The following is a 223,763-nucleotide window of genomic DNA, read 5'->3' as shown; positions in this document are numbered from 1 at the left end:
CGGCCTGCTGTGCGGCATCGCGGGTGTCCTGTCCGTGGCGCGTTTCAGCTCCGCTTCGCCAAACTTCGGCCTCGGTATGGAAGTGCAATTGATCGCCGCGGCCGTGATTGGTGGTGCGACCCTCAATGGCGGACAGGGCTCGATCATCGGGACATCTCTGGCGTTGGTTTTCCTTGGCTTCGTGAGCAGCGCGATCGTCTTGTTGGGCGTGTCAGTCTACTGGCAGTCACTCATCAGTAACGTGATCTTGCTCCTCGCTGTGCTTCTCGATGCCTTTGTCCTTCGGGGCAATGGGCGCAAGAGCTAGCTGGGATCGCGGGTTGATAGGAGAGAGCTATGAGTGACGTTATTGTCGAAGCAAAGAATGTCTCGAAGTATTTCCCTGGTGTGAAAGCGCTTGAAGATGTGCATCTGGAGCTGCGCGCCGGAGAGGTGCACAGTCTGGTCGGTGAAAACGGTGCGGGGAAATCGACGCTGATGAAGATCGTTTCGGGTGTGTATTCATTGGAGCATGGCGATCTTCGGATTGAAGGCCAGTCGGTTAATTTCTCCAATGTGCTCGAGGCAATCAATATGGGCATCAGCCTTGTGCACCAAGAGTTGGTCAATTGTCCGGACGTCTCCATCGCCGAAAACATCTTCATGAGTGAGATTGCGCAGGGCACGCTCGATTTTATCGACTTCGCTGAATTGAACCGGCGCGCCCGTGAAGAGATGGCCAAGTTCCATCTCGACCTTGATCCGCGCACCAAGATGAGCAACCTGTCGATCTCTCAACAGCAGATCGTCGAGATTGTAAAAGCGACTTCGATCAATGCGAAGGTTATCATCTTTGACGAGCCGACATCATCCCTGACCGAAAGCGAAACCGACGATCTGTTTGACATCATAGCGGCGTTGAAAAAACGCGGTGTTGGCATTCTTTATATCAGCCACCGGATGGAAGAGATTTTTGCAATTTGCGATCGGGTCACCATTCTGCGCGACGGGAAATACATCGACACGCTGAACGTCGCCGAGGTCGACAAAATGACCATCATCAACAAGATGATCGGCCGTGAGGTGGTTGATTTTTTCCCGAAGAAGTCGAGCGCAATTGGTGCGCCGGTTTTTGCCGCACATGATTTTGATCACGCCACGAATTTTCACGAGATCAACTTCGAACTGAAACGCGGGGAGATCCTCGGGTTCTCCGGCCTTATCGGCTGTGGACGTAGCGAGTTGTTCAAAAGCCTGTGCGGACTGGACGGAAAAAACGCTGGAAAAGTCTCGATCGATGGGCAGACGGTGAATATCACGCGCTACTCGGATGCCTTGAAAAGCGGGATTGTCTATCTCACCGAAGATCGCAAAAACGAGGGGCTGTTCCTTGATAAGAGTATTCAGCAAAACATCTCGGCGCTTGATCTTGATAACATTGTTAAGGGGTTGTTTCTAAGCGCGTCAAAAGAGGCGCGGCTTGCTTCGGAGTATCGCGATAGTCTCAATATCAAGTCCTCTGACGTGCGGCAGCTCTGTATCAATCTCAGCGGCGGCAATCAGCAAAAAGTGCTGATTGCAAAGGGGCTCTCGATCACACCGAAGATCATCATTTTCGATGAGCCGACCAAGGGCATCGACATCGGCGCAAAGATCGAAATCTATCAAATGATGCGTCATCTTACCGACAGCGGCGTAGGTGTTATCGTCATTTCTTCGGACCTGATGGAGGTGGTTGGCCTGTGCGACCGCGTGATCGTTATGCACGAGGGTCGGATCGCCGCCGAGGCGACAGGCGACCAAATCAACGAGCAATATCTACACCACCAGGCATCTGGTGTTTTTGAGCACGGCGAAATCCCCGTGCACTGACCAAGAGTTTAATCCGGGCCGGTCCCGGCTCAATCCGTCCAAATGTGTTCACGTGAACTATTTTGGCGAAACGAACGAACTGACGATCAACTTATATGGAGGATAAAAAGTTGAAACATACGCTTATGGGGGCCGTTGCTGCGGCCGCAATCACAGTATTTGGGTTCGGTGGAGGCTTGGCACATGCCGCCGATGGCGAGGGGTTCTCGTCCAATTCACGTCCCGCATTTGTCGGCTCCGAGGAGGAAACCTACTATCTTTTGACATTCTTGAGCGGCTACGATTTCTGGACCAGCTATTATGAAGGTTTCATGGATGCGGGTCGCCAACTCGGGGTGAACACGAAGTATATGGGCGCAACAACGGCCGATATTTCCGAACAAATCCGCGTTTTCGAGCAAATCATGGCCTTCAATCCGGCGGGTATCATGATCAACCCCAGCGATGGTGATCCGCTTTCGGCCTCCGCCGAACGCGCCAATGAACTGGATATCCCGTTGGTGATTGGCGAGAACCCAATTCCTGGTGCGCAAGTCGCGATGTGGATCAACCACAACGAAGATCTCATGACCCGCAAGGCGGCCGATTACATCGGGGAAGCACTTGGCGGCAAAGGTGAAATCGCCGTCATGGAAACTGTGGGTCAGGTCAATCTGGACAACCGCTCCGCGGCCTTCACCAAGAATATGGAAACCTATTGGCCGGACATCAAAATCGTTGCCCGCACCAACCCGGGTCACGATGAAATCAAAGGCGCGCAAGATGCGTCCTCTTTGATCCAGGCACACCCTGATCTGGACTTTATTTTCACCGTGAACCCAACCGCAGCAATGGGCGCTGTGACTGCGTTGCAAGAGGCCTCCTCGGAGGTGAAAGTCCTGACATTCGACACCAACCCGAACGTTCTTGACTACATCAAGGAAGGCAAGTTGGAAGCGGCGATCATGCCCGACCCCTACACCTTCGGCTATATGGGCCTCTTGGCACTCTATCTCGATCGTCATGGGTTGCTCGACCCAATGTGGGACTACACAAACGATCGCCCTGCCTTTGACATTCCTCTGATGAACACGGGCAGCTCGGTGGTGACACAAGAGAACGCCGACTATTTCTACTCGGATAAGTACAAGGAACGTCGTCAAAGTGATGGTTACGACATGCAGGCGAAAGATCTCAACAACCCGGATCTGCCTGGCTATTGGGACTAATTTCGCAATGTGAGGGGTAGGGGGCTTCGGCGCCCTACCAACCGCCAGACCCGTCCGCGTTTTCCTGCGATGGTCTGGCGCGGTCCCTTTCGCGGGACGGCCCGGATAGATCGGAATTTTGCCCACCTGCGTCGTGGTACAAATGAACATACAAGGAATCTTTGTCATGAACCCATTGGATTTGAATGGTAAAATAGTCGTTATAACAGGCGCGTGCGGCGCTTTGGGTGTGGCGGTCGTCAATAAATTATGCGGTCTTGGGGCGCGGGTTGCGGCCCTCGACATCATTGAACCGGACGCTGCCGTAAACTGCTTCGACGCGCCCGAAGGGCAGGTTTCGTATTTCAAATGCGACTCCGCCGACGAGGTGCAGGTCGCGGCGGCATTCTCGGCGATTACCGAAAAGTTGGGTGCGCCGGACACCGTGTGTTGCCATACAGGCATTGTGCATGTCGCGGGTGTCGAGAGTTATACGCTCGAGGATTTCGACGAGCTGATGCGGGTGAACTTGCGTGGGACCTTTGTCGTCGCCCAAGCCGCCACCAAGCTCTGGCTTGCCGAAGGGGCGCAGGGCAATTTGATCTTTACCTCGTCGTGGGTCCAAGACGTGCCATGGCCCGAATTGACGCCCTACAACACCTCGAAATCCGGTATGAAAGCGATGATGCGCGGGTTTGCACGGGAACTTGCGTCTCGCGGCATACGTGCCAATGCTGTGGCGCCGGGCATTGTCGGTGCGGGCATGGCATTGAAGATGTATACCGAGGATGCTGCTTATCGCGCTCGCACCGATTGCGCCATTCCGCTTGGTCGATTGCAGTCGCCCGAAAGTGTGGCGAACGCCTTTGCGTTTCTGGTTTCGGATATGAGCAGCTACATGACCGGTTCTGTATTGACGATCGATGGTGGGTGCAGCCTCTATCCGAATATCTAGTATCGCCCCAAGGGGAGGATCCAACGCCACACAAAGCTTAGCGAGCGCGCGGTCAAGCGCACCATCATCGACTTTCTGCGAGAAAGAATCTTGATCGAGATCGGGCTGAGAGAGTTGAAGACCTTGAATCTGGGAAGGTCTTGGCAGCCTATCCCGAAGACAGGATCCTAGACCGGCGAACCAGTCTGCGCCTGATCGCCGCGACGGTGAAGGCCGGGGTGGAGCCCGATGACCTGAAACAAGCGATCAAAGCCTATGCGAAGGAAAGCGAAGGCTACACCCGCAGCAAGGTCTGTTTCTCGGACAACTGGTTCAAGATGCGCCCGATGGATCTTTCAGGCGGGAGAAGGGTCTTGCCCAAATACAGGCGGGCCGCGAGAAGCCGCGAGAGGCTGAGGCCAAGGGGTCGTGCGAGCCTCGCCGCATGGATCCACGAGTGCCATCCCCTGTGCCGCCACATTACAACCGGAAGATCGAAGACTTGATCGCGTCAAAGCTAGTGACGCCCGAGCAGGTTCGTGCTGCGGGGCTACAGGCATAGCTCCAACCATTGACACCGAGATGAGTGGCTTGATTAAAGTAATAAGGCATAGTGAAGAAGGTTTGTTTTGGGCGCATTAAGAGATTCGATTGCTTGGCTGGAGGCATCCCCGATGCAGCGAATGTCGCTGGGGTCACGAGAGCTGTTTCACTCGGATTTCTTGTCGTGGCTTTTCGAAGCATATCCTCGCGCTCTGGCGCATGTGTTTGATCTGTCGGTCGACGATTGCAAAATCGCGCGTGAAGAGCAGAATCTAGATCTTGTTGTTCGCGATGGTGAAACACCTGTTCTCATTGTTGAGAATAAGGTGAAGAGCTACCCTGATTTTGCACAACTCCAACGCTACAGCACGAAATTCCCAGATGTGGACAAGAGGTATCTACTTACGTTGGTGCCGCCGGGTTTCGAAATGCCAAGGGGCTGGGAAACAGTTCTGTACAAAGACTTGGCCGCGGGGTTGCGGCGCTGGTTCGAAACCAGTCAGGCCTTGAGTGAACACAGGCATTACATCGTTGACTACATCACGTTGCTTGATCACCTCGTTACGGTGGCGCAAGAGTGTTTTGATCCCGCTAAAATTCGGGAAACCAACTTTTGGTTCCAAGGCAACCAAACCCAATTTCTGGAAAAAGTTGGCTTCTCCCAAACGCTCCAAAAGTTTCAAGCGATGGCGTTTAGGGATTTTCTGAAGCAGGCGGTTTCTGCAGAGGCAGATTCCGGAGCTTTAGCCCGCCCGAAAGCGATGCGGTTCTGTGCAAGCTCAATCGAGCAAAATCACTGTCTCAAGACACAAAACTGTAAACGCCCCTGTAAACGCGGGGCCTCAAACACGGCAAGGTGTGATGTAAGTGATTGTTTTTAAATGGAGGCGAGTACCGGAATCGAACCGGTGTGGACGGATTTGCAAGACTAGGTATGTGTCTGAATTAGCTGTATTTTGTGTTTAGAGATGTGTCGAAAATGCGCGGAACATAGGGTGAAAGTTTAGACAGTTTGAGATCAAGGTTATGCTTATTGGGGGGGCTAAAGGCTTAGCGAAGATGCTCCCCTTGAAGCATGCATTTTCTTTGCCATTCTAGACCGTGCATAGGTTAAAAACGTTTGCTCTATGATGCTCGATATAGGGCAGAAAGGGGGAGAATAACTCATACCCGCTTTCAGGTTCTATTTGCTTGCCGTGAAATGCCCACAACGCACTCGCGCTCGGAGTGGTCGAGTGTACCTCAACCTTGCGCTCGTTACTGAGGGTAAAGTGCCCCTTATCGAATAGCCTGTGTAAGTCGGCAGACATTAAGATGCCATTTGTGGGTAAAAGTGGGCCTTGGTGGCTGTGAGCTTTAATGTGGGCCGCATCTAAACCAACAGAACTATTTTCAATAAGAGCTTCCCCCCTAAGAGCGCATTTTCCACCATACATTTCTCTAACGTATTCGCTAAACGCTTGCTGTGTGGAAATAATACTCTGTAACGGCCATGCCGGATCCGTGGGGTGCGGGGTTTGCTGTACACGTGTCAGTGCTAATAGCTTGGTACGCTTTGCCTCCATTTTTCTCAAGCGTTCTGAAATCTCTTTGGGATTGGAGATCAATGGGTTCTGCGACTCATCTATAACCTCGTTGAACCGGTGTTGGGTCATCGGATCCTTGGCAACTTCGGATACTGGAAAAGAAATGCCTGAATACCGTTTCCAAAAATCATATCCCGCTTCGCCCTCACGGTATGAGAATACTATATAATCGCCCATAGCTTTGGGTAGGAATACGATGAGCACGCCTCTATCCGCGCCTAGGCTGTCTTCAAAGGTATTGTTGCGATAAATGCGGATTTCGTTGTGAGCGCGTTGGTGGGTCTCGGGAAAAAACTTTGCGTTATGATAAACCATGTTGAGGGCAAAATCGGCTCCGTTGTCTGTACGGATTCGTATTGCGGTTTGATCATTGAGCACTGCGCTTGTTAGTGGTGGAAAGGCGTTAAGTGCATCCAGTGGAACTAGGATATATTTGCCCCGTTGGTTCGGTCTATCACCTGAATAGCCGCTTTCTTGCGACCCCAGTACCTTTGCAAAACCAAACATGAAAACTTGCCTCCAGACCAAAACTTCACTAAACGCTCGTGATCCAATAAGTCTTAAAACCAACACTGGGGCAACCGTAAAATACAATGCAAGCTTATAAGAGCCGCGGGCCCAACGGTCTAAATTTTATTGATTTATTTTGTGGCTGCGGAGGCTTGTCTTTGGGGTTTGCAAGGGCGGGATTTAAGGCTGTTGCGGGCATTGACCACAATGAACCGGCTTTGGAAACGTACCGAAAAAATGTCGGATTCTCTGCGAATTGGGACCTGAATTCTGATGCGTGGGTTGAGAAGATTGAGAGCACTCTTGACGGTCGCCATCTGGATGTTTTGGTTGGCGGCCCGCCTTGCCAAGGGTTCTCGTTGACTGGGACGAGGCGCTTTGATGATGCGCGTAACTCACTTTACAATTCCGTTTTTCATGGCGTTGAAGCCTTCCAACCCAAGGCTGTGCTTATTGAGAATGTCAGAGGGATGGCGACCCTCTATGGCGGGCAGGCTAAAAGAGAAATTGAACGCAAGTTCGAGGATCTGGGGTATGACGTTCAGACAAAGATTTTAGATTCTGCAAATTTTGGTGTTCCACAGCATCGCCTGAGACTGTTTTTCGTCGCAACAAAACCTGAATTCCGCTTTAAGTGGCCAGAACCCACTCACATGGACGGGTCATTTATAAGTTGCGAAGACGCAATTGGAGACCTGCCATCAATGGAGGGTATCAACCAAGATGCAGCGAACTATTTGTTTGGCACGTCTGGCGAGTACCAAGCCTTGATGCGAGAAAACTCCTCTATGGCCGTTAACCACAGACCAACAGCTCATAAGCCGTTTGTTATCGAGACAATTCGGCAGGTTCCCGAGGGCGGGAACCACAAAGATCTTCCGCCCGGTGTTGGTGAAAGTCGAAAATTCAATGAGGCCTGGACGCGGTATCATAGCAAGCGACCATCAAGGACTATTGATACAGGGCACCGAAATCATTTTCACTACAAGTATGACCGCGTTCCCACCATACGTGAGAATGCTCGCCTTCAGTCATTTCCTGATGACTTCGTTTTTTACGGTTCGAAGACTGAGCAGAACCGTCAGGTCGGTAACGCGGTCCCAGTCTTTTTAGCTCAAGCAATTGCGTTGCAAATAGACAAGGCAATCCGCGAATGAAAGTCGTCGACCTTTTCGCCGGATGTGGTGGGCTTGCGCTTGGCTTCAAAGCTAAAGGCATGAAGTCCGTTGCCTTTGTTGAGTGGGAAAAGTCATGCTGTGATACGTTACTTGCCAACTTTGTAGAGCCAGTGAATGGAATAGACCCAAGCGTTTTTCAGGTAGATATTCGAAACTATGAGGCATATTTGGACGATGGCGCTTCTAGCCTAACGTCAGTTGTACGTCAGCATGGCGGAATTGACGGCATTATTGGTGGACCACCCTGCCAAGCGTATTCTATGGCAGGGCGAGTTCGCGACCCAAATGGCATGCGCAACGACTATAGAAACTATTTGTTTGAAGCCTATTGTCATGTGCTTAGCGTGCTCGCGCCAAGCTTTTTCGTGTTTGAAAATGTCGTGGGTATGCTGAGTGCTAAACCAAATGGCGTTCCTATTGCCGAGGAAATAGAGCATGAGTTTTCGAAGGCCGGTTATTACATTGGCAAAATTGACAAACGTCTATCTTATGATTTTGCGGACTTTGGGGGGCCACAACATAGAAAACGCGTCATCATTTTTGGGGTCCGTACCGATATAGCAAAGCACGTCGAAAAAGTAGAACGATTTCACAGGTTCATGCGAGAGAGCAAGAAAAGTTTTGGTACCGTTGGACAGGCAATCGGCGATCTTCCTGCCCTAGTGCCGTTCAGCCCTGATGAGCGGCCTAAATCAAGAATTTCCCACCAATCTTGCGGAACTGACCCACTGCATCGCCCGCGTTTTCATAACGCTCGCGACATTGAAACGTTCAAATTGTTGGCTGAAGATGCAATTTCAGATGCCCCAAAATACAAAAGCGTTGAGGCGCTCAAAAAACTGTATGAAGAGCGGGTTGGAAAAAAATCGGCTGTTCACAAGTATCATGTCCTTAACCGTGATGCGCCGAGCAATCTTATTCCGGCGCATCTGCACAAGGATGGCTTAAGGCACATTCATCCTGACCCCAACCAAGCACGCTCAATAACTTTAAGGGAGGCGGCGCGGTTGCAAAGTTTTCCAGACGATTTCAAATTTTGTGGCTCTATGGGGGACATTTACAAGATGATTGGAAATGCCGTTGCTCCGCAGTTCGGTGCGATCATAGCAACGTCTGTTGCGACAGCTATGCAAAGCTAGCTGTATCCGCGCCCTGTGAGGTGCTTAGACGTCGCCATAGCGTGCCGCTAGCCTTTCTTTCGCCCCATTGTGACACACGATGCATTTTTGCGCCGTACGCCAAAATTTCGACGTTTCAAATACAGGAGCCAACCCGAGCCCCTTACCTTCGGAGACCTCCAAGTCTCGGAGGAGGGGAAGGGGCGTTTTGCATATACCTTTCGTGGCAATATATGCAATTAGTGACACTGCTACCGCTTTCGGCCGTCAATTATTTTTTTCAGTGTGGTGCTTGCTTTTCTCACGGGTGCGGTAAAGCCACAATCAGACATATGCTTTTAGTGACACGCTAGGCACCGCGGCCCATAAAGCTGGCCGAAGTTCTTATCGTAATTCTTCTTGCTGCCTAGACTCAATTATCGAAACGGTTTGCATAAGCGCCACGCTCATTCACCCCAAAGGGTGCGCGAACTTACAGTTAGAAATTTAGATTGAGTCGGTGATGAAATGGCAGCCACAAGCATGGAACAAAAGGCCATTGGGGTGCTCACCGCATTTGAGAATGCAGGCAAAGCGGTAAGCCGTGTCACAATTGACGGACGCAAGATCGAGCTTGTGTTTTTCAAGCAAGACGTAGCGGACGAATTTGAAAGGATCGATATGCGCCATGGTGAAACGTGAGCTTCCAAAATATGTATACCGTCAACGGAACGGGCCAAAGCCCCGCGATGGTGAACCATTACACCAAACAGGTTCGTCAGAAAATCAGGGCGCAACACGCGCAGCAAAAGAGAACGGAACAAAAACAGAATGTTTAGACATTTTTTTAGACTTTCAAGGTCTCAAAAGCGCGTTTCGTGTTAAGCCTTTGAAAGTAAATGGAGGCGAGTACCGGAATCGAACCGGTGTGGACGGATTTGCAATCCGCTGCGTCACCACTCCGCCAACTCGCCTCACGTGGTGGTGAGCGCGGTTTATACGATGAGTTCAGGGTTCGCAAGCGGACAAATGGTGTCTTTCTGATGTTGCTCTTTGGGGACGGGCGTGGCTATAAGGGGCGTAACTCCGTATGAACAAAAGAGTTCAGATCATGCCAAATTTCTCCCAACTGCGCACCACAATGGTCGACACGCAAGTGCGGCCCTCCGATGTGACCAAGTTCCCGATCATTCAATCGATGCTCACCGTGCCGCGCGAGGCCTTTGTGCCGGCGGCCAAACGGGACGCGGCCTATGTGGGGGAACATCTGGATCTCGGGAATGGTCGCGTGGTGCTCGACCCACGGGTTTTGGCAAAGATGCTCGACGAGCTCGACATCCAGTCCGATGAGCTTGTGCTCGATCTGGGGGCGGGTCTGGGCTATTCGTCTGCGGTTATTGCCCATATGGCCGAGGCTGTGATCGCGGTCGAGGAAGACGCGGACATGGCGGCGGCTGCGGCAAATAACCTCATGGAAGCGGGCGTCGATAACGTCGTAGTCGAAACAGCAGTCCTGGCGGACGGTGCGCCCCAACACGGACCCTATGATGTGGTGATTTTGCAAGGCGGTGTGGAAACGCTTCCTGACGCGATTTTGTCACAGGTGAAATCCGGTGGACGCATTGCCTGCATTTTTCTGGATGGTGCTCTTGGCATTATGAAGTTGGGCTACAATATAGACGGTGAAATCAACTGGCGCGCCTCGTTCAATGCGACCGCTCCGGTGCTTCCCGGTTTCGAGGCAAAAAAAGCATTCGCGCTTTGAGCGATGGTCCGGTCAGTTCCGGTGCGCGAGCGTCAGACGAGGTCAGATCAATGAAGAATAAAAATACACTTAAATCACGTGCCTTTGCGGTCCTTATGGCGGTGGGGTTCGGCGTTGGTGCGCCCCTGTCGGCCTCTGCCGAAACTCTGGGCGATGCCCTTGCTTCCGCGTATAAAAACTCCGGCCTTCTGGAGCAAAACCGCGCCACGTTGCGGGCCACGGACGAGGGGGTCGCAACCGCCCTCGCGGCGCTGCGCCCATCGATCGGGTATAGCGCAGGCACCGATTACAGCTTTACGAACAAGGCATGGGCGACCCAACTGGGGTTCAACGCCTCCATGACGCTGTACACCTTTGGCAAGAACAAGGTGTCGCTCGACATCTCCAAAGAAACCGTTCTGGCCACCCGCGCCTCGCTCGTGAATGTCGAACAACAGGTGCTCGCCGCCGCTGTCGACACCTATATGGATGTGCGCGAGCAAGAAGCCTTGGTCAATCTGCGCAATAGCGCGGTGCGTCTGGCCACACAGAACCTGCGCGCGACCCGTGACCGGTTCGAGGTTGGCGAAGTGACCCGCACACAGGTGTCCCAGTTCGAGGCGCAACTGGCCTCCGTGCGCGCCCAACTGGCGTCGGCACAAGGGACACTGGCCGCGGCCCGTGAGGCCTACAAAAACCAAATGGGGCACTATCCTCAAAACCTCTCGGCTCCGCCCTCGGTGAAATTGCCCGTGACCTCCGCCGATGCCGCCGTGCGTCTGGCCCAACGGGGCCACCCCGCGATTACGGCGCTCCAACATCAGGTCGCCGCTGCCGATCTTGCGGTTGACGGGGCCGAACGGAACCTGTTCCCCGAAATCACCGCCTCTGCGGGGATCGGGGCGAACGATACATCCAGTGGCGTGAACAAATCCTTTGGGATCGCGGCACAGGGGACGATCTATTCCGGTGGTGCTGTCTCCTCGGCAATCCGTAAAGCCATTGCACAGCGTGATAAATCGCGTGCCGAATTGTTGACCGCGACCCGCGATATCGAAGAGGGCGTGCGCTCCAACTGGGCGATGCTGTCGGTCCTGTCCTCGTCGCTGAGCGCGTCACAGGCCTTTGTGCGCGCACAGCGCGTGGCCTACAACGGGGTCAAGGAAGAGGCCGATCTCGGGGCCTCCACTGCCCTCGATGTTCTCGATGCGGAGCAGGATTTGCTCGACGCGCAGGTGTCGGCCATTCAGGCGCAAATCACGGCCGAGACCCAGTCCTACAAGGTGTTGCAGTCGATGGGCCTGTTGACGGTGCAAAACCTGAACCTCAACGTTCCGGTCTATGATCCCGCCGCCTATTACAACGCGATCAAAGATGGTCCAACGCGCTATGTCAGCCCCGAGGGCGCAAAGCTCGACCGTGTTCTTGAGGCGCTTGGCCGAAAATAACGCGTCAATCGGGTCCATAGGATCTTAAACAGCAAATTGTTGTGTCCTGTTGGCGGGGCCGTTACCATCGCAGGTCAACGGCCTGAGAGAGTCGCACGGGGAATCGTATGTCTGATCCAATGACGAATATGAGCGGTGACGAGGATGTTCTGGCGTCTATCCGTCGACTTGTTGTCGACAGCCGTGCTGCGCGTGAACGGATGGCCGCAGCGACACCTTCGGCTGCGAATGGCCCGTCCAACAAATCAACCGGTGCGCCCGAACTGTTTCTTTTGACCACTGATTTTCTGGTGGAAAAGCAGCCGGCCCCCTCGGAGGCTGTTGTTGAAATTCCCCCGCTGATTCTCGGGCCGGAATTGGCCGTTGTCAAACCGACCTCCGTGACCGTCACGTCGAAGGATGACGCTATCGACGCGGTATCAGTCCCCCGTGGCGGGGAGGCCGGAGAGGCCGGGGGCCATAGTGTCGAGGCCGAGGTCGAGGCCGCCAGCGCGGAGGCCGAAGAGGCCGCCGTTGGTGACGCGGGAGGAGAGGAGGAGGCGGCGGCTGCAGAGCACCGCTCCCTTGAGGATGCACGCGCCGCATGGCCCGCCCATTTTGATGACACGCCCGATGGCGCTGCGGCGGAACATGCCGCGCGTCTGAGTCTGGAACAGCGCATCGCGGAGCTTGAATCCGCTGTCGGCGCGGTCGAGGGCGATTGGGAACCCGATGGGTCGGAAAACCTTGAGGGCGAAATCCCGCGCCAATTGCCGCGCGGGTTTGCCGATATTGTTTTGAACATGCGGGCAAAACCATCCGGTGAGGATGCCGCAGTAGAGGATGCGACCGACCCCGATACGCAAGACCCCGATACGCAAGACCCCGATCAGGGGGATGCGGCGTGTGTGGCCGGACACTTTGACGATCGCCCCGAACGTGAAACGGAGGCCGAGGCCGATGACGGTCTGGATGTCTCTTTGGCCGATCTGGTTGGTGAAGACGGATGTGATGAGGTGGCAGATACGCCGCCGTTGGCGGAGGCGGTCACAGAGCCCCTGTCAGAGGCATCAGAACCACGTGACGCGCATATGGCGGACGAGGATCTTCTGGACGAACACATGCTGCGTGCGATTGTGTCGGACGTCCTCAACGAGGAGCTGCGTGGCCAGTTGGGCGAACGTATGACGCGCAATATCCGCCGTCTTGTGCGCCGCGAAGTGCAGCGTGCGCTGTCGATGCGCGACCTTCATTAACGTCTAGCGCTCTATCTCTTGCGCCAGGGTAAGTAGGGCGTCGAGGTCCATGTGGCGCTCGATATGGGCGGCAAGCGCATCCAGAGCGGTCTCGACACCGCCCTCGAAATCCCCGAGCCCCCCCGTGATCCCGAACCGCGCCAAATAGGCGGCGCGAAATGCGTCAGCGGCGAACAACCCGTGTAGATAGCACCCCATGACACGGCCGTCCGCGCGGGCCGCCCCGTCGTGGTGAGGGCCAAGGTCAAGCCATGCACGGTCGCAATCGGGCCCCGTGGTGCGACCGATGTGGATTTCATAGGCGTTGACCTGTGTCCCGCTGGCCAGATCGCGTGCGGTGACTTGGGTGACGCGCTTTTCGGTGCTCATCACGGTCTCGACGTCCAACAGGCCCAGTCCGGCGTGGCGCCCCGCGTGGCCCTCAATGCCCTCTGGATCGTCGATCCATTGGCCAAGCATCTGATATCCGCCACAAATCCCCAACACATGGCCGCCACGACGCACATGGGCGGCAATGTCGATGTCCCACCCTTGGGCGCGCAGATAGGTCAGATCGCCGATGGTGGATTTTGTCCCCGGCAACACCACAAGATCGGCATCGGCGGGCAGGGGGCGCCCCGCCTCGACAATCTCCACCGTTACATCGGGTTCGGCGGCGAGCGGGTCGAGGTCGTCAAAATTGGCGATCCGCGACAGGCGCGGCACGACGATTTTCACATGCCCCGAACCGCGCGATGCAATGTCCATCACGTCCTCGGCCGGCAAGCGGTGTGCCATGTCGAACCACGGGATTGTGCCCAGATCGGCCCACCCCGTCATCTCGGCAATGGCCCGTGCGCCCGCGTCGAACAGGGTGACATCGCCGCGAAATTTGTTGACGGCAAAGGCCGTGATCCGTGCGCGGTCGGCCTCGGGCAAAACCGTGTGGGTGCCGACAAGCTGTGCGATGACGCCGCCCCGATCAATGTCGCCCACGAGCACCACAGGCACGCCCGCAGCCTCGGCAAAGCCCATGTTGGCAATGTCACCCGCGCGCAGGTTGATCTCGGCGGGGCTGCCCGCGCCCTCGATCACCACAATGTCGGCGCTGTCGGCCAGACGGTGAAAGCTTTGCAGGACGGCGGGCATCAGGGTGGATTTGGTTTTGCCGTAATCGCGGGCCTTCATCGTGGCGACCCGTTTGCCCTGTACCACGACCTGTGCGCCGACATCCGTTTCGGGTTTGAGCAAGACGGGGTTCATATCGGTGTGGGGCGCACGACCACAGGCCCGGGCCTGAAGCGCCTGTGCGCGGCCGATCTCGCCGCCGTCCGTGGTCACAGCGGCGTTGTTCGACATGTTCTGGGGCTTGAACGGGGCCACAGCGTAGCCGCGCTGCGTCAGGGCGCGTGCGATGCCCGCAACGAGCATGGATTTGCCCACGTTCGAACCGGCCCCCTGAATCATGATCGCTTTTGCCACGCGGATATCTCCCTCACCTTTGGCGATAGGCATATGGGTTGGGGCCGAAAGAGGAAAGAGGTTCGTCGTCGTCGTCGTCGTCGTCGTCGTCGTCGTCGTCGTCGTCGGGGCCGCGCCGTTTGACGTCGGCCACGGGCGTGCCGTCGAGGTGATAGTAAAAATTGTCGCCCGCCATATCCGCCATCAAATCAAGGCCGGGATAAAAGGCGCGTTCCGCCGGATTGCGCGTCCCGATTTCGAGCAACACCACATCCGTTCCGCTGTTGTTCTGAATGCAATGGCCGATCTCGACGCCGGCTTTGAACCCCACGCTATCCCCCGGTGACAGGGCTTCGGTGGTGTCGCCATGCACCAAGGTCGGATGGCCCTCCAACACATAGACAAACTCGTCCTCTTTCTCGTGCCAATGGGGCAGGGCCGACCATGTGCCGGGCTTGAGCCGTGTGAGATTGACGCCGAATTGCGTGAGGCCCGCCGCATCGCCAAGAGCGCGTTTTTCGCGGGCCTTGGTGTGGTGATGGTGGGGCGGGGGACAGAGCGTGCCGACCTTTGCGGGAACCAGATTCGCGTCGATTTTCCGAGCCATGGGAGCCTCCTTTGCCGATCAGGCTACGGCAGGGCGGGGAGACAGGGAACCAAAAATGCGGACACAAAAAAACGCGCCAGCGAGCAGCTAGGCGCGTTTTTTATGATCAAGAAACAGCAGCGCATTACACGGTGTTGCCAATGGGGCTTATGCAGCTTCCATTTGCTGTGCGTTGCGGCGCTCGCTTTCTTCGCGTGACAGAGCCACGGAAGTACGAATGCCTTTGGACACAAATTCCATCAGGCCGGAGACGACACGTTCGTTCGGGTCGATCCCGGCACAGGAGAGGACTTCGCGGCCATCCCGAGAGCGTGCCCAACGGGCAATCTGTTCGGGGCCATTGCCGTATTTCTTGTCATCGGCAATCGCGTCATCGAGAGCAGCGAGAACCACAGCCGCGAACAGTTTCCGCGAGCGTTGGCCTTGCTCGTAATTAAACGCAGTGCCGTCAACAAAATCAGCCATGAGATGTCCTTGTTTTATTGGTCTTGTGGTGCAGACGTGAGCGGCGTTATGACAGGTCCGCAGTGATTCGGATACACTGCAAATGCATAGCTCCTATGCGTTTACGGAATGTGTACTGCCCCGTCGGCCCCATATTGCGCGGCTTGCACCGCGCCCATGGGCCAGATATAGATCGCGCCAAATGTCCTTCAACCTTTTGCCTTAGGTTTTGCCAATGCCCAAAATTAACGGTAACGAAATTCGCCCCGGAAACGTCCTTGAACATGACGGCGGCCTTTGGTCGGCGGTCAAGGTCGATCACGTCAAACCCGGAAAGGGCGGTGCCTTTGCCCAGGTCGAGCTAAAGAACCTGCGCGACGGTCGCAAACTCAACGAACGTTTCCGCTCCGCCGATAAGGTCGAGCGCGTGCGTTTGGAGCAAAAAGATCAACAATTTCTGTTCGAAACCGATGGAATGCTGACCTTTATGGACTCCGAAACCTTTGAACAGGTTGAACTGTCCGCCGAGCTTTTGGGCGATCGTCGCCCGTTCTTGCAAGACGGTATGACCGTCAAAATCGAGTACTACGAGGAGGAGGCGCTCAACGTTTCCGTGCCGCAAAAAGTGACCTGCCAGATCGTTGAAACGGAACCGGTGGTAAAGGGTCAGACCGCCGCCAACTCGTTCAAGCCCGCGATCCTCGACAATGGCGTCAAAGTCATGGTGCCTCCCTTCGTCGGTCCGGAGGAAATGATCATCGTGAACACCGAAACGATGGAATATTCCGAGCGCGCATAACGCGCCCGATCACAACTATTTGACTGGTTCTGGTCGATTGAACAGCCGCCCCGCACTGTCGGGGCGGTTTTTTCATGCCGTAATCGTGGCGGATCCGGCGGTGAGCGGTCCGGTGGCGCGATCAAACCGCAGATAGGCGATGGCCCGCCCGTTCGATTGGGTGAACAGTGTTCCCGCCTCTTTGCCGCTCCCGGTCAGGATCGGTGTACCGACGGGGGCGGTGCCCTCGATGGCGACCGTGGCCAATCCTTTGCGCAATTCGGTTTTGTGCTTCATCCGTGCGGTGACTTCCTGACCGACATAGCAGCCCTTTTTGAAATCCACACCGTGAAGCCGCTCGAACCCCGCCTCCAGAATATAGGTGTCGGGGGTCAGTTCAATACCGGTCTCGGGGATGCCATGCGCCACGCGGATCGCGTCCCAATCGACGTCTTCGCCCGGGCGTCCGTCATAGGCCCGCCATCCCAGATCGGGGTGACGCGGATCGGCAAACGTTCCCTCGGGCGGGGCGCCCGCACCGCGTGACACCGTGCGATCCGTCAGCGTCAGGGTCACGTCGGAGCGCAGTTTGTACATGTTCAGGCGCTTGGTCAGGGCGTCGGCCTCGGAGGCGGCGACATCCAACAGCACCGCATCGCCCTCGGCCACCAGAAAGAAATCCACCATGAATTTGCCCTGCGGCGTCAAAACGGCCGTGTAGACTGCGCCGTGATCAATGCCGTTCACGTCATTGGTTGTCAGACCTTGCAAAAACTTGCGGGTCTCTGTGCCGGTCAGGGCGATGATGCTGCGCTCGGTCATGTGCGGTCCTTTTGTTTTGCCCTTATATATAGGGCGGGTCGGGGCCAAGTTGAAGCACCGCCTGTGCGGGGCTGACCTCAGGGCGTCGTGATACCGTTTTTGCGATTCAATCGCGGCGGGAAACCCGTTAGGTTTTGCCGGTGAGCCAAACAACGAGATCCCTATGCGCGCCCCGATTTCCGTCATCATCCCGACCCTCGACGCCGCCCCGCAACTGGCCGAAACCCTCACGCGGGTGATGGAGGGGGTCGATGCGGGCGTGGTGCGCGAGTTGATCGTGTCCGATGGCGGATCCTCCGACGACATCGCCCGTCTGGCCGATGCGATCGGGGCCGAGTTGATTGTGGGGGCCGCGGGGCGTGGCGGGCAACTGGCGCGTGGGGCCGAGGCGGCACAGGGCGCGTGGCTGTTGTTCCTGCACGCCGATACGTGGCTGCCCGAGGGGTGGAGCGATGTTGCCTTGGCGCATCTGGCCGACCCCGACCGCGCTCTGGTGTTCTCACTGTCGTTTCGCGGGGGCGGTGCGATGGCGCGGCTCACGGGCGGGTGGGCGCGCCTGCGCACGCGCCTGTTCGGTCTGCCCTATGGCGATCAGGCCTTGCTCGTCTCGCGCGCCCTTTACGACCAGACCGGCGGCTATGCGGATATCCCCCTGATGGAGGACGTCGATCTCGCCCGCAGGCTCGGGCGGGCGCGGATCGTGCTTAGCTCTTGCGCCGTCCAAACAGACCCATCACGCTACCAAGAGCGCGGGTGGCTGATCCAAGGAGGCCGGAACCTTTGGCGTCTTCTGCGCTATCTTGCGGGGGCAGATCCGGTGCGACTGTCACGCTCTTATCGTCGGTGACGGTTTTGCCGTCGGAATACTGCAACCGGTAGAGATCGGCGTAAAGGCCACCACGGGCTAACAATTCGTCATGGGTTCCCTGATCCACCACTTGACCCTTGTCCATCACCACGATGGTGTCGGCATTGCGAATGGTCGACAGACGGTGGGCAATGACAAGCGTGGTGCGGGTTTTGGACAGCTGCTCAAGCGCCTCTTGCACGATTTTCTCGGACTGCGCGTCAAGGGCCGATGTCGCCTCGTCAAGCAACAGGACCGGACGGTCGCGCAACACGGCACGGGCAATCGCGACCCGTTGACGTTGCCCCCCCGACAGGGCCGACCCGCGTGACCCCGCGTTGGTGTCCACACCCGCCTCAAGATGGCCGAGAAACGCATCGACATGCGCGGCCTTGAGGGCGCTGTCCAGATCGGCGTCACTGGCGTCCGACCCCATTAGAACGTTGTCACGGATGCTTTCGTCAAACAGCAATGCATCCTGTGACACGACCGAAAACAACCCGCGCAGCTCCCCGAGATCCAACTGGTTTGTCGGGGTGCCGCCGATGGTAATCGTGCCGCTTTGCGGATCGGCCAAACGGGCCAACAGATGGAAAATCGTGGATTTTCCTGCACCCGATGCCCCGACGAGTGCCGTGGTCTGACCCGCCTTGGCGACAAAGGACGCGCCTTTGAGAACAGGCGTGTCGGTATAGGAAAACGCCACCGCATCGAGCACGATATCGGCCTCGCGTGCGGGCATGGCAAGCGCCACGGGGGCGGGGGGCGACACGATGCTCGGGCGCTCCTTAAAGATGTCATGCACGCGCACCATCGACGCAAGGGCGCTTTGCCATTGGCCCGACACATTGCCAAGACGCCGTGCGGGGTCGATCAACATGCCGACAGCGGTGAAAAACGCCATGAACTCGCCAACGGTTTTCTCGCCGGAAATGATTTCAAGCCCGCCGAAATACAGCACGGCGGCAAACCCGATCCCCGCGACGAAATCGATCAGGGACGGGATGGCCGACTGGCCCCGTGCGGCGCGGATTTCCTCGCCGGTGTATGCGTCGATGGCCCGCTCGAACCGGTCTGTCTCGCGGGTTTCCGTGCCCGCCAGTTTGATGGAGGTGGTGCCGTGATACACCTCGTCGAGACGGTTGGACACGAAACTTGACGCCTCGCGTGCGGCCATGGAATTGCGCCGCACCAGTTTTTGCAAGGTGCGGATCGGGAAGGCGATAAACGGCACGGCGACAAGCGCGAGCAGCGTCCATGCCCAATCCATTGTAAAGGCCACGATCAAAAGCGAGATCACGCCAATCACATCGCGCACAAGGCTGCGCAAAATCGTTCCCCACTGGTTTGATGCCGCTTGGCAATCGCCGCGCGTGCGCTCCAACAAAACACCGGGGGGATACTTGTGGAAAAACGCGCCATCCAGTGTGAGCACATGAGCCAAAAGGTCGGTTTGTAAATGGGCCGCCGATTTCACCCGCACCATCGTCATCAGCACACGGTTGGCGTAGCCCGAGACCGCCCGCACGGCAAAAACACCCAGAATGGCCAGAGCCGTCCATGCGATGCGGCTGCTGTCGGCGGCCACAAGAACGTCGTCGAACATGGGTTTGATCAGGTAGCTGATCAGACCGATCATGCCGCCCTCGATCACCATAAAGACAAAGGCCGCGATCAGCTTTTTCGATTGCGGACGCAGGTATGTGCTGAAAAACCAGCGCAGCAAGTCTCCGGATTGGGTCTTTGGCGTGTTCGGGGACGTGTTCGGGTCAGCGCTCATGGAAACTCCGTCGCGGGTTTGGCGCGCAATCATCGCGCCCATCGGATGGGTGTACCGCCTCATGCGCCCTGCTTCAAGCGCCGCCGTGAAACGCGCCCGTTGAGGTGGCGGTGCTTTGCGGGGGGCGGCGGCGCAGTGTGTGTGGGCCGCCTGAACACGCCCCCTGTGCCGTTTTGGAACATCGTGTTCAATTGACGGTTGCGATTTGCGCGGCTACGCACGTTGGGTCGGGGTGCGTTTTGATGCGCCCCAACACTTTGCCACTTCAACAAAGGTCGCTGCCCTATGTCGCTAGCCAACGGTCGTCACTACCTCGCTATTCCCGGTCCTTCGGTCATTCCCGATCCTGTGTTACAGGCGATGCATCGCCCCGCGCCCAATATCTATACGGGCGAACTGGTCGAGATCACCCACGGGCTTGTCCCCGACCTCAAACAGATTGCCGGCACAGCGGGCCATGTGGCGATGTATATTTCCAACGGTCACGGCCTTTGGGAGGCCTCGCTGACCAATATGGTCTCGCGCGGGGATAAGGTGTTGGTCTGCCTGACGGGCAATTTCGGTATCGGTTGGGCGCATGTGGCCACACGGTTGGGGCTCAATGTCGAGACAATTGATTTTGGCAAACACGCCCCTGTTGACCCCGCGCAGCTTGAAGCCGCTTTGCGCGCCGATACCAAACACGAGATCAAGGCGGTGATGACGGTCCATGTCGACACCGCCACCTCCGTGCGCAACGATATCGCCGCCATGCGCCGCGCGATTGATGCGGCGGGCCACCCCGCGGTCTTCGCCGTGGATTGCATCGCCTCGCTGGGCTGTGACCGCTTCGAGATGGACGCATGGGGCGTGGACGTCATGATTGCGGCGAGCCAAAAGGGCCTGATGACGCCTCCCGGAATGGGGTTTGTGTGGTTCACGGACAAGGCCTTGTCCGAGGGCAAAACCGCCGATCTGCGCACGCCCTACTGGGACTGGACCACGCGGGCCGAGCCATTCCACCTGTATGAATATTTCGACGGCACGCCGCCCACCCACCACATTTACGGGCTGCGTCAGGCCGTGGATATGATTCTGGACGAGGGGCTTGAAAACGTCTGGAAGCGCCATGAAATCCTTGCGGGGGCCTATTGGGCGGCGGTGGATCAATGGGGCTCGGACGGGGCGCTGCGGTTCAATATCGCCAACCCCGCGCATCGCTCGCATGCTGTCACCACACTGTCGTTGGGCAATGGCGATGGCACCCGTTTGCGCGATTGGTTGACCGAACACCTCGGGATCACCTTGGGCATTTCGCTCGGGTTCGGTGGCATCGGTTCGGACGAATCCCACGGGTATTTCCGCATCGGCCACATGGGCCATATCAACGCCCACATGGTGCTTGGCATCGTCGGCGCGGTGGAAACGGCGTTTAGCGCCCTCGACATCCCGCATGGCATCGGCGGTACGGTTGCGGCCTCCTCGTTCCTGTCACAGACCGGATCAAAGGTCGCTGTTGTGCCGTCCGAGACCTCTTGCCGCTGTTGCTAGGCCAGATCGCCGAGCGCCAAAGGCAGGCGTTCGGCAAACACCGCGATCTCGGCGGGTAGACCCACCGAGACGCGGATGCAGCGGTCGAGCGGCGCGATACCGGGCATGCGGACAAAGACGCCGCGACGGGCCAGAGCGGCCAAAAGCGCCCGCGCATAATCGCCGTCCCGCCCGCAATCCATCGTCACAAAATTGGTGGCCGAGGGCAGGGGCGTCAGCCCGTTGTCTTGTGCGATCTGTGCAAGTCGGGCGCGCCCCGCCGCGACGGTTTTCAGGGTCGCGCCGAGGTAGGCGTGGTCGCTCAATGCCGCGACTGCCCCCGCAAGTGCGATGCGGTTGACGCCGAAATGATTGCGCACCTTGTCAAAACTTGTGGCCACATCGGGGTGGGAAATGCCATAGCCGATGCGCGCCCCCGCCATGCCGTAAGCCTTTGAAAAGGTGCGAAACCGGATCACGCGACGATCCGCGGGATCCACCGGCGGGCGCGTGTCATCCGCGGCAAATTCGGTATAGGCCTCGTCAAGCACCATCAAACAGCCCTCGGGCACGGCCGCGATCATATCCTGCACCACCTGCGCGGAATGCACCGATCCCATCGGATTGTTCGGATTGGACAAGTAGACCAGTTTCGCACCAACCGTGCGGGCCGTGTCGATCAGGGCCATCGGGTCCTCGTGATCGCCATCATAGGCCACCGTGTGCAACACGCCGCCAAACCCCGCAACATGGTAGTTGAACGTCGGATAGGACCCCGCCGAGGTCACGACCGCATCGCCCTGATCCACATAGAGCCGCACCAGAGTGCCGAGCAGCCCGTCGATGCCCTCGCCCACGGTGATGCACGCGGGGTCAATGCCGTGGTGGGCGGCAAGGGCCGCGACCAAAGGCGCATTATCGGGGATGCCGTATTTCCAGATGTCCGACAGCTCGGCCTGCATCGCGGCGATGGCCACGGGGGAGGGGCCGAACGATAGCTCATTGGCCCCCAGACGCGCCTCGAACGGCGCACCGCGTGCGGCCTCCATGGCTTCGGGCGCCACGAATGGAATGGTGGCGGGCAGGGTTCGGGCGCGGTGTGTCTGTCTTGGATCGCTCATGCGCCTGTCTTGGCCCAAACCCGCGCCCCGTGCAAGCGCCGCTGCGTCACAGATGCAAATCGCGCCACGCCTCGCTAGGCTTTCTCCGAAAACCGGAGGCTCCCATGACCGACACGTCCCAAGTGATCCAAAACGCCCAAGACCCCCAAGCCAATCAGGAAATCGTGACCCTTGAGGTGATCGACCGTATCGCCCATCTGACGTTGAACCGCCCCGCAAAGATGAACGCGGTCTCGGTCGAACTGGTCGATGTGCTCATCGCCCAAGTGGCCAAAATCGCCGCCTCGGACGCACGGGTGGTGGTGTTGTCGGGCGCGGGCGATGCCTTTTGCGCGGGATTGGACACGGCGAATTTTACCAAATTCATGGGGGCGGATCTTGACGATTTGGTCATGGCGCGCACCCACGGCGACGCCAATGCATTTCAGGCGTTCTCGCTCTGCCTGCGCGACCTGCCTGTTCCCGTGATCGCCGCGCTTCAGGGCGCGTGTTTCGGGGCGGGGATGCAGTTGGCCATCGCCGCCGATATCCGCATTGCCGCTCCTGACGCGAAACTGTCGATCATGGAAATGAAATGGGGGCTGATCCCCGATATGGGCGGGATGACGATTTTTCCCACCGTGCTGCGCTCGGATGTGCTGCGCCAGATGATCTATACCGCCGATGTCTACCCCGCGCCGCAAGCGCTCGCGATGGGCGTGGTCACGGAACTGGCCGACGATCCAAAGGCTGCGGCGCTGGCTCTGGCGCAAAAGATCGCGGGCAAAAGCCCCTCGGCCATCCGCGCCGCCAAACGGTTGATCGCGGTGGCCGAGACCACGCAGGACCGCCCCCATGTTCTCTATGAGGAAAGCCGCGAACAGCGTGACCTGATCGGCAAACCCGACCAGATCGAGACGGTGATGGCCGCAATGCAAAAACGCGCGGCCGTTTACAAATAGGGCTTCGGCCCCGCCGCGCCCGCGATATTTCCCCAACCGGTGCGGCTCGTGCGCGCCCTGTAAAAAAGCCCCGCTCATTCTGGCGGGGCTTTTGGTGTTCGGGGCCGTATTCGGGACGGCGGTTAACCGGCGCGATTAGCCGATTTCGGCCAGACGGGCGAGGGCGGCTTTGAGTTTGCCCTCTTCCTCTTCGCGTGCGGCGAGGTTTTCGGTCGCTTCGGCCACCACCTCATCGGGCGCGGAGGCCACGAATTTGGGGTTGTTCAAACGGCCACGCAGGCCGCCGAGTTCCTTGGCCAGTTTCCCGAGCGCTTTTTCCAGACGGGCCTTTTCCTCGGCGATATCAATCACACCGGCGAGGGGCAGCGCAAATGTGCCGCCCGCCACGGAAATGGTGATCGACCCTTTGGGCATGGCGCCCTCGGTGAGCGTGTCGATGCGTGCCAGTTTCAGGATGAGCGCCTCGTTGTTGGCCCAAGCGGTCTTGCCCGCCTCGTCCAGATCCACCTGAACCATCGGGATTTTCAGCCCCGCAGGCACATGCACTTCGGCGCGGCTTGAGCGGATGCTCTCGATGAGATCAATCACCCAGTTCATTTCGCGGTCGGCCCCGGCGTCGATCAATTCCGCGCCGTACGTCGGCCAATCGGACACGGCCAACAGGTCGCGGTCGGATTTGATGTTGGACCACAGCTCTTCGGTGATGAACGGCATGATCGGGTGCAACATGGTCAGCGCTTGGTCGAGCACCCAGCCCATCGTCTGACGGGTCTCGGCAAGGGTCGCGGCGTCGCCGTCATAGAACAGCGGCTTGGCCAGTTCGACATACCAGTCACAGAACTTGCCCCAGACAAAGGCATAAAGCGCGTTTGCGGCATCGTTGAACCGGTAGTCGTCGAACGCCTGATCCACCACGGCGCGGACCTTGGCGGTTTCGCCGATGATCCATTTGTTCACCGTCGCCGTCGGGGTGGGCATAACGGCAGGATCGTAGTTTTCGAACACCTCGTTCATCTCGGCAAACCGCGCCGCGTTCCAGATTTTGGTGGTGAAGTTGCGATAGCCCTTGATGCGGTCCTCGGACAGTTTGAGCACGCCACCGATGGAGGCCATCGACGCATTGGTAAAGCGCAGCGCGTCTGCCCCGTATTCGTCAATGATCTCCAAGGGATCAATGACGTTGCCGGTGGTTTTGGACATTTTCTTGCCCTTTTCGTCGCGCACGAGTTGGTGCAGGTAGACGGTGTGGAACGGAACCTCGTCCACCACGGCCAGTTGCATCATCATCATGCGGGCGACCCAGAAGAACAGGATGTCCTGACCCGTGACCAATACGTCCGTCGAGAAGTATTTCGACGTGCTCTCATCCCATTCGGGCCAGCCGAGCGTGCCAATCGGCCAAAGGCCCGACGAGAACCATGTGTCGAGCACATCGGGGTCGCGCCAGACGGGGTAGACCAGTTTGGTCGGGTCCTGACTGACGTTATAGGCGGCGAGCGCCTCGGCGAAGGTTTCAATCGCCTCTTGGCGGCTGCCCACTTCGACGATGCGGCAATGGTTGAGCGGGGTGGGGATGTCGGCAATCTCGCCCATAAACGCGTCCCGGACCCCTTCGAAATCGGTGGCGCAGTGATGCACGGCGCCGACATGCAACATGCCGCCCGCCGTCAACAGGCGGAACAGTTCCACCTCGTCGAGCGCGCCATCGCCCTCGTCGTCCTTGAAATCGGGCGCGGACAGATCGAGACCATACCACACGGGGATCTGATGCCCCCACCAAAGCTGACGCGAGATGCACCACGGTTCGATGTTTTCAAGCCAGTGGAAATACACCTTCTCGCCGCTCTCGGGCATGATTTTGGTCCGCCCGTCGCGCACGGCGTCCAAAGCGGGGCCGACGATTTTCTCGGCGTCCACGTACCATTGATCGGTCAGCATCGGCTCGATCACGACTTTGGAGCGGTCGCCAAACGGCTGCATGATCGGCTTGTCCTCGACGTAGGGCACAACCTCGGACACCTCGGTCTCGGTGCCGTCCTCGTCTTTGACCTTACGCGTCACCGTGGTCATCACGGCCAGACCCTCGGCGTTGATCTGATCGACCACCGCCTTGCGCGCCTCAAAACGGTCCATGCCACGTAGCGCATCGGGAACGAGGTTGATGGTGTCGACCTCGTTCTCGGTGAACGGCTTGCCCCCCGCGATCTCGGCGGCCAACAGCGCACTGTCGGCGTGCGACAACCCGTCCTCGCGCAGCGCGCCACGGGTATCCATGAGACGGTACAGCGGCAGGTTTGCACGCTTGGCCACTTGGTAGTCGTTGAAATCATGCGCACCGGTGATTTTCACCGCCCCCGAGCCAAAGGCCATGTCGGGATATTCGTCGGTGATGATCGGGATCAGGCGACGGTGCTCTTTCGGCCCCACCGGAATTTCGCACAGCGTGCCGACAATCGGTGCATAGCGGGCGTCATCGGGATGCACGGCCACCGCACCGTCCCCCAACATGGTCTCGGGACGTGTCGTGGCGATGGCGATATAGTCGCGCTCCTCGGAGAACACCACATTGCCGTCCTCGTCTTTCTCGACATAGGTGTAGGTGGCGCCACCCGCGAGCGGGTATTTGAAATGCCACATGTGACCGGGGGTCTCGATGTTCTCCACTTCGAGATCGGAAATCGCCGTCTCGAAATGCGGATCCCAGTTCACAAGCCGCTTGCCGCGATAGATCAGACCCTTTTCGTGCATCTCCACGAACACCTTGATCACGGCGTCGTGGAAATTGCCCTCTTCGCCCGCCGGCGCACCGGGGGCTCCCGACATGGTAAAGGCGTTGCGGCTCCAGTCACATGACGAACCGAGGCGTTTGAGTTGGTTGATAATGGTTGCGCCGTACTGGCCTTTCCACTCCCAAACCTTCTCTAAAAATTCGGGGCGGGTGAAATCCGTGCGCTTTTGACCCGACTTGGCCAATTCTTTTTCGACCATCAACTGGGTCGCGATCCCTGCGTGGTCCTGACCGGGTTGCCACAGCGTGTCAAAGCCGCGCATCCGGTGCCAACGCACCAGAATATCCTGAATTGTGTTGTTAAATGCGTGACCTACGTGCAACGCGCCCGTCACGTTGGGCGGCGGGATCATGACGCTGAACGTCTCCTCGCGGGTCGCATGTGCGCCGGCTTTAAAGGCGCCTGCCTTTTCCCAAGCGTCATAAATCCGCTTTTCGGCCTCATTTGCGTCAAAAGTTTTGTCCATTGCCATTGTATATATCGCCTGCAAGTCGTTCCTCGGTCCCGCGTTGTTTACCGCGCAGACCGCATAAGGGAAAGGGAGAAACCCGCCGACTTGGACCTCCAGAACGGACAAACCGACCTGCTATCACGTGATTTGTGCGCAAAGACCCGATCGGGGGGCTGCGCCAAACCCCGCGTTGGCCCCCTGTGGAGAGACCCGAATGGACCCGCTCAAACATAAAATTCAGGCCTTGGCCGACACGCTTGTGGACCATCCGTGGCACAATGGCGTGACGATCACCGTGCATGACCAGATGACGGGCAAGGGATATAACGTCGGCGCGGGCCAACTGGATGCCAAAAAGCCGTATTTCGCCACGGGGGCGACCAAACTCTACGTCACCGCGATTTTGATGCAGTTGGTGGCGGAGGGCGCGATTGCGTTGGATGTGCCGTTTATGAGCTACCTCGATGATTGCCGGAACGGGTGCCGCCTGTGTGCGGAGCTGCATGTGTTGGACGGCGTGGATTATTCGCATCAGATTACCGTGCGCCACCTGATGTCGCACCAGTCGGGGCTCGGGGATTTCTTTATCTACAAGCACAGTGCGCGATCCGTTCAACATGCGATTGCCGAAGGGATCGATACGGGATGGACCTTTGCCGATGTTATCCAGCGCACGCGCTCACATGGTGCGATTTGCCCGCCCGGGACGGGGCGCAGAGCCAACTATACCGACACGAATTACCACCTCTTGGGCAAGGTGATCGAAGGCGTGGAAGGTAAAACCTTTGCCGAAGTCTTTGACACGCGGATTGCCAAGCGGTTGGGCCTGTCCTCGACCTATGTCTATTGTGACCCTGCGGACCGCCGCCCGCTCAATTTGATGTCCAAAGCCAATGAAATCACCATTCCTCTATCGATGGCCTCGTTTCAATCGGATGGCGGGGTTGTGACCACCGCCCGCGAGTCGATGATGTTTCTGCGGGCGTTTTTCGAGGGGTATCTGTTTGATGTCCCTACGCTTCTCGGGCACTGCAACTGGCGCCCGATGTTCTACCCGTCCGAATTCGGCCTCGGGCTGATGCGCCTGAAAGTGCCGCTGTGGATGATGGCGCCGCACCGGTGGCGCGAGCCGTGGACCATGTTCAAACGGGTGGAGCCGCTGTTCGGCCAGATCGGTCTGGGCGGGACGTTCCTGTTTCACGCGCCCAAGGCGGGGGTCTATGTGGCGGGGACGGTCAACCAGATGGCCGATCCGGCACGGGCGGTCAAATTCCTGTTGAAAACCATCGAGGCGACACAGGCCCACCGCACGGCCGGACAGTATCGCGCCGCCACGTCCTTGTCGCCCGGGTGAACCTGACAGTTTGACGGGCCGGAGTGTAACTTTGCCCGATCATGGGCCTTAGATCGTGCGATCGAATTTGGTCGACAGGTGGATCAGGCTTTCGATGTCATGGACACTGCTGATGGCGGTGATCTGTTCGAGCGTGGTGTCGATCTCTTCGGTGGATTCGCAGGCCAATTCGGCAATCAAATCAACACGCCCCGTGGCTGTGGCCACCATGACCACCTCGGGGATTGCCTTGAGTTTGACGACGACAGAGGCGGTCGTGCGGGCCTCGCATTCGATCAGCACCGTGGCGCGCACGCGGCGGGCCAGGATCACATCCCCCAATTTGATCGTGTAGCCGGCAATGGTGCCGTTTGTTTCCATTTTTTCCAGACGGGCCTGTACCGTTGAGCGCGCCACTTTGAACCGGCGGGCCAGTCGCGACACCGAGGTGGAGCTGTCCACCGCCAAAGCCGAAAGAATCTTTTGATCGAGATCGTCCATGATTTTGGTCCTCATGCGCCAATGATTTGGGCGCCGGTTTGGCCCGAGCCCCTTTGATCTATCATTTTAACCACAGATCGCTACAGATTGTCCACCAATCCGCACGTTTCAACTCTTTTGATCGTCAAATTTAGCAAGCATATAGCCAAGACTGTTTTCAGGATCACAGGATGGTCGCAGGGCACACAACGCGGTGCCACATGCGCCGCACCTGGCCTGGTTTGGATAACCGCGTAAGCGCAATCCCAACCGGTTCTCCCGGGTAAGAGAGTGGCTGCGCCTTGTTGGTGAAGGATACGCCGATGGGGCTCTCTAACAATATCTGGGCATCGCCCGCTGAATACCTGCGCAACCATGCTCCCGAGCATCCGGTTCTGTTTTTCTCGCCCGAAATCCTTCAGGCCAATGCGCACCGTTTTTTGAGTGGCTTCCCGGGTCTTGTGACCTACGCGGTCAAAGCCAACCCCGACGAGGCTGTGCTCCAGAACCTCGTGAACGCAGGGATCTGCGGGTTTGACGTGGCCTCGCCCGTCGAAATCGACACGATTGCCCGCATCGCGCCACACGCCGCCATGCACTACCACAACCCCGTGCGTTCGCGCGCCGAGATCAAACACGCTGTGAAAGCAGGCGTGAAATCCTACTCCGTCGACAGCCGCTCCGAGTTGGAAAAACTTGGCGAACTGGTGCCGTCCGAGGGCGTGGAAATCTCCGTGCGCTTCAAACTGCCCGTGGATGGGGCGGCCTATAACTTCGGCGCGAAATTCGGCGCGACCGTTGATCTGGCCCGTGATCTGGTGATGCGTGCGCAGGCGCTCGGTTTCACCGTCTCGCTCACCTTCCACCCGGGCACACAATGCACCGATCCGGCCGCATGGGCGTCCTACATCCACGCCGCAGCCGGCATTGGCCGCGACACAGGTGTGCGCATCAACCGTTTGAATGTTGGCGGCGGCTTCCCGTCCCACCGTCTCAACGATGTGGTGCCGCAACTCGACGCGACCTTTGCGCTGATCGACCGTGTCACCGATGAGGCCTTTGGTGCGGATCGCCCCGCGCTCGTGTGTGAGCCCGGCCGTGCGCTTGTGGCCGAAAGCTACTCGCTTGCCACCCGCGTGCGGGCCATCCGTGACGATGCGCATGTGTTCATCAACGACGGCATCTACGGCGCTCTGTCCGAGCTGCACCTCGTGGGTGTGATCGACCGCATCGACGCCTACGGCCCCGAGGCGCACCTGCGCATGGGCGAGCCCGTTATGCGCACCGTGTTCGGCCCGACCTGTGACAGCACCGACAAATTGCCGTCCGAAATCGGCTTCCCCTGCGATATGGAAGAGGAAGATCACGTGATTTTCTACGGTGTCGGCGCCTATTCGGTGGCCACCGCGACCCGCTTTAACGGCTTCGGCAATCTCACCGTCGAGATCGTCCAGAGCCAGACCTGCGCTCTGCGCGCACTTGCGGCGTAATCGCGCGGCCTAATCTGCACAGGCGCACCGCGCATCTGCGCCCTTTACATGTCTCGCCCCGCCGTTACTCTCCTGTAACGGCGGGGTTTTTCATGCCGCATTCTGAGGGAGGGTCACGACCATGGACAAGTTCGGGAAAAGCCAACCGGTGAAGCGCCGCGAAGATACGCGGTTTTTGACAGGGCAGGGGCGTTACGTTGATGACATCACGCCCGAGGGCGCGGCCTTTGCCTTTTTCCTCCGCTCGCCCGTGGCCCATGGCGCGATCACCGAACTGGATGTGGCGGATGCCCGTGACGCCGAGGGCGTGTTGGCGGTTCTGACCTTTGCCGATCTGGCGCCTTTGGGTTTGCACCCCTATCAAAAGGGCGAGGTGATCACCAACGCCGATGGCACCCCCGCCGCCGATCCCAAACGGCCGTTTCTGGCCGAGGGGCGCGTGCGCTACGTGGGCGAGCCGATTGCCTGTGTGATTGCGCAAACACGCGCACAGGCCAAAGATGCCGCCGAACTGATCGCGTTTGATTATGACGATTTGCCCGTGCATGTGGGCCTTGAAACCGGCGGGCCACAGATTCACGACGAGGCCCCCGAAAATATCGCCTACGACTATGAAAAGGGCGATGGGGCCGCCGTCGCCGCCGTCATGGCCACCGCCGCCCACCGCGTCACCGTGCCGGTGATGGACAACCGCGTGCTGATCGTGCCGATGGAGCCGCGCGGGGCCTTTGCCGAATGGGGCGCGGATGGCCGTGTCCACCTGTGCTTTGGCGGTCAGGGGGTCTGGGGGATGAAAGACGATCTGGCGGACAACCTTGGCATTGACCGCGACCGTGTGCGGATCACCAACCCCGATGTGGGCGGTGGATTTGGCCTCAAGGGCATGCCGTTCCCGGAATATTTCGTCATTGCCGCCGCGGCCAGAGGATTGAACCGCCCCGTGCGGTGGATGTCCGAACGCACCGAGGGCATGTTGTCGGACCACGCGGGGCGCGATCTGATTTCGACCTGCGAGTTGGGCTTTGATGCCGATCACAAGCTGATTGCCTATAGCGTCGATAGTATTTCCAATCTTGGCGCCTATAATTCGCACTATGGTCAGGCGATCCAGTCGGAGCTGTTCGAAAAGGTGTTGATGGGGACCTATGATTGCCAAGCGGCGTTTTTGCGGGTGCGTGGCCTCTACACCAACACCTCCCTCGTCGATGCCTATCGCGGCGCGGGGCGTCCCGAGGCAATCTTTGCCCTTGAGCGGGCGATGGACCAGGCCGCCCGCGAGATGGGGGTGGATCCCGTCGCGCTGCGCCGCAAGAATTTCATTCCCGCCGCGTCCTTCCCTTACCGTTCTGCCACGGGCGAATTGTATGATGTGGGTGATTTCAACAAGGTGTTGGACCGTGCGTTGTCCGAGGCCGATTGGGACGGGTTCGCCGCGCGTAAAGCCACCTCGGAGGCGGCGGGCAAGCTGCGCGGACGCGGGCTTTGTTATTACATCGAAAGCATTCTGGGCGACCCTGACGAGTGGGCGCATGTGGAGTTTCGCGACGATGGCGGCGTGAACCTTTACGTGGGAACACAGTCGAACGGGCAGGGCCACGAGACGGTCTATGCCCAGTTTCTGGCTGACCAGACCGGCATCCCCGTGGATCTGATCGACGTGGTTCAGGGCGACAGCGACCGCATTCCATCGGGTGGCGGCACGGGCGGATCGCGTTCTGTGACCACGCAAAACAACGCCACGCTCAAAACCGTGGGCACGCTTGTCACCGGCATGAGCGCCTTTCTCAAGGCGGCGTTCGGCGGCGAGGTCACGTTTGACGATGAACGGTTCCGCATCGAGGGCACCAACGAGACGCCCACCATGTTACAAGCGGCGGCTCTGGCGCGTGAGGCGGGGCGCGACGATCTTTTGTCCGTGCGCGAACAGGCCGAGATCGAAGGCCGCTCCTACCCCAACGGCTGTCACATCGCCGAGATCGAGATCGATCCGGAGACGGGCGAGACCAAGGTGGTGAAATACTCCGTGGCCGATGATTTCGGCAATCTCATCAACCCGATGCTGGCCGAGGGTCAGGTCCACGGCGGCGTGGCCCAAGGTATCGGACAGGCGCTGACCGAGATGTGCGTCTATGACGACGAGGGGCAATTGGTGACCGCATCCTTTATGGATTACGGTATGCCCCGTGCCGATGATATGCCCTTTGTCAAATTTGTCTCCGAACCGGTTCCCTCGACCCATAACGTCATGGGGATGAAAGGCTGTGGCGAGGCCGGAACCGTGGGCGCTCTGGCCGCCGTGGCCAACGCCGTGGCGGATGCGCTCTGGCCGCTTGGCGTGCGCCGCATCGACATGCCATTTACACCGCAAAAGGTCTGGCGGGCTGTGACCGCAACATCGAAGGACGCCGGTATTGCCGCTGAGTGACACCCTGTTCGGACGTATCGGGCGACTGTTTTCGATCCGCTCGCGGATCAAAACCTCGGGGGCCTCGCGCACCCGTGGCCCGATCACCCACCTCATCATCCTCGACGGGACCATGTCCTCGCTCGATGCGGGGTTCGAGACCAACGCGGGGCTGACCTATAAACTGGCTACCGAGGCCTCGGAGGGCGCGAATATGATCGTGCGCTATGAGGCAGGCATTCAGATGAATTCATGGCGCGATTTGCGCGATGTGGCCGAGGGGCGCGGCATCAACCAACAGATCAAACGGGTCTACGGCGCACTTGCCTCGCGCTATCACCCCGGGGACCGCATCTACCTGATGGGCTATTCGCGCGGGGCCTATGCCGTGCGCTCGCTTGCGGGCTTTATCGACAAGGTGGGTCTGGTCAAGGCCGAACACGCCACCGAACACAATATCACCGTCGCCTACCGCCACTACCAAACGGGACCGCAATTCGCCCCCGCACGGGCATTTCATAACGCCTATTGCCACGCGACCACACCGATTGCGTTTCTGGGCGTGTGGGACACGGTGGCGGCGGTGGGGTTGCAATTTCCGGTGCTGTGGCGGTTCAGCTCGGTTTTTCACGAGTTCCACGACCTCTATCCGCCACGCTGCGCTACATCGGTCTACCATGCGCTTGCCGCCCATGAGCGTCGCGGGGCCTATGACCCTGTGATGTTTCACACCAATCCCGACTTGCCCGACCAACGCCTGCAACAGATGTGGTTTCGCGGCAGCCACGGTGATGTCGGTGGCCAACTCAGCGGCTATGCCCCCGCCCGCAAACTGTCCAACACCACGCTCGTGTGGATGCTGGACAAGGCCGAAGCGGCGGGGTTGGCGCTGCCGGACGGTTGGCGCCGGCGTTACCTTGCCGACCCGCACGCGCCCTCGGTGGGCTCGCATCGCGGGTGGGGCAAGTTTTTCCTCATGCGCCGCCCGCGCACCATCGGCGCCGACCCCTCCGAGGTCCGCCACCCGTCGCTGAACGTGTGAGGTCACAAAAAAGGCGCCGCACAATGGCGACGCCTTTCGCGTGTCAGGTTTGCGCGCTTATTTGAAATGCACGCTCACGTCCGGATAACCGTAGATATCAAGGGTCGCATCGCGGCGGCTTTTTTGATTTGAGGCCGCTATCCCTGTTACAATCACACCGATGAGGCCCGCACCTGCGCCCGCGTTATAGGCAGACTGTTCAATCTGCGCGACGGTCTCGTTGTACGACTTCATGATTTCAAGCTTGTCTTTGCCTTCATGGGTACAGGTGATCGAGCCCGCGGGCGTGCGTGGCCCCATATCCGGCGTCGAGACCACGGCAGGGGTGACAAAGCTTGCGTTAAACCCGGGTGCTGCGAATTTACACGGCACGCCGGAGATTTCCTTTTTCGTCCCGTCGACGGTGACGAATGTCCGGGCGGTGAAATTGCTTACGCCTTTTTCATTGAGGCGCTTGGTGGCGTGATACTGGACGGGGGGCTGTGTAATCTCGGCGTTATTACATGCGGCGAGGGCGGTGGTTGCCACAAGGGCGGCGACTAAAATCTTTTTCACGTCAAACCTTTCGAACGTTAAATGTAAGTGAACGCACCATAAACAGGATGCGCCCACGCGCCAATGGTTTCATGAGAAAATTGACACCAGACCTGTTACGCCCCCGCGACGCCGAGATTGGCACAAATGGCTTTGGACAGGTGCGGGCGGTTGAGGGTGTAGAAATGCAGATCCTCGACGCCCTCGGTGATCAGGCTCTGGCACAACGCGGTACACAGGTCGATCGACAGTTGGCGCGGATCACCGGTGGTCTCGAAGGCTTCGGCGTAATGCGCGGGCAGGGGCGTGCCGCAGGAGGCCGCGAATTTCTGCACGCCTTTCCAACTTGTGATCGGCAGGATGCCGGGGATGATTTTGCCCGTGATGCCCGCCTTGGCACAGCGGTCACGAAAGCGGAAAAAGGTGTCGGGATCGAAAAAGAACTGGGTGATGGCCGAATCCGCGCCCGCCTCGAATTTTTGTTTTAGCCACGTGATGTCGGAATTTTCATCCGTCGCATCAGGGTGCGGGTCGGGGTAGGCCCCGACGCGGATCTTGAATTTTCCGGTCTCTTTGAGGGCCGCGATCAATTCCACCGAGTTGGCAAAGCCCCCTTCGGCGGGGGTGAATTTGCCCGCATCCTTGGGCGGATCGCCACGCAGCGCCACGATTTCGGTGACGCCCACCGCATTGTAACTGTCGGCAATCGCCAGAGTTTCCTCGCGTGTGGCATTCACACAGGTCAGGTGCGCGGCCACGTTCCACCCGTATTTGCGGTTGAGCAACGCCACCGCGTCATGGGTCAACTCGCGTGTCGTGCCCCCCGCGCCATAGGTCACCGACACAAACCCGGGGTTCATGCCCTCGAGCGCTTGCACGGTCTCGAACAGGCTGAAACAGGCCTCGATGTTCTTGGGCGGAAAGAACTCGAACGAGATGTTCGGCACGGTCGTTGTGGTGGCGGTTTTGGCGGCGGGCAGGGGGGCGGTCATGGAGGCAGTCCTTGTCTGAGATTGCGCCTCTTGTGTCACAGGCGGTCATGTGAGACAAATTCATAATTTTCAAGTTTAACATGAATGGCGCTCATCTCGATGCATCTCGAATTCCGTCACCTGCGTACGATCAAGGCAATCCATGAGGCGGGCGGGTTGGCGCGTGCCGCCGACCGGCTTCACATCACGCAATCGGCGCTGTCCCATCAGGTCAAGGGCCTTGAGGATCAAGCGGGCGTGGAGCTGTTCGTGCGCCGGTCCAAACCGCTCAAACTGTCGGCGGCGGGGATGAAACTGCTCGCTCTGGCCGAGGACGTCCTGCCGCGGATCGAAGCCTTGGAGGCGGAGTTTTCCAATATCGAGGATGGCACCGCGGGGCGGTTGCACATCGCCATTGAATGCCACGCCTGTTTCGACTGGCTCATGCCGGTTCTGGACCAGTTCCGCAAAGTCTGGCCCGAGATCGACGTGGATATCCGGATGCGCCTCGCGTTCGGGGCCTTGCCCGCCTTGATGAAAGAAGAGGTGGATCTGGTCATTTCGTCCGACCCTGATCCGATTGACGGGGCCACCTTTGTCCCGCTGTTCGACTATGCGCCGATGTGTGTGATGTCCGCGAAAAACCCGCTTGCGGCCAAACCGTTTGTCGAGGCCGGGGATTTTCGTGACCAGACCTTGTTCACCTATCCGATGGACCGCGCGCGTCTGGATGTGTTCAAGGAGCTGTTGACCCCCGCAGGGGTCGAACCCGCCCATGTGCGTCAGGTCGAATTGACGGATGTGATCTTGATGCTTGTGGCCTCCAACCGTGGCATCGCCGTGATGCCCGATTGGGTGATGCGCGACATCCGCGACCACCCCGATTATGCCGTGCGCCCGCTGACCGCAGCGGGGTGTACGCGCCGCCTTTATGCCGCTGTGCGCGACGACGATGCGACAAAGCCCTATATGGCCAATGTGATCCGCATCGCCAAAACCGAGGCCGTCAAATTGCAGCGCGGTGGCGGGGCCGGGGGCGGATATCGGCGTTGACCGCGCCGTGTCACAGGTGAAATAAACCAAACAGGGGCGCTAGCCCTTGGCAGACAGGACTTTGGGGCGTATACGCGCCCCTCGAAACACAATCCGGAGCCCATGACATGCAAGGCAGTGCAAACCTCAACGTGATGATCAAGGCCGCGCGTATCGCGGGCCGCTCGCTGATCAAAGACTTCCGTGAGGTCGAGAACCTTCAGGTGTCGACCAAGGGCGCAGGCGACTTCGTCACCAAGGCCGATGAAAGCGCCGAAGAGATCATCCGCGAGATGCTGATGGAGGCGCGTCCGACCTATGGCTATGTCGGCGAGGAAACCGACGAGATCGAAGGTCAGGACCCGACCCGCCGCTGGATCGTCGATCCGCTCGACGGCACCACCAACTTCTTGCACGGCCTGCCGCATTGGGCGGTGTCCATCGCGCTCGAGCACCGTGGGGAGATTGTCTCCGCCGTTGTGTTCGACGCGGCCAAGGGCGAATTGTTCTGGGCCGAAAAGGGCGCAGGCGCATGGATGAACGACCAACGCATTCGCGTGTCCGGCCGTCAAAAGCTGATCGAATCGATCTTTGCAACGGGTTTGCCGTTTGCCGGTCGTTCCGATCTGCCCGCGACCCTTAAAGACCTCGCACGGGTTCTGCCCGCCACCGCCGGTGTGCGCCGCTATGGTGCGGCCTCGCTCGATCTGGCCTATGTGGCGGCGGGCCGCTACGACGGGTTCTGGGAACGCCGCCTCAAAATCTGGGACATGGCTGCGGGTATTTTGCTCGTCAAGGAGGCCGGAGGTCTGGTTCAGGCCATCGACCCCGCCGGTGATGTTCTCGTGGATTGCGATGTTTTGTGTTCCAATGAACCGCTGTTCGACAAATTCGCGAAAATGGTGCGCAACCTCTAAACGGTCGCCCCGCCAGACATGTGAAAACGGCCTCCAATCGGGGGCCGTTTTTGTGTGCATCGTCAAAACTCCCAAGGTCCGCCCAAATTCAGACATGTTTGTCACCGAGATTGGATCAAATATTTGGAGGGACACCCCCGTGATAAAACGCATTAAAACATCACTTCGCCAGTATCGTTCCGCTGAGGACGGCGCCGTTACGGTCGACTGGGTTGTCTTGACCGCTTCGGTTATCGGTTTGGGCGTTATCGTCCTCCAAATCATCTGGAACGGGGCCGACATCTTTGCGACCAACGTCAACGAAGAAATCGAAAATATCGACGTTGTGAACCACGAAGAAGGCTAAACCCGCGCGGTGATCCGACCCGTTCGGGGATGACCGTATTCCTCACCCCGACAGGACCCCGACAGTGCCGGTTTGCCGCAAGCCTGCGCCATTCGCGTAGATTAATCCCGACCGCGACGCATCGGTTTCGATCGCCGTGCGCGCTTGACCGTGGGGACGCGGCTTGCTTGAAAGGCGTAACGCGCCTCGGTGTGGGGCGGATGGCCATGGGTGCGCGACCAATAGGCGGTCCCGCCCAGACGCCGCCAAACCGGCACGGTCAAAACCACCCCCGCGACAAACCCGCCGACATGGGCCAGATAGGCCACGCCGCCATCCCCGCTTGCGCCAAATCCGCCGAACACCTGCAAGGCAAACCACAGGCCAAGCATGATCCACGCGGGAAAGGGGATGACCTTGAAAAATATGATGAAAATGAACAGCACATCGACCTTTGCCTTTGGAAACAAAAGCAAATAGCCGCCCATCACACCCGCAATGGCCCCCGATGCCCCGACCATCGGCACCCAATCGGCGGGCGCGACACTATATTGGGCAAAGGCGGCGGCGATCCCGCACGACAGGTAAAACCCGAGGTAGGTCAGATGCCCCATCTCATCCTCAAGGTTGTCGCCGAAAATCCACAAAAACAGCATGTTCCCCGCGATATGCATCAGACTGCCGTGCATGAACATCGAGGTGACAAAGGTGTAAAACCCGTCGCCTGACGAAATCCGCGCGGGGACCATCGCCCACTCCATGTAGATGCGCCCGATCGCGGCCTCGTTGCCATAGCTCGGCCACATTGCCAGAAACACGGTGATATTGATCGCCATCAGCATGTAGGTGACACGCGCGGGACGACGGGAGGGGTTGTGATCGCGAATGGGAAACATGGGGCGAGTAGGGGGATTTATGGCGCGGGCGTCAAGTCAAGACTGACCCTTTACACCGCCGATTTGGTGGCTATGGTCGCGCCACGTTGCATGAGCGACCCCCCGCGTGCCCGCGTGGTGGAATGGTAGACACATGAGACTTAAAATCTCCCGGCTGAATGGCCGTGCCGGTTCGAGTCCGGCCGCGGGCACCACGTTTCGTTTCCTTGAACACATTGATGTGGCCCGCGCGTAGGGACCGCATCCGCGCCCTCGCATGGCTCCGTTCAACGGCAAAGGGCAAAGGGCCACGGTTTCACGCGGGCGCTATCCCGGTTTCAAAGCGGCGTGGGTTACTGCGCGATTTGGCTCGCCATGATGGCAATCGCCTTTTGGTAGACGCCCGCCGCGTTCCACGCCTGTATGACGCTGAAATTGGGTTGCCCTTCGAGGTAGCCCTGACCCGGTTTCCACCCTTTTTGCGCGAGGAAATGCGCGGTGGAGGCCAACCCGTCGGAGATATTGGTCAGGTCCACAACGCCGTTTCCATCGCCATCGATGCCGTAGGTTTCAATATTGCCGGTCAGGAATTGCGTGTGGCCGACCTCGCCGTGCATCGCGCCCTTGGTGGCGGAGGACAACGCGCCTTTGTCGACCAAACGCAGCGCGGCGAGGGCATGCACGGAAAAGAAATCCGAGCGGCGGCAATCATAGGCCAGCGTGCTGATGGCGGAGAGCACGTTGGCATTGCCCATGTTGGATCCGAATGCGGTTTCCATGCCGTGAATGGCGACGATCACCTCGGCGGGGACGCCAAACCGGTTTTCCAGACTGGCGTAATAGGACGGGTTTTTGGCGATGCGGGCGCGGCCCATTTTGACGATCGTGGGCGCCCCGCGCACCTGCATGAATTTTTCGAGCGTGTATTTGAAGCTCTTTTGATTGCGGTCGGCGGCGATGGTTTTGGAGGCATAGGAGGTGGCGGCCAGAGCCGCGAGGCCTTTGGCCCCCACGCCCGCGTTTGCGGCCTCGGCGGCGAATTGCGTCTTCCATGTCTCGAACCCGCTCGACGTGTTGCCACAGGTGGCAGCAAGGGCAGGGGGGGCGGTCAAGAGGGCGAATGACAGGGCGAGGATACGGCGCATGGGCGGGCTCCAAAAATGGTTAATGAACGGGTGCCGTGACGCTAGCACGCAGATCGGATCGGCGAAAGGGCGACCGACAGGGAGCTAAATTGCCAGACAAAGGTCCGACAGGGGTCCGACACTTAGCCGACAGGTGGTTTTGGGCGGAGCGTCAAAGCGCTAAACTTGTCCAAATCGAACAAAAGGGCGCCCCGCGCGGGACGCCCTTTTATGTGTCATTTCGGGTTGGTTAGCTGCGTGTGCCGGCGAATTTTTCCTGCCATTCCTCGCGCTGTTCGTCCGTGATTTTACCGAACAGGTTGTCCGGCACGGTAAAGGCGTGGCCGGCGGGAAGCTGTGCAAATGCGGCCTGTTTATCCTCGGGCCAGATCGGGGTGCCGGTGCCCATTGCGGTGGCCAGTTTGCCGGCGGCATCGGGGATGAACGGTGCGGATAGCCCTGCGTAGAGCGGGATGAGGTTGAGCGCGAACCGGATCTGCATCGCGGCGGTTTCGGGGTCCTCTTTGAACACCGCCCAAGGGGAGGCATCTTGGAGGTACTCGTTGCCAAGCGTCCAGATCGCGCGCAGTTCGCTCGCGGATTTGCGCACGTCGATGGCGTCCATATGCCCTTGGTATGCTTCGATTTTTTCCGAAATCGCAGCGATAAGCGCAATCTCGCGTTCGCCGTATTCTCCGCCTGCGGGGACCTCTTCGCCGAATTTGGATCGACAGAATTTGGTGACGCGGGAGACGAAATTTCCGAGAACATCCGCGAGGTCCTTGTTCACGGAGACCTGGAAATTTTCCCATGTGAACTCGCTGTCCGAGCTTTCGGGAGCGTGGCTTAACAGCCACCACCGCCAGTAGTCGGACGGCAACAGCGACAGGGCCTGATCCATGAACACGCCGCGCCCGCGCGAGGTGGAAAACTGGCCGCCGTCATAGTTCAGGTAGTTGAACGATTTGATGTAATCGACCATCTTCCACGGCTCGCCCGCACCCAACATGGTGACGGGGAAGGACAGGGTGTGAAACGGCACGTTGTCCTTGCCCATAAACTGGACATAGCGCACATCATCGGCGCCCTTGTCCGTGCGCCACCACCGTTCCCAGTCGGCGTCGCTGAGCCCTTGTGTTTCCGCCCATTCACCGCCGCAGGCGATGTATTCAATCGGGGCGTCGAACCAGACATAAAACACCTTGTCTTCCATACCCTCCCAAGGCGCATCGCCCTTTTGAACGGGGACGCCCCATTTGAGATCTCGGGTGATGCCGCGGTCTTGGAGACCGTCGCCATCGTTGAGCCATTTCTTTGCAATCGAGGTGGTCAGGATCGGCCAATCGGCCTTGCTGCTGATCCAGTCGTTGAGTGCATCGCGCATTTTGGATTGGCGCAAATAGAGGTGTTTGGTCTTGCGTTCCTCGAGGTCGGTCGCCCCCGAAATGGTCGAATAGGGATTGATCAGGTCGGTGGGATCAAGTTGCTTGGTGCAATTGTCACACTGGTCGCCACGCGCGCCCTCAAAGCCACAGTTGGGACAGGTTCCCTCAATGTAGCGGTCAGGCAAAAACCGCCCGTCGGTGGCGGAATAGACCTGAGTTTCCTCGACCTCTTCGATCAGGCCCTCGTCAAACAGGCGACCGGCGAGGTGCTGTGTCAGCTTGCGGTTCTGCTCGGACGAGGAGCGGCCGAAATGGTCGAACGACAGGCGGAACCCACGGGCCAGTTCGGCCTGAACCCCGTGCATTTCGGCGCAGTATTCGCCAACGTCCTTGCCCGCCTTTTGGGCGGCAATCTCGGCGGGGGTGCCGTGTTCGTCGGTGGCGCACAGGAACAAAACCTCGTCCCCCCGCGCACGGCGATATCGGGCGTAGAGATCGGCGGGCAATTGCGAGCCGACGAGGTTGCCGAGGTGCTTGATCCCGTTGATGTAGGGGAGCGCGGAAGTGATGAGCGTGCGTGCCATGTGCGTGCGGGTCCGTCCGTTGAATTCTCTTGGGCTTTGTGTATCGCGCCGCGCACAAAAGAACCAGAGGCCACGGACCTGCCCTTTTGGCGGCGCTTGGGCGTGCGCGTCGGTGCACTTTGTCGAATTTGCACAGGGAAACCGTCGCGAAACCGTCGCGTCCCCCTTTGAACATCGCGCCCCGCGTTATACGTTACGCGCAACCGCCCGATAGCTCGGGTTATATGAACGCACAAAAGACGAATAGGAATGCCTCGATGAAAATGCGCAAAATCGGCAAAAGCGATTTGGAAGTCTCCGAAATCTGCCTCGGCACCATGACATGGGGCTCGCAAGACAGTCTTGAGAATGCTCACGCCCAGATCGCCCATGCCAAAGAGCAGGGCATCAATTTCATGGACACCGCCGAGATGTATCCGGTGAACCCGGTCCGGGCCGAAACGGTTGGCGGCACCGAGGAAATCATCGGCAAGTATTTCGCGGCGAACGGTGATCGCGACGATTGGGTTCTGGCCACAAAAATTGCGGGCCCATCGGGATTTATTTCTCAGGAGGGCATCACGCCCGCGACGCTTGAGGCGCGGCTCGATCTGTCGCTCAAGCGGCTGCAAACGGACTATGTCGATCTCTATCAGCTGCACTGGCCCAACCGCGGCTCGTATCATTTCCGTCAGCATTGGACGTTCGACCCGAGTGCGCAGCCCGCCAAAGAGGCCGTGCTCGACAACATGCGGGCCGTGAACGAGAAAATGGCAGAGCTGCAAAAGGCCGGTAAGGTGCGCGAGTTCGGCGCCTCCAACGAGTCCGCGTGGGGCATGATGCAATGGCTGCGTGTGGCCGAGGACACGGGCGGGCCGCGGATGCAGTCGATCCAGAACGAATATTCGTTGCTGTGCCGCCTCTACGATACCGATCTGGCCGAACTGGCCGTCCACGAAGAGATCTCGCTGTTGGCCTATTCGGTTCTGGCCTGCGGGATGTTGTCGGGAAAATACGACGGCGGCAAAACCATTGATCCAAACTCGCGCATGGCTGTCGGTCCCGACCTTGGCGGTCGTGTGACTCCACAGGTCTGGCCCGCTGTGGACGCCTATATGGCGATTGCGCAAAAGCATGGGCTTGACCCCGTTGCCATGTCCATCGCGTGGTCGCTTACCCGTCCGTTTGATGTGATGCCGATCATCGGCGGGCGCTCGGTCGAGCAGCTTCAGCACTCGATTGATGGCGAATATCTGGAATTGTCCAAGGACGTTCTGGCCGATATCGATGCCGCGCACCGCGCCCACGGGAAGCCGTTCTGATGCGCCTGCGCGCCCTCTTTGCGGGCCTTGCGGTTGCGGGGCTTTTGGCGGGGTGTGTGCCGTCTGACGAGGGCAGCGACATCATTCTCGGGCCGGGGGCTGCGGCGTCCGACCCCTCCAACGCGGCCACATTCCAAACGGCGTGCGAACGGCGCGGTGGCGAGTGGCGCAATGTGGGTCGGGGCGGGTTGATGACCTGTTTTACCACGCCAAAAGACGCGGGAAAATATTGTACCAAATCCACCGATTGTTCGACCGAATGTCTGGCCCGCTCAAACACCTGTGCGCCCATTCAGCCGCTTTATGGCTGTAACGAACTGTTGGACGCCTCCGGGCGTCGGGGGACCCTATGCGTAGATTGATCGCCCTGTTCGGCCTCGTTACACTGACGGCCTGTCTGGGCGGTGGCGAGGCGCCACAGCCCACGGGGACGCGCGATGCGAGCGTGCCGATGTCGTCGATGGCGGCGTTTGATCCGGCGCGGTTTTCGGGGCGGTGGAACGAGGTGATGGCCTACCTGCCCGCAGGGGCGTCCTGTGTCCTTGGCGGTGTGACGTTCACGCCGCAACGCTCGGGCGACATGACCCTCACGGAAGGCCCCTGTGCCGATGGTGCGCCGCGTCGCGGGTTGGCCACACGTGTCGGGCCGGGGCGGTTCGCGTTTATGGGCGAGACGATTTGGGTGTTGTGGATCGACCAAAGTTACCAAACGGCGGTGATCGCCACGCCCGGAGGACGGGCGCATATCCTGTCGCGTAGCTTGAGTGTTCCGGCGGATAAAGCACAGGCGGCAAAAGACATTCTGGCGTGGAACGGGTTTGACGTCACAACGTTGGCCCCCGCACGACGCAAATAACCAATCACGACCGGCACACTCGGAGGTAGAGATCATGCGGATTTTGTTTACAGGCGGATCAGGCAAGGCAGGGCGCCATGTGGTGCCGTATCTTTTGGCCAAAGGGCATCGCGTGGTTAACGCCGACCTTGTGCCGCTTGACTGCGACGGCGTCGATAACCTCACGGTCGACATCACCGACAGCGGACAGATGTTCAATGCGCTCACGTCCTATGCCAACTTTGACGAATTGGAGCCCGGGACGGGTGTGCCGAAATTTGATGCCGTTGTACATTTCGCCGCCGTGCCGCGCATTTTGCTCAAACCCGACAACGAGACCTACCGCGTCAACACCATCGGCACCTATAACGTGCTTGAGGCGGCGGTGAAGCTTGGCATCAAAAAGGTGATCTTTGCCTCGTCCGAAACCACCTATGGTGTCTGTTTTGCGGATGGCGAGCGCAAGCCCGCCTACCTGCCCGTGGACGAGGAACACCCCGTGATCCCCGAGGACAGCTACGCCATGTCCAAGGTCGTCAATGAGGTCACCGCGCGCAGTTTCCAACGCCGCTCCGGCTTTGATATCTATGGCATCCGCATCAACAATGTGGTCGAGCCACATGAGTACGCCGCCAATTTTCCGGACTATTTCAAAGATCCGGATCTGCGCCGCCGCAATATTTTCGCTTATATCGACGCGCGTGATTTGGGGCAGATGGTAGATTTGATGCTGCGCACGGACGGATTGGGGTTCGAGATTTTCAACGCCTCCAACGACAACCATTCCGTCAACCTGTCGACCAAAGAACTCATCGGCCGCTATTATCAGGGTGTCGAGATCAAACGCGATATGGGCGAGGAGGAGACCGTCTATTCCAACGCCAAGGCCAAAGACATGTTGGGCTTTGCGCCTGTCCACAACTGGCGGGATGTGCTTGACGGGTGAGGCCGTTTTGCGTGATCACGATCGGTGATCTGGGTGTGAATATTTTTTGACTGGTCGGTCGAGGGCGTTTTCGCGTATAGCGCATAGATGTACGCACAAACATCATATTCCGCACACGCCCGCGCCGTGATCGCATTGGCCTTGCCCTTGGCGGGTAGCCAGTTGGCGCAATTCGCGCTTCACATGACCGATGTCATTATGATGGGGTGGTTTGGCCTCGACGAACTGGCCGCGCTGGTTCTGGCGTCGGGCTATTGGTTCATCACCTTTATCCTGCTTGCGGGGTTTGCCTTTGCCGTCATGCCGCTTGTCGCCAATGCGGCGGGGGCAGGGGACACCACGGTTGTGCGCCGTGCGACGCGGATGGCCATGTGGTTGTCGGCGATAGCGGCAATTGTGATCTATCCGCTGTTCGGGTTTTCCGAATGGGTGCTGAACGCGTTGGGCCAAGAACCGCAAATCGCCGCGCTTGCGCAATCCTATCTCGTTGTGGCGGGGATCGAGATGCTGCCCGCCCTGATTGCGATGGTGTTGCGATCCTATTTCTCGGCGCTTGAACGCACCCGCGTGGTGTTGTTGTTCACCATTGTCGCCGTCATCGCCAATGCGGGCCTGAACTGGGTCTTGATCTTTGGCAACTTCGGCCTGCCCGCTATGGGGGTGATCGGCTCGGCTTTGTCGTCGCTCATTGTGTCGACGCTGACCGTTGTGGCGCTCGTGATCTACGCGATCAGGGCGACGCCGGAAAACGAGTTGTTCCGCAACCTGACCAAACCCGACTGGGACATGTTTCGGACGGTCGCCAAGATGGGCGTGCCGATTGGCCTGACCTCTCTGGCCGAAGTGGGGATGTTCAATGCCGCCGCTATCATGATGGGATGGATCAGTACCGTGGCTTTGGCCGCGCATGGTGTGGCGCTGCAACTTTCTGCGGTTGCCTTTATGGTTCAGATTGGCCTGTCACAGGCGGGGACCATCCGTGCCGGTAACGCTTACGGGCGGCGTGACGAGGCAGGGCTGCGGCGCGGCGCCATTGTCGTCACCGTGCTGTCCTTGGTCATGGCGGCGTTGACGCTTACCGTGTTCTTGTCGACATCCGAGATTTTGATCGGGTTGTTCATTGCCCCCTCCGAGCCGCAGCGCGATCTGGTTCTGGCCGCGGGGGCGGGATTTATGGTCTTTGCCGCGCTGTTCCAGTTTTCGGATGGTGGACAGGTCACGGCGCTTTCATTGCTGCGCGGCGTACAAGACACCACTGTGCCAATGTGGCTTGCAACGATTTCCTACTGGTGCGTCGGGATGCCGGTTGCCTATGTGTGTGGCTTTGTTCTTGACTGGGGGGGCAATGGCATTTGGGTCGGCTTGCTGACGGGGCTGAGCTGTGCGTGGGTGTTCATGGCATGGCGGTTCTGGATGAACAAATCGCGGATCGTTTCGGCACCCGCCTGAGGTGGTATGCGCCTTTAGTCCTTAGCCATCAGGCGGTCGGCCTTTTTACGCACCAATACCGTGCGCAGGTCGTGCATGGTGAGCAATAGCTCGTCGGTGACGAGTTCCAGCTGTTCATCCGTGGCGCGGGTCTGCGCCCAATGTGCGGTCAGGTTGAGGTGGTCCACAGCGCGGTGAATATCGTCGATGTCCCGCGCGGCAAGAACCACAGCGCGCTCGCCCATCCAGTTTTGAATGGCCGTGAGGTCCGCCTCGGATAACGTGCGTTGCCCGTGCGGTTTGATTTCGCCGTTCTTCATATTCACAACGGCGATCTGATCCATTTCGATCCGCCGCTGACGGTTTTCGGTGTCCACACGAAACACAAAGGCGCCGTTCTCGCGTACACGAAAGTAATAGTCGGGAAGATCGGAACTCATATGGAACGGGCTTTCAAATGACTGTCTTGGCGCACAATAGGGGGTGCGCGGGCGGCAATGCAAGCGCCCGCGCACGTCGTCAGCCCAGATCGGCACAGAAGGCTTGAATGCGGCGGCACGCCTCGGTGAGGGCGGCGTCCGATGTGGCATAGGACACGCGAAAGTTGGGCGAGAGGCCAAAGGCCGCGCCAAACACCACCGCGACGCCGTGCTCTTCGAGCAGGGCGGTGCAAAAGTCCTCGTCCGTCTCTATTTTCGTCCCGCCCCTGGAGGTCTTGCCGATGCAACCCGAGATATCGGGATAGACGTAGAATGCGCCCTCAGGGACCGGACAGGTCACGCCCTCGATCGCGTTGAGCATTCCCGCAACCAGATTGCGGCGGCGCACAAACACCGCGTTGTTTTGCGCGATGAAATCATGCGGGCCGTTCAGGGCCTCCACGGCGGCAAATTGCGATATGGAACAGGGGTTGGAGGTCGATTGCGATTGAATTTTGCGCATGGCGGCAATCAGCTCTTTCGGCCCCGCCGCATAGCCGATCCGCCACCCCGTCATGGCGTAGGCTTTGGACACGCCGTTGACCGTCAGGGTGCGGTCATACAGGCGCGGTTCGATCTGGGCCGGGGTGCAAAACTCAAAGCCGTCAAAGGCGAGGTGTTCGTACATATCATCGGTCATCACCCAGACATGCGGGTGGCGCAGCAGTACATCCGTCAGCCCCTTTAACTCATCGCGTGAATAGCCTGCGCCCGTGGGATTGGAGGGCGAGTTGAAGATCAGCCATTTGGTCTTGGGCGTGATGGCCGCTTCCAACTGTGCGGGCGTCAGTTTGAAGCCGGTGTCCAGACGCGCCTCGACCGCGACCGGCACGCCGCCCGCGAGCAGCACCATGTCGGGGTAGGAGACCCAGTAGGGCGCGGGGATGATCACTTCGTCGCCGGTGTTCAGCGTGGCCATCAGCGCGTTGAACAGCACCTGTTTGCCGCCGGAGGACACGCTGACCTGATCGGGGCTGTAGTCGAGATCGTTATCGCGTTTGAATTTGGCACAGATCGCCTGTTTCAACTCGGGGATGCCATCCACGGCGGTGTATTTTGTTTTGCCCTCGGTAATGGCGCGTATACCGGCCGCTTTGATATGCTCGGGCGTGTCGAAGTCGGGTTCGCCCGCGCCAAGCCCGATGATATCGCGACCGGCGGCTTTCAACTCTTGTGCCTTGGTGGTGACGGCGATTGTCGGGGAGGGTTTTACGCGGGCAAGGGTGTCGGAGAGAAAGGGCATGTGCGGCTCCATCGTCAAAGGGATTGTTCCTTGAGTGACACAATGTGACGCCTTCGCCAAGACGCGCCTTGCGAAGAGTGTGCGAGGGGTGCAAAAAGTGAGCACACAAACGGGAGAGCCATCATGACCGAGACACACGAGCACCGCCTGAAACGGATCAAGATCCGTGCATGGCGCCGCGGGATCAAGGAAATGGACCTGTTGATCGGGGGCTATGCCGACGCGCATTTGGCCGACATGAGCGTGGCGGATCTGGATGCCTTTGAACAGATGATGGACGAGGCCGATCAGGATCTGTTGTCTTGGGCCACGCATCAGGTTGAGACCCCCGCCGAGTTCAAGGGGATGCTGGATAAGGTGGTTGCGTTTGCAGACCCGAAATTATGGTTAAAGTAAGGCATCTAAGCGGGCCGAATAAAAAACTTTTAGCCGTTTAACGTTATCTTGGGGAATTGGGCGCAAATTGACATCTGAATTGCTTGGCGGAGTGACAGATGAGCGTCCATCCTATGATAGAGAATCCAGCAGATACGGCATTTATGTCCCAATACCTCGAGGCTCTTTCCCTCGTGGAGCGGCTTCACCGGCTCCTTCTTGATGTGATCAAGGACGAGTTCGAGCGGGTCGGCGTATTGGAGATCAATGCCGTTCAGGCCCTGTTGTTGTTTAACGTTGGCGAGAACGAAGTGACCGCCGGTGAGTTGAAAACGCGTGGCTATTATCAGGGCTCGAACGTGTCCTATAACCTGAAAAAACTCGTCGACATGGGCTATATGCACCATCAGCGCTGTGAGATTGACCGCCGCTCCGTACGGGTCAAACTGACGGATAAGGGGTGTCATGTGCGCAACACGGTCGCCGCCTTGTTCGCACGCCATGCCGAGGGGCTTCAGGGGCGTAAGGTAATTACCTCCGAGGGCGTTGAGGAAATCAACACCGCGCTGCGCCGTGTCGAGCGGTATTGGGCCGATCAAATCCGCTACATCTACTAAGGTCGTATCACGCCTCACGCGGGCGGGGATCGTTGACCCACGAAAGGCAGGCCATTCGCCTGCCTTTGTCGCGTCCGCCTATAGCCTTGTGCGATTTGCCGCGTGACGGGCGGCCCGTTGCGGTGCCGTGACGGCGTGCGGTGCGCGGTCCAATTGCCCGATCGCCACGGTTTCCAGTTCTTTGAGCAACTTGCGCCGCATGGCGTTTGCATAATCGGAATAGGACGTGGCCTGTTCGACAAAGGCGCCGAACCCGCTGATCACCGCCCCCTGGAAATAGCGCCCCAATCGTGCCAGATCACGGCCGGCTGTGCCTGTGTCGTCCCGTGTGACCGTGCTTGCGACCGCCAGACCGTTGATGGTGATTTGTGCCAGTTCGGGGGACATGCGCACATCTTGGGGGCGTGGGCCGACATTGGACGGACCATCGGCGGAAATATCGAGCGTGTAGCGCCAACACTTTTCGATCTCGGACAGCTTTCGACCACCATAAAGCATCGCCTGTCCCATTGCTGTTCCAAGGGCGTGCGGTGTGCGGTGTTGGGCGCGCAATTGTGCACTGACCTGCGCGAGATCGGCGTGCGATGTGATGGCTCGCCACGTCACCAGATCACGCGGCGCGGTGTCCCCCGCCCATTCATACACCATCAGATAAACAGGGGCGCCGTCGAGCGCCAGAAAGGCCCCGCGTACATCGGGATCCTCCAGAGCCTGTGCCAGACCTTCGATTTGGAGCCGCCACTCCTCGGCGCCGACCGAGCCGGATACGTCCAACCCGAGGGCGAGCGCCTGACGACATGTGTCCGCCGCCACCACCGGCCCGCCCGACATCGCAAGCCCTCCCGCCAAAAGGAGGGCCGTGCAACGTCGGGTGAGGGGGGCGAGGCGGATCATCCGGCCGGTGGCCCGATTACCAATGCCCGGTATTTTCCATCGACGCCCACGGTTCTTGCGCGGGGAGGTCGGCGCCCTTTTGCAGCAATTCGATCGAGATATTATCGGGCGAGCGGACAAAGGCCATGTGACCACAGCGTGGCGGGCGGTTGATCGTCACGCCATTGTCCATAAGGGTCTGGCAGAGGGCGTAAATATCGTCGACCTCATAGGCAAGGTGGCCGAAATGGCGTCCGTCGGCGGGCAAGCCGTCATCGCCATCCCAGTTGTAGGTCAACTCGACAGGGCATTCTTCCTGACCTTCGGCGGCCATGAATATAAGGGAAAACCGCCCTTGTTCACTGTCGTGGCGTTTGATCTCCTTCAGGCCAAGAAGTTCATAAAACGCCATGGATTTTTCCAGATCCTTGACGCGGACCATCGTGTGTAAGTAGCGCATGGGCATCCTCCTGTTTGAATGTGGTTGGGGCGATAGTAGCGCAGTTTTTGCCGATGGCCATGCCTGTCGCCGCGCGGGTCACTTGCACAAACGCGCGAGTGTCGCCGTGCCACACGGACCTGTGTGGCGTAGATTAGAATGCGGATTTAATACCGATCCCGATGGCGGTGGTGCGTGTGTCGAACCGTGACACGTTTGACCATGTCTGGCCGAGGTCCACCCTGATTTCAGGCGCAAAGCCGAAATAGCTCTGGTCGGTCAAGGTAAAGCGCGCCGCACCATAAAGCGAGGTGTCGCGGCGTCCGCCCGGAACCACGGAGCCGAACAGGAACGGATAGTCGGGGTAGCGGGTCATTTCCGCACCGATCGTAAAGCTTGCCGTGCTGCCAAAGACGGGTTTTGACGGGGCAAAGGTCGTGGACAGGCCCGCGCCATAACGCGCACTGGTGACGGAGTCGGAAAAGACCTGTTCCACAAAGGCCGAGTGATAGAATGTTCCGCGCCCCTTGGCGGGTTTGGTCAGGTTGATGGCGTATTTGAGCGCCTGTGATCCATCGCGTGCGGGGTCGATGGCGAACTCTTTGCGGGCGTCAATGCTATGACTGAACGTCCCGCCGGATTTGAGGGCGTGGATGTCGGTGAGGGAGACCTGCATCACATCGGCGTAGGCCTCGCGCCCCGAAAACAGACGTCCCGCGGAGAGATCCCACCGCAGGGCGCGGGTTTTGCCGAGCGGCTTGCTCCCGCCAAACACCGCTTCGACACTGCCGAAATCATAATCCGAGGCGATGGCCGAGGGGGCGGCGGCCTTGGCCGCGGAGGAGAGCATGACCACCGTGTTGCGCGCACGCACCCCCGCCGTCAACGAGACGCCACTGTCCATGCGCCACCGGTAGCGCACCGTGCCGGCCATGCTTGCGCGGTAGCCGGATAGGGCTTGTGACAAGGTGCCAACGGTTCCGATCCACGGCAATCCGTCGACGGAATAGACCGATCCCTGAGCGCCATTGTTGACGTTCGAGGAGGGCGAGAGTGAAAACGAAAATTGCGTCGACCACGGGTCGTAGCGCCGGATTTCGTTGAAATTACGAATGATGTTGCGTTTTTCAACCGGCGTTCCGGCGGTGTTGAGGGCACGGCGGAGCCAGAATTTGGACTGCATGGTGCGCCCGTTGCGGTAGGCCTCAACGGAGGCGAGCCGCGCCACGCGGGTTTTTTCCGATGCGGTGGCGGCGTTGCGCCATGCGCCCCGCGCACTCGCAATCGCCTCGTCCGAGCGCCCCAAACGGCGCAGCGCATCGGTGCGAATGAGGTGCGCGGCGTAGACATCGGGGCGGGTGGCCAATAGCCCCTCGACCAGATCAAGCGCCACTTGCGGGTGGCCCGCGTGCAATTGATTCCGCGCCAGAACGATCAATTCGTCCTGTGTCAACGCAATGGAGTGCGCCGCGGGGGCGGTCGGTCGGGAGGATTGCGCCGTGGCCCCCGTTGGGGCCATGGCCAAAGCGCAGGCCAGACAGCCGCCCGAAAACAGGTGCTGTAAGAGGCCGCGCATTATCTGCTGCGATCTAGCATGAAGGCGCCCAACTCGTTGACACCCCCTGAGTAGCTTGCATCCCCTGCATAGAAAATTTCGTCCTCTGCGGTGGGGCGTGTACTGTCGACCGCGAGTCCGCCAGCGAGCGTTGTGCCGTCCGCGTTGGTGGCTTCGCCGCCGACCGTTGTCGTATAGCCGGCACCAAAGGTGCTGGTCTGGATGATGCCGTCGTCGTTCCTGTCGATCCAGATCGGAGCATTGAACACATAGTCGCCGCCATCGAGCACGAGTGTGCCAACCGCCACTTGATCCGCGCCCGCGCCCGATATGAGGCCTTGGATGGTGCCACTGCCGCCCGACAGATCACCCGCTTCGACATATTCGCCGGCGTCCTCGTCCCATTCGGCACCAGGGAGTGTTCCGATCGTCCCCTCCGCTTGGAATTCCCCTTGGGCATCCAGTGCGCCGTTCGCCGCGGTGCCGCCAAAACTCGAGAGGTTTCCGAGGAAGTTCCCATCCGCATCGTAGGCTTTGCGTTCGTCGATATTGAACCGGACCGCACCCGCACTGTTCAGCTTTTCAAAGTCGATGGTGAGCGCCATCGCGCCCGAGATGTATTCAAGTCTTTTGTCGTTGTTAAAGGTCCGGATCGCGGCGTAATCGCCGACAAAATCGCCCTGGTTCTCGGTTGGAAGGGTCACGCCGCCGTTGCGGCCATAGATGAACCCGTTGGTGCGCCACCCGTCGCTCGTGTCAAATGTCGAGGCCACAATCGTCACGTAGGCTTTGCCGTTATCGCTGGTCTGGTGAATGGCGAGGTAGCCGTTTTGCGGGATCGGCCCGATGCCGAATTCATCCACCATCGTATTTTGGGCGTTGCGGTAAAGGTAAAAATCGCCGCCCGCGCCCGCGACGCCGGTGGGGTTGCCCGCGGTCGCCACCCGGACATAGCTGTCATTGCCGTCAAAGGGCATGCCCGTGATGATGAGGCTGTTGCCGTTATCCTCAACCGTCACCGAGTTTTCCACGAGGTGATAGTCGAAATCGGAGGAAGACGGATCTGTTTCGGCCGCGTGCAGGCGTACGATCGAGCGGCTTGCGCTCAGGTTCTCGTCCGCTGTGCCGCGCAAATCAGTGATTGCCGTTACAACCGCCGAAGTGCCACCACCCGGGCCCACGGATTTATTGGGGCCACCACATGCGGTCAAGCCAGCCATGAGGAGAGACAGGAGGGCGATTTTTGACGTGCTCATAAGGGCCTCATAGCGCAAACGTTTCTGCATTCCGGATCGAGAAACTTCTTGGGAGGTAGGAGTCCCAAAGTGTCACGCTTATGTCAACTGATGCTTCGACGGGGGACCCGAAAATCCCCTTTGTGGCGGGTATTCATTTCGGGTCTGTGACCGGATCACCGCTATCCGCCCTCTGTCTGGCAGGTGCGGTCCGGATATAGTAAGGCTTGATTCGAGATCGGCACCCGCCGCATACGGGCGGTTCCGAGAGGGAAAAGGGCGACGCCATGAAGCAATATCACGAGCAACTTCGCACCATTCTTGACCACGGTGTCGAGACCACCGACCGCACGGGGACGGGGACGCTTTCGTATTTCGGGCTGCAGGGGCGCTATCCGTTGGCCGACGGGTTCCCGCTTGTCACCACCAAAAAGCTTTATCTGCGCGCGATCATCCATGAGCTGTTGTGGTTCATCGCGGGTGATACCAACATCCAGTACCTAAAGGACAATAAGGTCACGATCTGGGACGAATGGGCCGATGAGAACGGCGATCTTGGTCCGGTCTACGGGCGTCAGTGGCGCAAGTGGCCCGGGGGCGAGCGCGGCACGATCGATCAGGTGACGGGGCTGATCGACGCGATCAAAGCCACGCCTGACAGCCGCCGTCTGATTGTCTCGGCATGGAACCCCGCCGATGTGCCGAACATGGCGCTGCCGCCGTGTCACACGCTGTGGCAGGTAAAGGTTTTGGGCGGGAAATTGCATCTGCAGCTCTATCAACGCTCCGCCGATATGTTCCTCGGTGTGCCATTCAATATCGCCTCCTATGCGCTGTTGCTCAAAATGATTGCGCAGGTGACGGGCTATGAGGCGGGCGATTTCATCCATTCCATTGGCGATGCGCATATCTATTCCAACCACCGCGATCAGGTGAATTTGCAACTGTCGCGCACGCCCAAAGCGCTGCCACAGGTGCGGCTCAATCCGGATGTGAAAAGCCTGTTTGATTTCACATTCGACGACATCGAGATTGTGGATTACGATCCCGATCCCGCGATCAAAGCCCCCGTGGCCGTCTGAGGGAGCGCCGGATATGATTTCGCTCATCGCCGCCTGTGATCGCAACGGCGCCATTGGCAAAGGCAACGATATTCCGTGGCACGCCCCCGAGGATTTGCGGTTCTTTATGCGCGAAACCATGGGCGGGGCGGTCATCATGGGGCGCAAGACGTGGGAGAGCCTGCCCGCTGCTGCCAAGCCGTTGAAAAACCGTCTCAATATCGTGGTGTCGTCGCAGGGCGTTGACCATGAGCATGTTGTCGCATCGATAGAGGACGCCGTGAACCTTGCCCGAACACAGGGGCGGGCGCGTATTTACGGTATGGGCGGGGCGGGTATTTACAAGGCGATGTTGCCATTGGCCGACCGTCTGTTGTTGACCGAAGTCGACCTCGCGGTTGAGGGCGCGGATACGTGGTTTCCGTCCTTTGATGCACGCGACTGGCGGGTGTTGGAGCGGATTAAACTGGGGGGCGATGGGCCGGCGTGTGAGGTGGTCGAGCGCGTCCGCGTTTCCAATGGATAACGATTGTCCGGACTGTTCGTAAATCCGCAACAATCCAAGCCCTTGTGGAATGGGTGTTTGACCACACAAGCCCTCGTGGGTTAACCTTGGGAAAAGATAAATATGGCGGCCTGTTCAGGAGTTTTTCAATGATGGTTAAATCCGCACTTACCGCGGCAGCTTTGGTGGCCTTCGCAAGCCCCGTTCTTGCCGCCGATTATCAGCCCGCACAGCGCGGCGTGACGCAGTTTGCTTATGAGCAAAACGTTGGAAACTACTGCCCTGCGGGGCTTCAGCCGATCCGCTACAACGGTGTCGTGTGCTGTGGTCAACCCAATGCAACGGGCTATTCCGAGGCTCCCGTTGTGCGCAGCTACGCCCAGTCATCCGATCCCAAATCGCCCGCTTACGCCCCCGAGCGCATTCCGATGGGCAAATCACCGAACTCCATGGACGGTAGCTAATTTAGCGGCGGACGTGATCCAGATCCGTACCACGCACGTAATCTTGTAAAAGGAGACGCGCGTGGTACAAATTCTGACCCTCTATCTTTCGACAGCTCTTGTTTTTCTCGGTGCCGATGCGGTGTTTTTGAAAAACGTGATGCGCCCTGTGTTCGAGCGCACCATTGGGGACTGGCTGCTCGATGATTTCCGCATTGTGCCGGCGGCGCTGTTTTATCTCTTTTACATCGCGGGCGTTTTGATCTTTGTTTCCGTTCCCGCGTTGGCGGGCGGTTCATTGATTGCGGTGGCGGCAAAGGGCGCGCTTCTGGGCGCTCTGGCCTATGGCACATTCGAGTTCACCTCTTATGCCGTGTTGGAGCGGTGGTCGGCCGAAATGGTCATCATCGATGTGGCGTGGGGGGCGACCGTCACGGGATTGGCCGCGGTTGCGGGCGTGGCGATTGCCCGCGCGATCCACGGCTGATCAGCCCCGTTCGATTTCCGACGTGATGAAGGCGGCCACGGCGTGACCCAGAGCCTCATGGGCGGTGGCGTCGAAATGGATGCCGTCGACGTCAGAGCATGAGATAACGCGGCCCGCATCAAAAAAACCGACATCGCGTTTGTCGGCCTCGGCGGCATAGAGCGCGGCGATCCCGCGGGCTTTGTCGGTTGCGCCCGCAAACTCGTCGGCAAAAACGCCGGTTTCGAACGGCGCGGGGGGCGCGATCAGAAAGGGTTCAAACCCGCCATGGCGCGCCTGCACGTCCTCGGACAGCGCGATATCAAGCAAGAACCCGACATCCGCCGCGATCTGGTCGGCGGTCGCGTCAAAGTGTGCTTTGAAATCATTGGTGCCAAGCATGATGGCAAGGGCATCAATCGGCCCGTGACTTTCGAGCGCGATGAACAACCCGATGCGCCCGTCCATATGCGGCCCCATGATCGGACAGGGCCGTGCGGTGGTGCGCCCGGGCAAGCCCTCTTCGGTCAGATCCCACCCCAAATCACCGGCGCAAACCACGGGCCAACGGCGCTCGTTTCGGGGCAGTTCAGCATCATACGCGGGCAACGGCTGTGTGCCGTAGGTGTTGCTGTCTCCAAAACAAAGCAGTCGCGGCATGGGACATCCTTCCCTCAATGGGCGTGTTGAAACGGCCCCTAATTTGTGGCGGTGTGCCGGAAATTACAAGCGCAATAGCGGCGCGGTTTTGGGGTGTCATTCGCGGGACAAATGCGCAAAATATGTCCTGAGACGACCAATGGCGAGGCTGATATGACGACGATCTACGGAATTAAGACCTGTGATACCTGCCGCAAGGCCGTAAAGGCCCTTGGGGCCGAGTTGCACGATATTCGTGCGGACCCGCTTACGCCCGCGCAATTGGCGCAGTTTTATGAGGCCTTTGGTGACGCCCTTTTGAACACGCGATCGACGACGTGGCGGGGGTTGTCCGAACATGAGCGTGCGTGCGCCCCGCTTGATCTTTTGGCCGCGCACCCGACCGTGATGAAACGTCCCGTGATCGATGCCAACGGGACGCTCTATCTGGGGTGGGGAAAGGATGTTCAGGCGGCACTGTCGGGCGCGTAGCTCCGGCGTGTCATGCGGGATTTGAGCGCGGAGTCCATTGAAAATGCGCCCGCTCCCATAGCGGCCAGGGTGACAAAGACAAAGACCCAAAGCGTGCGTTGATCCATAATCAACGCATCCGAGGCACGGTCGAACCATGCCCCGATGGTGGCTGCGTCCGCTTTGTGGCCGACAATATCCGTGAGCGATTGCACAACGGTAAAGCCGATCATGCCGAGGGCGGCGAGACGTGTGAACAGGCCCACAACGATCAACGCGGGCAGGATGAATTCCGCGTAGGTGCCACCCATGACCACAAGCCAGTGGAACACGCCGAGTTGGCTTGCGTCATAGCCCGCGGCCTCCATCTGGCGCGGAAAAATCTGGGCGTAGGCACCCAGAGACGGGGTGAACAGCCCGTCGAGTTTTGTCAGGGCCGACCCCCAGAAATAGCGCAGCAATACGGCGGCAAAGGTGAACCGTGCGAGCAGCGGCAAGAGGCGTGTGGAGGCGAAGGTAATGCGGTCAAATAGGTCGGTCAAACTGTGTTCTCCAAATGGGTAATGGCGCCACCCGACATAAGCGCGCCAATAAAGGACGTGAGATCAAGGGTCTGCGGGGCGTGTTCGATCGCCGCGCCAAGGGGCGTTCCCGCGTGCAAAGCGTCGATGACCGTGGCTGTCCCGCTTGGGAATGGGGTTGCAACGGGATCAAATTCGGGCCGTGTGATGAGGATGTCTTGTGCGCCGCCTGTGGGGTTTGGCCCGCCAAAGGCCGCCGCGCGGATCCCCGCGACCGGATAGGCCGAGCGCACCATGCGCACGGCGGGTGCCAACGTCACGCGGGCGGCAAAGATCTGTGGATCGGTGAGGCGTTCGGGGGCAACAGGTGCGGCATCGGCGGCGTGATAGGCCTGACGCATGGCCCATTCGAGCCGCGCGACATCCGCCAGATAGGGCAGGCTTGCTGCGGGAGGGAAAGTGGCGATAAAGGCGGGGAAGCCCGCGCCGAACTCCGCCATCAGCGGTGAGCCGGGCGGTAATTTCCGCACGCTTTCGCCGGCCATCGCGTCGAAGAAGGCATCGCCAACGAGCGATTTGACGGCGGGAAATCCTGTGGCCAGGGCGTCTTTCAGACCGACCACGATGTTATTGCGATAGACGTTGAACCGTTTGGTGGTGGGGGCGCCATCCGCGCCGACAATGCCGTCGGGCACAGGGGCCGCGGGGTCGAGGGCGGCGGTGATGAATGCGGTGTGGCTCATGCGGGCACCGGTGCGAGGAGCGCATCGGCCCGCGCCGCCTCAGCCGCAAGTACGTCCCACGCAGGCACATCGTTGTCCCATTCGATCAGGGTCGGTTTCGGGCCGCCCACGGCAATGGTATGCGCGTAGAGCGCCCAAACGGGATCGGCCACTTCGCGTCCGTGGCTGTCGATCAAAAGTGGTGCGCCATGGTCGTCCTCATCCGCGTCATGCCCGCCGAGGTGGATTTCGCCCACCGCCGCATGGTTGAAGCTGTCGATGTAGGCCCGTGGATCGAGGCGCATATTGGTGGCGGAAACAAAGACGTTGTTGACGTCGAGCAACAGCCCGCACCCCGTGCGCCGCGTCACTTCGGTCAGGAATGCAACCTCGTCCCATGTGCTTTCGTCAAAGGCCAGATAGGAGGAGGGGTTTTCAAGGAGCATGGTGCGCCCGAGCGTATCCTGGACTTCGCTCACGTGATCACAGACGCGGGCAAGGGTGGCATCGGTGTAGGGCAACGGCAGCAGGTCGTTGAAATAGGCGCCTGCGCCGTCAATGTCGTGGGTCGACCATGCCAAATGTTCAGAAAACGATGCAGGGTTGAGCCACGACACGAGGTGTTTGAGGCGGGACAGGTGGTCCGGATCAAGCCGTCCTTCGCCGCCAATCGAAAGGCCGACGCCGTGAACGGATAGGGGAAAACGGTCGGACAAGGCCCGCAGTTGCGCAATCGGTCGACCGCCTGCACCCATGTAGTTTTCGGCATGGATTTCCAACCATGTGACGGGGTCGGCATTGTCCAGAATGTTCGAAAAGTGTTGGGCTTTGTAGCCGACACCCACGCCGTTGGGCAGGGCATTGTCGGATTTGTGCAACATGTCGTGCATCTTGTTCTCCCGAATACGTGGATGGGGCGGCACAGGTGCGCCGCCCCAAAGGGGGCCTTACATCGGCAGGTCGCGCTCGAGGGCTTCGAGGGAGCCCATGCGCTCGGTGCCGTCCATGGAGGCCGGAACAGCAATATCGGCACAGGTGCCTGCGGGGACGAGGCTCCATGCGTTGCCTTGGTAGTCGACCTTGGATGTGCCTGCACAGGTTGTGCCCGGACCGGCGGCGCAATCGTTCTCGCCGGCCAGAGACACGCCAAAGCATTTCTCCTGCTCCTGAGCGGATGCGGTTGTGGCGTGGGCGGACAGAGCGGCGGCGGCTGCAGCGGCAAGGACGAGTGTTTTCGTGTGGTTCATAAGGGTGTCTCCCGAAAGTTCATGCGTTTATTCCGCCGTTGTGGCGGTGAGAGCAACATGGCGGAAAAGAGCGATCACAGGCCACTCACGAGCCTGTGTGCGCACGGCCCTGTCAGGAATTGAAACAAACGAAAATGTGAGTTCCGGGGGTGAAAACGCATAACGCCTCCCGTGTGGGGAGGCGTTATAGGGTTTTATATCAGAGGGTTGGGCGATTATTTCAAATCGGGGGCCAAGGCCTCTTGTTTCAGGGTGCTCACGATTTCGTCGAGGCTCACAACCGAGGTTTGTTTCTCTCCGAGGCGACGGACTGAAACAGTTTTCTCCTCAACTTCGCGTCCACCGACGGCCAAAATGACCGGCACTTTACCCAAAGAGTGTTCGCGCACCTTATAATTGATCTTTTCATTGCGAATATCGGCCTCGGCGCGCACGCCCACGGCTTTGAGGGCGTTGACGACGTCTTGTACATAGTCGTCTGCGTCCGAGATGATCGAGGCAACCACGACCTGACGCGGGGCGAGCCAGAACGGCAATTTCCCCGCGTGGCTTTCGATCAGGATGCCGATGAAGCGTTCGAACGAACCGAGGACCGCGCGGTGCAACATGACGGGACGGTGTTTGTCACCATCGGCACCGATATAGCCGGCATCAAGCCGTTCGGGCAGGTTGGGGTCGATTTGCAACGTCCCGCATTGCCAGTCACGGCCAATCGCATCGGTCAAAACGAATTCGAGTTTTGGCCCGTAAAACGCGCCTTCGCCCTCCTGGATCTCGAAGTCATAACCCGCGGCCTTGATCCCGTTGGCCAGATCGGCTTCGGCCTGGTCCCAACTTTCCTCGGTGCCAACACGTTTTTCGGGACGTGTGGACAGTTTGACCTTCCATTGATCAAAGCCGAGGTCGGCATAGATTTTGGCCAAGAAGGTGACGAATTTTCTGGTTTCATTCTCAACCTGTTCGTTGGTGCAGAAAATATGCGCGTCATCTTGGGTGAACCCGCGCACGCGCATGATGCCATGCAACGCCCCCGAGGGCTCGTAGCGGTTACAGGATCCGAACTCGGCCATGCGCAACGGCAGGTCGCGGTAGGATTTCAGACCCTGATTGAACACCTGAACGTGGCAGGGGCAGTTCATCGGCTTGAGCGCGTTCACGGTCTTTTCGCGCGCATGGTCCTCGTCCACCTCAACGATGAACATGTTCTCCTGGTAGTTGTCCCAGTGGCCCGAGGCCTCCCAGAGTTTGCGGTTCACCACCTGTGGCGTGTTGACCTCGACATAGCCATCGCGCTCTTGTTGGCGGCGCATGTAGTCTTGCAACGTGGTGTAGATGCGCCATCCGTTGGGATGCCAGAAAATCTGGCCGGGGGCCTCTTCCTGCATGTGGAACAGATCCATCTCGCGGCCCAGTTTGCGGTGGTCGCGTTTGGCGGCCTCCTCCAACATGGTCAGGTGTGCCTTGAGCGCCTTGGGGTCTTTGAACGCCACGCCGTAGATGCGCTGCAGCATCGCGTTGTCGCTGTTGCCGCGCCAATATGCGCCGGCCACGGACATCAATTTGAAGCTGTTGTTTGGCACTTGGCCCGTGTTTTGCAGGTGCGGACCACGGCACAAATCCTGCCAGTCGCCGTGCCAGTACATGCGGATCGGTTGGCCGTCGTCGGGGATCATGCCCACCAACTCGACCTTATAGGCCTCGCCGTTTTTCTCGTAATGGGCGACGGCTTCGGCGCGGGTCCACACTTCGGTGCGGACAGGATCGCGGGCATTGATGATCTCTTTCATCTTCGCTTCGATCTCGCTGAGGTCTTCGGGGGTGAACGGTTCCTTGCGGTCGAAATCGTAGTACCAACCGTCTTTGATCACCGGGCCGATGGTCACTTTGACATCCGGCCACAGCTCCTGAACGGCGCGGGCCATGATATGGGCAAGGTCGTGACGGATCAGTTCATTGGCCTGATCGTCGTCTTGCATGGTGTGAATGGCAATACTGGCATCGGTGTCGATGGGCCATTGCAGATCCCAATGCGCCCCGTTTACGGTGGCCGAGATTGCTTTTTTGCCAAGAGATGTCGAGATGGAGGTTGCGACCTCGGCGGCGGTGATGCCGGCCTCATAGTCGCGTGCATTGCCATCGGGGAAAGTAAGAGAGACTAGGGACATCAATGGTCCTCCTCGTCAGTTTGGCGCCCACGGAACGCCCGGTTGCGGGTTTTGGTTCGCGCTCTATGTGCTTTAGGACGGGGCGCGAAGTCAATGCGAAAGGAACAAAATGGGGTGGGGTCATGCAGTGTTTCAGCGCCTGTCGGGTGTACATGGAGACGGGAGTGCGACACCCGAGGGGATGAGCGAGGCGGCGGGTCGGGCCGAACCCGCTAATTTCCTGCGCCATGTCGGTGCATTATCCATGACAAAATCGGCGGACGGGTTGTTTGATCCCAAACTGGTCTTGTCGTGGCTGTTGAGCCATCTGGGGGCGCCCGCTGCCTTGATCGGTCTGCTTGTTCCGATCCGTGAGGCAGGCGCGCTTTTGCCACAACTGATCACGGCCCCCTATATTCACCGCATGTCACAGCGCAAATGGGCGTGGGCGGCGGCCTGTTTGGGACAGGCCTTTGCTGCGGGGCTTCTGGTCTGGATCGGTCTCACGCTATCGGGGGCGGCGGCGGGGTATGCCGCCTGTGGGGCCGTGGCGATTTTGGCGCTGTCGCGGTCGGTGGCCTCGGTGAGTTACAAAGACATCCTTGGCAAGACCATCGCCAAAACACGGCGGGGCGCGGTCACGGGGGCGGCAGCGTCAATATCGGCCATCGTGGTGATCCTCTTTGCGCTTTTGTTGATGTTTGCACCTGTGGAGCGCTTCGCGCTTGTGATCGGTGCATTGGTGCTGTCGGCGGGTTTTTGGCTGGCCGCCTTCGCCGTCTTTTCCACCCTGCGCGAAGAGGCCGGACGCGGCGGGGGCGAGGCGCGTATTCTGGCGCAACTGGGGCTGCTCAAACAGCAACCGATGCTGCGGCGGTTTATCCTTGCACGCGGGCTTTTGACAGGGACGGCACTGGCCCCGCCATATCTGATTGTCCTTGGTGCTCAGGCGGGGAATGGCACGTTCGAGGCGCTCGGCGCATCCGTGTTGGCCTCCGCCGTGGCGTCGTTTGTGTCGTCCTATGTCTGGGGACGGTTGTCGGATCGCTCCTCCAAAACCGTTTTGATGCTTTCGGGCCTGTTTGGCGCGGGGGCCTTGATCCTCGGGGTGGTTTTGGACCTTCTGGGGATGTCTGCGACCCTTTGGGCCATTCCGTTGTCGTTGTTTTTTCTGATGATTTGTTATCACGGAGTGCGCCAAGGGCGCTCGACCTATCTCGTGGATCTGGCCCCCGAGGATCAGCGCACGGCCTATGCGGCGGTGGCCAATACGGTGATCGGGGTGATCTTGCTCTTTTCGGGGGGGATCGGGGCGGTGGCCAGTTTTTTTGGTCCGCATGGGGCGTTGCTGACCTTTGCCGCTTTGGCGCTCGCAGGGGCGGCGGTGGCCGCGCGCCTCAAAGAAGTCGAAGACGGTTTTGCGCTGTTTTCCATGACGGATGACTAGCTGTGCATTTGCAATGCGGGCGGCGGCACGCTACCTCTGATCATGTATAGTTACGGAGCTAACCATGACCGATTTTCTCGATACACCAACGGGCCGCCGCCTTGCTTACAACCGCTTTGAGGGCGAGGGCGTGGGGGTCGTGTTCCTCGGCGGGTTCATGTCCGATATGGCCGGAACCAAGGCGGTGGCGCTAGAACAATGGGCGCGTACGCAAGGCCGCCCGTTTTTGCGGTTCGACTATTCGGGCCATGGCGAAAGTGACGGCGCGTTCGAGGAGGGCTGTATCGGTGATTGGGCCGAGGATGCCCGCGCCGCGATCGAGGCGCTGACCCTTGGACCGCAAATCCTTGTCGGATCATCAATGGGCGGGTGGATCGCGCTCCTGTTGGCCAAACGCATTCCCGAACAGATCGCGGGACTGGTGGGGATCGCCGCCGCCCCCGATTTCACGCAGGACGGGTTTTGGGCGGGCTTTGACACGCAACAGCGCGCGGCGTTGGAACACGACGGTGTGGTTTATCTGCCGTCCGGTTACGAGAGTGATTACCCGATTACAAAGCGTCTCATCGAGGATGGTCGCCGGCATTTGGTGTTGCGTGAGCCGCTCCGCGTGCCGTTTCCTGTGCGCCTGTTGCAAGGGACACATGATAAATCGGTCACACGCGACACCGCTTTGCGGTTGCTTGACCACATCGACGCGGACGATGTGCGTTTGAGCCTTGTCAAAGGGGCGGATCATTCCTTTTCCTCCATTGAATGCCTGAAAATGGTCGAGGCGGCGATTTTTGACGTGTTGGGGCATATGGATGACGATCTGTTTGTGTGAGCTGCGCCGCTTGTTTGCGACAGGTCGAAGCCAGAGAGAATGGTGGGGTCAATGAGTAACGCAGTGGTGCTGCTTCCCGGTTTTTTGGCGGATGGACGGGTTTTTGCGGATCAGGTCGCGGGTCTGAGCCGTGATTATGCGGTGATGACGGCCCCTTTGGCGGGCGACAGTGTTCTGGAAATGGCGGATCATGTGCTGGCCAGTGCGCCGCCACGTTTTGCCCTTGTCGGGCATGATTTGGGCGCGTCAGTGGCCGCCGAGATATTGCGCCGTGCCCCCGATCGGGTGGAGCGTATTGCGCTGATATGTGCCAACGCCCAGTCCGAGCCGCCCAATGCCGCCGCCGCACGCGAGCCGCGTATGGTGCGTGCGCGGTCGGGACGGTTGGGGGAGGTTCTGCTTGAGGATTTGCCCATCGGAGCCTTGGCTAATAGCCCGCATCGCAATGCCATCCGTGATTATTGGATCGACATGGCGCTTGAAGCCGGAATCGAGACCTATTTGCACCAATGTCGGGTGATGCAGCGCCGCCCCGATCAGCAAAATATCCTGCGCCGTGCGCGTTTGCCCGCGCTTGTGATCGGTGGTCAGCATGACACGGTGTCGCCGCCGCGCCGTCAGGATTTCATCGCGCAACTGATGCCGCGTGCGCATTTGGAGATCATCGAGACGGCGGGCCACCTGCCGATGCTGGAGGCGCCACAGACGGTCACGCGGATTTTGCGTACATGGTTACAGGCCCCCGCGCCGTTTGTTTTGACCTGAGGATCATCGCAATGAAAAAACGGCGCCACTCATATGAGGGCGCCGTTTTGCGTTCTGTATGAGCGGGGCGGGGTTAGCCCGCTTTTTTCCGTGTGCCTTTTCCGGCGACCACGCGTGGTCCGGAGTTCTGGTCGATAAATTCGAGAACCAAGGGGCGGATGTTGTTGCGCCAGCTGCGGCCTGCGAAAATACCATAGTGGCCCGCGCCGGGTTCGAGGTGTGAGGCCTTCATGCTATCGGGCAGGCCCGTACACAGATCAAGAGCCGCAACACATTGGCCGGGTGCCGAAATATCGTCCTCGGAGCCTTCGACGGTTTTGACCGCGACATCCGTGATCTTGCCGATATCGACCTTGCGGCCTGCCACAACAAATTCGTTCCTGGCGATCTCGAGACCTTTGAAAATCCGCTCGACCGTGGAGAGGTAGAACTCGGCCGTCATGTCCATAACGGCGAGGTATTCGTCGTAGAATTTGTTGTGTTTGTCGTGCTCTGAGGCCTCGCCCTGGGAGACGCGGCTGATCTGGTCGGTGAAGGCCCGTGCGTGTTTTTCGCTGTTCATTCCGATGAAAGAGGACAGTTGCAACAGGCCCGGATAGACCTTGCGACCTGCGCCTTTGTATTTGAAACCGACCCGTTGGATCATGCTCTCTTCGAGTTGGCCCATGGTGACGCGCTTGCCGAAATCGGTGACTTCGGTCGGGGTCGCATCAGGGTCAATCGGGCCGCCGATCAGGGTCAGTGAACGCGGCTGTGCGCTGGGGTCGTCGTCGGCCAGATAGGCCGTGGCGGCAAGGGTCAGCGGGGCCGGTTGGCACACGGCGATGACATGGGTTTGCGGCCCCATATGTTTCATAAAATCAACGAGGTAGAGGGTGTAATCCTCAACGTCGAATTTCCCCGCGGAGACCGGAATGTCGCGGGCGTTATGCCAGTCTGTGATATAGACCTCGCAGTCGGGCAAGAGCGAGACAACAGTGGAGCGCAACAAGGTCGCGTAGTGTCCGGACATCGGGGCGACGATCAACACCTTGCGCGGCATCTCTGCGCGGCCTTCGACCTTGAAATGGATCAGGTCGCCAAAGGGTTTTGAGACGTCGGTCACGATATTGACAAGGTGGTCGCGGCCATCCTCGCCGACCACGGACTGGATGTTCCAGTCGGGCTTTGTGACCATGCGGGCAAAGGAGCGTTCCGTGACTTCGCCCCATGCTGCAAGCCATTGAAGGGCGGGGTTGGGGGCGAGGGCAAAGGCGGGGTAGGAGCCAAGGGCCTGAGCCGATGCTCCGAGCCATTGGTTCGTGTTACGAACCGTTTCCATCCAGTCATAGCTTGCCATGAAACGCATGGGTCTCTCCTAATAAGGTCAGTGCGCGCGTAACAATTGTGCGCAGAACAGCTTTCCAGAGTTCAACTGTGTCGCTATCTTACTAACATACTCTTACAGCAAAGTGTAATGCTGCAAGTGCAAAATAATCGGGAGGCGGCGAGATGGCTCAAGAAGACTCCGTAAAAAGCGGTGATGAACACGCCGATTTGAAAAAGCTCAACGAGAATATCGAGCGGATCGAGGGGCTGTCGCAACGGCTCAGGGCGGCCCTCGCGCGCAAAAAGCCGATCCCGACCGCACTGCAGGGGCCGAGTCAGGAATTGTACATGAAGGCGGCGAGCGCCTATATGTCCGAGATGATCAACAATCCCGCAAAAATCGTGGATCATCAAATTGGCTATTGGGGTAAAACGCTCAAACACTACGTCGAGGCGCAGCAACGGTTGGCAAAGGGTGATCTGACGCCGCCGCCCGATGAGACCCCGAAAGACCGCCGGTTTTCGAACCCGCTTTGGGACACCAATCCCTATTTCAACTTTCTCAAACAGCAATACCTGACCACTGCCGGGGCGGTGGAGGCGGCGGTTGACGATCTGGATATGGAGGAGCGCGAGCGCAAGCGGATGGAGTATTTCACCCGCCAGATCATCGATATGTTGGCCCCGACCAATTTTCTGGCCACCAATCCCGAGGCGTTAGAGCGCGCGGTTGCGACCGAGGGCGAGAGCCTTGTCATGGGGTTGGAAAACCTTGTGCGGGATCTTGAGGACCACGATGGCGAAATGATTGTGAATCTCGCCGACAAGACGGCCTTCGAGGTTGGCAAAAACATCGGTACGAGCAAAGGGTCGGTGGTGTATCGCAACCGCATGTTCGAGCTGATCCAGTATGCGCCCTCGACCGAGACGGTTCACACCATACCGCTTTTGATCTTTCCGCCGTGGATCAACAAATTCTACATTCTCGACCTCAAGGAACAGAATTCCTTGATCAAATGGGTGGTCGATCAGGGATATACCGTATTCATCGTGTCATGGGTCAACCCCGATGAGAGCTACGCCGATGTGGGTCTGGAAACCTATATCGAAGACGGGTATTTCACCGCGATCGCGCAGGTTAAGGAAATTACGGCCCAAAAACAGATTAACGTAATCGGTTACTGTATTGCGGGGACAACGCTGTCTATTGCCCTCGGGTTGATGAAACAGCGCGGCGACACGTCTATAAATTCGGCGACTTTTTTTACCACGCTTACAGACTTTTCCGATCAGGGGGAGGTGGGTGTGTTTCTCGACGATGATTTCATCGACGGGATCGAGGAAGAGGTCAAAAAATCGGGCATGATGAAGTCGCTCTACATGTCGCGCACCTTTTCGTATCTGCGATCCAACGATCTGATTTATAAACCCGCGATCCGCTCCTATATGATGGGCGAGGCGCCGCCTGCGTTTGATTTGCTCTATTGGAATGGCGATAGCACCAACCTTCCGGGGCGTATGGCGGTGCAGTATTTGCGCGGGTTGTGCCAGCGCGATGAATTGGCGACCACGGGCTTTGAGGTGGGCGGTGACACCGTTCACCTGTCGGAGGTGTCGGTTCCCATGTGCGCCATCGGCTGTGAGACCGATCATATCGCGGCATGGGATGCATCCTATAACGGGGTGCGCAAAATGGGGTCAAAGGACAAGACATTCATCCTGTCGGAGTCGGGCCATATTGCGGGCATCGTCAATCCGCCATCGAAAAAGAAATACGGGCACTACACCAACGATGATCTCACGCTGTCGCCGCAAGAGTGGAAGGCCAAGGCGACCTTTACCGAGGGCAGTTGGTGGCCACGCTGGGAAACGTGGTTGAGCGCACGCTCCGGCGCGCAAATTCCCGCTCGCGTTGAAGGCGATTCGGGGCGTGAAATACTCGCCCCGGCACCCGGAACTTACGTTAAGTCAGGGTGAGCGGGCGGTAAGGGCTTGCTTTGGTTGCATTTTGCTGCAGCGCAGCATTGAGGCTTGATTTTCTGCGCTGCGGCGCGTATATTGTTTGCAGACGCAGAAATTGGCGCCGCTTGGATGTTCCGGGACGTGCGCACAAGTGACCCACCAAGGAGCAATACCATGACCAAGACCGATGATTTGACAAAGATCATGAAAGACATGATGGGTGCATTCCCCGTTGATATGTCTTCCATTCAGGAAACATTCAAAACCCAGGCGTCGCTTGGTGACAAAATGTCCAAAGTGGCTGTTGAAGCGGCTGAAAAATCCACCGAGCTGTCCTCCAAATGGACCAAAGAGACTCTTGCGAAAGTTGCAGAATTCTCCGCAGTCAAAGACGAGCCAATGGATTACACAAACGCAATGACTGCGTTTGCTTCCGCTCAGGCCGAGCTTGCAACCGAGAACATGGCGGCGTTCGCCGAGATCGCCAAAAAAGTTCAGATGGAAACTGTTGAGCTGATGCTTGCCGCTGGCAAAGACATGGGCGAAGACATGACCGCAGCTGCGAAAAAAGCAACGCAAGAACTGTCCACCGCTGCGAAAAAAGCAACGGACGAAGTGACGGCTGCTACGAAAAAAGCGACTGCGAAATAATCGCACTGGACGCTATCGCGTTTTGCCCCCTTTGCGGGTGGCATCTGATGTGTGCCCCTTGACGGGGACAACGGATCGCGAGACGGGCTCCTCCTTTTGGGGGGAGCCCGTTTTCTTTTGCTTTTGCCAAACCCATCGCTTAGCGTTTTCTGCAACGCAATAAGGGAAGGGGAGCCCAATGGCCGATCGAAAAGAGCCTTTGCTGATCAAGCGGTATGCATCGCGACGTCTCTACAATACCGAGACCTCCGACTATGTAACGCTTGAGGATATTTCCGGTTTCATTCGCGCAGGGCGTGAGGTCCAGATCGTGGACCTGAAATCGGGTGATGACCTTACACGTCAGTATCTACTTCAAATCATTGCAGAACATGAAAGCCGTGGCGAAAATGTCCTGCCACTTAATGTGCTGACCGACCTGGTGCGCAGCTACACCACCGATGTCACCTCTGCGGTGCCACAGTTCCTGGCGCAGAGCTTCGAGATGTTTCGCGATGGACAGGAAAAGATGATGCAGGGCCTTGGCGGATCCATTCCGGGGCTCGGCGCAGTGCAAGCGCAGCAAGAAGCCTTTGTCAAAGCGATGACAGGCGGTATGGGCAGCCTTGGGGCGCCGTGGCCGGTCGCCTCCTCCGAGGCCAAAACCAAAGAGACCTCCCGCGAGAGCGAAGACCTTGATGCGATCAAAAAACAGCTTTCCGAGCTTCAGGACAAATTGTCCAAACTAACCTGAAAAGGCGGCCGCGCGGTCTGTATGCAGGCGGCGCGGCGCACATCGAGGACGATCCATGAGCGATACGGGCGGACGATTGACCCTTTGGGGGGTGGAGGTGTTTCTCGCTGCCGCCGAAGAGGGCTCCGTTTCGGCGGCGGCGCGTCGCCTTGGTGCATCGCCCTCGGCCATTTCGCAACAAATCACCAATCTGGAAACCGTGCTTGGCGCGGAGCTTTTGAACCGGTCCAATCGTCCGATGACATTGACCCCTGCGGGACGCATGCTGCGGACCCGCGCGCAGGTGATCCAATCCGAAGCCGCCCGCGCCCGATCCGAAATTGCGGGGTTGGATTTGACCCGCTTGGGGCAATTGCGTCTTGGCATGGTCGAGGATTTCGAGGCCTCCGTCACCCCGACCCTGATCGCGGATATGGCTGACAGCCTGTCAAAGACACAGTTCGAGTTGCAAACGGGGCCGTCGCACCGCTTGCTCGACAAACTCGAACACCGCGCGTTGGATGTCGTGGTTGCCGCGGACCTTGGCCCGCCTGCGGCATGGATGGATGTGCGCCCGTTGCTGCGCGATCCGTTTGTGATGGTGGTGCCAAAGGGACATGGCGCGACATTGGAGGCGCTCGCCGCATTACCCTATATCGAATATACCAGTCGTCACGCGATGGGCCGTGCCCTTTCGGCGCATTTGTCGGAGCAGGGTATGCGCACGCCGCGCCGGTTCGAATTGGACAGCTACCGCGCCATGCTTGCCATGGTGGCGGGGGGGACAGGATGGACAATTCTCACGGTTTTGGGGGCGCAACACGCGGGGCGCTACGCGTCCGAGATCGATGTGCGTCCCTTGCCCGTGGCGCCGCTGTCGCGTCAATTATCGCTTTTTGCCCATACCGACGGGATGCCGGATATGGCCGAGGACATCGCTGTGCGTCTGCGTCCGTTGATCCAGACCCGGGTGGTCGCACCCGCGCTGCAGACATGGCCGTGGCTTGCAGATCAGATCGGCTTGACCGCACCGTAAAACGCCGCCCCCCCACAAGGTGCGGCGTTTGATTTTGGTGACCTGTGGTGTGCGCCTATTCGGCGGCCAGTGTGGCGGCCCTCGCAAGGGTCGCGGCCTCAATCAGGACATCCGCGATGAAATCAAGATCGGCGGTTTGCAGCCGTGCGGGCAGGCGCGTGTCGCAGGCTTTCGACAGCATTTCGCGGGTCATGGGCAAATCGGGTGTCTCGCCCAGAAATTTCCAGTTCCAAAATGCACGGGCGTTGTCGGTGGACAGGCCGAACACCTGAACCGACACGCCGCGCTCTTTGGCCGCTTGTTGAAAGGCTACCGCCGCGTCGCGGTCGAAATCAACGAGGTTGAATTGCAGGCTATCGGGCGCACGCACCTCTTTGTCGAGTTTGGCGGGAACGGTCAGATGGGGACAGGTCTCGAGGCGGGCGGCGACATAATCGTGGTTGGCGCGTCCATCGCGCACACGGCGCGGCACCTCGGCCAATTGCGGACGCACGATGGTGGCGGACATGTTGGACAGGCGCGTGTTGTAGAGCGGCAATTGGTTCTGCCACGTGTCAAACGCCTCTTGTAGGGCGTTGTCGCGTTGGCTGTTGTGCTTTTGCCAGTTGTGTTCATAGGCGCCCGACATGATCACCGCGCGGGCGTAGATGTCGGCGTCGTCAGTGATCATGATGCCGCCTTCGCCTGCGTTCAGGATTTTGTAGGACTGGAACGAGAAACAGCCGATTTTGCCGATGGTGCCGATGTTCTTGCCATCCCAAACCGTACCGAGCGAGTGCGCGGCATCTTCGATAAGGGGGATGCCTTTGGCATCACAGGCCGCCTTGATCGCGTCCATATCGGAGGTATGCCCGCGCATGTGCGAGATCAAAACCGCATCGGCATCGGCCATTTTGGCGTGAAAATCATCAAGGTTGATACGGTAGTTGTCGCCGCATTCCACAAGCACGGGGATGCAATCGGCGTGAACCACCGAGGACGGCACGGCGGCAAAGGTGAACGCGGGGATCAGAACCTTGGCGTCACGTGGCAGGTCAAGCGCCTTGAGCGACAAAAACAGCGCCGCCGAACATGAGGCCACGGCGAGGGCGTATTTTGCGCCAAGCATCTGTGCGAACTCTTGCTCCAACAGGGTCACGGGCGCGTCTTTGGCGGCGGTGTAGCGGAACAGGTCGCCGCTCGTCAAAAGCCGTTCAACCTCGGCGCGGGCTGCCTCGGGGATCGGTTCGGCATCGTAGACATTGGGCGCGTTGGTCATGACTTTCACCATTCTTGAATTCTATCTTCGGAATATCTGTAAGCTCTGGTGCGGCGAAAATCTACGGATACCTGACCGGACAGGCAAAATTTCGCATAATAATGGGACAGGGTCGCCGGGACGCGGGTTTAGGCGTTGTCAGTCACCGAGTGCGCGGCGCCCCGTGCGCAGGAACGCAGCAATCTGCGCGGCAAGGCGCGGCTCGTCATTTTGTGCATTCAGGTGGCGGCGCGCCGCGTCAAACACGCCATCGGGATAGGCCCCCTCGGGCCATGAGGCGTCAAGATAGGTGGCGATTACGGGGGAGGCGAGTTCGGGATGGGGTTGAACGGTGTAGATGGTGTCGCCATACAGTAGCGCGGCGTTGGCGCAGCTTTGCGACGATCCCACGACGTGCGCCCCGGGCGGCAAGTCCACCACCTGATCCTGATGCCATGCGTTCAGATGCACCGCGCCAAGCCCGTCGAAGGTATAGGCTTTGCGGCCAACGGCCCATCCGCCTGTGAACTTTTCAACGCGCCCGCCCATGGCCTGTGCGACGATTTGATGGCCAAAGCAAATGCCGGTGAGCCGCCGCTTGGCCGCATAGGCCGCACGGATAAAGGCCTCAAGCGGTGCGATGAACGCATGGTCCTCATAGGCCCCGTGTTTGGATCCTGTCACAAGCCAGGCATCGGCCTCCCCGACGCTTTCGGGAAACTGCATATCGACCACGCGCCATGTCTGTGTCTCGATGTCATGGGCGGCGAACAGGTCGGAAAAGAGTACAGAGAAATCGCCGTGTGCGGCGACAACGGTGGCGGGCGGATCGCCGCACAGCAAGATGCCCAATTTCATGGTGGACCCTTAGCGGATCAACATCATCCGCGCCCGTTTCGGACGCGGCGCGGAGGAGGGAAGGTGGCGGTTGAGCCGCCGCCCGATCAGGCCAAACACCGTGATCACGACGAGTGTCAGGACGACAAAGAACGCCGCAACAATAGGGTATGGCACAAAGGGGTTGAATGTTTTCTCGGCAAAATAGGACGCATAATAAAGCGCATCGCCCTTTTGCTGCCATGCCGGAAAGCCCGAGAAAAACACAAGCGCCGTGGCGTGGAACAAGAAGATTGCCTCGTTGGTATAGGCGGGCCACGCGAGGCGCAGCATGGTGGGCCATGTGACACGGCGAAAGCGGGTCCACCCGACCATGCCGTAGGCGTCTGCGGCCTCGATGTCGCCCTTTGGCACGGAGCGCAGCGCACCATAGAAGATTTCGGCGGAATAGGCAGATGTGTTGAGGAACAGCACGACCAAAGCGCCCGCCCATGCGCGGGTCAGGTTGCCCGTGGCCAGTGTTATGCCAAAGATGTCGATGCCCGCTTTGGGCAGGGCGACAAACAATTCATAGGCCAGAAAGAACTGGATAAAGAGGGGTGAACCGCGAAACAGAAAGATGAACCATTCTGCGGGTTTGCGCAGCCACTTGCTTGGCGCGGCCTTTGCCATCGCCAAGGCCGTTGCAAATACAAAACCGAGCAAAAGCGCCACAACGCCAAAGTAGATGTTCCATATCATGCCCGACCCGATCAGCGTGACCTGTTCACACAGGGTGATGTCCGCCTTGGGCAACAGGCGCTCGCCCATGCCAATGGAGCGCAGCGCATAATCGGAAATGGTCTGGGCGCAACTCATATGGCTTTCCTCATCTCTTCGCCGGCCACGGTGGCCTGACCATGGGACAGCTTACGGGTGATGCGACCCAGAACGAGTTCGGAAATGCGGGTAAAGCCGAGGTAAAACACCAACAGCGCAAAGAAGTACCACAGCCGCCAATCAGGGTGCGGATAGGTGTATTGTGTGGTTTTGGTCCCGCCCAGTTCACGTGCCCAATACACGATATCCTCGACGCCCAACAAGAACAGCAAAGGTGTGGCTTTGATCAAAATCATCCACAGGTTGCTCAGGCCCGGCAGGGCGAAAATCCACATTTGGGGCACCATAATGCGCCAGAACGATTGGCGGTGCGACATGCCGTAGCTCTCGGCGGTCTCGATCTGGGCGTGGGGGACGGCCTTCATCGCGCCGGCCATGACGTTGGCGGCAAAGGCGCCGAACACGACGGCAAAGGCCAACACGGCAAGGGTGAAGCCATAGAATTCATGCACCGATTGCGGCGAGGAATTAAGCGGTAATTTGGCCGCCGCGCAGACGATAAAGTCGTTGCCTTGGCGGATCGGTTCGGACCAGTCGGGGCATTTCACCTTATGGCGCAGCCACTCGAACCCCTGGTCCATCGCGAGGGGAACAAACAAAAAGAAAACAATGTCGGGCACGCCGCGCACCATTGAGGTGTAAAGCGTCCCGAGCCACCGGATCGGCGCAAAATGCGCCCGCGAGGCCATCGCGCCCGCAAACCCCAAGGCAAGTGCGGCCGGTGCCGTGATCGCCAGCAGCGACAGCACGACAAAGAACGACTTGTAGAACAGCATATGCTTGCCCGTTGTGAGGTAACAGGCGAGCCAGTTCAGGCCGTCAATGGTGGAGGGATCTGTGCAGGATTCAAACATATCAAATGACAAGAGGGGGCCGATACAGGACCGGCCCCACCCCTATATGTCTTAGTACGTTGTGGTGTCTTCGCCAAAGTACTTGATGAGGAGCGCGTTCAAGGAGCCGTCCGCTTTCATGGAGTCGATGGCTGCGTTGAATTTGTCTTTCATCTCGGTGTCGCTTTCACGCAGACCCATGCCGATGCCGCCGCCCAGTGGGACGTCGTCGCCGATAAACATGAAGCCTTGCTCGGTGACGAATGGGACAAGCGCGTCCTTGTCTGCAAATACCGCGTCCACTTCGCCGTTTTTCACAGCGGCGATGGTGTCGTCGAGGGTCGCGAACTCAACAAGTGTTGCGCCCGTCTCGGCCACGTGACCCGCCTGGATCGTGGAGGTCTGTGCCGCCACAACGCCGCCCATGATGTCAGCGTCACCCGACAGGGACGCATAGGCAGATGCGGTTGGCGGGTAGTAGTTTTGCGTGAAGTCAATCACTTCGTCGCGCTCGTCGGTGATCGACATGCCCGCGATGATGGTGTCGTAGTTGCCCGACACGAGGTTCGGGATGATGGTATCCCACTCGTTGGTCACCCACTCACAGGTGAGTTCGGCGCGCGCGCAAAGCTCGTCGCCCACTTCGCGTTCAAAGCCTGCAACTTCGCCGTTGTCGTCGATGAAGTTGTAGGGAGGGTAGGCGCCCTCGGTCCCCATGCGCACGGTGTCGGCGGTGGCGGCTCCGGTCATGAGAGCCAATGCGGCCACGGAAAGGATAAGTTTGTTCATTAAAATACTCCCAGGTTCGTTTTTTTAGGCCGGTACAGTTGCACTCAGAAACTGCCCGAGCCGTTCGGTTTTAGGTGCGCCAAACAGGTCGGCGGGTGCGCCTTCCTCTTCGATGCGACCTTGATGGAGGAAAACCACGTGATCTGACACGTCGTTTGCCATTCGCATATCGTGGGTGACGATGAGCATGGTGCGGCCTTCTTCGGCCAACGCCTTGATCACCTTGACCACCTCTTGTTCCAACTCGGGGTCGAGCGCCGATGTCGGTTCGTCAAACAACAGTGCTTTGGGCTCCATGCACAGCGCGCGTGCGATGGCGGCGCGTTGTTGTTGGCCACCCGACATCTGTGCGGGGTAGACATCGCATTTGTCGCCGATGCCAACCTTTTCGAGATAGGCGCGTGCGGCCTCTTCGACCTCTTTTTTGGGGCGCCCCAACACAGTCACGGGGGCCTCCATCACGTTTTCCAGAATCGTCATGTGTGACCACAGGTTGAACTGTTGGAACACCATCGACAGGTTGGTGCGAATGCGCATCACCTGTTTACGATCGGCGGGCTTGCGATGCAGGCCTGTGCCTTTCCACGCAATCGGCTCTCCCTCGAACAGGATTTCACCCTGCTGGCTGTCTTCCAACAGGTTGGCGCAGCGTAAAAGCGTGGATTTCCCCGACCCGGATGAGCCGATGAGCGAGACGACATGACCGCGCGGCGCGGTCATCGAGACGCCTTTAAGCACCTCAAGATCGCCATATGCCTTATGCAGATCGTGAATTTCGATCACAGGCGTATCCGCAAGCGGATTTGAGTTTGGATCCGTTAATAACATCCGCAGGAGTTAGGGCGAATTTTGAGGCAGATGCAACAAACAACGTCAACTTGACCCCGCGTCGCGTGGTCAACCTAGCCAAAATGGCGGAAATTGGCACGTCAACGGGCAACTATGCGGTCGCGATCACAGCGTTCGAGCATGGTTTTCCGCCTAAAGTGCAGCAAACAGATTCGCGGCCACACGCGGGTCTTGAGGCTGTGGCAGGTCATAGACCTGCGGGTGCGACATACGATTCCCGCTGAGGCCCAAAGTTCTGCGTGAGCGCCCGCGGTTTCACGCACGGGGACATCACCGGTTGTGCGGCTATTTCAGGTTGGCTTCAACGCGTTGCCGCGCCAATGCGCTATCGCGGTCATTCACGCCAAGCAGGTTGGCAACAAGGCGCAGCAGCGTGTCCTCGTCCTGATCGCGTTGCCCGTCGGCCAGAACCACGGCCCACAATCCCTCAATGACGCTTTCGCGGTCCTCATAGGGGACAGCGTCCTTGATCGCGCGGGTAAAGCGCACGGTGTCGGGGGCTTCCAGTTCGAGGATTTCGGCCTGTGTGCGAAGCGCGGTGGTGTCGGCGGGCGTGAGGCCATATCGGGCGCCCAGCACGGTTTCGATCTTTGTAATTTCGGCGGGATCGTAATGCCCGTCGGCCCGCGCCACCCGGACCAAAAGGGCGGCAAGGGCAAGGCGTGCATCAACATCCGCAAGGCGGGGCGGGTTCGGTTGAACGAGGTTCTTTAGAAATTCTGCAAACATGGGACTGATATAGACCGTGGATTTGGAAAATGAAACGGCTGCACGCAACTGTGATTGAGGGGATTTCCCTCAGGTCTTAGTGAAACAAAATGGGCAAAAGTGATGCGACAAGCAAGGTGGCCATGCTCCAGTTGAACACAGTGAGGCGGCGGGAGTTGGTCAACAGGCGGCGCACTTCGGTCCCCATCCATGCCCATACGGTGATGGCGGGAAAGTTCACCATGAGAAACCCGATGCCCACAACGGCGGCCGAGGTCCACCCCTCGCCTTGGGCGTAGTTCGTTTGTGCGCCGATGGCCATGATCCATGCTTTGGGGTTGACCCATTGAAAGGCTGCCGCTTGTAAAAACGTGAACGGCTTGCCGCCCGCTTTGCCCTCTTTGGGAGCTGCGGCATGGGCGATTTTCCATGCGAGCCAGAGCATATAGGCGATGGAAACGACCACGAGGATGCGGCGCAGCACGGGTAGGGCCTCGAACATCTGCGCCAATCCCAGACCGATCACAAACACCATGAACGAGTGGCCCAACGAGATCCCGAGCATATGTGGCAAGGTGCGGCGAAACCCGAAATTGGCCCCCGATGCGAGCAGCATCAGGTTGTTCGGGCCGGGCGTGCCGGAGGCCACAAAGGCAAAGGTCAACAGGGCGAAAAATAGCGTCATATCCATGCGGCAAGCCTATAGCGCATTATGCGTGGTTGTGGTGCGATTTTTGGTGATGGCGGCAATGACGGGGAATGATGTATCCGTCCTGTGCGAGGGCCTGTTTGGCGGGGCCTCGCTTATCGGGGCATGACACGCGAATGTCGGTTCCCGCCGCCCCGCCGGCGTGATACCCGAAAGAAAACCGCATGAGGCAGCCCCCTATGTACCGACCCGATCAAACCGGCATTGACGACCCGGACGTCTTGCGTGCTGCCATGCACGAAATTTCCTTCGGGGCGCTTGTGACACCGCACGCGGCAGGGATCGAGATCACCCATGTGCCGTGGCTTGTGCGCGAAGAGGGCGCAAAGACCTACCTCGAAAGCCACATCGCCCGCCCGAATCCGCATTGGAAACTGGCGGGACAGGGGCAATCGGTGGTGATGTTCCAAGGGCCACATGCCTATATCTCGCCCTCGTTTTACCCGTCCAAAAAAATCCACGGCAAAGCCGTCCCGACATGGGGCTATATTGTTGCCCACGCCCATGGCACGTTCGAGGCGATCCAGGATGGCGATTGGTTGGGCGCACATCTGGCGGCCTTGTCCGCACGCCATGAGGCGGGGCGCGCCGACCCGTGGGCCGTGTCCGATGCGCCCGTGGCCTATATCGCAGCACTCAAACGCGGCATTGTCGGGCTGCGGTTCGAGGTGGCGCGCATGGAGGGGAAGTGGAAGATAAACCAAAGCAAATCCGAACAGGACCGCAACGGCACTTATGCAGGTTTGATGGCCGAGGGAGGGGATATGGCGCGTGATTTGGCCGAAGCGCTTGAGTTCTTTCCAAAAGGCGACGAACAATAGCGGCGATCACGGTGTGACATAAACCATTCTGGGAGGGTTGGTATGTTCTTGAGTGTTTTCGAGATGTTCAAGATCGGCATTGGCCCGTCTTCGTCACACACGATGGGGCCAATGGTGGCCGCCGCACGGTTCATGGCGGCGCTCGCTCAGGCCGATGCCACGCCCGCGCACGTACAGGTCCAGCTGCTTGGGTCGCTCGCCTTTACGGGCAAGGGGCACGCCACCGACCGCGCGTGCCTTTTGGGTCTGGCGGGGCTGAGCCCCGAGACATTTGATCCCGCGCGGGCCGAAGCGGTCTTGGCCGGAATTGCCGCACATCGGGTTTTGCCCGATACGGCCATTGCCTTTGATCCCGCTACCGATTTGATTTTCGACTACGACACCCCGTCCAATGGTCATGCCAACGCGATGCAGATCACGGCCCGTGATGGGGCGGGGGCCACGGTCCTGTCCGAGGTGTATTATTCCATCGGTGGCGGGTTCATTCTGACCGCTGCCGAGTTCGAGGCCGCCAAAGCCCAGGATGCCTCGGCGCGCTCGAACGTGCCTTATCCGTTTCAATCGAGCCGTGAGATGTTGGACATGGCGCAAACATCCGGCCTGAGTATTGCGCAGATGAAACGCGCCAACGAATTGACACAGCGCACGAGCGAGGACCTTGATGCGGGGATCGCGCGGATTTGGCAGGTGATGAACGGCTGTCTGACGCGGGGTCTGACCGCCGGGGGGATTTTGCCCGGTGGGCTGTCGGTCAAACGCCGTGCGCGGGGGATTTTCAACAGTTTGCAGGAGCAACAACATAGCAATCTCGCGCCCCCCCATATCGTCAATGACTGGATTTCCGCCTACGCGATGGCGGTGAACGAGGAAAACGCGGCGGGGGGACAAGTGGTCACCGCGCCCACCAACGGGGCTGCGGGCGTGATCCCCGCATGCATCCGCTATTGGCTCGATCACGTGCCGATGGCCGATCCGGCGGTGTTGCCGGATTTCCTTTTGACCGCGGCCGCAATCGGCGGGTTGATCAAACACAATGCGTCAATTTCGGGGGCGGAATGCGGGTGTCAGGCCGAGGTGGGATCGGCCTCGGCGATGGCGGCCGCGGGCATGTGTGCCGTTCTGGGCGGCACTCCCGCGCAGGTGGAAAATGCCGCTGAAATCGCGCTTGAGCATCACCTTGGTATGACCTGTGATCCCGTCGCGGGCCTGGTTCAGGTGCCATGCATCGAACGCAACGGCCTTGGCGCGATCAAGGCGGTCGCGGCGGCCTCACTGGCGCTGCACGGCGATGGATCGCACCTTGTCCCGCTCGACAGCGCGATTGCGACCCTGTGGCAAACGGGCCGCGACATGAGTGACAAATACAAAGAGACAAGCCTTGGCGGTTTGGCCGTGAATATCCCCAACTGTTGAGTGTGGTATCCTCCAACACGGCCCTGAAGAACGAAAACGGCCCCCCGCAGGAGGCCGTTCGGATCATGTTTCATGCCGGGGTTAGACCAAACGGGAGTTGTCTTTCGCGGCGCGGATGAAATCCTTGAACAGGGGCGCGGGGGCGAAGGGTTTGGATTTCAGTTCGGGGTGGAATTGCACACCGATGTACCACGGGTGGTCGGCGGCCTCGACGATCTCGGGCAGACGTCCGTCAGGGGACATGCCGGAGAAGATCAAGCCACAGCTTTCGAGCTTTTCGCGGTACTTTGTGTCCACCTCATAGCGGTGACGGTGGCGTTCCTCGATCTCGGTCGTGCCATAGGCCGTTGCAACGCGCGATCCCTCTTTGAGCGTCGCGGAGTAAGCCCCGAGACGCATGGTGCCGCCTTTGTTGTCGTCGGCTTTGCGGCGCACGGTCGAGTTGCCCTGAATCCATTCTTTAAGGTGGTAGACCACCGGTTCGAACCGCTTTTCGCCCGCCTCGTGGTCGAACTCCTCGGACCCTGCGGTCTCGATGCCCGCGAGGTTGCGGGCGGCCTCGATAACGGCCATTTGCATGCCAAGGCAGATGCCAAGGTAAGGCACTTTGCGCTCACGGGCGAATTTCGCCGCCTTGATTTTGCCCTCGGTGCCGCGTTCGCCAAACCCGCCCGGAACCAGGATCGCATGAAAGCCTTCGAGGTGAGGCGCAGGGTCTTCTTTTTCAAAGATTTCCGCGTCGACCCATTCGACCTTGACCTTCACACGGTTGGCCATGCCGCCGTGGGTGAGGGCCTCGGCGATGGATTTATAGGCGTCTTCAAGCTGTACGTATTTGCCCACGATGGCAACTTTGACCTCGCCTTCGGGATTGAATACGCGGTCGGCCACGTCGTGCCAGACGGTGAGGTCGGGCTTGGGTGCGGGAGAGATTTCAAAGGCGTCCAGAACCGCCTGATCGAGCCCCTCGCGGTGGTAGGCCAGTGGGGCCTCGTAGATGGATTTGAGATCAGGGGCGGCGATCACGTCCTCTTTGCGGACGTTACAGAACAGCGCAATTTTCTCGCGCTCTTTCTCGGGGATCGGATGCTCGGAACGGCACACCAACACGTTTGGCTGAAGGCCGATGGTGCGTAGTTCCTTGACCGAGTGCTGTGTCGGTTTGGTTTTCAGTTCGCCCGATGCGGTGATGTAGGGCAAGAGCGTCAGGTGCATGAAAATGCATTCGCCACGGGGTTTGTCCTGGGCAAACTGGCGGATCGCCTCAAAGAAGGGCAGACCTTCGATGTCGCCGACCGTGCCACCGATTTCGCACAGCATGAAATCAACTTCGTCGTTGCCGATGTGCAAGAAATCTTTGATTTCGTTGGTGACGTGGGGAATGACCTGAATGGTTTTTCCCAGATAATCACCACGGCGCTCTTTTTCGAGCACATTGGTGTAAACGCGGCCCGACGAGATCGAGTCGGTGTTGCGCGCGGCCACGCCCGTAAAGCGTTCGTAGTGGCCAAGGTCGAGATCGGTTTCGGCGCCATCATCCGTGACGAACACTTCGCCATGCTCGAACGGGCTCATCGTACCGGGATCGACGTTGAGATAGGGGTCAAGTTTGCGCAAGCGCACGGAAAATCCGCGCGCCTGAAGGAGGGCACCCAGTGCCGCAGAGGCGAGACCTTTGCCCAAGGATGAGACAACACCGCCGGTGATGAAAACGTATCTTGCCATGAGTTGAGAGGCTCCCGTGAGTGTCCAAAAAAGAGTGGGGCACGCGAAAAAATTCGCATGCATCACGGGATTTGAGAGCTATCAGATTCGGTCGTCCCGCGCAACCAAACCGCTACATGTTGCGGAATTTCTTTCCGCAACGCCCATGTTTTGGGGTTAATCGACGCTTGGTGGGGCGACGGGTGCATCTGTGGCCGAAGGTGGCAACAGGCTTTCACCCGAGGGCAGCACAGGGGTCGTGACCGTATCATCGACCGTATCCGTGGCTGTGATATTGTCGACAACCGAGGACACATTGGCCTCTTTGCGCGCCAGAACCGTAAGCGTGAGGGAGGTGATAATGAACGCGATTGCAAGGATCCAAGTCATTTTGGACAGTGCCGATGCGGCACCGCGCGCAGACATCGCGTCACCCGCGCCGCCCCCCATGCCAAGACCGCCGCCTTCAGAGCGCTGAAGGAGCACGATGCCGATCAGGCAAAGAGCGATGATGAGGTGGACAACAAGAACGACGTTTTCCATAGATCCGCTTTCGGTTGGTTAGATGCGGCTACTTAAGATGAGATTGCCACAGGCGCAACCCCGCGTGTGGATCGAAGGGCAGATTCATGGTCTGCCGTGCGGCCGGTGCTGTGCGGCGGTGGCGTGGCGGGCATCGCGTTCCAACGCCAAAAGCTGTTGTTTGCGCCACAACCCGCCGCCATAGCCCGTCAATGTGCCGTCCGCACCGATGACGCGGTGGCATGGAATGAGGATTGCAATCCGGTTGGCCCCGTTGGCGCGGGCCACGGCGCGTGTGGCGCTCGGGCGCCCGAGCCGCGCGGCCAATGCGCCATAGCTTTCGCTCTGTCCAAGGGGGATCTCGCGCAAGGCATCCCAGACCGCGGTGGCAAACGCGGCGCCATGATACTGTAGCGGCACATCGAACCGTGTGCGGTGGCCCGCGAAATACTCGGACAGTTCGCGGGCCAATTGGTCGTGGATGGCCGTGCGTCCGATCCCGATGGCGCCGCGTGCGGATTTGGACAGGGCTTGCATCTCTTTGGGCAGAGCCTTGCGGTCCATGAATTCCAACAAATGTAAACGGTGCGCATCCGCTACGGCAATCATCGGGCCAAGCGGTGTGTCGATCCATGAAATCGCCAATAGCGGCGTGGCGCTCAGGCGGGCGGGGGCGGTCCCGAGCAATTTGCCCACGCGGTCGCGAAATGCAGAGGGCGAGGCAAACCCCGCCTCCAGTTGCGCGTCGATGACTTTGCCGCCCTCGCCAAGCACCTCGAACCCGCGCCGCAACCGGTCCAGGCGGGCCATGTCCAGAAACGTCAGGCCAAACTGGCGCTTGAACGCGCGGCGCACGGTGGAGGGATCAAACCCGAGTGCTGTAATGTCGCCTTCGCGCCAGATGTGATCACCCCGCGCCTCGAGCGCGTCGATCAGGGTCGCAATCATCGGATCGGATTCGGTGGCGCGGCGCATCGGGTGACAGCGCTTGCAGGGGCGAAACCCCGCCTCCATGCATTGGCCGACCGTTTCATAGAACTGGCAATTCTCGGGCTTGGGTTTGCGCGCAGGGCAGGTGAGCCGGCAGAAAATGCCCGTTGAGGTGACGCCCACCAGGGCGCGACCGTCATAGGAGGCATCCCGTGCCACAAGAGCGGCGTAGAGCGTCGCGGAATCGGGGAGGGCAAAGAGGTCCATTGGCAAACCTTAGCGCCGCGCCGCGCACCTGTCCGCCGTAAATCGGGCGTGGATGTGCGAATGTCAGGTGCCTTTGCGTGGCGATTGCACCGGGGGGTGCGCGTTTTGTGGTTCCCTCACCGCCGCTGCGGCGCTATACGGGCGCGGGTTTCAATCCAATCAAAGGATTCATCATGGCTAACGTCGTCGTTGTCGGCGCCCAATGGGGTGACGAAGGTAAAGGCAAGATCGTGGACTGGCTCTCGGAGCGTGCAGACGTCATCGCACGGTTCCAAGGCGGCCATAACGCGGGCCATACGCTCGTCATCGACGGCAAGGTCTATAAGTTGCACGCGCTGCCTTCGGGTGTGGTGCGCGGCGGTAAGTTGTCGGTGATCGGCAACGGTGTTGTGCTTGACCCGTGGCATTTGCTCGGCGAGATCGAAACGATCCGTGCGCAGGGCGTCGAGATTACGCCGGACACATTGATGATCGCGGAAAACACCCCGCTGATCCTGCCGATCCACGGCGAGTTGGACCGCGCCCGCGAGGAAGCGGCGTCCAAAGGCACCAAAATCGGGACCACAGGGCGCGGCATTGGCCCGTGTTACGAGGACAAAGTCGGCCGACGCGCCATCCGCGTGGCCGATCTGGCGGATGAGGCCACATTGGAGGCCCGTGTGGATCGTGCGTTGCAACACCACGATCCGTTGCGCAAAGGGTTGGGGTTCGAGCCTGTTGACCGTGACGCTCTGATTGCCGCACTCAAAGACATCGCGCCAAAGATCCTCCCGTATTCCGGCCCCGTCTGGAAGGTGATGAACGAGCAGCGCAAAGCGGGCAAACGTATCTTGTTCGAGGGCGCACAGGGCGCTTTGCTGGACATTGATTTCGGCACCTATCCGTTTGTGACCTCCTCCAACGTCATTGCGGGACAGGCCGCCACGGGTGTCGGCATCGGTCCGGGGTCGATCGACTACGTTCTGGGCATTGTCAAAGCCTACACCACCCGCGTGGGCGAGGGGCCGTTTCCGACCGAATTGCATGATGCGGACGGTCAGCGCCTTGGCGAACGTGGTCACGAGTTCGGCACCACCACGGGGCGCAAGCGCCGCTGTGGGTGGTTTGATGCCGCCTTGCTGCGCCAGACCTGCGCGACCTCTGGCATGAACGGTATCTGCCTGACCAAACTTGACGTTCTGGACGGGTTCGAGACCTTGAAAATCTGCGTGGGCTACGATCTTGACGGCGAGCGCCTTGATTATTTGCCGACCGCGGCGGAGGATCAGGAGCGCTGCGTGCCGGTCTATGAGGAAATGCCCGGTTGGTCGGAAAGCACCGAGGGCGCGCGCACGTGGAACGAGCTGCCCGCGAACGCGATCAAATATGTCCGCCATATCGAAGAGTTGATCGATTGCCCCGTTGCGTTGCTGTCCACGTCGCCCGAGCGCGAAGACACGATCCTCGTCACTGATCCGTTTGCGGATTAAGCGACCTCATGGCTCTGTCCTATACATCCCGCCGCCGTCTGGCCCTGTTGATCCTTGTGGTTGGCCTTCCCGCCTATATCATCGTGGCGGTCAAAGTGGTGAGCCTGTTCGAACGCCCGTCGATTTTGGTCGAATTGGGTGTTTATGTCGGGCTCGGGGTGCTGTGGGCTTTCCCGCTCAAATCGGTGTTCCGCGGGATCGGACAGGCAGATCCCGACGCGGCGCCAAAGCCGTCGGATGACCCGCGCTAGGTGCCGTGCGCGCAAGCGGCCCGCGGGATAGGGAACCCGACATCCGGCACCTATTATCCGGCATTGAATTAAAAAAGGCCGCCCGTGGGGCGGCCTTTTGCGTGGATCTGTTGGGCGCATTATCCGTGTGCGCGGGTCACGGGTTTGAACCGCGATGCATCGGACACTTTGAACTGGCCGCGGCCGATTTTTTTGATTTTACCTTGGCGCAACAGTTGTCCAAAGGACCGCAGACGCTCCTCAAGGGGTTGCTCGTCGGGCATCGCTTCGGCGGCCAGGCGCATGATCTGTGGGCGCGACACGGTGTCTTTGCCCTCGATGTGGTTGGCATAGGCCGCAGCCGCCTCCAACAAGTCCGACAGCCCTTGTGCGCCCATTGTCTCGGCGTAATCGGTAAAACCGGTGGCATTGGCGATGGCATCATCATGGTCCACATCGGCTTCTTCGCGCAACGCAACGGCCGCAGCGGAAATGCGGCGGGGGCGAACGGGCGAAATGTCGGCGCCTTTGATCACATCCTTGGGCGTGTCGATGCGTTGTTCGGAGACCAACATCAGGGGCGGCAGGTCACGGCGTGTGGTTTTTACGCGCTCGGGGCGCTTTGGACGCACAATGCTCGCAAGGTCGTTGCGGTAGATGTTTTTCTCGTCATCGTCGTCAATGTCGGCGTTGCCCGCATCACGGTCGGCACGTTTGGACATCACAGCGGCTTTGAGGTGCTGAATAGCGGAGCGGCGGCGTGAGGAGTCGTCTTTCTCCATCTCGCGCTCGGTCTCGTCGAGGATGCGCGACATGGTGTCATCGGCGGAGGTCGAGAAAATGTTGCGCGTGGCCTCACGGTCGTGCGTGGCCTGCGCGTCATCTGCATCGTCATCGTCATCGTCATCGGCGTCGTCGTCAAACGCGTCATCCACAAGGGGCGCGTCCTCGACCACATCGCCACCGAGCAGAGCGGCAACGTTGTCGAGGGTTTCGGTGTCGGGCGCGTCCTCGTCAGACGCGGCGGCGACAATAGGGTCGGCGATGATTTCGGCGTCAACGCTCTCGGCGGCCACTTCGGCCAATTCGCGCATCAGGTCGTCTTCGTCATCCTCGGACAGGGACGATGCGCCAAGCTCGCGGCGCAAAACAGATGTGATATCCGCGGCACCGGTGTCGGCCTCGTCGAGGTCTTCGGTATAGGTGGCTGCGTCGTCTGCGCTGTCGTCCTCGTCGAATGCGGCCAGATCAATGACAAAATCGTCGTCGTCATCGGTGGCCGCATCGGTGGCTTTGTCCGCCTCCGCGGGGGCCTTTTGCGCATTTTGTTGTTCGGCGATTTCCGCCTCGTAATCGGCGCGGCGCATTTTGATGACGCGGGCGCGGACACGGGTCAACGGATCTTGTGGTGCGGTGGCTGTGTCATCGTCATCCGTTTCGGGTGCGCGGCTTGCCTCGGCGATGTCGGCGGCAAGGTTGGGGTCGATGTCGTGCAGGGCCGACGCACTGTCGTCCAATTCGGTCGCGGTGTCGCCCCCCGTGATGCTTGCCGTGTCGATGTCGAGATTATCCGGAGCGTCAGTGATGTCGGCGGGGGCGGGGTCGTCAATCCGGTCATCAGCGGCGGCGTCAAGGCTCTCGTCCGTGGACGCGCCGGTCGGTGCCTCAGCGGCGTCATGTGCGTCAGCGGCATCCATGACGGCATTCAGATCGATCCCGTCTGTTGGCTCCGTGGCGGTTTCGTCCTCAAAACTGTCCTGCGCCTGTTCGGGCTGGTCGGCTTCCTCGGTGTCGATCCCGACCGTTGTGTCGATTGCGGGTTCTGCGGCAATGTCGGCTGTGGTGGTCGCGGGGGTGTCGAGTGGTGCATCCGTGGCCACGTCAAGGTGATCGGCCTCGAACGATCCCATAAGGTCGTCATCAACGCTGCTGTTGTTTTCGTCGTCGGCGGCGGTCCCGAAGGCGTCTGCGGCATGTTGGTCCTCGGCGAACGGGGCGTCGTCGCGTTTTGCAACGGCGGCACGGATGCGGGCCAGTTTCTCTGCAATCGATCCGTGCGCCACGGCGGCGGTGGCGACTGCGGCAGGTGCCGTGGCGCTTGGGCGTGGTGTTGTTTCTGCCTGTGTTTCGGGCGCGGCGTGTTGTGGCATCGGTTCGGCGGGGGCGGTCGCAAACCCGGCAGCAGGGGCAGCTGCCACCCGGGATTGTGGCGCGGGCGCCTTAGCCGTAGAGGGGGCGGCGACAGGGGCCTTGGCGATGGGGGCGGGGGCGATGGGGGCGGGTGTGGCGGGCGGCTGCGCCAAAGGGGCCGCGATGTCGCCGTTCGGCGCACCCTCGACCTGTCGCAGGATCATCCCGTTCTCTTCCATCTTCGTTTCGACACGGCGTTGGATTTCGCGTTCGGCGATGGATTGAAGCATCTGGGGATCGGGCGTGGGAGGTTCCGCGCCGAAATACCGGTCGTCCGCCGCGAGATCGCGAAAGTACTCTGCGATAGACCGCATCGTGTTGAACGGGTCGTCGAACCCCTCCAGTGTACACGAGAAGGTCCCGTAGGAGACCGTTAGGATTTTGCTATCTGTAACCATGCCGAAACTCACTTTCTGCCCTTGCTTAACGACACCATATTTACCATGAATTGGTTCTCAATTCAGAACGAAACAAGGAAAACAGCGTGATTATTTCCTGTCCAAATTGTGGCGAAGATACCCGGGAAGGGACGTGAGGCATGGCGGTTCCAGTGGTAAAGAGCGATGCGGGGGTCACGGTGCTCGGTGGCGGAAACTCTACGCCTGCAATGCTTTCACAGGCCTTAACACGGGCAAAAACACTCGTGTGTGCCGATGGTGCGGCCCAAATTGCCCTTGAATGGGGGCATGTGCCCGATGCGGTGGTCGGGGACTTCGACAGTTTGGACAATAAGGCACGTGACCTTATTCCTGACGCGCGTTTTTACCACGTTCCAGAACAGGACAGCACCGATTTCGAGAAATGTCTGACCCGCATTGATGCGCCCTATGTCATAGGCGTCGGGTTCATGGGCGCACGGGTGGATCACGAATTGGCGGTGCTGGGTGCGATGGTGCGCCATGCGGACAAGCGCATCGTGCTTTTGGGCAGCCATGATATCTGTGTGCATCTTGTGGGGGCTGTCACGCTGAACCTGCCCATCGGCTGTCGCGTGTCGCTGTTTCCCATGGCGCCCGTCACGGGGCGCTCGACCGGATTGAAGTGGCCGATCGGGGGGATTGATTTTGCGCCCGACGGGCGTGGCGGCACATCGAATGAGGCCACCGAGACGCAGGTGCGCATAGAGATGGACGGGGCGGGGATGTTGTTGTTCCTGCCGCCCGAGGCCTTGGGGGCGCTGTTGGCCGGTCTCGGGATCTAACCGGCGCGGGCCATTGTTTTGGACCGTTAGGTGTTCGGGCGGGTCAACACATAGATCGCGGCAGCGCTCATACAGACGGCCTGAATGATCAGCACCTTGGCGGGCAGGGCAAAGAGGACCGAGGCCGAAAACGTCACCGCCATCATGCCCACGGCGATCATTTTGAATTTTGGCGCAATTGATCCTGTGTCTTCCCACGCGCGGATCGGCGGGCCAAAATGGGCGTGTTCGATCAGCCAGTGACGCAGGCGGGGCGACCCTTTGGAGAAAAAATACGCTGCGAGGATCAGGAATACGGTGGTCGGCAGCAAGGGCAGCACCGCCCCGATGAGGCCCAAAGCCACGCAGAGCCACCCGAGGGCCAGATGTAGGTATTTGTGCATCACGTCCGCCATTTGGCTATCCTAGAGCTGATCTCTTTCGAAATCATGTAGGCGATTGACCGGCCGGGTCGAGAGCCGTGTCGCTCATGTTAGCGCTCCCGGCGGCATTTCGCACCACAAATTGTCTATCGTCCACGTGGGCGCTCTTTTATAAGCGGGCCGACTCATACATGCCTCCGGGGAGATGCACCAAATGTCCGAGACCCTATCACCGATCGATACAGCCAAATTTGTCGCCTCCAAACGCGCCGTTGAATTCGTCGAGGATGGCATGAAACTGGGCCTTGGCACCGGATCCACCGCCGCATGGATGGTGCGCTGTCTGGCCGAACGTATCCGCGAAGAGGGGCTGAATGTTGTGGGTGTGCCCACCTCGACGCGCACGGCCGAACTGGCGCGGTCGTTGGGGATCAAGGTGATCTCGCTGGATGAGGCCAAATGGCTCGACCTGACCATTGATGGTGCCGACGAATTCGACGCCGAGCTGAACCTGATCAAGGGGGGCGGTGGCGCGTTGTTGCAGGAGAAAATCGTGGCAACGGCCTCGGACCAGATGATCGTCATCACCGATGCGGCCAAAGAGGTCGAACACCTCGGGGCCTTCCCGTTGCCAATCGAGGTGATCCCGTTCGGATGGCAGACCACCAAAACGCTCGTTGAGGAAGCTCTCGGTTCGATGGATGTTTTGGGGCAATCGTCCACGCTGCGGATGAATGGCGAGGTGCCGTTTGTCACGGACGAGGGCAATCACATTGTCGACCTGCACCTGCAACGGATCGGCAACGCGCGGCAACTGGCGCTCGTGCTCAATCAGGTGCCGGGTGTGGTCGAAAACGGTCTGTTTATCGACATTTGTGATAAGGTCATCATCGGCCACGGCGATGGGCGGGTACAGACCAAAGACATCATCACGGGCGAGGATAGCGAGCGCACAATCGAGTTCGCCGAGACCGACAATATCTTTGCCGACCTGTGATGTGACGCGCGGACCCACGCAAAATTGACCCTATGAGACCCCGTTTGCAACCGCAGGCGGGGTTTTCCTTTGGTGGCAAAGCCCCTACATCTACATCCGACTTTAGACTTTCCCAATTAGACAACGACAGGCGGAACAAATGGCGTTTGATTATGATCTTTTCGTGATCGGTGGTGGCTCTGGCGGTGTGCGTGCGGCACGTCTGACCGCGGCGGACGGACACAAAGTGGCACTGGCCGAGGAGTACCGTATGGGCGGCACCTGTGTGATCCGTGGCTGTGTTCCCAAAAAACTGATGGTGTTTGCGTCCCAGTATTCATCGGCGGCCACCGAGGCCGCGTCCTACGGATGGGACATCACGCTTGGCGCGTTCGACTGGCCGCAGTTCCAAAGCCGTCTCAAGGCCGAGTTGACCCGCCTTGAAGGGATTTACACCAAGAACGCCGGAAATGCAGGGGTCGAGATCATCGCCCAACGCGCCACGGTGAAGGATGCGCATACCGTGACCTTGGCCGATGGCACCGAAGTTACCGCCAAACACATCCTTGTGGCGACAGGTGGCACGCCGTTCGTGCCTGATACGGTTCCCGGGATCGAACATGCGATCACGTCGAACGAGATTTTTGATATCGAAACCCTGCCCGAACGCATCCTGATTGTGGGCGGCGGCTATATCGCCTGTGAGTTCGCCTGCATCTTTAACGGTTTGGGCGCGGATACCACGCAGTATTACCGCGGGGCGCAGATTTTGCGCGGGTTTGATGACGAGGCCCGCGGCCATATTTCCGAGCTGATCGCAGGGCAGGGCGTCAATCTGCACGTTGGTACAGATGTGGAGCGCATCGAAAAGCGCGATGATGGCCTGTGGGTCAAAGCCACCGACGGGCGCGAAGAGATGTTTGACGTGGTGCTTTATGCCACGGGCCGCACGCCCAAAACCGAGGGGCTTGGCCTTGAGGCTGTGGGGGTTGAGCTTGGCCGTGCAGGCGAGGTCAAGGTGGACGATTACGGCCAGACCAATATCCCGTCGATCTTTGCCGTGGGCGATGTGACCGACCGTATCCAGTTGACCCCTGTGGCGATCCGCGAGGCGGTGGCGTTCCACGAAACGGTGTTCAAAGGCAACCCGACCAAACCGGACCACGTCTCTGTGCCGTCCGCGATTTTCACACAGCCCGAATATGGCGCGGTGGGCATGACCGAGGAACAAGCACGCGACGAGCGCCCTGTCGAGGTCTACACGGCGGCCTTCCGCCCGATGCAAAACGCCTTTATCGAGAAAAACGAACGCGTCTTGTTCAAACTCATTGTGTGCTCCGAAAGCCGCACGGTTCTGGGCTGTCACATCATTGCGCCCCATGCGGGCGAAATGATCCAGTTGGCGGGCGTGGCCGTAAAGATGGGAGCAACCAAAGAGGACTTTGATGCCACCGTCGCGGTCCATCCGACGATGGCAGAAGAGATTGTTTTGATGAAAGAGCCCACACGGGTTCACAAGTAAGCCGGTTTCGGGCGCGAAAGCGGGACAGGGCGTCGCATATGCGACTTACGCCCCTTGAAAACCGCGTCGATAACGAACAGGTTACGTTGAAGCCTTGGTCGGGTGCGGTTCGCGCATCCGCACCAGACATATACGAGAGAGGAACACACCTTCATGGCCAGCAATAATGGCGGACCTTGGGGCTCGGGCGGCGGTGGAAACCGCGGCGGCTCTGGCGACGATAACAACGGCGGCAACCGCAACACTGGTGGCAATGGCGGACGGCGTCCGAATGATCCCCCCCAGTTGCCCGAGATCGACGAACTTTTGGGCAAAGGCAACGAGTACCTGAAAGTCCTCATGGGCGGCAAAGGTGGCGGATCGAACGGCACGGGGGGCAGCACCGGTGGTGGCGGCCCAAAGTTCACCCGCTCGACCATCGGGTTTGGCGTGCTGATCGCTGTCGGCCTGTGGGCGTTGAATTCGTTTTACACCGTAAAGCCCGAAGAGCAGTCGGTTGAATTGTTCCTTGGTGAGTTCTCCTCCATCGGCAATCCCGGTCTGAACTTTGCGCCTTGGCCGCTTGTCTCCTACGAAAAAGTCGTGGTGACGGGCGAACGCACCGAGGCCATCGGTATTGCGGGCGTGGGCGAAACGGGTCTGATGCTGACCACCGACGAGAACATCGTCGATATCGACTTTCAGGTCGTGTGGAATATCTCCGACCCTGCGCAGTACCTGTTCAACCTCGCGGATCCGCGCTCGACCGTTCAGGCCGTGTCGGAAAGCTCCATGCGCGAGATTATCGCGGCCTCCGAACTGGCACCGATCCTCAACCGTGATCGCGGGTTGATCGCCGATACAGCGATGACACTGATCCAGACCACGCTCGACAGCTATAACGCAGGGATCAACGTGATCCGCGTCAACCTTGATAAAGCCGATCCGCCCACCGAGGTGATCGACGCCTTCCGTGATGTTCAGGCCGCCGAGCAGGAGCGTGACCGTCTGGAACGTCAGGCCGATGCCTATGCCAACACCGTTCTCGCGGGCGCACGCGGGTCTGCCGCGCAGTTCCTCGAAGAGGCCGAAGGTTACCGCGCTCAGGTCGTCAACGGCGCACAGGGTGAGGCCTCGCGCTTCTCTGCCGTGTTGACCGAATACAAACGCGCCCCCGAAGTGACCCGCAAGCGTCTCTATCTGGAGACCATCGAAGAGGTGTACGGCGGTGTTGAAAAAATCATCCTCGATGAGGGCGCCGGAGGTGGACAGGGTGTTGTGCCATACCTGCCGCTCAACGAGTTGAAGAAATCTACAAATGAGGGGTCGAACTGATGAAACGTCTTCAAATCCTTTTCGTCGCCCTGATCATCGCGGTGGTCGTTGTTTTGTCCTCGGTCTTTGTGGTGGACGAACGTCAAAAGGCGCTCGTGCTGCAATTCGGCCAGATCAAAGCGGTCAAGGAAGAGCCGGGCCTCGCGTTCAAAATCCCGCTCATTCAGGAAGTGGTCTATTACGACGACCGCATCTTGTCGCTCGAGACCCCTGAAATCGAAGTCACCCCGTCGGATGACCGTCGTTTGCTCGTAGATGCCTTTGCACGCTACCGCATTTCTGATGTGGTCCAGTTCCGTCAGGCCGTTTCAACGGGGGGCATCCGCCTTGCCGAGGATCGCCTGCAAGGGATCCTGAACGCACAGGTGCGTGAGGTGCTTGGTTCCGAAACCGTCACCTCCAATACCATCCTGTCGTCGGATCGTGCCGAGTTGATGAACCGCATCCGTGACCAGGCCCGCAGCCGCGCTTTGCCGCTCGGTATCGAAGTTGTCGATGTGCGTCTCAAACAGACGTTCCTGCCCGATCAGAACCTTGAGGCCACCTTTGCCCGGATGCGCGCCGAACGTGAACGCGAGGCCGCCGACGAGCGGGCGCGTGGTGAAGAGGCCGCACAGCGCGTGCGGGCGCAGGCCGACCGGACCGTGGTCGAGCTTCAGTCCGACGCGCAACGCCAAGCCGAGATTGTGCGCGGTGAAGCCGATGCGGAACGCAACAACATCTTTGCAAACGCCTATGGCGCGGATCCCGAGTTCTTTGAATTCTATCGCTCGCTCAATGCCTATCGTGAGAGCCTCAAAGGGGCGAACACCACGATGGTCATTTCGCCTGACAGCGAATTCTTTGATTACCTCAAATCCGACAACGGCCGTTAAGACCACGCTTTCGGATTGAAACGTTTTTAAAGGGGCTGACCTACGGGTTGGCCCCTTTTTGCATCCTGATGCCGCATGATGTCAGTGGGAAAAGGCCGATTGGGCCATTTTTCACCGTGCGGCCCGTCGCCCGGCCTTGTCACGTCCCGCTCACATGCTGTTGAGTGAACGCGATTGGGATTGAGTTGCGGCGATGCATGCCTATCTTTACGTCAGTAGCCAGTTATTAGCGAACATCGGTCTAAATGGTGGTCGCACAGATGGAGGAATTTCACCAATGACGATGTCACTCGTCCTTTCACCCTCAAATCGCGGACCGCAAAAGGCGGCAATGCCGTTGCGCGCGTTTGTGGTGACGCTGATCGGCGCACTCGCGCTTCTGGTTCAGGCCACCGCAACGCAGGCACGTGGCGCCCCCGAAAGCTTTGCGGATCTGGCCGAACGGTTCAGCCCCGCCGTGGTCAACATCACCACTACGACAGTGGTCGAAGCCTCGACTGACAGCATGCCGATGGTGCCAGAGGGCTCCCCGTTTCAGGACTTTTTCGAGGACTTCATGAACCGCAATGGCCCGGGACAGGGTCAGCCGCAGCGCCCGCGTAAATCGCAAGCGCTCGGGTCCGGATTTGTGATCTCCGAGGATGGCTATATCGTCACCAACAACCACGTCATCGAGGGGGCCGATGAAATCGAGATCGAGTTCTTTGAGGATTTCACCCTACCCGCAACATTGGTGGGGACAGACCCCAAAACCGATATTGCCCTGCTCAAGGTTGAAAGCGATGTGCCGTTGAAGTTCGTGTCCTTTGGCGACAGCGATATCGCACGCGTGGGCGATTGGGTCATGGCCATGGGCAACCCGCTCGGTCAGGGGTTTTCGGTCTCCGCCGGTATCATTTCACAGCGCGGGCGTGCCTTGTCGGGCATCTATGACGATTTTATTCAAACCGATGCCGCAATCAACCGCGGCAACTCGGGCGGCCCGTTGTTCAACATGGACGGCGAAGTTATCGGCGTGAACACCGCGATCCTGTCGCCCAATGGCGGCTCTATCGGTATCGGTTTTTCGATGGCCTCCAACGTGGTGTCCAAGGTGGTCAACCAGTTGCAGGAATTCGGGGAAACCCGCCGTGGGTGGCTTGGCGTGCGCATTCAAAACGTCTCTGACGATGTGGCCGAAGCCATGGGATTGGCCGCCGCCAAAGGGGCATTGATCACCGATGTTCCCGAAGGTCCGTCCAAAGAGGCCGGTTTGGAAAGTGGCGATGTCATCTTGTCGTTCGACAACAAGGATATCGACGACCCTGACGCGCTTGTGCGTACCGTGGGCGATACCGAAGTGGGCAAAGCCGTGCGCGTGACGGTGTTCCGCGATGGCAAAACCAAAACGCTCATGGTCACGCTTGGCCGCCGCGAAGATGCAGAAAACGCCTCCATGCCACAAGACGGCAGTGACGGCGCAACACCCGAGGCACCGCAATCTGTGGAGCTGATGGGGCTGACGCTTCAACCCTTGACCGATGATCTGCGCGAACAGCTTGGCGTGTCTGCGGGGACCGACGGTTTGGCCGTGGTCGAGGTGGACGAAGCCGCCGAAGCCTTTGAAAAAGGTCTGCGGGCGGGCGATGTCATTACCGAGGCCGGTCAGGAGAAAGTGACGTCCGTGGCCGATCTCGAAGCCCGCGTTGAGGCAGCACGTGATGCCGGTCGCAACACGGTTCTGCTTTTGGTCCGTCGCTCTGGCGAGCCGCGCTTTGTGGCTCTCGGCGTCAACTAAACCGGTTTTCACCACCAGTGAAACGAGAAAGGCGGTCCATGTTCGGGCCGCCTTTTTCATGTCTGGATGGTTGATCGGGGCGGGGCAGGCGGCGCATGGCGAGGCCGGATGACGGGCGCTTCTCGGCGCTCCCGTGCCACACGGTTAGCGGGTGCGTGCGACGGCTTTGAGCCCCAGTTTGCGGGCTGCCGCGAGCGAGAGCACTTCGCTATCGACCCCTTGGTCCTTTTGATAGGCGCGGATGGCGGCCCGTGTCGGGCGGTCCATGCGGCCCGTGGCGGTGCCGCTAAAATAGTTACGTGCCGCCAAGGCCCGTTGGACGGAGGCGATAAACTCGAGCGTCAATTCCTCGTCGCACAGCGTTTCAAACCAAAGCTCGTGGCGTTCGCGTACGATTTCCTGACGGGTTTCGGTGCGGTACACCGCCGGATAGCTGATTGATCCGTCCGAGCCGATTTGGGGCGGCTGTACAAGCACCTGTTCGGTTACGCTTTCAATGATTGCCGGCGTGACCGTTCGGCCATAACAGCTATCGGGATCGGCGCCGGGGGGCGCGCTTTGGGCGTCGCGGGCGCGTAGAACTTGCGTGCCTGTATCGGGCGAGATGGTTTGACATGCGCCAAGCGCCGCACAGGCGACAACGCCCAAAAGCAGCGCAGGGATGCGCCGTGGCGTGGGGGGGGGGGACCCTGAAACGGGGCGGGGGTGGCCTGTCATTGTATGCTCGGTCTGCTCGTCTCATCTGTCCGCTCTTTGTGGGCGGCTCTTTGCGGACTGTAGCGCGAAAACCGGCGTGCTCCAAGCGGTTGCATGTGTGCGGGCACTTTCCCCCGTGATCTGCGCCAATTGCGCCGACATCCCGCGCGGATCTGCGCACGTCCGTGTGAGCGCGCGCCCCGCTGTGTCCTCCCCCTCTTTTCATCGCGGCGCAGGCGCGGTACATCTTTGGCAACTGAAAGCTTTAAAGACGGACCATAAAATGGCAAAAATTACCTATGTCGAATTTAACGGCACCGAACATGTCGTGGATGTCCCCAACGGCCGCACCGTTATGGAGGGCGCACGCGACAATGGCGTTCCCGGAATTGACGCCGATTGCGGTGGTGCGTGCGCCTGTTCCACCTGTCACGTTTATGTTGCGCCCGAATGGGTCGGCAAGCTGACGGCCAAGGACGCGATGGAAGAGGACATGCTCGATTTCGCCTATCAACCCGACCCCGAGCGGTCGCGTTTGACCTGTCAGATCAAGGTCACGGATGCCATCGACGGTTTGGTTGTGAACCTGCCTGAAAAGCAGATCTGATGCGGGGGCTGATCGCGGGGCTCGCGTGGGCGTGCACGGTCGCGGTCACGCCTGTGTTGGCACAAGAGATCACATCGGCGCGCTACATCGAGCCGACCGATGCCTATGGCCACGGCGCGGTGGCACAGGGCGAGTATGCGGCCCTTGAGGTGACATTCTCGGACGGGACGCGCCGGACGGTCCGGTGGGGTGACGCGGTGTTCGAGGATACCGCGCCACGTTTGCATGATTTCGACGGGGACGGCGGGGCCGAAGTGATCACGGTCGTGTCCGATTTCAACCGCGGTGCGCGGGTCCAGTTGTTCAAGGCAACGGGCGGCGCGCTTTCCCCCGCAGGGGCGAATGCGCCGATTGGCAGTCGCAACCGTTGGCTCGCCATTGCGGGCATCGCCGATTTTGACGGTGATGGTGTGGAGGAGATCGCCTATGTCGATCGTCCGCATCTGGCCAAGGAATTGGTGCTGTTGTCTGTGGATGTGACGACACCGGCATTTACCCTGTCCGAAATGGCGCGGGTGCGCGGGTTGACCAATCACCACTTGGGCAGTGCCGTGATCGAGGGCGGTGTGCGCCACTGTGCGGGGACGGCCCCCGTTGTGCTGACCGCCGATGGCGATTGGTCGCACATCATGGAAACACAGGTTTCGGGTGGCGTGCTCGTCTCAACGCCCGTTGCCCGCTATGAGGGCGCGTCCGGTTTCGCGCCCTATTTGCGGTGCCCGTGACGCCTTTCGGAAACTTTTCGCGCGGCGGAGCGGACGCAGGGTGCGCATTTGCGTCGTTTTGGGGCTGTCAAACCCTACGCGGCATGGCAAAAGTCGCGCCAAATCAATGATACGCCCCCACGGAGCACGCCCATGAGCAGCCATGTTTTGACCGTCACTTGCCATTCCCAACGCGGGATTGTTGCCGCTCTTTCGGGCAAACTGGCCGAGCTTGGTTGTAACATTACCGACTCTGCACAATACGACGATGCCGAGACAGAACAGTTTTTCATGCGCGTCAGCTTTGTCTCCGAACAGGGGCTTGATCAGGCCCAGATTATCGAGGGCTTTGCCCCCGTGGCCGAGCGGCTCGATATGCAATGGGCGGTCCACGACGAGAGCCAAAAGATGAAAGTCGTGGTGATGGTGTCGCGGTTCGGGCATTGCCTCAACGATCTGCTCTACCGTGTGCGCATCGGCGCCTTGCCGATCGAGATTGTCGCGGTGATTTCCAACCATATGGATTACCAAAAGGTCGTCGTGAACCACGATATCCCGTTTCACCACATCAAAGTCACGCCAACGAACAAGGCCGAGGCCGAAGCGCAGATCATGCAAGTGGTCGAGGACGCAGGTGCGGAATTGATTGTTCTGGCGCGGTATATGCAAATTCTCAGCGATGATATGTGCAAACGCATGAGCGGGCGCATCATCAACATTCACCACTCGTTCTTGCCCTCGTTCAAGGGCGCAAATCCGTACAAACAGGCGTTCGAGCGCGGTGTGAAATTGATCGGGGCGACCGCGCATTACGTGACTGCGGATCTCGACGAGGGTCCGATTGTCGAGCAGGACACGGTGCGCGTCACCCATGCGCAAAGCCCCGAGGACTACGTGTCGCTTGGCCGTGATGTCGAGGCACAGGTCTTCGCCCGCGCCATCCACGCCCATATCCACCACCGTGTCTTTATCAACGGCAATAAAACCGTGGTCTTCCCCGCCTCCCCCGGCGGCTACGCAAGTGAGAGAATGGGGTGAGGCGCGGTCCCGCACAGCGGGATTTAAAGGTCCAGTGGACCTTTAAAAGCGCCGAACGCCCGAGCACACTTGCGCGGGCCGGGTGAGATGGCATGCTCCCGCATCTCTGTGGCGAAAGGCTTCTGTGGCGCGTTACGATCTGCGCACGCCCGAGCACGCTTGCGCGGGCAGGGCTGTAGACCGGCCCCGATTGCTCGATCTTCAAAACGAGAAAAGGCGTGCCATTCGAGCACGCCTTTGTTCTGTCGCGACAGCTTGTGGAGCTTTGCACCCTTAGGGCCACAGTGACGTGGTCCAACCGGTTGGCCATTCGAGCCGTTGGTGCGTTTCGCTCTCTCTTTATCTCTCATTAGGGTTAACAACCCCCTAACGGAGCCAAGAAAAACGCGCCCCTTTTCCTGTGTAAGGTGCGCGTTTTGAGGCTGTTGGATCGCGTGGCCGTGCGGAGGGTTAGAGCGCGCGCCACCCGATGTCGGTGCGATTGAACCCCTCTGGCCAATCCACGCCGTCGATCATCGCATAGGCACGATCGCGGGCCTCGGCAAGGGTTGCGCCACGAGCCGTCACGTTCAACACGCGCCCGCCATTGGCCACAAGTGCGCCGTCTTTTTCGGCGGTGCCTGCGTGGAAGACCATGTTGGAACTGTCTTCGGGTAGTGCGTCGAGGCCACGAATCACGGTGCCTTTCGCATAGGCTCCCGGATATCCGTTCGCGGCCATCACAACCGTGAGGGCGTGATCGTCGGCCCAGTTGACACGGGCGGTGTCGAGGCGGCCCTCGGCAGTGGCGATCATCAGGTCAAGCGCCTGTGCGCCCAGACGCATCATCAACACCTGACATTCCGGATCGCCGAAACGACAGTTGTATTCGACCAGACGGGGCTGACCGTCCTTGATCATAAAGCCCGCGTAGAGCACACCCTGATACGGCATCCCGCGCTTGGCCATTTCCGCCACGGTGGGTTTGACGATCTCGTCCATCGCCTTTTGGATCACCGCGTCGGTCATCACGGGGGCGGGGGAATAGGCGCCCATGCCGCCGGTGTTGAGCCCCGTGTCGCCATCGCCCACGCGTTTGTGGTCTTGGGCGGTTCCCACGGGCAGGACGTTTTCGCCGTCACACAGGATGAACCATGACGCCTCTTCGCCGTCCATGAATTCCTCGATCACGACCTCCGCGCCCGCCGCGCCGAATTCGCCGCCGAACATGTCGTCAATCGCGGCAAGTGCGGTGTCCACGTCCATCGCCACGATCACGCCCTTGCCTGCGGCCAGACCGTCGGCCTTTACCACAATCGGGGCGCCTTCGGAACGGATGTAGGCCTTGGCTTTCTCGGCATCGGTGAAATGTGCGTAGCCCGCCGTGGGGGCGCCGCTTGCATCGCAAATATCTTTGGTAAAGCTTTTGGAGGCTTCCAGTTGTGCGGCGGCTTTGGAGGGACCGAATGTCAGCACGCCAATCGCACGCAACGCATCCGCGACACCTGCGGCGAGGGGGGCCTCGGGTCCGATGATCACAAACTCGATCGCGTTTTCGGTGACAAATTCAACCACGGCCCCGCCGTCATTGATGTCAAAGGAGGCACATTCGGCAATCGCCGCGATGCCTGCGTTTCCGGGGGCGACGATCAGCTTGTCACACTTGGGGTTTTGCAGCACGGCCCATGCCAGACTGTGCTCGCGTCCGCCTGATCCGAGAATGAGAATGTTCATGGGGTCTCTCCGCTTCACCTTTGGTTGCCCGCGTTCTAAGGTCTGTGGCAACACGACACAAGTCAGACAGACACACCTGCCACCAAAGAGAGCCATATGTCCGAGCTTTTCGACGATGACGGCCCCGTGCCCCCCTCAAATGCGCCCGAATTTTCGGTGTCCGAACTGGCAGGGTCGATCAAGAAAACCCTCGAAGGGGCGTTCGGACGTGTGCGGGTGCGCGGCGAGGTGGGGCGTGTGATGCATGCCCGCTCGGGCCATCTGTATTACGACCTGAAAGACGACAAAGACGTCATCGCCTGTAACACGTGGAAGGGGCAGGCAGCGCGGCTGTCGGTCATTCCCGAGGAGGGCATGGAGGTCATTGTCACGGGGCGTCTGTCCACATTCGGGCCGCAGTCGAAATACAATCTCAATGTCGATGAGGTCGAGGTCGCGGGCGAAGGCGCGCTCATGGCGATGTTGGAAAAGCGCAAGAAAGCACTGGCCGCCGAAGGCCTGTTTGATCCCGCCCGCAAACGCCCCATTCCCTATCTGCCCGAGGTGATCGGCGTGGTGACATCGCCCTCAGGCGCGGTGATCCGCGATATTTTGCACCGTCTGCGCGACCGGTTTCCGCGCCATGTGCTGTTGTGGCCCGTGGCCGTGCAGGGGCAGAATTGTGCCGCCGAAGTCGCCGCAGGGATCAAGGGGCTGAATGCGCTGCCCGTGGGCGGGGCCATTCCGCGCCCCGATTTGATCATCGTGGCGCGGGGCGGTGGCTCGACCGAGGATCTTTGGGGCTTCAACGAGGAAATCGTGGCCCGTGCCGCGGCGGCTTCCGACATCCCGCTGATTTCTGCCGTGGGTCACGAGACCGATACAACGCTGATTGATTATGCCTCAGACCGGCGGGCGCCGACACCGACCGCCGCCGCGGAAATGGCCGTGCCTGTGCGCCGTGAATTGTGGGTGACGTTGCAAGAGATGGGAACGCGCAACGAGCGCTCTCTCCTTGGCGGGCTTGAGCGGCGGCGGCAACGTCTGTCCGATATGTCCCGCGCCATGCCAAAGGTCACGCATCTGTTGGACGGGCCGCGTCAGCGCGTTGATCAGGCGGATGTGCGTCTGGGCCAAGCGCTTAAAAACGGCGTCCACAAACGGGTGCTGGACCTGTCGCGTCTGTCCGGACGGTTGCAACCCGCCACGTTGCGCGGGCGGCTCGATCGTCAAACCGACCGCCTCGATAACCTGTCGCGCCGGTTCGAACGGGCGGGCAAAAGCAACGTCGATGCGTGGCGCAATACGTTGGAGCGGCGCGGTGCGATGTTGGAGGCCCTGTCGCATAAGGCCACGATGGCGCGGGGTTTTGCGCTTGTGTTTGACAGTGCGGGCGAGTTGATCAAATCCACCAAGGACGCCGACCGCATGGCCGAGGTGCAGTTCGCGGACGGGCGTGTGGCGGTCGGGGGCGGTGCGCCTGTGGCGTCGCCTACCAAATCCAAGCCTAAAGCGAAGACGCCGAAACCAGACAGCTCCGACCAAGGTAGCCTGTTTTAAGGCCGCGCCCTAAACGCCGATCTGTGGGCCTGTACATTGCAGCGGGCGGTCCGAGGACCATGCCTCGTACAGTTCGACCCCGCTGTCGCCGACAAATTCGGCCCGTAGTTTGTTGTCGTCGAGAAAGAACTGCCAACACTGCGGGTTTTTACCGTCTTCATAGAGAAAACAGATGTTTTGCTCTTCTTGGTACCAAATTCCGTCGAGGCACTCACCATTGTCAAAGGCCCATTTGACCTGTCGGTCGGGGTAATATTCCTCAAGCCCGTAAGCGGTCCCCTGATCCGCATAGGTGAGGGTTTTGCCTTGGGTGTAGGCGTCAAATTCGGACGCGGTGAGCGGCTCGCCTGCGAGAGCGGGAAGGCCGATGAACGCGGCAAGAGCATATGCGAGGGCTTTTATCATAGGGTGAGCATGGCACAGCCTGCGACCGAGGTGAAATCCAAAACTTAATGTTCGGTTAACTGCGCTCCGGTTTCGGCGGTTTGCCGCGCGACGATTCGCGCCACGCGCGGGTCCATCACCCGCCGCCAGAGCGTGGGGATGAGCGCGAGCGAGGCCATCGCGGGCAAGGAGCGCGGCAGTTGCGCCATGTCGTCGGTGATCTCGAGCGCGGGGTAGGGCTTCATCGGATGCGCATGGTGATCCGAGTGGCGCGGCGCGTTGAGCATCATAAACGAGGTGAACCAGTGCGGCGCGTTCCATGAATGCAGTGGACCAACCGGTTCGTAGCGGCCGTTTTCATCACGGGCGCGGCGCAATCCGTAGTGTTGGACATAGTCCGACAGCATCAGTTGGGCCGAGGAATACAGCGCCAACAGGGTGTATTTGAACACGCCCTCCCACGCGCCAATGGCATAGGCGACAACAAGACACGCGAGGCCGCCGCCGATGTAAATCACATAAGGGTGCAGATCACCCGTTTTGTCGGCTTTGCGGCGGATGGCGTTTTCTTCGGCCAGGCCTTTGCGAAACGAGCCGATCCATGCGCGGGGCAAAAAGCGGTAGTAGCTCATGCCGAGCGGGGCCGAGTTCGGATCATCCTGTGTGGCGGCGTATTTGTGATGTACTTTGACATGGGCGGTGGCGTGGTGGCCGAACAACAGCGAGATATAGACCCAAGTGCCCAAACGGCGCAGGGTTGCATCGGCGCGGTGGACCATTTCATGGGCGTTTGAATTGGAGACCTGACCAAAAAACAACCCGTGCGCAAAGAAGATGCACAGACGTTCCCACCAGATGTTCTGCCCGTTGGACAGCGCCCAAACCGCGAGCGGCAAGAGCGCGAAATGGGCGAGGGCCAACACGACCGAGAGCGCATTGGCGTCGGGAAATTCGGCCTCGGGGTTTTCGGGACTGCGGGCAAAGGCCACCAGTTGATCAAGCGAAAATGCGAGTGCGGTGATGTAGACAAGCGCCGCCACCGTCCATAGGCCGCCGAACAGGGATGCGAGCGCCAACAGGCCCACGGGGGTCAGGGCGGCGATCGAGAAATAGCGAATGGTGTGGGGAGTTTTCATAACACTTGTAAGCCCTTGCAATTTGACGCGATTATAGCGCCCAGTGTTTTGGACGCAAAGGGGAGATGGCGATGGGGGGTGCGGCCGGTTTGGAAATGGCAGCGGGGCTGTTGAATGCGGTGCTATGGGCTGTGGCGGGGATCACGGCGCTTGCCTATCTGTGGCTCACGGAAACGCCGCCAAGTCTGCGGCGCACGGTGGTCAAGGCCACGCCGCTTTTGGCCTTTGCCATGAGTGCGGGCCTGAGTGGCGCCCCTGTGTGGCTCGTTGTGGCCCTCGGTCTGTCCGCTGTGGGCGATATTGCCTTGTCTCGTGGTGGGTCGCGGGCGTTTTTGGTGGGGCTTGTGGCCTTTGCCCTTGCGCATCTGGCCTATCTCGCCGTCTTCGCCCCGCAGGTGGTCCAATGGTACATGGCACCGATTGCCGCCCTGTCCGGCGTGGCCGTTTTGGCGATGGTCGTGGTTGTACCGCGCCGTGATCCGCTGACGTGGCCCGCGCGGATCTATGCGGTGATCATTTGCGCCATGACCGCTGCCGCATTGTCGTTGCCTTTGGGCCTGCGGGCCGCGACGCTTGGCGCGGTTCTGTTTTTGCTCTCCGATCTGATTTTGGCGATCCGCATGTTTCATTTGTCTGACGGCAGTGCGGGGTCGCGCATGGCCAGTTACATCCTTTGGGTGTTTTATGTTGGTGGCCAAGGGTTGATCCTTTTTGCCTTTCTTTAAGGGGCGGGCTTTTATCACAGGCCAAGACCGATTAAATGAGCGGGGAACGGAGGCCCTATGTCGCTATTTGGAAAACTCAAGAATCGCCTGCTCAAATCCTCGTCAAAGATCGACGAAGGGCTTGAAGCTATTGTGGCGGATGGCGGCGCGGATAGCGGTACGCATGAGGCCTATGTCGAGGCGGTCGTCGCGGATGAACCCGCAGCGGATATTCCCGATGCGGCCCCCGTTGAAATTCCGATGGACACCCCTGTCGAGGATCCGGATCCTGCGTCACAGGCCGTAGCACCGCCGGCGCCCGTTGAGGTGCCAGACACGTCTGTGGTCGAGATCCCCGTGACCCCTGTCGAGACAGGGCCTGTTGCCGGGGCGCTCGAAGAGATCGTTGAGGCGACTGTTGCGTCAACACCGGACACGGCCCCCGTGAAACAGGGGTTCTTGGGGCGTCTCATGGGGCGCAAAGAGACCAAGACGGTTGTCCGCCGCGCCCTTGACGACGACATGTTGGAACAGCTCGAAGAGTTGTTGATTTCCACCGATATGGGCGTGGACACCTCGCTGCGCGTCACGGCGGCGATGGCCGAAGGGCGCTTTGGTAAAAAGCTGTCGGTCGAAGAGATCAAGCGCCTGATGGCCCAAGAGATTGCGCGCATCATGGAGCCTGTCGCCAAACCGATGCCGCTGTATCCGCAAACGCCGCAAGTGGTGTTGGTGGTGGGGGTGAACGGGTCGGGCAAAACCACAACCATCGGCAAACTGGCGAGCCAGTTCAAAGCCGCCGGAAAAACCGTGGTGATTGCCGCGGGCGATACATTCCGCGCCGCCGCTGTCGAGCAGTTGCAGGTCTGGGGCGCGCGCGCGGATGTGCCTGTTTTGACCGCGCCCGAGGGGTCCGATCCCGCCTCGCTCGCGTTTGATGCCATGACCAAAGCACAAGACATTGGTGCGGATCTGTTGATGATCGACACCGCAGGGCGGTTGCAAAACCGCGCGGACCTGATGGAAGAACTGGCCAAGATCGTGCGCGTGATCCGCAAGAAAGACCCGAGTGCGCCGCACAACACATTGTTGGTGCTCGATGCGACCACGGGTCAGAACGCGCTGAATCAGGTTGAAACCTTTCAAAAAATATCCGATGTGTCCGGACTTGTGATGACGAAACTGGACGGCACCGCCAAGGGCGGCGTTCTGGTGAGCCTCGCCGACAGGTTTGGTCTGCCGATCCATGCGATCGGCGTGGGCGAACAGATCGACGATCTCGCGCCGTTCGATCCCGAAGAATTTGCCGCGGCCCTGACGGGTCTGGAGGTCTGATGTTAGAACTGCACAAAGCGATTGGTCCCGACAGTTGGGTGTCGGGTGGCCGTGCGATTGCGCGTCGCGAAGCCATGCAGGATTTGTTTTTCGATCACCCCGAGCGGCCCGAGCAAACCGATGAGGACTGGCCTGACGACCGGTGCCTGCATTCGGAAATGGTGATCACGGACGGTGATAAACTTGTGGCGACGGCCATGCTTGTGGTCGACGAAAACCGTGGTGATTGCCCCGCGCGAATTTGGGGGATGGGAATTTTGCCGTCTTACCGCACTGAATTTATTGTGCAATCTCTCGAAGAGGCGTTGTTGCGCGATGGCGCGTTCGAGATTGATCAGGATTTTATCGAAGGGGCAGACGGGCGATTGATCCCCAACCCTTACGTCGATTTCGAAATGATGCTGTCGGGTAGCGTTCCCTCGCACGAGGCCTGAGCGCGATGGGGTCGCGTGATCTTGATCTGCGCCGCGTTGCAGGTGGATGCAGGGCATGAGCGACTGGATCATCTCGCTTGAGGGAACCGAGGCGGGGCACCAGCTTGCTCTGATCCTCGCGCTTACGGCGGCGTTTTTACATGCCCTGTTCGGTGCCCTTCAAAAGGGGCGCCATGATCCGTGGCTGTCACGCGGTGCGATTGATTTCTCCTATGGCCTCATCGCCGCCCCGTTTGCTCTGTTTGTTGTGCCGTGGCCCGAGCCGCATATGTGGCTGATTTTTGCGGGCATGTTCGTGATCCACACCGCCTATAAAGCTGCCCAAGGGTATACCTATACCAAGGGCGCCTACACGGTGGTTTATCCCGTTGTCCGTGGCACGGGGCCGTTGTTTGCGGTGATCGGTGCGGGGATTGTGTTCGGCGAGCATTTTTCGGCGGTTCAATGGTTCGGCGTGTTCACGCTTGTCGCGGGCATCTTTGGCCTTGCGATTTACAACCTGCGCACCATCACCGTGGGCCGCGACACCATGGTGCCGGCGATGATGCTCGCGGTTTTGACGGGCGGGTTTGTGGCGCTTTACACCACCTATGACGCCTACGGCATTCGCGCCACGGCGGACCCGTTCACCTTTCTGGCGTGGTTTTTCTTTCTTGACGGATTTGTGATGCCCGTGGTGGCCGCATTGCGGTACCGGTCTTTGGTCGAAAAACCTGCCCTTGGCCCCTTAATGGTGCGCGGGTTGATTGGCGGCATTGTGGCGTATTTTTCCTTTGGTTTTGTGATGCTTGCGACCCGTCTCGACAATGTGGGCGAGGCCGCTGTGCTGCGCGAAACCTCTACCGTTTTCGCCGCCCTGATCGGGTGGCTTGTGCTTGGGGAAAAGGTCGGGCCGCGCAGGCTCGCGCTCATGGCTTTGATCGCTCTGGGCGCTGTGATAGTCGAGATGGGTGGATGACAAAGGACGTGAGCGATATGAGCGAGAAACAGATCAAACCGGCGACGAAAACGGCGCTCGAAATGGGGCCGATCATCGCGTTCTTTGCCGGATATGTCCTGCTCAAAGACCGTGAGTTTCTTATCGGTGGTCAGAGCTATTCGGGCTTTATCCTCATGACGGCACTGTTCATTCCGCTCATCGCGCTGTCGTCCTTTGTGCTGTGGCGTTTGACGGGCAAACTCTCCGCGATGCAGATCATGACGCTCGTGCTTGTCACGGTTTTCGGCGGCTTGACGATCTGGCTCAATGACGAGCGGTTTTTCAAGATGAAGCCGACCATGATCTATCTGATGTTCGGGGGCATGTTGGCCTTTGGCCTGATGCGCGGGCGCAGCTATTTGCGGGTTGTTATGGGTGAATTGATGCCGTTGGACCACGAGGGGTGGATGAAGCTGACGGTGCGCATCATGATCCTGTTTTTCGGCCTCGCCATTGCCAACGAGTTGGTATGGCGGTCGATGTCGACCGATGCCTGGGTTAAATTCAAAACCTTTGGCCTGCCGATCATCATGTTCGGGTTTTTCATGTCGCAATCGGGACTTATGGCGCGGCATTCCACGGCTGAGGATGACACTCCCGAGGACGATACCCCCACGGCGTGATCAGATCCCCGTGACCGTGTAGGGCAGATAGGCAATCGCCAGTGCCGCCGATCCTGTGAGGGCCAGACCGTCGACCAGAATATCCTGACCCGGTGCCCCCGCCACGACCATTTCGGCCAGATCGCCGGACTTGATGATGGCGAGCAGTTCGGGTGAGGACATGAATGTGTCGTGGCCCAGAACGTCCCCCATCGGTGCGCCGCTCACGTCGATCAGAACCGCACCTGCCTTACGGATTGTCTCGACGGAGGAGGCGTCCCCCGCACGCGGGTGGCCGCCCGTGATCACGGATGAGAATTTCAACGCACGGTCACGGCGCGACCCGATCACGGCAACGCCAAGCGGGTAGTCACGCAGGTCCGACATCTGTTCGACAAAGACGTCCAGATCAATATCGGGTTGCACCAGAATCACGCCGTTGACGGCCTTGAGCGTGGAGATGTCCTTTTGAAGCGCAAGGCGTTTGAGCGCCTCCATCGTCAACAGCCCGCCCATGGAGTGCGCGAGAATCGTAACCTTGCCCGTGGTCCGGGCCAGGAGCTTGATGGTGTTGGCGAGGGCGGCGCGGGCATAGAGTACGCTGTCGCGGTCATAGGCGTAGCGGGCCAGTTTCCCTGCCGAGGGCCATGAAAACAGGGTCACGGGATTTTTGAACCCGAAGTCGGTGGCGATCTGAGCCGCGCGAAACACCGCGCCGGGGTAGGAGACGTTGAACCCGTGAACGAACAAAACGGTCCCGAGGGCCGAGGTGTCGTTCTGGAAAACGGAGTGCGCAAACTCCGGCGCGCTGTCGAATTTCTTGGTGCGGGTGACAAAGAACTGTTTCGTTGCGTCCAGAGGTTCGCGTGGAAACGAAAATTCACCCGGGCGGCGGTCACGCGGAATGGAAATCGAGTAGTCGAGATACGACAGGGCTGTCGTCCGCCCGCTCTCGTACTGAACCAAGGGATCGGTGGCGACATGGCGGTTGGTTGCCACAAAGACGCGCCGTTGCACCTCCGAGGCGGCGAGGCCGTCGGTGTCGCTATAGAGGCGCGGTACGGAGCAGCCCGTTGCCAAAGCTGCTGCCGAGGTCGCAATAAAGGCGCGTCGATCCACCGGAAATCCCCCAAGGCGTGTACGTGATACGGGTCAGAGCGACCGCGGGGGCGTTAGCGCTTGAACAGCGTGGTTTGCGCCCCTTTGTCCTTGCTTATATCACCGCGTTTTTGCGCGCCAAGAGCCCGTCCGCGCTTTACCGCATCGCGGGCGCCAACGGTCTCGAGCCACCGCGCCATGTCGGGTTTGTCGTCAAGGGTTTGTTGCTGCCCTTCCCACAAGGACGCCCAACCCCAAATGGCCATGTCCGCGATCGAATAAAAATCACCCGCGACAAATTCGTGTTTGGCCAACTGGCGGTCCAACACGCCATAAAGTCGAGCCGTTTCAGCGCGGTAACGGTCTTTGGCGTAGGGCAGGTCGTGGGGCGGATCCATCGCAGGGGCGTATTTGAGGAAGTGGTGCGCCTGTCCGGCCATCGGACCGAGGCCGCCCATTTGCCACATCAACCATTCGTCTACGGCGATGCTGTCGCGGGCATTTGCCCCGTAAAACTGTCCGGTTTTACGCGCGAGGTATTGCAAGATTGCACCGCTTTCAAAGATCGAAACGGGGGCGCCGTCGGGGCCATCGGGGTCAATGATTGCGGGCATGCGGTTGTTGGGGGCGATTTTGAGGAAATCGGGGGCGAACTGATCGCCCGCGCCGATGTCGATGAAGGTCGTCTCATAGGGCAATCCCGTCTCCTCAAGGGCGATGGAAATTTTCCACCCGTTGGGGGTGGGCCAGTAAAACAGTTCAATAGGGGCGTGCGCCATGCGGTGTCCTTTCGTTGTTCGACAAGGATGGTCATGTTTATTCGTCAAGACAATGTAAAACCCGCGCAAAACCCACGCGCATCTGCGCACATATGTGGCATGGTGATAGGCGGCATTCACATTTTTCGGGTGCGCCTACGCGCCCCCGTGTTGACACAATGTCGCAGGATTTGTACGCCAAGCCTACCGTGGCGATTTGTTCACCGGATTGCGGGCCACGTTAAACCATACCGCTAAAAGGTCGAGACGGCCTCCCGCTCTTGATCGACGGCGTTTTTATTTACGACAAGGCTGAGAGATATGGGCAAGACCGACTGGAAACCACAAACACAACTGATCCACCAAGGCACCCGCCGCAGCCAATATGGCGAGGTGTCCGAGGCGTTGTTTTTGACGCAAGGGTTCGTTTACGACACGGCCGAGGCCGCCGAGGCGCGGTTCGTGGATCAGGGTGAGGACGAGTTCATCTACGCACGTTACGGCAACCCGACCACACGGATGTTCGAGGACCGGATGGCGGCCATCGAAGGCTGCGAAGATGCCTTTGCCACCGCTTCGGGCATGGCGGCGGTCTCTGGCGCGTTGATGGCCGTTTTGAAATCAGGTGACCACCTTGTGTCGTCGCGGGCGCTGTTCGGGTCGTGCAATTACATCGTGTCCGAGGTGCTGCCAAAGTTCGGCGTCGAAACCACATTGGTGGACGGTCGCGATCTGGATGCATGGAAAGCGGCCATCCGCCCTGACACCAAGGCCGTGTTCCTCGAAAGTATTTCCAACCCGACGCTTGAGGTGATCGATCTCAAAGCGGTGTGCGAACTGGCCCATGCCGTTGGTGCGTTGGTGGTGGTCGATAACGCCATGTGTACGCCGATTTTTACCTACGCCAAAAAGGCGGGGGCGGACCTTATCATCTACTCGACCACCAAACATGTGGACGGGCAGGGGCGTTGCCTTGGCGGAATTATTGCCGGCGACCGTGAATTGATCCGTGGTCCTGTGGAAATGTACCTTAAACATACAGGTGGGGCGATTTCACCGTTTAACGCGTGGATTCAACTCAAATCCCTCGAAACGCTCGACCTGCGGGTGCGCCAACAGGCCCGCACCGCGATGGCCGTGTGTGATGCGGTCGAACATCACCCTGCGCTGAATTTTGTGCGCTACCCGTCGCATAAGGCGCATCCGCAATACGATCTTGCGATCAGCCTGTGCGAAGCGGCAGGCACGGTGATCACCATCGACCTCAAGGGCGGCAAAGACGCGGCGTTCAAGTTTCTCAATGCCCTGGAGGTCTTCACCATCTCCAACAACTTTGCGGATGCCAAATCCATCGCCACCCATCCGTGTACCACAACGCATAAAAACGTTCCCGTCGAGCGCCGCCCCGAAGTGGGCCTGACCGATGGTCTTGTGCGCTTGTCGATGGGGCTTGAAGATCCCCAAGACATCATTGCCGATCTTTTGGCCGCCCTCGACGCGGTCTGATCCAAACCCCCGCCGGGACCGTATCCATTTGGTAATCGGGGCAACACCACCTATATGAGGGTGGCAACGGCGGGGGATTTCCCATGACCATTCAGACGGGTGCTATGGACAAACAGATCAAACGTGACGCGGCAAAGGCCGCACTTCAGGCCCTGCGCGACTGGGCCGGACAGGCCACGCCCACCGAAGTGGCCGAGCTTGATCCCGCTATTTCGCGGCTCTTGCCGCAGTCGGATGATTTTGCGAATTATCCCGCGTTGCGCCGTGCGTATCCTGAGGATTTTCAGGCCGATGCGGCCTACCGTGATACGCTGCCCGATTTGCAAAACGGTCCCGAAAGCCTGATCAAAGGCGCGCGTCAGCAAATCCAGCACGTGGGCATTTCCAATTTTCGCCTGCCGATCCGGTTCCATACCCGTGACAATGGCGATTTGACGTTGGAAACCTCGGTGACGGGGACCGTGAGCCTCGAGGCGGAGAAAAAGGGCATCAACATGTCCCGCATCATGCGCTCGTTCTACAAGCACGCCGAACAGACCTTTTCGTTCGATGTGATCGAAACCGCGCTTGATGCGTATATTTGCGACCTCGAAAGCTTTGACGCCCGTATCCAGATGCGGTTTTCGTTCCCGATGAAAGTGCCGTCCCTGCGCTCTGGCCTTGAGGGGTTCCAGTATTACGATATCGCACTTGAACTGGTTGAAAAGAACGGGGTGCGGCGCAAGTTCATGCACCTTGATTACGTCTATTCCTCGACCTGCCCGTGTTCGTTGGAATTGGCCGAACATGCACGACGCACGCGGCAACAACTGGCCACACCGCATTCACAGCGCTCTGTGGCGCGGATTTCGGTTGAGGTCCTCCCCGATCATAAATGCCTGTGGTTCGAGGATCTGATCGATCTGGCCCGGTCCGCTGTGGCCACCGAGACGCAGGTGATGGTGAAACGTGAGGATGAACAGGCCTTTGCCGAATTGAACGCCGCCAACCCGATCTTTGTCGAGGATGCCGCACGTCTGTTTTGCGAGGCCTTGCAACGGGAGCCGCGCATCGGTGATTTCCGCGTTGTCGCATCGCATCAGGAGAGCCTGCATTCCCATGATGCCGTGTCCGTTTTGACCCAAGGCGATACGTTTGACGCCAAAAGCCTCGATCCGCGCCTGTTCGCGACCCTGATCCACGTTGGATAACGCGCGGCCCGCCACGCGGGCTGTGCAAAGATTTGTCAAATTTGTATGTTTCCCCCGTGTGTTGCACGGTTTATGAGGGGGCATGTTGAGGCGGTTTGTACGCATAGCTCTGCTTGTCGGGGTGATCCTTGGGATCGTGGGGCCAAAATCGTCGGCCTTGATGGCCGAGCTTGGTCTGATTGATGCGTCTTTTGTCGTGATTTGTACGGGCGACGGGGTCGAACGTATCAGCCTTGATGGCGACGGCAATCCGGTCGAACACAGCGACGACACCACCGCCCCATGCCCCCTTGTCCATGCCGTTGACGGGCCGCTTGGCGTGCCGTTCGCACAGGCGCTCCCCTCGCGGTTCGCGCTTGCCCATTACCCGCGCCCGTCGCAGGTCCACGGCCTTATCACACCTCACTCTGTTCGTTTTGCCCGCGCTCCGCCGCGTGTCTGATCTCTTTTAAGATTCAGATATAAAACGAAATTTACCGTCAATGCGTTGTGGCAAGGCCCGCGCAGGCGGACAGTGAGAGGTTTCTCAAATGGTTGCTCTTGAGCAAAATCCCGTTGCCGCGGGGGCCGATGACGGCCAAACGGCTGCTAAATATTACCGTGCTGCATGGCGTTGGCATTTCTATGCAGGGCTGTATGTGATCCCGTTTTTCATCATGCTCGCCCTCACGGGGATCGCGATGATGTGGATTGCGTTTTTTGACGGGCGTGACGGTGAATACACCGCCGTCATCCCGCAAGAGACCACCGCCGCCGTGTCGGTTCAGGCCCAAAGTGCCCTGGCCGCGTTCGGGGGCGGGGATGTGATGCATTACACCGCACCGCGCGATGCGCAGACCGCCGCGATGTTTCGTGTGGAGACCGATGCAGGCACGATGATTGCCGTGGTCGATCCCTATACGGCGCAGGTGATCGATACCTTTCCGCGTGGGGCCGGATATTACGATATGATGGACAACATCCACGGCGAACTGATGCTGGGTGTGGTGGGCGACCGTATGGTCGAGATTGCCGCATCGCTTGCCGTGATCCTTGTGGTAACGGGGTTGTATATGTGGTGGCCGCGTGACCGGTCCCTGCGGTCGGCCCTGACGCCGCGATTGGCGGCCAAAGGGCGTGCCTTCTGGAAGTCCCTGCACGAGGTTGCGGGCATTTGGGTGTCCGTGGTTCTGGTGTTTTTCCTGATCTCCGGCCTGTCGTGGGCGGGAATCTGGGGCGGTAAAATGGTTCAGGCCTGGTCCAGTTTCCCGACACTGAAATCCGCCTCGAGCGTTAGCTCCGAGGTGCCTGTGGGCGATGTGTTGCACGGCGCGATGAACAGTGGCGCAAAGGATATTCCGTGGGCGCTTGAGCTTGTCCCCATGCCTGCGTCCGGCTCGCTTGCCGGTGCTGACGGCATTGCCGAGGGGCTGCCCGTGGCGTTTGATACCATTGATGCTCTTGCGCGGCAGATCGGGTTTTCAGGACGCTATCAGTTGAACTGGCCGATGGGTGAAACGGGTGTCTGGACACTGTCACAGGTCTCCATGAGCCGTGATGACATTTCGCCAACGGGCGACCGTACGGTGCATGTCGATCAATACACGGGCAAGCTGCTCGCGGATGTGCGTTATGAGGATTACGGTCTTATGGGCAAGGCGATGGCCGTGGGCGTGGCGCTGCATATGGGGACCATTGGCTTCGTGTTTATCATCTTTAACACCCTGTTCTGTCTGACGGTTTTGCTGCTGTGTGCTTCAGGCGTGATCATGTGGTGGAAACGGCGTCCGGCCAAAACGCTGCGCCTTGCGCCGCCGGCCATGCCGCACGATATGCCGCTATGGAAGGGGGCTGTTGTTATCGGTCTGGCGCTCTCCTTCGCGCTTCCGATGGCGGGGTTTGCACTTTTGGTGGTGTTGGTGGCCGAGTGGCTGATCCTGAGTCGCATCCCTGCGCTCAAACGCGCCCTGTTGTGAGGGCGCGGACGTGATGCGTCGTTTCGAGGTTGTGTAACGAGTGACGTGGGCGGGCATGATGTCCCGCCCACAGTTTTGTGGCCCCACACGCGAGGCGACATGCCATGGCCGCTTGACTTGGCGCCCGCACGAGGCCAAGCCTTGGCGCTATGACTGATCTTAGACCCGTCCTTTATGTTATCGGTATGCTCGTGGCTCTTTTGGGCCTCACGATGCTTGTGCCGATGTTTGTCGATATCGGATTCGGCCGTGGCGAATGGCAGGTCTTTTTGAGATCCGGCCTTATTACGTTTGCGTTCGGGACGGCCTTGGCGATTGCCAGTCAAAACGGACAGCAACAAGGGTTGTCCATTCAACAGATGTTTCTTTTGACCACCGTGATCTGGCTCGTGCTGCCGATTTTTGGCGGTATTCCGTTCATGTTCGCCGAGACGGATGCCTCGCTGACCGATGCGTTTTTCGAGGCTATGTCGGGAATGACCACAACGGGGTCCACGGTGTTCTTGGGCCTTGATGATCTGCCTGAGGGAATTTTGTTGTGGCGCTCGATGCTGCAATGGTTTGGCGGTGTGGGGATTATTGTGGTCGCAATGGTGTTCCTGCCCGAGCTGAAAGTCGGCGGTATGCAGGTGTTCCGCTCCGAAGCCTTTGATACCGATGGTAAAGTTTTGCCGCGTGCGGGGGAAATTGCGTCCCGTATTTCGGTGGTCTATGTGGCCCTCACCGTCGCGTGTTTTGTCTCTTATGTGTTGGTTGGCATGTCGCCGTTTGACGCGCTCAACCACGCATTGACCACGCTGTCGACGGGTGGGTTTTCGACCCGCGATGCCTCGTTCGGCGCGTTTCAGGGGCCCGCCGAATATGTGTCATCCCTATTCATGATTCTCGCGTCCTTGCCGTTTGTGCGCTTTGTTCAGTTGCTTGCCGGGACGGCCAAGCCGATGTGGCGTGATACCCAAATCCATGCCTACCTCGGGGTGATTGGCGTGCTTGTCGCGGCGTTTTCGGTTTACCGCTTTGTCGTTGACGGGGATGCCTTTGAACACTCGATCCGCGAGGGGTTGTTCAACGTCACCTCGATCATTTCGGGTACGGGCTATGCCTCGACCGATTATCAGCTTTGGGGTGCATTTCCCGCTGTGGCCTTTTTCTTTATCGGCTTGATTGGCGGCTGCGCGGGATCGACCGCCTGTTCGGTCAAAGTGTTCCGCTATCAATTGCTGATTGCCTCGATGACGGCGCAAATCCGTAAAATCCACAGTCCCCACGGCGTGTTTACACCGCGCTATCAGGGGCGCCCTGTGAGTGAGGATGTCCTGTCGTCGGTGATGGCGTTCTTTTCGTTCTTTATTGTCTCGCTCGGTGTCACGGCTGTGTTGCTCGCGGCCACGGGATTGGACCTTGTGACGGCGGTCTCGGGTGCGGCGACGGCGCTTGCCTGTGTCGGTCCCGGTCTTGGTGATATTATTGGTCCATCGGGCAACTTTTCGTCGCTCAATGACAATGCCAAATGGATTTTGGCCATCGCCATGCTTGTGGGACGTCTCGAAGTTATGTCGGTCTTTGCGCTCTTTACCATCCGGTTCTGGCGCAGCTAAGGCGCGGCCGTTCCAGTCCAGAGACCAGAAAAAACCCCGCACCGTGAGGCGCGGGGTGTTGTCGGTCTGGCTTATCGGCGCGGGACGCGCCAGATCAGTTCCAACAGCTTACCAGAACCGTCATGTCGCGGGCCTTGTTGATCAGCTCCGCCGACGACAGGTCCGTATCGCTGTCAGAGGCCGCGATGGAAACACCGTTGCCAGAAAGGAAGGCCGCAAGTTTTTCCATGTCATAGGCAAAAGATACATCCTCGGGCAGGGCGCGTGCGCCTGCGTCGAGCGGGGTCAACATGCCGATAACGCCACCGGTCGTGGCCATGACGGGCGATCCGGCCTCGGAGGGCAGGGACGACATGGCAAGGCGCAACAGGTCGGCCTCGCCGTTCAGGCCTGCGTGCTCTTGCATGGTGCCATAGTTGAGCGTGGGGGTGCCAAGGCGCCCGCCATAGGCATAACCTGCGGCGGTGACATCCGATTGCAGACGCGGCAGGCGGCTATCAAAGGTGGCAAAGGCAAGCGGCGCCAACGTCTGCGTCGGGGCTAAGAGGGCCAGACCATCGTCATTGGCCACAACGGTTGCGTCGTATTCATCATCAAGCACGACACGGGCGCAGCCCTCGATCGTGGCCGCGGATGTTGCGACTTTGCCGGATTTGTCGACGTAAAAGCCGGTGCCATTGCGCTCGGCGCGGCGAATTTCGAGACCGGAGAGCAGGTCGATATTCTGCTCGGCGCCTTCGCCGTAGGCATCGGGGAGAACCGCGTCGCGCAGCGGGGCAAAGCTCGCCTTCATCGCGTTGAGCGCCATCTCGCGTTGTGTTTGATCGCCGGAGGCGGGCCAGATCAGAACCCACCCTTTGACCGTGCCGCCCGTCAATGACGCTTCGGCGTGGGTCTGGATGTCGGCGTTGTTGCCGGTCAGGACAAAGCTTGATTTCTGGCGCGACCGCTCGCCCTCGACAGGGACGATTTCGAGGGTCTGCATGATTTCGTAAAGCCCGCCAAGTGTGTCTTCGTCGCCGGTTTGCGAGATCAACATGACCTGAACGTCCGAGCCGTCTTTGGATTTGAATTTGGCAAAGGGCGGGGTGTAGGCGTCGAATTCCACCATGCCGAGCGGCAGATCGATCTCGATCCCCGCGGTGTCGTCGGTAACGCGGGTGATGCCGAGGCTGTCGATGACGGATTGATAGGCGGCCAGAACCATGCCGCGCTGTTTCGTCGTCAACACGCCCGTGGCCTCAACGCCATTGGCCTCTTGCCATGCACCCATGGCGCGGCGGGTGCCGTTGCCAAACGCGCCGTCGATGGCGGAATTGTAAAACCCTGCGAAGCGCAAAGCGACCTGAAGCGCCTCACGGGCCGCGCGGTCGAGATCACGTTCCGAGGCGCGGGCCTGTGCGGGTGTTTCGTCAAGCGGTTCTTGGGGCGCGGCAATGTCGGCCACGGTTTCTGTCACGGTGTCCTGTGCCGCCGCCTCAGTTACACTTGTGTCGCTTTCGTCGGCCACGGGAACCTGTGCCAGATCTGTGGCCGGTGTCGCGAGGGCTGCGCCAACGGGAAAGAACGGCGCACGGTAGCCCGCGCCATCGGTGGTGTAGCTGTCACGCGGGATCAACCCCTGTGCGCGCAACTGGCGCAGGGCCGCATCGGCATCGGCATCGGTGGCGTAGGGGCCAAGGGCAACGGCGTGCCAACGGCCCGACTGTTCAAATCCCACCACATTTGGCAGTTGTGTGGCGTAATCCTGAGCCGCTTTGGTGGCTTGTGTGAGCGATGGTTGTGCTTCGATCTGGACCCAGGTGTCGGCCATTGTCGTGCTTGCAAAAAGAGTGGCGACCAAACTAAGCGGCAGCGCGGCTGAAATACGTGTCATGAAAACCCTATGCTTCAATGTGACGGGCTTTGCGCCCGTTTTGTGTCTCTCAAGCGTGTCGCGAGATCTCCGGCCCGTCGACGTTTCCGGACCGTTGGCCCGATGAGGGCGCGGCGTTCGGATCATCTGGCGTGAGCGCCCCGAGGTTCAGGCGAAATGCTGTGGCGACAAGAAAACAGGTTCCGCGCCGAGGTCAACCGTTAGAGGCTGCGCCCCGCGACAAAGTGATCGTAAATCCGCAGTTTCGGGGCAAAATACGCCGGATTTCCACGGCTCCGTCCGCGCGGGGGTCATTGACGCCCCGCTCGGGCTTCCCTATTGAATGGCGCCATTAGAAGTGCTGAAAAAAGCAAGGTTGACCCATGTCCGATACCGCGTCCCAGACGATGATCCAAACGACCGACAAGCCGCGTTCCTTTCAGGACATCATCCTGCGGCTGCAAGCCTATTGGGCGGCCAGGGGCTGTGCGGTGTTGCAACCCTACGACATGGAAGTGGGGGCGGGGACGTTCCACCCCGCCACGACCCTGCGTTCGCTCGGTTCGACGCCCTGGGCTGCCGCCTATGTGCAACCCTCGCGCCGTCCCACGGACGGGCGCTATGGCGAGAACCCGAACCGTCTTCAGCACTATTACCAGTTTCAGGTGGTCATCAAACCAAGCCCGCCCGATTTGCAAGATCTCTATCTCGGCTCGCTCAAGGCCATCGGCATCGACACCGAGATGCACGACATCCGCTTTGTCGAGGACGATTGGGAAAGCCCGACACTGGGCGCATGGGGCCTTGGATGGGAGGTCTGGTGCGATGGCATGGAAGTGTCGCAATTCACCTATTTCCAACAGGTTGGTGGCCACGATTGCCGTCCCGTATCGGGCGAGCTGACCTATGGTCTGGAGCGTCTGGCGATGTATGTGCTTGGCATTGATCACGTGATGGACATGCCATTCAACAGCCCCGAGGCGCCGATTGCGCTGAGCTATGGCGACATTTTCAAACAAACCGAAGAAGAGTATTCGCGCCACAACTTTGACGCCGCCAATACCGAAAAGCTTCTGACCGAGTTTGAACGCGCGGAGGCCGAATGCCATGCGCTCTTGGCCCATCCCGCCGAAGACCCCAAGACGGGCAAACGCATCATCATGGCCCATCCCGCCTATGACCAATGCATCAAGGCCAGCCACGTCTTTAACCTACTCGATGCCCGTGGCGTGATCTCCGTCACCGAACGCCAAGCCTACATCGGCCGCGTGCGCACCCTCGCCAAGGCCTGTGCCGACGCGTTTGTGCAAACCGCAGCGGGCGGATATGTGCCACAGGCGGCAGAGTGATGAACGGTAAATTGATCGCAGGTGGCATCGTGCTTACAGCAATCGTATTCGGCGCAGGCCTCTATTATTCTCAGGTCTATGCCTATTACGAGACACTCGATGCTTCCGCATCCCGCGCCACGGTGCGGGCCACGACCTTTGACGGTGTGGCCGAGGATATCCTCGCCGCCGACTATGAAGGGATCGACGCCGACACCTCGCCCATCCGCTACCGCGCCTGTTTCACCACGCCGCTGTCCACCGCGCTGATGAGCGAAACCTTTGTGCCCTACGAGGCCGCCGAGCCATTGATCGCGCCAAGTTGGTTTGGCTGTTTCGACGCTAAACAGATCGGTGCCGACCTTGAATCCGGCACGGCTCTGGCCTTTCTGGGCGAGAAGAATGTGGACTACGGGATCGACAGCGTGATTGCCGTCTACCCCGATGGGCGCGCCTATTCGTGGTACCAGATTAACCCCTGTGGGGACGCCGTATTCGATGGCGACCCCGCACCGACGGGCTGTCCCGCAGCCCCGCAAGGACAATAAGCCATGCCAGACCTGCTGATTGAACTCTTCTCCGAAGAAATCCCCGCCCGTATGCAAAAACGGGCCTGCGAAGATTTGAAAAAACACGTCACCGACGGTCTGGTCGAGGCGGGTCTGACCTATGCGTCTGCGGGGGCCTTTGCCACGCCGCGCCGTTTGGCGCTGTCCGTTGAGGGCCTTTTGGCCGCGTCGCCGACCACGGTCGAAGAGCGCAAAGGTCCGCGCGTCGATGCGCCCGCGAAAGCCCTTGAAGGCTTCTTGCGCGGGGCCGGTGTGACCAAAGACGACCTTGACGTGCGCGACGAGAAAAAGGGTCAGGTCTATGTGGCCAAGATTACCAAGCAAGGCCGTCCCGCCGCCGACATCGTGGCCGAAGTCCTTGAGAAAACCATCCGCAATTTCCCGTGGCCGAAATCCATGCGCTGGGGCAATGGATCGCTCAAATGGGTGCGTCCGCTGCATTCGATCCTGTGCATTCTGACCACCGAAGAGGGGGCCGAAGTTGTGCCGCTCGACATCGACGGGATCAAAGCGGGCAACACCGTGTTCGGTCACCGTTTCATGTCGCCAAAGACATTTACCGTCTCCTCGTTCGAGGCCTACACGACCAAGCTCAAACAGAACTTTGTCATGTTGGATGCCGCCGAGCGGGCCGAGCATATATGGCACGACGCCACCAATCAGGCCTTTGCGCAAGGTCTTGAAATCGTGGAAGATGCCGGTCTTTTGGCCGAGGTCGCGGGTCTGGTCGAATGGCCCGTTGTGTTGATGGGCGACATTGCCGCGGATTTCATGGACCTGCCGCCCGAAGTGCTGCAAACCTCGATGAAGGAACACCAGAAATTCTTCTCCGTGCGCAATCCCAAAACGGGCCGCATTGAGAAATTCGTGACCGTTGCCAACCGCGAAACTGCCGACAATGGCGCGACCATTTTGTCGGGCAACCAAAAGGTGCTGTTCGCCCGCCTGTCGGACGCGAAATTCTTTTGGGAGAACGACATTCGTACGATCGAACGTGACGGCATGGAATCCATGTCCGCGCCGCTTGCCAACGTCACCTTCCACAACAAACTCGGCTCCCAAGCCGACCGCATTGCCCGCATTGCCGCTCTGGCCCGCGAGATCGCGCCGATTGTGGGTGCGGACGCGGATGAGGCGGAACTGGCCGCCAAGGTGGCCAAGGCCGATCTGTCCTCCGAGATGGTCTATGAGTTCCCCGAATTGCAGGGCATCATGGGGCGGTATTACGCCAAAAAAGCGGGTCTGTCCGATGCCATCGCCGATGCGTGCCGCGATCACTATTCGCCGCTTGGCCCGTCCGATGATGTGCCGACCGAGCCCGTCTCCGTGGCCGTCGCACTTGCCGATAAACTCGACACGCTGACTGGGTTCTGGGCGATTGATGAAAAGCCAACAGGCTCGAAAGACCCGTTCGCCCTGCGCCGTGCGGCGCTCGGGGTTACGCGGTTGGTGTTGGGGAATGATCTGCGGCTTCCATTGTTGGCAACTTTTGCAAAGGGAAATGACGGTGCGGATACCACCGACCTCCTTTCCTTCTTCCACGACCGTCTCAAAGTCTTCCTCAAAGACGAGGGCATTCGCCACGATGTGATTGATGCCTGTCTTGTCATGGACGGCGCCGACGACATCACGTTGCTCGTCAAGCGCGCCCGCGCGCTGTCCGCGACATTGGCGACCGAGGACGGTCAGAACCTGATCCAAGGGTTCAAACGCGCCAACAACATTCTCAGCCAAGCGGAGGAAAATGACGGCGTTGAATACTCCTACGGCGCCGACATCAAGTTCGCCGAAATGGACGAGGAACGCGCCCTTTTCGCCGCCCTCGACGTGGCCGAGACAAAAATCAAACCGGCGATGGCGTCCGAGGATTTCACCGCCGCCATGTCCGCAATGGCCGACCTGCGCGGTCCCGTGGATGCGTTTTTCGAAGCGGTTCAGGTGAATGCCGACAACGACGTGGTGCGCCGCAACCGTCTGAACCTGTTGGGCCGTATCCGTGACATCTGTTTGGGCGTGGCCGATCTGACCAGGATCGACGGGTAACGTCACGAGGGTGGTGATGAAAAGGGCGGGGGCGATGAAAAGGACGGATGCGGGAACGTTTTAGTTGCGCACCCCCCCGCGCCCCGCGTAGGCTCCGCGACAAAGGAGCGCCGCAGTGCAGCACACAGTCGAAAGCCTTGGATTTACACGTATAAAGAGAGTGGCGCCGATTGCGACCGCCACCCACGGCGGACGTGCGAAATGTCTGCAACGGTTGATCCGCCTTGATCTGCCTGTTCCCAAAACCGTGGCGCTCAGCTTCGATGCCGTTCATGCGCTCGCCGAAGGGCAACAGCCCGACATGGACGCGCTGTTGGATGTGTTCGGGGAAAAACAATTGCTCTCGGTGCGCCCCTCATCCGAAGTCTCCGATTGGGGCGGGCCGAATGCGGTGCTCAACATCGGCATGAATGCCGCCCGACACGCGGAGCTGACGGCGAGCTTGGGTCAGGATGCTGCTGACGCGCTTTATCTTCGATCTGTACAAGCTTACGCGGTGCATGTTGAGAAACTGGACCCTGAATTGTTCGAATTTGACAATTCTATGTCGACCTCGGAACAGCTCAAAACAGCGCTTGAGGCCTATTTCGACGAAACGGATGAGGAATTCCCCCAAGAGGTCACTGTCCAGTTGGCGCAGGTTCTGCGGTCGATGGCGCGGGCCTGGGCGGGGACAACGGCGCGGTTGTTGCGACAGGCCAAAGGGGCGCCTGCGGATGCGGGTCTGGGTCTGGTCGTGCAAGCGATGGCTTTTGGGTTGGGCAGCGGTGACTACGGGTCGGGCGTTGTGCAACTGGTCGAGAACGAGACCGGTGAGCCGATCGTCAAAGGCCGGTTCATCCGCCAGAGCCAGGGGCGCGAAACACAGGTCAATGAACGCAATGTCATCTATCTGACCAAAGATGGTCGGGGTCCGTCCCTTGAGGAGGCATTGCCCGGAGTTTATGCCGAACTGGTGGCCGCCGCCCATCTGTGCCGCACGAAGTTGCGCGAAGAGATGGAAGTCAAATTTACCATTGAAAACGGTAAGTTGCATATCATTGACGCCATTCGCGTGCCGCGTTCGTCGCGGGCGGCCTTGCGTATTGCGGTGCAATTGGCCGAGGACGGGATTATCTCCAAGGACGAGGCCCTGTGCCGTGTTCCGGCGCGGTCGTTGACCGAGTTGCTGCACCCGCAGGTCGATCCTGTCGGCACCCGTGATGTTGCGTGTCGTGGCATCGCGGCCAGCCCCGGGGGGGCCGTCGGAAAAATCGTGTTCACCTCGGCCGCCGCACAGGCCAGCGAAGCACGTGGCGAGCCATGCATTTTGGTGCGCCGTGAAACCGCGCCCGAGGATATCCGCGGAATGCATTCGTCCGTTGGTGTGTTGACCGAACGTGGTGGTGTGACGTCACATGCCGCCGTGATCGCCCGTGGCCTTGGCGTGCCATGTGTCGTGGGCGCGGACGTGCGTATCAATTCCCGCGCCCATACCCTGACCCTGCCTGATGGGCGTGAGGTCAAAGAGGGCGATGTGATGACGCTCGACGGCTCTGCCGGAGAGGCGTTGTTCGGGGCGGTCAAAATGATGCCGCCGTCAAAAGACTATTGGTATCTGCAGCTTATGGAGTGGGCCGACGCAATTCGCGATATTGGTGTGCGCGCCAATGCCGACACGCCCGCCGATGCCGCGATGGCGCGGGATTTCAAGGCGCAGGGGATCGGCCTGTGCCGGACCGAGCACATGTTCTTTGATGGCGACCGCCTTACGGTGATGCGCGAGATGATTTTTGCGCAAACCCACGAGGACCGCCAAGAGGCCATTGCCCGTCTTTTGCCGATGCAGCGGGCCGATTTTGCCGCGCTGTTCGATATTATGCGCGGCAAGCCTGTGTGCATCCGTCTGTTCGATCCGCCCTTACACGAATTTTTGCCGTCAGATCGCGCCGGAGCCAAGGAATTGGCCGAGGCGCTCGATCTGCCGTTGTCGGACGTGACGCGCCGCATCGAGTGGCTGTCGGAATTCAATCCGATGCTCGGAATGCGCGGTGTGCGGCTCGGGATTACATTCCCCGAAATATACGAAATGCAGGCCCGCGCTATTTTCGAGGCCACGGTCGAGGTTTCAAAGCACGGCGATCCTGTTGTGCCGGAAATCATGATTCCGTTGGTGTCGGCCAAGCGCGAGGTGGAATTGGTTAAAACACAGGTGGACGGTGTCGCCGCCGCTGTGCGCAACGAAACGGGAAGCGCGTTTACCTATCGGTTGGGTGTGATGGTGGAGACCCCGCGGGCCGCGCTTCGGGCGGGGGATATCGCGCAGCATGCGGCGTTTTTGTCGTTCGGCACGAATGATCTGACGCAAATGACCTACGGCCTGTCGCGCGATGATGCGGGCCGGTTTATGAACGCTTATGTCCAACAGGGGGTCTATCCCGAGGACCCGTTCCACACGCTTGATATCGACGGGGTGGGGGAGCTTTTGAACATTGGGGCCGCACGGGGGCGGGCGGTTTCGCCGGATGTCACCCTGTCAGTCTGTGGCGAGCATGGCGGCAACCCCGAATCTATCGCGTTTTGCCGTGCTGCGGGCTTTGACTACGTGTCGTGTTCGCCGTTTCGGGTGCCTGTTGCGCGCTTGGCGGCTGCGCAATTGGTCGCAGAGGGCCGTCGTCGCAAATAATCGGCATAGTGCATTGTTTTGAAATAAAAATATGCGATTTAGACTCGGCGTGAATACCCTGTTTGACGGGCCGTAATTGATGGTTTTGTAACCTCGAAAAGCCGCCGAGGTGGACCAATCGGAAAAATTGGCATAAATAGCGCCTCAACCAAAGGACCATGAGCCCCGATTTTCAGGGCGCAAGGAGAGGTGTCAATGAAAGTATTTACCGGACTGAAAGCGTTTGCGCTTGTGTCTGCGCTTGGCGTTTTTGCCACTCCGCAGACCCTTGGCGCCTCCGAAACGCTGAGCATGTCAAACGCTCCTATGGGGGTGCTGACCGACGAGTTGTCCGTGCTGTTCGCTCAAGAGCGTGATGCCATGAAAGGCGCCAGTGCCGAAGCTGTGGCTGTTGTCTTGGCGAATTACCGGCCCAAGGCCAAACCGACCCCGCCCGTAAAGGTGGAGTATACCAAGCCCTATCTCGCCCAATTGCCGCAAGCATCGGGTGGCGAGGCGTGGGAATGCCTGTCCGAGGCGCTGTATTTCGAGGCCCGTGGCGAAAGCGTCAAAGGTCAGTTTGCTGTCGCAGAGGTCATTCTCAACCGTGTGTCATCGCCCGCGTTTCCCGATACGGTGTGCGGTGTGGTCAATCAGGGGACGGGTAAAAAATATCAATGCCAGTTCACCTATACCTGTGACGGTCAAGCCGAAGCCATCCACGAACCCAAAGCCTACACACGCGTGGGCAAAGTGGCGCGTTTGATGTTGGACGGTGCGCCGCGCCGCCTCACGGAGGGCGCCACACATTACCACACCACGGCGGTGAACCCGCGGTGGGCGCGTAAATTCCCGCGCACGGCACAAATCGGCGTCCACTTCTTTTACAAGATGCCGCGCGCCTGATTTTTGCGGATTTGTAACAATTCGAGACCCCGTCGGCGAAAACCGGCGGGGTTTTGCGCGTCTTGGGGGCTTTATGAGCGGCGAATGTTGGACGTGCCGCACAATCTGCTGTAGCAGGGGGCGACTTTTGACCACAGACGAGGCCCTTATGGTGTCCGACATCCATCTCGCGTTCGATCACCCCGAGGCCCGCGCCGCCGCGACCTCCACCGATGTGCCGCATGATCGAATTTCACTGCGTGATCATGTGGTTGAGGTTGATATCGGTGCGTTCCAATCCGAGCGCGGCGTGACGCAGCGTGTGGGCTTCAACATTGTGGTGGAGCTAACGCCGCTCACCGGCCCGATTGATGATGATGTCGACCGTATCCTGTCCTATGACCGCCTGACCGAAGCGATCCGCATCGAGTTGGACGCCGAACGGATGAACCTGCTCGAAACGCTCGCCGAACGGATCGCGGATCGTATCCTGACCGAACCGCGTGCCTTTCGCGTGTTTGTGCGGGTTGAAAAACTTGACCGTGGGTCGGGGGCCTTGGGGGTGGAAATCGTCCGCACTGCGGGCCAAACCGCAGATCGGGCGCGTGAAATGACGGCGCCCGCACCGCATCCCGTTGTGTTGCACCTGAGCGCCGAAGCCCTTGAACATGCGGATCTGGGCGCATGGATTGATGCGCTGCACGCCGATCCCCGCCCCGCGATCGTCACCGTGGGCTTGCCGAACGGGGCACGGCCCACCTCCGCGACCAAGCTGACGCAGCGGCGTATTGATCTTTTGGCGATCGAACAGAATGCGTGGGGATTGGCGGGGCGCGATGCGCGTTGTGTGGTCCGCTCTACGCGTACGGAACTCGATTGGGCGATGAAAAATGGCCATATTTCGGTGTGGGCGCCGTCAAAAATGGTGCTTGATGCGGTGCATCGTCCCACGGGAGGGGCGCTTGAATTGGTCGCATGGATGGCAGATGAATTGTCGGCCTGCGAAGTGATCGTGGTGGGCGGCGATGCGCCTCATGCCTGTGGCGTGCCTGTGCGCCTGTGCCCCGTCGATGCGCCGGCAGTGGTCGCGTGATCTGATGGCCGCGCTTTATTATCGCCCTCGCGTTCAAACCGACACGCTGCGCCCGCCCGGGGCGGTGACGCTTGCGGGGGGATGGGCGTGGTTTGCGCAGGTGGAGGTGCTGTCGCGTGATGCCGCGCCGCGCATTATCGCCGTGAGAGATGTGCCTGATGCGATCCTTGCGCGGTTGACTGCGCCACGCGGCACGGTTGCGGGGCTGAACCTTGCGCAGCCCAACCTTATGGGCATTCTCAACGTGACGCCCGACAGTTTTTCTGACGGCGGGTTATTCGTCAGCCCCGTGGACGCGATCCAACATGCGTTGGACATGGTACATCAGGGGGCGGACATGATCGATATCGGCGGTGAAAGCACTCGCCCCGGGGCCGCTTATATTCCCGATGGCGAAGAGATTTCCCGCACCGCGCCGGTGATCGCCGCGATCCGCAGCGCCACCTCCGTGCCGATTTCAATCGACACCCGCAAAGCCACAGTGGCTGAACGGGCGCTCGACGCGGGGGCCGATTTGGTTAACGATGTCTATGCCTTCACCCATGACGCCGCCCTTGCGGATGTGGTGGCGCGGTATGATGTGCCTGTGTGCCTCATGCATGCACAGGGTGACCCCGAGGTGATGCAGGACAATCCGCACTACGATAATGTGGTGTTGGATGTGTATGATTTCCTCGATGCGCGGATCAAGGTGGCCGAGGCCGCGGGCATTGCGCGCCGTCATATAATCGTCGATCCGGGGATCGGGTTCGGTAAAAATATGGCGCATAATCTGGCGCTATTGAACCGGCTGTCGGTGTTTCACGGGCTTGGCTGTGGTATTCTTTTAGGGGCGTCGCGCAAGAGGTTTATCGGGACAATCGGCAAGGCCCCCGAGGCCAAAGACCGCGCGGCGGGATCTGTCGCGGTGGCATTGGCCGCAGTGGCGCAGGGGGTGCAGATCCTGCGCGTCCATGACGTGGCACAAACAAAACAGGCGCTTGCCGTATGGCAGGCCGTAGCGAGTGGGGAGTACGCGCAATGACACGTAAGTTTTTTGGCACCGATGGGGTGCGTGGCCGCGCCAATACCGCGCCCATGACCGCCGAAATGGCGTTGCGTCTCGGGGCTGCTGCGGGGCGCTATTTCCGGCGCGGGGATGGCGGCAAAGAGCACCGTGTGGTGATCGGAAAGGACACCCGCCTGTCGGGGTACATGTTCGAGAATGCGCTCACGGCGGGGTTTACCTCGACGGGAATGAACGTGTTCTTGCTTGGTCCTGTGCCGACCCCTGCGGTGGGGATGCTGACGACCTCGATGCGTGCCGATGTGGGGGTGATGATTTCTGCGTCGCATAACCCCGCCGAAGACAACGGGATCAAGTTCTTTGGCCCGGACGGGTTCAAGCTTTCGGATGAGGCCGAGATGGAGATCGAGCGGATGCTGATCGAAGGCGTCGAACCCGCGCAGGCCCGCAATATCGGGCGGGCCAAACGGATCGATGACGGGCGGTTCCGCTACAATGAACGGATCAAAGGCACCTTGCCGCGCGGCATGTCCCTCAAGGGGCTAAAAGTGGTGATCGACTGTGCCAACGGCGCGGCCTACCGAACGGCGCCTGAAGTTTTATGGGAACTTGGCGCCGATGTTATCCCCGTGGGAACGTCGCCTAATGGGCTGAATATCAATGATAAATGTGGGTCTACCTATGTGCGTACAGCTGCGGAAGCGGTGGTGGCACATGGCGCGGACGTGGGGATTTGCCTTGATGGTGATGCGGACCGCGTGATGATCCTCGACGAGACGGGCGCGGTGGCGGACGGTGATCAGTTGATGGGTTTGATGGCCAAACGGTGGTCTGATCTGGGGCGCCTGAGCGGTGGTGCATTGGTTGCGACCGTGATGTCGAACCTCGGCTTGGAGCGGTTCATGGCGGCCGAGGGGCTGAAACTGGAGCGCACCGCCGTGGGCGACCGTTATGTGGTCGAGCGGATGCGCGAAGGCGGGTTTAACCTTGGTGGCGAGCAGTCGGGCCACATTGTGATGACCGACTTTGCGACCACGGGCGACGGGCTTTTGGCGGGTCTGCAATTCCTTGCGGGGATGGTCGAGACGGGTAAAAAGGCCTCCGAGCTGACCAAGGTGTTCGAGCCTGTGCCGCAGCTTTTGAAAAACGTGCGCTATGGCACGGGCCAAAAGCCGTTGAGCAACGAAGATGTCCAAAAGGCGATTGCGGATGCTGAGGCTAAGTTGCAAGGCAACGGGCGGTTGTTGATCCGCAAATCAGGCACAGAGCCGTTGATCCGCGTTATGGCCGAAAGTGTGAGCGAGGTGATCTTGGTCGCGGCGGTGAACAGCGTGGTTGAGGCGGTCGAAAAAGCGACGCGTTAAAAATGTTCGAAACAGACAAGAAAAGGCGGCCCATTGGGTCGCCTTTTGCATTTTAAATTGTGTTTGTACTATTTGGCTCGCTTACTGACCTGCGACGTAGGGCGCGTATACGAGCACCGAGGCCGCGCTCATAAGGGTCCAGACCACACCGAGGGTGCGTATGAACAGTCCCGAATTTCCCTTTGGCTTGGCAATCGCGACCGCACGGGCCACGGCCAAAAGATAGATGCCGAACACGACGAAAGACGCGCTCAACACCGGACTAAGGACGGGGATAAAGGAGGCAATCGCCAACAAGGCAATCATCACACCCAAATAGAACAGCCCCGCCAAATAGTTGCCTGCCCAAAATGTGTCGCCCAACCCCTCTTTGCCTTTGAGGAGGCTGATCCAAAAGGCGCGGGTGAACATGCGCTGACGTTCCGCCGCGATTTGGTCAAGGTCATCAGGTGTCAGGTCGTCGGGAAGGTGGTTGTCGGACATTTTGGCCTCACTTTCGGGGATATTTGCGCATGAAAAAGGGCGCCCCGCAAGGCGCCCTTTCCCGCATTTGCTGTGACAGAAGCGCCTTAGTTGCGCTCTTTGTCGACCATTTTTCCTGCGGAAATCCACGGCATCATGCCGCGCAGTTTCGCACCGGTTTCTTCGATCAGGTGTTCGTCGTTTGCGCGGCGCGACGCTTTCAGTGTGGGTTGACCAACTGCGTTTTCGAGCATGAAGTCACGAACGAATTTACCGGACTGGATATCGGACAGAACGCGCTTCATTTCCGCTTTTGTCTGGTCGTATGGAATGACGCGTGGGCCGGTGACGTACTGGCCGTACTCGGCGGTGTTGGAGATGGAGTAATCCATGTTCGCGATGCCGCCTTCGTAGATCAGGTCGACGATCAGTTTCACTTCGTGCAAGCACTCGAAGTAAGCCATTTCAGGGGCATAGCCCGCTTCGACGAGGGTTTCAAAGCCACAACGGATGAGGTCGACAATGCCGCCGCACAAAACAGCTTGCTCACCGAACAGGTCGGTTTCGCACTCTTCGCGGAAGTTGGTTTCAATGATGCCGGAGCGACCACCACCGATTGCGGAGCAATAGGACAGACCGATTTCAAGCGCTTTGCCGGTTGCGTCGGTGTCGACAGCCACGAGGCAAGGCACGCCGCCGCCTTTGACGTATTCGCCGCGCACGGTGTGGCCCGGGCCTTTTGGCGCCATCATGATCACGTCAACGCCGGCTTTGGGTTCGATGAGGCCAAAGTGAACGTTCAGGCCGTGGGCGAATGCGATGGCCGCACCTGGCTTGATGTTGTCGTGGACGTATTTTTTGTAGGTTTCGGCTTGAAGCTCGTCGGGCATGGTGAACATGATCACGTCACACCATGCGGCGGCTTCGGCGATGCCCATAACGGTGAGGCCTTCGGCTTCGCATTTCTTGGCGGACGAAGAGCCTTCGCGCAGGGCGACGACAACGTTTTTCGCGCCGGAATCGCGCAGGTTGAGCGCATGTGCGTGGCCTTGTGAGCCATAGCCAAGGATGGCAACTTTGGCTTCTTTGATGAGATTTACATCGCAATCGCGATCATAATAAACGCGCATGGTGGGCGCTCCCTATAGGCAGTGTCGGCGTGTATATCGCCAACGGATTGATATTGGTGGTAATATGATGCAAGCCAGACGTAATAGCGTTTCAAAAATTGACAATTTTGCCAAAAGATGCGCAAATTCATGCGCAAAAAATAGATATGTGAAAAATTCATGCGAATAGATGATACGGACCGGCGTGTCTTGCGCCAGCTACAAGCGGACCCCGACGCCCCTGCTTCGGAATTGGCCGAGCGGGCAGGGGTGACGCCCGCAACCTATACGCGGCGGTTGGTGGCGATGCGCAGTGCGGGGGTGATCCGTGCGATCCGTGATGAGATCAACTGGCGCGCGTTGGGCTATTCGGTCGAGGTATCGCTCCGGTTTACATTGGACAAGACCGAGCCACGGGCGTTTGACGAATTTATCGCCGCGGCCCGCGCCGTCCCCGAGGTGATTTCGATCGGCACGTTTTTGGGGCAGGTGGATGTGCGCCTGTTGATCATTGCGCGGGATATGCCGGACTATCAGCGGCTGTACCGCGAGCAAATTCTGACGTTGCCGCATATTTCCGATATCGAGGCGCTGATGCATGTCGCACAGGTCAAAAACCGTCATGCGGTGCCGCTATGATTGAACTGGACGAGGTTGATCGCGCTTTGGCGCGGGCATTGTGTGCGGATGCAACGCGGTCGGCGGGGGCGCTTGGTCGTGATCTCGGGATGAGCCAACCTGCGACGTGGCGGCGGATCAAGCGGTTGCGCGAGGCAGGCCTGTTCGGGCCGCGCCGCGTTGATCTCGATCTTGAAAAAGTGGGGTTCGGTGTGACCGTCTTTTTGGGGGTCAAACTGGCCACCAAGGGCCGTGTGTCATTGGAGGATTTCGAACGCGCCGTGGCCGCAATCCCGGAGGTGCAAACGGTGCAGCACGTGCTTGGCGTCTATGACTACCGTTTGCGGGTGGTCGCCACGGACCTTCCGGATTTCGAACGTGTGTTGCGGCGGCGCATTATGACGTTGCCCGGTGTGGGCAATGTCGAGGCGAATGTACTGCTGTCCGAGGAGCGCCTTGCGGGACCGCTGTGAGGCTTATGAATGTGCGGCTTTGACCTTTTCGGGGGGGAGATCGGCGTAGCCCGTGACCATTGGCTTGATCAGGTTTTCGCCCTTGCGCTTTTTATACCAGAAAATCGCGCCGATGTGGCCGAGGACCATGAGCAACAACAATGCAGAGAGCGGTTCGTGCAGCGAGAGCGCTTTGCGCGCCAGATCAATCGAGACGTATTGCGCCAAAGGCCCTGTGTTGATGTAATCTTCGGGGTCCGCAAACAGACCTGCGGTGATTTGCAGCGCGAGGACAACAAGCACGCCCACGACGAATATCGCACCCACGGGGTTGTGGCCGTAGCTGCGTGAGGGCGTTTGTGTGGGCAGCGTGCGGGCATAGGTGGCGATTTTACGCGGGCCTTTGACAAAGTGGCTGAACCGCGCGGTGCGGTAGCCGACAATGCCCCAGATGATCCGCAAGGCGACAATCGCCGCAACGGTGTAGCCCGCATAAAAGTGGAGCGTCATGATGTTTGGCCCGAACTTTCCCAACCCCCAAGCGGTCGCGAATGCGATCACAAGGGACCAGTGCAAGACCCGCACAACGGGATCCCAGACATAGGTTTTTTGCAAGCTATCGGACATCATAACGCTCCTTTAAAGCCTTTGATTAGAAGTCTTTGGCGCGGAAGTCGTCGTGACATGCCTTACATGTGCCGCCCATTTTTCCGACTGCCGGTTGTAGCGCGTCAAGGCCATTGCCCGCCACGTCGTTCAACTCGACAACGGCTTGGTAAAAGGCCATGCCATCCGCCTGGAAATCGGCCATGTTGGCCCAGATGTCGGCTTTGGCGCGGGTTTCGCCGGGCAGGTCGTCATTGGATGTGCCCGGCGCATATAGGTCGGCGGTGGTGTAGGCGGTCAGAGCCAGAATATCTTTAGCAGTGGCAGAGGCAGCCTCGGCGTCGTAGTCGATTTTACCCTGTGCCATGCCGGCAAGGGTGTCCATTTCAAAGCCGACAAGCGTGTAAAACGCACGGCGGGCTTTGGCGGTGTCGGAGGCGGATTGGGCAAAGGCACCTGTGGCGGCGGTTGCGGCGATGATGGTTGTGAGTAGAAGGTTACGCATTGTACTGTGTCCTGTTGGTTATGAACGGGTGTCGTTTATGGTGTGGGTCCGCGCGTCCCATGCAATATGATGATTATGTTCATGGAATTAAACGCGACACTTTCGCCTTTCCGTCGCAGTTTTCCGTATTTTTCTTATCTTTTTTGTGAAAGCGGCCGGTCTGGTGCCATGTATGCAAAAGGGCGCCCCTGTGGGCGCCCTGTGTTTTGTTGTGCCGGACAGCGATTATTAGGGCATTTTGATCTGGATTTTGATGTCTGCCGGATGCGCGGCGGCGGCACGATCAAAGGCGGCGATGGATTGCTCGAACGGGTAGGTTGCGGCGATCAGAGGTTTGAGATCCACTTTGCCCGAGGCGATCAATTCTACGGCGCGGTCAAAAATATTGGCGTAGCGGAACACCGTTTCCATATGCAGCTCTTTGGCCATGGCGCCGACGAGATCGAATTCGAATTTATCGACGGGCAGCCCCACGAACACGACCATGCCGCCGGGGCGGGCGTTGGCAAAAAGGGACGGGTAAACGGAGGGGTGACCCGCGCATTCAAACACCACATCCGCGCCCCAACCATCCGTCGCGTCGAGGACTTGCTCGGCGGCGGGGCGGGTCGGGTCAAGCGGGATAATCCCGTCATATTGTCCTGCGGTTTCAAGCTTTTGTGCCACAACGTCATGGATCAAAACGCGCGAACATCCCCCCGCAAGCGCGGCCAGGGCGGTCATCACGCCGATCGGTCCCGCACCGATTACGACGGCCACGTCGCCGGGGGTGATTCTGGCCTTTGCGGCGGCTTGCATTCCGATGGCAAAGGGTTCGACCATCGCGCCTTCGGCAAAGCTCACCGTATCGGGCAGCTTGAACGTGAAGGCGGCGGGGTGGATCACCGAAGGGGTCAAGCAGCCATGCACAGGCGGGGTCGCCCAGAACGTGACATCGGGGTCCACATTGTAGATGCCAAGCTTGGTGGCGCGGCTCGACATGTTCGGCACGCCGGGCTCCATGCACACGCGGTCGCCGACCTTGAGGTGGTGGACCTGAGCGCCGACGGCGGTGATTGTCCCTGCGGCTTCGTGACCCAAAACCATCGGGGCCTCGACCACAAAGGGGCCGATGCGTCCGTGGGTGTAATAGTGGACATCAGAGCCGCACACGCCAACGGTGTCGATGGCGATTTCAACATCCTGCGGCCCCATCGTGTGGCCGATGTCGAAGGCGCGGATGGATATTTTCCCTTTTTCTTCAAGAACAACAGCAGGTTGCGCAGCCATGGCTTAGCCTTTCAAAATCCGTGTTACCATTTCGGTGGTATCACGCGAGAGGCCTTTTGTGGAGAGCATTTGTTCAAGCTGTGAGCAAATATTCGATTGACGGGTGCCGTCGTAGCGGCGCCATGTTTCGAAGGCGGCGGACATGCGGGCGGTGGTTTGCGGGTTTAATTTGTCAAGCGAAATCAGATGCTTGGCGAGTAGGGCGTAGGCCGCGCCGCTCGCGTGGTGAAAACCCGCGTGGTTGGCGGCCAGTGCGCCAAAGACCGCGCGGAAGCGGTTGGGGTTTTTCATGGTGAACGCAGGGTGGCGGGTCAGTGCCCCGGCGGTGGTGGCGGCTGTGTCAGGGGTGGCAAAGGCCACTTGCATCATGAACCATTTGTCCATCACGAGGCGGTCGTTTTGCCATTGTTTTTCAAACGCTTGCAACTCATCTGCGCCATGTCCCGCGGCCAGAAGCGCCTGCAGGCTGCCCTCTTGTTCGGTCATGTTGTCGGCCGATGCAAACAGGGCGCGGGCGGCATCGCCCCCGTCCAACAGGGTCAAAAGCGAGAGCACGGAGAGACGCAAGGCGCGCTTGCCCGACCCATCGGCATCGGGTTTGAACCGGGGCGTTTCGCACTGTCTGAACAGTGTCGGCAAAATGTCGGACAAGTGTCGGGCAAGACTGCGGCGCAGGGCCTCGCGGGCCTCATAGATTTTCTGCGGGTCGGGCGTCTGGCCGGCGTCAAACAGGGTCTGCGCAAGGTCGTCTTGCGAGGGCAGGCCAAGCACCAGAGCGCGGAACGCAGGCTCAAGGCTCTCGTCGGTGAGCACGGTTTCGAGCGCGTCGAGATAGTCGGTGGCGGGGGTGGCCCCGGTGGTGATCATGGCGACCAGGGTGTCTTTGGACAGCATCCGCCCCATTTCCCATTTCTGGAACGGATCGGTGTCATGGGCCAACAGGAAGGCGCGGGTGGCGGCGTCCATGTCGCGCTCCAAAATCACAGGCGCGGAGAAATCGCGCAGGATCGACGCGGTGGGCCGTGCGCCCAAACCGTCAAAGGTGAAACTTTGCGTGGCTTCGGTCAGCTCCAACACGGTTGTCGGCACCACCTCGTCGCCATTGGGGCCGATGAGACCCACGGCGATGGGCATGTGTTGCGGACCTTTATCGGTCTGTCCGGGTGTGTCGGGGGTCGATTGGGTAAAGGTCAGGGTAAATGTGCCGTCTTCCCACGCTTCGGATACGCGTAAACGCGGTGTCCCCGCTTGGGCGTACCATTGTGCGAAATGTGCAAGATCACGGCCCGTGGCATCCTCGAACGCCTTGAGCCAGTCCTCGATTGTGACGGCCTGTCCGTCGTGGCGCTCGAAGTAGAGGTCACAGCCCTTGCGATAGGCATCATCCCCGACCAGACGGCGCAGCATCCCGATGATTTCCGCGCCCTTTTCATAGACGGTGGCGGTGTAGAAATTGTTGATCTCGACAAAGCTCGCGGGGCGCACGGGGTGGGCGAGGGGGCCGTTGTCCTCGCGGAACTGACGCGCGCGCAGGGTCAGGACTTCTTCAATCCTTTTAACAGGATGGCTACGCATATCGCCCGAGAACATCTGGTCACGGTAGACGGTCAGCCCCTCTTTGAGGCACAGTTGGAACCAGTCACGACAGGTGATGCGGTTGCCCGTCCAGTTGTGGAAATACTCATGGGCGATGATGCCCTCGATGCGTTCGAAATTGGCATCGGTCGAGGTGGCCTGAGAGGCGAGAACGCACGAGGAGTTGAAAATGTTCAGCCCCTTGTTCTCCATCGCGCCCATGTTGAAATCATCAACAGCGACAATGTTGAAAATGTCCAAGTCGTATTCGCGGCCATAGACCTGTTCGTCCCATGCCATCGAGTCCTTGAGTGCCTGCATCCCGAAGGCGCATTTGTCCTCGTCGCCACGGCGCACGTAGATGTTCAACGCGACCTCTTTGCCCGACATGGTGGTGAACGATCCCGCGTGGTTGAGCAGGTCGCCCGCGACCAGTGCAAAGAGATAGGCGGGTTTGGGCCACGGGTCATGCCACTCGGCCCATCCATCGCCCGCGGCCACGGGGTTGCCGTTGGACAGCATCACGGGCATGTCGCTTTCGACGCGCACGGTAAAGGTCGCCATGACATCGGGACGGTCGGGATAATAGGTGATTTTGCGAAACCCCTCGGCCTCGCATTGGGTGCAATACATGCCGCTCGACATATAGAGGCCCTCAAGGGCGGTGTTGTCCGCGGGCGCGATTTCGACCTCGGCCTCGAACACAAAGGGTTTTTGCGGCAGGTCGGCGGAGGCAATGCGCAGTTCCGTGTCGGTGATCTGCATATTGACGATGGCGTCGTCAACGGTGGCGGTGATGAGGGTCAATCCCTCGCCGTTGAGGATCAGGTCGCCACGGTTGTTATCATTGGGGGTAAAGGTGATGCGCGACAGCACGCGCGTGGCTTTGGGCGCGAGGCGAAAGGTCAGGTGGACGTCACGCACCCAGTGGTGCGGCTCGGTGTAATCCTTGAGGTAGATTGTTTCGGGCGCGGCGTCTGACATGGGGAACCTTCCGTGGATATGAGCGGTGCAAGGTTCAGACGTTAGTGCGCGGCGGGGGCGGGTTCAATACGATCGCGTGTGATATTTGCCAAAGGGTCGTCTGGTCGCGGGCGGGGGGCGAGGGGCGGCGAGACGGGCATCCGTGCGCCGGTTTTCGGTCTGTGTCGGGGGATGTGCCGCCCTGTCAATCTGTGCTGTGATGGCGGGGTGTGGTTTTTCGGACGGTATTGCGGTTTGGCGGCAATTGCCCCTTTTCCTCGCCGCACAAGTCAGTAGATTTGCCGCGTCAAAGGAGGCCCTCATGGCGCGACCCGTTGTTGGAATCATTGGAAATACCGACCTGTTGAACGGCGATTATCCCGCCTATACGGGCGGGCATATGAATGCCGAGGCCGTGGCCGACGTGTCGGGCTGTATGCCGCTGTTGATCCCTGCACATCCCGGATTTGTGCGCACGGAGGAATTGATGGCGGTCTGTGACGGGTTCTTGTTCACGGGCGGGCGCCCCAACGTGCATCCGGCGGAATATGGCGAGCCGGAAACGGCGGCGCATGGCGCGTTTGACCGGTGTCGTGATGCGGTCACCTTGCCGTTGATCCGTGCCTGCGTGGAGGCGGGACAGCCGTTTTTGGGCATTTGTCGCGGATTTCAGGAGGTGAACGTGGCGATGGGCGGGACGCTCTATCCCGAGATTCGCGATTTGCCGGGACGGATGAACCACCGGATGCCGCCCGATGGCACCATCGAGGAGAAGTTTGCGCTGCGCCACGTTGTGACACTGGCCAAGGGCGGCAAGTTTGCCGCGCTTTTGGGGGCCGAGGAGGTGTTGACCAACACGCTGCACGGCCAAGGGATCAAGCAGCCGGGAGCACGGATCGTGATCGAGGGCTACGCGCCCGATGGCACGCCCGAGGCGATCTATGTCGAGGGGGCCAAGGGCTTTACGATGGCGGTGCAATGGCATCCCGAATGGCGGGCGGGCGAAGATCCCGTGTCGCGGCCGTTGTTCGAGGCCTTTGGCGCGGCGACGCGGGCGTTTGCGGCGGCGCGGAGCGGGCGGGCGACCCCCGCCTAAAGCACTTTGAACATTCGGAAATTATCAATGCCAACGCCGTCACGGATGACGGTTTGACGCGCATCCGTCACCCATCCGCGTTTGGTGAAGAACCGCTGTGCGAGGTGGGAGGCCTCGGTGGTCATGAGGTCAAGCCCAAGCGAACGGGCGGCAAATTCACAAGCGTCATAAAGTGCGGTTGCGGTGCCGGTTCCCATCTCCTCCAGTGCGACATAGGCGAAATCGATGTGGCCATCGTGGCCCATGGTGAAAAAGCCCGTAATGGCCCCGCGTTTGGTGGCGCAGACGGTGAAGCCTTCGGTGAGGCGGGCGGGCCATGTGTCGGACCATGTATCGGGGGCGCGGGGGCGGTCGGGCGCCCATGCGGCGCGTTGGGCCGCGTCATAGAACGCGCCCGTGCCGCCGTGGACCGTGCGGTGGAACAAGGCGTAACAGGCGTCCGCATCGGCTGTGGTCAAAGAGCGCAGTTTCATATCTGTGTCCTAGCGCCTCGTCGCGCGGACGCCTAGAGTGGTTCTTATGGAAAACCGCATCAAGATAACCCTCGATTACCCGCCGGTCTGGCTTGCCGCTTTTCTGGTCTTTGCCTATCTGACGCGCGGTGTGGTCGGACCGTTAGCGCAAACAGAAGCGGTGTTGGCGCTATCATTCGGGCTGATCGGGATCGGGATCGGAGTGATGTGTATCGCCGCTTTTACCATGTGGCGGCATAAAACCACTTTCATTCCACATAGATACCCGCAGCGCCTTGTCACGCAGGGCATCTTTCGCTACTCGCGCAACCCGATTTACCTCGGAGATGCCTTTACACTTGTTGGCTTTTCCTTACTTTACGGCAGCATAATCGGGCTGCTCTCGGTTCCTGTCTTTATGGTGGTGATCGAGCGGCGGTTCATTCGCAAAGAAGAAAAAAACCTCAAAGGTCTGTTTGCACAAGACTACGACCTTTGGGCAAAGAAAACGCGCCGCTGGATGTGACCTCCCGTCACAGAGGCGGAGTCGGGTGCGCAATAATGTTGCGCAACTGCTCCGGTTCTATGTAGGAAGATGTTCAGATAAGCGCATTGGACTGGGGAAAAGGACTAGCTCGTGAAATTCGGTGTTCCTAAGGAAGTGTTCGAGGGGGAAGCGCGTGTCGCGCTGACACCCGATAGCGCCAAGCAAATTCAAAAGCTTGGCTATGATGTGGTCGTGGAAACCGGCGCGGGTCAACGCGCAGGGTTTTCCGACGCGGATTACAAAGAGGCCGGTGTCGAGGTGGTGAAAACCGCCGCCGCGCTGTGGAAGGCAAGCGACATCGTCGCCAAGGTCCGTCAGCCCGATACCACCGAGTTGAAACGCCTGCGCAAAGAGCAGACGCTGATTTCCTTCTTTAACCCTGCGGGGAACGAAGCAGGCATGGCGGCGGCCCAGAAAACGGGCGCCAATGTCATCGCGATGGAAATGGTGCCGCGTATTTCGCGTGCCCAGAAAATGGATGCCCTGTCGTCCATGGCCAATATCGCGGGCTACCGTGCCGTGATCGAGGCGGGCAACAATTTTGGCCGGTTCTTTACCGGTCAGATCACCGCCGCGGGCAAAGTGCCGCCTGCCAAGGTGCTCGTCGTGGGGGCCGGTGTGGCGGGTCTGGCCGCGATCGGGACATCGACGTCGCTCGGTGCGATCACCTATGCGTTTGACGTGCGCCCCGAAGTGGCCGAACAGGTCGAGAGCATGGGCGCCGAGTTTGTCTATCTCGACTTTGAAGAAGAGCAACAGGACGGTGCGGCCACAGGTGGCTATGCGTCGGTCTCGTCGCCCGAGTTCCGCGACGCCCAACTGGCCAAGTTCCGCGAACTGGCCCCCGAGGTCGATATCGTGATCACCACGGCGCTGATCCCCAACCGCGAAGCACCAGAGCTGTGGACCGAGGACATGGTGAAAGCCATGAAACCCGGCTCCGTTGTTGTGGACCTTGCGGCGGAAAAGGGTGGCAACTGCAAGCTGACCGTGATGGATGAGAAAATCGTGACCGACAATGGCGTGACCATTGTGGGCTACACCGATTTCCCGTCGCGCATGGCCGCACAGGCGTCGACCCTTTATGCGACGAACATCCGTCACATGATGACCGACCTGACCCCCGACAAAGACGGTCAGATCAATCACAACATGGAAGACGACGTGATCCGCGGGGCCACAGTGACCTTTGCGGGTGACATCACATTCCCGCCGCCGCCGCCGAAAGTGGCCGCGATTGCCGCCAAGCCCAAAGAGGTCGCGCCGGTTCTGACGGCCGAGGAAAAACGCGCCGCCGAAGTGGCCGCGTTCAAGGCACAGACCAAACAGCAGGTTACGCTGATTGCTGTCGGTGCGGCGTTGTTGTTGTCCGTCGGTCTTGTGGCCCCTGCGAGCTTCATGCAGCACTTTATCGTGTTCGTGTTGTCGGTATTTATCGGGTTCCAGGTGATCTGGAACGTGTCGCATTCGCTGCACACCCCGCTGATGGCCGTGACCAACGCGATTTCGTCGATCATCATTCTGGGGGCGTTGATGCAGATCGGGTCGGGGTCCATTCTGGTGATCCTGCTCGCTGCCTTGTCTGTCTTTATGGCAGGGATCAACATCTTTGGCGGCTTCCTCGTCACACGGCGCATGCTTGCCATGTTCCAGAAATCGTAAGGAGATCGGGATAATGGAATTCGGATTTACAACGGCGGCCTATGTGGTCGCAGCCGTCCTTTTCATCCTCTCCTTGGGAGGTCTGTCGGGACAGGAAAGTGCAAAACGTGCTGTATGGTACGGCATTGTCGGCATGGCTCTGGCCGTGTTTGCCACGATCATCGGACCGGGGGCGGGGCTGTGGCTTTTGTCGCTGATCCTGATCGCGGGGGGCGGTGCCATCGGCTATATGGTCGCCACGCGCGTTCAGATGACCGAGATGCCACAGCTTGTCGCCGCGATGCACTCGCTCGTCGGTCTGGCGGCGGTCTTTGTCGGCTTTATCGCGCATCTGGAAATCGGCAATGTTGCCTCCGTGATGGCGTCGGCGCCAAGCGGGTTGACCGAGGCGGGTCTGCAATCGTGGTTGCATGATCAGGACCTTGGCACCTTTGCGGCGCTGATCGCGCATAAAACATCCGTGGAGATCAACATCCTGCGGGTTGAATTGTTCCTCGGCATCTTTATCGGTGCGGTGACGTTCACGGGGTCGGTTGTGGCCTATGGCAAACTGGCGGGCAAGCTGTCCTCCAACGCGACCAAGCTGCCCGGCGGGCATTTGCTCAATGCCGGCGCGGCGGCGCTCTCCGTGATCTGTCTGATCTGGTACTTCAACACCGGCGGGTTCTTTCCGCTGTTCGTGATGACTTTGGCGGCGCTGTTCATCGGCTACCACCTCATCATGGGTATTGGCGGTGCGGATATGCCCGTTGTGGTGTCCATGCTCAACTCCTACTCGGGGTGGGCGGCGGCGGCCATCGGCTTCTCGCTTGGCAACGACCTTCTGATCGTTGTGGGGGCGCTTGTCGGCTCCTCGGGGGCGATCCTGTCCTACATCATGTGTAAGGCCATGAACCGCTCGTTCGTCTCGGTGATCCTGGGCGGCTTTGGCGGCACCACGGGTCCGGCGATGGAGGTCGAGGGCGAACAGGTTGCCATTGATGCAGACGGTGTGGCCACCGCGCTGAACGAGGCGGATAGCGTCATCATCGTTCCGGGCTACGGCATGGCCGTGGCACAGGCGCAGGCCGCCGTGTCCGAGCTGACCAACAAGCTGCGCGGCAAGGGCAAGAATGTGCGCTTCGCCATTCACCCCGTTGCGGGGCGTTTGCCCGGTCACATGAACGTGCTGCTCGCAGAGGCCAAAGTGCCCTACGACATCGTGATGGAAATGGACGAGATCAACGAGGACTTCCCCGATACGGATGTGGTCATCGTGATCGGCTCCAACGACATCGTGAACCCTGCGGCGCAAGAGGATCCGAACTCGCCAATCGCGGGCATGCCGGTTCTCGAAGTGTGGAAAGCCAAACAGGTGTTCGTGTCCAAACGCGGCCAAGGCACAGGGTATTCGGGTATCGAGAACCCGCTGTTCTACAAAGAGAACACCCGCATGTTCTACGGCGATGCCAAGGACAGCATGAACGCGCTGTTGCCAAAGCTCGACTAAGGTCGCGTGATCAATCCAAAGTCAAAGGGCGTCCTTCGGGGCGCCCTTTGTTGTTTTCGCCCCCCTTTTGTTACAATGCCCTGACACCCATGTGAGGGCGCGTCAGGGGATCGTTGGGTGACAGGGGTCATGCCCTGCGCCACATTGTGCGTATGGATATTTTACTCGCATATGGCGCCGGCCTGCTGACGTTGATTAACCCCTGCGTTTTGCCGATCCTGCCAATCATTCTGGCCACGTCGCTACAGGCGGGGCGCATCGGACCTGTGGTTCTGGCGGCGGGGATGAGCGTGTCGTTCGTGGGCTTTGGCCTGTTCGTCACCACCATTGGCTATTCCATCGGCCTCGATCAGGAGCGGCTGAGCCAGATCGGCGCGATCCTCATGGTGGTCTTTGGCCTGATCCTGTTGGTGCCGCGTTTGTCGGCCCTGTTCACCCGCGCCACATCGTCCTTCGCCGCCCGCGCCGATGCCCGTATTGATAGCGTCGACCGCTCCGACCCTGTTGCGGGGCAGTTCTTTGCGGGGGTGTTGCTTGGCATCGTGTGGAGCCCCTGTATCGGGCCGACCCTTGGCGGTGCCATCGCCCTTGCCTCGCAAGGCGAGGGGTTGGGTCAGGCCGCGTTGATCATGACCGGCTTTGCGATGGGCGTCTCGACGCTGATCCTCGGCCTGTCCTATGGGGCGCGGTCGGCGCTGCAACGGCGTCAGGCGATGATGCGCCGTCTGGCCGAAAAATCCCGTCCGATCCTTGGCGCGGTGTTCCTTGCCGTGGGTCTGATGATCCTGTTCCGCATCCACCACATGATCGAGGCATGGGCGGTTCAAACCCTGCCTGCGTGGTTGATTGATCTGTCTGTCTCGCTCTAATTCCTGAAAGGAAACGCACATGAAACGCCGTGACTTTATCCTGACCGCTGCCGCCGCCTCCGGCGCGCTTGCCCTCTCCCCCGTGGCCGCGACCGCCGCCCCGATGGTGTTTACCCCCGGTGTGGTGGCCAAAGAACTGGCCGCAGGCAAAACCGTGTTCCTCGATTTCAAGGCCTCCTGGTGTTCGACCTGTGCCGCACAAGAGCGGGTAATCGCCGCGCTCAAGGCCGCCAACCCCGCCTATGAACAGAATATTTCCTTTGTCGATGTCGATTGGGATGACTACGGGCGTCACGAATTTACCAAGAGCCTGAACATTCCACGCCGTTCCACTTTGGTGGTGCTCAAGGGCGATCAGGAGCTTGGCCGTATCGTCGCCCAGACGGGGGAGAGCGAGATCAAGGCGCTGATGGACACCGCGCTGAACGCCGCAACCATGTAATATCGGGCGGTGCGGGGGTGTGATGTTTCTGCCAGTATACAGTTGTATTCCCGCAAGGCGTTGATATTGCGATCAATTCAGGCTTTGTGATACGGGGGCGGGACACTATGGTGGCGAAAAGAAATCGCACCAAAGGCGGCCCGACATGGCACCACTTTGTGATCACCCGCGCCGCTACGAGTTGGCCAACGAGCTTCATGCGCGGCCTTTTCCGTCGGTTCAATCCCCGGGGCGGGCCGCCTATCTGGCGATCCGTCCCGCGGGGGATGCCGCGCGGCGCGACCGCAGCCTTGACCGTGCGCATCTGATTGCCCTGTTGGATCGCTATGGTGCCGCGCACCCCGCGCCCGAGGCCACGCATTTCATGGGTGACATCGGCAAATACCGTCTCAAATGGGAAAGCCATACCGAGTTTGTGACCTACACTGTCTTTGCCGACGGGGTGGCGGATCGTGCGTTTGACAAAGGCACGTTTGATATTTTCCCGCAGGACTGGTTGGACGAGGCCCCCGGGCAACGGATCACGTCCGCGCTCATTCGGATCGAGCCCGTGGACAGCCATCACGCCATGACCGACCGTTTGCATGCGTGGTTCGAGCGTGAAAGCCTTGCCGCCGCGCATGTGCTTGACGAGGCGCTTGTGGTGGCGTCGGATTTTCGCATCGACGAGGCGGGCCATATGCGGTTTGCCGTGTTCCCGCGCCCCGACACGGGCGAGCGGCGCATTGGCCGCGTGGTGCAACGGCTGTGCGAGATCGAAACCTATAAAGCGATGTCGATGCTTGGCCTTGTGCAGGCCCGCAAGGTTGTGGGCGAATTGGCCGGGATCGAAACCGAGTTGTCCCGCCTGATGGCGGCGATGGCGCAGGAGGGCAAAGATGTGGCCGAGGATGGTTTGCTCGACGATATTTTGCGGCTGTCGACGCGGATCGAGACATTGGTGACGCGGACCAATTTCCGGTTTGGCGCAACGGGGGCCTATGAGGCGATCGTGACGCAGCGCATCGAGGTGCTGCGCGAAACGCGGTTCCACGGGCGGCAATTGTTCAGCGAGTTCATGATGCGCCGCTATGATCCCGCGATGCGCACGGTAAAAGCCGCCGAGCGGCAACTCGACGGCGTGGCCGAACGCGCCGCGCGGGCGGCGGATCTGTTGCGCACAAAGGTGGACGTGGCGCGTCAGGCCCAGAACCAGGCCTTGCTCGCGTCGATGGACCGCCGCGCCGATTTGCAACTGCGTCTGCAAGAGACGGTCGAGGGATTGTCGGTGGTGGCGATCAGCTATTACGCCTTGGGTCTTGCGGGCTATGCGGTCTATCCGTTTCTGGAGCCGCTTGGCCTGTCCAAGGGGATGGCGCTCGCGATCCTTACGCCGCCTGTGGTGTTGGTGATGTGGCTTGGTCTGCGCCGGTTGAAGAAACACCATCTCGGATAAGGCGGGCGGTCAACGCGCCGCCCACACCGATGGAGAGGAGCGCCAAGACAGCGGCGATGGAGAGTGTCGGCACGCCCGACAGGCCCGCGCCGATGGTGCAGCCCCCCGCAAGCACACCGCCCACGCCCATGAGGGCGGCCCCGCCGAGGTAACGGCCGGTCTGGCGTGGCGAGGTGAAGCTTTGCCACGCGAAGCGGCCCGAGATGCGCGACAGGGCAAGCGCCCCCGCGATCACGCCGCCCAACAGGCCCACGCCAAAGCCCGCGGGAATGGCGCTTGACGCGACGGTCCAGAACAGGGCCTCGGTGGCGGGGGAGGTGAAGGAGATACCTTCGAGCGCGATGGGGTCGAATTCGTCGAACAGGACATAGCCCGTGCCGACCCATGCGACGGGAACCAACAGGCCGATGAGCGCGCCGAGGGCGAGGTTGCGGCGATTGTCGGCAAAGCGCAGTGCGGCGAGGCCCGCCGCCCCTGCGATGAGCACGGTCCAGATCAGCGGTGACCCGGGCAGGGCGGCGGAGGATACGGGTAGGGTGACGCCCGAGAGCGCGGTGCGGATCGGGGTCAAAACGCCCTTGAGGGTCGCGTGGGCGATCACGGCAAAGGTCAGCAGCACCAGAACAGCCCGCAGGTTGCCCGTGCCGGCCAGAACGGTGAGGCGGGCGACACAGCCGCGCGTCAGCACCATACCCGCGCCAAAGATCAGCCCGCCGACCGCGATGGCCAGAACGGGGATGTCGGTGACCATAAAGCGGTGCGCGTCAAAGGAGATCAGCCCTTGGGCCACGGCGACTTGTGTGCCGATCATGGCCGTGGCCAGACCCGCGAGCCAGACGCCCGCTGCGGATTTGCGCTCCGCGACAGGGCCGGCCACCGCGCGGCGAAAACAAAAGCGCGACACTTCGGCCATGGCACCAAAGGCAAGGCCGATGAGCAGGCCCAGAATGATGGAGGCCTGACGGGGTGAAATCTCTAGTCCAAGCTGTTCAAACATATGCGCGTCTTCTTTTGATGTAGGATTTTGTCCCACATAAAGGCGCAATTGCGGGGGGATCAAGGGGGTGGAGCGGCCCGGTTTGCGGGTTTTGGAGAACATCGTTCTATATGGCCGCGGCCCGTGGGACAGTGTTCGCGGCACGGGACATGGCGGCAAAACAAACGCAAAGTGCGCCCGCATGAGGGGCGCACTTTTGATCTTATTTGAATATGTGCAGGTCTAGCGTCCGCGAATACGCGGATCGAGCGCATCGCGCAGCCCGTCACCAATATAGTTGACCGACAGCACCGTGAGCGAAATCGCGAGCCCGGGCCAGATCACCCGTTCGGGATACTGTTGGATCATGTCCTTGGCGTCGAACAACAGCCGCCCCCATGTGGGGTAATCGGGCGGAAATCCGAGACCGAGGAACGACAGCGCACTTTCGGTGATGATGGCATTGGCGATGCCAAGCGTGGCCGAGACCATAATCGGCGACATGATGTTGGGCAGGATGTGACGGGTCACAACGCGGCGGCTTGGCGTGCCGATGGAGCGGGCGGCGAGCACGTATTCGCGCTCTTTGAGGGCCAGAACATCGCCGCGCACGATCCGCGCCGTTTGCATCCACGAGGTGATGCCGATGACAAAGACGATGAGGATGAAAATCCCCATCTCGAGGCCGAACATTTTGCGCAACGGGTCGCGAAACAGCATGATGATGACGAGCAGCAGCGGCAAGAGCGGCAGGGCCAGAAACAGGTCGGTCAGGCGCATGAGCAACCCGTCGAGGCGTTTCCAATAGCCTGCGATCACACCGACAAAGGTGCCGACGACAAGCGAGAGCAGCATGGCGGTGAGGCCCACCGAGATCGACACCTGACCGCCTGTGAGCATCCGCGCAAGGATGTCACGGCCAAGCTGATCGGCGCCGAACGGATGCGCCCATGACGGGCCCTGATTGCGGGCGCGAATGTCGATGTAGCCCGGGTCAATCGTCCAAAAGAACGGGCCGAGATAGACGGCGGCAATGATAAAGACGAAAAAGATCAGCCCCGCCATCGCGCCCTTGTGGGTTTTGAACTGGTCCCAGACATCCCACCACTGGTTGCGGGGGGGGCGGGGCGCCTCGGCGGGGTCAGTGGCGGGGGTGAGGACGGGTGCGTTACTCATGGCTCTCTCTTTCCTCAATCGTAGCGGATGCGTGGGTCAAGGATGCCGTAGAGAACATCCGCGATCAGGTTGAACAGGACAATCAGCACCGCAAAGATAAAGGTCACGGTTTGCACCATCGGCGCATCGGAGGCGTAGATGGCGGTGATCAGGAGTTGGCCGAGGCCGTTCACCTGAAACACCTGTTCGGTGATGATTGCACCGCCAAAGATGTTGGGCACGCCAAGGGCGATGACGGTCACAACGGGGATCATTGAATTGCGGACAACGTGTTTGAGCACGACGACTTTTTCCGACATGCCCTTTGCGCGGGCGGTGCGCACGTAGTCCTGGTTGAGGTTGTCGAGGGTCGAGGCCCGCATGAAGCGCGACACCTGAGCGGCGTTGTACAGGGTGAGCACAAAGACGGGCATGGCCATTTGTTGCATCTGTTTCACGAGGGAGGCCCAGTCATTGACCACAAGCGTGGTGTCGTAGATCGAGGGGAACCACCCGAGGATCACCGAAAAGACCACGATCAGCAACACCCCCGAAAAGAAGGTGGGGATGGAAAAGCCGATCATCGAGATGAACGTGCCGATCTGGTCGAACCATGAATACTGGCGGTAGGCGGACAGGATGCCGATGGGCAGGGCGATCAGGGTGGCAAAGACGTAGGACAGGCCGATGACCCAGAGCGTTTGGGGCAGGCGTTGGTAGACGGTATCCATCACGGGTGCGCGGTTCTGGAACGAGATGACGCGCTGCATGCCTTCGGAGAAACCGGTGCCGAAAATGCCGTCCCACATCACCATGGGTTCGACGATAAAGAACTGTTTGAGCCAGTGCAGGTAGCGGATGTGGACGGGTTCGCCGAGGCCGAGCGCCTCGCGCATCCGCTGTTTGACCTCATCGGGAACGGTCAGCGGGATGGAGGACATCGGATCGCCGGGGGCGAGGTCCAACAGCATAAAGATCACCAAAGAGATGAACAGAAGCGTCGGGATGGACAAGAGCAGCCGACGGATCGTGAAATTGAGCATGGGGGACGCCTCGGTTCAGGTCTTTGTTCGGGATGGAGATCGGGGGGTGGAGAGGGGTGCCGCGCAAACGGCACCCCCGGTCTGTGCGGTTGGCTTATTCAGCGCGGAACCAGTCAGCGGCATTCCACAGCTCGGAATCCCATGTGTTGAGCACCACACCGCCAAGGGTGTTGGAGTGACCGGAGACGCGACCGCGGTCGACCAGCGGGATGATGACGTATTCCTGCATCAGCATGTCGTTCATCGCTTTGGCCAGATCGGCACGTTTGTTCAGATCGCCTGTGCCCGCCATTTCAGCGACCAATGCGTCGTACTCTTCGGAACAGAAGCGCGGCATGTTGTTGCCCTGCCACTGTGTTTCGGGGCGTGGGGCCTGTTTGCATTCCCAGTTGGCCATGTAGGCCTCGGGGTCGGTCCCGTCGAAGTTGTTGGCGTACATTTCAACGTCCGCAAAGAACTTTTGGAACGTGTCAGGCGAACCTGCGTCGCCGCCAAAGAACACGGAGCCGTCGATGTTGCGCAACTCGGTTGCAACGCCGATTTCGCCCCACCACTGTTTGATGATCGCCTGGAAGTCCTGACGTACCGCGTTGGTGGAGGACTGGAACAACAGCGCGAGTGGCTTGCCGTCTTTTTCACGGATGCCGTCGCCATCGGTGTCGACCCAACCGGCCGCTTCGAGAAGGGCTTTGGCGCCGTCGATATCCTGCACGAGGCAGGCATCGTTTGCGGTCGAGTTGTAGATCGCAGGGGCCGGCAGAACGTTACAGGTCGGACGACCCGCTGTGCCGTAGCCGATTTCAACCAACAGATCGCGGTCGATGGCCATGGAGAGGGCTTTGCGCACATCCAGATCCGACAGGATCGGGTGGGGGTGTGCCGCCGTGCCGCGCTCGTCACCAAGCTCGGGCGATGGATCGGTCAGGTTGACCATGATGCGCTCAACCAGTGTCCCAAAGGCGGAGACGACTTTGCCTTTGCCTTTGCTTTCCATATCGGCAAGCACGTCGGGGGCCAGTTGCAGGTTCCATGCGTAGTCGAACTCGCCTGTTTCCAGAACGGCACGACCCGCCGCAGCGGCGTCACCGCCACCTTTGAGCGTTGCGGTTGCAAACGCGGGCTTGGCGGGATCGCGGTAGTGGGTGTTGGCGGACAGGGAGGCCACGTCGTTGGTTTTGAATTCGTCAACCACGAAGGGGCCGGTGCCGATGGGGGCAAAGTTCTGTTCGGTACACGATGCCATTGCGGGACCGGTGCAATCGGCGAACTGTGCCTTTTGGATGATCGGAGCCTGCGCGCCGACAAACGGACCGTAGGGGAACGGTTTGGCCACGCCGAATTTGACCACAACGGTCAAGGCATCGGGGGTCTCGACCGCGATCACGTCATTGTATTTCTCGGACTGCGAACAGCCGCCGCCCTCGGTGGTGCAATATTCCCATGTGAACGCCACATCGGCGGAGGTCAGATCGGAGCCGTCAGACCATTTCAGACCCTCTTTGAGCTTCCATGTGACGGATTTGAGATCGGCGGACACGCCCCCGTTTTCAACGGTCGGGACGCTCTCGGCGAGGAATGGCACCATGGCGCCTGTTTCGTCGTAGCGGGCGAGGGGTTCCAGAACGAGCGAGGCCGCTTCGAGTTCCTTGGTGCCGCCCGACAGATAGGGGTTCATCGACGAGGGGGCTTGCCAATAGATGATATTGACGTGGCCGTCTGCGCCGCGCTCGGCGAAGGCCGCGGGGGCAAACGCAAATGCTGCGGCAGCGCCCAGTAGAGTTGCTTTGAAATTCATAGTTTAACCTCTCCTATTTGGTTCTTGGTTGGTTTGCATCCGGCCGCCTTTGAACGGCGGCTCTTTCGCTATGGTTGTTGGTTACATCGCGTGCAGGTGACAGGCCGACATGTGGCCCGGTGCGACCTCGACGACGGGGGGCTCCTCGGTCTTGCAGATCTCCATCACCTTGGGGCAGCGGGTGCAAAAATTACAGCCCTGCGGCGGGTTGGACGGGGATGGCACGTCGCCTTGCAAAATGACCCGCTCGACCTTGTCCTCGATCCAGGGATCGGGTTCGGGCACAGCGGACAACAGGGCTTGGGTGTAGGGGTGTGCGGGGGCATCATACAGACGCTCGCGGTCGGCCAACTCAACGATGCGACCCAGATACATCACCGCCACGCGATCGGCGATATGGCGCACCATGCTCAGGTCGTGGGAGATGAACAGGTAGGTCAGCCCCAATTCCTCTTGCAGGTCTTCGAGCAGGTTGACCACCTGAGCCTGAATGGACACATCGAGCGCCGCAATCGGTTCGTCACAGACAATGAATTTGGGGTTGAGCGCAAGCGCGCGGGCAATGCCGATGCGTTGACGCTGGCCGCCCGAAAACTCGTGTGGATAACGGTTGGCAAAGTCGCGGTTGAGACCCACGGCGTCCATCAACCCCAACACCTTTTCGCGTTTTTCGGCCTTGCTCAACGTGGTGTGCTCGTCAAGCGGCTCACCGATGATGGCGGAGACTTTCATGCGCGGGTTGAGCGAGGCCTGCGGGTCCTGAAACACCATCTGCATGGTGGTGCGCATTTCGCGCAACTCGGGTTGCGGGGTCGGGCCGATTTCGCGCCCGTCGATCACGATCGAGCCTTCGGTGATGTCATACAGGCGCAAAATCGCACGTCCTGCGGTGGATTTGCCACAGCCGCTTTCGCCAACCAACCCGAGGGTCTCGCCCTCGTAGATGTCGAATGAAATCCCGTCGACGGCTTTGACTTCGCCCACGCGTTTGCGCAAAAGGCCCGCGTGAATGGGGAAGTGCATTTTCAGGTCGCGGATCTCGACCAGAGGTGTCTTTGCGTCCGCATCAAGCATCGCGCGGTCCTCCCGTCTCGAAGTCATAAAAACACGCGGCGTCATGGCCGTGGCCGATATCGAACCGTGCGGGGCTTTCTCGGTCACAGCGCTCAAACCGGTAGGAACAGCGGTCGCGGAACGCACAGGCGGTGGGCGGCGCGTGCAAAATCGGCGGTTGACCGTCGATGACCAACAGGCGGTCCTCGCGTTCGCCGCGCACACTGGGAACCGTTTTCAACAACGCGCGGGTATAGGGGTGTGCGGGGGTTTTGAACAGGTCGCGCACAGGGGCGTGTTCGACGATCTGGCCGCCGTACATCACCAACACGCGATCGGCGATGCCCGCGATAACGCCAAGGTCGTGGGTGATCCAGATTACCGCCATGCCAAGCTTTTTACGCAGCTCGTGCATCAGTTCCAGAATCTGCGCCTGAATCGTCACGTCGAGCGCCGTCGTCGGTTCGTCCGCGATCAGCACCTCGGGGTCACAGGCCAATGCCATGGCGATCATCACCCGTTGGCGCATCCCGCCCGAAAACTGGTGCGGATAATCCGCGAGGCGGCGTTCGGCATCGGGAATGCCGACAAGCTCCAACAGCTCCTTGGCCCGCACGCGGGCCTCGGCCTTGGTCATGCCCATATGTTTGCGCAGCGGCTCCATCAATTGAAAGCCGACGGTGAACACAGGGTTGAGCGAGGTCATCGGATCCTGAAAGACAAAGCCGATCCGGGCGCCGCGAATGGCGCGCAATTCGTCCTCGGAGGCGGTCAAAAGGTCGATGCCGCCAAAAGTGACACCCGTTCCGGTGACTTTGGCGGGCGGGGAGGGGACGAGGCCGATGAGCGACATCATCGTGACGGACTTGCCCGAGCCACTTTCGCCCACGACGCCCAACAGCTCGCCGGCACCAAGGGAGAAGGTCACGGAGTTCACGGCGTGTATGGACCCGCCGCGTGTTTCGAACACGCATGTCAGGTCCCGCACATCTAATACGGAAGCGGCCCCATCGGCCATATGTGAATCCCCCAAGTCGTTATACTTGTTAGTTTTTTATTATCTTGCGCCTGTTTTCAGACATCAATTTACGTGAACGGTAGCAGAGTAGCGCCCGTGAGCAAGGGGTGACGTGAGGATCGGGCGATTTTTTAATCTTTTGGTCAATTGTTGGACATGTGTGCTTGACGGCGGGCGAGCGGGCGCTCAATTTGTGCCGTAATAGCGTGCGGTCACACGCCACACTTGCAACGCGCCCTTCAGGCCGGTTCAGTGGGCGCGACCGTTCCCCCAACCCAATCCACCTGAGGAGCCTCCTATGCCCGTCAAAAACCGCCTTGCGGAAATGTTGCCCGAGATCACCGAATGGCGCCATGACATTCATACCCACCCCGAATTGATGTTCGAGGTGCATCGCACAGCCGCCAAGGTTGCCGATTTGCTCCGCGCGTTCGGGTGTGACGAGGTGGTCGAGGGGATTGGCAAAACGGGGGTTGTCGGTGTGATCAAAGGCAAATCCGCGACCTCGGGGCGCACGGTCGGTTTGCGGGCCGATATGGATGCGCTGCCGATTCTGGAGGATACGGGCGTTGAATATGCCTCGCAGACGCCGGGTGTGATGCATGCCTGTGGCCATGACGGTCACACCTCGATGTTGCTTGGCGCGGCCAAATATCTCGCCGAGACCCGCAATTTCGATGGCACTGCCGTGGTGATTTTCCAACCCGCCGAAGAGGGCGGTGGCGGTGGCCGCGTGATGTGCGAAGAGGGCATGATGGAGCGGTTCGGCATTGATGAGGTCTACGGGATGCACAACTGGCCGGGCCATGAGGTCGGCACCTTTGCCATCCGTTCGGGTCCGTTTTTCGCCGCGGCCGACGAGTTCGAGATTACGGTCGAGGGCAAAGGCGGCCATGCCGCCAAGCCGCATGAAACCGTTGATAGCACCGTTGTGGCCTCGCATGTGGTCGTGGCGCTGCAAACCATCGCATCGCGCAACGTCGACCCGACCGAACAGGCCGTGGTCTCCGTGACCTCGTTCGAAACCTCGTCCAAGGCGCACAACGTGATTCCACAGCGGGTGGTCCTGCGCGGGACGGCGCGCACACTTGACGCCGCGATCCGCGATCAGGTCGAGGCGCGGATTACCGCCATCGCCACAGGCATCGCGGCGAGTCTGGATGCGACGGCCACGGTGGACTACCATCGCGGCTATCCGGTGATGGTGAACCATGAGCGTGAAACCGAATACGCGATCGAGGCGGCCACCAAAATTGCGGGCAAATGTGACCACTCACCATTGGTGATGGGCGGCGAGGATTTCGCCTATATGTTGGAGGAACGCCCCGGTGCCTACATCCTGATCGGCAACGGGGATAGCGCCCCTGTTCACCACCCCAAGTTCAACTTTAACGACGAGGCCATTCCCGCCGGATCGTCATGGTACGTTGAAATGGTGGAAAGCCGTTTGGCGGGCTAACCCCCTCAAATCACAGAATGATAAAGGCGCTGCCCTACGGGGCGGCGCCTTTTTATTTCGGGCGTGCCGCTCGCGCGGCGCGTGGCGATGGGAGTGGTCGCTTGTCAACCGGCACGGGTAGGATTGCCCGCGCGTGCGGCGCTAAAAACAGTTCACTGGACTGTTTTCGGGCGTGCCTCACCCGCCTGTGTGCGACATGTGACGGGTCATCTTTCCGTCTTCTTGTTGGCGTGAGTAATCAAAGTCATGGCCTTTGGGCTTGTTGGAAATCGCGGTGCGGATGGCGGCGATCAGCGGCGCGTTGTCCTCGGGGCTTGCCCGCATAATATCGCGCAAGGACGCATTGTCCTCCTGGCCCAGACACATGAACAACTCGCCCGTGCAGGTCATGCGCACGCGGTTACAGCTTTCGCAAAAATTATGGCTGAGTGGCGTGATGAACCCGATTTTCTGACCGGTTTCCTCAAGGCGCACATAGCGGGCAGGACCGCCGGAATTTTCGGTCAAATCGGTCAATGTGAACCGTGTGGCCAGATCGCCGCGCAGATCCTCAAGCGACCAGAATTGCCCCACGCGGTCCGCGTCGTCGCCCAGATCGCCCATGGGCATTACTTCGATAAAGGTCAGGTCCATATCCTCGCGGGCGCACCAGTCGGTCAAGGTGAACAATTCGTCCTCGTTAAAGCCCTTGAGCGCCACCGCGTTAATCTTGACCCGCAGCCCCGCGTTGCGCGCCGCTTCGATGCCTTTGAGCACTTGTTCGAGCCGCCCCCAACGGGTGACGCGGGCGAATTTGTCGGGGTCGAGCGTGTCGAGTGATACGTTGATGCGCCGCACCCCCGCCGCATAGAGATCGGTGGCAAAACGCGCCAGTTGCGAGCCGTTGGTGGTGACGGTGAGTTCCTTGAGCGCGCCGCTGTCGAGATGGCGCGACATACCGTTGAAAAACGTCATAATCCCGCGCCGCACCAAAGGTTCGCCACCCGTGATCCGCAGCTTTTCGACGCCAAGCCCGATAAAGGTCGAACACATGCGGTCCAACTCTTCGAGGGACAGCAGGTCCCTTTTGGGGAGGAACGTCATGTCCTCGGCCATGCAATAGACACAGCGGAAATCGCAGCGATCCGTTACCGATACCCGAAGGTAGGTGATCGCGCGGGCGAAGGGGTCAATCAGGCGAGGAGTGTCTGTCATGCGGGGAGCCTACGCGGTCGGGCCGTGGGTGCCAAGTGGATCAGCTATCACTTTTGCGCATCTCGACGACACGGCGCACCATCTTGGCGCGTTTGCTATCGTGTTTGCCGAGGGCGCGGACCCATGTGTCGGCGGTGCGGGCTACATCCTTGTCGGTGTCTTGCAGGGCGTGGGTGAGCCAGAACAGCACATCGTCGATGGCGTTCAATTCGTCCTTGCCCGGGTGGGCCAGTTTCGCAAGCGGCGTGCTCAGGATCATCGCGGCGCGGCGATCAAGGGCGCGGTCGGAGGCGGCGAGGGCGTGAACGGTGGCCATGCGGCTCAGGTCGCCCACAAGACGGCGCCCGCCCGCGGCACCGAGCGCGTCGATCTCGGCCCAATTGCGGGCGTCTGAAATCCATGCGCAAATCTGGTCCCAGACCGCAGCATCGTCTTTGATACGGGCTTGGGTCAGCAGTTTTGCCGCCATCACACGCGCCTCGTGTGGCTCCGCCGCCCAAAGGCCACGCGCCAGATCAAGGCGCTCGGGAAAGGCGATGTCCTGGCGCCATGTGCGGGCAAGTTCGTCAAGCCGCGCAGGCGCAACGCCGAGATACACCCCCGCACCAAAGCGTGAGGACAGGTCGGCGGCGCGTGTCGCGTCACCTTCGGATTGGAGTGCGGCAAGCGCCTCATGTAGGGTCATTCGACAGTCACCGATTTTGCAAGGTTGCGGGGTTGATCCACATCGGTGCCTTTGGCAACCGCGGTGTGGTAGGCGATCAATTGCGCGGGGAGCGCGTAGAGAATAGGAGCGAAAAAGTCAGAGACGTCAGGCATTTGAATTGTTTTCCAAACGCCGTCAGAGGCGATGTTCAATCCCTTTTTGTCCGAGACCAACAACACTTTGCCGCCCCGCGCCATGACCTCTTGCATGTTCGAGACGGTTTTGTCGAACAGCGCATCGTGCGGGGCAAAGACGATGACGGGCATGTGGGAATCGATCAGGGCAATGGGGCCGTGTTTGAGCTCGCCAGAGGCATAGCCTTCGGCGTGGATGTAGCTGATTTCCTTGAGCTTCAACGCGCCTTCGAGGGCGAGGGGAAACATCGCGCCACGCCCGAGGAACAACACGTCTGTGGCCTCGGACAGGTCTTGGGATACGTCGTGAAACACGGTGTCGAGGTCGAGCGCACGGGTCATCAGGCCGGGCAAGGTGCGCATTTCGCCCAGATGTGTGGCCAGAGCGGCATTGTCGATCTCGCCGCGGGAGTGGGCGGCGTGAAGCGCCAACAGGCCCAAAACGCTCAACTGACAGGTGAAGGCTTTGGTCGAGGCAACGCCGACCTCGACGCCCGCCATAATCGGCAGGGCCAGATCGCTCTCGCGCGCAATCGAGCTTTCCGCGACATTGACAACAGAGATGATTTTGTCCGCCTTTCCAGACATATAGCGCAAGGCGGCAAGGGTGTCGGCGGTCTCGCCCGACTGGCTGACAAACACGGCGAGGGTCCGTGGGGAGACGGGTGGCTCACGGTAACGGAACTCGGAGGCCACGTCGATTTCAACGGGCAGGCGCGCGATCTGTTCGAACCAGTATTTTGCGGTGAAACAGGCGTAATAGGCGGTGCCGCAGGCCACCATCACAACGCGGTCGAATTGCGAGAAATCCACGCCCTCACCGGGGAGAACAATGTCGTTTCCATCTGCGGACAGGTAGGCATTGACGACCTCGGAGATCACCGTGGGTTGCTCGGCAATTTCCTTTGACATGAAGTGTTTATGGCCCGCTTTTTCGATCCGTGTGGCGTCGAGTTTGATCTGGCGGCGGGGGCGTTGTACCTGTGCGCCGCTTGCGTCGAAAATCTCTACCGAACGGCGGGTCAACACCGCGCGGTCGCCCTCGTCAAGGTAGGTGATTTGATCGGTCATCGGCGCAAGCGCGATGGCGTCGGAGCCGACAAACATCTCCCCGTCGCCGTGGCCGATGGCCAGGGGCGAGCCTTTGCGGGCGGCCACAAGCAAGTCGTTTTCGCCATCAAAGAGGAAACAGAGCGCAAAGGCCCCGTCGAGGGCGTCGATGGTGGCCATGGCCGCGTCTACGGGGGATTTTCCTGCGTCAACAAAGCTTTGCGCGAGGAGGGCGACCGTTTCCGTGTCGGTCTGTGTGACAAAGTTGTAGCCTTTATCCGCCAGATCCGCACGCAATTCGCGAAAGTTCTCAATGATGCCATTGTGCACAACGGCCACCGGCCCCGCCTGATGCGGGTGGGCGTTTTCGACCGTGGGGGCGCCATGGGTGGCCCACCGGGTGTGGCCAATGCCGGATTTGCCCGCGAGCGGGTTGTGGACCAGGGTGTCGCTCAGGTTCACCAGTTTGCCAACCGCGCGGCGGCGATCCAGTTTGCCGTTGTCCACGGTGGCAATTCCGGCGCTGTCATAGCCGCGATATTCGAGCCGTTTGAGGGCTTCTACCAAAAGTGGCGCGACCTCATGGGTTCCAAGAACCCCTACAATTCCACACATTTTACTGACCTTTTTGCGCTTTTTTCTTCGCAGACTTTAACTTTTCGAACATTCGCACTGCGAGCCCCGGTTTCGAGACCTGTTTGGCGCGTGCGATGGCCAAGGCCCCTGCCTCGACGTTTGTGGTGATCACCGATCCGCTCGCCGTCATGGCGTCATCCCCCACGGTGACGGGGGCGACAAGCATGGTGTTCGAGCCGATAAAGGCGTTTTTGCCGATGGTCGTTTTGTGTTTGAATACGCCGTCGTAGTTACAGGTGATCGTGCCTGCACCGATGTTGGTGCCATCGCCAATCTCGGCATCGCCAATATAGGTGAGGTGATTGACCTTGGTGCCTTCGCCGATGCGGGCGTTTTTGATCTCGACGAAATTGCCGACATGGGCGTTGTTGGACAGCTCCGCGCCGGGGCGCAAACGGGCATAGGGGCCGACCGTGGCGCCCATCGAGACGTGACAGCCCTCAAGGTGGGAAAAGGCGCGGATGCGGACGGTGGATTCCACCGTCACATTGGGGCCAAAGACCACGTTGGGTTCCACAATCGCGTCACGCCCCACATAGGTATCAAGCGAGAAGAACACGGTTTCGGGTGCGGTTAAGGTCACGCCGTTTTCAAGGGCCTCGGCGCGTTTCGCGGTCTGGAACAGGCGTTCGGCGCGGGCCAGTTCGGCACGGGTGTTGATGCCGAGCGTTTCGGCCTCGTCACAGGATACGGCGGTGGCTGTTTTGCCAGTTTTCCATGCGATTTCAACGATATCGGTGAGGTAGTATTCGCCCGAGGCATTGTCGTTTCCAACCGCATCAATCAGGGAAAACAGCGTTGCGGCATCGGCGCAGACCACGCCGGAGTTGCACAGGGTGAGGGCGCGTGTGGCCGGATCAGCGTCCTTGTATTCGACGATGCGCTCCAGTTTGTCGCCGTTCACAACGAGGCGGCCATAGCGGGCGGGGTCGGCGGCCTCGAACCCGAGGATCACCACATCGTGGGTGGCGCGGGCGGCGGTCATGCGTTCAAGTGTTCCGGCGGAGACAAACGGCGTATCGCCATAGAGGACCATCACATCGCCGTCGAAACCGTCAAGTGCCTCGCGGGCCTGCGCCACGGCGTGGGCGGTGCCGAGTTGTTCGGTTTGGCGGGCGATGGCGATTGTGTCGTCGATCCTGAGCGCTGCGGCCTCGACCAGATCCCCGCCGTGACCAACGACAAGCACGGTTCTTTCGGGGGCAAGCGATCCGCCCGCCGCCAATGCGTGGGCAAACAGCGGTGCATTTGCGACCTCGTGCAGCACTTTTGGCAGGTCCGAATTCATGCGGCTGCCTTGGCCTGCGGCTAATATAATGAGGGCGGTCGACATGTGATTGTCCCAATCTGCTCTTTTATTTGTTTGTAAGCCGTTTTACCGATGGGAGACAGCGCCGCAAGGGGCGGGGCTTCACTAATTTTGTCGCCACATTACAGGTGGGCGGCGCAAGTTTGCCGATGACGCAAGAACAAAGTGAAAGAGGGGCCGTGATGCGGACAGTGATTTTCGACCTGGACGGGACGCTTGCGGATACCTCCGCCGACCTGATTGCCTCGGCCAATGTGTGTTTTCGCGAACTCGGGTATGGGGATGTGCTTGACCCTGTTGCCGATGCGCGCACGGCGTTTCGGGGGGGGCGGGCGATGTTGGCCTTGGGGTTCGGACGGGTGAGGCCCGCGTTCACGGCGGATGATGTCGCGGCGCAGTATCCGGTTTTGCTCGACGCCTACGGGGCGGCCATTGATGTGCATACGCGGCTCTATGACGGGGCGGCGGAGGCGGTCGAGGCGCTTCGGTCGGACGGCTATGCGGTGGGGATTTGCACCAACAAGCCCGAGGCCCTGGCCGACCGGTTGTTGGTGTCGCTTGGCATTCGTGACCTGTTTGCCTCGATGATCGGCGCACAGACGGTGGGGGTGAGCAAGCCCGATCCCAAACCCTATGTTGCGGCGGTCGAGGGCGCGGGCGGCGTGGTGGCGCAGAGTTTTATCGTGGGCGATACCGAGACGGATCGCGACACCGCGCGGGCGGCGGGTGTGCCCTGTGCGCTCGTCACATTCGGGCCGGACGGGGCAGGGGTCAAAGATCTCGCGCCAGAGGCATTGTTGCATGATTATCAAGACCTTGGTCGGCTTACGCGGGAGTTGATCGGATGAGTGACGAGGTATTTCGCGGCAATTTCACGCAACAGGAACCGATCCCCGAAGAGGCGATCGAGGCCGCGGTTGCGGTGATGCGTTCGGGGCGCTTGCACCGTTATAACGTCTTGCCCGACGAGGTGGGTGAGGTGGCGCAACTGGAGGCTGAATTTGCGGCCTGCACAGGCGCGAAATACGCGCTTGCCGTTGCGTCGGGGGGCTATGCGCTTGGCTGTGCGTTGCGGGCTGTGGGGGTTGCGGCGGGTGATGCGGTGTTGACCAATGCCTTTACGCTCGCGCCGGTTCCGGGGGCGATTGCTTCCGTGGGGGCGCGTCCGGTTTTTGTCGGCGTGACCGAAGGTCTGGTGATTGATCTGGATGACTTGCAGGTCAAGATTTCCGAAACGGGGGCACGGGTGTTGATGTTGTCGCACATGCGTGGCCATATCGTCGACATGGATGCGCTGATGTACATCTGTAATGGCGCGGGCGTGACGGTGATCGAGGATTGTGCCCATACCATGGGGGCGACGTGGGACGGGGTGGCGTCGGGGCGCCACGGCACGGTCGCGTGCTATTCGACCCAGACCTATAAACACATCAATTCGGGCGAAGGGGGCGTGTTGACCACCGACGATGACGCGGTGGCGGCGCGGGCCATTATGTTGTCGGGATCGTACATGTTATACGGGGCGCATACCGCACGCCCCCCCGTCGAGGTGTTCGAAAAGGTCAAGTATGACACGCCGAACATTTCCGGCCGTATGGACCATTTGCGGGCTGCAATTTTACGGGTTCAGTTGCGCGGTCTCGCGGATCAGGTGGACAACTGGAACGCACGTTACCGCGTGGTCGAGGAGGGGTTGCGTGATGTTGCCGGCCTGACCCTGATCGAGCGGCCCCAACAAGAGGGGTTTGTCGGTTCGTCCATCCAGTTTTTGTTGCTTGATTGGGAGGATGCACACATCGAGGCGGTCGTGGCGCGCTGCAAGGCGCGGGGGGTCGAATTGAAGTGGTTCGGGGCGCCCGAGCCGGTGGCGTTCACCTCGCGCTACGACAGTTGGCGCTATGCCGATCCGCAGCCCTTGCCCGATAGCGATCGCGTGTTGCGGGCCATTGTCGACATGCGTTTGCCGCTGACCTTTAGTCTTGCCGATTGTGCGTTGGTGGCGCGGATTATTCGCGCCGAAATCGCGGCCTGTATGTAAGGGCGTGCGCGTGACGGGAAAACCGCGCGGGCGCCTTTAAACCAAGAAAAACAGTAAGGTATACAGAGGGGTATGCGTGGGGGGGCTGTGGATGGTGCCCGTGTCGAATCGACTTTTGCGTCCCGTATCGGGCTTTGTGTGGCGTTTTCCGGAGGCGCGTTGACTAAAGTCACGAAAAACCAACCAAACACAGGAAAATACGGAGATAAAAAACCGTGCGTTTGGTTGACCACAATGTCGCAGGGGGCTAAACCACGTTCAGCTTAAGCCAAGCGTCCCGCAGCTATTCAAGCCAAGCGTGGGCGCAACTCTAAGGAGCCGCTCGTGGAAGACTTGCTTCGGGACTACCTTCCCATCGTCATTTTCCTAGGCCTCGCCATCGCGCTGGGTCTCGTGTTCATTTTCGCCGCCCTGATCGTTGCCGTTCGCAATCCCGACCCTGAAAAAGTGTCGGCCTACGAATGTGGCTTTAACGCCTTTGACGATGCACGCATGAAGTTCGATGTCCGGTTCTATCTGGTCTCGATCCTCTTTATCATTTTCGATCTCGAAATCGCTTTTCTGTTCCCTTGGGCCGTCGCGTTCAAGGATGTCGGGATTGTCGGCTTTTGGTCGATGATGGTGTTCTTGGGCGTTCTGACCGTAGGCTTTGCCTATGAGTGGAAGAAAGGAGCGCTGGAATGGGCGTGACGACGACGCAAAATACCGCGGGTGTGGACAAAGAACACTCTACGCAGGTGCTCAATAAGGAGTTGCAGGACAAAGGGTTCCTGTTGACCTCCACCGAGGACATTATCAACTGGGCCCGCACGGGGTCGCTGCACTGGATGACCTTTGGTCTGGCGTGCTGTGCGGTCGAGATGATGCACACCTCCATGCCACGTTATGACGTCGAGCGTTACGGTACCGCGCCGCGCGCGTCCCCGCGCCAGTCCGATCTGATGATCGTTGCCGGCACGTTGACCAACAAAATGGCCCCTGCGTTGCGCAAGGTCTACGACCAGATGCCCGAGCCGCGTTATGTGATCTCGATGGGATCCTGTGCGAACGGCGGCGGCTATTATCACTACAGCTATTCGGTTGTGCGCGGATGTGATCGCATTGTGCCTGTGGACATCTATGTTCCCGGATGCCCGCCGACAGCCGAGGCGCTGATGTACGGTATCTTGCAGCTGCAACGCAAAATCCGCCGTACCGGCACGATTGCCCGATAGGAGGGGATGAGATGACTGGAGCACTTCAGGAGCTTGCCGCTCATATCGAACTCAAACGTCCCGATGATGTGGTTTCCACCGACATTGCCTATGGCGAGTTGACGGTTACGGTCCCTGCATCGAAGATCGTCGATTTTGTGGATTTCCTCAAAACCGATGCAACGTGCAAGTTTTCGATGCTGATCGACATTACGGCGATTGATTATCCTGCGCGGGCGCAGCGGTTTGATGTCGTCTATCATTTCCTCTCGATGTACCAGAACCACCGCATTCGTGTGCGCGCGGCGGTGCGTGAGGATGAAACGATTGCCTCGATCGTGGCGTTGCATCCTTCGGCCAACTGGTTCGAGCGCGAAGTGTTCGACATGTTCGGGATCATCTTTTCGGGTCACCCCGATTTGCGTCGCCTGTTGACGGACTACGGGTTCCGCGGCCACCCGCTGCGCAAGGATTTTCCGACCACGGGATACACCGAAGTCCGTTACGACGAAGAGCTCAAGCGCGTGGTCTACGAACCTGTGTCGCTGACTCAGGAATACCGCCAGTTCGACAATCTCTCTCCATGGGAGGGTGCGCATTATATCCTTCCGGGCGACGAGAAGGGCGACGGCGACAAGGCGGGTGCGTGATCCCTATGGGGCGCGCTCTCACAGTGTCGGGGACACCCGGCGCAACGTAAAATGACGAGCGTTTCGGCGTCGCGGGGTCCCTCGCGCCGCTTCAACGTTTTTAGTGACAAGACTTTTGATCGACAGTCCGGAATGGCGAGGATCAATTGGAGAAAGGTCTGATGATGGACGGTAACTTCGACGACGCGCTTTCGGGCGAGCAGAAGATCCGCAATTTCAACATCAACTTCGGCCCGCAGCACCCTGCGGCGCACGGGGTGCTTCGCATGGTTTTGGAGCTTGATGGCGAGATTGTAGAACGGGCTGACCCGCACATCGGCCTGCTACACCGCGGCACCGAGAAACTGATGGAAAGCCGCACCTATCTGCAAAACCTGCCGTATCTCGATCGTCTCGATTATGTGGCGCCGATGAATCAGGAGCACGCATGGTGCATGGCCATCGAGCGTCTCGCAGGGGTCGAGGTGCCGCGCCGCGCCTCCCTGATCCGCGTGCTGTTCTCCGAGATCGGTCGGGTGTTGAACCACCTTTTGAACGTCACCACACAGGCGATGGACGTTGGTGCACTTACGCCGCCGCTGTGGGGCTTTGAAGAGCGTGAAAAGCTGATGATTTTCTACGAGCGGGCCTGTGGTGCGCGTCTTCACGCCGCTTATTTCCGCCCCGGTGGTGTCCATCAGGACCTGCCCGAGGCCTTGCTCGATGATATCGAAGCCTGGGCTGACAATTTCGCAAGCCCGCTTGCCGACATCCACACGTTGCTCACCGAAAACCGTATTTTCAAACAGCGTAACGTCGATATCTGCATCATCACCGAACAGGATATTCTCGATTGGGGCTATTCCGGTGTGATGGCACGCGGGTCGGGCCTTGCATGGGATTTGCGTCGCGCGCAGCCCTACGAGTGCTACGACGAGTTCGATTTTCAGGTGCCTGTGGGCAAAAACGGCGACTGCTATGACCGTTACCTGTGCCGCATGGAGGAGATGACGCAATCCACCTCGATCATCAAACAGGCCATCGCGAAACTGCGGATGCCCGAGAACAAAGGTGACGTTTTGGCCCGTGGCAAGCTCACACCGCCCAAGCGCAGCGATATGAAGACCTCGATGGAGGCCCTCATCCACCACTTCAAACTCTACACCGAGGGTTTCAAATTGCCCGCAGGTGAGGTTTACGCCGCCGTCGAAGCCCCCAAGGGCGAGTTCGGCGTCTACATGGTTTCGGACGGAACCAACAAACCCTACCGCGCCAAATTGCGCGCACCGGGGTATTTGCATCTTCAGTCGATGGATCACGTCGCACGCGGCCACCAGTTGGCCGACGTCGCCGCCATCATCGGCTCCATGGACATCGTATTTGGGGAGGTGGACCGCTAATGTTGCGCCGTCTGCATCACGAACAGCCCGAGAGCTTTGAATTCACGCCTGCCAACCTCGAGTGGGCGCAGGGTCAGATCACGAAATACCCCGAGGGTCGCGAGCAATCCGCCGTGATCCCGCTGTTGTGGCGTGCCCAGGAACAGGAAGGGTGGCTGACCAAAGCCGCGATTGAATATGTCGGCGATATGCTTGGCATGCCGTATATCCGCGTGCTCGAAGTGGCGACCTTCTATTTTATGTTCCAACTTCAGCCGGTCGGCTCCGTGGCCCATATCCAGATTTGCGGCACCCTGTCGTGCATGATCTGTGGCGCCGAGGATCTGATTGCGGTTTGTAAGGACAAAATCGCACCCAACGCGCACGAACTGTCCGCGGATGGCAAGTTTTCGTGGGAAGAGGTCGAATGTCTGGGGGCCTGTTCCAACGCGCCCATGGCGCAGATCGGCAAAGATTATTACGAGGATCTCACCGCCGAGAACTTTGGCAAGTTGATCGACGCCATGGCGGCAGGTCAGGTGCCTTTGCCCGGTCCGCAAAACGGTCGCTATGCCGCCGAGCCGCTGTCGGGTCTGACGTCCTTGACCGAATACGAGGCCGGCAAAGCAGACTATAACGCCTCGGCGCAACTGGCGGCTGATCTCGGCGATACGATCAAGCGGATCGACGGGACCGAAGTGCCGATTCTGACGCCGTGGGTTGTCAAAGGGGGCAAGGGTGCCTCTGCGAAGAAAACACCGCCCAAGCCCGCCCCTGTGCAAAAATCCGCTGTGCAGCAAGCCGCTGCCAAAAAAGCCGCGAAACCTTCTGCAGATGCACCCGTCGACAAAACGGGCGTGAGCAAGCAAGCCGCGAAAGCCACATCGACGGCCAAGCCCGCAGCAAAGTCTGCCGCCAAGCCGGTCGCAAAGGCGAAAACACCCAAAGCGGAGGCCCCTGTTGCCGCCGCACCTGCGGGCAAAAAGCCACGCACCATGAGTGCACCGCGCAAAGCGGGGGCCGACGATTTGAAAATGCTCAAGGGGGTCGGTCCGAAACTGGAACAGACGCTCAACGCATTGGGCTTTTACCACTTTGACCAGATCGCCAAATGGACGGCGGAGGAAATCGAGTGGGTGGACGACAATTTGAAGTTCAAAGGTCGCATTGAGCGCGACGGGTGGGTCGATCAGGCCAAAATCCTCGCTGACGGTGGTCAAACCGAGTTTTCCAAGCGCGCAAAGTACTAAGGACAGGCCCCCAACCGGCTGTAGAGCCACGGGGCAATCGGGACCAGGGACCAGGAGGTCGACATGAGTGAGAGTAATTCGGGGAAGACACCAAAGATCTGGCTGATTTCAGCCATTTGTGGTGTGTTGGCCTTTTTGGCGCTTCTGTTCATCGCCGGCTATTCCACTGTCGCCTCCATGATTATTGGTGTTCTTGTAACCTTGCTCGTCGCGATCCTGTTGTGGATCGGGTGGTATGATGAACCCGTTCAGAACAAAGCCGTACCGGCCACACCCGGGGCCTCTGTTTCGGGGACAACGACGGGGGCCGTCACCGGCTCTGTCGATGCGCAGTCTGTTGCGTCTCCATCTGCGAGTGCGGCCTCTGCTGTGGGTCTGATGTCGGCTGCGCCTGTCTCTGGTGCTTCCGCGAACGATGAACCTGCTCCGGAAGTCGCCGAGAGCGCCACGACGGCGAAAGCGCCGGCCAAGAAAACGGCCGCGAAAGCGACAAAGGCCAAAGCGAAAACCACCGCGACAAAGGCCAGTGCTGCACCGGCCAAAGCGGCCAAGCCCAAGGCCCCCGCAGCGCCAAAGGCGAAGGCAGCCGCGCCCAAGGCATCCGCCAAGCCCAAACGCGCCGCCGTTGCCGCCGATGGCAAACCCGCAGACGTGTTGCTTTCGGCCGCACGCGGTGGTCAGCCGGACGATTTGAAACTGCTCAAAGGTGTGGGACCGAAAATCGAAGCGCAGCTTCATGCGCTCGGTTTTTACCATTTCGACCAGATTGCGTCTTTGCGCAAAAAGGAAACCGAATGGCTCGACGAGAATCTCGTTGGCACTTCGGCACGCCAGATCGAGACATGGAAACCCGATGCGAAAACACTCGCGGCGGGGGGCCAAACCGAATTCTCCAAGCGCGCAAAATACTAAGCGCGTCGGGAGGTAAGACAAGATGAGTTCCGACACGGAAATCCGTCTCGCCAAAAAGGCCCGCTTTGTCGGGTTTGTGATGGCCGCAACGATGGTGATCTGGTTCGGGGCCCAGTGGGTCGGAGGGGAAATGGGACTGCCCGTGCGGTTCGTATTTCTCTTTGACCTCGCAGCGCTCGGTGCATTTGCGTGGGCGTTTGTGAATATTTACCAGATCTGGCGTGCGCGCCAGCAAGGCTGAAGGAAGTAGACCAATGCTTAAGGATCAGGATCGGATCTTTACCAATATCTACGGGATGCATGACCGCACCCTGAAGGGTGCACAGGCGCGTGGACATTGGGACGGCACGGCCGCCATCATCAAAAAGGGCCGCGACTGGATCGTGGACCAGATGAAGGCATCGGGACTGCGCGGACGCGGCGGTGCGGGGTTCCCCACCGGCCTCAAATGGTCCTTTATGCCCAAGGAAAGCGACGGTCGCCCGTCCTACCTCGTCATCAACGCCGACGAGTCCGAGCCCGGCACATGTAAAGACCGCGAGATCATGCGCCATGATCCGCACACCCTGATCGAGGGGGCGCTGATTGCGTCTTTCGCGATGAATGCCAACGCCGCCTATATCTACATTCGCGGCGAATACATCCGCGAAAAAGAAGCGCTGCAAAACGCCATCGACGAGGCCTATGCGGCCGGGTTGCTTGGCCGTAATGCGTGCAAATCCGGATACGATTTCGACCTCTATCTGCACCACGGTGCGGGGGCCTATATCTGTGGCGAAGAGACCGCCCTGATCGAGAGCCTCGAGGGCAAAAAAGGCATGCCACGGATGAAGCCGCCGTTCCCTGCGGGCGCGGGTCTGTATGGCTGTCCGACCACAGTGAACAACGTGGAATCCATTGCGGTTGTGCCGACGATTTTGCGCCGTGGCCCTGAATGGTTCGCGGGCTTTGGCCGTCCGAACAATGCCGGCACCAAACTGTTCGCGATCTCGGGTCACGTCAACAACCCCTGCGTTGTCGAAGAGGCAATGTCGATCTCGTTCGAAGAGCTGATTGAAAAACATTGCGGCGGTATTCGCGGCGGTTGGGACAACCTCAAAGCCGTGATCCCCGGTGGCTCCTCCGTGCCGTGTGTGCGCGGCGAAGACATGAAAGACGCGATCATGGATTTCGATTACCTGCGCGGAGAGCTCGGGTCCGGCCTTGGCACCGCCGCCGTGATCGTGATGGACAAATCGACCGACATTATCAAAGCGATCCATCGCCTGTCGAAGTTCTACAAACACGAGAGCTGTGGCCAGTGTACGCCGTGTCGCGAAGGCACAGGGTGGATGATGCGCGTCATGGACCGTCTGGTCAAAGGCGAGGCGGATCTTGAGGAAATCGACATGCTGTGGGATGTGACCAAGCAGGTCGAGGGCCACACGATTTGTGCGCTCGGTGACGCCGCCGCATGGCCGATCCAGGGTCTGATCAAGAACTTCCGCGAGGAAATCGAAGACCGTATCAAAACGCAAAAATCGGGCCGTTCCGGTTCGATCGCCGCGGAGTAAGGATCACCGATGTCCCGCCTCCTTCCAAGCATTTTGACCTGTTGCGCCCTGCCGCTGTGCGCCCTTGCGGCGGATGGCGCGGATACGCCACTCGGTCGCGCCTATGTGGCGCTGCTTGAACCGATGCAATTTGCGAAAATTGTGGGCGAGGAATGTGACGGTTGGACCTATGACGCGGATAAGGCGGCTCGGCTGACCCAAGCCTTTATCGAGGGGCAAATGGACGCGGGCGTCGATCCAGACGATCTGGCCGCCATTTCCTCCTATCTGCCCGCCGACAAATTGCGTGCCGATTTCGGCGCGTGGTTGCAGGCCAATCATGTGGCGCATGGCGATACGGATGCCTTGTGTGCTGCCGGCCCTGCGGATGCCAATCTCAAACCCTATCTGGTAAAAAACTAGGACCATGACCCACGCAACCCACCATATCGCGGAACGGAACATCGGGCGGCTCATTGCCGCGCCTGATGATTTGCGCGTGGCCGGGTTTGTCGGGGCGCTCGAACGGCCCGCCTACACAGACGAACATGGGGACAGCGACCACGCTTTCGGGTGGTCGTATATGACGGAGGCCACGCTTTATTCGCGAGAAAAGCTGTGCGCCCATAGCCGTGGAGTAACCCCATGACAGTTTTCAAACATATCGCCCCCCGCATTGCGTTAGGCCTCGTGCTTTTCGCCGCCCCTCTTTCGGCGGCCGCCTTGCCGCCGTTGTCGCGCGTGGACGAGATCGACAACAACATGCTTTACGTCGGCATCGCGATCGAGATCAGCGACGAATGCCCAACGATTGAGGCGCGTAAGATCAAGGGTCTGAATTTTCTTTGGACGCTCAAGGCCGTGGCCTCGGAGATGGGATATTCCAATGCCCAGATCGAAGAGTACGTCACGAGCAAAGACGAAAAGGCCCGCATCCGCGCCAAAGGGGCGGCTTATGCCCGTGCGCGCGGTGTGGACCCGACGACATCCGCAGGGCTCTGTGCCTTGGGGGAAATGGAAATTGCAAAGGGCAGCGTGATTGGATCGCTGCTTCGCGCGAAGTGAATGTGCGCGTTTGTGGTGACACGGGCGCGAATGACAGAAAACGACTGATTGGACGCGTATGCGTCTGAACTGGCCGCACGGGACACTCCCACTGGCCGCGAAGAACAGGTGATTGACTATGGCAGACAAGCGCAAAATCATCATTGACGGGACCGAGGTCGAAGTCGATCCGGCGATGACCATCCTTCAGGCCTGCGAAGTTGCAGGCATCGAGGTACCCCGTTTTTGCTACCACGAGCGCCTCTCGATTGCGGGCAACTGCCGCATGTGCCTCGTAGAGGTTGTTGGCGGTCCGCCAAAGCCCGCCGCAAGCTGTGCGATGCAGGTCAAAGACATGCGCCCCGGCCCCGAAGGTCAGCCGCCTGTTGTGAAAACCAACTCGCCGATGGTCAAGAAGGCCCGCGAAGGCGTGATGGAATTCCTGCTCATCAACCACCCGCTTGACTGTCCGATCTGTGATCAGGGCGGCGAATGCGATTTGCAAGATCAGGCGATGGCCTATGGTGTTGATTTCTCGCGCTACCGCGAACCCAAACGCGCCTCGACCGAATTGAACCTCGGCCCGCTCGTTGGCACCGCTATGACCCGTTGTATCTCGTGCACGCGCTGTGTGCGTTTTACCACCGAGGTCGCGGGGATCACCCAGATGGGCCAAACGGGGCGTGGCGAAGACAGCGAAATCACAAGCTATCTCGACCAGACGCTCAAATCGAACCTTCAGGGCAACATCATCGATCTGTGTCCTGTGGGGGCGCTGACATCGAAACCCTACGCCTTTACCGCCCGTCCGTGGGAATTGACCAAGACCGAGACCATCGACGTGATGGACGCGCTTGGCTCGAGCATCCGTGTGGACACCAAAGGCCGCGAAGTGATGCGGATTTTGCCGCGCAACCATGATGGCGTGAACGAAGAGTGGATTTCGGACAAAACCCGTTTTGTGTGGGATGGTCTGCGCCGTCAGCGCCTTGATACGCCGTATGTGCGTGAAAACGGCAAGCTGCGTAAAGCCACATGGACCGAGGCACTCAGCGCGGCCGCCGCAGGCCTTAAGGGCAAAAAGGTTGCCGGTCTCGTGGGCGATCTGGTCCCCGTTGAAGCCGCCTTTGCGCTCAAGCAACTGGTTGAAGGGCTCGGCGGTAACGTCGAATGCCGCACCGATGGTGCGAAACTGCCTGCGGGCAACCGCTCCGGCTATGTCGGCACGGCGTCCATCGCGGACATCGACAATGCCGAGTATATCCAACTGATCGGCACCAATCCGCGCGACGAATCGCCTGTGCTCAACGCGCGGATCCGCAAAGCATGGTTGAACGGCGCCAAAGTCGGCCTGATCGGCGAAGCGGTTGATCTGACCTATGATTACGTCCACGTCGGCACCGACCGCGCCGCTCTCGAAGAGTTGGCGGATCACACCTCCGGTCCCGTCGATGACGCCAATTCCATCATCATCGTGGGGCAGGGTGCCCTGACCGAGGCTGATGGCGAAGCGGTTTTGTCGCTTGCGATGAAAATGGCCGATGCCACCAAATCCAAACTGATGATCCTGCACACCGCTGCGGCCCGTGTGGGCGCGATGGACGTGGATGCGGTTACCGCGGGCGGGTTGAGCAAGGCGCTTGATGGCGTCGAAGCCGTCTATAATCTGGGCGCGGACGAAGTTGAAATCGGCGATGGCGCGTTTGTCGTCTATCAGGGCTCGCATGGCGATCGCGGCGCACACCGCGCTGACGTGATCCTGCCCGGTGCGGCCTATACCGAAGAGAACGGCCTGTTCGTGAACACCGAAGGTCGCCCACAGCTCGCGTTGCGCGCGTCCTTCCCTCCCGGTGAGGCGAAAGAAAACTGGGCAATCTTGCGGGCCTTATCGGCGGAACTTGATGCGCCGCTGCCGTTTGACAGCCTTGCCGCGTTGCGCCGTGATCTGATCGCTGCCGTGCCGCATCTGGCGCAGGTTGATCAGGTTGTCGAGAACACATGGACGCCGGTTGCCGCCAAGAAGCCCGCGAAAGCCGACTTCCGCAACGCGGTGAAGGATTTCTATCTCACCAACCCGATCGCACGGGCCTCGGCGCTGATGGCCGAATTGTCCGCCGGTGCCAAGGCACGGGCCACTGACGACAGCGTGGCAGCCGAGTGATGACCGTTCAGGGGAGTACACATCGCCACATGGGGACGGGGGCCGCACTGGCCGCCGCCGCCCTGCTTGGTGCCTGTGTCTCCCCCACGGATGGCGGGTCCGCAACGGGATCTGCGACACAGGGCAAAAAGGTCTACCGCGGCGTGGAAACACGTCTTCTGGACGGTGATCTGGTAAATTTCGATGTTTCCATGACGGGAACGGAGAATAAAAACGATGTGGCCGACTACGCGCAATGCGCAGCGGCCCAATATGCGCTGATCCGTGGTTTCGGATTTGCGCGTCATGTGCGCACAAATGTCGCATATGAGGGTGGAATTTGGCGCGCGGATGCTGTTTACACCATCTCGTCAGCGCTCCCCGAAGGTTTGCGGACTATCGACGCCGAAGTCGTGGTCGCAAACTGTAGGGACAACAAGATACCGACGGTGTGAAAGGCTGAAAAATGGTCGAATTTTTCACGACAACAAATCTCGGGATAGCTCTCCTGATCCTCGGACAATGTCTGCTGGTTCTGGTGCCGCTATTCGTGGCGCTCGCCTTCCTTATGTGGGGCGATCGTAAGATCTGGGCAGCTGTAATGATGCGGAAGGGGCCCAATATCGTGGGCATCTTCGGCCTGTTGCAGTCATTTGCCGACTTTATCAAATACATCGTCAAAGAGGTGGTGGTGCCGGCAGGGGCGGACAAGTTCGTCTTTTACCTCGCGCCAATGATCACCTTTGTGACCGCCTGTATCGCATGGGTTGTGATCCCGTGGGGCGACGGTTGGGTGATTGCCGACCTCAACGTCGCGATCCTCTATATCTTCGCCATCTCTTCGTTGGAAGTGTACGGCGTGATCATGGGTGGTTGGGCGTCCAACTCGAAATACCCGTTCCTCGGGGCGTTGCGCTCTGCGGCGCAGATGATTTCCTATGAGGTTTCTCTCGGTCTCATCATCATCGGTATCGTGATCTCGTCCGGCTCGATGAACTTTAGCCAGATCGTTGCGGCCCAAGACGGCCGGTTCGGGATGTTCTCGTGGTACTGGGTGCCGCACTTCCCGATGGTCATCTTGTTCTTCATCACGGCACTGGCCGAGACGAACCGCTCGCCGTTCGACCTTCCCGAAGCGGAATCCGAACTGGTGGCCGGTTATCAGGTTGAATACTCCTCCACGCCGTTCCTGCTCTACATGATGGGCGAACTGATGGCGGTTGTGTTGATGTGTGCCTTGATCTCCACGCTGTTCTTTGGCGGTTGGCTGTCCCCGGTTCCGGGTCTGCCTGACGGGATCGTCTGGCTCATCGGCAAGATGCTGTTCTTCTTCTTCATCTTCTCGATGGTGAAGGTGATCGTCCCGCGCTACCGCTATGACCAACTGATGCGTATTGGTTGGAAAGTCTTCCTGCCGCTCTCGCTCGGTTGGGTTGTTCTGGTCGCGTTTTTTGCTCAATACGGTGCTTTCGGCGGGGCCTATGCCCGCTGGGCGATTGGAGGCTAAGCCATGGCAATGGATTATACCCGCGCGGTCAAATACTTCCTGATGGCCGATATCATCTCCGGCTTTCGCATTGGCCTGCGCTATTTCTTTGCGCCCAAGGTGACGATCAACTACCCGCACGAAAAGGGGCCTTTGTCCCCGCGCTTTCGTGGCGAACATGCGTTGCGTCGCTATCCCAATGGCGAAGAGCGCTGTATCGCGTGTAAATTGTGCGAGGCCATTTGCCCCGCACAGGCGATTACCATCGATGCCGAACCCCGTGATGATGGCTCGCGCCGCACCACGCGCTACGACATCGATATGACGAAGTGCATCTATTGCGGGTTCTGCCAAGAGGCCTGTCCCGTGGATGCGATCGTCGAAGGCCCGAATTTCGAGTTTTCCACCGAAACCCGCGAGGAGCTGTTCTACGATAAGGACAAGCTTCTGGATAACGGGGCGCGTTGGGAGGCTGAAATCGCCCGCAATCTCGAACTGGATGCGCCTTACCGTTAAGGCCTCAACATCAGGACCACGATAGTTACAATGACCGATTTTTCGAAACTCTTCGGACAGATGATGGAACAGGGCCAGAAAATGGCCGCTGAGATCAATCCGTCTATGGCGACCTTTTCGCCGTCGGGTTTCGAGAAAATGTTCCCGACGATGACCAAGGACTACATGGACATGTTGTGGGGCAATTCGTTCAACAAAGACGGTCTTGATGCCAAGACCCGCCTCTTGATCATGCTTGCGGGCCTCACGGCCCAGGGCGCTCAGGCGCCGCTGCCGTTCAAGATGACGGTGCGCCATGCCCGCGAGGCGGGCGCGACCGAGCAAGAGATCGCGGAAACGATCTACCAAATGTCGATGCTGGGCGGTTTGCCCGCAATGTCAAAAGCACTGGACCTCGCCAAAGAGGTCTTTTCTGATATGCAGGAGGACAGTGAATGACTGTCGTTGATTTCGCATTCTATTGTTTCGCCATCCTGATGCTCACGGGGGCGCTGTTCACGGTTGTGGCACGCAACCCTGTGCATTCGGTGCTTTGGCTGATCCTAACCTTCCTCTCGGCCTCCGGTCTCTTTGTGCTTTTGGGCGCAGAGTTCGTGGCGATGCTTCTGGTCATCGTCTACGTCGGTGCGGTGATGGTGCTGTTCCTTTTTGTCGTGATGATGCTCGACGTGGATTTCGCCGAGCTCAAAGCGGGCATGGCGCGGTATCTGCCGTTTGCCATCCTGATGGCGATTGTGGTGCTGCTCCAGTTCGGGATCGCATTCGGGGATTGGCACGCCGCTGACGGGGCGCAGGCCCTGCGTGCAGCTGTGACTCCCGAGGATGTGCATAACACCGCCGCACTGGGTCAGTTGATGTATGACGACTACCTGATGCTGTTCCAGCTTGCGGGTCTGATCCTGTTGGTTGCCATGATCGGCGCGATTGTGTTGACCCTGCGCCACCGTCCGGACGTCAAGCGTCAGAACGTGATGACACAGATGCACCGCGATCCGGCCACGGCAATGGAACTGAAAGACATCAAACCGGGGCAGGGGCTTTAAGCCGTTTGCGTCAAAATACGAAGACGGGGCGACGCTAAGGCCGCTCCGGGCCAAAGCCGCGATAAGCGGCGACAGATAAGAACTGAGGGACGACATGGTCGGACTTGAACATTACCTGGCAGTCGCGGGAGCGCTGTTTGTGATCGGAATTTTCGGTCTCTTTTTGAACCGGAAGAACGTCATCATCATCTTGATGTCCATCGAGATGATCTTGTTGTCGGTCAACATTAACCTTGTCGCCTTCTCCTCCTTCGCGGGGGATCTTGTCGGGCAAATCTTTACGATGTTGGTGCTGACCGTTGCCGCCGCCGAGGCTGCGATCGGTTTGGCCATTCTCGTTGGCTTCTTCCGCAACCGCGGCACGATCGACGTCGAAGACGTCAACGTGATGAAAGGGTAAGGGCATATGGAAACGATCATCCTCTTCGCCCCATTGGTGGGTGCCATTATCGCAGGCTTCGGCTGGCGCGCGATCGGGGAGCGCAATGCGCAAATCCTGACCACGGGCCTGCTGTTCCTCTCGGCGTTCCTGTCGTGGACCGTGTTCTTGGGCTTTGATGGCCAGACACAACATATCTCGTTGCTCAAATGGGTTGAAAGCGGCGCGCTCTCGGTTGACTGGGGCATCCGCCTCGACCGTCTGACCACGATCATGTTGATTGTTGTGACGACCGTGTCCGCCCTCGTTCACCTCTACTCCTTCGGCTACATGGCGCATGACAGCCAGTTCGGCGATGACGAGCCCTACCGCGCCCGTTTCTTTGCCTACCTGTCGCTCTTTACCTTTGCGATGCTGATGCTCGTGACCGCCGATAACCTTGCCCAGATGTTCTTTGGCTGGGAGGGCGTGGGCCTCGCGTCCTACTTGCTCATCGGGTTCTATTTCAAGAAACCCTCCGCCGGTGCGGCATCTATGAAAGCCTTCATCGTCAACCGCGTCGGGGACTTCGGCTTCGCGCTTGGTATCTTTGGCCTGTTCTATCTCACCGATAGCATCGACATGGATACCGTGTTTGCAAAAGCGCCCGAGCTTGCAAACACGCAGCTGCATTTCTTGTGGACCGAATGGAATGCCGCCAACCTGTTGGCTTTCCTTCTGTTTGTCGGTGCTATGGGGAAATCGGCACAACTGTTCTTGCACACATGGCTTCCCGACGCGATGGAAGGCCCGACCCCCGTGTCGGCGCTGATCCACGCCGCGACCATGGTGACCGCGGGCGTGTTCCTCGTCTGCCGCATGTCGCCGCTGTTTGAATACGCGCCTCAGGCCCAGACGTTTATCGTCTACATCGGCGCCTCTACTGCCTTTGTCGCGGCCACAATCGGCCTCGTGCAAAACGATATCAAGCGCGTCATCGCCTACTCCACCATGTCCCAACTGGGCTACATGTTCGTGGCCGCCGGTGTCGGCGCCTACGGTCCGGCGATGTTCCACCTTTTGACGCACGCCTTCTTTAAAGCGATGTTGTTCCTGGGGGCCGGTTCGGTCATCCACGCGATGCATCACGAACAGGACATGCGCAACTACGGTGGCCTGCGCCACAAGATCCCCAAAACCTTTATGGCGATGATGATCGGGACTTTGGCCATCACGGGGGTCGGTCTTCCGCTCACCACCATCGGCTTTGCGGGCTTCCTGTCGAAAGATGCGATCATTGAAAGCGCCTATGCCTCCGGTGTCGGCTATGCCTTCTGGATGCTTGTTGTGGCCGCGCTGTTCACGTCGTTCTACTCGTGGCGCCTGATGTTCATGACCTTCTACGGCAAGGCCCGTGGCGATCATCACACCCATGACCACGCGCACGAAAGCCCGATGGTCATGCTCGTGCCGCTCGGCGTTCTCGCCCTCGGCGCGGTGTTCTCCGGCATGGTGTGGTACGGCGCGTTCTTTGGCGACCATGACAAGCACAACGCCTTCTTCGGCATTCCCGCACATCACGCCGAGGCGGACGCCGCCCACGGTGAGGCTGCGGCGGATACGCATGCAGCCGAGGCCGCGGACACCCACGCGGTGGCCGAAGAGACACATGGTGACGACACGCACGCCGTGGCCGGTGTGGCCCCACAGGGGGCGCTGTTTATCGCGGCGGACAACACGATTATGGACGACGCGCACCATGCCCCCAAATGGGTCAAGGTCTCGCCATTCATTGCCATGCTGATCGGTTTCTTCACCGCATGGATGTTCTACATCAAGGACACCACCCTGCCAAAACGTCTCGCGGCGTCTCAGCCCGTGCTCTACGATTTCCTGCTCAACAAGTGGTATTTCGACGAGCTTTACGAGCGTATCTTTATCCGCCCCGCCTTGGCTCTTGGCCGTTTCTTCTGGAAACGCGGCGATCAGGATACGATTGACGGCGCGATCAATGGCGTGGCGCTTGGCATCATTCCCTTCTTCACGCGCCTCGCCGGCCGCGCGCAGTCGGGCTATCTGTTCACTTACGCATTTGCGATGGTATTGGGGATTGTGATCTTGATTACCTGGATGTCGATCGGCGGAGGGTCCCACTAATGGATAACGTCCTTTCATTCGTTACCTTTCTGCCGACAATGGCCGCTTTGGTCCTCGCGCTGTTCTTGCGCGGTGACGACGAGGTGGCACAGCGCAACGCCAAACGTCTGGCGCTGTTCGCGACTGTCATCACCTTTTTGATCTCGCTGTTCATTCTGGCGAAATTCGATCCGGCCGACACCGGCTTTCAAATGGTCGAAGAACGCTCCTGGATCATGGGGCTGAGCTACCGCATGGGTGTGGACGGGATTTCCGTTCTCTTTGTGATGCTCACCACCTTCCTCATGCCACTGGTGATCTGGTCGGCATGGAATGTGACCACGCGGGTCAAGGAATACATGATCGCGTTCTTGTTGCTCGAGACGCTGATGCTCGGCGTGTTCTGTGCGCTCGACCTCATGCTGTTCTACCTCTTCTTCGAGGCGGGCCTGATCCCGATGTTCCTGATTATCGGGATCTGGGGCGGAAAAAACCGCATTTATGCGGCGTTCAAATTCTTCCTCTATACCTTCCTCGGTTCCGTGTTGATGTTGGTCGCGATGATCGCCATGTACCTCGATGCCGGCACCACCTGTATCGGTGGCTGTGGCGAGGCAACATCGCTTTTGACCCACACGTTCTCGTCGGACACGCTGTCGGTCATGGGGTTCCAGATCGTCGGCGGCATGCAGACGATTGCCTTCCTCGCGTTCTTCGCCTCCTTCGCGGTGAAAATGCCGATGTGGCCGGTGCACACATGGTTGCCTGACGCACACGTTCAGGCGCCCACCGCAGGCTCCGTGGTTCTGGCCGCGATCTTGCTCAAAATGGGCGGCTACGGGTTCTTGCGCTTCTCGATCCCGATGTTCCCCGTTGCCTCCTACCATCTCGCGGATTTCGTGATGTGGTTGTCGGTGATCGCCATCGTCTACACCTCGCTCGTCGCGATGGTGCAAGAGGACATGAAAAAGCTGATCGCCTATTCGTCCGTGGCCCACATGGGATACGTGACCGCAGGGATCTTCTCGCTCAACCAACAAGGGATCGACGGCGCGATCTTCCAGATGCTCAGCCACGGCTTCATCTCCGGTGCGCTCTTCTTGTGCGTTGGCGTGATCTACGACCGGATGCACACCCGTGACATCGACGCCTATGGCGGCCTTGTGAACCGGATGCCCGCCTATGCCCTCGTGTTCATGTTCTTTACCATGGCCAACGTCGGTCTGCCCGGCACCTCCGGTTTTGTCGGGGAATTCCTGACGCTGATCGGGATGTTCCAGGCCAACACATGGATCGCCGCCGTGGCGACCTCGGGTGTGATCCTGTCCGCCGCTTACGCGCTGTGGCTCTACCGCCGCGTCGTGCTTGGCGATCTGATCAAAGAAAGCCTGAAAGCGATCACGGATATGACGGCGCGCGAAAAAATGATCTTTGCGCCGCTGATCTTTATGACGCTTTTGCTCGGTGTGTATCCGTCGCTCGTGACCGATCTGATCGGCCCGTCGGTGGGTGCATTGCTTGATAACTATAACGCCGCTCTGCCGTCTGATCTGGTTCAGACCGCAGCAGCCGCAACCAGCCATTAAGGGGACGGACCAATGACCGCTCACGATTTCTCGATCGTCCTTCCGGAAGTCCTCCTTGCCATCTACGGCATGGCCGCGCTCCTGTTCGCCGTGTACACGGGCAAGGATGCGCTCGCCAAAACCCTCACTTGGGTGACGGCGGGGATCTTTGTTGTCATCGCGGTGATGATTGCATTGTCCGGATCGGGGGCGAACACCGCCTTTAACGGGATGTTCATCGACGATGCGTTCTCCCGCTTTGGCAAGGTCGGCGCGTTGCTCGCAGGGGCCGCCGTTCTGGTCATGTCTGTCGACGTGATGGAAAAGCGCGACATGCTCAAGTTCGAGTATCCGATCCTCGTGCTCTACTCGACCATCGGCATGATGGTGATGGTTTCCGCAGGCGACCTGATGGCGCTCTACCTCGGCCTCGAATTGATGTCTTTGGCGCTCTACGTCATCGCATCGTTCCGCCGTGACAGCGTAAAATCCTCTGAATCCGGCCTGAAGTACTTTGTGCTTGGCTCGCTCTCCTCGGGGCTTTTGCTCTACGGGGCCTCGCTGACCTACGGGTTCTCCGGCACCACAAACTTCGCTGGGATCATCTCGGTTATTCAGGATGACGTGCCTCTTGGTGTGCTGTTCGGCCTTGTGTTCATGATGACGGGTTTGGCGTTCAAAGTGTCTGCCGTGCCGTTCCACATGTGGACGCCTGACGTCTACGAGGGCGCGCCCACACCGACGACTGCGTTCTTTGCAACGGCTCCAAAACTCGCCGCAATGGGTCTGTTTGCCCGCGTGCTTCACGATGCCTTCGGTGGTGTTGTGGGCGACTGGCAACAAGTCCTCGCCGTGATCGCGGTGGCGTCCATGTTCCTCGGTGCGGTTGCGGGGATCGGCCAGACCGACATCAAACGTCTGATGGCCTATTCGTCGATTTCCCATATGGGGTTCGCCCTGATGGGTCTGGCCGCAGGCAACGCCGAGGGCGTACAGGCCTCGTTGATCTACATGGCGATCTACGTCGCGATGAATATCGGCACATTCGCCTTTATCCTGACGATGGAGCGCGATGGCAAACCCGTCACCGATCTGGCCGCGCTCAACCGCTACTGGCGCACCTCTCCGTCCAAGGCATTGGCCCTGTTGATCCTGATGTTCTCGCTCGCAGGCGTCCCTCCGATGCTCGGCTTCTTCGGTAAACTGGCCGTGTTGCAGGCGGCATGGGGCGCGGGCCTCGTGTATCTCGCCATCTTTGGTGTGATCGCGTCGGTGATCGGCGCGTTCTACTACCTGCGCATCGTGTTCTACGTCTACTTTGGCTCCGAGCACGAGCCCCTCGACAAAGTGTCGAGCCCTGTGGCGACCGTTATGCTCATGGCCTCGGCCCTGATCATGGTGTTCGGTATCGTCAACATGTTCGGCTTGGGTGACTACGCGGCAATGGCGGCGGATGCTCTTGTCAAATAAGGCGTACACCTGGCCCGATGGGGTAGGGCGCACCGTCCTTGCCGAAACGGACAGTACAATGACAGAGGCCGCCCGCGTGGCGGCCTCTTGTGCGTTTCCGCAATGGATCCTGGCGCATCGCCAATCGGCGGGGCACGGGCGGCGTGGACGCGCATGGGCGATGCCCAAGGGCAATTTTGCCGCTACGCTGCTGATGTTCCCGACCGAGGCCCCCGAAATCGTCGCACTGCGGTCCTTTGTGGCGGCCCTTGCGCTCCATGAGGCCCTTGTGACGGTCTCTGGCCGCCCCGAGAGCTTTGCGCTCAAATGGCCCAATGACGTGCTTTTGAACGGTGGCAAGGTGGCGGGTATTCTCCTTGAGCGGGGGAAGGCACATCTGTCGATCGGCATCGGTGTCAACCTTGCGGATGCACCAACCCCCGCCGAGGTCGAAGCAGGGGCCGTGGCGCCCGTGTCGCTTTTGTCCGAGACGGGCGTAAATGTCCCGCCCGAGGCGTTCCTCGACATTCTGGCACCGGCCTATGCCCATTGGGAGACGCAGTTCACAACCTACGGGTTTGCCCCGATCCGCACCGCGTGGTTGGACCGCGCTGCCAGATTGGGCGCGTTAATCCGTGCGCGCACCGTGACCGAGGAACATCATGGCACCTTTGAAACCGTGGATGCCTTTGGTAATCTGGTGCTCAAAACGGCCAAGGGCCGGCGTTCAATTCCCGCAGCGGAGGTCTATTTCTGATGCTATTGTGTATCGACACAGGCAATACCAACACGGTGTTCTCCATCTGGGACGGAACCGGATTTATCGCCACCTGGCGTACCTCGACCGAAGTGCAGCGCACAGCGGACCAGTATTACGTCTGGCTGTCCACCCTGATGCATTTCCAAAAGATCGAGGCGAATATCACCGAGGTGATTATTTCCTCCACCGTGCCGCGCGTTGTGTTCAACTTGCGCGTTTTTGCCAACCGTTACTTCGATTGTCGCCCGCTTGTGGTCGGCAAGCCCGAATGCCTTTTGCCACACGCCCCGCGCGTGGATGAGGGAACAACTGTTGGGCCGGACCGTTTGGTGAACACGGCCGCCGCTTATGACAAATTCGGTGGCGATTTGATCGTGGTGGATTTCGGCACGGCGACGACATTCGATGTGGTGGCCGCCGATGGCGCCTATGTCGGCGGGGTGATCTCGCCCGGGGTGAATACCTCGCTCGAAAGCCTCCACCTCAAAGCCGCCGCCTTGCCCCATGTCGACGTGACCATGCCGGAAAAAGTGATCGGCACCAATACGGTTGCCTGTATGCAGTCGGGGGTGTTTTGGGGCTATGTTGGCCTCGTGCGGGAAACATGCAACCGGATCAAGGCAGAATATGAACGCCCGATGCGCGTGATCGCCACGGGTGGGCTTGCGCCGCTGTTCAATCAGGGTCACAAGCTTTTCGATGAATTTGACGAATTTCTGACGATCCACGGCCTTGTCGTGATCCATAACTATAACAAAGACCACAACACAGAACTGGGTAATACATGAGCGATCGACTTTTATACCTGCCATTGGGCGGCGCCGGCGAGATTGGCATGAACTGCTACGTCTACGGCTACGGACCCGCAGGGCGCGAACGCTACATTGTGGTGGATCTTGGCGTGACATTCCCGTCGATGGACGGCACGCCCGGCGTGGACCTGATCTTTGCCGATGTGTCATGGCTCGAAGAGCGCAAAGAGCGCATCGACGCGATTTTCATCACCCACGCGCACGAGGATCACGTTGGTGCCGTTGGCCACCTGTGGCCCCGCCTTGGCGCGCCGATCTACGCACGGACGTTCACCGCCCACCTTGCCCGTCTCAAATTCGAAGAGCACGGTCACGACGAGCTGATGATCAAAACCGTCTCTGCATGGCCGCAGCAGGTCGATGTCGGCCCGTTCAAGGTCGGCTTTCTCCCCGTGTCGCACTCGATCCCCGAAAGCTCCGCGCTTGTGATCGACAGCCCTGCGGGCCGCGTTATCCACACGGGCGATTTCAAAATCGACGAGACGCCCGTTGTTGGCGAAGCCTTTGACCGCGCCCTGTGGGAAAGCGTGTCCAAGGATGGCGTCAAGGCGTTGGTCTGTGACAGCACGAATGTGTTCACCGACAAACCCGGCCGCTCGGAGAGCGAAGTCGTCGGCCCGTTGACCGAGCTGATTTCATCGCTCGACGGCATGGTTGCCGCGACAACGTTCGCGTCCAACATTGCCCGCGTGAAATCATTGGCGGAGGCCGGTAGCAAAGCGGGCCGTTCGGTGGTTTTGTTGGGCCGTGCGATGCGCAAAATGATCACGGCAGGGATCGAGACGGGGATCATTTCCGAGTTCCCGAAAACGATTTCTCCCGAACAGGCCGGCGACATTCCCCGCGCCAACCTGATGCTGTTGACCACGGGATCACAGGGCGAATACCGCGCCGCCACCGCGCAACTGTCGCGCGGCAAATACCTCGGGCTGAAAATGGCCGCGGGCGACACCGTAATTTTCTCGTCCAAAACCATTCCGGGCAATGAAATGTCCGTGGCGCGCATTCTCAACAACTTTTCCGAGATGGGCGTGAGCTGCATTACCGGACGCGATGATATTCACGTGTCCGGCCACGCCAACCGTCCCGATCTGACCATGATGCACGAGGTGGTCAAACCACAGATCGTAATCCCGATGCATGGCGAGCACCGTCACCTGACCGAGCATGCCGCTCTGGCCGAGGCCAATGGTCTTCAGGCTGTTGTGGCACCAAACGGGGTTGGCGTGGATTTGACGGGGGATACGCCCGAGATCGCGGAATATGTCGAAACGGGGCGCACCTATCTGGATGGCAAGGTCCAGATTGGCGCGACGGACGGCGTTGTGCGCGACCGGATCCGTATGGCGCAATACGGCCTCGTTGTCGCAACCGTGATTGTCGAGGACGACGAGCCACTGGGCGATTGTTGGTGCGAAATCCGTGGCCTTCCCGAGATTGGCCTGTCGCGTGTGCCGCTCGTCGATGTGCTTGAGACGGATATCAACCAGTTCCTCAACCGTGCGGGCAAAAAGACCCTGCGCGATGACGGGAAACTCGAAGAGGACATGCGCCGCATCCTGCGCAAGACCACCAATGACGAGACGGGCAAAAAGCCAGAAATCCAGATCGTGATTTCGCGCCTGTCGGCCTGATCCATCGCTCTTGGAAAGAGAAGGGGGGACACTTCGGTGTCCCCTTTTGCGTTGATATGGCTCGGTGCCGGAAGGCAGGCAGGGGGAAATCCTCAACGAAAACGCGCCGCGAATGTCTTCGCGGCGCGTTTGTATGGGAGAGGCCAAAGTCGGCGTGCTTTGGGTCCGTTTCTGCGAGTGCTTAGTTGCCTTCGGCCTCGCGGCGCTCTTCAAAGCTCATTGCAATGAACGAGGGCAGGTGGTCGCCAAGGCCAAGCACCTTGTTGTCATCGTCGCGACCCCGACCCCGACCACGGCCACCGCGTGAACGGGGCGCGCGTTTGTCGTCACGCTGTTCATCACGGTTCTCGTCGCGTTTATCGCCCCGTGTGTCCTGACGCGGTTCCGGCTTGGCCTCTACAGCGGCCTCGACGGGTTTGGCCGCGGGCGCAACGGGAGCGGTTTGTGGATCAACTGCCGGGGCCTGTGCGCCGGTGTCTGTCTTTGGTGCGTCTGCTTTGGCGGCGTCGGATTTATCCGCCCCGCGGCGCGACCGCGAACGGGTCCGTTTCGGCTTGTCGTCGCTTTTTGCGTCTTTTGCTTCGGTTGCCTTGGGGGCCTCGGTCGCCGCAGCAGGGGAGATCCCAAGCGGATTGTCGAGACGCGGGATCTCTTTACCGATCAGAAGCTCCACATCGGCAAAGTTTTTCTCGTCGCGTGGCTCACAGATCATGATCGCTTTGCCATCACGCCCCGCGCGACCTGTGCGGCCAATGCGGTGTACATAGTCCTCGGCGTGGCTTGGAACGTCAAAGTTGAACACATGGGTCACGGATGGCACATCAAGGCCACGGGCCGCCACGTCGGAGGCCACAAGGATCTTGAGCTGTCCATTGCGGAAGCCCTCAAGCGTCGCATTGCGTTTGCTTTGGTCGAGATCGCCGTGAATAGGCGCCGCGTCGAAGCCATGCTTGGCCAAGGATTTGGCAACGATGTCAACGTCCGTTTTGCGGTTGCAAAAAATGATACCGTTTTGAAGTGTTTCGCCCTCGGCATTGATCAAGGCGCGCAACAGATCACGTTTCTCGGTTGCCGAGCGCTCGCGACGTGAGGCTTTGAACATCACCACGTTTTGTTTGATGTTCTCGCCGGAGGTGGCCTGACGCGCCACTTCGATGCGGGCGGGGTTCGACAGGAATGTGTTGGTGATCCGTTCGATTTCAGGGGCCATTGTGGCCGAGAAGAACAGCGTTTGACGCGTAAAGGGCGTCATGCCGAAAATCCGTTCGATATCGGGGATAAAGCCCATGTCGAGCATCCGGTCCGCCTCGTCGACGACCATGATTTTTACGTCCGACAGGATCAGTTTGCCGCGCTCGAAATGGTCAAGCAACCGGCCGGGGGTGGCAATCAGAACGTCCACGCCTTTGTCGATCAACTGGTCTTGTTCTTTGAACGATACGCCACCGATCAACAGGGCTTTGGTCAGCTTGTGATACTTGGTGTAGGTGTCGAAGTTCTCGGCCACTTGGGCGGCCAACTCACGGGTCGGACACAGCACCAAAGAGCGCGGCATCCGTGCGCGCGCACGGCCCCGGCCCAACAGGGTGATCATCGGCAATGTGAAAGAGGCGGTTTTGCCCGTTCCCGTTTGTGCAATCCCGAGGACATCGCGGCCCTCAAGGGCGGGGGGAATCGCGCCCGCCTGAATCGGGGTGGGTTCCTCGTAGCCCGCGTCAGCGATGGCTTTGAGAACTTTTTTGTCGAGATTAAGATCGGTAAACTTGGTCAAATTGTGCCTTTCGAGATGTGCGGCGGTGAAATCGGCCGCAAATATCCCGCGCGGCCCCGTTCGGCCGTATTGCCGAAACGTGTTCTAGCCCGCCTCATACGCTGCGCCCGCGAAAAGGTCAAGGTAACGTGAGGGACAGGCCTGTGACCACCTCCCGGGGTCAGGGCGTGTCGGGTGCGTCATTGTCCGCACGATTGTTCTGGAATTTTTCGCGTAAAATCATCAGGCGGCGAAACACGGTTTTGGGACAGGACATGATCCGCGTCAACACATCCTCTCCCAAATGGCCCGCGCCACGCCCCTCATCGGTGGCGTTCAGGGCGTTTACCGTCTCGTGCAGCTGCAACAACAGATGCGCGTCGAGATCCCCCATTGCGACCGTGTAGGAGGCCTGACCCAAAGACACGGTACCGGTTTTGCGCCGCCCCAGAGCAAAGGGCTCGTCAGGGCCAAGACCCGAAAAACTGCGCTCGGTATCGGCAAGTTTCATCAGGCCCGTGGTGAGGAAGAATTCGCGCCCCAAGCGCCGCTCCATCTCGGAGCGTCCATAGGCGCCAAAGGTGCGCAGCGCGGAGATTTTCCACCGGATATCGAGGTGCTCGGTCAGAAATGCGGCCTCTTCGTCCCACAGGCGAAACCACAGTGCCAGGGCCGCAGGCGGCACATCATCGCGCCGCGTGATCATCACCAGACAGCCCATCAGGTGGCACAGTTCCGGCTTACCCTTAAAGAACTGGCGCAGCCACATCGCGTTGCCCGCGTAGTCGGTCAGGAACGGATCGCGCCCCTCCCATTGTTCGGACCGCGGGATGCGGGTCGCTTTGAGGGGCGAGAAATCCACATCGGGATCCGGCAGATCGCCCTCGACCAAAAAGAACGGGTCCTGACGCCGTTTGATCGGGGCCATCAGGCCCTCGAACCCTTGCGGGTAGGTGCAATCGGGTTGCGGCGGGGGTGTTTTCCGGACCTTTTTCATTGCCAGAACTTACCCCGCTCGCGCCAGATATCAACGCATCATTTCTTTGGTCGCCGCCAAGGTCAGCGCGGGGAAGTCGCGCTCGATCCTGTCGATGTCCCACTGCAAGCGGGTCAGGAAAACCGGATCGCCGTCATGGTCATAGGAGATGTGTTGTTTGTTGGTGCTGATGCATTTATCAAGCTCCGCCTGCGGGCCGGTGACCCACCGCGCGGAGGTGAATTGCGAGGGGTCGAACCGGACGGGAAGCCCGTATTCCAGTTCGATGCGCGAGGCGAGGACCTCGAATTGCAATGCGCCGACAACCCCGACGATAAAACCGGAGCCAATCGCGGGTTTGAACACTTTGGCCGCCCCCTCTTCGGCGAATTGCATCAGCGCCTTTTCGAGGTGTTTTGACTTCATCGGGTCGCCGGCACGCACGCCTTGCAACAATTCGGGGGCAAAGGACGGGATGCCCGTGACGCGGATGTCTTCGCCCTCGGTGAGGGTGTCGCCAATGCGCAACTGGCCGTGGTTGGGGATGCCGATGATGTCGCCCGCCCATGCCTCCTCGGCCAATTCGCGGTCGGAGGCGAGGAACAGCACAGGGTTGGAAATCGCCATCGGCTTTTTCGCCCGCACATGTGTCAGTTTCATCCCGCGTTTGAAGTGGCCCGAGGCAAGGCGGACAAAGGCCACGCGGTCGCGGTGCTTGGGGTCCATATTGGCCTGTACCTTAAAGACAAAGCCCATCACCTTGTTCTCGTCGGGTGCGATGGCACGGGGGTGTGCCTTTTGCGGCTGTGGTTCGGGGCCGTATTGCGCCATGCCGTCCATCAGTTCCTTGACGCCGAACGAGTTGATCGCCGAGCCGAACCAGATGGGTGTCAGTGTCCCGTCGAGAAAGGCCGCGCGGTCAAAGGCGGGCAGCAATTCGCGGGCCATTTCGACCTCTTCGCGCAGCTGTTCCAACAGGTGGGCCGGAATGTGGTCGGCCAGTGCGGGGTCGTCGAGCCCCTTGATCGAAATACTCGTCGCCACCTTGTTGCGATCGGCGCGGTCCATCAATTCAAGACGGTCATGCAGCATGTCGTAACAGCCGAGGAACTCGCGCCCCACGCCAATCGGCCATGAGGCCGGCGTGACGTCAATGGCAAGGTTTTCCTGTATTTCGTCAATAATATCAAGCGTGTCGCGGCTTTCGCGATCCATCTTGTTACAAAAGGTCAGGATCGGCAGGTCGCGCATACGGCAGACTTCAAAGAGCTTTTGCGTCTGGCTCTCCACACCTTTCGCGCCATCAATCACCATGATTGCGGCGTCCACAGCGGTCAGCGTGCGGTAGGTGTCCTCGGAGAAATCCGAGTGACCGGGCGTGTCGACGAGGTTAAAGCGGTGACCCTCAAAGTCGAACGACATCGCGGAGGCGGACACGGAGATGCCGCGGTCCTTTTCCATCTGCATAAAGTCCGAGCGCGTGCGGCGGGCCTCGCCTTTGGCGCGCACCTGACCGGCCATCTGGATCGCCCCGCCATAGAGCAGGAATTTCTCGGTCAGCGTGGTCTTACCCGCATCGGGGTGAGAGATGATTGCAAAGGTCCGGCGCCGCGCGATTTCGGCGGGCAGATCGAGGGATGTGTGTGCGCTATCTGACATGCGCCCGCATATAGCCGTGCGGGCGAACTTGGGCAAGCGGGGAAGGGCGTGCGCCTATCCTTTGGTCAGGCTCAGCGAAGTGAACGAGCTATAAAAGTAGCCGTTGAGATAGAGCGTCTGCCCCGCTTTGGTAAAGGCGGTGCCGCGTTTGCGGTCAGAGGCCCCTTGGGTATACCCGCGCGCCTTCAGGGCATTGCGGACAACCGCACCCGCCTCGTTCACGGCGGCAAGGGGCAAAAGAAATTTTAAAACCATAGCGAACTCTCCAAATGTGCGACAATGCGAGAGTACAAACTGTGCGTGGCGTGCGCACCGTGTCGGCGGGTTATCCGCGTGAGGCGGCTCGCAACAGGTCGGCGGCATTGGCGCTATCGAGGCCCCCCTCGACGACATCCACGGCACGCGGACGTTCCCCCGACAGGGTGTGGCCGGTCAAGCGGGCTTGAATGTCGGAGGGCAGGTAGGTTTTGACCTGACTGTCCACGAACATGCTTTCGGCGGCGATGCCCTCGGCATAGATGATCTCGTGCTGGTCAAACAGCAATTGGAAATAGTCGACAAATCCGCCGTCCGATTGGACCACATCGACCCCGTTGACCAACAGGCGTGCCTTGACCAGAACTTCGGCGCGGCCCGCTTTGATCCGGTCGCTGCGTTGGTAGATAAAGATGCGGTGATTGGGGCTAACCATGAGATCGGCGGCATTGTTGAGCACGCCTTTCTTGATCACAATCGGCGCAAAGGCCCCCGTGGCCCGCATGGTTTGTTGGCCGATCCACCGGATTTCGCGCGGACCGTGGTCGCGGGTCAAAACGCGGTCGCCGACGTTGAGATCCTCGATCAACACCTGTTTTCCGTTGGCCATGGTGATATGGGTGCCTCGGGTAAAGGCGACACAGGCCACTTCGGCCAGGCGGGTTCGCGCCGTTTTGAGGTCGATGGTGATGAGGGTGTAGGTCTGCCGGTCGTCGAGCGGCGCAAAGGGCAACAGGTATGTTGCCTCGAGGTGGCCATCCGCATCCGTTTCCACGACAATCAGGGCCTCAACGGTTGCACCGCCAGACGTCATGAATGTCACGGCGCAATCAAGGTGAAGTTGCGCCCCCACCGTGCCGATTTGAGATCCAGCGCCGACGGTGAGCGTGTCATCGCCCATTTGAAGCGCAAGGCGCGCCCGCTCGGTCGCAGGGCTGAGCATATAGGTGTCGGCCAGTTCGAGGTCGTCGGCGGGGCCGATGGCGTCGCCCTGATTGGCGCCGTCACTGACGTGAAACGCATCCGCAAGGTACACAGAGAGGTTCTGGACCGGCAATGTGCCGCTCCCTGTCTGTTCTTGTGGTGTGTTGATCACTGTCGCCACGAAAGTCTCTTTTCCAATATTTTGTCCGTTTGGCCCATCTGCGGCAAACGGGATGACATCTATACTATCTAACATCGTTATCCACTGATCAAATCGCGAGGGAAAGACCCCGATCGCAGGTCGTTTCGTGATCTCTATCCGGAAACAATGGCGGCATTTGGGCAAAATTGGAGAAAATAGGGGCGCATGGGGCGACCGGCCCGAGGGACTCCTGCGGCTTTGGCCTTGATCAACCTTGCGTGAGATCGTCATGGGGTCTGCGCGTTTGGCGAGGTGACAAGTGTGAGGGCGCGCCCTACAACACGGGGCAATATGAAAACAGGCCATAAAGGAACGCACATATGGATCTTGGCGTCAAAGGTAAAAAGGCACTGGTTTGTGCATCCTCCAAAGGTTTGGGGCTTGGCTGCGCGCAGGCGTTGGCCGGGGCGGGCGTGGATTTGGTGATGAACGCCCGCGGGGCCGAGGCGCTTGAGGCAGCGGCCGCGGATATCCGCGCCACCTACGGCGTGACGGTAGACACAGTGGCCGCCGATGTGACAACCGAGGAAGGCCGCGCACAGCTTTTGGCTGTTGCGGGTCAGGTGGACATCCTCGTCAACAACGCCGGTGGCCCGCCTCCGGGCCTGTGGTCCGATTGGGAGCGCGATGATTTCATTCAGGCGCTCGACGCCAATATGCTCGCCCCGATTGCGCTGATCAAAGCGCTCGTGCCGGGCATGATCGCACAGGGGTGGGGCCGTGTGGTCAACATCACCTCTGTTTCGGTCAAGGCGCCGATTGCCGTATTGGGCCTGTCAAATGCCGCGCGTGCGGGGCTGACGGGCTATGTCGCAGGCACAGCGCGCCAGATTGCGCCGCACGGTGTGGTGATGAACAACCTGTTGCCCGGATTGCATGCGACCGACCGCATGGTCAACCTCGATACTGCGGTCTCACAAGCCACCGGAAAACCGTTCGACGAGGTCCGCGCCGAGAAAGCCGCAACCATTCCCGTTGGCCGCTATGGCACATCCGCCGAGTTCGGCGCGACCTGTGCCTTTATGTGCAGCCAGTTCGCGGGCTACATGGTCGGGCAGAACATCCTGCTCGACGGTGGGGCCACCAACACAACGATGTGAGTAGCGCGGATGTGAGTGGCGCGTTCCTCTTGCGGTGATTTGGATGTGTGATCCAGACTCTGCGAGAGGGGCGGCTCACCGCGGCTCAACGGGCGACGGGTGGTGTTCAGGACGACGGCGGTAGGCCCGTGTCGTCACGCATCCACGACGAGTTTGATCCGCTCCTGTGGCTGTGGCCTGATTGCGCCCTTGGGGCTTGAGCGCGCGGGTGCGTGATCCGGACTGTGGTTGCTAACTGATTTGTAGACTGGTAGGACGCTTGGAGCCTTAGAGTTTTTGTCGGAAACGCCGTGACCCCTGTATCAGCGCCTCAGAATTCGCCAACACACCCGACGCCGGATGCCGCTGTGCGTTTGGAGATCCGCAATTTGCGCCGCGCGTTTGCAGGCCGTGAGGTGGTATCGGATGTCTCTCTCAAAGTGACCCGTGGCCAGGTGACCTGTCTGCTTGGCCCCTCGGGGTGCGGCAAGTCCACGACCCTGCGCATTATTGCGGGGGTCGAGATGCAAGACAGCGGCGAGATCTATGTCGATGGCAATCTGGTCTGTGACACCGTTCACCGCGTCCCGCCAGAGGGGCGGTCGATCGGTTTGATGTTTCAGGATTTTGCACTTTTCCCACATTTATCGGTCGCCGATAACATTGCATTCGGACTAAAAGGTTCAAAATCGAACAAACGCGCGCGTGTCGAGGATCTGCTTGCCAAGATCGATCTGACCCGCGCCATCGACCGGTTTCCGCACGAGCTTTCGGGTGGCGAACAGCAACGTGTGGCACTGGCCCGCGCCTTGGCGCCGCGCCCGTCGATTATGCTGATGGACGAGCCGTTTTCCGGTCTTGACGAGCGGCTCAAAGATGAAATCCGCGACAGCACTCTGGATGTGTTGAAGGCCGAAGGGACCGCCGTTCTACTGGTCACCCACGAGCCCGACGAGGCCATGCGCATGGCCGATGAAATCGCGTTGATGCGCGATGGGCGGATCGTACAACAGGGCGCACCCTACAATATTTACAACGCCCCTGTGGACAAATCCGCCGCTGCGTTTTTTAGCGATATCAATGTGATACGGGGTACAGTGAAAAACGCGATGGTCGAGACGGCCTTTGGGGCGTTTCTGTGTCCGGGGCGCCCTGATGATGCGCAGGTGGAAATCGTCATTCGTCCGCAACACCTCCGCATCGATTTTGATCGTGGCGGCCGTGGCCCTGCGCCGACCCCACAAGACGGCACCCCCGCACGCGGTATTGTCGAGCGGGCGCGGTTTATGGGCCGCGAGAGCATTGTTGAGTTCCGGATGGATTTTGACGGGTCTATCCTGCATGCCACGGTGCCAAGCGTGTTTTTGCCAAAGGCAGGCACGCCGCTATGGCTGATGCTCCGTCGCGAGCGTTGTTTTGTTTTTCCGTTCCCAACAGGGGCCTAGCTTCCTAACCTGCGGTGTCTGAGGGCATGCCCTTGGCCTGTTGGGATGCGACAAAATCCTCAAGTGTTTTTCCCGCCTCCATCGTAAATGACGCGCCCGTGTCGATCACGCTGTCGATGCGGTCGACCCGAAAGGTGCGAAACCCCTGCCGCAAGTCACACCATGCGCCGAGCGTCCAGACCCGCCCCCAATAGTTGAGTTGCATCGGCCGGACGAGCCGCGTGGTTTTCTCTCCCGACAGGGATAAGTACGCGATACGCAACACTTTTTGTTCGCGCACACCATCGCGCAACAGTGGCATATGTTTGAATCCCGCGCGGGCATCGGCAAAGGCATAGGGGTGAACGGCATAGCCCCATCCCGCACTTGGCGGGCCGGTGTTTTCCGGCAAAACGGCGTCGATTTTTTGGGCAAGGGTCTTGGCGCTTTGGGCCAGATCGGGGTCGGTGGCTTCGCCCAAAATCGCCACGGCCAAGTGCAAGGCCTCCAACTCGCCCATGGTGAGGTTCATCGGTGGCAAGGTGATCGGTGCGGTGACCATATAGCCAACGCCGCGCTCGCCCTCGACCGGCACGCCCGATGCCTTCAGGGTGGCCATGTCGCGCCAGATCGTGCGCTCGGACACCTCGACGCGCTCGGCCAGTTGACGTGCGGTGTGCAATTGGCCGTCGCGCAATATCTGGATGAGATCGAACAGGCGGTCGCTGCGCCGGATACCGGTTTGTTTGCGACCACCTGCCATGGATTAGGCCACCGCTGTGAACAGGGCGGGGGTCTTGTGCATGGTGACGCTGTCGCGGTCCACGAGGGACATATAGGCGCCTGCGGCAGGGTGGGTGGCAAACCCTGCGTCTGCCGCCGCCGAGGAGGCCATGTCCGCCCATGACAGTTGGTCCACCCAAAGACCCTCTGCGGTTTTGTAAAGCGCCCGACCGCGGTACCCATCGCAGGTCGCGAAATAGGCCTCCAGTCCTTCGGCGGCGGTGCGCAATTGGATGTCGCTCACGCCCTCACGGGTGCGAAAGGTAACAGTTTCAATGATTTGAATATAACTCATGGGGATCTCCGATTCGAGTTTCGTACCCGGATCATGGCGCCTATCAACTGACATAAACCTGTCAGTTGTCTTTTTCCACCCGCAAATCACGCGCCAATGTTGTGCAGCGGCGCGATTTAAGGCGTTTTTCGCTTTTCACCTCGCCTCGGGGGGCATAATCCTAGGCCCTGCAAGTTTATCGGGGCCAATTCGCGCCCCCTACGGGAGAGATATCATGCTCAACAACATCGGCCTTCCCGGCCTTCTACTTATCGCTATCGTCGTTTTGGTCCTGTTCGGCCGTGGCAAGATTTCCGGTCTGATGGGCGAAGTCGGCAAAGGCATCACTTCGTTCAAACGTGGCGTCAATGAAGGCACCAAAGAGATCGAAGAAGAAGCTGCGAAAATGGCCAAAGACGTCAGCCCCGAAGAGGAAAAGGACAAGGTTTAACCACCTGTCCAATTCTGTGACTTTTGGTGACGGGGCGGCCTGTGCCGCTGTCGTGCGCGTTTTTGAAAGGCGTTTCCCATGTTAGATATCGGCATGTCCGAACTTCTCGTGATCGGCATTGTGTCGCTGATCGTGGTTGGCCCCAAAGACCTACCTGGCATGTTTCGCACGCTCGGCCGGTTTACGGCACGTGCGAAATCTATGGCACGGGAGTTTTCCTCTGCGATGGATGCGGCGGCGGATGAGTCTGGCATCAAAGAGGCCAGTGCGGCGCTCAAGGGGGCGGCGAACCCGAAGAAATTCGGGCTTGATAAGCTCAACGAGGCGGCGGACGAGTTTGACAAATGGGATCCGATGGAAAAAATCGAGAACCCTGCAGTGAAAAAGACGGCTGCACTTGATCCGAACCGTGCGGAAATGGCCAAGATCATTTCGGAAGCCACCGCAAAAAAAGCCAATGAACGGCTTGCCCGTGATGCCAAAGTGGCGGCGAAAGCGGCCGAGGCGGCCTCGGCGAAACCGTCCGAAACGCCCGCGACACCACAGAAACCTGTGGCGAAAAAAACGGCGGCCCGCAAACCTGCGGCAAAGAAACCTGCCGCAAAAAAAACTGCGGCGGCAAAGGCGGCTCCGGCGAAAGCCCCCGCTAAAAAGCCCGCCGCGAAACCTGCGGCAAAGACCGCCGCAAAAGCCGCACCAAAATCAACCAAGACGAAAAAGGGTGACGCATGAGCCAGACCGACACCACAGACACTTCGGATGTCGAAGAAAGCTCGGCCCCTTTGATCGAACATCTGGCCGAATTGCGGACCCGCCTGATCAATGCCGTCATGGCGTTTGTCGTTGGCATGATCATCGTGTTTACGTTCGGGGGGCAGGTGCTTGATTTCCTGCTTGTGCCGATTGAAAACACCATGCGGTCGCTCGGCAATGCCAACCCTGTGATGCAATATACCGCGCCGCAGGAATATTTTTTCACGCTGATCCGCATCTCGATGGTCGGCGGTTTGGCCCTGTCGTTCCCCGTGATTGCCTATCAGCTGTGGCGCTTTGTGGCGCCGGGCCTGTATCGCAATGAGAAAAATGCGTTCTTGCCGTTCCTGATTGCCTCGCCTGCGCTGTTTCTTGCGGGGGCATCCTTTGCCCACTTTATCGTGGTGCCACTTGCGATGGCGTTCTTCTTGGGGTTTGCCGATCTGCCGTCTTTCTTGGGCGCTCTGGTCGCCAACTCCGGTGATGCCGCCGCGGCGTCGCGGGATACGGGCATCGACATTGTGTTCAACGGTAAGGTCAACGAAAGTCTTGATATCACACTGAAAATGATCGTGGCCTTTGGCCTGTGTTTTCAGCTTCCCGTGCTTTTGACCCTGATGGGCAAAGCGGGATTGGCCACGGCGCACGGGCTGCGCAATACCCGTAAATACGCGGTTGTCGGTATTCTGGTGGTCGCCGCTTTGGTCACGCCACCCGATGTCACCACGCAATTGATCCTGTTTGTCGTGGTGTACGGCCTCTACGAAATCTCCATTTTCCTCGTCGCCCGCGTCGAGAAAAAGCGCAACGACAGTCTGCGCGAACAGGGGTTGCTTGACGAGGACGAGGACGACATTTTTGCCGAGTTCGATGAGGATGACGAGGACGACAAGTGATGGGTAAAAAGGCACTCAAACGGATCGCGGCGGCGCTTGAACGGATCGCCCCTGCGCCGTTGTCCGCGCCCGATTTCCACGCGGCAGACGCGTTTGTGTGGCAGACTGAGCCGGACGCCTTGGTGCCTGTCTCCCGCGTCTCCCGGGTGGAGCTGTCGATGCTCGTCGGCATCAACCGTTCGCGCGATACCTTGTTGGAAAACACGCGCCAGTTTGCGCGGGGCTATCCGGCCAACAACGCCTTGTTATGGGGCGCACGCGGGATGGGGAAATCGTCACTGACCAAGGCGGTTCATGCCACGGTGAACGCCGAAGGTACGCCCCTCAAGATCGTTGAAATGCAGCGCGAGGACTTGCCGTCTGTGGCACGTTTGTTGAATGTCCTGCGCGGATCGGAGCATCGGTTCTTGCTGTTTTGCGATGACCTGTCGTTTTCGCATGACGATCAGCACTATAAATCGCTCAAGGCGGTTCTGGATGGCGGGATCGAGGGGCGGCCCGAGAACGTGCTGTTCTACGCCACCTCCAACCGTCGTCACCTGATGCCCCGCGACATGATCGAGAACGAGCGCTCCTCGTCGATCAACCCCTCCGAAGCGGTCGAGGAAAAGGTGTCCCTTTCTGATCGTTTCGGCCTGTGGCTCGGGTTTCACCCCTGTGATCAGGACGACTATCTTGCGATGATCCGTGGCTATTGCGACGCCAACGGTGTGGACATTGATGACGCGACACTGCGGGCCGAGGCCATCGAATGGCAGGCCACACGCGGGGCGCGGTCGGGTCGTGTCGCATGGCAGTTCTTTGTGGATCTTGCAGGGCGCAAGGGCGTGAAGCTACCGTAAACGCACAATTTTTCTGAAATCGAAAAACGCGCGCCCCGGTCAGGACGCGCGTTTTCCGGTTTCTGGGTCTGCGCCTTAGTTCAGGTAGGGCGAGGGATCGACGGTCTGCGTGCCTTTAAAGACCATGAATTGCAGCGCATTGAACTCGTTGGCGGTGACCTTTGCGATGGTCTGGCCGCGCTTGACGCTGTCGCCTTTGTTCACGCTGATATTGTCGATAAAACTATAGGCGGTCTGCAAGCCGTCGCCATGATCCACGACCATGATTTTCACGCCATCGGCGTTGGTGGAGATCAGTTTGACCGTGCCGTCCTTGGCCGCTTTCACGGCTGTGCCGGAGGGGGCGGAGAACAGCACGAATTTCGATTTGGCTTTGTCGTAATCGCGAATAATGGCGCCTGCGACGGGTTTCGCCATTTCCGCGTTCGAGGTCTGTGTCGCGCCAAGGTCGGTGGTGGGTTTGCTCGGTGCGGCGGCCGGTTTGGCCTCTTCGGGATCGGGCAGCGGTGCGGCGGCGGAGGGGGGCGTGGGGGTCGAGGTGCCTTGTCCCGGTTGTGTCGTGGTCACGGCGGCCTGTTGTCCGGCGGTCCCGCCGGAGGCCTTGACCGGGATCAACAGGTAGCGCCCCTCCTGAACGGCCAAATCCGATCCCAAACCGTTCCAGTCGGACAGCGCACGCACCGATACGCCGTATTGGCGGGCGATGGAGTAGGCGGTCTCGCCGCGCATAACCTGATGGCGCACCGGCTCCATGCCCTCAACGAAATCGGAAGGCGCGGCGGTGGTGGTCACGGGGCTGCTTGTTGATGTGCCTGCATCATTGAGCGCCTCATTGGCCAATGTGGTCACGTCAATCCGCTCCCCGATGGCGATGGTGCCGGATTGGGTCGGGGACGCGGTGGTTTCGCCAACACGGCGCGGTAGGGCGATCACTTCGCCATTGCGCAGCGTCGCCTCTCCGGTCACACCGTTGTAGCGCGCCAATTCGTCAGCGGGCAGACCCGTGCGGGCGGCCACATCGGCAATGGTGTCGCCTTTTTTGGCAATCGCCACTTGGTAGTTCGGGTATGAAATCACGCCCTTGGCATCCGGTTTCGGGCGGGCGGCGGTGCGTGCTTCGCTCGCCACATCGGCGGTGTTGAACCCGTTGGCCAGACCGCGCAGGTCGAAATCGAGCGGCTTTTGACAGGCGGTGAGCGCCATCAATGCGCAGCCAGCCAGTAGGGCACGGGAAAAGGAAATCGTCATTGCTCTGTCGTCCTCGTTTTTGGGGCGAATTCGCCCTCTTGCCCTCTTGGAGGGGCATTACTCTTGACCAATTCCCTCCAACAAGGGAACAAAACGCACGGCACGCAGTTCGTCGTAGTCGAACCCGCTCTCCGTCCTGGTGACTTTTATCAGGCTCTGGACCGCATCGGATTGGCCTACCGGCACCACCATGATACCGCCCGTTTTCAATTGCGCCAAGAGGGGGCCGGGGGGGTCTTCGGCGGCAGCGGTCACGATAATGCGATCAAACGGCGCCTGATCGGGTAATCCGTAGCTGCCGTCGGCGGTAAATGCGGTGATATTGACCAACCCCATCGCATCAAATGCCACCTGTGCCTCACGCACCAACCGGGCATGGCGGTCGACGGTGTAAACGCGGCGGGCCAGTTGGCTCAGCACGGCGGCCTGATAGCCGCTGCCCGTGCCAACCTCGAGCACCTTGTCGCGCGGTTGCACATTGAGCGCCTGGGTCATCAGACCTACCACGGAGGGTTGCGAAATGGTTTGGCCACACGAAATCGGCAGCGGCATATCCTCATAGACGCGCCCCGCAAACAACCCTTTGACAAAAAGGCCGCGATCGACCTTTTCCATCGCGGTGAGGGTCCGTGCATCTGTCACGCCCTTGGAACGGAGCGTGTAGAGGAATTGCATTTGCGCTTCGGCGTCCATCATTTTGCGAGCGCCTGTGCCAGTCCCGCCACGGCGGAATGATCGGATAGGTCGGCGCGCATCGGTGTCACTGAAATCGCGCCTGCGAGGTTGGCGGACACGTCCGTCCCCGCGCCGGTTTCCACCGATTGCTCGGAGCCGCGCACCCACAAAAAGCGGCGTCCGGTGGGTGAGGTCTGTGCCTCGATCCCGAAGCCCGATGTCGGGCGCTTACCCTGACGGGTGGCCACCATGTCGCCGGTTTGGTCGGCGGGGAGCGGCGGAAAATTTACGTTGTAGAACAAGGCATAATCCGCGTCTTGGTTCCAGTCGGCGTGATCCAGAAGCTGACGGATCACGCGCACACCATGAGCTGCGGCGCTTTCGAACGGGTCGTCGAGTTTGGCATTGTCGGGGCCAAAGAATTGCGAGAGTGCGATGGCTTTGACACCTTTTAGCGCCGCCTCCATTGCTCCGCCAATGGTGCCGGAATACATCACGTTTTCGCCCGCGTTGTTGCCACGGTTCACGCCCGACAGCACCAGATCGGGTTTTTGCGGCACAATGTCGTGCAACCCTGCCAGAACACAATCTGCGGGTGATCCCTCGGCGGCCCAACGGCGTTCGCCCATTTGCGAAATCATCGTCGGGTGGGTGTAGGAAATGCAATGCGCCACGCCCGATTGCTCGAACGCGGGGGCCACGACCCAGACCTCGCCATCGGGGCCTGCGATCTCGGCGGCGATGGCCTCCAGGGTCACCAGGCCAGGTGCATTGATGCCGTCGTCGTTGGTGATGAGGATGCGCATGGATGGCCCGCCTTTTCCTTGCTGTTATGTCCTCCATAAAGCAGGCTTCGAATCGCGGCAAGTCACGCCCCGTTTTTATAAGGAAAAACCTATGGGAAAGCCTGTTTTAGACGCTGTGGCGGTGAGTGCCGTCGATATGGCGCGTGCAAAAACGTTCTACGGCCTCTTGGGGTTCGATTTTGAGGGCGAGGGCGCGTTTGTGTCCGCGGACCATGTTGAACCCGTGCGCGAGGCGGGCGCCCCACGGTTGATGATCGACAGCGCTGCGTTGATGGAAAAGCTGACGGGGGAGGCACCGCGCGCGCCCAACCATGCGTCCTTTGCGATGCTCTGTGACAGCCCTGCGGATGTTGATGCCCATGCGGCCGAAATCGCGGCGGCGGGGTTCACCGTTCTGGTCGCGCCGTGGGATGCGTTTTGGGGGCAACGCTATGCCACGGTTATGGATGCCGATGGATATCGCGTGGATCTGTTCGCGCCGCTCTAAATGTTCGAATTATACAAGACAAAGGGCGCGACGAGTGAAATCGCCGCGCCCTTTGTTGATTTTGTCTCTGTCTTAGAGAATGCCGGCCAGTTTGAGCAGGCGCGCTGCCTCGTCTTTGGGATGGGCCAATCCGTCTTTGGCCTCCCCGGGATAGAACCGTGCGCGGGTTGCGGTGGGCATGGGCGCGGGGGTCAGGACGTGGATGCGCGGGGCTTTTGTGCTGTCCTTGGTCTCTGCGTGCCAACTTTTCGCCATCGCGATCTGGGCCGCTTTGGAGGCGCCATATGCCCCGTAGAATTTTTCACCTGCGTGGGCATCGTCAAAGAACAACACGTCGGATTGTCTGTCACCCATGTTCAACAGCGGGCTGACCATCGGGATCAATTTGCCCGTGGCCACCACGTTGGTGTTCATGGTGCGATCGAAATCTTTGGGATCCATGTGGTCGGCGGGCGAGAGCAATTGGGCGTAGACGGCGGTGTGCGCCCATAGGTCAAGACGCCCCCAACGGTCATAGATGCCGCGGCACAGGTGCGCCATCGCATCGACATTGGTCACGTCCATCGGAGCAAGCGTGGCTTGTCCGCCCTTGGCCTTGATGCGGTCATCAAGCTCCTCAAGCGCGCCCGTGGTCTTGCCCACGGCGACGATGTGATACTGGGGGGCCAAGGCCTCGGCGAGGTGAAACCCGAGGCCGCGCGATGCGCCGGTGATAAGCGCTATTCTGGTTTGATCTGTCATGGGGCGAGTGATGCCGCCGAAATCGGTGCGGGTCAAGTGGGCATAGACACCCCTGCGCCCATCCGTCGCGAGTGGTCGTGTTTCGGGGTGTTTATGACGTGGTTTTGAGGTCGTCACGGGTGAGCGTGCCACTGGCCTCATAGAGCGCGATCAGGTCGTCGAGGGAGATGTCGCCCGCCCCACCTGTCAGCGTGGCCGCGGCACGTTCGGTGCCGTCGCCAAAGGTGAGCGCAAGGGCCGCGTCAAGGGCCGCCAGTGGAGGCAGGTCATTGGCAAGTGTCGCGACGGTATCGGCGGGGGCAGGGCCGTCCTCGAACGTGTCGAGATAGGCGTAGAACGTCACGTGTGGCACTTCGGCCCAAAGGGCGATGCCAAGGACCTCATCCGATCCGCGAATGGGCAGGGTGAGGGTGGCGCGGATATAGCGTGCGCCACCACAGCGGCACAGTTCGGCGGTCAATTGATCCTCGCCCGCCTTGACGAAAAACTGGTCACCGCGTTCTGCGTGGGGCCATTCTGAGGGATGGTCAAACCCGATATCGATCACGCCGCCACGCGCCATAAGCGCCCGCCACCGCGGATCGAGATCGAGCAGACAGGCCATTTATTCCGCCGCGTCTTTGAGTTGGAACCCCTTGTCGATCATGTCGGACGGGATCACGGGGTAGTCGCCCGAGAAACAGGCATCACAGTAGCGCGGGGCCTTGGCGTCACGACCGTCTGCCTCGCCCGCTGCGCGGTAGAGGCCGTCGAGCGAGATGAACTGGAGGCTGTCGACCCCAAGGTGGGCGCGCATTTGTTCAACGCTCATGTTGGCGGCCAAAAGTTTATCGCGGTCCGGTGTGTCCACGCCGTAAAAACACGGCCACATGGTGGGGGGGGAGGCAATGCGGAAATGCACTTCGGCGGCACCCGCATCCAGTAGCATGTCCTTGATCTTTTGCGACGTGGTGCCGCGCACAACGCTGTCATCCACGAGGATGATGCGCTTGCCCTTGATCAAGGCGCGGTTGACGTTGAGTTTGAGGCGCACGCCCATGTTGCGGATTTGCTCGGACGGCTCGATGAACGTGCGGCCCATGTATTGGTTGCGGATGATGCCCATGCCGTAGGGAATGCCGCTTTCGTGTGAAAATCCGATGGCGGCGGGGGTGCCACTGTCGGGAACGGGGCACACAAGGTCGGCGTCGACAGGGGCTTCGCGGGCCAGTTCCACACCGATCTGGCGGCGGGTTTCATAGACCGAGCGCCCGCCAAGGATACTGTCGGGGCGTGAAAAATAGACGTGCTCAAAGATGCAAAAGCGCGAGGCCATTTGTTCGAACGGTTTGGAGCTGACCACTTGGCCCTCGGAAATCACCACCATCTCGCCCGGTTCGATTTCGCGGACAAACTCGGCGCCGATGATGTCGAGCGCACAGGTCTCGGACGACAGGGCATAGCCGTTTTCACCAACCTTACCCAAGACAAGCGGGCGCACGCCACGCGGATCGCGCACACCGACCAGTTTGGTGCGGGTCATGGCCACCACGGAAAACGCGCCCTCGACACGGCGCAGCGCATCTTTCATCCGCTCGGGAATGTTGCGTTGCAACGAACGGGCCATCAGGTGGATGATACATTCGGAATCCGACGAGGATTGGAAAATCGATCCGGCCTGGATCAGCTCGCGGCGCAGCGCATCGGCATTGGTGATGTTGCCATTGTGGGCAATCGCCGCCCCGCCCATGGCAAACTCGCCAAAGAACGGTTGCACATCGCGGATCGCGGTGTTGCCTTTTGATCCGGCGGTGGAGTAGCGCACGTGGCCGATGCCGATTTCGCCGGGCAGGGTCTCCATGACCTTTTGACTGGTGAAGTTGTCGCGGACATAGCCGAACCGGCGGGCGGATTGAAATCCGGCGTCGTCGTCATAGGTCACGATGCCGCCGGCCTCTTGTCCGCGGTGTTGGAGCGCGTGAAGGCCAAGTGCGATGAAGTTGGCTGCGTCGGCAACGCCGACAACGCCGAACACGCCACACTCCTCTTTTAGCTTGTCATCGTCAAACGGGGTTGCGGGGGGCATCTGGCGCATGGGCTACAGGCTCCGAATCCAAAGGGGTGCGTTTGGCCTCGTCTTTACGGCCTTGCGCGTCGAGTGTCACGAAAGGATCATAAAACTTATCGCGATCATGTGCGTTTTTTGCCTTTGCGTCACCTATGCGGGTTTACGGGCGATGATAAAGACGGAATCGTGGCCCTCGGGTTGCCAGTTCTCTTCGACAACCAATCCGTTTGCCTCGATTTCAGCCACCAATGCGGCACGCGATATGCGGGCAACCGTGGGCAGCACGGGGAGTACGTTGACCAAAGTCAGAATGGCGCGCATTTTGGGTGACATCGTGTCGATGGTTACGGTTGACGAGATGAAAACCCCGCCCGGCCGCATCAATTGCGCCGCTTTGCGGACTGCGGACGCCCAATCGGGGATCAGGTGGATCACCGACAGCATCAAAACGGCATCATAGGTGGGCGGCACGTCGATGCCGGCCAGAGACGTCTGAACAAACGCGACATTATCGATCCCCTCATTGGCGGCGCGGGTGCGCCCGTGCTCCAACATTGCGGCGCTGAAATCACAGGCGGTAATCTGTTTGACAAAGGGCGCGTGGGCCAATGCGGTGTTGCCCGACCCACAGCCGATTTCGAGCATGTCCCAGTCGGGGCGAAGCAGGCGACGGGTGCGTTCGAGTTTGCTTTGGTAGATCTCTTCGTTGGCAACGGGGGCGGCAATGTATTTACGGGCGATGAGGTTCCAAAAGCGGGGTGAGTTGGCCATGTTGATCCCTGTTCTATCGGTTTTTATGTTAAATGTATTTACATCCACTCCTCCCCATATGGAAAGGGCGGCCGCGCTATTCAAGCGGGCCGCCCCAAATTTCCGACAGGACCGGATTTACTCGGAACAGGTGCTCACAAGCGACTCGTAGCGTTGGGTGATCCAACCGGGGGCGTCGTCGGGCAGGCTGCTTTCAAGGCGCTCTTGCGAGCGGGCAAAGACCTTTGACGTGCGCGAATTCTCCAACATTTCAATCGGGTCGCCCGTGGTCACACGGTCCACAATGATCAGTGCAATCGCAACCAGAATGATCCCGCGAATCACGCCGAACAAGAACCCGAGCCCCTGATCGATCCCGCCCAGAGCAGACCGTTGAATGACGGAGGAAAACAGCGGGGTAAAGATCGACACAATAATCAGGGCAACGGCAAAGACCGCGAAAAACCCCGTCAGCGTCGACAACTCGCAGCTGTCGCGGATGTAGTCGCCGAGCACGGGAACCTCGGACACCAATGGCACCGCTTTGGGTCCGAACACATAGCCCAAAATCGCGGCCACAACCCAACCCGCAATGGCCATTCCCTCGCGCACAAAGCCGCGCGAATAGGCCAGAAGCGCGGATACGATGATCACAAGCGCGACGATCCCGTCGATGAGTGTAAAGCCTTCCATGCCGTCCCGTTCCTTATTTGGCCCCACGGGGGGGCGGTCTTTTGGCGGCGCGTATTGCGTCGCATAATCACACCGGTGCGGTTTAACCCGCGCCGAACACTTCACCAACGAAATTGACCAGATCGGACATTTCCCGAAGCGTCATACCGCTTTTCTGCGCGGCTTTCGAGCGCGCAGGGACGATGGCCGATGAAAAACCAAGTTTTTTCGCTTCTTTCAACCTGTTTTCGGTCTGGTTTACGGGGCGTAGACTGCCCGAGAGGGACAGTTCCCCGAAAACCACACAATCTTTTGGCACCGCGACGTCTTCGCGGGCGGACAACAGGGCGGCGGCCACGGCCAGATCGGCGGCGGGTTCGGACACTTTCATGCCGCCGGCAACGTTGAGGTAGACATCCAGCCCCGCAAAGGGAATCGAACAGCGGCTTTCCAAGACGGCGAGGATCATCGCCAGACGGCTGCCGTCCCATCCCACCACCGTGCGGCGGGCCTGGGCGTGGGGCGAGGGGGCGACGAGGGCCTGAAATTCGACCAATACGGGGCGCGTGCCTTCGATGCCCGCAAAGACCACCGATCCGGGGGCAGGTTCATCGCGCTCGGACAAGAACAGCGCAGAGGGGTTTTTCACCTCGCGCAGCCCGTCGCCCGTCATCTCGAACACGCCGATCTCGTTAGAGGGGCCAAACCGGTTCTTGACCGCCCGTAACAGGCGGAAATGGTGCCCGCGCTCGCCCTCGAAATAGAGAACGGTATCGACCATGTGTTCGACCACGCGCGGCCCTGCGAGTTGCCCGTCTTTGGTGACGTGGCCGACAAGGATCACGGAGACGCCGCGCGTTTTGGCAAATGTCGTCAACTCGTGGGCGGCGGCGCGGACCTGTGACACCGATCCGGGCGCACTTTCCACATTGTCGGCCCACATGGTCTGGATGGAATCGATAATCACCAGATCGGGTTCCTGGGCCTCAATCGTGGTCAGAATATCGCGCAGGTTGGTTTCGGCGGCCAGTTTGACGGGGGCCTTGCCAAGGCCGAGGCGCTGCGCCCGCATCCGCACCTGGGCTGCGGATTCCTCGCCCGAGACATAGATGACCTTAAGCCCTTCGGCGGCAAATTGCGCAGCGGCTTGCAGCAACAGCGTTGATTTTCCAATGCCCGGATCGCCGCCCACCAGAATGGCCGACGCAGGGACCAGACCGCCGCCCAACACGCGGTCCAACTCGGTGATGCCCGATGAGGTGCGCGGGGGGGGCGCGTCTTTGGTGGACAGATCGGACAGCGCCACGGGCTTGCCCCGCATCCCGCCCAGACTTTTCTTGGTCGGGCCAGACGTTGACAGCGGTTTTTCCTCGGCGATGGTGTTCCATTCGCCGCATTCATCACAGCGTCCCGACCATTTTGTCGTCACGGCAGCGCATTTGTTGCACACGTAATTCTTTTGGGCTTTGGCCATGTCGGCTCCTGTGGCTGTGCGCGGATCGTTGGACGGCATCGTTGGGCGGCATTGTTCGGTCCCGCTGTTCTACCCGCGCAAGTCGCCCCGCTTCAAGCCCGCTTGTCCCCGCTTGCCATGCTCAATGCCAAAGAGGCCAGAACGCAGGCGGTGAACAGGTACAAGCCCCACGCCACCTCAAGGCGGCCAACGCCGATGCCTTTGGCCACCGTGATATAAATCGCGATCAAAAACACATCCGCCATCGCCAGACGCCCCAGATGAAACAGCCACGGTTTGAGGCGTGCAGGCATGCGACCCGACAACATCCCCTCAAGGGTGAGAACCTTGGCAAGGGGGGCGAGAATGGCAAAGAGGACGACGATCAGCGCAAGGCCGATGTCGGTGCGCCAGAGGCTTGTGATGCCCGACAGAACCGAGATCTCCGAGAGGCCAAACAGCGGCAACAGGCCCGCCCGCATCAACGGGGCGCACCACGCAACGGGGAACACGATCAGCAGGGACAAGTTGGCGAGACGCAATGGTGACATTCCTCCCAGATGCCTCCCGCGCCTCGCCAGTTCAAGTGCAGAGTTCAATGTCTGTACGGCTTTGCGGCGGAGTGTGATCTGCCTGCGCCGTACCACATTTTAGTTCGGGCGCTCTTTCGAACTGCCCGCGCCGCCCTGCAACGGCACAACCTTATGATCGTCATCGACAAGCGGGATGGGGTCATCCAGCTCATACCCCAAAGAGGGCAGGATCGCGCGCAGATCCTTTTCCAACACGTCCATCTGGCGGTTGGCCTCGCGTTCGGAGGCTTCGACATCGTTTTGCCACCGGCGCAATTCCTCTGTGACGGCGAGGGCCATCGTGAGCTTTTCCTGGAACGCATTCAATTCGTGTTGGCGCTCTTTGAGAAACGCCTTGGCCCGCTCGATGCGCACGTCGGAATAGATGTCGGCAAAATCGCGGGTGGTGTGCGACATCTGGGCGGCAAGTTCCAACACTTCAGGTTCCAGACGCGACAGGTCGGGGTGGTCGCGCATATGCAAAAGCCGTTCGCGCACCGCGTCAAATTCAGACGACAGGGCAAAGACGCGCGCGCGGTCGGATTGGTGGCTCACCTGATAGGCGCGGACCACATCATCCATCGTTACCGAAAACGTCCGGTGCGAGCGTTCAAGGGACAGCATCCGCGTGACGCTCGGCAGGTAGGTGCATAGCGCGGTCAACAACACGGCAACACCCGTTTGCACATAGGCACCGGCGTCGATTGAGTCACCGGTGCCAAACCGCATATCAAGGCCGAGCCATGGCCAGATGCCGGTGGCGGATGCGATCACGGTGGCCCAAACGGCCACGGTTGCGCCGATCAGAACCCACATGGTTATGGTTTGGAAAATGTGTTGTAACAGCGGGCCAGTTTCCCGGCCGCCGCCCTGTTGTGCGTCGGACATTATCGTTACCCCAAAAATACAAACAGGGTTAATTTTGCCGCGAATCTCCAAAAAATCAATGCTTTAATCCGGATTTTTCCGGTTGTTGCGGCAATGGTTCCGGCTGTTTCCGGCTTTTGTTGCCGCAACGGAAACACTGGGGTGGCATCCGACAGGTCGGGCGCGTTAGCGAACCGTTTCTATCGGTCCGTCGGGAGAGCCGGTGATGAATTGGTGCAGGTAGGGATCGCCCGCGCTATCCATGTCGCCCACGGGGCCGGACCACCGGATTTTACCCGCGTGCAGCATCGCCACCTGATCGGCAATGGCACGCACGGAGGTCATGTCGTGGGTGATGGTCATCGCTGTGGCGCCCATTTCCACGACGATTTCACGGATCAAATCATTGATCACGCCCGCCATGATCGGGTCGAGGCCCGTGGTTGGCTCGTCGAAAAAGATGATTTCGGGGTCGGTGGCAATGGCGCGTGCGAGGCCCACACGTTTTTGCATCCCCCCCGACAATTCCGCCGGATAGAGGTCTGCGACATCGGGGGTGAGGCCTACGCGGCGCAGTTTTTCCACCGCGATGTCTTTGGCTTCGGCCTTGGGGCGTTTGAGCGATCCGCGCAACAGGCGAAAGGCCACGTTTTGCCACACGGGCATACTGTCGAACAGGGCGGCACCCTGAAACAACATCCCGAACCGCGCCAGAAATGCATCGCGGTCGCCGGTCGTGGTCACATCCTCACCGTTGACGCGGATCATCCCCCGATCGGGTTGGACCAAACCAAGCACGCATTTGAGCGTCACGGATTTGCCCGTGCCAGATCCCCCAATGATGACAAGGCTTTTTCCCCTGGTCACCGACAGATCGATACCGCGCAGGATCTGTTTGGACCCAAAGGATTTATGGACGTTCTCTAACTGGATCATACGGAAAAGAATGCCTGTGTCAGAAGGAAGTTTGCCGCGAGGATCAAAATGGCCGCGGCCACGACGGATGATTTTGTCGCTTGGCCCACGCCCTGCGCGCCGCGTCCCGATTCCATGCCGAAATAGCACCCCATCAGGGTGGCGATGCCGCCGAACACCGAGCCTTTGACGAGCGAGGATACGATGTCGGGCATCTCGAGGAAATCCACGGTGTTGCGCAAATAGGTCACGGCGTTGAAGTCGAGCGATTTGGTGGCGACGAGCCACCCGCCAAAAATGCCGATGATATCGCCAACACCGACAAGAACCGGCACCGTCAGCAACCCCGCCAAAACACGCGGTGCAGTGAGGTATTTCATCGGGTGGGTGGAAAGCGTCACAAGCGCGTCGATCTGTTCGGTGACTTTCATGGTGGCAATCTCGGCCGCGACCGAGGCCGTTACACGGGCCGCGACCATGAGGCCGACCAAGACGGGGCCAAGTTCACGCACCATGCCGATGGCGACGATTTGCGGCACCACGGCTTCGGCGGAGAACCGTGATCCACCGGCGTAGATTTGCAAGGCCAGTGCGCCCCCTGTGAAAAACGCCGTCAGCCCCACAACGGGCAAGGACAGATAGCCGACATGCAGCAGCGCATTGAGAAATTCGCGGGTGTAAAACGGCGGTGTCACCATGTGGCGAAGGGCCGACAGCGTGAATATCGTCACCCGCCCGATCAACGCCAAAGCCCCCAGAACGGAAGCCCCCAGCCCGGCCAGGGGCCGTGTGATCAGGCGACGGCTCATCCGGTGTAGCGCCTTGTGTACCGTCCGCCCAACGAGGTCAGGATTTCGTAGCCGATGGTCCCCGCATTTTGCGCCAACTCGTCCACCGTTTGGTGCGCACAAATAAGGTCCAATGCCCGCGGCGGGTGCGGCAGATGCGTGACATCCACGGTGATGAGATCCATCGACACCCGCCCGACAAGCGGGCAGGGGGTATCGCCGTCAAACAGCACCGCATTGTTGGAGATGGCGCGCAAAATACCGTCCGCGTAGCCCGCTGAAATGGTTGCGACCCGCGACGGGCGCTCGGCGCTCCATGTGTTGCCGTAGCCCACGGTTTCGCCCGCGGCCACATCGCGCACCTGAATCACGGGGCATTCGACGCGGACCACGGATTTGGCGTCCTCGAACGGCAACCCGCCGTAAAGACCGATCCCGGGACGTACGAGGTCGAAATGATAGTCAGGGCCAAGCAGAATGCCGCCCGTGGCCGAGAGCGCACGGCGCACGTCAAGCCCGTCTGTCATCTCTTTGAAACACGCCAGTTGCTGTGCGTTCATGGGGTGGTCCGGTTCGTCGGCACAGGCCAGATGGCTCATCACCAAACGCGGACCGGCCTGCATGACGACCTCTTTTATGGCGTTCCATTCGACCGGTTCCATGCCCAGACGGTTCATTCCGCTGTCAAGCTGGATACCGAACGGATGGCCCGGAAGTGCCTCGAAATGGCGGGTGGTCTGTTCGAGCGAATTGAGCATCGGGGTGAGATGCATATCGGCGATCATGTCGGTGTCGCCCGACATATGCCCGCCAAAGACGCAAATCTCGGGAGAGGGGCCAAGCGCCTCGCGCAGGGTCACGCCCTCTTCGACGGCTGCGACAAAAAACGTCTTTGCACCCGCCTTTTGCAAGGCCCGCGCCGCTTTGGCCGCCCCTGTGCCATAGCCGTTGGCCTTGACCACGGCGGCGGTTTCCACGTGTGGCGCCGATAGCGCGTCAAGCGCACGCCAGTTGTCGCGCAACGCATTCAGATCGATATGTAAAACAGATGTACCCATGACGTTGTGTTTTGACGCCGCGCACCGCGTGACGCAAGGCAAAATTGTGGGTGCCCTGGCCGCCGCGACGGGGCGTGTGTCCTTAATACTCGTCGGGGCGTTCCTGCCACGGCTGTGCGAGGTTGCCGAAACGGGTGAACTCCGCCTCGAAACTGAGACCAACCGAACCAATCGGGCCGTGACGTTGCTTGCCCAGAATGACCTCGGCCTTGCCGTAAAGGCGGTTCATTTTATCCTGCCATTCGGCAAAGTTGGGATCGTCGTCGGAGGGCTTTTCACGTTCGACATAGTATTCCTCGCGGAACACGAACATCACCACATCGGCGTCTTGTTCGATCGAGCCGGATTCGCGCAGGTCCGAGAGTTGCGGGCGTTTGTCCTCACGACTTTCCACCATACGCGACAGCTGCGACAGGGCAATCACAGGCACATTGAGTTCCTTGGCGATGGCTTTGAGGCCCATCGAGATTTCGCCGATTTCCTGCACGCGGTTGCCCTGGGTGCTTGGCGAGCCGCGCACCAGTTGCAGATAGTCGACGATCAACACATCAAGCCCGTGGGTGCGCTGCAAACGACGCGCCCGCGCGGCCAGTTGCGAAATCGGCAAGGCGGGCGTGTCGTCGATATAAAGCGGACAGGACTCAAGCGTCTTGGCGGCGTCGACAAACCGGCGGAACTCGTCCTCGGTCATGTCCCCTTGACGGATTTTGTGCGACGAAATTTCGGAGGCTTCGGCCAGAATACGTGCGGCCAATTGCTCGGCGCTCATCTCGAGCGAATAGAACCCCACAACACCGCCCTCGACGGCACCGATGGATCCATCGTGCAATGTACCCTTTTTGTAGTTTTTGGCCACGTTGTAGGCGATGTTGGTCGCAAGCGATGTTTTCCCCATCGACGGACGACCCGCCAAAATGATCAGGTCGGATTTGTGCAGCCCGCCCATTTTCTTATCGAGATCAGCAAGTTGCGTGGCAATGCCCGCCATGCCGCCCCCGCGCTCATAGGCGGTATTGGCCGACAGAACGGCCTCGGTGACCGCGGATAGAAAGGATTGGAACCCTGTGTCGCTCTTGCCCTGTTCGGCGAGGGAATACAGGCGGGCCTCGGCGGCGATGATCTGTTCGGTGGGGTCGCGGGTGTCGCTGCCCGAATTGGCCGCCCCTGCGATTTCATGGCCGAGCTCGATCAATTGGCGGCGCAAGAACAGGTCGTAAATCAGCTGCGCATAGTCGCGCACGGCGTAGGTGGAAATGGCGGAGGCGGCGAGTTTGGCCAGATAGGACGGCCCGCCCAGCTCGCGCAGGCCCTCGTGGTCTTCCATATACGCCTTGAGCGTCACGGGAGAGGCGAGCATGTTTTTGGAAATCCGCTCGGCCGCCTTGTCGAAAATGTCGCGGTGGACCGGATCGAAAAAGTGTTCGTTCGTGATGATCGAGGCGATTTTGTCGTAGACCTCGTTGTTGGTCAAAAGCGCCCCGAGAAGCTGTTGTTCGGCCTCGATGTTATGCGGCACGGCGCCCTCATAGGACGAAATCACGGCGCTTTTTTGCGAGGCGGCGGGGAGTTGGTCTGGGGCGGGTGTGGGCGCGCCTTGGTCCATCGGGCTTGGTTCGCCCCGATCCATATCCGCGTAATCGTCCATCGTATCGTTCCCCAAATCCCATGACTGCGCGACTCGCAGGTGTCGCGGCGTAGAGGTTTCTTAACGATCTAAGCGCGCGGTTTCAAAATGTATGTTTTGTGGATAACTCGCCGCTTTGGCCGCAAACATGCGCTAAGGTCAAGCGTCCAAATGGAAAAGCCGCACTCGGTTGAGCGCGGCCATTCTTTTGATCTATTCTTTTGTGCTCAGGCTTTTTTGTTTGCCTCTTGCCATTCGCGCGGCGCGTTGAGAAAACTTTCGACCTCGGACAAGGTTGCCGCGTCAAACGCCCCTTGCGCCTTCGCTTCGGCCAGAACGTCCCACCATGTGCAGAGCGAAATCAGGCCGACACCGTGATCGCCAAGCGTCTTTTCGGTTTCGGGGAAAATGCCGTAATAGAAAATAACAGCCGTCCACGCACAGGTGGCTCCCGTGTCGCGGATCGCATCGACAAAGGACAGTTTGGAGCCGCCGTCGGTGGTGAGATCCTCGACCAGAAGCACGCGCTGACCCTCGGACATATCGCCCTCGATCCGCGCGCCACGGCCGTAGCCTTTGGGCTTTTTGCGCACATAGGTCATCGGCAGCGCCATGCGCTCCGCCACAAGGGCCGCAAACGGAATGCCCGCGGTTTCGCCGCCGGCGATGTTGTCAAAGGCCTCGAACCCCGCCACGCGCATGGTTTCCACGGCGAGGAAATCCATCAGTGTCGACCGGATGCGCGGGTAGGAGATCAGCTTGCGACAGTCGATATAGGTGGGCGACGGCAGGCCGGAAGCCAGGATGAACGGGTCCGCAGGGCGAAAGTTGACCGCGCCGATTTCAAGCAGCATCCGTGCGGTCAGGCGGGCAATTTCCGTGCTATCGGGAAAGGAGGAGGGGATCATGGCGTGGTCCTTGGTCTGATCGTGGTCTGGGGTGTGGCCTTAGGCCTCAACGCTCCAATGAAGCGGCATTTGCGGATCGAACAGGGTCAGTGGCCCGTTCGGCGTGTCGATTTTGGCGGGGTAGGGGACGGGGTCGCCTTTGGTCAGGGTGATCGTCGTCTCGTTGACCGGCAGCCGGTAGAACGTCGGGCCGTTTATCGAGGTAAAGGCCTCAAGATTGTCGAGTTTTCCCTCTTTTTCAAAGACTTCCGCGAGGATCGACATGGTGTTGGTCGCGGTAAAACAGCCCGCACAGCCACAGGCCGTCTCTTTCGCATTATCCAGATGGGGGGCGCTATCAGTCCCCAAAAAGAATGTGCTGTCGCCCGAGGTTGCCGCCTCGACCAAGGCCAGACGGTGGAGTTCACGCTTGGCCACGGGCAGGCAATAATAGTGGGGTTTTATTCCGCCCACGAGGATGTGGTTGCGGTTGATCACAAGGTGGTGCGTGGTGATGGTTGCACCAAGTGTGTCGCCGCCAGAGCGGGCATAATCAACGCCGTCCTTGGTGGTGATATGTTCCATGATCACCCGCAAGCCGGGCGTGGAGCGGCGGATCGGGTCCAGAACCGTCTCGATAAAGACCTTCTCGCGATCGAAAATATCGACCTCGGGGGACACAACCTCGCCGTGGATGCACAGGGGCAGGCCGATTTCGGCCATTTTTTCCAACACGGGGCGGACGTTTTCGAAATTGCTCACACCAGAGGCGGAATTGGTGGTGGCTCCGGCGGGGTAGAGTTTGACCGCTTTGATCAATCCGCTCGCATGGGCGCTTGCCACGTCGTCGGCATCTGTTTCCTCGGTGAGGTAGAGCGTCATCAGGGGTTCGAAGGTTCCGACACCGGGGGCGGCGGCCAGAATACGTTCGCGATAGGCGCTCGCATCGGCGCTCGTGACCACAGGGGGAACGAGGTTCGGCATGATGATGGCACGGGCGAAATGGCGTGCGGTTTCGGGTAGGACAGCGTTCAGCATTGCGCCATCGCGCAAGTGCAGGTGCCAGTCGTCGGGGCTGCGGATCGTGAGAATGTCAGTCATGGCTATCGCTTACCGTGTTCGCACGAAAAGCGCCAGTGGGGCCGCGCGGCATTTATTTGAGCGTTTGGTCGAAAACCTATCCGTAAGCGGCGGACCGCGCACCACATTACGGGTCAGATTACTCGACAGGGTGGTGGGGTGGGGATACGGTTCGTGCAGTCTGTTTTGACCTTAGGGGAGGTTCTCATGCGTCACTTTTTGATTTTGATCGCGGCGGTTTGTGCCGCACCCGCGTTGGCGCAAGAGGTCGACTGCGAGACCGCGATGACGCAATACGAGATGAACCATTGTGCCTATGAGGCCTATCTCGCGGCTGATGAGGATTTGAATGCGACCTATATCTGGTCGTTGGACGTGGCTTATGAGTGGAGCAATGATGCGGCGATGGCGTTGCGCGATGCGCAGCGGGCGTGGATTCCCTATCGTGATGCGGCCTGTGTTGCGGCGGCGTCGCGATATGAGGGCGGAAGCATTCAGCCGTTGATTGAATATAGCTGTCTGGACCACCTGACCCGCCAACGCACCCAGGAATTGCGCAACGTCTATGAGGGTCCATGACGCGCCATAAGCGCCAGAATACACGGGGATATTGCGGCGGGGCGCGCGCGCTCAGGTTTCTGTGGGGCGCGCGCTCATGCGCCGTTTGAACGCCGGGGGTCAGATGGGCCTATGGTCCCTCCTTACTGAATGGTAATCCGCCGCGGGTGCGCGGTGCGGGCATCATGGTCAATCACCGCGCCGGTGGTGTGAGCGGTTTGCGCCCCGTTTGCGGTGTCGCGGGACAGGTGCAATGGCGCGTCGAAACGCGGTTCTACGCGGACCTTGGTCACGACCCGCGTCGATTGGAATTGCGGATCATCGAGGATCCGGGCGGGCAGTTTGGTGATGTCAAAGACGTCTTGCATACTGCGCTCAATGCGGACATTGGCGCGGTAGCCGCAGAACACACCGGTGTCACGGGTTTGCAAGAATGCGGCCTCCAACATGCGTTCACGCACGCGCAATTCGGTGATTTTCCGGCGCAGGGTCGCAAGTTCGTCGACGGGGGACTGGCTCAGGTCCATGGTCTGTCTCCTTCTGGATCAGGTCGGGCGGAATTGGGTCGGGTTAATCGTCACGGTTTGCGGCGCGACGCGAGGCAAAGGCCGCGACATTGCTGCCGTAGTCTTCCGTGCTCTCGAATCCGTAGGGGTTGGGGGCGGAGGGGGCGCGCAAATCGTCGATCTCCTCACCCGCATCGACCCGCGCCAACAAGGCGTCAGCTCTGGCTTCGAGGGCATGGGCCTCTTCGAGTTCGAAATCCATCGGGGCGCTTTCGAGCGGGGCCTGTGCATCGGCCAGCACGGCGGCAACGTGTTCGTTGTGAAGCCCTGCAAGGGGTTGGAGTTCCGCGATCCCTGTCGGTTTCAGGTCGCGTGGCGCGGGGCGTTCCAGAATCTCGATGATGGCCCCTTTGACCGCGTGCGATATGGCGGCTGTGTCGGGTGTGGTGACGGGGCTTTCGCTTGCGGGGGCCGGGGGTGTGGTGGTTTTGGCCGTGAGGCGCGCAATGGCTTTGGTCAACAGGAACGGGGAGCTGTCATCGATGTCCTCCGGCGCGGGGCCGTAGGCCGCGTTGGACGGCTCCTGGGCAAAGATATTGGTGATCTCGTCACAGGTCGGGTCTTTGGCGGGGTCATCGGCGGTGTCGTTTCCGCCGCGGGCCGCAAAGGCGAAATGATCGTCGCTCTGTGCGGGGGGAATATCCCGCGCTGACGTGTCAGGGCTGCGCAGGTCGTGCTCCTCGGAGATCGTGATCAGGGGCTCGGACGGGGCCTGTTCGTGCGCGGTGTCAACGGCGTCCGTCTCGCTCAGAACGTCCTCGCATACCTCATCTTCACTGGTCTCAACCTCACATGCGTCCTCAATTGGTGGGGCAAGGTTGTCGTGGCTGTCGCCCTCGGCGGCTGCGGCGTGTACGGGGGGCTGCGGCGCACAGGGCGCGTCCGGACCGGTGTCATGGACCGCACCCTCATCGGGCATGTCATCACGGGTGTCTTCGGTTTCATATGGTTGGGCCTCACACAGGTGGGCGTCACTCAGGTTGCGCAGGGGCTCCTGTGTGCTGTCATCGTGCGGAGTATCGGGATGTGCCATGATTTCCGGCGCCGCCAGTGTGCGGGCTTTGGGCCAGATCAGCACATGGGTCGCCAGATCGCTGCGATACATGTTCGGGTCGCTCATGATCTCAACGGGCAGTTTTGACATGTCGATGCGTCGGGGGCGGCGCGTCTCGATCATGGCGTCGACATTCAGTCCGGCAACACGTTCGCCGCCCGTGTCGGTCGCACAGGTGCGGATTTCGTCACATAGCGCGGATTCGCGGGATTTAAGCGCCGCAATCTGTGCGCGGACCACGGCGAGATCATCGACCGCCGTCAACGCAGGTGCCGCAGTCCGGGGGGGCACCGTGTGGTGCGGCGTGGCGGCTTTGGCGTCACCATCCGTGGTCTCGTGGGGGGCAGTATAGCTGTCGGTCATCATCAGGTCTCCTTGGGCCTAATGTGCGACAGAGTCGGTTAACAAAGCCCAAACAAAAGATGAAAGACCCGTGCGGAGGGTGAAATGTGGAGTGTGCGCCATGTGCGCAGAGCGTGTCGCGGGGCCATGCCGCGTGTCGAATGTCGCGCGTGGGGGTGCGGTTATGCGTTTTCGGCGTCGGCGGGGGTGTCTTGCGCGGTCTTTATGGCATGTTGCGCCTCTTTTAGGGCCTTTCGGAAACGGGGCGCATTTTGGAATCTGGCCGTGACGGCCTGACACAGGGTCACGATGCGGTTGGGGTTGCCTTTGGCGTCAAGCGCGTCGAGCAGGTGACGCAAGTACGGCTTGTTGTCGCGCCGTGCGCGCAGCAGGCGGGTGAGGGCCGGAGAGGTCAGCGTGCCGGTCATCGCCAGTCCAAGGATCGGTTCAAGGATGTCCATCTCGATCAGGCGGGATTCGATATCGTTACCAAAGTGTGGCACGGGGCGGCGTGTGACATGCGGGGCATTGAACAGGGCGGCGTGCATGGCATCCGTTGTCTGGTAGGGGTCATACAGCACCCATGCCGCATCGGCGCCCTCGATCATATGTGGGGCAAACCCGTAGCGCGAGGTGAAATCCGCACGCCGTGTCGAGGGAAAGCGGGTGTCCCATATGGCAAGGCGGCTGTCCAGGGTGGCCTGGGGGGAGAGTGCGATGACGGTTGACCCCGGTGCCGCAACGCTAAAGGCGCTTGCGGCGTAGCCACACGATCCCGCGCCATAAAAGACAACGCGGTCGTACTCTTCGAAAAAGCCGTCATCCACGAGGCGGTCGAAATAGTCGTAGACCGATTGTGCGCGGAACCACGGTGCGGCGGCCGGACCGTTATGGGCGAGAATGGACAGGTGCGACCATCCGTTATCGAGCGCGAGATTAAAGGCCTCGGGGTAACCGTTTGCGGTTGTTTGAACAGCGCGCTCATAACGGTCGAACGCCACCAACAGTGTGTCGCCGCCCTCGATAAAGGCACAGGCATGATCGCGGCCCAATTGTTCGAAATAGCCCAACTCTTCGGCGGTATCGTCCAGAGCTGCACACCACGCATTGCGGGGCAGTCGGGAGATGTCGTCGAGATCGGCCGAGGCCAAAGCGGGATGCGCGGTGTCGCCAGTCATGTGAACTCTGTGTTCCTTGGGTGCGTAATTCAGGTGCGTAAACGGGGCGACTGTGTCCGGTCGCTTGCTCTAAGGTGACGCAAAATGGTTAATGCTCCAAGGAAGAACTAGGGCGTTCTGCGGGTAATAAAAAGTATGTTTGCGTTGAATGTGGCGCATCGTTGACCAAGGCGGAACAATGTGGCCAAACCGGCCGAATTCGATGCCAAACCGGCAACATTTGCCGTGCAGCCACCATCCCCACCGCGATGGGCGATCGGGTGCCGAGACGATGTGGGGGGGGGACATGTCCGGTGATCGTGGCGGCCACAGGGGTGTGAGGCCAAGTGAGCACCGGCGGATCGTGGCGTTGGCAATCGCCCGGGTTAACCCAGAATGATGCCGATGGTCACGGCAGCAAGGCCAAGCGCCGAGGTCATCAACGCCAACAGGTTGAGTGGCACAATTTTTTGCAGGCGGGCGCGGATGTCGTCATCTGTTCCGCCAAGCTTTTTGGCTTTGAGGGCGGCCATGATGCAGTACACCAACAGGGCCACACCGGCGAGCGTCAAAAGGGCGCCAATCCAAACCATCCATGCCATACCTGTCACCGTCCTTTGTCGCGTCTCAATGAAAACTGCGCCTCTCATATCCGCTTGCGGGCGGGGGTGCAATCATGTGCGGCCGGCGTTATCCGTGATGCATCCGGTCTGCGGTGGATGCGCGGTTCGGGCCGTGTGCGGGGCTTGCCTTGGTCGCGGGTGCGCGATAGGAAACGGGCCTGATGCAATCCAGATAAAAAGGGTCTCTGGCATGATGGACGACACCACTTCAGGCGCCGACGCGACTTACCGTGTGACCGCCGACGAACTGCGCTCTTTTGTCGAACGCTATGAGCGTCTCGAAATGGAGAAAAAGGACATCGCTGACCAACAAAAAGAAGTGATGGCCGAAGCAAAAGGCCGCGGCTACGACACCAAAGCCCTGCGCACCCTTATTGCCCTGCGTAAAAAGTCCTCCGACGAGATCGCCGAACAAGAGGCCGTTCTGGAAATGTACAAAGAAGCCTTGGGCATGACCTAAGGGGTCAGTGGCGCGATTGGTTGCGGTGCGTTCGGGCAGGCATAACACATGACGCGGCGGGTCGCACGGCGTGTGCTCTTGTCGCTCCTCGCCTTGGTCCTCGGTTTGGGGGTCGGGCTTGTTGCCTTGGGGTTTACGCCTGCATTGGCCGCCGCCTGTCCGGCCTGTTTCGGCTTCGTCAAAGTGGCCGAGGGACTGTATTCCGAGACGGACGATCCGATGATGGCGCCCGAACTGGTGCGCCGTCTTGCGGTGGCCGAAGCCCGCGTCGAGGCCGCTTTCGGTGCGGTTCACCGTCCACGTATTCTGGTGTGCTACACCGAGACCTGTCACAAAATGATGGGCGATATTGATCCCTTGGCGATGACCTACGGGTCCTTGTTGTTCTATCTGTCACCACACGGCCATGACATCGATATCATCGCCCACGAGTTGGTCCATTCCACCCTGCATAAACAATTGGGCGCCAAGCTACAGGCGGGGTTTCCCGCATGGGTGGACGAGGGCATTTCGGTTTACGTGTCCCGCGACAGCCGTTTTGACCTCAACCCCGACACCTGTGAGGCGGGCGATGACGTGTTGCCAGTGACAAGCCGCGAATGGCTGCAGGCCAACTCGCTCCAAGATTTTTCGGCCTACGGTCGGGCAGGGTGCCGTGTGGCGCAGTGGATACAGGCCCATCCCGAAGGTCAGGTTGGCGGCGGCCTCGACGGGCTGATCCGTGCGCATCTTCCAGAGCGCGATTAACCCCCGCCTTAGCTGATGAACGTCACGCCGCGCATGCCCTCGATCAGATAGAGGTCGTCCTCATAGGTGGCGGTCAGCCGTTCAATCAGCGCCTCATCCCATCCGGGCAGGTCAATCTCGTCTTCCATCAACGCGGGGTCGGCGTATTTGTCCAGAAACGCCCCGAGAATGCGTTGGAACTGCACCTCGTTCTTGGGCTTGTGGGTTTCGAGATAAGAGCGCAGCCGCGTGATACCCTCCGGCTTCATCAAGGTCGCGATCATGTCGAGGGCGCCGGCCAATGGCACCGCGCCCTTGACCCCCGCGACCTCACGGATCAACCGCCCCCAGATCACAGGGGTGTCCTCAAAGGCGTAGACCTTTATCGGGACGTCAGGGCAGGTCTGGCGCATGGTCGTGATGAGACGGGACCACCGCAGATGATCGGGATCGGCGTCGCCGATAAAGGTGGCATAGCTGTGTTTTCCGCCCCCTTGGGCAAAGGCCGCGGGAATAAAACTCGCAGGATTGCGCAGGCCGAGGACGAATTCCATCTGGTGGCCCGCAAATACATTGCGCAGCCACGGGAGGCGGAACTCTGCCTTGGCATAGAGTTTGCCATCCGCAAAAATACCCTGAGGCATGCAAATGATATCCTCATGGCTCATGACCAGGCGGGTGCAGTTTTCGGCCTCGGTGATCTGGTCGAGGATCATCTCCTGGGTTTCGGCGGACGCGGGCGCCCCTTTGACTTTTTTCATCACCTCGGGAAGGATCTCGCGGTAGCGCGCAGGGCCGGGGATCACGACGCCATGTTCGGAAAGCCGCCCCTTGTTTTTGAGCAAGCCGCGCATAAGCGCATTGCTCGCGGTGCAATGCGCACCGATATGCATGGAAATGATCATGGACAGCCCACCCGTTCCGTTCCCCGACCAAGCGTCGAAAAGACCAATTTAAAGCGTAACGAAAATGCTTTAATCCCCTCATCATATGCACTTTTGTGGACAGGGAAACATGTTTCGCGTATGCGGTGGGGCGAAATGACTGACCAAATCACTCAATTACAGGCCGGGGCCGCTCGAACGGCGGCCAAAACCGCCCCCAAACTGCGCCGTGTGCGCCGCGCGGAGCCGTGGTCGGTGGGCGCGGTGGTGATTGCTGCCGTGGTCTTGATGCCGCTGATCGCCGTGGTGTGGATTGCCCTGCATCCGACCGATAATATCTGGCCGCACCTGCTGTCCACGACCCTGCCGCGCTATGTCGGGACAACGGCCGTTTTGACGCTCGGTGTGGCGTTTTTGGCCGCCTGTGTCGGGACGGGCGCTGCGTGGCTTGTGACCATGTACCGTTTTCCACTCAGCCGTGTGATGGAGTGGCTGTTGTTGTTGCCCTTGGCGATTCCTGCCTATGTCGGGGCTTATGCTCTGGTCGATTTCTTTGAATACGCAGGGCCGGTGCAGACCGCGATGCGCAGCCTGTTCGGGTGGCAATCGTCACGCGATTATTATTTCCCCGAAATCCGTTCGATCGGGTCCGCGATCATCGTTCTGGCCGCCGCGTTGACCCCCTATGTGTTTTTGATGGCCCGTTCGGCGTTTCGTGAACAATCCGGCTCGGTCTATGAAACGGCCCGCGCCTTGGGGGCGGGTCCCTTCGCGCGGTTCTGGCGTGTGGGTCTGCCGATGACGCGCCCCGCCATTGCCGCCGGCACCGCGATTGTGATGATGGAAACCGTGTCCGATTACGGCACGGTGTCCTATTTTGCCGTGCAAACCCTGACCACGGGTATCTTTTCAACATGGCTTGAGGGCGGCAATGCGGGCGGGGCGGCACAGATCGCCTCTGTGGTGCTGCTCGTGGTGTTCTTGCTCGTGGCGCTTGAAAAGTCCTCGCGTGGCAAAGCTCGGTTTCATGCGGGCGCACGCCATCCGCGGCCCATTACGCCGATCCGTCTCACGGGCCTGCGCGGGGTGATTGCGCTCGGGTTTTGTGCCGTTCCGTTCCTTGTGGGGTTTGTCCTGCCGATGGGGGTCATTGGCGTTCACGCGATGGGCGAGCCGGAGCAATGGGCCGCTCCCGGCCTGCTCGTGGCGCTTAAAAATACCCTCACCGTTGCGGGGCTCGCCGCCATTATTACCGTCACCGCCGCCCTGTTCATGGTTTACGGAGTGCGCCTCACGGGGCGCAAGCTGCCCAAGCTGCTCTTGCCCTTCACCACGCTTGGCTATGCCGCTCCGGGGGCTGTGCTCGGGATCGGCATCCTGATCCCGATGGCGGGGTTGGACCACATCATTGCCGACACTTGGGAGCGCCTGACGGGCCGTGATATCGGGTTGCTGCTGACGGGTTCGTCCTTTGCCATCATCCTCGCCTATGTCGTGCGATTTTTTGCGATTGCCCAAGGGGCCGCAGACGCCGCGATGGGCCGTGTCGCACCCTCGTTGCCGATGGCCGCGCGATCCCTCGGGCAAAGCCTGTCGGGGACGTTGCGCCGCGTCTATGTCCCGCTCATCCGTGGCTCGGTCGGCACCGCCCTTTTGCTCGTGTTTGTGGACTGCGTCAAAGAGCTGCCCGCAACGCTTTTGCTGCGCCCGTTCAACTACAACACGCTTGCCACCCGCGTGCATGAAAAGGCCTCTCTCGAACAGCTTGAACAAGCCTCTCCTGCCGCCCTTTTGGTGGTCGCCGTGGGTCTGATTGCGGTTATATTGATGGCGCGCTCCGAAAGCGCCTCTGATCTGACATAGGGACCCCCATGCCGAAACTCGACATTATCATCGTTGCGGGCGTCTCCGGATGCGGTAAATCCACCGTGGCCAAGGCTCTGGCCGAGACCTGTGGCTATCCGTTTCTTGAGGGCGACGAGTATCATCCCGCCGAGAACGTTGCCGCGATGGCCGCAGGCCGGCCACTGACCGATGAGATGCGTTGGCCGTGGCTGCGTCGCCTTGCCAGTTCCGCCGTGGAGAAAGCGAACGGGGCAGGGGGGGCTGTGGTCAGTTGTTCCGCCCTCAAACGCGCCTACCGCGATTTGTTGCGCGAACAGACGGGGGGATGCCGGTTTGTGTTGCTCACAGGCGATCGTGATATGATCTACGCGCGTATGTCGGCCCGTGCGAACCACTATATGCCACCCACTTTGCTCGACAGCCAGTTTGCCGCTCTCGAAGGTCCGGACACCACGGAAACAGACCTCGTCGAGATCGCCATAGACGGCTCTTCGGCACAGGTCATAAAACAAGCGCACATCATGCTAGATTTTGACTTGCACCCCAAAGCCTGACCCTCTAAATGGTCCCCAGTGCCCCTATAGCTCAGCTGGTAGAGCAACTGATTTGTAATCAGTAGGTCCGCGGTTCGAGTCCGTGTGGGGGCACCATTTTTTACAATAAAATCAGCATCTTATGTGCGGATCTGGCGATCAGTAAGTGTGTGGCATTCGTTGAGCACAGTATAAACACAGAAAATTGCATTTGGATGTCACCCGCTAGCTTGATTTTGCCGGATTCTCTCCAGTTTAGGGCAGATTTGGTCGTTTCAATGGTGAGGAAATCTAGATATGCTCGTCCGGAAACCAAACAGTTAGATATTCTGGACATGTTAGAGACAGCACTTCCACCTCAAGAAAACTCAATTCCAGGCAAGGAACATCGATCGACTAAGCCGATGTACATGGTCGACATGTTTGCGGGATGTGGAGGGCTGTCTTTAGGTTTTGAAAATGCTGATTTTGTACCGGTGTTTGTGAATGAGCTAAACACTGACGCCATGTCTACGTATCTGAAAAACCGCAAGCACTCACTAGGCGGCCTAGGGTTCTCCGACAATGCTGACCTTCGTTGCAACGATGCGAATGACCTTAGAGGCAAACGCCTTGACCAAATGGTGGCAGACTTAGGCAATTTACCAGAGCTTTCGTTAGAATTTGATAAAGGAGCATCAGTAAAAAGTGGAGCTGGCTCTAACTTAGACGTGCTTGCCGGTGGACCGCCTTGCCAAGGCTTCTCTGGAATAGGTATTCGTCGCTCATACTCGGTTGATAAAGCGGATCTCCCATCAAACCACCTTTTTGTTCGAATGGCCCACGTTATCCGGCGACTTCGACCACGAATTTTTCTCTTCGAGAATGTTCAGGGCTTGTTGAACGCAAAATGGACCAAAGCTGAAGGGGAGAAAATTTTCCCTGATGTTCTCTCGGAGTTCCGTTCGATACCGGGATATGAAGTCCGTTATTCGTTGGTGAAAGCAAAAGACTATGGGGTGCCCCAGAACAGACCAAGAGTTTTACTTGTCGGTATTCGTAAAGACATGCTCAATGCATCTGGACTGGTTGATCCGGATGCACACCCAGACGACGCCGTAAAATGTGGCTTTCTACCCCCGGCAACTCGTGGGTTCCCTGATCTTGTCGATCTTCTTAGCGATTTGATCGATGATAATGTGAATGAAATTTTGCAAAAGGGGAACTTCGAAAAGGGTCCGTTTGTGTCAACCAAGTACGCGACTTCACCAACGACTGAAATTCAAAAACACCTTCGGACTGCGCCAAAGTGGTTTGGGTCAACCCGCGTGAAGTTGACCGAGCAAGAGTACAGCAAGCACAGGCCGAGCATTGTTGCTAAGTTTCAGTACATGATCGACAATAACGGTGAAATTCCTGAGCAATATCAAACAAAAAAGTTCTCCCAGCGTGTTCTTCGTGAAAGGTGGGGCAACACAGAACCCAACATTACAGCGACTTCATTGGCCGATGACTATGTTCATTTTTCGCAGCCAAGAGCTTTGACTGTTAGGGAATGGGCCAGATTGCAATTATTTCCGGACTGGTACCAGTTTGCAGGGAAACGAACTACTGGCGGACTACGCAGGGCTGGTAATCCTAGAGAAGGCGTTTTTGACAGGGAAGCCCCAAAGTATACCCAAATTGGGAATGCGGTTCCTGTAGGTTTGGCGGAAGCAGTTGGACGCCACTTTAGGGAAATAATTGAGGCAGCAATCTAGGTGTTAGCTGAACAAGCCGATTTTTCCGTCAATTGCATCCTGAATACTTGCACGGATGTTCTTTGAGAAAGCACTACTAAAGTTTCGGTCAAAAATTTCAGAGGCAGATAGGGCCACTCCATTTTTGGTCGCCATCCCCCAATAGTTACCGCCAGTTAGATTGTTCACCCGCTTAACTGCCATCTGTGTTGGTTTGTTTGGCATTTTGGGCCCTTTTTGCGATGGGACGGTCACAAAGGAATAAGTGAAACGTTTCAGGTTACTGACATTGTACCCATTTTTTCCAATATGAATTCCTGTCGCTGAACCGAAACTGGCTCGATACACCATGTCCCAAAGCATAGGTATTTGAGCATTATCGTTCCAATTGGTCTTGCACTGAATAATTCCTAACTCAATACTTGCGATCCGTTTTGCGATTTCCAAGTCTAAGTTCTTAGCGAAATCTCTATCCGTGGCGGGGAAATTAAAATCATTGGGGTAGACTACAACACACACATCAGACTCGGTGTTTGTCTGATTATTGCCATAGCTAATGGTTGTTGCGTCCAGTAAAGTACGCGGCACGACAGCCTTAGATTGCCTCATTGCGACAGCGTTTGTTCCCGATAGCACCAAGTTAAGGTACCAAGTGACGAGAGATTCCCAACCCGCCCCACCACCTGAGAGCGATCCTTGATCACGGTTGCCAGTATTTGTTGCGAAGAACACGTCTCTTAAATGATCACCCAGCTCGTGAATTTTCTTCGCGTCGGACAAGCCGTTGGTTCGGCCCAAAATTTCTACTTCCCAAACTGGCCAGCAAGCTTTCCAGGTCGAAATTGCTTCAACGGACTTCATTGCGAGGTGGCGGTGATGTTCGGCAGTCATGTTGTTGCTTTCAATATCGAATTCTACACAACGCTACATGAGTTCCGAATGCCCGCCAAGACCAATTCCTATAGGCTGCAAGTCGGTAGAAGCGGCGAACTTTCTGTTAGGGTCGCGCCCGAGGCAAGCCACAACAACAGATTCAAATTTCAGGTTTGAATCCACCTGAATCTATATGCCTATTGCTCAACTCTACAATCATCCGTTGTATTTTCGGCCAGCCTGGATAACTTTCTAATTTTTAGGAGTTTCATTGATGCCAAAGACAAAGCATTACCATTTCAACCTACGCCTACTGCGTCCCGGTCGCACTCCTGAAACTTCTTTTGGACCAAGCTTTGCTCCTGGTGAAGCCAGAGAACTCGAGACACGACCTTGGGCAGGGATTGAAGGTGCCACGCTCTACATTGGCCAAATCTACAATAACCCACCGGGATGGAAAGAATTCCTCAGCACTCAAAGCCCGGACCTCCCCGACGATATATTTGCAAGTGGGGCTGGTGCAGTAATTTTTGTGCCAAGTGGTGTGAGAACATTGGCAATTTGTTTCGGCCATGTACATATCGCCTTGAACGATGACGCCTTCGTTAGACAATTTGGATTGAAGGTTACTCTAAACTCAGTTTCGCGTGAACATCTGCGGAGCTTGGATACGGCCACGCCCGATGCTGTGACGGTCCAAAAGCGGGTTCAAACTAGTAAAGATAGCGATCTTCAAGCCTTCGGGGTGGATATGTACCGTGACTTAGCTAGGGTTGCTGCAGGAACACCCAAAGACGCTGACTTTGCTCAGTTTGTTGCAGGCAAAGACGCGCTAAAGATCATCTCAAAGGATCAGCCGGGAGATATTCAAGCACTCTGCGATCGGGTTCTCGCGATGTATCTTCGCGAGGACTATAAAGACGATTTTTCTTGGGTTGATCGTATGCAGATCGTGTCCGAAAAGGACGTTGTTCTGCAACTGGATACCAAACTTTTTGAAGCTGTGACTAAAATGAGGGCTGGGGAGAATGCAGACCTTCATATGTCGCCACCAGAGATCGTAGATTATACTGAGGGAAACCAGCTCCACTACAATGGCTTTGGTGGCCAAGGTGCAAATTTTGAAAGCCTTTCAATTGAAGACTATGTGGCGGAACTTGAAAGGTGCGACTTCGAAGGAGAGGTAATCGAGCTCAAGGAAAAGCACTATATTTCTGCAAAGAAGGACAATGACGAAAAGTTCGACCAAAAGTGGAAAGTCTATGACTGCTTTATTTTTGAGACTTCTCTGGGTGAGGGTGAGGACCGGAAGTACTACGTGCTTTTTGCAGGCGAATGGTACCGTGTGGATGAAGATTTCAAGACCGAAGTCGACGAAGCATATGACGCGCTTGAGAAAGTCGAAATTGTTGGTGCAACAACCTGTTTGAACGAGCGCGCCTTGATTGCCGATCTGGTCAATAGCCGAGACGACCTTCTTATGTTGGATCAGCAAAAGATTAACCCCAAGGGTGTTCGCTATGGAAACTTGGAGCCTTGCGATTTCTTCTCGGCAGAAAGCGAATTCATCCACCTAAAAGATGGGCATTCCTCAGGATCCATAAGCCATCTTTGGAACCAAGGCATCGTAAGTGCTGAAGCGTTTATTTCTGATCATGACTTTAGAGTAAACCTGCGACGCATTGTTAAAAAAGAGAGCGATAAGAAGGCTGGTGGGACCGCCTTCGAAACGCTGCTTCCAATGGCCTCTCAAAAGCCAACGCGATCTAATTTCAAGGTGGTATACGGTATCATGAGGAAACCTTACAAAGACGGAAGTCTGGGGTTGCCTTTCTTCTCTAAGGTAAGCCTCCAAGCCTCGGTTAGGCGGCTCGAAGAGTTCGGTATTCCTGTTGCAATTGAGCTCATTCAGAAGCCCGCATCTGATGCTGATGCTGATGCTGATGCTGATGCTGATGCTGATGCTGATGCTGATGCTGATGCTGATGAGTGAATTCTATGTAACCAACTAGTATTCAATCAGTGGGGTAGTTCCGTTAAGTGACTGATTTTACAGGCACCTCTCAGTGCGGAACTGTGCAAGCACTGTAGCAGGCACCGTTTTATTGGTTGCTGTCGATACTTTTGGTGAGAAACGACGCAGCAGGCGGGACCTGCTGCGCCGTCTAAGCGTATTGTGGTCCAAGTGGGTGCAACCACTCGGATTGAGACTCATCAATCAATCAAGTTGATTTCAGGAACGTCATTCCTGGCCAAGACCAGAGTAACAGCCGAGGGAATGCCTTTACTCTCGGCATTTTTTCAAACCGACGACTTTTGTAATCACCAAGTCGGTCATGCTGCGACCTCCGGCACGTAAGGACGCGAATATACTTCAATCAGCTCCTGAACCGCTTCATGGAGGACCTTAAGCGGAAGCTCCTCAAATTCGCCTTCGCAGTCCATGCTATAGTGCAAGGGGTATAATAGGTCCCCTCTGTAGAGATGCCCGTGTCGTTCAACTAAATGCTCGACTAGCCCTATCATGCGAAGCTCTTCTTCGCTGTGATTGCCAGCACTGCGCAGCCTTTCCACTATATGGTTTTCGAGACAACTCCGTGGTAGAATAATATCAATACGCACAAGGTCTTGGATATTGTCGTCGCCCTGGGCGTCGTATTGTGAAGTATCTGTATGCATGGGGTCTGTTCCTTTTCAATTAGGTGGTGGAGCCCCATGATGGGGCGTCCATGAAAAGGAGTGTCTCAAATCAAAGTCCGTCTGTATTCCAACGTTTCATCGCGAGTGCTCAAAAGCCACTTAACAAAAGGTTAAATTCGACGAATTGCGCAATAATAATAGACGGGATTATTGAAGCGCAGTGCGAGCTTTTTCGAGGTCAAATTCTGTCGGATTTCCGGTAGCCAACGCCGTCGCATCATCCAGCGTTTTCAACATCATAACGCCCATTTCGGTATTAAGAGCGCGGGAGTAAGCAGCCTCAAATGTTTCGCCGGGCTGCTGCAGTGAATTGGCTAGGTCATCAAGCAGTTTCTCCGCTCTTTTTTTCACTGGTAGGGCCTGTTTTTGGATGTCTGTGGGCATGATTGCACTCCTTTTTGCGGTCATTTTGGGGATGTTCGCCGCCATTCGGGCGGCATCGACTTGTTGTTCGAGCTGTTCAACCTCTTGGGCCAACTCGGCGACTTCATGGGCTTCAGCTTCATCGCGCGCCAACCGCATCAAGGCTTCTTCCAAGTCTTTCCTGCGTGTTTCCAGCCGTGCCAATTCAGCGGCGTGGCGTTGCCCTTCTTGGCTCATCGTGTGACCTCCATCTTTTCCAGTTCGGCTTGTGCCTCTCGGGACACGTAGGGTTGGGGGGATGATGCCTTGATGCGAAGCAGTTCCGCCCGAAGGCTTTCCGCCACTCGGTTTTCAGCATCGGTAAGGGAAATGGCATGACGTTCCCGGATCGGGGTATCGATACCAAACATGCGGGCGAGCTTGACGCCACCTGACTGGATCAGGGCTTTCACCAGCGGCTCAGCCGCCCGGTTGTTGGTCAACGCGCGTTCAACTGCGGTCAGGTCACCACCAGCACCTGAAACCTGTCCAACGTCCTTTCGCAAGGCATCCGCATAGGCATCCCACGAGGACGCCAGGGTATTGAGGGCATCATCCACCGCAGCGGCGAGCTTGGCCCGTTTGGAAGTGGCCTCAAGGGCAGTTTCGGCTCGACGTCGGCGACTGTTCCGTTCGGCACTCTCTGCGGCGCTTCGCGTTCG

219 protein-coding genes, 3 tRNA genes, 1 pseudogene and 1 riboswitch (2 of these 224 cut by a window edge) are annotated in these 223,763 nt (G+C 59.4%); of the genes and pseudogenes, 125 read left to right on the top strand and 98 right to left on the bottom strand.

What is annotated here, in order from left to right:
- From ACN0Q0_RS01640 to ACN0Q0_RS01620, 5 genes are all read left to right on the top strand, one after another.
- Positions 1-307, top strand: partial view of an ABC transporter permease gene (locus tag ACN0Q0_RS01640; RefSeq protein WP_417241604.1) — the 3' end only. Its footprint begins 704 nt before the window's first position; only the last 307 of its 1,011 coding nucleotides appear in the window; its start codon lies off the left edge, out of view; its stop codon occupies positions 305-307.
- Positions 308-405: 98 nt separating this feature from the next.
- Positions 406-1,851, top strand: a complete 1,446-nt coding sequence (locus ACN0Q0_RS01635) for a sugar ABC transporter ATP-binding protein (RefSeq protein ID WP_417241603.1) — start codon at positions 406-408, stop codon at positions 1,849-1,851.
- A gap of 110 nt (positions 1,852-1,961) precedes the next feature.
- Positions 1,962-3,059, top strand: a complete 1,098-nt coding sequence (locus ACN0Q0_RS01630) for a substrate-binding domain-containing protein (protein WP_417241602.1) — start codon at positions 1,962-1,964, stop codon at positions 3,057-3,059.
- A 166-nt stretch (positions 3,060-3,225) separates the two neighbouring features.
- Entirely contained in the window at positions 3,226-3,993 is a 768-nt protein-coding gene (locus tag ACN0Q0_RS01625) for an SDR family NAD(P)-dependent oxidoreductase (RefSeq protein ID WP_417241601.1), read from the top strand.
- Between the two features lie 608 nt (positions 3,994-4,601).
- On the top strand, positions 4,602-5,396 hold the full coding sequence (locus ACN0Q0_RS01620) for a hypothetical protein (protein ID WP_417241600.1): 795 nt from the start codon (positions 4,602-4,604) through the stop codon (positions 5,394-5,396).
- A gap of 213 nt (positions 5,397-5,609) precedes the next feature.
- Here the strand turns inward: ACN0Q0_RS01620 and ACN0Q0_RS01615 are convergent, their stop codons facing one another.
- Positions 5,610-6,608 carry an HNH endonuclease gene (locus tag ACN0Q0_RS01615; RefSeq protein ID WP_417241599.1) on the bottom strand — a complete coding sequence of 333 codons (999 nt, stop codon included), beginning with the start codon at positions 6,606-6,608 and terminating at the stop codon, positions 5,610-5,612.
- 86 nt (positions 6,609-6,694) lie between these two features.
- On the opposite strand from ACN0Q0_RS01615, the gene ACN0Q0_RS01610 reads away from it, so the two are divergent.
- The 3 genes from ACN0Q0_RS01610 (at position 6,695) to ACN0Q0_RS01600 (ending at position 9,588) form a co-directional block, all read left to right on the top strand.
- Complete coding sequence (locus ACN0Q0_RS01610) at positions 6,695-7,768, top strand: DNA cytosine methyltransferase (protein WP_417241598.1); 1,074 nt, start codon at positions 6,695-6,697, stop codon at positions 7,766-7,768.
- Positions 7,765-8,928 carry a DNA cytosine methyltransferase gene (locus ACN0Q0_RS01605; RefSeq protein ID WP_417241597.1) on the top strand — a complete coding sequence of 388 codons (1,164 nt, stop codon included), beginning with the start codon at positions 7,765-7,767 and terminating at the stop codon, positions 8,926-8,928. Before ACN0Q0_RS01610 ends, ACN0Q0_RS01605 begins: the two co-directional genes overlap by 4 nt.
- A gap of 501 nt (positions 8,929-9,429) precedes the next feature.
- Positions 9,430-9,588, top strand: a complete 159-nt coding sequence (locus ACN0Q0_RS01600) for a hypothetical protein (RefSeq protein WP_417241596.1) — start codon at positions 9,430-9,432, stop codon at positions 9,586-9,588.
- Positions 9,589-9,786: 198 nt separating this feature from the next.
- On the opposite strand, the gene ACN0Q0_RS01595 is transcribed toward ACN0Q0_RS01600, so the two are convergent.
- Positions 9,787-9,860, bottom strand: a tRNA-Cys gene (locus tag ACN0Q0_RS01595).
- A 137-nt stretch (positions 9,861-9,997) separates the two neighbouring features.
- On the opposite strand from ACN0Q0_RS01595, the gene ACN0Q0_RS01590 reads away from it, so the two are divergent.
- From ACN0Q0_RS01590 to ACN0Q0_RS01580, 3 genes are all read left to right on the top strand, one after another.
- On the top strand, positions 9,998-10,651 hold the full coding sequence (locus ACN0Q0_RS01590) for a protein-L-isoaspartate O-methyltransferase family protein (protein ID WP_417241595.1): 654 nt from the start codon (positions 9,998-10,000) through the stop codon (positions 10,649-10,651).
- Between the two features lie 50 nt (positions 10,652-10,701).
- Positions 10,702-12,078: a TolC family outer membrane protein gene (locus tag ACN0Q0_RS01585; protein ID WP_417241594.1), complete on the top strand. Its 1,377-nt coding sequence runs from the start codon at positions 10,702-10,704 to the stop codon at positions 12,076-12,078.
- Between the two features lie 107 nt (positions 12,079-12,185).
- Positions 12,186-13,313 carry a hypothetical protein gene (locus tag ACN0Q0_RS01580; RefSeq protein ID WP_417241593.1) on the top strand — a complete coding sequence of 376 codons (1,128 nt, stop codon included), beginning with the start codon at positions 12,186-12,188 and terminating at the stop codon, positions 13,311-13,313.
- A gap of 3 nt (positions 13,314-13,316) precedes the next feature.
- Here ACN0Q0_RS01580 and ACN0Q0_RS01575 read toward each other — a convergent pair whose 3' ends face one another.
- From ACN0Q0_RS01575 to ACN0Q0_RS01565, 3 genes are all read right to left on the bottom strand, one after another.
- Positions 13,317-14,774: a cobyric acid synthase gene (locus ACN0Q0_RS01575; protein WP_417241592.1), complete on the bottom strand. Its 1,458-nt coding sequence runs from the start codon at positions 14,772-14,774 to the stop codon at positions 13,317-13,319.
- A gap of 13 nt (positions 14,775-14,787) precedes the next feature.
- The gene (locus ACN0Q0_RS01570) at positions 14,788-15,360 is read right to left on the bottom strand and encodes a cupin domain-containing protein (protein ID WP_417241591.1); all 573 of its coding nucleotides are present in this window, start codon (positions 15,358-15,360) and stop codon (positions 14,788-14,790) included.
- Positions 15,361-15,507: 147 nt separating this feature from the next.
- On the bottom strand, positions 15,508-15,825 hold the full coding sequence (locus ACN0Q0_RS01565; protein ID WP_062219544.1) for a DUF6280 family protein: 318 nt from the start codon (positions 15,823-15,825) through the stop codon (positions 15,508-15,510).
- 214 nt (positions 15,826-16,039) lie between these two features.
- Here ACN0Q0_RS01565 and efp point away from each other — a divergent pair, with 214 nt between their 5' ends.
- On the top strand, positions 16,040-16,603 hold the full coding sequence (gene efp, locus ACN0Q0_RS01560; RefSeq protein ID WP_417241590.1) for an elongation factor P: 564 nt from the start codon (positions 16,040-16,042) through the stop codon (positions 16,601-16,603).
- Between the two features lie 72 nt (positions 16,604-16,675).
- Here efp and ACN0Q0_RS01555 read toward each other — a convergent pair whose 3' ends face one another.
- Complete coding sequence (locus ACN0Q0_RS01555) at positions 16,676-17,404, bottom strand: YgfZ/GcvT domain-containing protein (protein WP_417241589.1); 729 nt, start codon at positions 17,402-17,404, stop codon at positions 16,676-16,678.
- A 163-nt stretch (positions 17,405-17,567) separates the two neighbouring features.
- Here ACN0Q0_RS01555 and ACN0Q0_RS01550 point away from each other — a divergent pair, with 163 nt between their 5' ends.
- On the top strand, positions 17,568-18,251 hold the full coding sequence (locus ACN0Q0_RS01550) for a TIGR04283 family arsenosugar biosynthesis glycosyltransferase (protein WP_417241588.1): 684 nt from the start codon (positions 17,568-17,570) through the stop codon (positions 18,249-18,251).
- Positions 18,252-18,492: 241 nt separating this feature from the next.
- On the opposite strand, the pseudogene ACN0Q0_RS01545 reads toward ACN0Q0_RS01550, so the two are convergent.
- Positions 18,493-20,031: pseudogene (locus ACN0Q0_RS01545) on the bottom strand (ABC transporter ATP-binding protein); the annotation flags it as partial.
- Positions 20,032-20,316: 285 nt separating this feature from the next.
- On the opposite strand from ACN0Q0_RS01545, the gene ACN0Q0_RS01540 reads away from it, so the two are divergent.
- On the top strand, positions 20,317-21,561 hold the full coding sequence (locus tag ACN0Q0_RS01540; protein ID WP_417241587.1) for a pyridoxal-phosphate-dependent aminotransferase family protein: 1,245 nt from the start codon (positions 20,317-20,319) through the stop codon (positions 21,559-21,561).
- On the opposite strand, the gene ACN0Q0_RS01535 is transcribed toward ACN0Q0_RS01540, so the two are convergent.
- On the bottom strand, positions 21,558-22,661 hold the full coding sequence (locus ACN0Q0_RS01535) for a pyridoxal phosphate-dependent aminotransferase (protein ID WP_417241586.1): 1,104 nt from the start codon (positions 22,659-22,661) through the stop codon (positions 21,558-21,560). The two genes, ACN0Q0_RS01540 and ACN0Q0_RS01535, sit on opposite strands and share 4 nt — an antisense overlap.
- Before the next feature lie 104 nt (positions 22,662-22,765).
- On the opposite strand from ACN0Q0_RS01535, the gene ACN0Q0_RS01530 reads away from it, so the two are divergent.
- Positions 22,766-23,602, top strand: coding sequence for a crotonase/enoyl-CoA hydratase family protein (locus ACN0Q0_RS01530; RefSeq protein ID WP_417241585.1), 837 nt, complete (start codon positions 22,766-22,768; stop codon positions 23,600-23,602).
- Between the two features lie 135 nt (positions 23,603-23,737).
- On the opposite strand, the gene ACN0Q0_RS01525 is transcribed toward ACN0Q0_RS01530, so the two are convergent.
- A complete protein-coding gene (locus ACN0Q0_RS01525) occupies positions 23,738-26,863 on the bottom strand; it encodes a valine--tRNA ligase (protein WP_417241584.1) in 3,126 nt (1,041 codons plus the stop codon).
- A gap of 193 nt (positions 26,864-27,056) precedes the next feature.
- Here ACN0Q0_RS01525 and ACN0Q0_RS01520 point away from each other — a divergent pair, with 193 nt between their 5' ends.
- Positions 27,057-28,196: a serine hydrolase domain-containing protein gene (locus ACN0Q0_RS01520; RefSeq protein WP_417241583.1), complete on the top strand. Its 1,140-nt coding sequence runs from the start codon at positions 27,057-27,059 to the stop codon at positions 28,194-28,196.
- A 48-nt stretch (positions 28,197-28,244) separates the two neighbouring features.
- Here the strand turns inward: ACN0Q0_RS01520 and ACN0Q0_RS01515 are convergent, their stop codons facing one another.
- Positions 28,245-28,676 (bottom strand): Lrp/AsnC family transcriptional regulator, encoded by a 432-nt coding sequence (locus tag ACN0Q0_RS01515; RefSeq protein WP_417241582.1) that lies wholly within the window; start codon positions 28,674-28,676, stop codon positions 28,245-28,247.
- Positions 28,677-28,978: 302 nt separating this feature from the next.
- Between ACN0Q0_RS01515 and ACN0Q0_RS01510 the strand changes: the two genes are divergently transcribed.
- From ACN0Q0_RS01510 to ACN0Q0_RS01500, 3 genes are all read left to right on the top strand, one after another.
- Positions 28,979-30,145, top strand: coding sequence for a type III PLP-dependent enzyme (locus ACN0Q0_RS01510; protein ID WP_417241581.1), 1,167 nt, complete (start codon positions 28,979-28,981; stop codon positions 30,143-30,145).
- A 121-nt stretch (positions 30,146-30,266) separates the two neighbouring features.
- Positions 30,267-32,570, top strand: a complete 2,304-nt coding sequence (locus ACN0Q0_RS01505; RefSeq protein WP_417241580.1) for a xanthine dehydrogenase family protein molybdopterin-binding subunit — start codon at positions 30,267-30,269, stop codon at positions 32,568-32,570.
- Entirely contained in the window at positions 32,557-33,591 is a 1,035-nt protein-coding gene (locus ACN0Q0_RS01500) for a DUF2235 domain-containing protein (protein ID WP_417241579.1), read from the top strand. Before ACN0Q0_RS01505 ends, ACN0Q0_RS01500 begins: the two co-directional genes overlap by 14 nt.
- Before the next feature lie 57 nt (positions 33,592-33,648).
- Here the strand turns inward: ACN0Q0_RS01500 and ACN0Q0_RS01495 are convergent, their stop codons facing one another.
- Positions 33,649-34,146, bottom strand: coding sequence for a hypothetical protein (locus ACN0Q0_RS01495; RefSeq protein WP_417241578.1), 498 nt, complete (start codon positions 34,144-34,146; stop codon positions 33,649-33,651).
- 95 nt (positions 34,147-34,241) lie between these two features.
- Positions 34,242-35,117, bottom strand: a complete 876-nt coding sequence (gene metF / locus ACN0Q0_RS01490) for a methylenetetrahydrofolate reductase [NAD(P)H] (RefSeq protein WP_417241577.1) — start codon at positions 35,115-35,117, stop codon at positions 34,242-34,244.
- A gap of 99 nt (positions 35,118-35,216) precedes the next feature.
- Between metF and ACN0Q0_RS01485 the strand changes: the two genes are divergently transcribed.
- The 3 genes from ACN0Q0_RS01485 (at position 35,217) to ACN0Q0_RS01475 (ending at position 37,391) form a co-directional block, all read left to right on the top strand.
- Positions 35,217-36,149: a LysR family transcriptional regulator gene (locus tag ACN0Q0_RS01485; RefSeq protein WP_417241966.1), complete on the top strand. Its 933-nt coding sequence runs from the start codon at positions 35,217-35,219 to the stop codon at positions 36,147-36,149.
- A gap of 107 nt (positions 36,150-36,256) precedes the next feature.
- Entirely contained in the window at positions 36,257-37,045 is a 789-nt protein-coding gene (locus ACN0Q0_RS01480; protein ID WP_417241576.1) for an inositol monophosphatase family protein, read from the top strand.
- 139 nt (positions 37,046-37,184) lie between these two features.
- Entirely contained in the window at positions 37,185-37,391 is a 207-nt protein-coding gene (locus ACN0Q0_RS01475) for a hypothetical protein (protein WP_417241575.1), read from the top strand.
- 101 nt (positions 37,392-37,492) lie between these two features.
- On the opposite strand, the gene ACN0Q0_RS01470 is transcribed toward ACN0Q0_RS01475, so the two are convergent.
- A complete protein-coding gene (locus ACN0Q0_RS01470) occupies positions 37,493-38,266 on the bottom strand; it encodes a rhomboid family intramembrane serine protease (protein ID WP_417241574.1) in 774 nt (257 codons plus the stop codon).
- Positions 38,267-38,374: 108 nt separating this feature from the next.
- Between ACN0Q0_RS01470 and ACN0Q0_RS01465 the strand changes: the two genes are divergently transcribed.
- Positions 38,375-38,460, top strand: a tRNA-Leu gene (locus tag ACN0Q0_RS01465).
- A 138-nt stretch (positions 38,461-38,598) separates the two neighbouring features.
- On the opposite strand, the gene ACN0Q0_RS01460 is transcribed toward ACN0Q0_RS01465, so the two are convergent.
- Complete coding sequence (locus tag ACN0Q0_RS01460; protein ID WP_417241573.1) at positions 38,599-39,390, bottom strand: lytic murein transglycosylase; 792 nt, start codon at positions 39,388-39,390, stop codon at positions 38,599-38,601.
- Positions 39,391-39,619: 229 nt separating this feature from the next.
- Complete coding sequence (gene metG / locus ACN0Q0_RS01455) at positions 39,620-41,338, bottom strand: methionine--tRNA ligase (protein ID WP_417241572.1); 1,719 nt, start codon at positions 41,336-41,338, stop codon at positions 39,620-39,622.
- Between the two features lie 257 nt (positions 41,339-41,595).
- Here metG and ACN0Q0_RS01450 point away from each other — a divergent pair, with 257 nt between their 5' ends.
- The 5 genes from ACN0Q0_RS01450 (at position 41,596) to ACN0Q0_RS01430 (ending at position 45,869) form a co-directional block, all read left to right on the top strand.
- Positions 41,596-42,639: an aldo/keto reductase gene (locus ACN0Q0_RS01450; RefSeq protein ID WP_417241571.1), complete on the top strand. Its 1,044-nt coding sequence runs from the start codon at positions 41,596-41,598 to the stop codon at positions 42,637-42,639.
- Positions 42,639-43,001: a hypothetical protein gene (locus ACN0Q0_RS01445; protein ID WP_417241570.1), complete on the top strand. Its 363-nt coding sequence runs from the start codon at positions 42,639-42,641 to the stop codon at positions 42,999-43,001. Before ACN0Q0_RS01450 ends, ACN0Q0_RS01445 begins: the two co-directional genes overlap by 1 nt.
- Positions 42,989-43,495: a lipocalin family protein gene (locus ACN0Q0_RS01440; protein WP_417241569.1), complete on the top strand. Its 507-nt coding sequence runs from the start codon at positions 42,989-42,991 to the stop codon at positions 43,493-43,495. The genes ACN0Q0_RS01445 and ACN0Q0_RS01440 overlap by 13 nt, the downstream gene beginning before the upstream one ends.
- Positions 43,496-43,529: 34 nt before the next feature.
- On the top strand, positions 43,530-44,420 hold the full coding sequence (locus tag ACN0Q0_RS01435) for an NAD-dependent epimerase/dehydratase family protein (RefSeq protein ID WP_417241568.1): 891 nt from the start codon (positions 43,530-43,532) through the stop codon (positions 44,418-44,420).
- Between the two features lie 87 nt (positions 44,421-44,507).
- On the top strand, positions 44,508-45,869 hold the full coding sequence (locus ACN0Q0_RS01430; RefSeq protein WP_417241567.1) for an MATE family efflux transporter: 1,362 nt from the start codon (positions 44,508-44,510) through the stop codon (positions 45,867-45,869).
- Positions 45,870-45,883: 14 nt separating this feature from the next.
- On the opposite strand, the gene ACN0Q0_RS01425 is transcribed toward ACN0Q0_RS01430, so the two are convergent.
- A complete protein-coding gene (locus ACN0Q0_RS01425) occupies positions 45,884-46,288 on the bottom strand; it encodes a hypothetical protein (protein WP_417241566.1) in 405 nt (134 codons plus the stop codon).
- Between the two features lie 79 nt (positions 46,289-46,367).
- Positions 46,368-47,570, bottom strand: a complete 1,203-nt coding sequence (locus ACN0Q0_RS01420) for a pyridoxal phosphate-dependent aminotransferase (protein ID WP_417241565.1) — start codon at positions 47,568-47,570, stop codon at positions 46,368-46,370.
- 123 nt (positions 47,571-47,693) lie between these two features.
- Between ACN0Q0_RS01420 and ACN0Q0_RS01415 the strand changes: the two genes are divergently transcribed.
- Together ACN0Q0_RS01415 and ACN0Q0_RS01410 are read left to right on the top strand one after the other, a co-directional pair.
- Positions 47,694-47,966: a succinate dehydrogenase assembly factor 2 gene (locus ACN0Q0_RS01415; protein WP_417241564.1), complete on the top strand. Its 273-nt coding sequence runs from the start codon at positions 47,694-47,696 to the stop codon at positions 47,964-47,966.
- Between the two features lie 113 nt (positions 47,967-48,079).
- A complete protein-coding gene (locus tag ACN0Q0_RS01410) occupies positions 48,080-48,562 on the top strand; it encodes a MarR family winged helix-turn-helix transcriptional regulator (RefSeq protein WP_417241563.1) in 483 nt (160 codons plus the stop codon).
- A 78-nt stretch (positions 48,563-48,640) separates the two neighbouring features.
- Here the strand turns inward: ACN0Q0_RS01410 and ACN0Q0_RS01405 are convergent, their stop codons facing one another.
- From ACN0Q0_RS01405 to ACN0Q0_RS01390, 4 genes are all read right to left on the bottom strand, one after another.
- Positions 48,641-49,393, bottom strand: coding sequence for a DUF1194 domain-containing protein (locus tag ACN0Q0_RS01405; RefSeq protein WP_417241562.1), 753 nt, complete (start codon positions 49,391-49,393; stop codon positions 48,641-48,643).
- A 79-nt stretch (positions 49,394-49,472) separates the two neighbouring features.
- The gene (locus ACN0Q0_RS01400) at positions 49,473-49,901 is read right to left on the bottom strand and encodes a VOC family protein (RefSeq protein ID WP_417241561.1); all 429 of its coding nucleotides are present in this window, start codon (positions 49,899-49,901) and stop codon (positions 49,473-49,475) included.
- A 127-nt stretch (positions 49,902-50,028) separates the two neighbouring features.
- On the bottom strand, positions 50,029-51,450 hold the full coding sequence (locus ACN0Q0_RS01395) for a tetratricopeptide repeat protein (RefSeq protein ID WP_417241560.1): 1,422 nt from the start codon (positions 51,448-51,450) through the stop codon (positions 50,029-50,031).
- Positions 51,450-52,685 carry a hypothetical protein gene (locus ACN0Q0_RS01390; RefSeq protein ID WP_417241559.1) on the bottom strand — a complete coding sequence of 412 codons (1,236 nt, stop codon included), beginning with the start codon at positions 52,683-52,685 and terminating at the stop codon, positions 51,450-51,452. Before ACN0Q0_RS01390 ends, ACN0Q0_RS01395 begins: the two co-directional genes overlap by 1 nt.
- A gap of 266 nt (positions 52,686-52,951) precedes the next feature.
- On the opposite strand from ACN0Q0_RS01390, the gene ACN0Q0_RS01385 reads away from it, so the two are divergent.
- The 4 genes from ACN0Q0_RS01385 to ACN0Q0_RS01370 all read left to right on the top strand — a co-directional run bounded on the left by ACN0Q0_RS01385 (position 52,952) and on the right by ACN0Q0_RS01370 (position 55,160).
- Positions 52,952-53,746 carry a thymidylate synthase gene (locus tag ACN0Q0_RS01385; protein ID WP_417241558.1) on the top strand — a complete coding sequence of 265 codons (795 nt, stop codon included), beginning with the start codon at positions 52,952-52,954 and terminating at the stop codon, positions 53,744-53,746.
- Between the two features lie 13 nt (positions 53,747-53,759).
- Entirely contained in the window at positions 53,760-54,251 is a 492-nt protein-coding gene (locus ACN0Q0_RS01380; protein ID WP_417241557.1) for a dihydrofolate reductase, read from the top strand.
- Between the two features lie 128 nt (positions 54,252-54,379).
- Positions 54,380-54,694: a hypothetical protein gene (locus ACN0Q0_RS01375; RefSeq protein WP_417241556.1), complete on the top strand. Its 315-nt coding sequence runs from the start codon at positions 54,380-54,382 to the stop codon at positions 54,692-54,694.
- 61 nt (positions 54,695-54,755) lie between these two features.
- Positions 54,756-55,160: a DUF2177 family protein gene (locus ACN0Q0_RS01370; RefSeq protein ID WP_417241555.1), complete on the top strand. Its 405-nt coding sequence runs from the start codon at positions 54,756-54,758 to the stop codon at positions 55,158-55,160.
- On the opposite strand, the gene ACN0Q0_RS01365 is transcribed toward ACN0Q0_RS01370, so the two are convergent.
- The gene (locus ACN0Q0_RS01365; protein ID WP_417241554.1) at positions 55,161-55,799 is read right to left on the bottom strand and encodes a GDSL-type esterase/lipase family protein; all 639 of its coding nucleotides are present in this window, start codon (positions 55,797-55,799) and stop codon (positions 55,161-55,163) included.
- 153 nt (positions 55,800-55,952) lie between these two features.
- Here ACN0Q0_RS01365 and ACN0Q0_RS01360 point away from each other — a divergent pair, with 153 nt between their 5' ends.
- Entirely contained in the window at positions 55,953-56,270 is a 318-nt protein-coding gene (locus ACN0Q0_RS01360; RefSeq protein WP_417241553.1) for an arsenate reductase family protein, read from the top strand.
- Here the strand turns inward: ACN0Q0_RS01360 and ACN0Q0_RS01355 are convergent.
- From ACN0Q0_RS01355 to thrS, 5 genes are all read right to left on the bottom strand, one after another.
- A complete protein-coding gene (locus ACN0Q0_RS01355) occupies positions 56,246-56,791 on the bottom strand; it encodes a DoxX family protein (RefSeq protein WP_417241552.1) in 546 nt (181 codons plus the stop codon). The two genes, ACN0Q0_RS01360 and ACN0Q0_RS01355, sit on opposite strands and share 25 nt — an antisense overlap.
- Positions 56,788-57,513, bottom strand: coding sequence for a putative DNA-binding domain-containing protein (locus tag ACN0Q0_RS01350; protein ID WP_417241551.1), 726 nt, complete (start codon positions 57,511-57,513; stop codon positions 56,788-56,790). The genes ACN0Q0_RS01355 and ACN0Q0_RS01350 overlap by 4 nt, the downstream gene beginning before the upstream one ends.
- Positions 57,510-58,382, bottom strand: a complete 873-nt coding sequence (locus ACN0Q0_RS01345) for a DUF692 domain-containing protein (RefSeq protein ID WP_417241550.1) — start codon at positions 58,380-58,382, stop codon at positions 57,510-57,512. The genes ACN0Q0_RS01350 and ACN0Q0_RS01345 overlap by 4 nt, the downstream gene beginning before the upstream one ends.
- A 57-nt stretch (positions 58,383-58,439) precedes the next feature.
- Positions 58,440-58,739, bottom strand: a complete 300-nt coding sequence (locus ACN0Q0_RS01340; RefSeq protein WP_417241549.1) for a DUF2282 domain-containing protein — start codon at positions 58,737-58,739, stop codon at positions 58,440-58,442.
- Between the two features lie 215 nt (positions 58,740-58,954).
- Positions 58,955-60,904: a threonine--tRNA ligase gene (gene thrS, locus ACN0Q0_RS01335; RefSeq protein ID WP_417241548.1), complete on the bottom strand. Its 1,950-nt coding sequence runs from the start codon at positions 60,902-60,904 to the stop codon at positions 58,955-58,957.
- A gap of 244 nt (positions 60,905-61,148) precedes the next feature.
- On the opposite strand from thrS, the gene ACN0Q0_RS01330 reads away from it, so the two are divergent.
- The 3 genes from ACN0Q0_RS01330 (at position 61,149) to ACN0Q0_RS01320 (ending at position 63,921) form a co-directional block, all read left to right on the top strand.
- Positions 61,149-62,330: an MFS transporter gene (locus tag ACN0Q0_RS01330; protein ID WP_417241547.1), complete on the top strand. Its 1,182-nt coding sequence runs from the start codon at positions 61,149-61,151 to the stop codon at positions 62,328-62,330.
- A 64-nt stretch (positions 62,331-62,394) separates the two neighbouring features.
- Complete coding sequence (locus ACN0Q0_RS01325; protein ID WP_417241546.1) at positions 62,395-63,156, top strand: alpha/beta hydrolase; 762 nt, start codon at positions 62,395-62,397, stop codon at positions 63,154-63,156.
- A gap of 51 nt (positions 63,157-63,207) precedes the next feature.
- On the top strand, positions 63,208-63,921 hold the full coding sequence (locus ACN0Q0_RS01320) for an alpha/beta fold hydrolase (protein WP_417241545.1): 714 nt from the start codon (positions 63,208-63,210) through the stop codon (positions 63,919-63,921).
- A gap of 73 nt (positions 63,922-63,994) precedes the next feature.
- Here ACN0Q0_RS01320 and phaZ read toward each other — a convergent pair whose 3' ends face one another.
- Positions 63,995-65,269: a polyhydroxyalkanoate depolymerase gene (phaZ, locus tag ACN0Q0_RS01315; RefSeq protein ID WP_417241544.1), complete on the bottom strand. Its 1,275-nt coding sequence runs from the start codon at positions 65,267-65,269 to the stop codon at positions 63,995-63,997.
- 143 nt (positions 65,270-65,412) lie between these two features.
- Here phaZ and ACN0Q0_RS01310 point away from each other — a divergent pair, with 143 nt between their 5' ends.
- From ACN0Q0_RS01310 to ACN0Q0_RS01295, 4 genes are all read left to right on the top strand, one after another.
- On the top strand, positions 65,413-67,206 hold the full coding sequence (locus ACN0Q0_RS01310; RefSeq protein ID WP_417241543.1) for a PHA/PHB synthase family protein: 1,794 nt from the start codon (positions 65,413-65,415) through the stop codon (positions 67,204-67,206).
- A gap of 159 nt (positions 67,207-67,365) precedes the next feature.
- The gene (locus tag ACN0Q0_RS01305) at positions 67,366-67,842 is read left to right on the top strand and encodes a phasin family protein (protein WP_417241542.1); all 477 of its coding nucleotides are present in this window, start codon (positions 67,366-67,368) and stop codon (positions 67,840-67,842) included.
- 178 nt (positions 67,843-68,020) lie between these two features.
- Positions 68,021-68,575 (top strand): polyhydroxyalkanoate synthesis repressor PhaR, encoded by a 555-nt coding sequence (phaR, locus tag ACN0Q0_RS01300; RefSeq protein ID WP_417241541.1) that lies wholly within the window; start codon positions 68,021-68,023, stop codon positions 68,573-68,575.
- A 55-nt stretch (positions 68,576-68,630) separates the two neighbouring features.
- Positions 68,631-69,590, top strand: a complete 960-nt coding sequence (locus ACN0Q0_RS01295) for a LysR family transcriptional regulator (RefSeq protein ID WP_417241540.1) — start codon at positions 68,631-68,633, stop codon at positions 69,588-69,590.
- A 55-nt stretch (positions 69,591-69,645) separates the two neighbouring features.
- On the opposite strand, the gene ACN0Q0_RS01290 is transcribed toward ACN0Q0_RS01295, so the two are convergent.
- From ACN0Q0_RS01290 to ACN0Q0_RS01255, 8 genes are all read right to left on the bottom strand, one after another.
- Entirely contained in the window at positions 69,646-70,848 is a 1,203-nt protein-coding gene (locus ACN0Q0_RS01290; protein ID WP_417241539.1) for a DegT/DnrJ/EryC1/StrS family aminotransferase, read from the bottom strand.
- Positions 70,849-70,986: 138 nt separating this feature from the next.
- Complete coding sequence (locus ACN0Q0_RS01285) at positions 70,987-71,685, bottom strand: type 1 glutamine amidotransferase (RefSeq protein WP_417241538.1); 699 nt, start codon at positions 71,683-71,685, stop codon at positions 70,987-70,989.
- Between the two features lie 9 nt (positions 71,686-71,694).
- Positions 71,695-72,522: an ABC transporter permease gene (locus ACN0Q0_RS01280; protein WP_417241537.1), complete on the bottom strand. Its 828-nt coding sequence runs from the start codon at positions 72,520-72,522 to the stop codon at positions 71,695-71,697.
- Entirely contained in the window at positions 72,519-73,397 is an 879-nt protein-coding gene (locus ACN0Q0_RS01275) for an ABC transporter permease (protein WP_417241536.1), read from the bottom strand. Before ACN0Q0_RS01275 ends, ACN0Q0_RS01280 begins: the two co-directional genes overlap by 4 nt.
- Before the next feature lie 51 nt (positions 73,398-73,448).
- Complete coding sequence (locus tag ACN0Q0_RS01270) at positions 73,449-74,165, bottom strand: transporter substrate-binding domain-containing protein (protein WP_417241535.1); 717 nt, start codon at positions 74,163-74,165, stop codon at positions 73,449-73,451.
- 24 nt (positions 74,166-74,189) lie between these two features.
- Positions 74,190-74,993: an ABC transporter ATP-binding protein gene (locus ACN0Q0_RS01265; protein ID WP_417241534.1), complete on the bottom strand. Its 804-nt coding sequence runs from the start codon at positions 74,991-74,993 to the stop codon at positions 74,190-74,192.
- A 306-nt stretch (positions 74,994-75,299) separates the two neighbouring features.
- Complete coding sequence (locus tag ACN0Q0_RS01260; protein ID WP_417241533.1) at positions 75,300-75,743, bottom strand: TerB family tellurite resistance protein; 444 nt, start codon at positions 75,741-75,743, stop codon at positions 75,300-75,302.
- Between the two features lie 76 nt (positions 75,744-75,819).
- Positions 75,820-76,413: a LysE family translocator gene (locus ACN0Q0_RS01255; protein ID WP_417241532.1), complete on the bottom strand. Its 594-nt coding sequence runs from the start codon at positions 76,411-76,413 to the stop codon at positions 75,820-75,822.
- A 182-nt stretch (positions 76,414-76,595) separates the two neighbouring features.
- Between ACN0Q0_RS01255 and ACN0Q0_RS01250 the strand changes: the two genes are divergently transcribed.
- Both ACN0Q0_RS01250 and ACN0Q0_RS01245 read left to right on the top strand, forming a co-directional pair.
- Positions 76,596-77,252, top strand: a complete 657-nt coding sequence (locus tag ACN0Q0_RS01250; protein WP_417241531.1) for an FMN-binding negative transcriptional regulator — start codon at positions 76,596-76,598, stop codon at positions 77,250-77,252.
- Between the two features lie 42 nt (positions 77,253-77,294).
- Positions 77,295-78,665, top strand: coding sequence for an L-serine ammonia-lyase (locus tag ACN0Q0_RS01245; RefSeq protein ID WP_417241530.1), 1,371 nt, complete (start codon positions 77,295-77,297; stop codon positions 78,663-78,665).
- Positions 78,666-78,746: 81 nt separating this feature from the next.
- On the opposite strand, the gene ACN0Q0_RS01240 is transcribed toward ACN0Q0_RS01245, so the two are convergent.
- The 3 genes from ACN0Q0_RS01240 to ACN0Q0_RS01230 form a co-directional block, all read right to left on the bottom strand.
- Entirely contained in the window at positions 78,747-80,390 is a 1,644-nt protein-coding gene (locus ACN0Q0_RS01240; RefSeq protein ID WP_417241529.1) for a CTP synthase, read from the bottom strand.
- Positions 80,391-80,546: 156 nt separating this feature from the next.
- Positions 80,547-80,912, bottom strand: a complete 366-nt coding sequence (gene secG / locus ACN0Q0_RS01235; RefSeq protein ID WP_417241528.1) for a preprotein translocase subunit SecG — start codon at positions 80,910-80,912, stop codon at positions 80,547-80,549.
- 84 nt (positions 80,913-80,996) lie between these two features.
- Positions 80,997-82,088: a bifunctional transcriptional activator/DNA repair enzyme AdaA gene (locus tag ACN0Q0_RS01230; RefSeq protein WP_417241527.1), complete on the bottom strand. Its 1,092-nt coding sequence runs from the start codon at positions 82,086-82,088 to the stop codon at positions 80,997-80,999.
- 173 nt (positions 82,089-82,261) lie between these two features.
- On the opposite strand from ACN0Q0_RS01230, the gene ACN0Q0_RS01225 reads away from it, so the two are divergent.
- A complete protein-coding gene (locus ACN0Q0_RS01225) occupies positions 82,262-83,557 on the top strand; it encodes an adenylosuccinate synthase (RefSeq protein WP_417241526.1) in 1,296 nt (431 codons plus the stop codon).
- Between the two features lie 8 nt (positions 83,558-83,565).
- Positions 83,566-83,808, top strand: coding sequence for a DUF2842 domain-containing protein (locus ACN0Q0_RS01220; RefSeq protein ID WP_417241525.1), 243 nt, complete (start codon positions 83,566-83,568; stop codon positions 83,806-83,808).
- Positions 83,809-83,927: 119 nt separating this feature from the next.
- Here the strand turns inward: ACN0Q0_RS01220 and ACN0Q0_RS01215 are convergent, their stop codons facing one another.
- Positions 83,928-86,375 (bottom strand): hypothetical protein, encoded by a 2,448-nt coding sequence (locus ACN0Q0_RS01215; RefSeq protein ID WP_417241524.1) that lies wholly within the window; start codon positions 86,373-86,375, stop codon positions 83,928-83,930.
- Positions 86,376-86,515: 140 nt separating this feature from the next.
- Between ACN0Q0_RS01215 and ACN0Q0_RS01210 the strand changes: the two genes are divergently transcribed.
- A complete protein-coding gene (locus ACN0Q0_RS01210; protein ID WP_417241523.1) occupies positions 86,516-87,178 on the top strand; it encodes a thiamine diphosphokinase in 663 nt (220 codons plus the stop codon).
- 26 nt (positions 87,179-87,204) lie between these two features.
- On the opposite strand, the gene ACN0Q0_RS01205 is transcribed toward ACN0Q0_RS01210, so the two are convergent.
- Positions 87,205-87,561: a YbaN family protein gene (locus ACN0Q0_RS01205; RefSeq protein ID WP_417241522.1), complete on the bottom strand. Its 357-nt coding sequence runs from the start codon at positions 87,559-87,561 to the stop codon at positions 87,205-87,207.
- Between the two features lie 193 nt (positions 87,562-87,754).
- On the opposite strand from ACN0Q0_RS01205, the gene rpiA reads away from it, so the two are divergent.
- From rpiA to ACN0Q0_RS01180, 5 genes are all read left to right on the top strand, one after another.
- Complete coding sequence (gene rpiA, locus ACN0Q0_RS01200) at positions 87,755-88,537, top strand: ribose-5-phosphate isomerase RpiA (RefSeq protein WP_417241521.1); 783 nt, start codon at positions 87,755-87,757, stop codon at positions 88,535-88,537.
- Positions 88,538-88,676: 139 nt separating this feature from the next.
- Positions 88,677-90,038 (top strand): glutathione-disulfide reductase, encoded by a 1,362-nt coding sequence (gene gor, locus ACN0Q0_RS01195; protein ID WP_417241520.1) that lies wholly within the window; start codon positions 88,677-88,679, stop codon positions 90,036-90,038.
- A 153-nt stretch (positions 90,039-90,191) separates the two neighbouring features.
- Positions 90,192-91,352 carry an FtsH protease activity modulator HflK gene (gene hflK, locus ACN0Q0_RS01190; RefSeq protein ID WP_417241519.1) on the top strand — a complete coding sequence of 387 codons (1,161 nt, stop codon included), beginning with the start codon at positions 90,192-90,194 and terminating at the stop codon, positions 91,350-91,352.
- Positions 91,352-92,227, top strand: coding sequence for a protease modulator HflC (gene hflC / locus ACN0Q0_RS01185; RefSeq protein ID WP_417241518.1), 876 nt, complete (start codon positions 91,352-91,354; stop codon positions 92,225-92,227). The genes hflK and hflC overlap by 1 nt, the downstream gene beginning before the upstream one ends.
- A 283-nt stretch (positions 92,228-92,510) precedes the next feature.
- Positions 92,511-94,004: a Do family serine endopeptidase gene (locus ACN0Q0_RS01180; RefSeq protein WP_417241965.1), complete on the top strand. Its 1,494-nt coding sequence runs from the start codon at positions 92,511-92,513 to the stop codon at positions 94,002-94,004.
- Positions 94,005-94,148: 144 nt separating this feature from the next.
- Here the strand turns inward: ACN0Q0_RS01180 and ACN0Q0_RS01175 are convergent, their stop codons facing one another.
- Positions 94,149-94,721 (bottom strand): peptidoglycan-binding domain-containing protein, encoded by a 573-nt coding sequence (locus tag ACN0Q0_RS01175; RefSeq protein WP_417241517.1) that lies wholly within the window; start codon positions 94,719-94,721, stop codon positions 94,149-94,151.
- Positions 94,722-94,983: 262 nt separating this feature from the next.
- On the opposite strand from ACN0Q0_RS01175, the gene ACN0Q0_RS01170 reads away from it, so the two are divergent.
- The 3 genes from ACN0Q0_RS01170 (at position 94,984) to purU (ending at position 97,049) form a co-directional block, all read left to right on the top strand.
- Positions 94,984-95,307, top strand: coding sequence for a 2Fe-2S iron-sulfur cluster-binding protein (locus ACN0Q0_RS01170; RefSeq protein WP_417241516.1), 324 nt, complete (start codon positions 94,984-94,986; stop codon positions 95,305-95,307).
- Complete coding sequence (locus ACN0Q0_RS01165; protein ID WP_417241515.1) at positions 95,307-96,032, top strand: FG-GAP repeat domain-containing protein; 726 nt, start codon at positions 95,307-95,309, stop codon at positions 96,030-96,032. Before ACN0Q0_RS01170 ends, ACN0Q0_RS01165 begins: the two co-directional genes overlap by 1 nt.
- 132 nt (positions 96,033-96,164) lie before the next feature.
- Positions 96,165-97,049: a formyltetrahydrofolate deformylase gene (gene purU / locus ACN0Q0_RS01160; RefSeq protein ID WP_417241514.1), complete on the top strand. Its 885-nt coding sequence runs from the start codon at positions 96,165-96,167 to the stop codon at positions 97,047-97,049.
- A 450-nt stretch (positions 97,050-97,499) separates the two neighbouring features.
- On the opposite strand, the gene purD is transcribed toward purU, so the two are convergent.
- Positions 97,500-98,762, bottom strand: coding sequence for a phosphoribosylamine--glycine ligase (gene purD, locus ACN0Q0_RS01155; RefSeq protein WP_417241513.1), 1,263 nt, complete (start codon positions 98,760-98,762; stop codon positions 97,500-97,502).
- 96 nt (positions 98,763-98,858) lie between these two features.
- Here purD and xseA point away from each other — a divergent pair, with 96 nt between their 5' ends.
- Positions 98,859-100,301 carry an exodeoxyribonuclease VII large subunit gene (gene xseA / locus ACN0Q0_RS01150; RefSeq protein ID WP_417241512.1) on the top strand — a complete coding sequence of 481 codons (1,443 nt, stop codon included), beginning with the start codon at positions 98,859-98,861 and terminating at the stop codon, positions 100,299-100,301.
- Between the two features lie 9 nt (positions 100,302-100,310).
- Here the strand turns inward: xseA and ACN0Q0_RS01145 are convergent, their stop codons facing one another.
- Positions 100,311-100,706 (bottom strand): hypothetical protein, encoded by a 396-nt coding sequence (locus tag ACN0Q0_RS01145; RefSeq protein ID WP_417241511.1) that lies wholly within the window; start codon positions 100,704-100,706, stop codon positions 100,311-100,313.
- A gap of 44 nt (positions 100,707-100,750) precedes the next feature.
- Entirely contained in the window at positions 100,751-101,821 is a 1,071-nt protein-coding gene (locus ACN0Q0_RS01140) for an alkane 1-monooxygenase (RefSeq protein ID WP_417241510.1), read from the bottom strand.
- Between the two features lie 71 nt (positions 101,822-101,892).
- Here ACN0Q0_RS01140 and ACN0Q0_RS01135 point away from each other — a divergent pair, with 71 nt between their 5' ends.
- Genes ACN0Q0_RS01135 through ACN0Q0_RS01115 form a run of 5 tightly spaced genes read left to right on the top strand, consistent with a single transcriptional unit; the run spans position 101,893 to position 105,896 of the window.
- Complete coding sequence (locus ACN0Q0_RS01135; RefSeq protein ID WP_417241509.1) at positions 101,893-102,546, top strand: lysoplasmalogenase family protein; 654 nt, start codon at positions 101,893-101,895, stop codon at positions 102,544-102,546.
- A gap of 57 nt (positions 102,547-102,603) precedes the next feature.
- Positions 102,604-103,860 carry a signal recognition particle-docking protein FtsY gene (ftsY, locus tag ACN0Q0_RS01130; RefSeq protein ID WP_417241508.1) on the top strand — a complete coding sequence of 419 codons (1,257 nt, stop codon included), beginning with the start codon at positions 102,604-102,606 and terminating at the stop codon, positions 103,858-103,860.
- A complete protein-coding gene (locus ACN0Q0_RS01125; RefSeq protein WP_417241507.1) occupies positions 103,860-104,294 on the top strand; it encodes a hypothetical protein in 435 nt (144 codons plus the stop codon). Before ftsY ends, ACN0Q0_RS01125 begins: the two co-directional genes overlap by 1 nt.
- Positions 104,295-104,349: 55 nt before the next feature.
- Positions 104,350-105,252 carry an EamA family transporter gene (locus tag ACN0Q0_RS01120; RefSeq protein WP_417241506.1) on the top strand — a complete coding sequence of 301 codons (903 nt, stop codon included), beginning with the start codon at positions 104,350-104,352 and terminating at the stop codon, positions 105,250-105,252.
- Between the two features lie 17 nt (positions 105,253-105,269).
- Entirely contained in the window at positions 105,270-105,896 is a 627-nt protein-coding gene (locus ACN0Q0_RS01115) for an inner membrane-spanning protein YciB (RefSeq protein ID WP_417241505.1), read from the top strand.
- Here ACN0Q0_RS01115 and ACN0Q0_RS01110 read toward each other — a convergent pair whose 3' ends face one another.
- Both ACN0Q0_RS01110 and ACN0Q0_RS01105 read right to left on the bottom strand, forming a co-directional pair.
- Positions 105,897-106,994 (bottom strand): alpha/beta hydrolase, encoded by a 1,098-nt coding sequence (locus ACN0Q0_RS01110; RefSeq protein ID WP_417241504.1) that lies wholly within the window; start codon positions 106,992-106,994, stop codon positions 105,897-105,899. It lies immediately after the preceding gene.
- A gap of 53 nt (positions 106,995-107,047) precedes the next feature.
- Positions 107,048-107,752: a glutathione S-transferase N-terminal domain-containing protein gene (locus ACN0Q0_RS01105; RefSeq protein ID WP_417241503.1), complete on the bottom strand. Its 705-nt coding sequence runs from the start codon at positions 107,750-107,752 to the stop codon at positions 107,048-107,050.
- Positions 107,753-107,930: 178 nt separating this feature from the next.
- Positions 107,931-108,009, top strand: a riboswitch (SAM riboswitch).
- A 43-nt stretch (positions 108,010-108,052) separates the two neighbouring features.
- On the opposite strand from ACN0Q0_RS01105, the gene metZ reads away from it, so the two are divergent.
- The 5 genes from metZ (at position 108,053) to ACN0Q0_RS01080 (ending at position 113,980) form a co-directional block, all read left to right on the top strand.
- Positions 108,053-109,237, top strand: coding sequence for an O-succinylhomoserine sulfhydrylase (gene metZ / locus ACN0Q0_RS01100; protein ID WP_417241502.1), 1,185 nt, complete (start codon positions 108,053-108,055; stop codon positions 109,235-109,237).
- Between the two features lie 83 nt (positions 109,238-109,320).
- Positions 109,321-110,427 carry a GTP cyclohydrolase FolE2 gene (folE2, locus tag ACN0Q0_RS01095; protein WP_417241501.1) on the top strand — a complete coding sequence of 369 codons (1,107 nt, stop codon included), beginning with the start codon at positions 109,321-109,323 and terminating at the stop codon, positions 110,425-110,427.
- Positions 110,428-110,509: 82 nt separating this feature from the next.
- A complete protein-coding gene (locus tag ACN0Q0_RS01090; RefSeq protein ID WP_417241500.1) occupies positions 110,510-110,869 on the top strand; it encodes a hypothetical protein in 360 nt (119 codons plus the stop codon).
- 88 nt (positions 110,870-110,957) lie between these two features.
- A complete protein-coding gene (locus tag ACN0Q0_RS01085) occupies positions 110,958-112,382 on the top strand; it encodes a PepSY-associated TM helix domain-containing protein (RefSeq protein ID WP_417241499.1) in 1,425 nt (474 codons plus the stop codon).
- A gap of 149 nt (positions 112,383-112,531) precedes the next feature.
- A complete protein-coding gene (locus tag ACN0Q0_RS01080; RefSeq protein WP_417241498.1) occupies positions 112,532-113,980 on the top strand; it encodes a TrkH family potassium uptake protein in 1,449 nt (482 codons plus the stop codon).
- A gap of 94 nt (positions 113,981-114,074) precedes the next feature.
- On the opposite strand, the gene ACN0Q0_RS01075 is transcribed toward ACN0Q0_RS01080, so the two are convergent.
- A complete protein-coding gene (locus ACN0Q0_RS01075; protein ID WP_417241497.1) occupies positions 114,075-115,856 on the bottom strand; it encodes a serine protease in 1,782 nt (593 codons plus the stop codon).
- A 386-nt stretch (positions 115,857-116,242) separates the two neighbouring features.
- Between ACN0Q0_RS01075 and ACN0Q0_RS01070 the strand changes: the two genes are divergently transcribed.
- The 8 genes from ACN0Q0_RS01070 (at position 116,243) to glmM (ending at position 126,767) form a co-directional block, all read left to right on the top strand.
- Positions 116,243-117,184 (top strand): glycine--tRNA ligase subunit alpha, encoded by a 942-nt coding sequence (locus ACN0Q0_RS01070; protein WP_417241964.1) that lies wholly within the window; start codon positions 116,243-116,245, stop codon positions 117,182-117,184.
- Positions 117,184-117,711 carry a DUF6446 family protein gene (locus ACN0Q0_RS01065; RefSeq protein WP_417241496.1) on the top strand — a complete coding sequence of 176 codons (528 nt, stop codon included), beginning with the start codon at positions 117,184-117,186 and terminating at the stop codon, positions 117,709-117,711. Before ACN0Q0_RS01070 ends, ACN0Q0_RS01065 begins: the two co-directional genes overlap by 1 nt.
- A 3-nt stretch (positions 117,712-117,714) precedes the next feature.
- Positions 117,715-119,775: a glycine--tRNA ligase subunit beta gene (glyS, locus tag ACN0Q0_RS01060; protein ID WP_417241495.1), complete on the top strand. Its 2,061-nt coding sequence runs from the start codon at positions 117,715-117,717 to the stop codon at positions 119,773-119,775.
- Positions 119,776-119,890: 115 nt separating this feature from the next.
- Complete coding sequence (locus ACN0Q0_RS01055) at positions 119,891-122,440, top strand: putative PEP-binding protein (RefSeq protein WP_417241494.1); 2,550 nt, start codon at positions 119,891-119,893, stop codon at positions 122,438-122,440.
- A 195-nt stretch (positions 122,441-122,635) separates the two neighbouring features.
- Positions 122,636-123,325 (top strand): cell wall hydrolase, encoded by a 690-nt coding sequence (locus ACN0Q0_RS01050; RefSeq protein ID WP_417241493.1) that lies wholly within the window; start codon positions 122,636-122,638, stop codon positions 123,323-123,325.
- A gap of 148 nt (positions 123,326-123,473) precedes the next feature.
- Positions 123,474-124,397, top strand: a complete 924-nt coding sequence (locus ACN0Q0_RS01045) for a dihydroneopterin aldolase (protein ID WP_417241963.1) — start codon at positions 123,474-123,476, stop codon at positions 124,395-124,397.
- A 4-nt stretch (positions 124,398-124,401) separates the two neighbouring features.
- Positions 124,402-125,421, top strand: a complete 1,020-nt coding sequence (folP, locus tag ACN0Q0_RS01040; RefSeq protein WP_417241962.1) for a dihydropteroate synthase — start codon at positions 124,402-124,404, stop codon at positions 125,419-125,421.
- Positions 125,418-126,767, top strand: a complete 1,350-nt coding sequence (glmM, locus tag ACN0Q0_RS01035) for a phosphoglucosamine mutase (protein WP_417241492.1) — start codon at positions 125,418-125,420, stop codon at positions 126,765-126,767. Before folP ends, glmM begins: the two co-directional genes overlap by 4 nt.
- 81 nt (positions 126,768-126,848) lie before the next feature.
- On the opposite strand, the gene ACN0Q0_RS01030 is transcribed toward glmM, so the two are convergent.
- Positions 126,849-127,250: a hypothetical protein gene (locus ACN0Q0_RS01030; RefSeq protein WP_417241491.1), complete on the bottom strand. Its 402-nt coding sequence runs from the start codon at positions 127,248-127,250 to the stop codon at positions 126,849-126,851.
- Between the two features lie 86 nt (positions 127,251-127,336).
- Positions 127,337-128,359: a ketol-acid reductoisomerase gene (gene ilvC, locus ACN0Q0_RS01025; RefSeq protein ID WP_417241490.1), complete on the bottom strand. Its 1,023-nt coding sequence runs from the start codon at positions 128,357-128,359 to the stop codon at positions 127,337-127,339.
- Positions 128,360-128,518: 159 nt separating this feature from the next.
- Here ilvC and ACN0Q0_RS01020 point away from each other — a divergent pair, with 159 nt between their 5' ends.
- Both ACN0Q0_RS01020 and ACN0Q0_RS01015 read left to right on the top strand, forming a co-directional pair.
- Positions 128,519-128,977: an Lrp/AsnC family transcriptional regulator gene (locus ACN0Q0_RS01020; protein WP_417241489.1), complete on the top strand. Its 459-nt coding sequence runs from the start codon at positions 128,519-128,521 to the stop codon at positions 128,975-128,977.
- Positions 128,974-129,429: an Lrp/AsnC family transcriptional regulator gene (locus ACN0Q0_RS01015; protein WP_417241488.1), complete on the top strand. Its 456-nt coding sequence runs from the start codon at positions 128,974-128,976 to the stop codon at positions 129,427-129,429. The genes ACN0Q0_RS01020 and ACN0Q0_RS01015 overlap by 4 nt, the downstream gene beginning before the upstream one ends.
- A gap of 3 nt (positions 129,430-129,432) precedes the next feature.
- Here the strand turns inward: ACN0Q0_RS01015 and ACN0Q0_RS01010 are convergent, their stop codons facing one another.
- The 4 genes from ACN0Q0_RS01010 to pepN form a co-directional block, all read right to left on the bottom strand.
- Positions 129,433-130,035: a cytochrome b/b6 domain-containing protein gene (locus ACN0Q0_RS01010; RefSeq protein WP_417241487.1), complete on the bottom strand. Its 603-nt coding sequence runs from the start codon at positions 130,033-130,035 to the stop codon at positions 129,433-129,435.
- Between the two features lie 25 nt (positions 130,036-130,060).
- Entirely contained in the window at positions 130,061-130,519 is a 459-nt protein-coding gene (locus ACN0Q0_RS01005) for a c-type cytochrome (protein ID WP_417241486.1), read from the bottom strand.
- A gap of 228 nt (positions 130,520-130,747) precedes the next feature.
- Positions 130,748-131,788 (bottom strand): NAD(P)-dependent alcohol dehydrogenase, encoded by a 1,041-nt coding sequence (locus ACN0Q0_RS01000; protein ID WP_417241485.1) that lies wholly within the window; start codon positions 131,786-131,788, stop codon positions 130,748-130,750.
- 3 nt (positions 131,789-131,791) lie between these two features.
- Positions 131,792-134,347 (bottom strand): aminopeptidase N, encoded by a 2,556-nt coding sequence (gene pepN / locus ACN0Q0_RS00995; protein WP_417241484.1) that lies wholly within the window; start codon positions 134,345-134,347, stop codon positions 131,792-131,794.
- 301 nt (positions 134,348-134,648) lie between these two features.
- Between pepN and ACN0Q0_RS00990 the strand changes: the two genes are divergently transcribed.
- Positions 134,649-135,422 carry a gamma-glutamyl-gamma-aminobutyrate hydrolase family protein gene (locus tag ACN0Q0_RS00990; RefSeq protein WP_417241483.1) on the top strand — a complete coding sequence of 258 codons (774 nt, stop codon included), beginning with the start codon at positions 134,649-134,651 and terminating at the stop codon, positions 135,420-135,422.
- Here the strand turns inward: ACN0Q0_RS00990 and ACN0Q0_RS00985 are convergent.
- Positions 135,419-135,895 (bottom strand): GNAT family N-acetyltransferase, encoded by a 477-nt coding sequence (locus tag ACN0Q0_RS00985; protein WP_417241482.1) that lies wholly within the window; start codon positions 135,893-135,895, stop codon positions 135,419-135,421. The two genes, ACN0Q0_RS00990 and ACN0Q0_RS00985, sit on opposite strands and share 4 nt — an antisense overlap.
- A gap of 46 nt (positions 135,896-135,941) precedes the next feature.
- Between ACN0Q0_RS00985 and ACN0Q0_RS00980 the strand changes: the two genes are divergently transcribed.
- The 6 genes from ACN0Q0_RS00980 to ACN0Q0_RS00955 all read left to right on the top strand — a co-directional run bounded on the left by ACN0Q0_RS00980 (position 135,942) and on the right by ACN0Q0_RS00955 (position 142,318).
- Entirely contained in the window at positions 135,942-136,400 is a 459-nt protein-coding gene (locus ACN0Q0_RS00980) for a methyltransferase family protein (protein ID WP_417241481.1), read from the top strand.
- A 111-nt stretch (positions 136,401-136,511) separates the two neighbouring features.
- Positions 136,512-138,083, top strand: a complete 1,572-nt coding sequence (locus tag ACN0Q0_RS00975; RefSeq protein WP_417241480.1) for a Re/Si-specific NAD(P)(+) transhydrogenase subunit alpha — start codon at positions 136,512-136,514, stop codon at positions 138,081-138,083.
- 13 nt (positions 138,084-138,096) lie between these two features.
- A complete protein-coding gene (locus tag ACN0Q0_RS00970) occupies positions 138,097-139,572 on the top strand; it encodes an NAD(P)(+) transhydrogenase (Re/Si-specific) subunit beta (RefSeq protein ID WP_417241479.1) in 1,476 nt (491 codons plus the stop codon).
- A gap of 152 nt (positions 139,573-139,724) precedes the next feature.
- On the top strand, positions 139,725-140,441 hold the full coding sequence (locus ACN0Q0_RS00965) for a cytochrome c biogenesis CcdA family protein (protein WP_417241478.1): 717 nt from the start codon (positions 139,725-139,727) through the stop codon (positions 140,439-140,441).
- 19 nt (positions 140,442-140,460) lie between these two features.
- Positions 140,461-140,883 carry a thioredoxin family protein gene (locus ACN0Q0_RS00960; RefSeq protein ID WP_417241477.1) on the top strand — a complete coding sequence of 141 codons (423 nt, stop codon included), beginning with the start codon at positions 140,461-140,463 and terminating at the stop codon, positions 140,881-140,883.
- Positions 140,884-141,028: 145 nt separating this feature from the next.
- Complete coding sequence (locus ACN0Q0_RS00955) at positions 141,029-142,318, top strand: DUF3422 family protein (RefSeq protein ID WP_417241476.1); 1,290 nt, start codon at positions 141,029-141,031, stop codon at positions 142,316-142,318.
- Here ACN0Q0_RS00955 and ACN0Q0_RS00950 read toward each other — a convergent pair.
- From ACN0Q0_RS00950 to ACN0Q0_RS00925, 6 genes are all read right to left on the bottom strand, one after another.
- Positions 142,251-143,315 (bottom strand): YeeE/YedE family protein, encoded by a 1,065-nt coding sequence (locus ACN0Q0_RS00950; protein ID WP_417241475.1) that lies wholly within the window; start codon positions 143,313-143,315, stop codon positions 142,251-142,253. The genes ACN0Q0_RS00955 and ACN0Q0_RS00950 overlap by 68 nt on opposite strands.
- Positions 143,316-143,537: 222 nt before the next feature.
- The gene (locus tag ACN0Q0_RS00945) at positions 143,538-144,470 is read right to left on the bottom strand and encodes an ABC transporter permease (protein WP_417241474.1); all 933 of its coding nucleotides are present in this window, start codon (positions 144,468-144,470) and stop codon (positions 143,538-143,540) included.
- Between the two features lie 14 nt (positions 144,471-144,484).
- Complete coding sequence (locus tag ACN0Q0_RS00940) at positions 144,485-145,492, bottom strand: ABC transporter permease (RefSeq protein ID WP_417241473.1); 1,008 nt, start codon at positions 145,490-145,492, stop codon at positions 144,485-144,487.
- A 94-nt stretch (positions 145,493-145,586) separates the two neighbouring features.
- Positions 145,587-147,287, bottom strand: a complete 1,701-nt coding sequence (locus tag ACN0Q0_RS00935) for a peptide ABC transporter substrate-binding protein (RefSeq protein WP_417241472.1) — start codon at positions 147,285-147,287, stop codon at positions 145,587-145,589.
- A gap of 81 nt (positions 147,288-147,368) precedes the next feature.
- A complete protein-coding gene (locus tag ACN0Q0_RS00930) occupies positions 147,369-148,361 on the bottom strand; it encodes an ABC transporter ATP-binding protein (RefSeq protein ID WP_417241471.1) in 993 nt (330 codons plus the stop codon).
- Positions 148,354-149,358, bottom strand: a complete 1,005-nt coding sequence (locus ACN0Q0_RS00925; RefSeq protein ID WP_417241470.1) for an ABC transporter ATP-binding protein — start codon at positions 149,356-149,358, stop codon at positions 148,354-148,356. The genes ACN0Q0_RS00930 and ACN0Q0_RS00925 overlap by 8 nt, the downstream gene beginning before the upstream one ends.
- Positions 149,359-149,656: 298 nt before the next feature.
- Here ACN0Q0_RS00925 and ACN0Q0_RS00920 point away from each other — a divergent pair, with 298 nt between their 5' ends.
- Positions 149,657-150,817 (top strand): M20 aminoacylase family protein, encoded by a 1,161-nt coding sequence (locus tag ACN0Q0_RS00920; protein WP_417241469.1) that lies wholly within the window; start codon positions 149,657-149,659, stop codon positions 150,815-150,817.
- Positions 150,818-150,994: 177 nt separating this feature from the next.
- Here the strand turns inward: ACN0Q0_RS00920 and moaA are convergent, their stop codons facing one another.
- From moaA to glmU, 4 genes are read right to left on the bottom strand one after another with little or no spacing between them, the layout of a single operon-like run.
- Positions 150,995-152,011, bottom strand: coding sequence for a GTP 3',8-cyclase MoaA (gene moaA, locus ACN0Q0_RS00915; protein WP_417241468.1), 1,017 nt, complete (start codon positions 152,009-152,011; stop codon positions 150,995-150,997).
- A gap of 40 nt (positions 152,012-152,051) precedes the next feature.
- Positions 152,052-152,696 carry a DNA alkylation repair protein gene (locus ACN0Q0_RS00910; RefSeq protein WP_417241467.1) on the bottom strand — a complete coding sequence of 215 codons (645 nt, stop codon included), beginning with the start codon at positions 152,694-152,696 and terminating at the stop codon, positions 152,052-152,054.
- A complete protein-coding gene (gene glmS / locus ACN0Q0_RS00905) occupies positions 152,693-154,516 on the bottom strand; it encodes a glutamine--fructose-6-phosphate transaminase (isomerizing) (protein WP_417241466.1) in 1,824 nt (607 codons plus the stop codon). Before glmS ends, ACN0Q0_RS00910 begins: the two co-directional genes overlap by 4 nt.
- 1 nt (position 154,517) lies before the next feature.
- Positions 154,518-155,870, bottom strand: coding sequence for a bifunctional UDP-N-acetylglucosamine diphosphorylase/glucosamine-1-phosphate N-acetyltransferase GlmU (gene glmU, locus ACN0Q0_RS00900; RefSeq protein ID WP_417241465.1), 1,353 nt, complete (start codon positions 155,868-155,870; stop codon positions 154,518-154,520).
- A 158-nt stretch (positions 155,871-156,028) separates the two neighbouring features.
- On the opposite strand from glmU, the gene ACN0Q0_RS00895 reads away from it, so the two are divergent.
- The 26 genes from ACN0Q0_RS00895 (at position 156,029) to ACN0Q0_RS00770 (ending at position 179,722) form a co-directional block, all read left to right on the top strand.
- On the top strand, positions 156,029-156,694 hold the full coding sequence (locus ACN0Q0_RS00895) for an HAD-IA family hydrolase (protein ID WP_417241464.1): 666 nt from the start codon (positions 156,029-156,031) through the stop codon (positions 156,692-156,694).
- A complete protein-coding gene (locus tag ACN0Q0_RS00890; protein ID WP_417241463.1) occupies positions 156,691-157,884 on the top strand; it encodes a DegT/DnrJ/EryC1/StrS family aminotransferase in 1,194 nt (397 codons plus the stop codon). Before ACN0Q0_RS00895 ends, ACN0Q0_RS00890 begins: the two co-directional genes overlap by 4 nt.
- A 324-nt stretch (positions 157,885-158,208) precedes the next feature.
- Complete coding sequence (locus ACN0Q0_RS00885) at positions 158,209-158,574, top strand: NADH-quinone oxidoreductase subunit A (protein ID WP_417241462.1); 366 nt, start codon at positions 158,209-158,211, stop codon at positions 158,572-158,574.
- Positions 158,565-159,098: a NuoB/complex I 20 kDa subunit family protein gene (locus tag ACN0Q0_RS00880; RefSeq protein WP_417241461.1), complete on the top strand. Its 534-nt coding sequence runs from the start codon at positions 158,565-158,567 to the stop codon at positions 159,096-159,098. The genes ACN0Q0_RS00885 and ACN0Q0_RS00880 overlap by 10 nt, the downstream gene beginning before the upstream one ends.
- 11 nt (positions 159,099-159,109) lie before the next feature.
- Positions 159,110-159,727 carry an NADH-quinone oxidoreductase subunit C gene (locus ACN0Q0_RS00875; RefSeq protein ID WP_417241460.1) on the top strand — a complete coding sequence of 206 codons (618 nt, stop codon included), beginning with the start codon at positions 159,110-159,112 and terminating at the stop codon, positions 159,725-159,727.
- 161 nt (positions 159,728-159,888) lie between these two features.
- Entirely contained in the window at positions 159,889-161,106 is a 1,218-nt protein-coding gene (locus ACN0Q0_RS00870; protein WP_417241459.1) for an NADH-quinone oxidoreductase subunit D, read from the top strand.
- Positions 161,106-162,335, top strand: a complete 1,230-nt coding sequence (locus ACN0Q0_RS00865; protein ID WP_417241458.1) for an NADH-quinone oxidoreductase subunit E — start codon at positions 161,106-161,108, stop codon at positions 162,333-162,335. The genes ACN0Q0_RS00870 and ACN0Q0_RS00865 overlap by 1 nt, the downstream gene beginning before the upstream one ends.
- A 63-nt stretch (positions 162,336-162,398) precedes the next feature.
- Complete coding sequence (locus ACN0Q0_RS00860) at positions 162,399-163,247, top strand: NADH:quinone oxidoreductase (RefSeq protein ID WP_417241457.1); 849 nt, start codon at positions 162,399-162,401, stop codon at positions 163,245-163,247.
- Positions 163,248-163,269: 22 nt separating this feature from the next.
- Entirely contained in the window at positions 163,270-163,488 is a 219-nt protein-coding gene (locus ACN0Q0_RS00855) for a DUF5337 domain-containing protein (protein ID WP_417241456.1), read from the top strand.
- Between the two features lie 13 nt (positions 163,489-163,501).
- Positions 163,502-164,800 (top strand): NADH-quinone oxidoreductase subunit NuoF, encoded by a 1,299-nt coding sequence (nuoF, locus tag ACN0Q0_RS00850; protein WP_417241455.1) that lies wholly within the window; start codon positions 163,502-163,504, stop codon positions 164,798-164,800.
- Positions 164,801-164,809: 9 nt separating this feature from the next.
- On the top strand, positions 164,810-165,202 hold the full coding sequence (locus ACN0Q0_RS00845) for a hypothetical protein (protein ID WP_417241454.1): 393 nt from the start codon (positions 164,810-164,812) through the stop codon (positions 165,200-165,202).
- 4 nt (positions 165,203-165,206) lie between these two features.
- A complete protein-coding gene (locus tag ACN0Q0_RS00840) occupies positions 165,207-165,428 on the top strand; it encodes a hypothetical protein (RefSeq protein WP_417241453.1) in 222 nt (73 codons plus the stop codon).
- Positions 165,425-165,844: a DUF5333 domain-containing protein gene (locus ACN0Q0_RS00835; RefSeq protein WP_417241452.1), complete on the top strand. Its 420-nt coding sequence runs from the start codon at positions 165,425-165,427 to the stop codon at positions 165,842-165,844. The genes ACN0Q0_RS00840 and ACN0Q0_RS00835 overlap by 4 nt, the downstream gene beginning before the upstream one ends.
- Positions 165,845-165,962: 118 nt before the next feature.
- Positions 165,963-167,984 carry an NADH-quinone oxidoreductase subunit NuoG gene (gene nuoG, locus ACN0Q0_RS00830; protein WP_417241451.1) on the top strand — a complete coding sequence of 674 codons (2,022 nt, stop codon included), beginning with the start codon at positions 165,963-165,965 and terminating at the stop codon, positions 167,982-167,984.
- Positions 167,984-168,418 (top strand): hypothetical protein, encoded by a 435-nt coding sequence (locus ACN0Q0_RS00825; RefSeq protein WP_417241450.1) that lies wholly within the window; start codon positions 167,984-167,986, stop codon positions 168,416-168,418. The genes nuoG and ACN0Q0_RS00825 overlap by 1 nt, the downstream gene beginning before the upstream one ends.
- 11 nt (positions 168,419-168,429) lie before the next feature.
- Positions 168,430-169,470 (top strand): NADH-quinone oxidoreductase subunit NuoH, encoded by a 1,041-nt coding sequence (gene nuoH, locus ACN0Q0_RS00820; protein ID WP_417241449.1) that lies wholly within the window; start codon positions 168,430-168,432, stop codon positions 169,468-169,470.
- A 3-nt stretch (positions 169,471-169,473) separates the two neighbouring features.
- Positions 169,474-169,965, top strand: a complete 492-nt coding sequence (nuoI, locus tag ACN0Q0_RS00815; protein ID WP_417241448.1) for an NADH-quinone oxidoreductase subunit NuoI — start codon at positions 169,474-169,476, stop codon at positions 169,963-169,965.
- 30 nt (positions 169,966-169,995) lie between these two features.
- Positions 169,996-170,403 carry a carboxymuconolactone decarboxylase family protein gene (locus ACN0Q0_RS00810; RefSeq protein WP_417241447.1) on the top strand — a complete coding sequence of 136 codons (408 nt, stop codon included), beginning with the start codon at positions 169,996-169,998 and terminating at the stop codon, positions 170,401-170,403.
- Positions 170,400-171,008: an NADH-quinone oxidoreductase subunit J gene (locus tag ACN0Q0_RS00805; RefSeq protein WP_417241446.1), complete on the top strand. Its 609-nt coding sequence runs from the start codon at positions 170,400-170,402 to the stop codon at positions 171,006-171,008. The genes ACN0Q0_RS00810 and ACN0Q0_RS00805 overlap by 4 nt, the downstream gene beginning before the upstream one ends.
- A gap of 94 nt (positions 171,009-171,102) precedes the next feature.
- Positions 171,103-171,408, top strand: coding sequence for an NADH-quinone oxidoreductase subunit NuoK (nuoK, locus tag ACN0Q0_RS00800; RefSeq protein ID WP_062219307.1), 306 nt, complete (start codon positions 171,103-171,105; stop codon positions 171,406-171,408).
- Between the two features lie 6 nt (positions 171,409-171,414).
- Positions 171,415-173,523 carry an NADH-quinone oxidoreductase subunit L gene (nuoL, locus tag ACN0Q0_RS00795; RefSeq protein WP_417241445.1) on the top strand — a complete coding sequence of 703 codons (2,109 nt, stop codon included), beginning with the start codon at positions 171,415-171,417 and terminating at the stop codon, positions 173,521-173,523.
- Positions 173,523-175,088, top strand: a complete 1,566-nt coding sequence (locus ACN0Q0_RS00790) for an NADH-quinone oxidoreductase subunit M (protein ID WP_417241444.1) — start codon at positions 173,523-173,525, stop codon at positions 175,086-175,088. Before nuoL ends, ACN0Q0_RS00790 begins: the two co-directional genes overlap by 1 nt.
- Positions 175,089-175,100: 12 nt before the next feature.
- Positions 175,101-176,537, top strand: coding sequence for an NADH-quinone oxidoreductase subunit NuoN (gene nuoN / locus ACN0Q0_RS00785; RefSeq protein ID WP_417241443.1), 1,437 nt, complete (start codon positions 175,101-175,103; stop codon positions 176,535-176,537).
- Positions 176,521-177,273: a biotin--[acetyl-CoA-carboxylase] ligase gene (locus tag ACN0Q0_RS00780; RefSeq protein ID WP_417241442.1), complete on the top strand. Its 753-nt coding sequence runs from the start codon at positions 176,521-176,523 to the stop codon at positions 177,271-177,273. Before nuoN ends, ACN0Q0_RS00780 begins: the two co-directional genes overlap by 17 nt.
- The gene (locus ACN0Q0_RS00775) at positions 177,273-178,064 is read left to right on the top strand and encodes a type III pantothenate kinase (RefSeq protein ID WP_417241441.1); all 792 of its coding nucleotides are present in this window, start codon (positions 177,273-177,275) and stop codon (positions 178,062-178,064) included. Before ACN0Q0_RS00780 ends, ACN0Q0_RS00775 begins: the two co-directional genes overlap by 1 nt.
- A complete protein-coding gene (locus ACN0Q0_RS00770; RefSeq protein ID WP_417241440.1) occupies positions 178,061-179,722 on the top strand; it encodes a ribonuclease J in 1,662 nt (553 codons plus the stop codon). The genes ACN0Q0_RS00775 and ACN0Q0_RS00770 overlap by 4 nt, the downstream gene beginning before the upstream one ends.
- 181 nt (positions 179,723-179,903) lie before the next feature.
- On the opposite strand, the gene ACN0Q0_RS00765 is transcribed toward ACN0Q0_RS00770, so the two are convergent.
- From ACN0Q0_RS00765 to ACN0Q0_RS00745, 5 genes are all read right to left on the bottom strand, one after another.
- Complete coding sequence (locus ACN0Q0_RS00765; RefSeq protein ID WP_417241439.1) at positions 179,904-181,493, bottom strand: DEAD/DEAH box helicase; 1,590 nt, start codon at positions 181,491-181,493, stop codon at positions 179,904-179,906.
- Positions 181,494-181,653: 160 nt separating this feature from the next.
- Complete coding sequence (locus ACN0Q0_RS00760) at positions 181,654-182,469, bottom strand: hypothetical protein (protein ID WP_417241438.1); 816 nt, start codon at positions 182,467-182,469, stop codon at positions 181,654-181,656.
- A 30-nt stretch (positions 182,470-182,499) separates the two neighbouring features.
- Positions 182,500-184,107 (bottom strand): peptide chain release factor 3, encoded by a 1,608-nt coding sequence (locus ACN0Q0_RS00755; RefSeq protein WP_417241437.1) that lies wholly within the window; start codon positions 184,105-184,107, stop codon positions 182,500-182,502.
- Positions 184,108-184,161: 54 nt separating this feature from the next.
- Entirely contained in the window at positions 184,162-184,362 is a 201-nt protein-coding gene (locus tag ACN0Q0_RS00750) for a hypothetical protein (protein WP_417241436.1), read from the bottom strand.
- A gap of 70 nt (positions 184,363-184,432) precedes the next feature.
- Positions 184,433-185,467 carry a Hint domain-containing protein gene (locus tag ACN0Q0_RS00745; protein WP_417241435.1) on the bottom strand — a complete coding sequence of 345 codons (1,035 nt, stop codon included), beginning with the start codon at positions 185,465-185,467 and terminating at the stop codon, positions 184,433-184,435.
- A 341-nt stretch (positions 185,468-185,808) separates the two neighbouring features.
- On the opposite strand from ACN0Q0_RS00745, the gene ACN0Q0_RS00740 reads away from it, so the two are divergent.
- Together ACN0Q0_RS00740 and ACN0Q0_RS00735 are read left to right on the top strand one after the other, a co-directional pair.
- Entirely contained in the window at positions 185,809-186,588 is a 780-nt protein-coding gene (locus ACN0Q0_RS00740) for an SDR family oxidoreductase (RefSeq protein ID WP_417241434.1), read from the top strand.
- Positions 186,589-186,935: 347 nt separating this feature from the next.
- Positions 186,936-188,012, top strand: a complete 1,077-nt coding sequence (locus ACN0Q0_RS00735) for an ABC transporter ATP-binding protein (protein ID WP_417241433.1) — start codon at positions 186,936-186,938, stop codon at positions 188,010-188,012.
- Positions 188,013-188,016: 4 nt separating this feature from the next.
- On the opposite strand, the gene ACN0Q0_RS00730 is transcribed toward ACN0Q0_RS00735, so the two are convergent.
- Both ACN0Q0_RS00730 and ACN0Q0_RS00725 read right to left on the bottom strand, forming a co-directional pair.
- Positions 188,017-188,754: a helix-turn-helix transcriptional regulator gene (locus ACN0Q0_RS00730; RefSeq protein WP_417241432.1), complete on the bottom strand. Its 738-nt coding sequence runs from the start codon at positions 188,752-188,754 to the stop codon at positions 188,017-188,019.
- A 3-nt stretch (positions 188,755-188,757) separates the two neighbouring features.
- Complete coding sequence (locus ACN0Q0_RS00725) at positions 188,758-189,069, bottom strand: hypothetical protein (protein WP_417241431.1); 312 nt, start codon at positions 189,067-189,069, stop codon at positions 188,758-188,760.
- Between the two features lie 214 nt (positions 189,070-189,283).
- On the opposite strand from ACN0Q0_RS00725, the gene ACN0Q0_RS00720 reads away from it, so the two are divergent.
- The 4 genes from ACN0Q0_RS00720 to ACN0Q0_RS00705 all read left to right on the top strand — a co-directional run bounded on the left by ACN0Q0_RS00720 (position 189,284) and on the right by ACN0Q0_RS00705 (position 191,990).
- Positions 189,284-189,499, top strand: coding sequence for a twin-arginine translocase TatA/TatE family subunit (locus ACN0Q0_RS00720; RefSeq protein WP_417241430.1), 216 nt, complete (start codon positions 189,284-189,286; stop codon positions 189,497-189,499).
- A gap of 78 nt (positions 189,500-189,577) precedes the next feature.
- On the top strand, positions 189,578-190,231 hold the full coding sequence (tatB, locus tag ACN0Q0_RS00715; RefSeq protein WP_417241429.1) for a Sec-independent protein translocase protein TatB: 654 nt from the start codon (positions 189,578-189,580) through the stop codon (positions 190,229-190,231).
- Positions 190,228-191,148, top strand: coding sequence for a twin-arginine translocase subunit TatC (tatC, locus tag ACN0Q0_RS00710; RefSeq protein ID WP_417241428.1), 921 nt, complete (start codon positions 190,228-190,230; stop codon positions 191,146-191,148). The genes tatB and tatC overlap by 4 nt, the downstream gene beginning before the upstream one ends.
- Entirely contained in the window at positions 191,148-191,990 is an 843-nt protein-coding gene (locus ACN0Q0_RS00705) for an ATP-binding protein (RefSeq protein WP_417241427.1), read from the top strand. The genes tatC and ACN0Q0_RS00705 overlap by 1 nt, the downstream gene beginning before the upstream one ends.
- A gap of 75 nt (positions 191,991-192,065) precedes the next feature.
- Here the strand turns inward: ACN0Q0_RS00705 and ACN0Q0_RS00700 are convergent, their stop codons facing one another.
- Genes ACN0Q0_RS00700 through surE form a run of 3 tightly spaced genes read right to left on the bottom strand, consistent with a single transcriptional unit; the run spans position 192,066 to position 194,719 of the window.
- On the bottom strand, positions 192,066-193,238 hold the full coding sequence (locus tag ACN0Q0_RS00700) for a peptidoglycan DD-metalloendopeptidase family protein (protein WP_417241426.1): 1,173 nt from the start codon (positions 193,236-193,238) through the stop codon (positions 192,066-192,068).
- Positions 193,239-193,295: 57 nt separating this feature from the next.
- Positions 193,296-193,934, bottom strand: coding sequence for a protein-L-isoaspartate(D-aspartate) O-methyltransferase (locus ACN0Q0_RS00695; RefSeq protein ID WP_417241425.1), 639 nt, complete (start codon positions 193,932-193,934; stop codon positions 193,296-193,298).
- On the bottom strand, positions 193,931-194,719 hold the full coding sequence (surE, locus tag ACN0Q0_RS00690; protein ID WP_417241424.1) for a 5'/3'-nucleotidase SurE: 789 nt from the start codon (positions 194,717-194,719) through the stop codon (positions 193,931-193,933). Before surE ends, ACN0Q0_RS00695 begins: the two co-directional genes overlap by 4 nt.
- Before the next feature lie 91 nt (positions 194,720-194,810).
- On the opposite strand from surE, the gene ACN0Q0_RS00685 reads away from it, so the two are divergent.
- Positions 194,811-195,206 carry a VOC family protein gene (locus tag ACN0Q0_RS00685; protein WP_417241423.1) on the top strand — a complete coding sequence of 132 codons (396 nt, stop codon included), beginning with the start codon at positions 194,811-194,813 and terminating at the stop codon, positions 195,204-195,206.
- A 72-nt stretch (positions 195,207-195,278) separates the two neighbouring features.
- Here the strand turns inward: ACN0Q0_RS00685 and ACN0Q0_RS00680 are convergent, their stop codons facing one another.
- The 14 genes from ACN0Q0_RS00680 to pyrC all read right to left on the bottom strand — a co-directional run bounded on the left by ACN0Q0_RS00680 (position 195,279) and on the right by pyrC (position 208,681).
- Complete coding sequence (locus ACN0Q0_RS00680) at positions 195,279-195,947, bottom strand: SDR family NAD(P)-dependent oxidoreductase (protein ID WP_417241422.1); 669 nt, start codon at positions 195,945-195,947, stop codon at positions 195,279-195,281.
- 91 nt (positions 195,948-196,038) lie between these two features.
- On the bottom strand, positions 196,039-196,551 hold the full coding sequence (locus tag ACN0Q0_RS00675; protein ID WP_417241421.1) for a DUF2199 domain-containing protein: 513 nt from the start codon (positions 196,549-196,551) through the stop codon (positions 196,039-196,041).
- A complete protein-coding gene (gene purF / locus ACN0Q0_RS00670) occupies positions 196,552-198,012 on the bottom strand; it encodes an amidophosphoribosyltransferase (protein WP_417241961.1) in 1,461 nt (486 codons plus the stop codon).
- Positions 198,013-198,144: 132 nt separating this feature from the next.
- On the bottom strand, positions 198,145-198,765 hold the full coding sequence (locus tag ACN0Q0_RS00665; RefSeq protein WP_417241420.1) for a class I SAM-dependent methyltransferase: 621 nt from the start codon (positions 198,763-198,765) through the stop codon (positions 198,145-198,147).
- 117 nt (positions 198,766-198,882) lie between these two features.
- The gene (locus ACN0Q0_RS00660; RefSeq protein WP_417241419.1) at positions 198,883-199,437 is read right to left on the bottom strand and encodes a CvpA family protein; all 555 of its coding nucleotides are present in this window, start codon (positions 199,435-199,437) and stop codon (positions 198,883-198,885) included.
- A gap of 82 nt (positions 199,438-199,519) precedes the next feature.
- Positions 199,520-200,890 carry a DNA repair protein RadA gene (radA, locus tag ACN0Q0_RS00655; protein ID WP_417241418.1) on the bottom strand — a complete coding sequence of 457 codons (1,371 nt, stop codon included), beginning with the start codon at positions 200,888-200,890 and terminating at the stop codon, positions 199,520-199,522.
- 92 nt (positions 200,891-200,982) lie between these two features.
- Positions 200,983-201,420, bottom strand: coding sequence for a paraquat-inducible protein A (locus ACN0Q0_RS00650; RefSeq protein WP_417241417.1), 438 nt, complete (start codon positions 201,418-201,420; stop codon positions 200,983-200,985).
- A 99-nt stretch (positions 201,421-201,519) separates the two neighbouring features.
- Positions 201,520-202,329, bottom strand: a complete 810-nt coding sequence (locus tag ACN0Q0_RS00645) for a DNA repair protein (protein WP_417241416.1) — start codon at positions 202,327-202,329, stop codon at positions 201,520-201,522.
- Between the two features lie 165 nt (positions 202,330-202,494).
- The gene (locus tag ACN0Q0_RS00640; protein WP_417241415.1) at positions 202,495-203,244 is read right to left on the bottom strand and encodes an ABC transporter ATP-binding protein; all 750 of its coding nucleotides are present in this window, start codon (positions 203,242-203,244) and stop codon (positions 202,495-202,497) included.
- On the bottom strand, positions 203,241-204,032 hold the full coding sequence (locus ACN0Q0_RS00635) for an MlaE family ABC transporter permease (RefSeq protein ID WP_417241414.1): 792 nt from the start codon (positions 204,030-204,032) through the stop codon (positions 203,241-203,243). The genes ACN0Q0_RS00640 and ACN0Q0_RS00635 overlap by 4 nt, the downstream gene beginning before the upstream one ends.
- Positions 204,029-205,069 carry an alanine racemase gene (alr, locus tag ACN0Q0_RS00630; protein WP_417241413.1) on the bottom strand — a complete coding sequence of 347 codons (1,041 nt, stop codon included), beginning with the start codon at positions 205,067-205,069 and terminating at the stop codon, positions 204,029-204,031. The genes ACN0Q0_RS00635 and alr overlap by 4 nt, the downstream gene beginning before the upstream one ends.
- Positions 205,070-205,151: 82 nt before the next feature.
- The gene (locus tag ACN0Q0_RS00625; RefSeq protein ID WP_417241412.1) at positions 205,152-206,714 is read right to left on the bottom strand and encodes a replicative DNA helicase; all 1,563 of its coding nucleotides are present in this window, start codon (positions 206,712-206,714) and stop codon (positions 205,152-205,154) included.
- Between the two features lie 206 nt (positions 206,715-206,920).
- Positions 206,921-207,601: an orotate phosphoribosyltransferase gene (locus ACN0Q0_RS00620; RefSeq protein ID WP_417241411.1), complete on the bottom strand. Its 681-nt coding sequence runs from the start codon at positions 207,599-207,601 to the stop codon at positions 206,921-206,923.
- Between the two features lie 39 nt (positions 207,602-207,640).
- Positions 207,641-208,681 (bottom strand): dihydroorotase, encoded by a 1,041-nt coding sequence (gene pyrC / locus ACN0Q0_RS00615; protein ID WP_417241410.1) that lies wholly within the window; start codon positions 208,679-208,681, stop codon positions 207,641-207,643.
- Positions 208,682-208,867: 186 nt separating this feature from the next.
- On the opposite strand from pyrC, the gene ACN0Q0_RS00610 reads away from it, so the two are divergent.
- Positions 208,868-209,239: a lysozyme inhibitor LprI family protein gene (locus ACN0Q0_RS00610; RefSeq protein ID WP_417241409.1), complete on the top strand. Its 372-nt coding sequence runs from the start codon at positions 208,868-208,870 to the stop codon at positions 209,237-209,239.
- Between the two features lie 122 nt (positions 209,240-209,361).
- Here the strand turns inward: ACN0Q0_RS00610 and ACN0Q0_RS00605 are convergent, their stop codons facing one another.
- The 4 genes from ACN0Q0_RS00605 to ACN0Q0_RS00590 form a co-directional block, all read right to left on the bottom strand.
- Positions 209,362-209,745 carry a hypothetical protein gene (locus tag ACN0Q0_RS00605; RefSeq protein WP_417241408.1) on the bottom strand — a complete coding sequence of 128 codons (384 nt, stop codon included), beginning with the start codon at positions 209,743-209,745 and terminating at the stop codon, positions 209,362-209,364.
- A 43-nt stretch (positions 209,746-209,788) separates the two neighbouring features.
- Positions 209,789-211,204 (bottom strand): hypothetical protein, encoded by a 1,416-nt coding sequence (locus ACN0Q0_RS00600; RefSeq protein WP_417241407.1) that lies wholly within the window; start codon positions 211,202-211,204, stop codon positions 209,789-209,791.
- Positions 211,205-211,362: 158 nt separating this feature from the next.
- Positions 211,363-212,358: a phosphoadenosine phosphosulfate reductase gene (locus tag ACN0Q0_RS00595; protein ID WP_417241406.1), complete on the bottom strand. Its 996-nt coding sequence runs from the start codon at positions 212,356-212,358 to the stop codon at positions 211,363-211,365.
- Between the two features lie 365 nt (positions 212,359-212,723).
- On the bottom strand, positions 212,724-212,939 hold the full coding sequence (locus tag ACN0Q0_RS00590; RefSeq protein WP_417241405.1) for a hypothetical protein: 216 nt from the start codon (positions 212,937-212,939) through the stop codon (positions 212,724-212,726).
- A 211-nt stretch (positions 212,940-213,150) separates the two neighbouring features.
- On the opposite strand from ACN0Q0_RS00590, the gene ACN0Q0_RS00585 reads away from it, so the two are divergent.
- Positions 213,151-213,420 (top strand): DUF2312 domain-containing protein, encoded by a 270-nt coding sequence (locus tag ACN0Q0_RS00585; protein ID WP_417241404.1) that lies wholly within the window; start codon positions 213,151-213,153, stop codon positions 213,418-213,420.
- A 48-nt stretch (positions 213,421-213,468) separates the two neighbouring features.
- Positions 213,469-214,167 carry a hypothetical protein gene (locus ACN0Q0_RS00580; RefSeq protein WP_417241403.1) on the top strand — a complete coding sequence of 233 codons (699 nt, stop codon included), beginning with the start codon at positions 213,469-213,471 and terminating at the stop codon, positions 214,165-214,167.
- Between the two features lie 8 nt (positions 214,168-214,175).
- On the opposite strand, the gene ACN0Q0_RS00575 is transcribed toward ACN0Q0_RS00580, so the two are convergent.
- Entirely contained in the window at positions 214,176-215,051 is an 876-nt protein-coding gene (locus ACN0Q0_RS00575) for a hypothetical protein (RefSeq protein ID WP_417241402.1), read from the bottom strand.
- Positions 215,052-215,186: 135 nt separating this feature from the next.
- On the opposite strand from ACN0Q0_RS00575, the gene ACN0Q0_RS00570 reads away from it, so the two are divergent.
- The 4 genes from ACN0Q0_RS00570 (at position 215,187) to ACN0Q0_RS00555 (ending at position 219,147) form a co-directional block, all read left to right on the top strand.
- On the top strand, positions 215,187-216,893 hold the full coding sequence (locus ACN0Q0_RS00570) for an ABC transporter permease (RefSeq protein ID WP_417241401.1): 1,707 nt from the start codon (positions 215,187-215,189) through the stop codon (positions 216,891-216,893).
- A gap of 8 nt (positions 216,894-216,901) precedes the next feature.
- The gene (locus ACN0Q0_RS00565; protein ID WP_417241400.1) at positions 216,902-217,429 is read left to right on the top strand and encodes a gluconokinase; all 528 of its coding nucleotides are present in this window, start codon (positions 216,902-216,904) and stop codon (positions 217,427-217,429) included.
- A gap of 20 nt (positions 217,430-217,449) precedes the next feature.
- A tRNA-Thr gene (locus ACN0Q0_RS00560) sits at positions 217,450-217,525 on the top strand.
- Positions 217,526-217,686: 161 nt separating this feature from the next.
- Entirely contained in the window at positions 217,687-219,147 is a 1,461-nt protein-coding gene (locus ACN0Q0_RS00555) for a DNA cytosine methyltransferase (RefSeq protein ID WP_417241399.1), read from the top strand.
- Between the two features lie 3 nt (positions 219,148-219,150).
- On the opposite strand, the gene ACN0Q0_RS00550 is transcribed toward ACN0Q0_RS00555, so the two are convergent.
- On the bottom strand, positions 219,151-220,017 hold the full coding sequence (locus tag ACN0Q0_RS00550) for a hypothetical protein (protein WP_417241398.1): 867 nt from the start codon (positions 220,015-220,017) through the stop codon (positions 219,151-219,153).
- Positions 220,018-220,273: 256 nt separating this feature from the next.
- Between ACN0Q0_RS00550 and ACN0Q0_RS00545 the strand changes: the two genes are divergently transcribed.
- Positions 220,274-221,992 (top strand): DUF6119 family protein, encoded by a 1,719-nt coding sequence (locus tag ACN0Q0_RS00545; protein WP_417241397.1) that lies wholly within the window; start codon positions 220,274-220,276, stop codon positions 221,990-221,992.
- A 341-nt stretch (positions 221,993-222,333) separates the two neighbouring features.
- Here ACN0Q0_RS00545 and ACN0Q0_RS00540 read toward each other — a convergent pair whose 3' ends face one another.
- The 3 genes from ACN0Q0_RS00540 to ACN0Q0_RS00530 form a co-directional block, all read right to left on the bottom strand.
- On the bottom strand, positions 222,334-222,678 hold the full coding sequence (locus ACN0Q0_RS00540) for a hypothetical protein (RefSeq protein WP_417241396.1): 345 nt from the start codon (positions 222,676-222,678) through the stop codon (positions 222,334-222,336).
- Positions 222,679-222,846: 168 nt separating this feature from the next.
- The gene (locus ACN0Q0_RS00535; RefSeq protein ID WP_417241395.1) at positions 222,847-223,299 is read right to left on the bottom strand and encodes a hypothetical protein; all 453 of its coding nucleotides are present in this window, start codon (positions 223,297-223,299) and stop codon (positions 222,847-222,849) included.
- Positions 223,296-223,763, bottom strand: the 3' portion of a protein-coding gene (locus ACN0Q0_RS00530; protein WP_417241394.1) for a hypothetical protein. It continues 192 nt past the right edge of the window; only the last 468 of its 660 coding nucleotides appear in the window; the start codon falls outside the window, past its right edge; its stop codon occupies positions 223,296-223,298. Before ACN0Q0_RS00530 ends, ACN0Q0_RS00535 begins: the two co-directional genes overlap by 4 nt.

The organism is Celeribacter sp. (assembly GCF_048259695.1).
GTDB lineage: Bacteria > Pseudomonadota > Alphaproteobacteria > Rhodobacterales > Rhodobacteraceae > Celeribacter.
Note: the sequence above shows the minus strand (reverse complement) of the source record. Positions and strands in the feature narration are given on the sequence as shown.

What these genes read in the sequence shown, in the direction of transcription:
- ACN0Q0_RS00695 (WP_417241425.1), bottom strand. Translation starts at nt 193,934, where the DNA reads ATGATGGACGCCGAAGCGCAAATGCAATTCCTCTACACGCTCCGTTCC.
- secG (WP_417241528.1), bottom strand. Translation starts at nt 80,912, where the DNA reads ATGGAAAACGTCGTTCTTGTTGTCCACCTCATCATCGCTCTTTGCCTG.
- ACN0Q0_RS01260 (WP_417241533.1), bottom strand. Translation starts at nt 75,743, where the DNA reads ATGTTTGCAGAATTTCTAAAGAACCTCGTTCAACCGAACCCGCCCCGC.
- ACN0Q0_RS01225 (WP_417241526.1), top strand. Translation starts at nt 82,262, where the DNA reads ATGGCTAACGTCGTCGTTGTCGGCGCCCAATGGGGTGACGAAGGTAAA.
- ACN0Q0_RS00755 (WP_417241437.1), bottom strand. Translation starts at nt 184,107, where the DNA reads ATGTCAGATAGCGCACACACATCCCTCGATCTGCCCGCCGAAATCGCG.
- ACN0Q0_RS01555 (WP_417241589.1), bottom strand. Translation starts at nt 17,404, where the DNA reads ATGACCGAGCGCAGCATCATCGCCCTGACCGGCACAGAGACCCGCAAG.
- ACN0Q0_RS01125 (WP_417241507.1), top strand. Translation starts at nt 103,860, where the DNA reads ATGTTAGAACTGCACAAAGCGATTGGTCCCGACAGTTGGGTGTCGGGT.
- ACN0Q0_RS01580 (WP_417241593.1), top strand. Translation starts at nt 12,186, where the DNA reads ATGTCTGATCCAATGACGAATATGAGCGGTGACGAGGATGTTCTGGCG.
- ACN0Q0_RS00545 (WP_417241397.1), top strand. Translation starts at nt 220,274, where the DNA reads ATGCCAAAGACAAAGCATTACCATTTCAACCTACGCCTACTGCGTCCC.
- hflC (WP_417241518.1), top strand. Translation starts at nt 91,352, where the DNA reads ATGAAACGTCTTCAAATCCTTTTCGTCGCCCTGATCATCGCGGTGGTC.
- gor (WP_417241520.1), top strand. Translation starts at nt 88,677, where the DNA reads ATGGCGTTTGATTATGATCTTTTCGTGATCGGTGGTGGCTCTGGCGGT.
- phaR (WP_417241541.1), top strand. Translation starts at nt 68,021, where the DNA reads ATGGCCGATCGAAAAGAGCCTTTGCTGATCAAGCGGTATGCATCGCGA.
- nuoH (WP_417241449.1), top strand. Translation starts at nt 168,430, where the DNA reads ATGGTCGAATTTTTCACGACAACAAATCTCGGGATAGCTCTCCTGATC.
- ACN0Q0_RS00600 (WP_417241407.1), bottom strand. Translation starts at nt 211,204, where the DNA reads ATGATGACCGACAGCTATACTGCCCCCCACGAGACCACGGATGGTGAC.
- ACN0Q0_RS00570 (WP_417241401.1), top strand. Translation starts at nt 215,187, where the DNA reads ATGACTGACCAAATCACTCAATTACAGGCCGGGGCCGCTCGAACGGCG.
- ACN0Q0_RS01230 (WP_417241527.1), bottom strand. Translation starts at nt 82,088, where the DNA reads ATGGACCTCTTTGCCCTCCCCGATTCCGCGACGCTCTACGCCGCTCTT.
- ACN0Q0_RS00580 (WP_417241403.1), top strand. Translation starts at nt 213,469, where the DNA reads ATGACGCGGCGGGTCGCACGGCGTGTGCTCTTGTCGCTCCTCGCCTTG.
- ACN0Q0_RS01420 (WP_417241565.1), bottom strand. Translation starts at nt 47,570, where the DNA reads ATGCCCTTTCTCTCCGACACCCTTGCCCGCGTAAAACCCTCCCCGACA.
- purD (WP_417241513.1), bottom strand. Translation starts at nt 98,762, where the DNA reads ATGAACATTCTCATTCTCGGATCAGGCGGACGCGAGCACAGTCTGGCA.
- ACN0Q0_RS01240 (WP_417241529.1), bottom strand. Translation starts at nt 80,390, where the DNA reads ATGGCAAGATACGTTTTCATCACCGGCGGTGTTGTCTCATCCTTGGGC.
- ACN0Q0_RS00740 (WP_417241434.1), top strand. Translation starts at nt 185,809, where the DNA reads ATGGATCTTGGCGTCAAAGGTAAAAAGGCACTGGTTTGTGCATCCTCC.
- xseA (WP_417241512.1), top strand. Translation starts at nt 98,859, where the DNA reads ATGTCCGAGCTTTTCGACGATGACGGCCCCGTGCCCCCCTCAAATGCG.
- ACN0Q0_RS01080 (WP_417241498.1), top strand. Translation starts at nt 112,532, where the DNA reads ATGACTGATCTTAGACCCGTCCTTTATGTTATCGGTATGCTCGTGGCT.
- alr (WP_417241413.1), bottom strand. Translation starts at nt 205,069, where the DNA reads ATGGGTACATCTGTTTTACATATCGATCTGAATGCGTTGCGCGACAAC.
- ACN0Q0_RS01415 (WP_417241564.1), top strand. Translation starts at nt 47,694, where the DNA reads ATGACCGAGACACACGAGCACCGCCTGAAACGGATCAAGATCCGTGCA.
- ACN0Q0_RS00720 (WP_417241430.1), top strand. Translation starts at nt 189,284, where the DNA reads ATGCTCAACAACATCGGCCTTCCCGGCCTTCTACTTATCGCTATCGTC.
- ACN0Q0_RS00625 (WP_417241412.1), bottom strand. Translation starts at nt 206,714, where the DNA reads ATGGACGATTACGCGGATATGGATCGGGGCGAACCAAGCCCGATGGAC.
- ftsY (WP_417241508.1), top strand. Translation starts at nt 102,604, where the DNA reads ATGTCGCTATTTGGAAAACTCAAGAATCGCCTGCTCAAATCCTCGTCA.
- nuoG (WP_417241451.1), top strand. Translation starts at nt 165,963, where the DNA reads ATGGCAGACAAGCGCAAAATCATCATTGACGGGACCGAGGTCGAAGTC.
- ACN0Q0_RS01215 (WP_417241524.1), bottom strand. Translation starts at nt 86,375, where the DNA reads ATGGTTACAGATAGCAAAATCCTAACGGTCTCCTACGGGACCTTCTCG.
- ilvC (WP_417241490.1), bottom strand. Translation starts at nt 128,359, where the DNA reads ATGCGCGTTTATTATGATCGCGATTGCGATGTAAATCTCATCAAAGAA.
- ACN0Q0_RS01075 (WP_417241497.1), bottom strand. Translation starts at nt 115,856, where the DNA reads ATGACACGTATTTCAGCCGCGCTGCCGCTTAGTTTGGTCGCCACTCTT.
- ACN0Q0_RS01280 (WP_417241537.1), bottom strand. Translation starts at nt 72,522, where the DNA reads ATGAGTTGCGCCCAGACCATTTCCGATTATGCGCTGCGCTCCATTGGC.
- ACN0Q0_RS00650 (WP_417241417.1), bottom strand. Translation starts at nt 201,420, where the DNA reads ATGTCACCATTGCGTCTCGCCAACTTGTCCCTGCTGATCGTGTTCCCC.
- ACN0Q0_RS01375 (WP_417241556.1), top strand. Translation starts at nt 54,380, where the DNA reads ATGATGGTTAAATCCGCACTTACCGCGGCAGCTTTGGTGGCCTTCGCA.
- ACN0Q0_RS00610 (WP_417241409.1), top strand. Translation starts at nt 208,868, where the DNA reads ATGCGTCACTTTTTGATTTTGATCGCGGCGGTTTGTGCCGCACCCGCG.
- ACN0Q0_RS00675 (WP_417241421.1), bottom strand. Translation starts at nt 196,551, where the DNA reads ATGGCCTGTCTGCTCGATCTCGATCCGCGGTGGCGGGCGCTTATGGCG.
- efp (WP_417241590.1), top strand. Translation starts at nt 16,040, where the DNA reads ATGCCCAAAATTAACGGTAACGAAATTCGCCCCGGAAACGTCCTTGAA.
- ACN0Q0_RS00790 (WP_417241444.1), top strand. Translation starts at nt 173,523, where the DNA reads ATGGATAACGTCCTTTCATTCGTTACCTTTCTGCCGACAATGGCCGCT.
- ACN0Q0_RS00930 (WP_417241471.1), bottom strand. Translation starts at nt 148,361, where the DNA reads ATGCTTGATGCGGACGCAAAGACACCTCTGGTCGAGATCCGCGACCTG.
- ACN0Q0_RS01605 (WP_417241597.1), top strand. Translation starts at nt 7,765, where the DNA reads ATGAAAGTCGTCGACCTTTTCGCCGGATGTGGTGGGCTTGCGCTTGGC.
- rpiA (WP_417241521.1), top strand. Translation starts at nt 87,755, where the DNA reads ATGTCCGAGACCCTATCACCGATCGATACAGCCAAATTTGTCGCCTCC.
- ACN0Q0_RS00705 (WP_417241427.1), top strand. Translation starts at nt 191,148, where the DNA reads ATGGGTAAAAAGGCACTCAAACGGATCGCGGCGGCGCTTGAACGGATC.
- ACN0Q0_RS01210 (WP_417241523.1), top strand. Translation starts at nt 86,516, where the DNA reads ATGGCGGTTCCAGTGGTAAAGAGCGATGCGGGGGTCACGGTGCTCGGT.
- ACN0Q0_RS00860 (WP_417241457.1), top strand. Translation starts at nt 162,399, where the DNA reads ATGAGTGAGAGTAATTCGGGGAAGACACCAAAGATCTGGCTGATTTCA.
- glmM (WP_417241492.1), top strand. Translation starts at nt 125,418, where the DNA reads ATGACACGTAAGTTTTTTGGCACCGATGGGGTGCGTGGCCGCGCCAAT.
- ACN0Q0_RS00920 (WP_417241469.1), top strand. Translation starts at nt 149,657, where the DNA reads ATGCCCGTCAAAAACCGCCTTGCGGAAATGTTGCCCGAGATCACCGAA.
- ACN0Q0_RS00555 (WP_417241399.1), top strand. Translation starts at nt 217,687, where the DNA reads ATGGTGAGGAAATCTAGATATGCTCGTCCGGAAACCAAACAGTTAGAT.
- ACN0Q0_RS01435 (WP_417241568.1), top strand. Translation starts at nt 43,530, where the DNA reads ATGCGGATTTTGTTTACAGGCGGATCAGGCAAGGCAGGGCGCCATGTG.
- ACN0Q0_RS01065 (WP_417241496.1), top strand. Translation starts at nt 117,184, where the DNA reads ATGAACGGTAAATTGATCGCAGGTGGCATCGTGCTTACAGCAATCGTA.
- ACN0Q0_RS01180 (WP_417241965.1), top strand. Translation starts at nt 92,511, where the DNA reads ATGTCACTCGTCCTTTCACCCTCAAATCGCGGACCGCAAAAGGCGGCA.
- ACN0Q0_RS00700 (WP_417241426.1), bottom strand. Translation starts at nt 193,238, where the DNA reads ATGACGATTTCCTTTTCCCGTGCCCTACTGGCTGGCTGCGCATTGATG.
- pyrC (WP_417241410.1), bottom strand. Translation starts at nt 208,681, where the DNA reads ATGACTGACATTCTCACGATCCGCAGCCCCGACGACTGGCACCTGCAC.
- ACN0Q0_RS00870 (WP_417241459.1), top strand. Translation starts at nt 159,889, where the DNA reads ATGATGGACGGTAACTTCGACGACGCGCTTTCGGGCGAGCAGAAGATC.
- ACN0Q0_RS01615 (WP_417241599.1), bottom strand. Translation starts at nt 6,608, where the DNA reads ATGTTTGGTTTTGCAAAGGTACTGGGGTCGCAAGAAAGCGGCTATTCA.
- ACN0Q0_RS01135 (WP_417241509.1), top strand. Translation starts at nt 101,893, where the DNA reads ATGGGGGGTGCGGCCGGTTTGGAAATGGCAGCGGGGCTGTTGAATGCG.
- ACN0Q0_RS01085 (WP_417241499.1), top strand. Translation starts at nt 110,958, where the DNA reads ATGGTTGCTCTTGAGCAAAATCCCGTTGCCGCGGGGGCCGATGACGGC.
- ACN0Q0_RS00550 (WP_417241398.1), bottom strand. Translation starts at nt 220,017, where the DNA reads ATGACTGCCGAACATCACCGCCACCTCGCAATGAAGTCCGTTGAAGCA.
- ACN0Q0_RS01015 (WP_417241488.1), top strand. Translation starts at nt 128,974, where the DNA reads ATGATTGAACTGGACGAGGTTGATCGCGCTTTGGCGCGGGCATTGTGT.
- tatC (WP_417241428.1), top strand. Translation starts at nt 190,228, where the DNA reads ATGAGCCAGACCGACACCACAGACACTTCGGATGTCGAAGAAAGCTCG.
- ACN0Q0_RS00775 (WP_417241441.1), top strand. Translation starts at nt 177,273, where the DNA reads ATGCTATTGTGTATCGACACAGGCAATACCAACACGGTGTTCTCCATC.
- radA (WP_417241418.1), bottom strand. Translation starts at nt 200,890, where the DNA reads ATGGCCAAAGCCCAAAAGAATTACGTGTGCAACAAATGCGCTGCCGTG.
- ACN0Q0_RS00950 (WP_417241475.1), bottom strand. Translation starts at nt 143,315, where the DNA reads ATGTTTGAACAGCTTGGACTAGAGATTTCACCCCGTCAGGCCTCCATC.
- ACN0Q0_RS00770 (WP_417241440.1), top strand. Translation starts at nt 178,061, where the DNA reads ATGAGCGATCGACTTTTATACCTGCCATTGGGCGGCGCCGGCGAGATT.
- ACN0Q0_RS01295 (WP_417241540.1), top strand. Translation starts at nt 68,631, where the DNA reads ATGAGCGATACGGGCGGACGATTGACCCTTTGGGGGGTGGAGGTGTTT.
- ACN0Q0_RS00540 (WP_417241396.1), bottom strand. Translation starts at nt 222,678, where the DNA reads ATGCATACAGATACTTCACAATACGACGCCCAGGGCGACGACAATATC.
- ACN0Q0_RS01010 (WP_417241487.1), bottom strand. Translation starts at nt 130,035, where the DNA reads ATGTCCGATAGCTTGCAAAAAACCTATGTCTGGGATCCCGTTGTGCGG.
- ACN0Q0_RS00760 (WP_417241438.1), bottom strand. Translation starts at nt 182,469, where the DNA reads ATGAAAAAGGTCCGGAAAACACCCCCGCCGCAACCCGATTGCACCTAC.
- ACN0Q0_RS01525 (WP_417241584.1), bottom strand. Translation starts at nt 26,863, where the DNA reads ATGGCAATGGACAAAACTTTTGACGCAAATGAGGCCGAAAAGCGGATT.
- ACN0Q0_RS00535 (WP_417241395.1), bottom strand. Translation starts at nt 223,299, where the DNA reads ATGAGCCAAGAAGGGCAACGCCACGCCGCTGAATTGGCACGGCTGGAA.
- ACN0Q0_RS00940 (WP_417241473.1), bottom strand. Translation starts at nt 145,492, where the DNA reads ATGCTCAATTTCACGATCCGTCGGCTGCTCTTGTCCATCCCGACGCTT.
- ACN0Q0_RS00640 (WP_417241415.1), bottom strand. Translation starts at nt 203,244, where the DNA reads ATGATCCAGTTAGAGAACGTCCATAAATCCTTTGGGTCCAAACAGATC.
- tatB (WP_417241429.1), top strand. Translation starts at nt 189,578, where the DNA reads ATGTTAGATATCGGCATGTCCGAACTTCTCGTGATCGGCATTGTGTCG.
- ACN0Q0_RS01245 (WP_417241530.1), top strand. Translation starts at nt 77,295, where the DNA reads ATGTTCTTGAGTGTTTTCGAGATGTTCAAGATCGGCATTGGCCCGTCT.
- ACN0Q0_RS01175 (WP_417241517.1), bottom strand. Translation starts at nt 94,721, where the DNA reads ATGACAGGCCACCCCCGCCCCGTTTCAGGGTCCCCCCCCCCCACGCCA.
- ACN0Q0_RS01310 (WP_417241543.1), top strand. Translation starts at nt 65,413, where the DNA reads ATGGCTCAAGAAGACTCCGTAAAAAGCGGTGATGAACACGCCGATTTG.
- ACN0Q0_RS01165 (WP_417241515.1), top strand. Translation starts at nt 95,307, where the DNA reads ATGCGGGGGCTGATCGCGGGGCTCGCGTGGGCGTGCACGGTCGCGGTC.
- ACN0Q0_RS01520 (WP_417241583.1), top strand. Translation starts at nt 27,057, where the DNA reads ATGGACCCGCTCAAACATAAAATTCAGGCCTTGGCCGACACGCTTGTG.
- ACN0Q0_RS01365 (WP_417241554.1), bottom strand. Translation starts at nt 55,799, where the DNA reads ATGCCGCGACTGCTTTGTTTTGGAGACAGCAACACCTACGGCACACAG.
- ACN0Q0_RS00945 (WP_417241474.1), bottom strand. Translation starts at nt 144,470, where the DNA reads ATGAGTAACGCACCCGTCCTCACCCCCGCCACTGACCCCGCCGAGGCG.
- ACN0Q0_RS01380 (WP_417241557.1), top strand. Translation starts at nt 53,760, where the DNA reads ATGATTTCGCTCATCGCCGCCTGTGATCGCAACGGCGCCATTGGCAAA.
- ACN0Q0_RS00875 (WP_417241460.1), top strand. Translation starts at nt 159,110, where the DNA reads ATGACTGGAGCACTTCAGGAGCTTGCCGCTCATATCGAACTCAAACGT.
- ACN0Q0_RS00780 (WP_417241442.1), top strand. Translation starts at nt 176,521, where the DNA reads ATGCTCTTGTCAAATAAGGCGTACACCTGGCCCGATGGGGTAGGGCGC.
- ACN0Q0_RS00880 (WP_417241461.1), top strand. Translation starts at nt 158,565, where the DNA reads ATGGGCGTGACGACGACGCAAAATACCGCGGGTGTGGACAAAGAACAC.
- ACN0Q0_RS00575 (WP_417241402.1), bottom strand. Translation starts at nt 215,051, where the DNA reads ATGATCATTTCCATGCATATCGGTGCGCATTGCACCGCGAGCAATGCG.
- ACN0Q0_RS01045 (WP_417241963.1), top strand. Translation starts at nt 123,474, where the DNA reads ATGGTGTCCGACATCCATCTCGCGTTCGATCACCCCGAGGCCCGCGCC.
- ACN0Q0_RS01305 (WP_417241542.1), top strand. Translation starts at nt 67,366, where the DNA reads ATGACCAAGACCGATGATTTGACAAAGATCATGAAAGACATGATGGGT.
- ACN0Q0_RS01470 (WP_417241574.1), bottom strand. Translation starts at nt 38,266, where the DNA reads ATGTTTCCCATTCGCGATCACAACCCCTCCCGTCGTCCCGCGCGTGTC.
- ACN0Q0_RS01325 (WP_417241546.1), top strand. Translation starts at nt 62,395, where the DNA reads ATGACCGATTTTCTCGATACACCAACGGGCCGCCGCCTTGCTTACAAC.
- purF (WP_417241961.1), bottom strand. Translation starts at nt 198,012, where the DNA reads ATGCCCCCCGCAACCCCGTTTGACGATGACAAGCTAAAAGAGGAGTGT.
- ACN0Q0_RS01170 (WP_417241516.1), top strand. Translation starts at nt 94,984, where the DNA reads ATGGCAAAAATTACCTATGTCGAATTTAACGGCACCGAACATGTCGTG.
- ACN0Q0_RS01140 (WP_417241510.1), bottom strand. Translation starts at nt 101,821, where the DNA reads ATGAAAACTCCCCACACCATTCGCTATTTCTCGATCGCCGCCCTGACC.
- ACN0Q0_RS01540 (WP_417241587.1), top strand. Translation starts at nt 20,317, where the DNA reads ATGTCGCTAGCCAACGGTCGTCACTACCTCGCTATTCCCGGTCCTTCG.
- ACN0Q0_RS01590 (WP_417241595.1), top strand. Translation starts at nt 9,998, where the DNA reads ATGCCAAATTTCTCCCAACTGCGCACCACAATGGTCGACACGCAAGTG.
- ACN0Q0_RS00585 (WP_417241404.1), top strand. Translation starts at nt 213,151, where the DNA reads ATGATGGACGACACCACTTCAGGCGCCGACGCGACTTACCGTGTGACC.
- ACN0Q0_RS00590 (WP_417241405.1), bottom strand. Translation starts at nt 212,939, where the DNA reads ATGGCATGGATGGTTTGGATTGGCGCCCTTTTGACGCTCGCCGGTGTG.
- nuoK (WP_062219307.1), top strand. Translation starts at nt 171,103, where the DNA reads ATGGTCGGACTTGAACATTACCTGGCAGTCGCGGGAGCGCTGTTTGTG.
- metF (WP_417241577.1), bottom strand. Translation starts at nt 35,117, where the DNA reads ATGACCGCCCCCCTGCCCGCCGCCAAAACCGCCACCACAACGACCGTG.
- ACN0Q0_RS00635 (WP_417241414.1), bottom strand. Translation starts at nt 204,032, where the DNA reads ATGAGCCGTCGCCTGATCACACGGCCCCTGGCCGGGCTGGGGGCTTCC.
- ACN0Q0_RS01550 (WP_417241588.1), top strand. Translation starts at nt 17,568, where the DNA reads ATGCGCGCCCCGATTTCCGTCATCATCCCGACCCTCGACGCCGCCCCG.
- hflK (WP_417241519.1), top strand. Translation starts at nt 90,192, where the DNA reads ATGGCCAGCAATAATGGCGGACCTTGGGGCTCGGGCGGCGGTGGAAAC.
- nuoI (WP_417241448.1), top strand. Translation starts at nt 169,474, where the DNA reads ATGGCAATGGATTATACCCGCGCGGTCAAATACTTCCTGATGGCCGAT.
- glmU (WP_417241465.1), bottom strand. Translation starts at nt 155,870, where the DNA reads ATGTCGACCGCCCTCATTATATTAGCCGCAGGCCAAGGCAGCCGCATG.
- ACN0Q0_RS00725 (WP_417241431.1), bottom strand. Translation starts at nt 189,069, where the DNA reads ATGAGTTATATTCAAATCATTGAAACTGTTACCTTTCGCACCCGTGAG.
- ACN0Q0_RS01320 (WP_417241545.1), top strand. Translation starts at nt 63,208, where the DNA reads ATGAGTAACGCAGTGGTGCTGCTTCCCGGTTTTTTGGCGGATGGACGG.
- ACN0Q0_RS01290 (WP_417241539.1), bottom strand. Translation starts at nt 70,848, where the DNA reads ATGACCAACGCGCCCAATGTCTACGATGCCGAACCGATCCCCGAGGCA.
- ACN0Q0_RS00565 (WP_417241400.1), top strand. Translation starts at nt 216,902, where the DNA reads ATGCCGAAACTCGACATTATCATCGTTGCGGGCGTCTCCGGATGCGGT.
- ACN0Q0_RS00965 (WP_417241478.1), top strand. Translation starts at nt 139,725, where the DNA reads ATGGATATTTTACTCGCATATGGCGCCGGCCTGCTGACGTTGATTAAC.
- ACN0Q0_RS01360 (WP_417241553.1), top strand. Translation starts at nt 55,953, where the DNA reads ATGACGACGATCTACGGAATTAAGACCTGTGATACCTGCCGCAAGGCC.
- nuoF (WP_417241455.1), top strand. Translation starts at nt 163,502, where the DNA reads ATGCTTAAGGATCAGGATCGGATCTTTACCAATATCTACGGGATGCAT.
- ACN0Q0_RS01345 (WP_417241550.1), bottom strand. Translation starts at nt 58,382, where the DNA reads ATGCACGACATGTTGCACAAATCCGACAATGCCCTGCCCAACGGCGTG.
- ACN0Q0_RS01385 (WP_417241558.1), top strand. Translation starts at nt 52,952, where the DNA reads ATGAAGCAATATCACGAGCAACTTCGCACCATTCTTGACCACGGTGTC.
- ACN0Q0_RS01000 (WP_417241485.1), bottom strand. Translation starts at nt 131,788, where the DNA reads ATGGCTGCGCAACCTGCTGTTGTTCTTGAAGAAAAAGGGAAAATATCC.
- ACN0Q0_RS01400 (WP_417241561.1), bottom strand. Translation starts at nt 49,901, where the DNA reads ATGCCCATGCGCTACTTACACACGATGGTCCGCGTCAAGGATCTGGAA.
- ACN0Q0_RS00835 (WP_417241452.1), top strand. Translation starts at nt 165,425, where the DNA reads ATGACAGTTTTCAAACATATCGCCCCCCGCATTGCGTTAGGCCTCGTG.
- ACN0Q0_RS00730 (WP_417241432.1), bottom strand. Translation starts at nt 188,754, where the DNA reads ATGGCAGGTGGTCGCAAACAAACCGGTATCCGGCGCAGCGACCGCCTG.
- ACN0Q0_RS00980 (WP_417241481.1), top strand. Translation starts at nt 135,942, where the DNA reads ATGGAAAACCGCATCAAGATAACCCTCGATTACCCGCCGGTCTGGCTT.
- ACN0Q0_RS00685 (WP_417241423.1), top strand. Translation starts at nt 194,811, where the DNA reads ATGGGAAAGCCTGTTTTAGACGCTGTGGCGGTGAGTGCCGTCGATATG.
- ACN0Q0_RS01330 (WP_417241547.1), top strand. Translation starts at nt 61,149, where the DNA reads ATGACAAAATCGGCGGACGGGTTGTTTGATCCCAAACTGGTCTTGTCG.
- ACN0Q0_RS01410 (WP_417241563.1), top strand. Translation starts at nt 48,080, where the DNA reads ATGATAGAGAATCCAGCAGATACGGCATTTATGTCCCAATACCTCGAG.
- ACN0Q0_RS01220 (WP_417241525.1), top strand. Translation starts at nt 83,566, where the DNA reads ATGGCTCTGTCCTATACATCCCGCCGCCGTCTGGCCCTGTTGATCCTT.
- ACN0Q0_RS01205 (WP_417241522.1), bottom strand. Translation starts at nt 87,561, where the DNA reads ATGCACAAATACCTACATCTGGCCCTCGGGTGGCTCTGCGTGGCTTTG.
- ACN0Q0_RS00660 (WP_417241419.1), bottom strand. Translation starts at nt 199,437, where the DNA reads ATGGAAGGCTTTACACTCATCGACGGGATCGTCGCGCTTGTGATCATC.
- ACN0Q0_RS00990 (WP_417241483.1), top strand. Translation starts at nt 134,649, where the DNA reads ATGGCGCGACCCGTTGTTGGAATCATTGGAAATACCGACCTGTTGAAC.
- ACN0Q0_RS01515 (WP_417241582.1), bottom strand. Translation starts at nt 28,676, where the DNA reads ATGGACGATCTCGATCAAAAGATTCTTTCGGCTTTGGCGGTGGACAGC.
- ACN0Q0_RS01585 (WP_417241594.1), top strand. Translation starts at nt 10,702, where the DNA reads ATGAAGAATAAAAATACACTTAAATCACGTGCCTTTGCGGTCCTTATG.
- metG (WP_417241572.1), bottom strand. Translation starts at nt 41,338, where the DNA reads ATGGCACGCACGCTCATCACTTCCGCGCTCCCCTACATCAACGGGATC.
- ACN0Q0_RS00805 (WP_417241446.1), top strand. Translation starts at nt 170,400, where the DNA reads ATGACTGTCGTTGATTTCGCATTCTATTGTTTCGCCATCCTGATGCTC.
- ACN0Q0_RS01285 (WP_417241538.1), bottom strand. Translation starts at nt 71,685, where the DNA reads ATGAAATTGGGCATCTTGCTGTGCGGCGATCCGCCCGCCACCGTTGTC.
- ACN0Q0_RS00605 (WP_417241408.1), bottom strand. Translation starts at nt 209,745, where the DNA reads ATGGACCTGAGCCAGTCCCCCGTCGACGAACTTGCGACCCTGCGCCGG.
- purU (WP_417241514.1), top strand. Translation starts at nt 96,165, where the DNA reads ATGAGCAGCCATGTTTTGACCGTCACTTGCCATTCCCAACGCGGGATT.
- ACN0Q0_RS01530 (WP_417241585.1), top strand. Translation starts at nt 22,766, where the DNA reads ATGACCGACACGTCCCAAGTGATCCAAAACGCCCAAGACCCCCAAGCC.
- ACN0Q0_RS01005 (WP_417241486.1), bottom strand. Translation starts at nt 130,519, where the DNA reads ATGCGTAACCTTCTACTCACAACCATCATCGCCGCAACCGCCGCCACA.
- moaA (WP_417241468.1), bottom strand. Translation starts at nt 152,011, where the DNA reads ATGACAGACACTCCTCGCCTGATTGACCCCTTCGCCCGCGCGATCACC.
- thrS (WP_417241548.1), bottom strand. Translation starts at nt 60,904, where the DNA reads ATGTCCCTAGTCTCTCTTACTTTCCCCGATGGCAATGCACGCGACTAT.
- ACN0Q0_RS01430 (WP_417241567.1), top strand. Translation starts at nt 44,508, where the DNA reads ATGTACGCACAAACATCATATTCCGCACACGCCCGCGCCGTGATCGCA.
- surE (WP_417241424.1), bottom strand. Translation starts at nt 194,719, where the DNA reads ATGCGCATCCTCATCACCAACGACGACGGCATCAATGCACCTGGCCTG.
- ACN0Q0_RS00750 (WP_417241436.1), bottom strand. Translation starts at nt 184,362, where the DNA reads ATGGTTTTAAAATTTCTTTTGCCCCTTGCCGCCGTGAACGAGGCGGGT.
- ACN0Q0_RS00680 (WP_417241422.1), bottom strand. Translation starts at nt 195,947, where the DNA reads ATGACAGATCAAACCAGAATAGCGCTTATCACCGGCGCATCGCGCGGC.
- ACN0Q0_RS00985 (WP_417241482.1), bottom strand. Translation starts at nt 135,895, where the DNA reads ATGAAACTGCGCTCTTTGACCACAGCCGATGCGGACGCCTGTTACGCC.
- ACN0Q0_RS01405 (WP_417241562.1), bottom strand. Translation starts at nt 49,393, where the DNA reads ATGTCGGGCGGGCCGGTGGTGGCGGCGGACACATGTCGTCAGGCGCTC.
- ACN0Q0_RS00970 (WP_417241479.1), top strand. Translation starts at nt 138,097, where the DNA reads ATGGAATTCGGATTTACAACGGCGGCCTATGTGGTCGCAGCCGTCCTT.
- ACN0Q0_RS01510 (WP_417241581.1), top strand. Translation starts at nt 28,979, where the DNA reads ATGGGGCTCTCTAACAATATCTGGGCATCGCCCGCTGAATACCTGCGC.
- ACN0Q0_RS01480 (WP_417241576.1), top strand. Translation starts at nt 36,257, where the DNA reads ATGCAAGGCAGTGCAAACCTCAACGTGATGATCAAGGCCGCGCGTATC.
- ACN0Q0_RS01460 (WP_417241573.1), bottom strand. Translation starts at nt 39,390, where the DNA reads ATGCGCCGTATCCTCGCCCTGTCATTCGCCCTCTTGACCGCCCCCCCT.
- ACN0Q0_RS00595 (WP_417241406.1), bottom strand. Translation starts at nt 212,358, where the DNA reads ATGACTGGCGACACCGCGCATCCCGCTTTGGCCTCGGCCGATCTCGAC.
- ACN0Q0_RS00810 (WP_417241447.1), top strand. Translation starts at nt 169,996, where the DNA reads ATGACCGATTTTTCGAAACTCTTCGGACAGATGATGGAACAGGGCCAG.
- ACN0Q0_RS00865 (WP_417241458.1), top strand. Translation starts at nt 161,106, where the DNA reads ATGTTGCGCCGTCTGCATCACGAACAGCCCGAGAGCTTTGAATTCACG.
- ACN0Q0_RS01395 (WP_417241560.1), bottom strand. Translation starts at nt 51,450, where the DNA reads ATGCGCGGCCTCTTACAGCACCTGTTTTCGGGCGGCTGTCTGGCCTGC.
- ACN0Q0_RS00960 (WP_417241477.1), top strand. Translation starts at nt 140,461, where the DNA reads ATGAAACGCCGTGACTTTATCCTGACCGCTGCCGCCGCCTCCGGCGCG.
- ACN0Q0_RS01115 (WP_417241505.1), top strand. Translation starts at nt 105,270, where the DNA reads ATGAGCGAGAAACAGATCAAACCGGCGACGAAAACGGCGCTCGAAATG.
- ACN0Q0_RS01450 (WP_417241571.1), top strand. Translation starts at nt 41,596, where the DNA reads ATGAAAATGCGCAAAATCGGCAAAAGCGATTTGGAAGTCTCCGAAATC.
- folP (WP_417241962.1), top strand. Translation starts at nt 124,402, where the DNA reads ATGGCCGCGCTTTATTATCGCCCTCGCGTTCAAACCGACACGCTGCGC.
- ACN0Q0_RS01565 (WP_062219544.1), bottom strand. Translation starts at nt 15,825, where the DNA reads ATGGCTGATTTTGTTGACGGCACTGCGTTTAATTACGAGCAAGGCCAA.
- ACN0Q0_RS00890 (WP_417241463.1), top strand. Translation starts at nt 156,691, where the DNA reads ATGAGTGACGAGGTATTTCGCGGCAATTTCACGCAACAGGAACCGATC.
- glmS (WP_417241466.1), bottom strand. Translation starts at nt 154,516, where the DNA reads ATGTGTGGAATTGTAGGGGTTCTTGGAACCCATGAGGTCGCGCCACTT.
- ACN0Q0_RS01090 (WP_417241500.1), top strand. Translation starts at nt 110,510, where the DNA reads ATGTTGAGGCGGTTTGTACGCATAGCTCTGCTTGTCGGGGTGATCCTT.
- ACN0Q0_RS00840 (WP_417241453.1), top strand. Translation starts at nt 165,207, where the DNA reads ATGACCCACGCAACCCACCATATCGCGGAACGGAACATCGGGCGGCTC.
- ACN0Q0_RS00895 (WP_417241464.1), top strand. Translation starts at nt 156,029, where the DNA reads ATGCGGACAGTGATTTTCGACCTGGACGGGACGCTTGCGGATACCTCC.
- ACN0Q0_RS01020 (WP_417241489.1), top strand. Translation starts at nt 128,519, where the DNA reads ATGCGAATAGATGATACGGACCGGCGTGTCTTGCGCCAGCTACAAGCG.
- ACN0Q0_RS01390 (WP_417241559.1), bottom strand. Translation starts at nt 52,685, where the DNA reads ATGAGCACGTCAAAAATCGCCCTCCTGTCTCTCCTCATGGCTGGCTTG.
- ACN0Q0_RS00935 (WP_417241472.1), bottom strand. Translation starts at nt 147,287, where the DNA reads ATGAATTTCAAAGCAACTCTACTGGGCGCTGCCGCAGCATTTGCGTTT.
- ACN0Q0_RS01255 (WP_417241532.1), bottom strand. Translation starts at nt 76,413, where the DNA reads ATGGATATGACGCTATTTTTCGCCCTGTTGACCTTTGCCTTTGTGGCC.
- ACN0Q0_RS01250 (WP_417241531.1), top strand. Translation starts at nt 76,596, where the DNA reads ATGAGGCAGCCCCCTATGTACCGACCCGATCAAACCGGCATTGACGAC.
- ACN0Q0_RS01625 (WP_417241601.1), top strand. Translation starts at nt 3,226, where the DNA reads ATGAACCCATTGGATTTGAATGGTAAAATAGTCGTTATAACAGGCGCG.
- ACN0Q0_RS01120 (WP_417241506.1), top strand. Translation starts at nt 104,350, where the DNA reads ATGAGCGACTGGATCATCTCGCTTGAGGGAACCGAGGCGGGGCACCAG.
- nuoN (WP_417241443.1), top strand. Translation starts at nt 175,101, where the DNA reads ATGACCGCTCACGATTTCTCGATCGTCCTTCCGGAAGTCCTCCTTGCC.
- ACN0Q0_RS01265 (WP_417241534.1), bottom strand. Translation starts at nt 74,993, where the DNA reads ATGTTATTAACGGATCCAAACTCAAATCCGCTTGCGGATACGCCTGTG.
- ACN0Q0_RS00910 (WP_417241467.1), bottom strand. Translation starts at nt 152,696, where the DNA reads ATGACCCTACATGAGGCGCTTGCCGCACTCCAATCCGAAGGTGACGCG.
- ACN0Q0_RS01030 (WP_417241491.1), bottom strand. Translation starts at nt 127,250, where the DNA reads ATGTCCGACAACCACCTTCCCGACGACCTGACACCTGATGACCTTGAC.
- ACN0Q0_RS01535 (WP_417241586.1), bottom strand. Translation starts at nt 22,661, where the DNA reads ATGAGCGATCCAAGACAGACACACCGCGCCCGAACCCTGCCCGCCACC.
- ACN0Q0_RS00620 (WP_417241411.1), bottom strand. Translation starts at nt 207,601, where the DNA reads ATGATCCCCTCCTCCTTTCCCGATAGCACGGAAATTGCCCGCCTGACC.
- ACN0Q0_RS01275 (WP_417241536.1), bottom strand. Translation starts at nt 73,397, where the DNA reads ATGTTTGAATCCTGCACAGATCCCTCCACCATTGACGGCCTGAACTGG.
- ACN0Q0_RS00845 (WP_417241454.1), top strand. Translation starts at nt 164,810, where the DNA reads ATGTCCCGCCTCCTTCCAAGCATTTTGACCTGTTGCGCCCTGCCGCTG.
- ACN0Q0_RS01440 (WP_417241569.1), top strand. Translation starts at nt 42,989, where the DNA reads ATGCGTAGATTGATCGCCCTGTTCGGCCTCGTTACACTGACGGCCTGT.
- phaZ (WP_417241544.1), bottom strand. Translation starts at nt 65,269, where the DNA reads ATGCGTTTCATGGCAAGCTATGACTGGATGGAAACGGTTCGTAACACG.
- ACN0Q0_RS01570 (WP_417241591.1), bottom strand. Translation starts at nt 15,360, where the DNA reads ATGGCTCGGAAAATCGACGCGAATCTGGTTCCCGCAAAGGTCGGCACG.
- ACN0Q0_RS01070 (WP_417241964.1), top strand. Translation starts at nt 116,243, where the DNA reads ATGATCCAAACGACCGACAAGCCGCGTTCCTTTCAGGACATCATCCTG.
- ACN0Q0_RS01505 (WP_417241580.1), top strand. Translation starts at nt 30,267, where the DNA reads ATGGACAAGTTCGGGAAAAGCCAACCGGTGAAGCGCCGCGAAGATACG.
- ACN0Q0_RS01600 (WP_417241596.1), top strand. Translation starts at nt 9,430, where the DNA reads ATGGAACAAAAGGCCATTGGGGTGCTCACCGCATTTGAGAATGCAGGC.
- ACN0Q0_RS01105 (WP_417241503.1), bottom strand. Translation starts at nt 107,752, where the DNA reads ATGGCGCACGCCCCTATTGAACTGTTTTACTGGCCCACCCCCAACGGG.
- ACN0Q0_RS01340 (WP_417241549.1), bottom strand. Translation starts at nt 58,739, where the DNA reads ATGAACCACACGAAAACACTCGTCCTTGCCGCTGCAGCCGCCGCCGCT.
- pepN (WP_417241484.1), bottom strand. Translation starts at nt 134,347, where the DNA reads ATGTCAGACGCCGCGCCCGAAACAATCTACCTCAAGGATTACACCGAG.
- ACN0Q0_RS00955 (WP_417241476.1), top strand. Translation starts at nt 141,029, where the DNA reads ATGGCACCACTTTGTGATCACCCGCGCCGCTACGAGTTGGCCAACGAG.
- ACN0Q0_RS00825 (WP_417241450.1), top strand. Translation starts at nt 167,984, where the DNA reads ATGACCGTTCAGGGGAGTACACATCGCCACATGGGGACGGGGGCCGCA.
- ACN0Q0_RS00925 (WP_417241470.1), bottom strand. Translation starts at nt 149,358, where the DNA reads ATGGCCGATGGGGCCGCTTCCGTATTAGATGTGCGGGACCTGACATGC.
- ACN0Q0_RS01145 (WP_417241511.1), bottom strand. Translation starts at nt 100,706, where the DNA reads ATGATAAAAGCCCTCGCATATGCTCTTGCCGCGTTCATCGGCCTTCCC.
- ACN0Q0_RS01445 (WP_417241570.1), top strand. Translation starts at nt 42,639, where the DNA reads ATGCGCCTGCGCGCCCTCTTTGCGGGCCTTGCGGTTGCGGGGCTTTTG.
- ACN0Q0_RS01485 (WP_417241966.1), top strand. Translation starts at nt 35,217, where the DNA reads ATGCATCTCGAATTCCGTCACCTGCGTACGATCAAGGCAATCCATGAG.
- ACN0Q0_RS01425 (WP_417241566.1), bottom strand. Translation starts at nt 46,288, where the DNA reads ATGAGTTCCGATCTTCCCGACTATTACTTTCGTGTACGCGAGAACGGC.
- nuoL (WP_417241445.1), top strand. Translation starts at nt 171,415, where the DNA reads ATGGAAACGATCATCCTCTTCGCCCCATTGGTGGGTGCCATTATCGCA.
- ACN0Q0_RS00665 (WP_417241420.1), bottom strand. Translation starts at nt 198,765, where the DNA reads ATGGCCAACTCACCCCGCTTTTGGAACCTCATCGCCCGTAAATACATT.
- ACN0Q0_RS01270 (WP_417241535.1), bottom strand. Translation starts at nt 74,165, where the DNA reads ATGAACAAACTTATCCTTTCCGTGGCCGCATTGGCTCTCATGACCGGA.
- ACN0Q0_RS01350 (WP_417241551.1), bottom strand. Translation starts at nt 57,513, where the DNA reads ATGAGCCACACCGCATTCATCACCGCCGCCCTCGACCCCGCGGCCCCT.
- ACN0Q0_RS01610 (WP_417241598.1), top strand. Translation starts at nt 6,695, where the DNA reads ATGCAAGCTTATAAGAGCCGCGGGCCCAACGGTCTAAATTTTATTGAT.
- ACN0Q0_RS01050 (WP_417241493.1), top strand. Translation starts at nt 122,636, where the DNA reads ATGAAAGTATTTACCGGACTGAAAGCGTTTGCGCTTGTGTCTGCGCTT.
- folE2 (WP_417241501.1), top strand. Translation starts at nt 109,321, where the DNA reads ATGACCATTCAGACGGGTGCTATGGACAAACAGATCAAACGTGACGCG.
- ACN0Q0_RS00645 (WP_417241416.1), bottom strand. Translation starts at nt 202,329, where the DNA reads ATGTCCGACGCACAACAGGGCGGCGGCCGGGAAACTGGCCCGCTGTTA.
- metZ (WP_417241502.1), top strand. Translation starts at nt 108,053, where the DNA reads ATGGGCAAGACCGACTGGAAACCACAAACACAACTGATCCACCAAGGC.
- glyS (WP_417241495.1), top strand. Translation starts at nt 117,715, where the DNA reads ATGCCAGACCTGCTGATTGAACTCTTCTCCGAAGAAATCCCCGCCCGT.
- ACN0Q0_RS00855 (WP_417241456.1), top strand. Translation starts at nt 163,270, where the DNA reads ATGAGTTCCGACACGGAAATCCGTCTCGCCAAAAAGGCCCGCTTTGTC.